Source organism: Psychrobacillus sp. 05T411 (assembly GCF_056396485.1).
Window position 1 is genome coordinate 57,672 of the sequence record NZ_JBFTLO010000003.1, and the last position, 230,686, is coordinate 288,357.

The 230,686-nt window shown below is 37.3% G+C and carries 236 protein-coding genes and 1 pseudogene (2 of these 237 only partly in view); 225 read left to right on the plus strand and 12 right to left on the minus strand.

Translation table 11 applies throughout. The annotated features are described in order from the left end of the window. From priA to AC1DFT_RS03050, 9 genes are all read left to right on the plus strand, one after another. A protein-coding gene (gene priA, locus AC1DFT_RS03010) for a primosomal protein N' (protein ID WP_477917478.1) crosses the window boundary here: on the plus strand, positions 1-763 show its 3' end. 1,649 nt of this gene lie to the left of the window's left edge; only the last 763 of its 2,412 coding nucleotides appear in the window; its start codon lies off the left edge, out of view; the stop codon is at positions 761-763. 200 nt (positions 764-963) lie between these two features. Beyond that, a complete protein-coding gene (gene def, locus AC1DFT_RS03015; RefSeq protein ID WP_477917480.1) occupies positions 964-1,452 on the plus strand; it encodes a peptide deformylase in 489 nt (162 codons plus the stop codon). Further along, on the plus strand, positions 1,449-2,390 hold the full coding sequence (gene fmt / locus AC1DFT_RS03020) for a methionyl-tRNA formyltransferase (protein WP_477917482.1): 942 nt from the start codon (positions 1,449-1,451) through the stop codon (positions 2,388-2,390). The genes def and fmt overlap by 4 nt, the downstream gene beginning before the upstream one ends. Then, complete coding sequence (gene rsmB, locus AC1DFT_RS03025; protein WP_477917484.1) at positions 2,387-3,736, plus strand: 16S rRNA (cytosine(967)-C(5))-methyltransferase RsmB; 1,350 nt, start codon at positions 2,387-2,389, stop codon at positions 3,734-3,736. Before fmt ends, rsmB begins: the two co-directional genes overlap by 4 nt. A 56-nt stretch (positions 3,737-3,792) precedes the next feature. Next, positions 3,793-4,530 carry a Stp1/IreP family PP2C-type Ser/Thr phosphatase gene (locus tag AC1DFT_RS03030; protein WP_477917486.1) on the plus strand — a complete coding sequence of 246 codons (738 nt, stop codon included), beginning with the start codon at positions 3,793-3,795 and terminating at the stop codon, positions 4,528-4,530. A 2-nt stretch (positions 4,531-4,532) separates the two neighbouring features. Next, complete coding sequence (pknB, locus tag AC1DFT_RS03035) at positions 4,533-6,527, plus strand: Stk1 family PASTA domain-containing Ser/Thr kinase (protein ID WP_477917488.1); 1,995 nt, start codon at positions 4,533-4,535, stop codon at positions 6,525-6,527. A 12-nt stretch (positions 6,528-6,539) separates the two neighbouring features. After that, positions 6,540-7,421 carry a ribosome small subunit-dependent GTPase A gene (rsgA, locus tag AC1DFT_RS03040; RefSeq protein WP_477917490.1) on the plus strand — a complete coding sequence of 294 codons (882 nt, stop codon included), beginning with the start codon at positions 6,540-6,542 and terminating at the stop codon, positions 7,419-7,421. A 2-nt stretch (positions 7,422-7,423) separates the two neighbouring features. Beyond that, the gene (rpe, locus tag AC1DFT_RS03045; RefSeq protein ID WP_477917492.1) at positions 7,424-8,092 is read left to right on the plus strand and encodes a ribulose-phosphate 3-epimerase; all 669 of its coding nucleotides are present in this window, start codon (positions 7,424-7,426) and stop codon (positions 8,090-8,092) included. Continuing rightward, complete coding sequence (locus AC1DFT_RS03050) at positions 8,089-8,745, plus strand: thiamine diphosphokinase (RefSeq protein WP_477917494.1); 657 nt, start codon at positions 8,089-8,091, stop codon at positions 8,743-8,745. Before rpe ends, AC1DFT_RS03050 begins: the two co-directional genes overlap by 4 nt. Positions 8,746-8,951: 206 nt before the next feature. On the opposite strand, the gene rpmB is transcribed toward AC1DFT_RS03050, so the two are convergent. Further along, positions 8,952-9,140: a 50S ribosomal protein L28 gene (rpmB, locus tag AC1DFT_RS03055; RefSeq protein WP_093263405.1), complete on the minus strand. Its 189-nt coding sequence runs from the start codon at positions 9,138-9,140 to the stop codon at positions 8,952-8,954. A gap of 458 nt (positions 9,141-9,598) precedes the next feature. Here rpmB and AC1DFT_RS03060 point away from each other — a divergent pair, with 458 nt between their 5' ends. From AC1DFT_RS03060 to AC1DFT_RS03775, 144 genes are all read left to right on the plus strand, one after another. Beyond that, positions 9,599-9,961 (plus strand): Asp23/Gls24 family envelope stress response protein, encoded by a 363-nt coding sequence (locus AC1DFT_RS03060; protein WP_477917496.1) that lies wholly within the window; start codon positions 9,599-9,601, stop codon positions 9,959-9,961. Between the two features lie 16 nt (positions 9,962-9,977). Continuing rightward, the gene (locus AC1DFT_RS03065) at positions 9,978-11,633 is read left to right on the plus strand and encodes a DAK2 domain-containing protein (RefSeq protein WP_477917498.1); all 1,656 of its coding nucleotides are present in this window, start codon (positions 9,978-9,980) and stop codon (positions 11,631-11,633) included. A 133-nt stretch (positions 11,634-11,766) separates the two neighbouring features. Next, positions 11,767-12,429: an L-serine ammonia-lyase, iron-sulfur-dependent subunit beta gene (sdaAB, locus tag AC1DFT_RS03070; RefSeq protein WP_477917499.1), complete on the plus strand. Its 663-nt coding sequence runs from the start codon at positions 11,767-11,769 to the stop codon at positions 12,427-12,429. Between the two features lie 12 nt (positions 12,430-12,441). Then, entirely contained in the window at positions 12,442-13,341 is a 900-nt protein-coding gene (gene sdaAA, locus AC1DFT_RS03075; protein ID WP_477917501.1) for an L-serine ammonia-lyase, iron-sulfur-dependent, subunit alpha, read from the plus strand. Beyond that, the gene (gene recG, locus AC1DFT_RS03080; protein ID WP_477917503.1) at positions 13,331-15,379 is read left to right on the plus strand and encodes an ATP-dependent DNA helicase RecG; all 2,049 of its coding nucleotides are present in this window, start codon (positions 13,331-13,333) and stop codon (positions 15,377-15,379) included. The genes sdaAA and recG overlap by 11 nt, the downstream gene beginning before the upstream one ends. Before the next feature lie 96 nt (positions 15,380-15,475). After that, positions 15,476-16,042, plus strand: coding sequence for a transcription factor FapR (gene fapR / locus AC1DFT_RS03085; protein WP_477917505.1), 567 nt, complete (start codon positions 15,476-15,478; stop codon positions 16,040-16,042). Between the two features lie 16 nt (positions 16,043-16,058). Further along, positions 16,059-17,054 carry a phosphate acyltransferase PlsX gene (gene plsX / locus AC1DFT_RS03090; RefSeq protein WP_477917506.1) on the plus strand — a complete coding sequence of 332 codons (996 nt, stop codon included), beginning with the start codon at positions 16,059-16,061 and terminating at the stop codon, positions 17,052-17,054. Continuing rightward, positions 17,047-17,997, plus strand: a complete 951-nt coding sequence (gene fabD, locus AC1DFT_RS03095) for an ACP S-malonyltransferase (RefSeq protein WP_477917508.1) — start codon at positions 17,047-17,049, stop codon at positions 17,995-17,997. The genes plsX and fabD overlap by 8 nt, the downstream gene beginning before the upstream one ends. Then, entirely contained in the window at positions 17,990-18,736 is a 747-nt protein-coding gene (gene fabG / locus AC1DFT_RS03100) for a 3-oxoacyl-[acyl-carrier-protein] reductase (RefSeq protein ID WP_477917510.1), read from the plus strand. The genes fabD and fabG overlap by 8 nt, the downstream gene beginning before the upstream one ends. Before the next feature lie 57 nt (positions 18,737-18,793). Beyond that, positions 18,794-19,030, plus strand: a complete 237-nt coding sequence (acpP, locus tag AC1DFT_RS03105; protein WP_142537734.1) for an acyl carrier protein — start codon at positions 18,794-18,796, stop codon at positions 19,028-19,030. A gap of 145 nt (positions 19,031-19,175) precedes the next feature. After that, positions 19,176-19,934 carry a ribonuclease III gene (rnc, locus tag AC1DFT_RS03110; protein WP_477917513.1) on the plus strand — a complete coding sequence of 253 codons (759 nt, stop codon included), beginning with the start codon at positions 19,176-19,178 and terminating at the stop codon, positions 19,932-19,934. 3 nt (positions 19,935-19,937) lie between these two features. Next, positions 19,938-23,492, plus strand: a complete 3,555-nt coding sequence (smc, locus tag AC1DFT_RS03115) for a chromosome segregation protein SMC (protein ID WP_477917514.1) — start codon at positions 19,938-19,940, stop codon at positions 23,490-23,492. Between the two features lie 14 nt (positions 23,493-23,506). After that, on the plus strand, positions 23,507-24,523 hold the full coding sequence (gene ftsY / locus AC1DFT_RS03120) for a signal recognition particle-docking protein FtsY (protein WP_477917516.1): 1,017 nt from the start codon (positions 23,507-23,509) through the stop codon (positions 24,521-24,523). 72 nt (positions 24,524-24,595) lie between these two features. Continuing rightward, a complete protein-coding gene (locus AC1DFT_RS03125; RefSeq protein WP_425467626.1) occupies positions 24,596-24,925 on the plus strand; it encodes a putative DNA-binding protein in 330 nt (109 codons plus the stop codon). Positions 24,926-24,938: 13 nt separating this feature from the next. Then, on the plus strand, positions 24,939-26,294 hold the full coding sequence (gene ffh / locus AC1DFT_RS03130) for a signal recognition particle protein (RefSeq protein ID WP_477917518.1): 1,356 nt from the start codon (positions 24,939-24,941) through the stop codon (positions 26,292-26,294). A gap of 103 nt (positions 26,295-26,397) precedes the next feature. Next, the gene (gene rpsP, locus AC1DFT_RS03135; RefSeq protein WP_093263327.1) at positions 26,398-26,670 is read left to right on the plus strand and encodes a 30S ribosomal protein S16; all 273 of its coding nucleotides are present in this window, start codon (positions 26,398-26,400) and stop codon (positions 26,668-26,670) included. Positions 26,671-26,684: 14 nt separating this feature from the next. Then, a complete protein-coding gene (locus AC1DFT_RS03140; protein ID WP_477917521.1) occupies positions 26,685-26,918 on the plus strand; it encodes a KH domain-containing protein in 234 nt (77 codons plus the stop codon). Positions 26,919-26,963: 45 nt separating this feature from the next. Then, entirely contained in the window at positions 26,964-27,479 is a 516-nt protein-coding gene (gene rimM / locus AC1DFT_RS03145) for a ribosome maturation factor RimM (protein WP_477917522.1), read from the plus strand. Next, positions 27,479-28,213, plus strand: a complete 735-nt coding sequence (gene trmD / locus AC1DFT_RS03150) for a tRNA (guanosine(37)-N1)-methyltransferase TrmD (protein ID WP_477917923.1) — start codon at positions 27,479-27,481, stop codon at positions 28,211-28,213. The genes rimM and trmD overlap by 1 nt, the downstream gene beginning before the upstream one ends. Positions 28,214-28,334: 121 nt before the next feature. Then, complete coding sequence (gene rplS, locus AC1DFT_RS03155; protein WP_402819007.1) at positions 28,335-28,679, plus strand: 50S ribosomal protein L19; 345 nt, start codon at positions 28,335-28,337, stop codon at positions 28,677-28,679. A 140-nt stretch (positions 28,680-28,819) separates the two neighbouring features. Continuing rightward, complete coding sequence (gene lepB / locus AC1DFT_RS03160) at positions 28,820-29,380, plus strand: signal peptidase I (protein ID WP_477917524.1); 561 nt, start codon at positions 28,820-28,822, stop codon at positions 29,378-29,380. Between the two features lie 17 nt (positions 29,381-29,397). After that, positions 29,398-30,249, plus strand: coding sequence for a ribosome biogenesis GTPase YlqF (ylqF, locus tag AC1DFT_RS03165; RefSeq protein ID WP_477917526.1), 852 nt, complete (start codon positions 29,398-29,400; stop codon positions 30,247-30,249). 957 nt (positions 30,250-31,206) lie between these two features. Continuing rightward, positions 31,207-31,974, plus strand: coding sequence for a ribonuclease HII (locus tag AC1DFT_RS03170; protein ID WP_477917527.1), 768 nt, complete (start codon positions 31,207-31,209; stop codon positions 31,972-31,974). Positions 31,975-31,983: 9 nt separating this feature from the next. After that, positions 31,984-33,834 carry a hypothetical protein gene (locus tag AC1DFT_RS03175; protein WP_477917529.1) on the plus strand — a complete coding sequence of 617 codons (1,851 nt, stop codon included), beginning with the start codon at positions 31,984-31,986 and terminating at the stop codon, positions 33,832-33,834. Beyond that, positions 33,831-34,124 (plus strand): EscU/YscU/HrcU family type III secretion system export apparatus switch protein, encoded by a 294-nt coding sequence (locus AC1DFT_RS03180; RefSeq protein WP_477917531.1) that lies wholly within the window; start codon positions 33,831-33,833, stop codon positions 34,122-34,124. The genes AC1DFT_RS03175 and AC1DFT_RS03180 overlap by 4 nt, the downstream gene beginning before the upstream one ends. A 132-nt stretch (positions 34,125-34,256) precedes the next feature. Further along, positions 34,257-35,417, plus strand: a complete 1,161-nt coding sequence (sucC, locus tag AC1DFT_RS03185; protein ID WP_477917533.1) for an ADP-forming succinate--CoA ligase subunit beta — start codon at positions 34,257-34,259, stop codon at positions 35,415-35,417. A gap of 19 nt (positions 35,418-35,436) precedes the next feature. Continuing rightward, positions 35,437-36,339 (plus strand): succinate--CoA ligase subunit alpha, encoded by a 903-nt coding sequence (gene sucD / locus AC1DFT_RS03190; RefSeq protein ID WP_477917535.1) that lies wholly within the window; start codon positions 35,437-35,439, stop codon positions 36,337-36,339. 58 nt (positions 36,340-36,397) lie between these two features. Next, complete coding sequence (gene dprA / locus AC1DFT_RS03195; protein WP_477917537.1) at positions 36,398-37,279, plus strand: DNA-processing protein DprA; 882 nt, start codon at positions 36,398-36,400, stop codon at positions 37,277-37,279. A gap of 122 nt (positions 37,280-37,401) precedes the next feature. Further along, positions 37,402-39,477: a type I DNA topoisomerase gene (gene topA / locus AC1DFT_RS03200; protein ID WP_477917538.1), complete on the plus strand. Its 2,076-nt coding sequence runs from the start codon at positions 37,402-37,404 to the stop codon at positions 39,475-39,477. Between the two features lie 18 nt (positions 39,478-39,495). Beyond that, positions 39,496-40,806, plus strand: a complete 1,311-nt coding sequence (gene trmFO, locus AC1DFT_RS03205; RefSeq protein ID WP_477917540.1) for an FADH(2)-oxidizing methylenetetrahydrofolate--tRNA-(uracil(54)-C(5))-methyltransferase TrmFO — start codon at positions 39,496-39,498, stop codon at positions 40,804-40,806. Positions 40,807-40,877: 71 nt separating this feature from the next. Next, complete coding sequence (gene xerC / locus AC1DFT_RS03210) at positions 40,878-41,771, plus strand: tyrosine recombinase XerC (protein ID WP_477917542.1); 894 nt, start codon at positions 40,878-40,880, stop codon at positions 41,769-41,771. Positions 41,772-41,819: 48 nt separating this feature from the next. Beyond that, the gene (gene hslV, locus AC1DFT_RS03215; RefSeq protein WP_477917544.1) at positions 41,820-42,368 is read left to right on the plus strand and encodes an ATP-dependent protease subunit HslV; all 549 of its coding nucleotides are present in this window, start codon (positions 41,820-41,822) and stop codon (positions 42,366-42,368) included. Beyond that, the gene (gene hslU / locus AC1DFT_RS03220) at positions 42,365-43,759 is read left to right on the plus strand and encodes an ATP-dependent protease ATPase subunit HslU (protein ID WP_477917546.1); all 1,395 of its coding nucleotides are present in this window, start codon (positions 42,365-42,367) and stop codon (positions 43,757-43,759) included. The genes hslV and hslU overlap by 4 nt, the downstream gene beginning before the upstream one ends. A gap of 86 nt (positions 43,760-43,845) precedes the next feature. Next, the gene (codY, locus tag AC1DFT_RS03225) at positions 43,846-44,625 is read left to right on the plus strand and encodes a GTP-sensing pleiotropic transcriptional regulator CodY (RefSeq protein ID WP_477917548.1); all 780 of its coding nucleotides are present in this window, start codon (positions 43,846-43,848) and stop codon (positions 44,623-44,625) included. A 1,233-nt stretch (positions 44,626-45,858) separates the two neighbouring features. Next, positions 45,859-46,254 (plus strand): flagellar basal body rod protein FlgB, encoded by a 396-nt coding sequence (flgB, locus tag AC1DFT_RS03230; RefSeq protein ID WP_477917549.1) that lies wholly within the window; start codon positions 45,859-45,861, stop codon positions 46,252-46,254. Next, positions 46,254-46,715, plus strand: a complete 462-nt coding sequence (gene flgC / locus AC1DFT_RS03235) for a flagellar basal body rod protein FlgC (RefSeq protein ID WP_477917551.1) — start codon at positions 46,254-46,256, stop codon at positions 46,713-46,715. Before flgB ends, flgC begins: the two co-directional genes overlap by 1 nt. A 23-nt stretch (positions 46,716-46,738) precedes the next feature. Then, positions 46,739-47,044, plus strand: a complete 306-nt coding sequence (fliE, locus tag AC1DFT_RS03240; protein WP_477917553.1) for a flagellar hook-basal body complex protein FliE — start codon at positions 46,739-46,741, stop codon at positions 47,042-47,044. 57 nt (positions 47,045-47,101) lie between these two features. Then, the gene (gene fliF, locus AC1DFT_RS03245; RefSeq protein ID WP_477917555.1) at positions 47,102-48,691 is read left to right on the plus strand and encodes a flagellar basal-body MS-ring/collar protein FliF; all 1,590 of its coding nucleotides are present in this window, start codon (positions 47,102-47,104) and stop codon (positions 48,689-48,691) included. 128 nt (positions 48,692-48,819) lie between these two features. Continuing rightward, the gene (gene fliG / locus AC1DFT_RS03250; RefSeq protein ID WP_477917557.1) at positions 48,820-49,833 is read left to right on the plus strand and encodes a flagellar motor switch protein FliG; all 1,014 of its coding nucleotides are present in this window, start codon (positions 48,820-48,822) and stop codon (positions 49,831-49,833) included. Continuing rightward, positions 49,817-50,596 (plus strand): flagellar assembly protein FliH, encoded by a 780-nt coding sequence (fliH, locus tag AC1DFT_RS03255; RefSeq protein ID WP_477917559.1) that lies wholly within the window; start codon positions 49,817-49,819, stop codon positions 50,594-50,596. Before fliG ends, fliH begins: the two co-directional genes overlap by 17 nt. 5 nt (positions 50,597-50,601) lie before the next feature. Beyond that, positions 50,602-51,924, plus strand: a complete 1,323-nt coding sequence (fliI, locus tag AC1DFT_RS03260) for a flagellar protein export ATPase FliI (protein WP_477917561.1) — start codon at positions 50,602-50,604, stop codon at positions 51,922-51,924. A gap of 1 nt (position 51,925) precedes the next feature. Next, complete coding sequence (gene fliJ / locus AC1DFT_RS03265; protein ID WP_477917563.1) at positions 51,926-52,375, plus strand: flagellar export protein FliJ; 450 nt, start codon at positions 51,926-51,928, stop codon at positions 52,373-52,375. Between the two features lie 8 nt (positions 52,376-52,383). Next, a complete protein-coding gene (locus AC1DFT_RS03270; protein WP_477917565.1) occupies positions 52,384-52,983 on the plus strand; it encodes a MotE family protein in 600 nt (199 codons plus the stop codon). A 33-nt stretch (positions 52,984-53,016) separates the two neighbouring features. After that, on the plus strand, positions 53,017-54,201 hold the full coding sequence (locus AC1DFT_RS03275) for a flagellar hook-length control protein FliK (protein WP_477917566.1): 1,185 nt from the start codon (positions 53,017-53,019) through the stop codon (positions 54,199-54,201). 3 nt (positions 54,202-54,204) lie between these two features. Continuing rightward, positions 54,205-54,846 carry a flagellar hook assembly protein FlgD gene (gene flgD / locus AC1DFT_RS03280; RefSeq protein WP_477917568.1) on the plus strand — a complete coding sequence of 214 codons (642 nt, stop codon included), beginning with the start codon at positions 54,205-54,207 and terminating at the stop codon, positions 54,844-54,846. Positions 54,847-54,863: 17 nt separating this feature from the next. After that, positions 54,864-55,244, plus strand: a complete 381-nt coding sequence (locus AC1DFT_RS03285; protein WP_477917570.1) for a TIGR02530 family flagellar biosynthesis protein — start codon at positions 54,864-54,866, stop codon at positions 55,242-55,244. A gap of 85 nt (positions 55,245-55,329) precedes the next feature. After that, positions 55,330-56,619, plus strand: coding sequence for a flagellar hook-basal body complex protein (locus AC1DFT_RS03290; RefSeq protein WP_477917572.1), 1,290 nt, complete (start codon positions 55,330-55,332; stop codon positions 56,617-56,619). Positions 56,620-56,683: 64 nt separating this feature from the next. Next, on the plus strand, positions 56,684-56,905 hold the full coding sequence (locus AC1DFT_RS03295; protein ID WP_477917574.1) for a flagellar FlbD family protein: 222 nt from the start codon (positions 56,684-56,686) through the stop codon (positions 56,903-56,905). Next, positions 56,895-57,329 carry a flagellar basal body-associated protein FliL gene (fliL, locus tag AC1DFT_RS03300; protein ID WP_477917575.1) on the plus strand — a complete coding sequence of 145 codons (435 nt, stop codon included), beginning with the start codon at positions 56,895-56,897 and terminating at the stop codon, positions 57,327-57,329. The genes AC1DFT_RS03295 and fliL overlap by 11 nt, the downstream gene beginning before the upstream one ends. Positions 57,330-57,357: 28 nt before the next feature. After that, on the plus strand, positions 57,358-58,356 hold the full coding sequence (gene fliM, locus AC1DFT_RS03305; protein ID WP_477917577.1) for a flagellar motor switch protein FliM: 999 nt from the start codon (positions 57,358-57,360) through the stop codon (positions 58,354-58,356). After that, positions 58,349-59,506 carry a flagellar motor switch phosphatase FliY gene (gene fliY, locus AC1DFT_RS03310; protein WP_477917925.1) on the plus strand — a complete coding sequence of 386 codons (1,158 nt, stop codon included), beginning with the start codon at positions 58,349-58,351 and terminating at the stop codon, positions 59,504-59,506. Before fliM ends, fliY begins: the two co-directional genes overlap by 8 nt. A gap of 20 nt (positions 59,507-59,526) precedes the next feature. Then, positions 59,527-59,889, plus strand: a complete 363-nt coding sequence (locus AC1DFT_RS03315; RefSeq protein ID WP_477917579.1) for a response regulator — start codon at positions 59,527-59,529, stop codon at positions 59,887-59,889. After that, a complete protein-coding gene (locus tag AC1DFT_RS03320) occupies positions 59,861-60,580 on the plus strand; it encodes a flagellar biosynthetic protein FliO (RefSeq protein ID WP_477917581.1) in 720 nt (239 codons plus the stop codon). The genes AC1DFT_RS03315 and AC1DFT_RS03320 overlap by 29 nt, the downstream gene beginning before the upstream one ends. Continuing rightward, on the plus strand, positions 60,573-61,238 hold the full coding sequence (fliP, locus tag AC1DFT_RS03325; protein ID WP_142608718.1) for a flagellar type III secretion system pore protein FliP: 666 nt from the start codon (positions 60,573-60,575) through the stop codon (positions 61,236-61,238). The genes AC1DFT_RS03320 and fliP overlap by 8 nt, the downstream gene beginning before the upstream one ends. Positions 61,239-61,250: 12 nt before the next feature. Continuing rightward, positions 61,251-61,520, plus strand: a complete 270-nt coding sequence (gene fliQ / locus AC1DFT_RS03330) for a flagellar biosynthesis protein FliQ (RefSeq protein WP_419961638.1) — start codon at positions 61,251-61,253, stop codon at positions 61,518-61,520. A 4-nt stretch (positions 61,521-61,524) separates the two neighbouring features. Continuing rightward, on the plus strand, positions 61,525-62,301 hold the full coding sequence (gene fliR, locus AC1DFT_RS03335; RefSeq protein ID WP_477917584.1) for a flagellar biosynthetic protein FliR: 777 nt from the start codon (positions 61,525-61,527) through the stop codon (positions 62,299-62,301). A 1-nt stretch (position 62,302) separates the two neighbouring features. After that, positions 62,303-63,388 (plus strand): flagellar biosynthesis protein FlhB, encoded by a 1,086-nt coding sequence (gene flhB, locus AC1DFT_RS03340; protein ID WP_477917586.1) that lies wholly within the window; start codon positions 62,303-62,305, stop codon positions 63,386-63,388. A 25-nt stretch (positions 63,389-63,413) separates the two neighbouring features. Next, entirely contained in the window at positions 63,414-65,447 is a 2,034-nt protein-coding gene (flhA, locus tag AC1DFT_RS03345) for a flagellar biosynthesis protein FlhA (protein ID WP_477917588.1), read from the plus strand. After that, on the plus strand, positions 65,444-66,559 hold the full coding sequence (flhF, locus tag AC1DFT_RS03350) for a flagellar biosynthesis protein FlhF (protein ID WP_477917590.1): 1,116 nt from the start codon (positions 65,444-65,446) through the stop codon (positions 66,557-66,559). Before flhA ends, flhF begins: the two co-directional genes overlap by 4 nt. After that, the gene (locus AC1DFT_RS03355; RefSeq protein ID WP_477917592.1) at positions 66,543-67,409 is read left to right on the plus strand and encodes a MinD/ParA family protein; all 867 of its coding nucleotides are present in this window, start codon (positions 66,543-66,545) and stop codon (positions 67,407-67,409) included. The genes flhF and AC1DFT_RS03355 overlap by 17 nt, the downstream gene beginning before the upstream one ends. Before the next feature lie 4 nt (positions 67,410-67,413). Next, positions 67,414-68,520, plus strand: a complete 1,107-nt coding sequence (locus tag AC1DFT_RS03360) for a protein-glutamate methylesterase/protein-glutamine glutaminase (RefSeq protein ID WP_477917594.1) — start codon at positions 67,414-67,416, stop codon at positions 68,518-68,520. 13 nt (positions 68,521-68,533) lie between these two features. Next, the gene (locus AC1DFT_RS03365; RefSeq protein ID WP_477917596.1) at positions 68,534-70,591 is read left to right on the plus strand and encodes a chemotaxis protein CheA; all 2,058 of its coding nucleotides are present in this window, start codon (positions 68,534-68,536) and stop codon (positions 70,589-70,591) included. Between the two features lie 37 nt (positions 70,592-70,628). Further along, the gene (locus tag AC1DFT_RS03370) at positions 70,629-71,084 is read left to right on the plus strand and encodes a chemotaxis protein CheW (protein ID WP_477917598.1); all 456 of its coding nucleotides are present in this window, start codon (positions 70,629-70,631) and stop codon (positions 71,082-71,084) included. 3 nt (positions 71,085-71,087) lie between these two features. Next, positions 71,088-71,717 (plus strand): chemotaxis protein CheC, encoded by a 630-nt coding sequence (locus AC1DFT_RS03375; RefSeq protein ID WP_477917600.1) that lies wholly within the window; start codon positions 71,088-71,090, stop codon positions 71,715-71,717. 1 nt (position 71,718) lies between these two features. Continuing rightward, positions 71,719-72,219, plus strand: coding sequence for a chemotaxis protein CheD (locus AC1DFT_RS03380; protein WP_477917602.1), 501 nt, complete (start codon positions 71,719-71,721; stop codon positions 72,217-72,219). Then, positions 72,216-72,512, plus strand: a complete 297-nt coding sequence (locus AC1DFT_RS03385) for a hypothetical protein (RefSeq protein WP_477917604.1) — start codon at positions 72,216-72,218, stop codon at positions 72,510-72,512. The genes AC1DFT_RS03380 and AC1DFT_RS03385 overlap by 4 nt, the downstream gene beginning before the upstream one ends. A 94-nt stretch (positions 72,513-72,606) precedes the next feature. Further along, positions 72,607-73,380 (plus strand): FliA/WhiG family RNA polymerase sigma factor, encoded by a 774-nt coding sequence (locus AC1DFT_RS03390; RefSeq protein ID WP_477917606.1) that lies wholly within the window; start codon positions 72,607-72,609, stop codon positions 73,378-73,380. A gap of 673 nt (positions 73,381-74,053) precedes the next feature. Beyond that, the gene (locus AC1DFT_RS03395; RefSeq protein WP_477917608.1) at positions 74,054-74,356 is read left to right on the plus strand and encodes an RNA polymerase subunit sigma; all 303 of its coding nucleotides are present in this window, start codon (positions 74,054-74,056) and stop codon (positions 74,354-74,356) included. A 9-nt stretch (positions 74,357-74,365) separates the two neighbouring features. Next, positions 74,366-74,857 carry a DUF6115 domain-containing protein gene (locus tag AC1DFT_RS03400; protein WP_477917610.1) on the plus strand — a complete coding sequence of 164 codons (492 nt, stop codon included), beginning with the start codon at positions 74,366-74,368 and terminating at the stop codon, positions 74,855-74,857. Positions 74,858-75,009: 152 nt separating this feature from the next. Beyond that, a complete protein-coding gene (gene rpsB / locus AC1DFT_RS03405) occupies positions 75,010-75,732 on the plus strand; it encodes a 30S ribosomal protein S2 (protein WP_093263113.1) in 723 nt (240 codons plus the stop codon). A gap of 90 nt (positions 75,733-75,822) precedes the next feature. Beyond that, positions 75,823-76,707, plus strand: a complete 885-nt coding sequence (gene tsf, locus AC1DFT_RS03410; RefSeq protein WP_477917612.1) for a translation elongation factor Ts — start codon at positions 75,823-75,825, stop codon at positions 76,705-76,707. A gap of 107 nt (positions 76,708-76,814) precedes the next feature. Next, entirely contained in the window at positions 76,815-77,540 is a 726-nt protein-coding gene (gene pyrH / locus AC1DFT_RS03415) for a UMP kinase (protein WP_402819149.1), read from the plus strand. Next, the gene (gene frr / locus AC1DFT_RS03420; RefSeq protein ID WP_477917615.1) at positions 77,540-78,097 is read left to right on the plus strand and encodes a ribosome recycling factor; all 558 of its coding nucleotides are present in this window, start codon (positions 77,540-77,542) and stop codon (positions 78,095-78,097) included. Before pyrH ends, frr begins: the two co-directional genes overlap by 1 nt. 143 nt (positions 78,098-78,240) lie before the next feature. Beyond that, complete coding sequence (locus AC1DFT_RS03425) at positions 78,241-79,035, plus strand: isoprenyl transferase (protein ID WP_477917617.1); 795 nt, start codon at positions 78,241-78,243, stop codon at positions 79,033-79,035. Next, complete coding sequence (locus AC1DFT_RS03430; RefSeq protein ID WP_477917619.1) at positions 79,032-79,823, plus strand: phosphatidate cytidylyltransferase; 792 nt, start codon at positions 79,032-79,034, stop codon at positions 79,821-79,823. Before AC1DFT_RS03425 ends, AC1DFT_RS03430 begins: the two co-directional genes overlap by 4 nt. Before the next feature lie 14 nt (positions 79,824-79,837). Beyond that, positions 79,838-80,986, plus strand: a complete 1,149-nt coding sequence (dxr, locus tag AC1DFT_RS03435) for a 1-deoxy-D-xylulose-5-phosphate reductoisomerase (protein ID WP_477917621.1) — start codon at positions 79,838-79,840, stop codon at positions 80,984-80,986. Between the two features lie 37 nt (positions 80,987-81,023). After that, entirely contained in the window at positions 81,024-82,283 is a 1,260-nt protein-coding gene (gene rseP / locus AC1DFT_RS03440; protein ID WP_477917623.1) for an RIP metalloprotease RseP, read from the plus strand. Between the two features lie 81 nt (positions 82,284-82,364). Continuing rightward, positions 82,365-86,678 (plus strand): PolC-type DNA polymerase III, encoded by a 4,314-nt coding sequence (locus AC1DFT_RS03445; protein WP_477917625.1) that lies wholly within the window; start codon positions 82,365-82,367, stop codon positions 86,676-86,678. Positions 86,679-86,812: 134 nt separating this feature from the next. Beyond that, a complete protein-coding gene (gene rimP / locus AC1DFT_RS03450; RefSeq protein ID WP_477917627.1) occupies positions 86,813-87,292 on the plus strand; it encodes a ribosome maturation factor RimP in 480 nt (159 codons plus the stop codon). 22 nt (positions 87,293-87,314) lie between these two features. Beyond that, on the plus strand, positions 87,315-88,445 hold the full coding sequence (nusA, locus tag AC1DFT_RS03455; protein ID WP_477917629.1) for a transcription termination factor NusA: 1,131 nt from the start codon (positions 87,315-87,317) through the stop codon (positions 88,443-88,445). Positions 88,446-88,470: 25 nt separating this feature from the next. Next, complete coding sequence (rnpM, locus tag AC1DFT_RS03460; RefSeq protein ID WP_093263079.1) at positions 88,471-88,749, plus strand: RNase P modulator RnpM; 279 nt, start codon at positions 88,471-88,473, stop codon at positions 88,747-88,749. Continuing rightward, entirely contained in the window at positions 88,746-89,066 is a 321-nt protein-coding gene (locus AC1DFT_RS03465; RefSeq protein ID WP_093263075.1) for a YlxQ family RNA-binding protein, read from the plus strand. Before rnpM ends, AC1DFT_RS03465 begins: the two co-directional genes overlap by 4 nt. 4 nt (positions 89,067-89,070) lie before the next feature. Next, entirely contained in the window at positions 89,071-91,401 is a 2,331-nt protein-coding gene (infB, locus tag AC1DFT_RS03470; RefSeq protein ID WP_477917631.1) for a translation initiation factor IF-2, read from the plus strand. Further along, positions 91,398-91,676, plus strand: a complete 279-nt coding sequence (locus AC1DFT_RS03475; RefSeq protein ID WP_477917633.1) for a DUF503 domain-containing protein — start codon at positions 91,398-91,400, stop codon at positions 91,674-91,676. The genes infB and AC1DFT_RS03475 overlap by 4 nt, the downstream gene beginning before the upstream one ends. Positions 91,677-91,698: 22 nt before the next feature. Further along, a complete protein-coding gene (rbfA, locus tag AC1DFT_RS03480; protein ID WP_477917635.1) occupies positions 91,699-92,043 on the plus strand; it encodes a 30S ribosome-binding factor RbfA in 345 nt (114 codons plus the stop codon). A gap of 75 nt (positions 92,044-92,118) precedes the next feature. Beyond that, a complete protein-coding gene (gene truB / locus AC1DFT_RS03485; protein ID WP_477917637.1) occupies positions 92,119-93,027 on the plus strand; it encodes a tRNA pseudouridine(55) synthase TruB in 909 nt (302 codons plus the stop codon). 14 nt (positions 93,028-93,041) lie between these two features. Next, a complete protein-coding gene (gene ribF, locus AC1DFT_RS03490) occupies positions 93,042-93,989 on the plus strand; it encodes a riboflavin biosynthesis protein RibF (protein ID WP_477917639.1) in 948 nt (315 codons plus the stop codon). Between the two features lie 133 nt (positions 93,990-94,122). Beyond that, positions 94,123-94,392 carry a 30S ribosomal protein S15 gene (gene rpsO, locus AC1DFT_RS03495; protein WP_093263058.1) on the plus strand — a complete coding sequence of 90 codons (270 nt, stop codon included), beginning with the start codon at positions 94,123-94,125 and terminating at the stop codon, positions 94,390-94,392. A 153-nt stretch (positions 94,393-94,545) separates the two neighbouring features. Then, entirely contained in the window at positions 94,546-96,666 is a 2,121-nt protein-coding gene (gene pnp / locus AC1DFT_RS03500) for a polyribonucleotide nucleotidyltransferase (protein ID WP_477917642.1), read from the plus strand. Positions 96,667-97,028: 362 nt separating this feature from the next. Beyond that, positions 97,029-98,261 (plus strand): M16 family metallopeptidase, encoded by a 1,233-nt coding sequence (locus tag AC1DFT_RS03505; RefSeq protein WP_477917644.1) that lies wholly within the window; start codon positions 97,029-97,031, stop codon positions 98,259-98,261. 941 nt (positions 98,262-99,202) lie between these two features. Next, positions 99,203-99,475: a YlmC/YmxH family sporulation protein gene (locus tag AC1DFT_RS03510; RefSeq protein WP_477917646.1), complete on the plus strand. Its 273-nt coding sequence runs from the start codon at positions 99,203-99,205 to the stop codon at positions 99,473-99,475. Continuing rightward, positions 99,472-100,290: an NAD(P)-dependent oxidoreductase gene (locus AC1DFT_RS03515; protein ID WP_477917648.1), complete on the plus strand. Its 819-nt coding sequence runs from the start codon at positions 99,472-99,474 to the stop codon at positions 100,288-100,290. The genes AC1DFT_RS03510 and AC1DFT_RS03515 overlap by 4 nt, the downstream gene beginning before the upstream one ends. After that, a complete protein-coding gene (locus tag AC1DFT_RS03520) occupies positions 100,274-100,861 on the plus strand; it encodes a dipicolinate synthase subunit B (protein WP_477917650.1) in 588 nt (195 codons plus the stop codon). Before AC1DFT_RS03515 ends, AC1DFT_RS03520 begins: the two co-directional genes overlap by 17 nt. Before the next feature lie 78 nt (positions 100,862-100,939). After that, the gene (locus AC1DFT_RS03525; protein ID WP_477917652.1) at positions 100,940-101,989 is read left to right on the plus strand and encodes an aspartate-semialdehyde dehydrogenase; all 1,050 of its coding nucleotides are present in this window, start codon (positions 100,940-100,942) and stop codon (positions 101,987-101,989) included. Positions 101,990-102,179: 190 nt separating this feature from the next. Further along, a complete protein-coding gene (gene dapA, locus AC1DFT_RS03530; RefSeq protein WP_477917654.1) occupies positions 102,180-103,061 on the plus strand; it encodes a 4-hydroxy-tetrahydrodipicolinate synthase in 882 nt (293 codons plus the stop codon). Positions 103,062-103,219: 158 nt separating this feature from the next. Beyond that, positions 103,220-104,887, plus strand: a complete 1,668-nt coding sequence (locus AC1DFT_RS03535) for a ribonuclease J (RefSeq protein WP_477917656.1) — start codon at positions 103,220-103,222, stop codon at positions 104,885-104,887. A 73-nt stretch (positions 104,888-104,960) separates the two neighbouring features. Beyond that, the gene (locus AC1DFT_RS03540; protein ID WP_477917658.1) at positions 104,961-107,255 is read left to right on the plus strand and encodes a DNA translocase FtsK; all 2,295 of its coding nucleotides are present in this window, start codon (positions 104,961-104,963) and stop codon (positions 107,253-107,255) included. A 155-nt stretch (positions 107,256-107,410) separates the two neighbouring features. Further along, positions 107,411-108,139 carry a GntR family transcriptional regulator gene (locus AC1DFT_RS03545; protein ID WP_477917660.1) on the plus strand — a complete coding sequence of 243 codons (729 nt, stop codon included), beginning with the start codon at positions 107,411-107,413 and terminating at the stop codon, positions 108,137-108,139. A gap of 46 nt (positions 108,140-108,185) precedes the next feature. Next, positions 108,186-109,277: a BMP family lipoprotein gene (locus AC1DFT_RS03550; protein WP_477917662.1), complete on the plus strand. Its 1,092-nt coding sequence runs from the start codon at positions 108,186-108,188 to the stop codon at positions 109,275-109,277. Positions 109,278-109,707: 430 nt separating this feature from the next. After that, positions 109,708-110,436, plus strand: a complete 729-nt coding sequence (locus tag AC1DFT_RS03555; RefSeq protein ID WP_477917664.1) for a GntR family transcriptional regulator — start codon at positions 109,708-109,710, stop codon at positions 110,434-110,436. Between the two features lie 47 nt (positions 110,437-110,483). Further along, complete coding sequence (locus AC1DFT_RS03560; RefSeq protein WP_477917666.1) at positions 110,484-111,563, plus strand: BMP family lipoprotein; 1,080 nt, start codon at positions 110,484-110,486, stop codon at positions 111,561-111,563. 132 nt (positions 111,564-111,695) lie between these two features. Further along, positions 111,696-113,246, plus strand: coding sequence for an ABC transporter ATP-binding protein (locus AC1DFT_RS03565; RefSeq protein ID WP_477917668.1), 1,551 nt, complete (start codon positions 111,696-111,698; stop codon positions 113,244-113,246). Next, positions 113,236-114,282 carry an ABC transporter permease gene (locus tag AC1DFT_RS03570; protein WP_477917670.1) on the plus strand — a complete coding sequence of 349 codons (1,047 nt, stop codon included), beginning with the start codon at positions 113,236-113,238 and terminating at the stop codon, positions 114,280-114,282. The genes AC1DFT_RS03565 and AC1DFT_RS03570 overlap by 11 nt, the downstream gene beginning before the upstream one ends. A 1-nt stretch (position 114,283) precedes the next feature. Next, positions 114,284-115,243 (plus strand): ABC transporter permease, encoded by a 960-nt coding sequence (locus AC1DFT_RS03575; RefSeq protein WP_477917672.1) that lies wholly within the window; start codon positions 114,284-114,286, stop codon positions 115,241-115,243. 730 nt (positions 115,244-115,973) lie between these two features. Then, positions 115,974-117,251 carry an EF-P 5-aminopentanol modification-associated protein YfmF gene (yfmF, locus tag AC1DFT_RS03580; RefSeq protein WP_477917674.1) on the plus strand — a complete coding sequence of 426 codons (1,278 nt, stop codon included), beginning with the start codon at positions 115,974-115,976 and terminating at the stop codon, positions 117,249-117,251. Then, complete coding sequence (yfmH, locus tag AC1DFT_RS03585) at positions 117,244-118,548, plus strand: EF-P 5-aminopentanol modification-associated protein YfmH (protein WP_477917676.1); 1,305 nt, start codon at positions 117,244-117,246, stop codon at positions 118,546-118,548. The genes yfmF and yfmH overlap by 8 nt, the downstream gene beginning before the upstream one ends. Continuing rightward, on the plus strand, positions 118,541-119,272 hold the full coding sequence (gene ymfI, locus AC1DFT_RS03590) for an elongation factor P 5-aminopentanone reductase (RefSeq protein ID WP_477917678.1): 732 nt from the start codon (positions 118,541-118,543) through the stop codon (positions 119,270-119,272). The genes yfmH and ymfI overlap by 8 nt, the downstream gene beginning before the upstream one ends. A gap of 126 nt (positions 119,273-119,398) precedes the next feature. Further along, entirely contained in the window at positions 119,399-120,205 is an 807-nt protein-coding gene (locus AC1DFT_RS03595) for a DUF3388 domain-containing protein (protein ID WP_477917680.1), read from the plus strand. A gap of 16 nt (positions 120,206-120,221) precedes the next feature. Beyond that, the gene (locus AC1DFT_RS03600; RefSeq protein ID WP_477917682.1) at positions 120,222-121,079 is read left to right on the plus strand and encodes a helix-turn-helix domain-containing protein; all 858 of its coding nucleotides are present in this window, start codon (positions 120,222-120,224) and stop codon (positions 121,077-121,079) included. Positions 121,080-121,129: 50 nt separating this feature from the next. After that, the gene (gene pgsA / locus AC1DFT_RS03605) at positions 121,130-121,708 is read left to right on the plus strand and encodes a CDP-diacylglycerol--glycerol-3-phosphate 3-phosphatidyltransferase (RefSeq protein ID WP_477917684.1); all 579 of its coding nucleotides are present in this window, start codon (positions 121,130-121,132) and stop codon (positions 121,706-121,708) included. 13 nt (positions 121,709-121,721) lie between these two features. Continuing rightward, entirely contained in the window at positions 121,722-122,969 is a 1,248-nt protein-coding gene (locus AC1DFT_RS03610; RefSeq protein WP_477917686.1) for a competence/damage-inducible protein A, read from the plus strand. A 183-nt stretch (positions 122,970-123,152) separates the two neighbouring features. Next, the gene (gene recA / locus AC1DFT_RS03615) at positions 123,153-124,220 is read left to right on the plus strand and encodes a recombinase RecA (protein WP_477917688.1); all 1,068 of its coding nucleotides are present in this window, start codon (positions 123,153-123,155) and stop codon (positions 124,218-124,220) included. 952 nt (positions 124,221-125,172) lie between these two features. Further along, entirely contained in the window at positions 125,173-126,735 is a 1,563-nt protein-coding gene (gene rny / locus AC1DFT_RS03620; RefSeq protein WP_477917690.1) for a ribonuclease Y, read from the plus strand. 52 nt (positions 126,736-126,787) lie between these two features. Continuing rightward, positions 126,788-127,585: a TIGR00282 family metallophosphoesterase gene (locus AC1DFT_RS03625; protein WP_477917692.1), complete on the plus strand. Its 798-nt coding sequence runs from the start codon at positions 126,788-126,790 to the stop codon at positions 127,583-127,585. A gap of 85 nt (positions 127,586-127,670) precedes the next feature. Next, positions 127,671-127,937 carry a stage V sporulation protein S gene (locus AC1DFT_RS03630; protein ID WP_142607777.1) on the plus strand — a complete coding sequence of 89 codons (267 nt, stop codon included), beginning with the start codon at positions 127,671-127,673 and terminating at the stop codon, positions 127,935-127,937. 184 nt (positions 127,938-128,121) lie between these two features. Continuing rightward, a complete protein-coding gene (locus tag AC1DFT_RS03635) occupies positions 128,122-129,864 on the plus strand; it encodes a 2-oxoacid:acceptor oxidoreductase subunit alpha (protein WP_477917695.1) in 1,743 nt (580 codons plus the stop codon). Further along, on the plus strand, positions 129,864-130,730 hold the full coding sequence (locus AC1DFT_RS03640; RefSeq protein ID WP_477917697.1) for a 2-oxoacid:ferredoxin oxidoreductase subunit beta: 867 nt from the start codon (positions 129,864-129,866) through the stop codon (positions 130,728-130,730). The genes AC1DFT_RS03635 and AC1DFT_RS03640 overlap by 1 nt, the downstream gene beginning before the upstream one ends. A 327-nt stretch (positions 130,731-131,057) precedes the next feature. After that, positions 131,058-132,605 (plus strand): tRNA (N6-isopentenyl adenosine(37)-C2)-methylthiotransferase MiaB, encoded by a 1,548-nt coding sequence (gene miaB, locus AC1DFT_RS03645; RefSeq protein ID WP_477917699.1) that lies wholly within the window; start codon positions 131,058-131,060, stop codon positions 132,603-132,605. Then, positions 132,605-133,039, plus strand: coding sequence for a YlbF/YmcA family competence regulator (locus AC1DFT_RS03650; protein WP_477917701.1), 435 nt, complete (start codon positions 132,605-132,607; stop codon positions 133,037-133,039). The genes miaB and AC1DFT_RS03650 overlap by 1 nt, the downstream gene beginning before the upstream one ends. A 153-nt stretch (positions 133,040-133,192) precedes the next feature. Beyond that, positions 133,193-134,176, plus strand: a complete 984-nt coding sequence (locus tag AC1DFT_RS03655) for a TAXI family TRAP transporter solute-binding subunit (RefSeq protein ID WP_477917703.1) — start codon at positions 133,193-133,195, stop codon at positions 134,174-134,176. Between the two features lie 63 nt (positions 134,177-134,239). After that, positions 134,240-134,770 (plus strand): DUF1850 domain-containing protein, encoded by a 531-nt coding sequence (locus tag AC1DFT_RS03660; RefSeq protein ID WP_477917705.1) that lies wholly within the window; start codon positions 134,240-134,242, stop codon positions 134,768-134,770. Next, positions 134,748-136,769: a TRAP transporter permease gene (locus tag AC1DFT_RS03665; protein ID WP_477917707.1), complete on the plus strand. Its 2,022-nt coding sequence runs from the start codon at positions 134,748-134,750 to the stop codon at positions 136,767-136,769. Before AC1DFT_RS03660 ends, AC1DFT_RS03665 begins: the two co-directional genes overlap by 23 nt. Positions 136,770-136,898: 129 nt before the next feature. Continuing rightward, positions 136,899-137,912, plus strand: coding sequence for a LytTR family transcriptional regulator DNA-binding domain-containing protein (locus AC1DFT_RS03670; protein ID WP_477917709.1), 1,014 nt, complete (start codon positions 136,899-136,901; stop codon positions 137,910-137,912). Between the two features lie 119 nt (positions 137,913-138,031). Further along, positions 138,032-138,880, plus strand: a complete 849-nt coding sequence (locus tag AC1DFT_RS03675; RefSeq protein ID WP_477917711.1) for an ABC transporter ATP-binding protein — start codon at positions 138,032-138,034, stop codon at positions 138,878-138,880. Further along, positions 138,877-139,584 carry an ABC transporter permease gene (locus AC1DFT_RS03680; RefSeq protein ID WP_477917713.1) on the plus strand — a complete coding sequence of 236 codons (708 nt, stop codon included), beginning with the start codon at positions 138,877-138,879 and terminating at the stop codon, positions 139,582-139,584. Before AC1DFT_RS03675 ends, AC1DFT_RS03680 begins: the two co-directional genes overlap by 4 nt. Positions 139,585-139,827: 243 nt before the next feature. Then, a complete protein-coding gene (locus AC1DFT_RS03685) occupies positions 139,828-140,880 on the plus strand; it encodes a site-2 protease family protein (RefSeq protein WP_477917715.1) in 1,053 nt (350 codons plus the stop codon). Positions 140,881-141,132: 252 nt separating this feature from the next. Further along, entirely contained in the window at positions 141,133-142,326 is a 1,194-nt protein-coding gene (locus AC1DFT_RS03690) for an MFS transporter (RefSeq protein ID WP_477917717.1), read from the plus strand. A gap of 430 nt (positions 142,327-142,756) precedes the next feature. Further along, positions 142,757-143,110 carry a YxeA family protein gene (locus AC1DFT_RS03695; protein WP_477917719.1) on the plus strand — a complete coding sequence of 118 codons (354 nt, stop codon included), beginning with the start codon at positions 142,757-142,759 and terminating at the stop codon, positions 143,108-143,110. A gap of 181 nt (positions 143,111-143,291) precedes the next feature. Next, positions 143,292-144,101, plus strand: a complete 810-nt coding sequence (locus tag AC1DFT_RS03700; protein WP_477917721.1) for an alpha/beta fold hydrolase — start codon at positions 143,292-143,294, stop codon at positions 144,099-144,101. Between the two features lie 56 nt (positions 144,102-144,157). Further along, entirely contained in the window at positions 144,158-144,658 is a 501-nt protein-coding gene (locus AC1DFT_RS03705; RefSeq protein ID WP_477917723.1) for a kinase, read from the plus strand. Positions 144,659-144,709: 51 nt separating this feature from the next. Further along, complete coding sequence (locus tag AC1DFT_RS03710) at positions 144,710-144,949, plus strand: hypothetical protein (protein ID WP_477917725.1); 240 nt, start codon at positions 144,710-144,712, stop codon at positions 144,947-144,949. Positions 144,950-145,053: 104 nt separating this feature from the next. Beyond that, positions 145,054-145,695: an HD domain-containing protein gene (locus AC1DFT_RS03715; protein WP_477917727.1), complete on the plus strand. Its 642-nt coding sequence runs from the start codon at positions 145,054-145,056 to the stop codon at positions 145,693-145,695. 54 nt (positions 145,696-145,749) lie between these two features. Continuing rightward, positions 145,750-146,406 (plus strand): HAD family hydrolase, encoded by a 657-nt coding sequence (locus tag AC1DFT_RS03720; RefSeq protein WP_477917927.1) that lies wholly within the window; start codon positions 145,750-145,752, stop codon positions 146,404-146,406. Between the two features lie 18 nt (positions 146,407-146,424). Continuing rightward, a complete protein-coding gene (locus tag AC1DFT_RS03725; RefSeq protein ID WP_477917729.1) occupies positions 146,425-146,928 on the plus strand; it encodes a ClbS/DfsB family four-helix bundle protein in 504 nt (167 codons plus the stop codon). A gap of 87 nt (positions 146,929-147,015) precedes the next feature. Next, positions 147,016-147,417, plus strand: coding sequence for a hypothetical protein (locus AC1DFT_RS03730; RefSeq protein ID WP_477917731.1), 402 nt, complete (start codon positions 147,016-147,018; stop codon positions 147,415-147,417). Positions 147,418-147,832: 415 nt separating this feature from the next. Beyond that, complete coding sequence (locus tag AC1DFT_RS03735; protein WP_477917733.1) at positions 147,833-148,450, plus strand: trimeric intracellular cation channel family protein; 618 nt, start codon at positions 147,833-147,835, stop codon at positions 148,448-148,450. Between the two features lie 388 nt (positions 148,451-148,838). After that, the gene (locus tag AC1DFT_RS03740; RefSeq protein WP_477917929.1) at positions 148,839-149,381 is read left to right on the plus strand and encodes a DUF1572 family protein; all 543 of its coding nucleotides are present in this window, start codon (positions 148,839-148,841) and stop codon (positions 149,379-149,381) included. A 239-nt stretch (positions 149,382-149,620) separates the two neighbouring features. After that, the gene (locus tag AC1DFT_RS03745; RefSeq protein ID WP_477917735.1) at positions 149,621-150,073 is read left to right on the plus strand and encodes a MarR family winged helix-turn-helix transcriptional regulator; all 453 of its coding nucleotides are present in this window, start codon (positions 149,621-149,623) and stop codon (positions 150,071-150,073) included. A gap of 25 nt (positions 150,074-150,098) precedes the next feature. Then, positions 150,099-150,617, plus strand: coding sequence for a spermidine/spermine N(1)-acetyltransferase (gene paiA, locus AC1DFT_RS03750; protein WP_477917737.1), 519 nt, complete (start codon positions 150,099-150,101; stop codon positions 150,615-150,617). A gap of 24 nt (positions 150,618-150,641) precedes the next feature. Further along, positions 150,642-151,565 (plus strand): LysR family transcriptional regulator, encoded by a 924-nt coding sequence (locus AC1DFT_RS03755; RefSeq protein WP_477917931.1) that lies wholly within the window; start codon positions 150,642-150,644, stop codon positions 151,563-151,565. A 114-nt stretch (positions 151,566-151,679) separates the two neighbouring features. After that, positions 151,680-152,318 (plus strand): HD domain-containing protein, encoded by a 639-nt coding sequence (locus tag AC1DFT_RS03760; RefSeq protein WP_477917739.1) that lies wholly within the window; start codon positions 151,680-151,682, stop codon positions 152,316-152,318. A 705-nt stretch (positions 152,319-153,023) separates the two neighbouring features. Further along, positions 153,024-153,698: a GNAT family N-acetyltransferase gene (locus AC1DFT_RS03765; protein ID WP_477917741.1), complete on the plus strand. Its 675-nt coding sequence runs from the start codon at positions 153,024-153,026 to the stop codon at positions 153,696-153,698. Positions 153,699-154,045: 347 nt separating this feature from the next. Continuing rightward, positions 154,046-155,029: an MBL fold metallo-hydrolase gene (locus AC1DFT_RS03770; protein WP_477917743.1), complete on the plus strand. Its 984-nt coding sequence runs from the start codon at positions 154,046-154,048 to the stop codon at positions 155,027-155,029. A 13-nt stretch (positions 155,030-155,042) separates the two neighbouring features. Next, positions 155,043-155,426, plus strand: coding sequence for a hotdog domain-containing protein (locus AC1DFT_RS03775; RefSeq protein ID WP_477917745.1), 384 nt, complete (start codon positions 155,043-155,045; stop codon positions 155,424-155,426). A gap of 94 nt (positions 155,427-155,520) precedes the next feature. Here the strand turns inward: AC1DFT_RS03775 and AC1DFT_RS03780 are convergent, their stop codons facing one another. Continuing rightward, a complete protein-coding gene (locus tag AC1DFT_RS03780; RefSeq protein WP_477917747.1) occupies positions 155,521-155,715 on the minus strand; it encodes a hypothetical protein in 195 nt (64 codons plus the stop codon). Between the two features lie 282 nt (positions 155,716-155,997). On the opposite strand from AC1DFT_RS03780, the gene AC1DFT_RS03785 reads away from it, so the two are divergent. The 5 genes from AC1DFT_RS03785 to AC1DFT_RS03805 all read left to right on the plus strand — a co-directional run bounded on the left by AC1DFT_RS03785 (position 155,998) and on the right by AC1DFT_RS03805 (position 158,792). Further along, positions 155,998-156,705, plus strand: a complete 708-nt coding sequence (locus AC1DFT_RS03785; RefSeq protein WP_477917749.1) for a DNA alkylation repair protein — start codon at positions 155,998-156,000, stop codon at positions 156,703-156,705. A gap of 54 nt (positions 156,706-156,759) precedes the next feature. Next, the gene (locus AC1DFT_RS03790) at positions 156,760-157,200 is read left to right on the plus strand and encodes a hypothetical protein (protein ID WP_477917751.1); all 441 of its coding nucleotides are present in this window, start codon (positions 156,760-156,762) and stop codon (positions 157,198-157,200) included. Between the two features lie 16 nt (positions 157,201-157,216). Beyond that, positions 157,217-157,681, plus strand: a complete 465-nt coding sequence (locus AC1DFT_RS03795) for a DinB family protein (RefSeq protein ID WP_477917753.1) — start codon at positions 157,217-157,219, stop codon at positions 157,679-157,681. Between the two features lie 271 nt (positions 157,682-157,952). Further along, positions 157,953-158,546 carry a YdeI/OmpD-associated family protein gene (locus AC1DFT_RS03800; RefSeq protein ID WP_477917755.1) on the plus strand — a complete coding sequence of 198 codons (594 nt, stop codon included), beginning with the start codon at positions 157,953-157,955 and terminating at the stop codon, positions 158,544-158,546. Positions 158,547-158,588: 42 nt separating this feature from the next. Continuing rightward, on the plus strand, positions 158,589-158,792 hold the full coding sequence (locus AC1DFT_RS03805) for a DUF4083 domain-containing protein (RefSeq protein WP_477917757.1): 204 nt from the start codon (positions 158,589-158,591) through the stop codon (positions 158,790-158,792). A gap of 61 nt (positions 158,793-158,853) precedes the next feature. On the opposite strand, the gene AC1DFT_RS03810 is transcribed toward AC1DFT_RS03805, so the two are convergent. Next, positions 158,854-159,087 (minus strand): hypothetical protein, encoded by a 234-nt coding sequence (locus AC1DFT_RS03810; RefSeq protein ID WP_477917759.1) that lies wholly within the window; start codon positions 159,085-159,087, stop codon positions 158,854-158,856. Positions 159,088-159,789: 702 nt separating this feature from the next. On the opposite strand from AC1DFT_RS03810, the gene AC1DFT_RS03815 reads away from it, so the two are divergent. From AC1DFT_RS03815 to AC1DFT_RS03875, 13 genes and pseudogenes are all read left to right on the plus strand, one after another. Further along, complete coding sequence (locus AC1DFT_RS03815; protein WP_477917761.1) at positions 159,790-160,371, plus strand: TetR/AcrR family transcriptional regulator; 582 nt, start codon at positions 159,790-159,792, stop codon at positions 160,369-160,371. Between the two features lie 85 nt (positions 160,372-160,456). Then, positions 160,457-161,305 carry an alpha/beta fold hydrolase gene (locus tag AC1DFT_RS03820; RefSeq protein ID WP_477917763.1) on the plus strand — a complete coding sequence of 283 codons (849 nt, stop codon included), beginning with the start codon at positions 160,457-160,459 and terminating at the stop codon, positions 161,303-161,305. A gap of 36 nt (positions 161,306-161,341) precedes the next feature. Continuing rightward, positions 161,342-162,412, plus strand: a complete 1,071-nt coding sequence (locus tag AC1DFT_RS03825) for an alkene reductase (RefSeq protein ID WP_477917765.1) — start codon at positions 161,342-161,344, stop codon at positions 162,410-162,412. A gap of 91 nt (positions 162,413-162,503) precedes the next feature. After that, positions 162,504-163,535: an NADP-dependent oxidoreductase gene (locus AC1DFT_RS03830; protein WP_477917767.1), complete on the plus strand. Its 1,032-nt coding sequence runs from the start codon at positions 162,504-162,506 to the stop codon at positions 163,533-163,535. Between the two features lie 216 nt (positions 163,536-163,751). After that, positions 163,752-164,726, plus strand: a complete 975-nt coding sequence (locus AC1DFT_RS03835) for a M23 family metallopeptidase (RefSeq protein WP_477917769.1) — start codon at positions 163,752-163,754, stop codon at positions 164,724-164,726. A 37-nt stretch (positions 164,727-164,763) separates the two neighbouring features. Further along, positions 164,764-165,333: a hypothetical protein gene (locus AC1DFT_RS03840; RefSeq protein WP_477917771.1), complete on the plus strand. Its 570-nt coding sequence runs from the start codon at positions 164,764-164,766 to the stop codon at positions 165,331-165,333. A gap of 85 nt (positions 165,334-165,418) precedes the next feature. Continuing rightward, a pseudogene (locus AC1DFT_RS03845) lies at positions 165,419-166,024 on the plus strand (histidine phosphatase family protein). A 28-nt stretch (positions 166,025-166,052) separates the two neighbouring features. Further along, positions 166,053-166,511, plus strand: a complete 459-nt coding sequence (locus AC1DFT_RS03850; protein WP_477917773.1) for an NUDIX domain-containing protein — start codon at positions 166,053-166,055, stop codon at positions 166,509-166,511. Between the two features lie 122 nt (positions 166,512-166,633). After that, positions 166,634-166,771: a YfhE family protein gene (locus tag AC1DFT_RS03855; protein WP_477917775.1), complete on the plus strand. Its 138-nt coding sequence runs from the start codon at positions 166,634-166,636 to the stop codon at positions 166,769-166,771. Positions 166,772-166,849: 78 nt separating this feature from the next. Continuing rightward, entirely contained in the window at positions 166,850-167,662 is an 813-nt protein-coding gene (locus AC1DFT_RS03860; protein ID WP_477917777.1) for an aminoglycoside adenylyltransferase domain-containing protein, read from the plus strand. Between the two features lie 29 nt (positions 167,663-167,691). Further along, the gene (locus tag AC1DFT_RS03865) at positions 167,692-168,411 is read left to right on the plus strand and encodes a nucleotidyltransferase domain-containing protein (RefSeq protein WP_477917779.1); all 720 of its coding nucleotides are present in this window, start codon (positions 167,692-167,694) and stop codon (positions 168,409-168,411) included. An 11-nt stretch (positions 168,412-168,422) separates the two neighbouring features. Then, positions 168,423-168,701: a hypothetical protein gene (locus AC1DFT_RS03870; protein WP_477917781.1), complete on the plus strand. Its 279-nt coding sequence runs from the start codon at positions 168,423-168,425 to the stop codon at positions 168,699-168,701. A gap of 110 nt (positions 168,702-168,811) precedes the next feature. Then, positions 168,812-169,867 (plus strand): nitric oxide synthase oxygenase, encoded by a 1,056-nt coding sequence (locus tag AC1DFT_RS03875; RefSeq protein ID WP_477917783.1) that lies wholly within the window; start codon positions 168,812-168,814, stop codon positions 169,865-169,867. Between the two features lie 42 nt (positions 169,868-169,909). Here AC1DFT_RS03875 and AC1DFT_RS03880 read toward each other — a convergent pair whose 3' ends face one another. Beyond that, positions 169,910-171,115 (minus strand): CynX/NimT family MFS transporter, encoded by a 1,206-nt coding sequence (locus AC1DFT_RS03880; RefSeq protein ID WP_477917785.1) that lies wholly within the window; start codon positions 171,113-171,115, stop codon positions 169,910-169,912. Between the two features lie 190 nt (positions 171,116-171,305). On the opposite strand from AC1DFT_RS03880, the gene AC1DFT_RS03885 reads away from it, so the two are divergent. From AC1DFT_RS03885 to AC1DFT_RS03895, 3 genes are read left to right on the plus strand one after another with little or no spacing between them, the layout of a single operon-like run. Next, complete coding sequence (locus tag AC1DFT_RS03885; protein ID WP_477917787.1) at positions 171,306-172,100, plus strand: ABC transporter ATP-binding protein; 795 nt, start codon at positions 171,306-171,308, stop codon at positions 172,098-172,100. After that, a complete protein-coding gene (locus AC1DFT_RS03890; RefSeq protein WP_477917789.1) occupies positions 172,093-173,733 on the plus strand; it encodes a hypothetical protein in 1,641 nt (546 codons plus the stop codon). Before AC1DFT_RS03885 ends, AC1DFT_RS03890 begins: the two co-directional genes overlap by 8 nt. Positions 173,734-173,762: 29 nt before the next feature. Beyond that, entirely contained in the window at positions 173,763-174,356 is a 594-nt protein-coding gene (locus tag AC1DFT_RS03895; protein ID WP_477917791.1) for a hypothetical protein, read from the plus strand. 46 nt (positions 174,357-174,402) lie between these two features. On the opposite strand, the gene AC1DFT_RS03900 is transcribed toward AC1DFT_RS03895, so the two are convergent. Further along, a complete protein-coding gene (locus AC1DFT_RS03900) occupies positions 174,403-175,101 on the minus strand; it encodes a glucosamine-6-phosphate deaminase (protein ID WP_477917793.1) in 699 nt (232 codons plus the stop codon). A gap of 138 nt (positions 175,102-175,239) precedes the next feature. Between AC1DFT_RS03900 and cotE the strand changes: the two genes are divergently transcribed. From cotE to AC1DFT_RS03965, 13 genes are all read left to right on the plus strand, one after another. Beyond that, on the plus strand, positions 175,240-175,782 hold the full coding sequence (cotE, locus tag AC1DFT_RS03905) for an outer spore coat protein CotE (RefSeq protein ID WP_477917795.1): 543 nt from the start codon (positions 175,240-175,242) through the stop codon (positions 175,780-175,782). A 340-nt stretch (positions 175,783-176,122) separates the two neighbouring features. Beyond that, positions 176,123-178,684 (plus strand): DNA mismatch repair protein MutS, encoded by a 2,562-nt coding sequence (gene mutS, locus AC1DFT_RS03910; RefSeq protein WP_477917797.1) that lies wholly within the window; start codon positions 176,123-176,125, stop codon positions 178,682-178,684. Between the two features lie 16 nt (positions 178,685-178,700). Next, complete coding sequence (mutL, locus tag AC1DFT_RS03915; protein ID WP_477917799.1) at positions 178,701-180,506, plus strand: DNA mismatch repair endonuclease MutL; 1,806 nt, start codon at positions 178,701-178,703, stop codon at positions 180,504-180,506. A 10-nt stretch (positions 180,507-180,516) separates the two neighbouring features. Then, positions 180,517-182,028 carry a glycerol kinase GlpK gene (glpK, locus tag AC1DFT_RS03920; protein ID WP_477917801.1) on the plus strand — a complete coding sequence of 504 codons (1,512 nt, stop codon included), beginning with the start codon at positions 180,517-180,519 and terminating at the stop codon, positions 182,026-182,028. Further along, on the plus strand, positions 182,029-183,681 hold the full coding sequence (locus tag AC1DFT_RS03925) for a glycerol-3-phosphate dehydrogenase/oxidase (protein WP_477917803.1): 1,653 nt from the start codon (positions 182,029-182,031) through the stop codon (positions 183,679-183,681). A 20-nt stretch (positions 183,682-183,701) separates the two neighbouring features. After that, complete coding sequence (locus tag AC1DFT_RS03930) at positions 183,702-184,598, plus strand: lysophospholipase (RefSeq protein WP_477917805.1); 897 nt, start codon at positions 183,702-183,704, stop codon at positions 184,596-184,598. Continuing rightward, complete coding sequence (gene miaA, locus AC1DFT_RS03935; RefSeq protein ID WP_477917807.1) at positions 184,591-185,508, plus strand: tRNA (adenosine(37)-N6)-dimethylallyltransferase MiaA; 918 nt, start codon at positions 184,591-184,593, stop codon at positions 185,506-185,508. The genes AC1DFT_RS03930 and miaA overlap by 8 nt, the downstream gene beginning before the upstream one ends. Positions 185,509-185,574: 66 nt before the next feature. Further along, positions 185,575-185,796, plus strand: coding sequence for an RNA chaperone Hfq (hfq, locus tag AC1DFT_RS03940; protein ID WP_477917809.1), 222 nt, complete (start codon positions 185,575-185,577; stop codon positions 185,794-185,796). Between the two features lie 75 nt (positions 185,797-185,871). Continuing rightward, positions 185,872-186,171 carry a rhodanese-like domain-containing protein gene (locus tag AC1DFT_RS03945; RefSeq protein ID WP_477917811.1) on the plus strand — a complete coding sequence of 100 codons (300 nt, stop codon included), beginning with the start codon at positions 185,872-185,874 and terminating at the stop codon, positions 186,169-186,171. A 206-nt stretch (positions 186,172-186,377) separates the two neighbouring features. After that, a complete protein-coding gene (locus tag AC1DFT_RS03950; RefSeq protein ID WP_477917813.1) occupies positions 186,378-187,625 on the plus strand; it encodes a methionine gamma-lyase family protein in 1,248 nt (415 codons plus the stop codon). A 381-nt stretch (positions 187,626-188,006) separates the two neighbouring features. Then, complete coding sequence (locus tag AC1DFT_RS03955) at positions 188,007-188,417, plus strand: MerR family transcriptional regulator (protein ID WP_477917815.1); 411 nt, start codon at positions 188,007-188,009, stop codon at positions 188,415-188,417. A gap of 12 nt (positions 188,418-188,429) precedes the next feature. Beyond that, positions 188,430-189,764 carry a type I glutamate--ammonia ligase gene (glnA, locus tag AC1DFT_RS03960; protein WP_477917817.1) on the plus strand — a complete coding sequence of 445 codons (1,335 nt, stop codon included), beginning with the start codon at positions 188,430-188,432 and terminating at the stop codon, positions 189,762-189,764. Positions 189,765-189,996: 232 nt separating this feature from the next. Continuing rightward, on the plus strand, positions 189,997-190,104 hold the full coding sequence (locus AC1DFT_RS03965; RefSeq protein ID WP_477917819.1) for a YjcZ family sporulation protein: 108 nt from the start codon (positions 189,997-189,999) through the stop codon (positions 190,102-190,104). A 325-nt stretch (positions 190,105-190,429) separates the two neighbouring features. Here AC1DFT_RS03965 and AC1DFT_RS03970 read toward each other — a convergent pair whose 3' ends face one another. Further along, complete coding sequence (locus tag AC1DFT_RS03970) at positions 190,430-190,774, minus strand: ATPase (RefSeq protein WP_477917821.1); 345 nt, start codon at positions 190,772-190,774, stop codon at positions 190,430-190,432. Positions 190,775-191,283: 509 nt separating this feature from the next. On the opposite strand from AC1DFT_RS03970, the gene AC1DFT_RS03975 reads away from it, so the two are divergent. Beyond that, positions 191,284-191,835 (plus strand): excalibur calcium-binding domain-containing protein, encoded by a 552-nt coding sequence (locus AC1DFT_RS03975; RefSeq protein WP_477917823.1) that lies wholly within the window; start codon positions 191,284-191,286, stop codon positions 191,833-191,835. A 188-nt stretch (positions 191,836-192,023) separates the two neighbouring features. Further along, on the plus strand, positions 192,024-192,542 hold the full coding sequence (locus AC1DFT_RS03980) for a cysteine hydrolase family protein (protein ID WP_477917825.1): 519 nt from the start codon (positions 192,024-192,026) through the stop codon (positions 192,540-192,542). A gap of 183 nt (positions 192,543-192,725) precedes the next feature. Here AC1DFT_RS03980 and AC1DFT_RS03985 read toward each other — a convergent pair whose 3' ends face one another. Then, on the minus strand, positions 192,726-193,430 hold the full coding sequence (locus AC1DFT_RS03985) for a FadR/GntR family transcriptional regulator (protein WP_477917827.1): 705 nt from the start codon (positions 193,428-193,430) through the stop codon (positions 192,726-192,728). A 189-nt stretch (positions 193,431-193,619) separates the two neighbouring features. Between AC1DFT_RS03985 and AC1DFT_RS03990 the strand changes: the two genes are divergently transcribed. The 9 genes from AC1DFT_RS03990 (at position 193,620) to AC1DFT_RS04030 (ending at position 201,997) form a co-directional block, all read left to right on the plus strand. Then, positions 193,620-194,693: a tartrate dehydrogenase gene (locus AC1DFT_RS03990; RefSeq protein WP_477917829.1), complete on the plus strand. Its 1,074-nt coding sequence runs from the start codon at positions 193,620-193,622 to the stop codon at positions 194,691-194,693. A 13-nt stretch (positions 194,694-194,706) separates the two neighbouring features. Then, positions 194,707-195,456 carry an SDR family NAD(P)-dependent oxidoreductase gene (locus AC1DFT_RS03995; protein WP_477917831.1) on the plus strand — a complete coding sequence of 250 codons (750 nt, stop codon included), beginning with the start codon at positions 194,707-194,709 and terminating at the stop codon, positions 195,454-195,456. 14 nt (positions 195,457-195,470) lie between these two features. Then, positions 195,471-196,913, plus strand: a complete 1,443-nt coding sequence (locus AC1DFT_RS04000) for an aldehyde dehydrogenase family protein (protein WP_477917833.1) — start codon at positions 195,471-195,473, stop codon at positions 196,911-196,913. A gap of 32 nt (positions 196,914-196,945) precedes the next feature. Next, positions 196,946-197,932: a bile acid:sodium symporter family protein gene (locus AC1DFT_RS04005; RefSeq protein ID WP_477917835.1), complete on the plus strand. Its 987-nt coding sequence runs from the start codon at positions 196,946-196,948 to the stop codon at positions 197,930-197,932. A gap of 336 nt (positions 197,933-198,268) precedes the next feature. Beyond that, on the plus strand, positions 198,269-199,051 hold the full coding sequence (locus tag AC1DFT_RS04010) for a peptidoglycan DD-metalloendopeptidase family protein (protein ID WP_477917837.1): 783 nt from the start codon (positions 198,269-198,271) through the stop codon (positions 199,049-199,051). Between the two features lie 262 nt (positions 199,052-199,313). Then, a complete protein-coding gene (locus AC1DFT_RS04015) occupies positions 199,314-200,126 on the plus strand; it encodes a substrate-binding periplasmic protein (RefSeq protein WP_477917839.1) in 813 nt (270 codons plus the stop codon). A gap of 18 nt (positions 200,127-200,144) precedes the next feature. Next, positions 200,145-200,786: an amino acid ABC transporter permease gene (locus AC1DFT_RS04020; RefSeq protein ID WP_477917841.1), complete on the plus strand. Its 642-nt coding sequence runs from the start codon at positions 200,145-200,147 to the stop codon at positions 200,784-200,786. Between the two features lie 12 nt (positions 200,787-200,798). Beyond that, entirely contained in the window at positions 200,799-201,545 is a 747-nt protein-coding gene (locus tag AC1DFT_RS04025) for an amino acid ABC transporter ATP-binding protein (protein ID WP_477917843.1), read from the plus strand. A gap of 20 nt (positions 201,546-201,565) precedes the next feature. Then, complete coding sequence (locus AC1DFT_RS04030; RefSeq protein WP_477917845.1) at positions 201,566-201,997, plus strand: OsmC family protein; 432 nt, start codon at positions 201,566-201,568, stop codon at positions 201,995-201,997. A 138-nt stretch (positions 201,998-202,135) separates the two neighbouring features. On the opposite strand, the gene lexA is transcribed toward AC1DFT_RS04030, so the two are convergent. Further along, entirely contained in the window at positions 202,136-202,747 is a 612-nt protein-coding gene (gene lexA, locus AC1DFT_RS04035) for a transcriptional repressor LexA (protein ID WP_477917847.1), read from the minus strand. Between the two features lie 176 nt (positions 202,748-202,923). On the opposite strand from lexA, the gene yneA reads away from it, so the two are divergent. From yneA to AC1DFT_RS04060, 5 genes are all read left to right on the plus strand, one after another. Continuing rightward, positions 202,924-203,241 (plus strand): cell division suppressor protein YneA, encoded by a 318-nt coding sequence (gene yneA, locus AC1DFT_RS04040; protein ID WP_477917849.1) that lies wholly within the window; start codon positions 202,924-202,926, stop codon positions 203,239-203,241. Then, complete coding sequence (locus AC1DFT_RS04045) at positions 203,238-203,885, plus strand: YneB family resolvase-like protein (protein WP_477917851.1); 648 nt, start codon at positions 203,238-203,240, stop codon at positions 203,883-203,885. Before yneA ends, AC1DFT_RS04045 begins: the two co-directional genes overlap by 4 nt. Before the next feature lie 65 nt (positions 203,886-203,950). Next, the gene (locus AC1DFT_RS04050; protein ID WP_477917853.1) at positions 203,951-204,184 is read left to right on the plus strand and encodes a DUF896 domain-containing protein; all 234 of its coding nucleotides are present in this window, start codon (positions 203,951-203,953) and stop codon (positions 204,182-204,184) included. 84 nt (positions 204,185-204,268) lie between these two features. Then, positions 204,269-206,269, plus strand: coding sequence for a transketolase (gene tkt, locus AC1DFT_RS04055; RefSeq protein ID WP_477917855.1), 2,001 nt, complete (start codon positions 204,269-204,271; stop codon positions 206,267-206,269). Positions 206,270-206,418: 149 nt separating this feature from the next. Further along, complete coding sequence (locus AC1DFT_RS04060) at positions 206,419-206,640, plus strand: YneF family protein (protein WP_477917857.1); 222 nt, start codon at positions 206,419-206,421, stop codon at positions 206,638-206,640. A 22-nt stretch (positions 206,641-206,662) separates the two neighbouring features. Here AC1DFT_RS04060 and AC1DFT_RS04065 read toward each other — a convergent pair whose 3' ends face one another. After that, positions 206,663-207,592, minus strand: coding sequence for an alpha/beta hydrolase (locus AC1DFT_RS04065; protein WP_477917858.1), 930 nt, complete (start codon positions 207,590-207,592; stop codon positions 206,663-206,665). 347 nt (positions 207,593-207,939) lie between these two features. On the opposite strand from AC1DFT_RS04065, the gene AC1DFT_RS04070 reads away from it, so the two are divergent. The 5 genes from AC1DFT_RS04070 to AC1DFT_RS04090 all read left to right on the plus strand — a co-directional run bounded on the left by AC1DFT_RS04070 (position 207,940) and on the right by AC1DFT_RS04090 (position 213,025). Beyond that, the gene (locus AC1DFT_RS04070) at positions 207,940-209,127 is read left to right on the plus strand and encodes an acetyl-CoA C-acetyltransferase (RefSeq protein WP_477917860.1); all 1,188 of its coding nucleotides are present in this window, start codon (positions 207,940-207,942) and stop codon (positions 209,125-209,127) included. An 18-nt stretch (positions 209,128-209,145) separates the two neighbouring features. Beyond that, a complete protein-coding gene (locus AC1DFT_RS04075) occupies positions 209,146-209,397 on the plus strand; it encodes a YqkE family protein (RefSeq protein WP_188713302.1) in 252 nt (83 codons plus the stop codon). A 245-nt stretch (positions 209,398-209,642) separates the two neighbouring features. Further along, complete coding sequence (locus AC1DFT_RS04080) at positions 209,643-211,766, plus strand: ATP-dependent Clp protease ATP-binding subunit (protein ID WP_477917863.1); 2,124 nt, start codon at positions 209,643-209,645, stop codon at positions 211,764-211,766. A 164-nt stretch (positions 211,767-211,930) separates the two neighbouring features. Then, positions 211,931-212,332 (plus strand): DUF4181 domain-containing protein, encoded by a 402-nt coding sequence (locus AC1DFT_RS04085; protein WP_477917865.1) that lies wholly within the window; start codon positions 211,931-211,933, stop codon positions 212,330-212,332. A gap of 24 nt (positions 212,333-212,356) precedes the next feature. Next, the gene (locus AC1DFT_RS04090; RefSeq protein ID WP_477917867.1) at positions 212,357-213,025 is read left to right on the plus strand and encodes an HAD family hydrolase; all 669 of its coding nucleotides are present in this window, start codon (positions 212,357-212,359) and stop codon (positions 213,023-213,025) included. Positions 213,026-213,206: 181 nt separating this feature from the next. On the opposite strand, the gene AC1DFT_RS04095 is transcribed toward AC1DFT_RS04090, so the two are convergent. Further along, positions 213,207-214,109 carry an aldo/keto reductase gene (locus AC1DFT_RS04095; protein WP_477917869.1) on the minus strand — a complete coding sequence of 301 codons (903 nt, stop codon included), beginning with the start codon at positions 214,107-214,109 and terminating at the stop codon, positions 213,207-213,209. A 69-nt stretch (positions 214,110-214,178) separates the two neighbouring features. Here AC1DFT_RS04095 and AC1DFT_RS04100 point away from each other — a divergent pair, with 69 nt between their 5' ends. The 4 genes from AC1DFT_RS04100 to xerD all read left to right on the plus strand — a co-directional run bounded on the left by AC1DFT_RS04100 (position 214,179) and on the right by xerD (position 216,729). After that, positions 214,179-214,721 carry an NUDIX hydrolase gene (locus AC1DFT_RS04100; RefSeq protein WP_477917871.1) on the plus strand — a complete coding sequence of 181 codons (543 nt, stop codon included), beginning with the start codon at positions 214,179-214,181 and terminating at the stop codon, positions 214,719-214,721. Between the two features lie 56 nt (positions 214,722-214,777). After that, positions 214,778-215,245 carry a hypothetical protein gene (locus AC1DFT_RS04105; protein ID WP_402828288.1) on the plus strand — a complete coding sequence of 156 codons (468 nt, stop codon included), beginning with the start codon at positions 214,778-214,780 and terminating at the stop codon, positions 215,243-215,245. Positions 215,246-215,331: 86 nt separating this feature from the next. After that, on the plus strand, positions 215,332-215,772 hold the full coding sequence (fur, locus tag AC1DFT_RS04110) for a ferric iron uptake transcriptional regulator (RefSeq protein ID WP_142537257.1): 441 nt from the start codon (positions 215,332-215,334) through the stop codon (positions 215,770-215,772). A 69-nt stretch (positions 215,773-215,841) separates the two neighbouring features. Beyond that, positions 215,842-216,729, plus strand: coding sequence for a site-specific tyrosine recombinase XerD (gene xerD / locus AC1DFT_RS04115; RefSeq protein ID WP_477917933.1), 888 nt, complete (start codon positions 215,842-215,844; stop codon positions 216,727-216,729). 55 nt (positions 216,730-216,784) lie between these two features. On the opposite strand, the gene AC1DFT_RS04120 is transcribed toward xerD, so the two are convergent. Then, entirely contained in the window at positions 216,785-217,396 is a 612-nt protein-coding gene (locus AC1DFT_RS04120; protein ID WP_477917874.1) for a transmembrane-type terpene cyclase, read from the minus strand. A 367-nt stretch (positions 217,397-217,763) separates the two neighbouring features. Here AC1DFT_RS04120 and AC1DFT_RS04125 point away from each other — a divergent pair, with 367 nt between their 5' ends. From AC1DFT_RS04125 to AC1DFT_RS04170, 10 genes are all read left to right on the plus strand, one after another. Continuing rightward, positions 217,764-218,993: a hypothetical protein gene (locus tag AC1DFT_RS04125; RefSeq protein WP_477917876.1), complete on the plus strand. Its 1,230-nt coding sequence runs from the start codon at positions 217,764-217,766 to the stop codon at positions 218,991-218,993. Between the two features lie 36 nt (positions 218,994-219,029). Beyond that, a complete protein-coding gene (locus AC1DFT_RS04130) occupies positions 219,030-219,761 on the plus strand; it encodes an ATP-binding protein (protein ID WP_477917878.1) in 732 nt (243 codons plus the stop codon). Between the two features lie 559 nt (positions 219,762-220,320). Further along, positions 220,321-221,499, plus strand: coding sequence for a phosphopentomutase (deoB, locus tag AC1DFT_RS04135; RefSeq protein ID WP_477917880.1), 1,179 nt, complete (start codon positions 220,321-220,323; stop codon positions 221,497-221,499). A 21-nt stretch (positions 221,500-221,520) separates the two neighbouring features. Beyond that, entirely contained in the window at positions 221,521-222,810 is a 1,290-nt protein-coding gene (locus AC1DFT_RS04140; protein ID WP_477917882.1) for a thymidine phosphorylase, read from the plus strand. 413 nt (positions 222,811-223,223) lie between these two features. Continuing rightward, positions 223,224-223,580, plus strand: coding sequence for an STAS domain-containing protein (locus AC1DFT_RS04145; RefSeq protein ID WP_142608650.1), 357 nt, complete (start codon positions 223,224-223,226; stop codon positions 223,578-223,580). Further along, a complete protein-coding gene (spoIIAB, locus tag AC1DFT_RS04150; protein WP_477917885.1) occupies positions 223,570-224,016 on the plus strand; it encodes an anti-sigma F factor in 447 nt (148 codons plus the stop codon). Before AC1DFT_RS04145 ends, spoIIAB begins: the two co-directional genes overlap by 11 nt. Then, positions 224,016-224,801, plus strand: coding sequence for a SigF/SigG family RNA polymerase sporulation sigma factor (locus AC1DFT_RS04155; RefSeq protein ID WP_477917887.1), 786 nt, complete (start codon positions 224,016-224,018; stop codon positions 224,799-224,801). Before spoIIAB ends, AC1DFT_RS04155 begins: the two co-directional genes overlap by 1 nt. A gap of 26 nt (positions 224,802-224,827) precedes the next feature. Beyond that, positions 224,828-226,246: a spore germination protein gene (locus AC1DFT_RS04160; RefSeq protein WP_477917935.1), complete on the plus strand. Its 1,419-nt coding sequence runs from the start codon at positions 224,828-224,830 to the stop codon at positions 226,244-226,246. Between the two features lie 69 nt (positions 226,247-226,315). Then, complete coding sequence (gene lysA, locus AC1DFT_RS04165; RefSeq protein ID WP_477917889.1) at positions 226,316-227,632, plus strand: diaminopimelate decarboxylase; 1,317 nt, start codon at positions 226,316-226,318, stop codon at positions 227,630-227,632. 212 nt (positions 227,633-227,844) lie between these two features. After that, a complete protein-coding gene (locus AC1DFT_RS04170) occupies positions 227,845-228,204 on the plus strand; it encodes a GNAT family N-acetyltransferase (protein WP_477917891.1) in 360 nt (119 codons plus the stop codon). Position 228,205: 1 nt separating this feature from the next. Here AC1DFT_RS04170 and AC1DFT_RS04175 read toward each other — a convergent pair whose 3' ends face one another. Beyond that, a complete protein-coding gene (locus AC1DFT_RS04175) occupies positions 228,206-228,712 on the minus strand; it encodes a DUF309 domain-containing protein (protein WP_477917893.1) in 507 nt (168 codons plus the stop codon). Positions 228,713-228,767: 55 nt separating this feature from the next. On the opposite strand from AC1DFT_RS04175, the gene AC1DFT_RS04180 reads away from it, so the two are divergent. The 3 genes in view from AC1DFT_RS04180 to AC1DFT_RS04190 are tightly spaced (at most 44 nt apart) and all read left to right on the plus strand, a layout consistent with a single transcriptional unit that may run on beyond the window. Then, positions 228,768-229,547, plus strand: a complete 780-nt coding sequence (locus tag AC1DFT_RS04180) for a segregation/condensation protein A (protein WP_477917895.1) — start codon at positions 228,768-228,770, stop codon at positions 229,545-229,547. After that, positions 229,540-230,106, plus strand: a complete 567-nt coding sequence (gene scpB / locus AC1DFT_RS04185; protein ID WP_477917897.1) for an SMC-Scp complex subunit ScpB — start codon at positions 229,540-229,542, stop codon at positions 230,104-230,106. Before AC1DFT_RS04180 ends, scpB begins: the two co-directional genes overlap by 8 nt. Positions 230,107-230,150: 44 nt before the next feature. Further along, positions 230,151-230,686 carry the 5' portion of a D-alanyl-D-alanine carboxypeptidase family protein gene (locus AC1DFT_RS04190; RefSeq protein WP_477917899.1) on the plus strand. 433 nt of this gene lie beyond the right edge of the window, so the window shows 536 of its 969 coding nt (coding positions 1-536); it begins with the start codon at positions 230,151-230,153; the stop codon falls past the right edge of the window.

Consider the following 230,686-nt stretch of genomic DNA (forward strand, 5'->3'; position numbering starts at 1 on the left):
ATGTAATAGTGAACATATTCGATTTTTTGGTACTGGTACACAAAAAGTCGAGGAAGAAATTGCAAAGTTATTTCCATATGCGAGAGTATTGCGAATGGATGTGGACACGACAAGAACTAAGGGAGCACATGAACGAATTTTAAAGCAGTTCGGAGATGGTGGGGCGGATATATTACTCGGTACGCAAATGATTGCGAAGGGGTTAGATTTTCCAAATATTACGCTAGTAGGCGTATTAAATGCGGATACAACACTCCATTTAGCAGATTTCCGAGCAGCAGAAAAAACCTTTCAATTGATGACCCAAGTGAGCGGAAGAGCTGGTAGACATGATAAAGAAGGACAAGTATATATTCAAACGTATACGCCGGAGCATTATGCAATTGAATTATCCAAATCTCAACTTTATGAACCTTTTTATCATACAGAAATGCTCACTCGAAAACAGTATGGATATCCACCTTTCTACTTTTTAACATTAGTGCAAGTAACACATGAAAATGTCATGCTCGCTTCTGAATATGCAAAGCTTGCGACAGATTGGTTAAGGGCGAATTTATCGTCCACAACAATGGTCGTTGGACCTACCGCAAGCGCTATTAGTAGAATACAAAATAGATATCGCTACCAATGTTTGATAAAATACAAAAAAGAACCATTATTAATCGAAAAACTACAGCAACTAATAAAAATATACCGTACGGAGTGGATAAAAAAAGGCGTTATTTTAACGATTGATTTAGATCCGTCTACAATTATATAACAATATTCAGCAAAAAAACGCTGAACGAAGGAACTCTGGCTAAGATCGCCGCGTCCTGCGGCAACGCCTGAGTGACCTACATCCTGTAGGCCTATAGCCTCCGGCGGATGTCACAGATTTTGAATCGATCAAGCTCGATTCAAAATCTGGACGCAATTACGCCAAGGCGAAATTGATTAAGTTTGAAATGAGGAATTGACATGGCAATTAGAACAATTATTACACATCCCAATGAAATTTTGACGACGAAATGTCGAGAAGTAGAAGTTTTTGATGAAAAATTAGCGACACTTCTAGATGATATGTACGACACTATGATTGCTTCTGATGGCATTGGAATCGCAGCACCGCAAGTTGGAGAAACGATTCAAGTGGCAATTGTTGATCTTGGGGAAGGACAAGAAGTGATTGAAATGGTCAACCCTGAAGTCGTAGAGATTGGTGGATCAGAAATAGAAGTAGAAGGTTGTTTAAGTTTTCCGGATATTTACGGGGAAGTGGAACGCCCATTTTATGTAAAAGTGGAAGCGCAAGACCGTGATGGTGCTTTATATGAACTAGAAGCTGAGGACTATGAAGCAAGAGCTATTTTACATGAAATTGATCACTTACATGGCGTTTTATTTACAACTAAAGTGATTCGATATGTAGATCTAGAGGAATTAGAAAATGAGGAGGAAGAAGCATGACAAATATCGTTTTCATGGGGACGCCTGCATTTTCAGCACCTATACTTCGAATGCTAGTAGAAGAAGGCTATAAGGTACTAGCAGTAGTGACACAGCCGGATCGCCCAGTAGGCAGAAAAAAAGTGTTAACTGCTCCTCCTGTCAAAGAAGAAGCAGTAAAACTGGGGTTACCAGTTATCCAACCGACAAAGCTAAAAGGATCACCAGAACTCGAAGAAATTATTGCGCTGGCTCCAGATTTAATCGTGACGGCTGCGTTTGGACAGCTTTTACCGAAAGAACTACTCGATACACCAGCACTTGGCTGTATTAATGTGCATGCATCACTATTACCAGCATACCGCGGAGGTGCACCGATTCATCAAGCAATTATGGATGGGCAAGACAAAACGGGCGTAACGATCATGTATATGGAAGAAAAACTAGATGCTGGAGATATTATTTCTCAAAGCGAAATCCCAATCGCTCATTCAGACGATACAGGACTACTTTTTGATAAGTTAAGCAAGGTCGGTTCTGATTTATTAAAAGAAACTTTACCATCGATCATTTCGAAAACAAATAATCGAGTAAAGCAAGATGAGTCACAAGTAACGTTTGCTCGAAATATTTCACGCGAGCAAGAACGAATCGATTGGAACAAATCGGCCTTAGATATACACAACCAAATTCGAGGCTTACATCCATGGCCAGTAGCGTATACAACGCTTGAAGAGCAAACCGTGAAAATATGGAAAGCAGAAACAATACAAGTAAAGTCAAAAGAACTACCAGGAACTGTTGTGAAAATTGAATCGGATTATTTTGTTGTTCAAACTGGTTTGGAAGAAGCAATTCGAATAAATGAATTACAGCCAGCTGGAAAAAAGAAAATGTCCGCAGAAGATTATTTGCGTGGCGTTGGTTCGAAATTGCGAATAGGGGATATATTTGAATGACAAAAATACAAGAAAAAATTTGGACAGGCAATGTTCGAGATGCAGCACTCAATATACTAATGGCCGTTGAAAAACAACAAGCCTATAGCAACTTATTATTACATCAAACGATTGAGAAATATAAAATCGATGATAAAGACCGAGCCTTATTAACCGAGCTAACCTATGGGACACTACAATATAAAATGACATTGGACTATTATTTGGAACCATTCATTAAAGGGAAATTAGATGATTGGGTCAAACAATTACTTCGTCTTTCTTTATATCAAATTCATTACTTATCTCGAATCCCAGATCATGCAGCGGTAAATGAAGCGGTAAATATTGCGAAAAGAAGAGGCCATAAAGGAATTTCTGGAGCAGTAAATGGTATTCTTCGTTCTATTTTAAGAGAAGGTGTCCGTTCAACAGAAGAGATAAAAGATGAATTGGAGCGTCTTTCGATTGAAACCAGTCATCCACTTTGGATGGTGAAACGATTCGTTTCGGAGTACGGTTTTGAAACAACAGCGAAAATGCTCAAGGAAAATAATGAGCAACCTGTGACGACGCTTCGTGTGAATTTATTTAAACGAACGGTGGATCAAGTGTTGCATTTATTGACCCAAGAAGGATATGTCGTAGCTCAAAGTGAAGTTATACCGGAATGTATATATTTGTTCAACGGTCAGGCAGCGAAAACAACTGCTTTCCAAAATGGTTTCGTCACGATTCAAGATGAAAGCTCGATGATTCCAGCTTATGCACTTCAAGCAGAACCTGGTATGACCGTACTAGATATGTGTTCAGCCCCAGGCGGAAAAACGACGCATATTGCAGAAAAAATGCGTAATACTGGAAAACTAATAGCAATGGATATTCATGAACATAAGCTAAAACTAGTAAAAGAAAATGCAGCTAGACTCGGTTTTGATTTTATCGAAACGGTGCAAATGGATGGTCGTAAATCTTCGGAAGCGTACGAAGCTCAAATCTTTGATCGTATATTGGTAGATGCACCATGTAGTGGTTTAGGGGTAATGAAGCGTAAGCCGGATATTAAATATACGAAAAACGAAAAGGATTTCGCAACACTTAAGCCAATCCAATTAAAATTATTGGATGAGGCATACAAGCTATTAAAACAAGATGGACTTTTAGTATATAGTACTTGTACGGTTGACCGGGAAGAGAATGAGGGAACAGCTAAATTATTTTTAGAAGCGCATCCTGATATGGAACTTCAGCCTTTCCCAAGCGTTATTACGAATATAAAAGATCAAGAACAAGAAGGAATGCTCCAACTTTTCCCACAAGATTTAAGAAGTGATGGATTCTTTGTTGCAATTTTCAAGAAGAGCTAAGCTTCTAAAAAGAAAAATTGACTTTTCTTTTCATTTTAAAAGAGGTGATGGAAGAAATGAAGTTCGTTGTTAAAACTGATGTGGGTTTGAAAAGGACTGTAAATGAGGACCGGGTAGATGTATTCGTCCGCGACGATGATCGTATACTTGCGGTTGTTGCAGATGGTATGGGTGGTCACAATGCTGGAGATGTGGCAAGTGAATTAGCTATTACTGAGTTCAAAAAGTATTTTACAACGTATAATCCCGCTGTTATTAAAGCAAAAGATTGGCTTACTTATACATTCCAATCGATTAACCAATCCATTGCTAGACATTCGTCCGTCACTGCCGGGTGTGAAGGGATGGGGACGACTTTAATCGCTGGCCTATTTGACAAGCATAAAGGAATTATCGCACATGTCGGGGATAGTCGTGTTTATCAAATTACGAAAGAAAAAGTGCATCAAATAACACGGGATCATTCTTATGTAAATGTATTAATCGATTCAGGTGAAATTAGTGAAGAACAGGCGAAAACGCATCCAAAGAAAAATGTATTGATGAAAGCAATTGGTACTGAACAAACGATTCAACCTGATTTTTTCGATGTAGAATTTATTCCGAACTCTTACTTTCTCTTTTGTACGGATGGATTAAGCAATAAATTAAGCGAAACTTTTATACAATCCCTCCTATATTCAGATAAAACGCTCGAAGAAAAAGCGAGTCAATTAGTAGAGGAAGCAAATCAATCTGGTGGGGAAGATAATATTACATTAGTCTTACTATCAAACCATGATAAGGAGGTGTAAGGATGTTAATAGGTAAACGAATTAGCGGCAGATACAAGTTGCTTGAAATGATTGGTGGAGGCGGCATGTCCAATGTGTATTTGGCACATGATATGATTTTAGACCGTGATGTGGCGATCAAAATTTTGCGCTATGATTTTTCAAATGAAGAAGAATTACACCGAAGATTTCAACGAGAAGCATTATCTGCAACCAGCCTTACACACCCAAATATAGTGAATATATACGATGTTGGGGAAGATGGGGATATTCACTATATTGTTATGGAGTATGTGAAAGGGGAAACATTAAAACAATACATACAACGGAATGCTCCCGTTTCACCTAAAAAATCAGTAACGATTATGAAACAGCTTACTTCCGCTATTGCAAATGCACATAATAATCATATTATTCATCGGGATGTTAAACCTCAAAATATTTTGTTAGATGAAGAAGAAAATATTAAAATTACAGACTTTGGAATAGCGATGGCACTTAGTGCTACTTCTTTTACACAAACGAATTCCGTATTAGGGACGGTCCATTATTTGTCCCCAGAACAAGCACGCGGAGGAACAGCTACCAACCAATCCGACATTTATGCTTTAGGGATTGTGCTGTTTGAGCTACTCACTGGGCAACTTCCGTTTTCTGGAGAATCTGCTGTATCGATTGCATTAAAGCATTTGCAATCGGAAACACCTTCTATTCGTGCGATTAATCCAGCTATCCCGCAAAGCTTAGAAAATGTTGTTTTAAAAGCAACTGCAAAAGATCAAAAAAATCGATATCATAATGCAGAAGAAATGGAAGCAGATTTAGCAACGGCTTTATCACCAGAAAGAGCGGAAGAGGCGAAGTTTGTTGTTGCGGTAGATGATGATGCAACAAAAGTTCTACCCGTTATTAAAGAACCAGTATCTTTTGAGGAAGTTTCCGATACAAAAAAAATGGCAGTTCCAACCACGGAAGTAGTAGAAGAGGTAAAGCCGAAAAGTAAAAAGAAAAAAAGAAAGATTATTGGTGCAATCATAGCAAGTATCGTAGTGCTTGCATTGCTAGTTATTATTGTATTTCCAGGAATGTTTAGACCGAAAAAAATTGAAGTGCCAGACGTATCCAATTTAGAAGTTGAGTTAGCTATCGAACAACTAGAAGCGGAAGGATTCACAATTGGTGAACAAACATTAGAGTTTAACGAAGAAGTGGAAGCAGACCATGTTATTCGCACAACACCTGAAGCTGGAAAAATGAGAGATAAAGAAACAGAAATCGATCTAATTGTCTCTTCTGGTAAAGAAACATCCGCGATTGTAGACTATGTGGGACAAGATATCGACCAAGTGAGAACACTACTTCAAAATCAAAACTTGCTGGATATTGATGATGAGGAAGTAAGATTCGATTCAAAACCTGCTGGAACGATTTTAGAACAATCACCAGTCGGTGGTACAGAAATTATTCCAGATGAAACGGTATTAAAATTTGTCGTAAGTAAAGGTCCTGACTTAAGAACGGTAAATGATTTAACGAATTACAACGAAAAAGCATTAAATGATACAGAAAAATCTTCTGGATTTAAGATAAGAATAGCTGGAAAAGAAAACCACGATACTATTCAAAAAGGGAACGTTATTAGGCAAGACCCAAAACCGAATGCTAGAGTAGCACCAGGTAGTACGATAGAAGTCATCATTTCAGACGGGCCTAAAGAAAAGCCAACTAAATTCTTTACCAAGACGATTACGATTCCATATGAACAACCGAATTTAAATGAAGAAGAGTCCGAGGACGAACAGCAAGACGACGAAATAGTAGTGCAACCACAAGTTGTGCGTATTTATATTCAAGATAAAACAAGATCACTTGAAGAACCGGTAGAAGAGTTTGTTTTAACAGAAACGACGCAAAGACAACTTAAATTAGAAATAAGTGAAGGGCAAAAAGCAGTCTATCGTATTTATGTGAATTCAGAGGAAATTGTGAATCAAACGATTGCTTATGACGATATTTAAAGGAGGTTTCGGATGCCACAAGGTCAGATAAGAAAAGCATTAAGTGGATTTTATTATGTATATGATGATGGTCAAGTGATTCAATGTCGAGCTAGAGGAGTTTTCAGAAACAGAGGAGAATCTCCTTTAGTAGGTGACTTTGTAGATTATACAGTGGATGGAGAGAATGACGGGACGATTATGGTCATTCACGAGCGCAAAAATAACTTAGTTCGCCCTCCAATAGCAAACATTGACCAAGCAATATTAGTATTTTCGATAAAAGAACCAGATTTCAATACGATTTTATTAGATCGCTTTTTAGTAGTGCTGGAATCATTTTATATTGAACCAATCATTTGTTTAACGAAAAGTGATTTAATGGACGAACAAATGGAAAAAACGATGGAAAAGTATATAAAAGACTATGAACTAATCGGTTATCAAGTGTTGATGACATTCAAAGATGATCCGTCGTTTGATGAGAAAATAGCACCAATACTAAAAGATAAAATGACCGTACTTGCGGGGCAATCTGGTGTTGGGAAATCTACATTATTAAATACTATTTTACCATCTCTAGATTTAAAAACAGGTGTAATTTCCAACGCACTAGGCCGAGGAAAACATACTACTAGGCATGTAGAGCTTATCCAAGTTTGCGGAGGATTACTTGCAGACACACCAGGTTTTAGCTCGTTTGAGTTCGATTTGATGGAAAAGGAAGAACTGTCCAAGTGTTTCCCGGAGTTTGTTGAAAAACAAGATGCATGCAAGTTTAGAGAATGTATGCATGTGAAGGAACCAAAATGTGCTGTAAAAGATGCAGTAGAGACTGGGGAAATCAAGGAATATCGATACAAGCATTACTTACAGTTTTTAGATGAAATATTAGAAAGAAAGCCGAGGTACTAATTATGGTGAAAATAGCTCCCTCCATTTTAGCAGCAGATTTTGCGAAACTTGGAGAAGAAGTATTAGAAGTTGAAAAAGCGGGTGCCGATCTTATTCATATCGATGTGATGGATGGCCATTTTGTTCCGAATATTACAATGGGGCCAATCGTTGTAGAAGCACTACGTCCACTTACAACTTTGCCTCTAGATGTGCATTTAATGATTGAAAATGCAGACCAATATATCGAAGCATTTGCAAAAGCAGGAGCGGACTATATTACGGTGCATGTGGAAGCTTGTCCACATCTACATCGAACAATCCAATTGATCCGTTCTTTTGGTGTGAAGCCGGGTGTGGTGCTAAATCCGCATACACCTGTTGAGTCTATTCAGCATGTGCTTGAAGATATTGATATGGTGCTCTTTATGACCGTAAATCCAGGATTTGGCGGGCAAAAGTTTATTCATTCGGTCGTCCCAAAAGTGAAACAACTAGCGGAAATTATTCAAGAAAGAAATCTTTCTATTGAGATTGAAATCGATGGCGGTATTAATGAAGAAACGATTAAACCTTGTGTCGAAGCTGGAGCTACCGTTTTAGTAGCGGGATCTGCTATTTATAATGCTCCAGATAAAGGAAAAGCTTTGCAAGCGATTAAAGAAGCAGGTTTAAGTGTATTAGCGAAATGAAACGAGTAATTGTTTGTTCTGGGGGTCCAGTTGAGGAAGTTGTTGATTTTGAACAGCTTCCTCTTTTGGAAGAAGAGACTGTTTTTCTAGGTGCTGATCGAGGTGCTCTGCATTTATTAGCAAAAGGAATCAGCCCAACTGAAATTATCGGTGATTTCGACTCGCTGACAAAGGAAGAATTTCAGTTAGTAAAACAACAAGTAAGCAAAGTGACAGTGCTGCAAGTAGAAAAAGATGAGACGGATACCCATCTAGCAATTCAAAAAGCACTTACATACGAACCGGACGAAATAATATTGACTGGAGTTACAGGGGGACGATTAGACCATTACGAAGCGAGTTTACATGATATATGCCGTTTTCAAATGGAACATCCGGATATTCTTTTCTCCATTCAAAATAATCAAAACATCATCCAATTTTTATTTCCTGGAACTTATGAAATCGAGCAAGACGACCATTATAAATATATTTCTTTTTTTTCTTTCGGTGAAAAAGTGGGGAAAATTTCTTTAAAAGGGTTTTTATATAATGTTACAGAAGAAAATATTTCGGTGGGCAATGCAAAATTCACAAGTAATGAAGTAAAAGGACGAACAAGTACTATCTCTTTTATCACTGGCATATGTTTAATGATAAGAAGCAGTGACTAAAAGGGAGGAATTGTGTGAAGGTCTACACATTTAGATTGCCTAAATCCGTTAGTAGTTTGATGAAAGTTTGCATTCGTCTGTTTAAAAGAGAAGAAGTGAAGAAATGAATGGCCTTGATGACTCCATATGTATTGGGGTCATTTTTTTGTAAAAAATAAAAAATACCAAACCGACAATTGTCAGCTTGGCATTATTTACGAGAGCGATTAAACGCGCTCAATTTTTCCTGATTTTAAAGCTCTAGCAGAAACCCATACACGTTTAGGTTTACCGTCTACAAGAATACGGACCTTTTGAAGGTTTGCTCCCCACGTACGTTTGTTAGCGTTCATAGCGTGAGAACGAGCATTACCAGAACGAGCTTTACGCCCAGTGATTGCACATACTTTTGGCATTATATTTCCTCCTCTTAAAAGAAGCTGAAAGATTTTTCAGTTCGATATTTCACATACTTTAATAATTTACCACAGACTTTTAGTATGCGCAAGCCTTATCAAGAAAAAAACCTTTACAGACAAAAAGTGTACACTAATAGAAATTGTGCGTCACAGTCATTAGCATCTCACTCCAAGTAAAGAGTTATTTTATGAATAGGTTGCTTTCACCGGTAATTTGGTTGCTCTCATTACTGATTTGATTGCTTTCGTAATAGAATTAGTTGCTTTCAATGACAGATTAGTTGCCCTTATCCATTTACTGGATTCAAATATTCGAAAAACCTGTATAAGACTTTGTTTTTAGCGACGCATCACTCCTAAACAGGGAATCTCTAGACGAAAAGAAAGGTTTCTTTTATAATTTCTAAGGGTGTAGTACAATAAAGGGTAGTCAAAAAGACTTGGGAGGTTTCAACATGTCAATTGAATTGAAAAACGAATTCGGACAAATTGATATATCACAAGATGCTGTTGCTCAAATTGCTGGTGGTGCCGCGATTGAGTGCTATGGAATTGTTGGTATGGCATCAAAGCACCAGATCAGAGACGGACTAACAGATATATTAGGAAAAGAAAACTTCACAAAAGGTGTAGTAGTCAGACAAGAGAAAGAGCATTTACATATTGATATGTATATAATTGTAAGTTACGGAACGAAAATTTCAGAAATAGCTTATCAAATACAATCGAAAGTGAAATACACACTGAACAAATCTCTTGGAATGTCCGTGGAATCCGTAAATGTTTATGTACAAGGAGTTCGCGTGGCAAACGTGTGAATAAGGAGAGAACATAATGAAATTAATCAATGGTATTCAATTTGCAGATATGGTCAAGATGGGAGCGCATCATCTTTTTCAAAATGCAGATTATGTAGATGCACTAAACGTATTTCCAGTTCCGGACGGTGACACTGGAACAAATATGAATCTTTCCATGACTTCTGGTGCTAAAGAAACTGCCGCACATGCAGGAGAACATATTGGGAAAACGGCACAAGCTCTATCTAAAGGATTGCTTATGGGTGCACGTGGGAACTCAGGCGTTATTTTATCCCAATTGTTTAGAGGTTTTGGGAAATCAGTAGAAAATCATGAAACGTTAACTGCCGGTCAATTTGCACAAGCGTTGAACTATGGGGTGGAAACAGCTTATAAAGCGGTAATGAAACCTGTCGAAGGTACTATTCTAACAGTAGCGAAAGACGCGGCGAAAAAAGCGGTTGAAGTGAGCGAAACTGAAGATGATATTCGATCACTAATGGCAGCAATTGTAGAAGAAGCCAAACAATCGTTAAACAGAACACCAGATTTATTGCCAGTGTTAAAAGAAGTAGGGGTAGTAGATAGTGGTGGCCAAGGGCTTGTTTTCGTCTATGAAGGCTTTTTAGCTAGCTTGAGAGGGGAAGCGCTTCCTGAAAAAACAGTAGCTTCGTCAATGGATGATTTAGTAAGTGCAGAACATCATAAAAGTGTACAAGGGTTTATGGATACAGCAGACATTGAATTTGGCTTTTGTACGGAGTTCATGGTTCGGTTAGAAGAAGGTAAAAAAGCGTTTGATGAAACACAATTCCGCAATGATTTAAGTGCTTTCGGAGATTCATTATTAGTTATTTCGGATGAGGAAGTAGCGAAAATCCATATTCACTCGGAAACACCAGGTGACGTATTAACATACGGTCAACAATATGGTGATTTAATCAAAATTAAAATCGAAAATATGCGTGAGCAGCATTCGGAAATCGTCGGTGAAGGACATATAAATGAAGCACCTGTCAAAAAAGCGGAAGTTCATCCATATGCAGTAGTAACAGTCGCAATGGGGAGTGGCGTATCAGAGCTACTTAAAAGTTTAGGTGCATCTGCTGTCATCGAAGGTGGGCAAACGATGAACCCCTCTACAGAAGATATCGTGAAAGCCATTGAAGCTGTTGGAGCTGAACGCGTGCTAATACTACCGAATAACAAAAATATTATTATGGCTGCTGAGCAAGCTGCAGAAGTGCTAGGGATAGAAGCGGCGGTTGTTTCGACCAAAACAATCCCACAAGGAATGGCAGCAATCTTAGCATTTAATCCGCAAGCAACTGTGGAAGAAAATCAAAAAAATATGACGAACGCGTTTGCGCATGTTAAAACGGGTCAAGTTACATTTGCGGTTCGTGACACATCCATTGACGGTGTGGAAATTAAAAAAGATGACTTCATGGCACTTGCAGAAGGTAAAATTATTTTATCGAATCCTTCAAGAGTAGAATCTGCGACGAGCCTGGCAAAAGCATTGATAGATGAAGAATCAGAAATTGTTACCGTTATTTATGGGGACGATGTTTCAGAAGAAGAAGCAAATGAGTTTGCTGCGTTCATTGAAGAGCAATTTGAAGATGTTGAAGTGGAAGTTTATAACGGTAAACAACCTCTTTATCCATATATTCTATCTGTCGAATAATACAAGGCCACGGGAAAAAACAGCTCCCGTGGTTTTTTAGTCTTGTAATACTTTCCATGATTATATTTTTGTTTAATCTAGCTATTAGGTGTAAAATAGAAAGTAAATATATAGTTTACTGGAGGTCTATGCTTTGAAATTCAAATCCGTTTTTGACATAATTGGACCCGTTATGATTGGACCGTCCTCTTCCCATACGGCAGGAGCAGCACGAATTGGTCGAGTAGCAAGAGATTTATTTGGAAAACAACCTACATGGGCAAAAATACATTTATATGGATCTTTTGCAGAAACCTATAAAGGACATGGTACAGATGTTGCAATAATTGGTGGATTGCTCGATTATGATACATTTGATGAGCGCATTAAAACGGCTTTTGAAGATGCGAAAAGAGCAGGACTTACCTTTGAATTTATACCGGAAACGGCCAATACAGAGCATCCAAATACCGCACGTATCGTCATTGGAGATGGCAAGCAGGAAATGTCCATGGTTGGTATTTCTATTGGTGGTGGGAAAACGGAAATTACGGAGTTAAACGGTTTTCCACTGCGACTGTCAGGTAATTTAGCTGCCATTTTAGTCGTGCACGAAGACAGATCGGGATGTATTGCAAATGTGGCTAATTGCTTAGCCAAGTACGATATTAATATTGGTCATATGGAAGTTTCACGAAAAGAAAAAGGAAATATGGCCTTAATGGTAATAGAAGTGGATCAAACAGTAGAAGAGTATATACTTGAGGAAATTGGAAAACTACCGAATATTACGCAAGTAACGAGAATAGCAGATTAAGGGGGATTTCATATGGAAGTGTTATTTCATAATGTTCGCGAGTTAGTAGATAGAGCAAATAAAGAGCAAAAACTAATATCAGAAATCATGATTGAACAAGAAATATTAATCACAGGTCGTTCAAGAGATGAAATTATGGCGCAAATGGACCGTAATTTAACCGTTATGGAAGAAGCGGTTGAAAAAGGTCTAAATGGGGTACGCTCCTCTTCTGGGTTAACTGGAGGAGATGCAGTGCTGCTGCAAGCTTATATGAAAAAAGGAAACACATTATCTGGTGAGTTAATGCTAGATGCTGTCAGTAAAGCAGTAGCTACAAATGAAGTAAATGCAGCAATGGGGACGATTTGTGCAACTCCCACTGCAGGTTCTGCGGGGGTTGTACCAGGTACCTTGTTTGCGGTGAAAAACAAATTAAATCCGACGAGAGAACAAATGATTCGTTATTTGTTTAATGCGGGGGCATTTGGATTTGTAGTTGCAAATAATGCTTCGATTTCTGGTGCTGCTGGTGGCTGTCAAGCAGAAGTTGGCTCAGCGGCGGGAATGGCTGCGGCGGCAATCGTAGAAATGGCTGGCGGTACTCCGGAACAAAGCTCTACTGCATTTGCGATTACATTAAAAAATATGCTTGGTTTAGTTTGTGATCCGGTAGCGGGATTAGTTGAAGTTCCATGTGTGAAGCGAAATGCTATGGGTGCTTCGAATTCATTGGTAGCAGCTGATATGGCGCTTGCTGGTGTAACTAGCCGCATTCCTTGTGATGAAGTTATCGATGCGATGTATAAAATTGGTCAAACAATGCCGACAGCTTTAAAAGAAACAGCTCAAGGCGGGCTTGCTGCAACTCCTACTGGAAAATGGTTAGAAGCTAAAATATTCGGCGGAGCAGTTGTAAGTAGTGGAAACTAAAAAAGATGAGTTAGTAACTTCCTTAAAAGGAGTGGGAAGTGGAACTGCTAACGCATTGCAAGAACTCGGAATCGTCACATTAGAAGATTTAGTCATGACATTCCCTTACCGGCACGAGGATTTTCGGTTAAAAAATATTGCAGAAACGCCACATAATGAGCGAGTCACAGTAGAAGGAAGGGTCGAAAGTGAGCCCTCCCTCCTTTTTTTAGGAGCTAAAAAATCACGAATGCAAGTCCGATTACTAGCAGGGCAGCATCTGATAAAGGCTGTATTTTTCAATCAAGCATATTTAAAAAATAAAATAATTCCTGGATCAATCGTGACAGTAACTGGAAAATGGGATAGGGGTAGACAAGTTATTAATGTGTCTACTTTTTCAGCAGGTCCAAAAACGGATCAGCAAGACTTTGAACCGGTTTATTCGCTAAAAGGTTCTATTAGCCAAAAGGTTTTTCGTAAATTTATGCGTCAAGCCTTAGATGAAGTGAATGGATACTTAATAGATCCCTTGCCGGAATCAATAAGAGTGTCTTATCGTTTACCGAATATAGCAGAAGCATTGGAAGGTATTCATTTCCCACAAGATGTAGACCATTCCAAAAATGCTCGCAGGCGTTTTGTGTACGAAGAATTGCTTATATTTCAGTTGAAAATGCAAGCGATTAAAAAAGTTCGTAAAGAACAAAATGTTGGAAATAGTATCTCATTCGATAATGATAAACTGAAAAAATTAATCGAAACATTGCCATACGAACTAACGAACGCCCAAAAAAGAGTCGTCAATGAGATTTGCCGAGATTTGAAAGAACCACATCGGATGAACCGTTTACTACAAGGAGATGTTGGTTCTGGTAAGACGATCGTAGCGGCGATTTGCTTATATGCGACAATAACAGCGGGGTATCAAGGTGCACTTATGGCGCCTACGGAGATTTTAGCTGAACAACATGCCAGCTCTTTAGACGAATGGTTAGCGCCTATCGGTATAAAAATTGCACTCCTTACAGGGTCGACAAAAGTGAAAGCACGTCGAACAATACTAGAAAACCTAGAAGTTGGGAATATCGATTTATTAATCGGCACGCATGCATTAATACAGCCAGATGTGTCATTTAAACAGCTTGGTTTAGTGATTACAGATGAACAGCATCGATTTGGTGTCGAACAGCGAAGAGTGTTGAAAGAAAAAGGCGAAAATCCAGATGTTTTGTTTATGACGGCAACACCGATACCAAGAACTTTAGCGATTACTGCTTTTGGAGAGATGGACGTCTCGATTATTGACGAAATGCCTGCTGGGAGAAAGAAAATTGATACATATTGGATGAAGCAGGAGCAGCTTCATAAATTGGTTGTTCGCTTAAAAGCAGAGTTGGCAAAAGGAAGACAAGCCTATATTATATGTCCGCTAATCGAAGAGTCCGAAAAACTAGATGTTCAAAATGCAGTCGATGTGTACAATATGATGTCTGCTGAACTCGGTAATGATTATTCTGTCGGCTTGATGCATGGTCGCCTGCACCCAGATGAGAAAGAAGAAGTGATGCGAAAATTTTCGGCCGGCGAAGTGAAAGTGCTTGTTTCTACGACTGTTGTGGAAGTTGGGGTGAATGTGCCAAATGCGACATTTATGATTATTTTTGATGCGGAGCGTTTTGGTCTTGCGCAACTTCATCAGTTAAGGGGACGCGTAGGACGTGGGGAGCATCAGTCCTACTGCATTTTACTTGCCGATCCGAAATCGGAAGAAGGTAAAGAGCGTATGACGTCGATGACCGAGACCAATGATGGGTTCGTGCTTGCAGAAAAAGATTTAGAACTAAGAGGTCCTGGTGACTTTTTCGGTCGTAAACAAAGTGGCTTGCCAGAATTTAAAATGGCGGATCTTGTACATGATTATCGAGCACTTAATACAGCTAAGGTAGATGCGGAAAAGCTTTTAAACTCGGATGATTTTTGGAAGTCTGAAGAAATGGAAGGTCTAAGAACGATTCTCACCCATTCAAAAGCACTAGACGGAGAACGTATCGATTAAGAAGAATGCAAGAATGATTTTGAATCTATTCTTGCATTCTTTTTTTAATATTTATATACTGATATTAGTACCAAGTGCTAAAATGGTGGTGATTGGATGAAATACACAAAAAAAGACAGACAACAACTACTTCTAGAGACATTAGAGAAAAATCCATTTATCACGGATGAAAAACTAGCTTCGACATTCAACGTAAGCGTTCAAACGATTCGTCTGGATCGAATGGAGTTATCTATACCAGAATTACGTGAACGTATAAAATCAGTAGCGGCACATAATTTTGGGGAAGAAGTAAAGTCACTTCCGCTAAATGAGGTAATTGGTGAAATCATAGATATTGATTTGGACAAACAAGCTATTTCTATATTGGATATTACACAAGACCATGTATTTGCAAGAAATGGCATTGCAAGAGGACATCATTTGTTTGCGCAAGCAAATTCTTTAGCGGTAGCAGTGATAAACGATGAATTAGCACTTACTCGAAAATCTACCATTACGTTTGTGAAACCTGTCAAAGCGGGAGATAGAGTAATTGCAAAAGCAGTCGTTTTATCTAGGGATACAGAAAAAAATAGTACGTTAATAGAAGTGACTAGCAAAGTAGAAAATGATACTGTTTTTATCGGGCAATTTAGTATGTACCGTGTGACAAAGTCTTAAATAAAGGTGATGAAAAATGAAAATTTCCATTGATGCAATGGGTGGAGATAATGCCCCGCATGAAATCGTAAAAGGTGTATATGAAGCACTTCAAGCTTTTGATGATATTGAAATCCAGTTGTATGGGGATGAACAAAAGCTAACTTCTCTCATTACGGCACATGAACGATTACAAGTGATACATACAGATGAGGTAATCGAAGGGACGGATGAACCAGTCCGTGCTATTCGCAGAAAGAAAAACTCTTCCTTAGTAAAAATGGCTGAATCAGTGAAAAACGGTGAATCAGATGCATGTGTTTCCGCTGGGAATACAGGGGCTTTAATGGCTGCAGGTTTGTTTGTTGTTGGACGTATTAACCAAGTAGATCGTCCGGCGCTAGCACCGACTTTGCCAACTCTTGATGGTAAAGGATTTGTGATGCTCGATTTAGGAGCTAATTCGGATGCAAAGCCAGAGCATCTAGAGCAGTTCGCAGTTATGGGAAGTGTATATGCCGAAAAAGTACGTGACATAAAAAACCCTCGTGTTGGGCTTTTAAATATCGGAACAGAAGATATTAAGGGAAATGAACTAACAAAAGCGGCATTCGAATTATTGAAAAATGCACCGATTAACTTTATTGGAAATGTGGAGTCTAGAGATTTACTGAACGGTGTGGCAGATGTTGTCGTAACAGATGGTTTTACCGGTAATATGGTGTTGAAAACTATTGAAGGTACAGCATCAAGTATTTTTACATTGCTTAAAGAAGCGTTCAATACTTCTACCAAAACAAAAATTTCGGCGTTATTAGTAAAAGACCAGCTTCGTGGATTGAAAAACAAGTTAGACTACACAGAGTATGGTGGTGCAGGATTATTTGGGTTAAAAGCACCTGTTATTAAAGCGCATGGTTCTTCCAATGCCAACGCCATTTTCCACGCCATCCGCCAAGCAAGAACGATGGTGCAGTATGATGTGTGTGGAATTATTCAAAGTACCTTAAGAAAGGAATTATCCAATGACTAAAATTGCATTTATTTTTCCAGGACAAGGTTCCCAAACAGTTGGGATGGGTCAGCAACTGATTGAAAGCAAAGAGGAAAGTAAAAAGTATTACGATCAAGCAGATGAAGTATTAGGATTTTCTTTATCGAACATTATGCTAGAAGGTCCTGCCGAAGAGCTTACAAAAACATACAATGCACAACCTGCCTTACTAACAACGAGTACGATGGTTGCAAAGCAGCTAGTGGAAGCTGGCATTTCACCTGATTATACGGCTGGTCATAGTTTAGGCGAATACTCCGCACTTGTTGCATCAGGTGTACTAAGCTTTGAAGATGCTGTTTTATTAGTGCATAAAAGAGGTCTTTTTATGAATGAAGCAGTACCTGCTGGCGAAGGGGCAATGGCTGCTATTTTAGGGTTAGATAAAGATTCGTTAAACGAAGTAACAAAGGAAGTATCTGCAACTGGCGATACTGTTCAAGTAGCGAATTTGAATTGCCCAGGTCAAATTGTTATTTCTGGAACTGCTGCTGGAGTAGAAAAGGCTTCGGTAAAAGCAAAAGAAGCGGGTGCGAAAAGAGCAATTCCGCTAGTAGTTAGTGGACCATTCCATTCCGAATTAATGCGCCCAGCAGCTCAAAAATTAGATGCTGCCATTTCTTCTATTGACTTAAAAGAAGCGGCTACACCAGTTATTTCGAATGTGACTGCTCAAGCTGTAACTGAAAGTGCGACGATTAAAAACTTATTAGTGGAGCAGCTTTATTCGCCTGTTCGATGGGAAGAGTCTATTGGAAAAATGATTGAACTAGGCGTCACTACATTTATCGAATGTGGACCAGGTAAAGTGTTAAGCGGATTAGTGAAAAAAATCGATCGTTCTGTTACAACTTATTGCGTATATGATGAGGAATCATTGCAACAAGTAATGGACTCGTTAGGAGAGAAGAAAAATGGGTAAATTAGACGGAAAATCAGCAATCGTAACAGGTGCATCTCGCGGGATTGGAAAAGATATAGCATTATTTCTTGCAAAAGAAGGTGCAAAAGTTGCGGTAAACTATAGCGGAAGTAAAGAAAAAGCAGAAGCAGTAGTAGAAGAAATTAAAGCAATTGGTGGCGAAGCATTTGCGATTCGAGCAAACGTCGATCAATCAGAAGATGTGAAAGAATTGGTGAGTGCTACACTAGAACAATTCGGTTCCATTGATATTTTAGTAAATAATGCAGGTATTACACGTGATAATTTACTTATGCGTATGAAAGAGCAAGAATGGGATGATGTACTTAACACGAATTTAAAAGGCGTGTTCCTATGTACAAAAGCTGTCACAAGACAAATGATGAAACAACGTGCTGGTCGTATTATTAATATTACATCCATCGTTGGTGTATCTGGAAATCCGGGACAAGCAAATTATGTAGCGGCAAAAGCGGGTGTTATCGGTTTAACAAAAACGTCGGCATTAGAACTAGCAAGCCGAAATATTACAGTGAACTCGGTTGCACCGGGGTTTATCACTACGGATATGACGGATGCGCTTCCAGAAGAAGTGAAAACACAAATGCTGAGCCAAATCCCGCTAGCTAAGTTTGGTAACACCGAAGATATTGCCAAAGCAGTTGCGTTTTTAGCTTCGGATGATGCAAACTATATTACTGGACAAACATTACATGTAAACGGTGGAATGTTCATGTAATCTCCTCTTTCAAAAGGCGTGAGAATTTTGTATAATCATTGAGGGGAGGTGACTAATGTGTCAACAGTATTAGAACGCGTAACAAAAGTAATCGTAGATCGTCTAGGTGTAGACGAGAGCGAAGTTAAACTAGAAGCATCTTTCCGTGATGATCTAGGTGCTGACTCCCTAGATGTAGTTGAATTAGTAATGGAACTGGAAGATGAGTTCGATATGGAAATTTCAGATGAAGACGCTGAAAACATTTCAACTGTAGGTAGTGCAGTTAGCTATATTGAAAGTAAACAAAGCTAATGACAAATAGCGAAAAGAGACGTCCTACTTATTCAGGGTGAATAAGGGCAGGGCGTCTCTATTTCTTTTTGCACAATGCTTTATAAACAGGTAAACTTAAGAGCATACATGACAAAGCGAAAAAAGTGAGGAAGGCAGATTATTCATGAAAGTAAATCGTAAAAATAATCATACAAGAAAAACAGTATTCTCTGAAAATGTGAGAGAAAAGTTTGAGCAATTTCAGCAACATTTTCAAATTCATTTTAATAATCCAGCACTATTGTATCAAGCCTTTACCCATTCATCCTATGTGAATGAGCATCGACGGAAATTTTTTGCCGATAATGAACGCTTAGAATTTCTTGGTGACGCTGTATTAGAATTATCCGTTTCCCAATATTTGTTTCAGCAATATACAATGATGAGCGAAGGAGAGTTAACAAAGCTCCGTGCAGCAATCGTTTGTGAGCCTTCGCTTGTATTATTTGCCAATGAGTTAGATTTTGGTCAATATGTATTGCTTGGAAAAGGAGAAGAACTAACAGGCGGACGAGAAAGACCAGCATTACTTGCAGACGTTTTTGAGGCGTTTGTAGGGGCATTGTATTTGGATCAAGGGTTAGACGAAGTCGTCTCCTTTTTAGAGAAAATTGTTTTTCCGAAAATAGAGCTCGGTGCTTTTTCGCATGTGATGGATTATAAAAGTCAGCTACAAGAAGTTATTCAACAACATAATAATGGGACACTTAGCTATGAAATTGTAGAAGAAACAGGACCTGCACATAATCGCACCTTTGTTTCACGTGTCTTACTGAACGCAAAAGAATTAGGAATTGGAAAAGGTCGTTCCAAAAAAGAAGCAGAACAACAAGCGGCAAGACTCGCGATACTTGCAATAAGGGATCAAGAACAGGGGGAATAATCATTGTTCCTTAAAAGATTGGAAATTATTGGTTTTAAATCATTTGCAGACCGGATTGGAATAGATTTTGTACCCGGTGTCACGGCGGTTGTAGGTCCAAATGGTAGTGGAAAAAGTAATGTAACCGATGCGATACGATGGGTATTAGGAGAACAATCCGCTAAATCATTACGTGGAGCAAAAATGGAAGATGTTATTTTTGCGGGAAGTGATTCCAGAAAAGCGTTAAACTTTGCAGAAGTTACATTAATACTAGATAACACAGATAATTTGGTACCGCTTGATTTTGTAGAAATTAGCGTAACTAGAAGAGTTTTTAGATCCGGCGATAGCGAATATTTATTGAACAAACAGGCATGTAGATTAAAAGATATTACCGATTTGTTTATGGATTCTGGTCTTGGAAAAGAAGCCTTTTCAATTATTTCACAAGGTAGGGTCGATGAAATTTTAAATAGTCGTCCGGAAGACAGAAGAACTATTTTTGAAGAAACTGCTGGAGTACTAAAATACAAGCAGCGAAAAAAGAAAGCAGAATTTAAACTAATCGAAACAGACGATAATTTGAATCGTGTATTAGATATATTACATGAATTAGACGGTCGTATGGAGCCATTACAAATTCAGTCTTCCCTTGCGTCCGACTATTTAAGAATGTCCGAAGAACTAAAAGGTATTGAGATTGCTGTAATTGCGCATGATTTACGATCGTATGTTCAAGAAAACGCTACATTACATAGTAAATTACAAGCAATGGAAGAAACAAAAAAAGCACTTTTAGAGCAAATTAATACGATGGAAACTTCTATCCAAAAAGATCGAAAAACAATGTCTCAAATAGACGATAAGTTGGATTCAGAGCAAAGTGCATTAGTTGAGACGAGTTCTGAATTAGAACGGCTAGAAGGCCGAAAGCTTTTACTTGCAGAAAAGCAACATAATGCAAGCCAGCAAATTTCACAACTTAGAAATACACTACAAGAAGAACAAGAAAAACTTGTTTCATTTGAGCGACAATTAAAAGAAAATAATGTTTCCAAATCAGAAAAACAACTGCTGTTAAAAGAGCTTCGTGCTAAAAAGCATCAAATCGATCTTGTATTAAGTAAGTCTGCTTCAGAAGTAGAAGACGAAATAGAAGAGTTAAAAAGTACTTATATCGATTTATTAAACGAAGAAGCAACGATGAAAAATGAAATGAAGCATATGGAGCAACAATTGCATTTTGAACATGTTTCATCGGAAAAAATGACTGAAGACTATCGGGATATAAAAGAAGAATTAGAAAAACTTACTTCCCGTAAACAGGAGTTAGACAAATTATTAGCAACTTGTCAAAAAGATTTAGAACAAAAACTAGGCGACTTCGGACAGAAACGAGAAGCATCGGTACAACTAGAAACAACATTTGAAGACCAGCAAACCATGCTCCAAAAAGCGTATCAAATGAAGCATCAAATGCAAGCAAGAAAAGATTCGCTAGAAGAGTTGGAATCCGAGTTTTCAGGATTTTTCCAAGGAGTTAAAGAAGTATTAAAAGCAAGGGATAAAAAAGAATTACAAGGTATTCATGGGGCAGTAGCAGAGCTAATTCAAATACCACATGCATATATGAATGCAATTGATACAGCTATTGGTCAACAATCTCAGCATATAATTACAGATACGAGCCAAGATGCGAGAATGGCGATTGAATGGTTGAAAAAGAAAAGAGTCGGTAGAGCAACATTTTTACCACTCCAAGTGATGAAGTCCCGTAAATTAAACGAGCATACATTAGCTTCAATTAGCGGGCATCCATCATTTGTCAATACAGCGGATAAGCTTGTTAATTATAGTGATGGCTATCAAATTATTGTGGAGAACTTACTTGGGAATATTATTATTGCAAAAGATTTAAAAGGTGCAAATGAAATGGCGTCTCGTTTGCAATATAAATTTCGTTTTGTCACGTTAGATGGAGACGTTGTGAACGCAGGTGGTTCCCTAACAGGTGGTTCCGTTAAACAGCAATCTTCGCTATTTACTCGGAAAGCAGAGTTGGATCAATTAAATGACAAGCTAATTGAGCTAGAAAAATCTGTTTACCAAGCTGAAAAAGCTGTTTCTTCGAGAAAACAAGAAGTTCAGCAGTTAAAAATTGAACTAGAGGAAACTCGACTTATGGGCGAAACATTACGAGGAGAAGAGCTTAGACTACTTTCTGAAACAAGAGAATGTACCGCAATTATTTCCCGACTAACCCATCAATTACTAGAATACGATGAGGAAAAAACGGAAAAAAATCATTTACAAGAGAATCTAGTTCGTAAAAAAGAACAAACTGCGATTAGAAATGCGGAGATTAAGGAATCATTAGCCACAATTCAGCAAACAATTGATCAACTACAACTGCTGAAACAACAATCCATTGAGGAAAAAGACAAGTTTCAAAATGAGCTTGGCGAGCTGCTATCTCAAATTGCTGTCGTAAACGAACAGGTTTCCCAGCAGGAAAAAGAAAAAGCTCAGCTAGAGAGCTCTATTTTAACGAGCACTCAAAAAATAGCGACATTACAAAAAGAAATTGCCTGGTATGAAAGTGATGAACAAAGCGGTACTTCTGCTGAGGAACTTGTAATACGGATCAATCAACTAAAAGTCAAAAAAGATCATTTAGTTGAACAAATTCAAGTAGGTAAAACAAATAGGTTGGACCTTGTTCACCAAATAAGTAAGCTGGAACACGCGTTAAAAGAAGTACAAAATGAAGCAAATCTTCATACAAATGTAGAGCGAGATTTGGAAATCAAGTTAAGTAAGTTAGAAGTAGAAATGAATACTTTACAAAATCATTTAGAAGAAACATATGAAATGACTTTAGAAGAAGCGGAGCGAGATTTTCCATTTACGCTAGAAGAGGATTTGGCTCGTAAAAAAGTGAAGCTACTGAAACTTTCCATTGAGGAGCTTGGACCGATTAATTTAGGGTCAATTCAGGAATTCGAGCAAGTAAATGAGCGCCATACGTTTTTGACCGAACAAAGAGAAGATTTACTATCTGCCCAGGAAACATTGCATGAAGTGATCAAAGAGATGGACGAAGAGATGACCATTCGTTTTGAAACGACTTTCCGAGACATACAGAAGCATTTTAAAGTAGTGTTMCGAGAATTATTCGGCGGTGGTCAGGCAGATCTTATACTTACGGATCCAGCTTCTTTATTGGATACAGGTATTGATATAATCGCACAACCCCCAGGAAAGAAATTGCAAAATCTTTCCCTATTATCGGGCGGGGAGCGTGCACTTACAGCCATCGCATTATTGTTTGCTATTCTTCATACAAGACCAGTTCCATTTTGTATTTTGGATGAAGTAGAGGCGGCACTAGACGAAGCCAATGTCACGCGCTATAGTGATTATTTGAAAAAGTTTAGTCACGATACGCAGTTTATCGTCATCACGCATAGAAAAGGTACAATGGAAGGTGCGGATGTTTTGTATGGTATTACGATGCAAGAGTCCGGAATTTCTAAATTAGTTTCTGTTAAACTAGAAGAACAATTAGTGACGTAAAGGAGTTCATTCAAATGAGTTTTTTTAAAAAGATAAAAGATAAAATGCTTGGCACAACGGAAGAAGTCCAAGAGACGGTTACAATTACCAATAAGTTTAAAGAAGGATTGGCTAAAACGAGAAACCAGTTTACTTCCAAAGTAAATGATTTAGTTGCCAAGTATCGTAAAGTAGATGAAGATTTTTTTGAGGAATTGGAAGAAATTTTACTGCAAGCGGATGTTGGTTTTGAAACGGTAGACGAGCTAATGGAGGCATTGCGCTTTGAAGTACAGCGTAAAAATATAAAGGATACTGCTGGAATCCAATCGGTCATTTCAGAAAAATTAGTGGAAATTTATGAAGCTGGCGATGAAAATGTAACAGATCTACAGTTGGAAGACGAAGGATTATCTGTTATTTTATTTGTTGGAGTTAATGGTGTCGGAAAAACAACTACAATCGGAAAACTTGCCCATCGTCTAAAAGGTGAAGGTAAAAAAGTAATGCTTGCTGCAGGAGATACATTCCGTGCAGGCGCTATTGACCAGCTGCAAGTTTGGGGCGACCGTGTAGGTGTGGAAGTGATTAAACAAGCGGAAGGTTCAGATCCTGCTGCTGTAATGTATGATGCGATAAGAGCGGCAAAAACGAGAAATGCAGATGTATTAATATGTGATACTGCGGGACGACTTCAAAACAAAGTAAACTTAATGAATGAATTAGAAAAAATTCATCGCGTTATTTCTCGGGAAATACCAAACGCTCCACATGAAGTATTACTTGCATTAGACGCTACGACAGGTCAAAATGCACTAGTGCAAGCGCAAACGTTCAAAGAAGCAACAAATGTTACGGGTATTGTATTAACAAAACTAGACGGTACTGCAAAAGGTGGAATTGTGTTAGCGATTCGCACGAAATTGCATATACCAGTAAAATTCGTTGGTCTTGGAGAACAAATGGATGACTTGCAACCATTTGATGCAGAAAAATATGTATATGGACTTTTCGCAGAAGGTCTCGAGCATGAAAATGAAGAAGACAAGTAAAAATACTTGACAGTTGTATTTTCTATTACTACACTAGATAGTGACCATTTAAAATGGTGAGGAGAGATAAGAATGATTGAAAAAACAACTCGCATGAATTTTCTCTTCGATTTTTACCAGGCTTTATTAACCGATAAACAAAGAAGCTATATGCAGCTTTATTATTTAGATGATTTATCACTTGGAGAAATAGCAGAAGAATATGATATTTCGAGACAAGCAGTTTATGATAATATTCGGCGAACAGAGGCAATGCTAGAAGAATATGAAGAAAAGCTAAATCTGTTTACGAAATTTGAAAAACGGCAAGAAACGATTGACCAGCTACTGCTAGTAGTAAAGGATCAATCATCTGAACAAACACTGATTCAACTCATTAATCAATTAAAAGAATGGGATTAGGAGGCGAACGAGCATGGCATTTGAAGGATTAGCTGAGCGACTCCAAGGAACGCTTCAGAAAATCAAAGGCAAAGGAAAAGTTTCTGAAGCTGACGTCAAAGATATGATGAAAGACGTAAGACGTGCCTTAATCGAAGCGGACGTTAACTTAAAAGTTGTAAAAGAATTTGTCAAAAATGTCTCTGAACGAGCTGTTGGTCAAGAAGTGATGAAAAGTTTAACTCCTGGCCAACATGTCATTAAAATCGTTAAAGATGAACTAACGGAGTTAATGGGTGGGGAGCAAAGTCAAATTTCTTTTGCAACGAGACCGCCGACTGTCATTATGATGGTTGGACTTCAAGGTGCAGGGAAAACAACGACTTCTGGGAAACTAGCGAATGTACTGCGTAAAAAGTACAATAAGAAGCCTTTACTCGTTGCTGCCGATATATATCGTCCAGCAGCTGTAAAACAGCTAGAAACGCTCGGTAAACAGTTATCTTTACCAGTTTTTGCATTAGGGACAGATATTTCCCCTGTTGAAATTGTCAAACAGGCGCTGGAGCATGCAAAAGAAGAGCATCATGATGTCGTAATTGTCGATACAGCAGGTCGTCTTCATATTGATGAAACGCTTATGCAAGAGTTAAAAGATATTCGTGCGATTAAAGAACCAGATGAAATCTTCTTAGTTGTCGATTCGATGACAGGGCAAGATGCAGTCAATGTCGCGAATAATTTTAATGAAACAATCGGCATAACGGGTGTTGTTTTAACGAAACTGGACGGCGATACTCGTGGTGGAGCAGCTTTATCTATTCGTTCGGTCACACAAAAACCGATTAAATTTGTCGGGATGGGTGAAAAAATGGATGCTTTAGAAGCTTTCCATCCAGAGCGCATGGCTTCCCGTATTTTAGGTATGGGAGATATGATGTCTCTTATCGAAAAAGCCCAAGCAAATGTAGATGAAGAAAAAGCGAAGGAACTAGAAGAAAAATTCCGTACGCAATCTTTTACATTTGATGATTTTTTAGAACAAATTAGTCAAATGAAACAAATGGGACCATTAGATGAAATTTTAAAAATGCTTCCAGGGGCAGGTAAGATTAAAGGGTTAGAAAATGCGAAAATCGATGAAAAGCAAATGGATCGTATAGAAGCGATCATTTATTCGATGAATAAGCAAGAAAAAACGACGCCTGATATTATTAATGGTCCAAGAAAAAAACGAATTGCAAAAGGATCTGGAACGTCCATTCAAGACGTGAACAGATTATTGAAACAATTTGATGACATGAAAAAAATGATGAAACAAATGACAAACATGCAACAAAAAGGGAAGAAAAAGATGAAAATGCCTGGTTTAGACTCGCTTTTCAAATAAATTTCCCTAAAAAATATAGGGTGTTAAGAAAAAACACTTTACAAACAAATAAAAGCTTGATAATATACTATCTTGTGTGAAACTATTCGGAGGTGCAATAAAAATGGCAGTTAAAATTCGTTTAAAACGTATGGGAGCAAAAAAATCTCCTTTCTATCGTATTGTAGTAGCAGACTCTCGCGCTCCACGTGATGGTCGTCAAATTGAAACAGTAGGTACTTACAACCCACTTACAAAACCAGCTGAAGTTAAAATTAACGAAGAATTAGCGTTAAAATGGCTTCAAGACGGTGCAAAACCATCTGATACAGTACGTAACTTGTTCTCAGAACAAGGAATCATGGAAAAATTCCATAACGCAAAACTCGGCAAATAATCGGAGGGGACAATGTGAAGCAGCTGATCCAAGCAATCGTTAAACCATTAGTTGATTATCCTGATAAAATTCAAGTTGAAGAAGAGGAGCATGTAAACCGTATAGTTTATAAACTTTCTGTTCATCCTGAAGATATGGGAAAAGTAATTGGCAAACAAGGGCGAGTAGCGAAAGCCATTCGTACTATTGTTTACTCAGCAGCAGGCAGTCACCAAAAGAAAAAAACATATGTCGATATTCAAGATTAAGGGAGAACACTTTGTTCTTCCTTTTTTGATAGGAGGTTATTACAGATGGAATGGTTTAATGTTGGTAAAATTGTAAATACGCATGGTATTTGGGGAGAAGTTCGCGTTATTTCTACAACTGACTTTGCGGACGAACGATATGAGGTAGGTAGCGAACTAGGACTTTTTAAAGCGGATGGTTCTAAACCGATTATCGTCAAAGTGGCAAGTCATCGTAAACATAAAAACTTTGATTTATTAACATTCGAAGGATATACATTGTTAAAAGATGTAGAAGTTTTCCGGGATGCGGTATTAAAAGTATCGGAAAAGTATCTTTCTGATTTACAAGATAATGAATTTTATTTCCATGAGATCATCGGTTGTTCAGTTGAGTCTTTAGAAGGCGAAGTAATTGGAACTATTACCGAAATCATTCAAACAGGCGCTAATGACGTTTGGGCCGTTCAGCCGGTAAAAGGGAAAACACATTATATTCCCTATATCGAAGACGTTGTGAAAACGGTTGATATTGCAAATAAAAAAATCACGATTGAAGTGTTGGATGGTTTGTTATCATGATGAATATTCATATTCTTTCGCTTTTTCCAGAAATGTTTACAGGGGTTTTTAATTCCTCTATTTTGAAAAAAGCGCAGGAAAAAGAAGAAGTCGCGATTAATGTAGTCAACTTCCGAGAATTTTCCGGCAACAAACATCATCAAGTAGATGATTATCCATATGGCGGCGGAGCTGGTATGGTGTTGAAGCCAGAACCCATTTTTAATGCGGTAGAATCGCTTATTACCGATTCGGAACATAAACGTCGCATTATTCTTCTTTGCCCGCAAGGAGAGCGATTTACGCAACAAAAAGCTGAAGAACTTGCGACGGAAGAAGAACTGATTTTCATTTGTGGCCATTATGAAGGGTATGACGAACGCATTCGCGAACATTTGGTGACGGATGAAATTTCTATCGGAGATTTTGTACTGACAGGTGGAGAACTAGCTGCCATGACGGTTGTGGATAGTGTTGTAAGACTTTTACCGAATGTACTTGGGAAAGCGGAATCACATGAACAGGATTCATTTTCGACTGGACTGTTAGAGCATCCGCATTATACTCGCCCAGTAGAATACCGCGGCTATAAAGTGCCGGATGTTTTATTGTCAGGGAATCATGCGGCCATTGCTAAATGGAGAAAAGAGCAGTCGCTGAAACGAACGGTTGAAAGAAGACCTGATTTGTTGGAGCAGGTTGAACTAAGTGAGACAGAAAAACAATTAATTAATGAATTAAAAAGCAAATTATAATTGCAAGTAACAAATAGTTATGATATATTCTATTATGTGCTTTTATGTAAAGTACGGATTTTGGATGTTCCGCTGCAACAGCTAATGTGTGTAAGAGCATTCTAGAGAAGGAGAGAAAATGATGCAAAACATTATTTCAGAAATCACTAAAGAACAATTACGTACAGATCTTCCTACTTTCCGTCCTGGTGACACTGTTCGTGTACACGTTAAGGTAGTAGAGGGAACTCGTGAACGTATCCAAATGTACGAAGGTGTTGTAATTAAACGTCGTGGTGGCGGAATTAGCGAAACTTTCACAGTTCGTAAAATTTCTTCAGGCGTTGGTGTTGAACGTACATTCCCTGTACACACACCAAAAATTGCAAACTTAGAAGTTGTCCGTCGTGGTAAAGTTCGTCGTGCTAAATTGTACTACTTACGTGAACTACGTGGTAAAGCAGCTCGTATTAAAGAACGTCGCTAATAGTAAAAGTAAATGTTGTAGTGAAAGTGATGCCACTTTTGCTACAACATTTTTTCTTTTCAAAAGAAATATTGTCATTCCTTTTGCTTGAAACTAATTTTCCTTGTACAATATAAAGAGTGAATAAAGGAGGCAAATTGATGGAACAAGTTAAAAAAGAAAAGAATGAATTATGGGAGTGGTCCAAAGCTCTTTTAATCGCTTTTGGACTAGCAGCAATAATTCGTTTCTTTTTATTTACACCAATCGTTGTAGATGGAGAATCCATGATGCCTACTTTAAAAAATGGGGATCGTATGGTTGTTAACAAAATTGGTTATATGGTTGGCGAACCAGATCGTTACGATATAGTAGTATTTCATGCGCCAGAACAAAAAAATTATATTAAACGAGTGATTGGTTTACCTGGCGATCATGTAGAGTTTAAAAATGATCAGTTATTGATTAACGGAAAAGAACTACCAGAACCATATTTGGAACAGTATAAAAGTGAAATTAGCGAAGGAACTCTTACAGGTGATTTCACTTTAGAAGATATTACTCAAGAGAATAAAATCCCTGAAGGATATATATTCGTAATGGGAGATAATCGTCTATACAGTAAAGATAGCCGTCACATTGGTCTTGTTGCGATCGACGAGGTAATTGGAAGTACAAACTTCGTGTTCTGGCCGATGGATGATATAGGTTTTGTGAAGTAAAGAAGGTGGTACCAAAAATGACGATTCAATGGTTTCCTGGTCATATGGCCAAAGCAAGAAGAGAAGTAACGGAAAACTTAAAGCTTGTAGATATTATTTTTGAATTAATAGATGCACGTTTGCCGCTATCTTCAAGAAATCCGATGATTGATGAAGTTGTTCATCAAAAAACAAGATTACTTATCTTAAACAAAATGGATATGGCAGATGAAGCACAAACGAAAAAATGGATAGCTTATTTTGAGTCAAAAGGGCATCCTGCTGTTGCGATAAACTCTTTAGAAGGAAAAGGGTTACAAACTGTTTTCAAAGCCGCTAAAGAGCTTTTAAAGCCGAAATGGGATCGAATGAAAGAACGGGGCATTAAACCTCGTGCAATTCGTGCAATGATTGTTGGAATACCGAACGTAGGTAAGTCTACACTCATTAACCGATTTGCAAAGAAAAACATTGCAAGAACAGGTAACACACCAGGCGTGACCAAAAGACAACAGTGGATCAAAGTGGAAAAGGAAATAGAATTACTCGATACACCGGGTATTCTTTGGCCGAAGTTTGAAGATCAACAAGTTGGCTATAAGTTGGCGCTCACAGGTGCGATTAAAGATGCAGTGATCAATATGGAAGACTTGGCTGTTTATGGTCTTCGTTTTCTACAAGAACATTATCCAAAGCGTATGGAAGAACGTTATCAGCTAACAGAGGTTAGTGAAGACTTAGTAGAAACGTTTGACCATATTGGAAAGCTTCGGAGATGTTTTGCGGGCGGCGGCGAAATTGATTACGATCAAGTCGCTGAGCTAATCGTTCGAGACGTTCGTAATTTGCATCTTGGTAAATTAACTTTTGACTTTGTAGAAGAATATTAATGTGAAAATATACCCTTTTTGCCATATGGTAAAGAGGGTTTTCTCGTGGTTTTGGACATCATAAAATTTATGGATGGAGATGGTTTAGGGATACTGCGTCGTAGATATTCAATAAAGTTGCCACTAGGATTTCCGCTTCAGGTCGGACGCTTTCCACGGGTTGAGCGATGAGCCTTCACCGCCGCTACGCGTACGTTGTGAAGTCTCATCATGCTCACTTAATCCCGTTGGAGTCGCCGCCCTGCAGCGAAAATCCACAAGATTTGCTAGCAGATTAGTGTATTGCTTTAAAAATGGATAATAGAAATGCAGTGAAAATATTTTTTTAGTAAATACACAATCAAGTAATATCATCCAGTAAATGGCTAAGGACAATCAATTGATGATGGAAGGCAACCAGTACTAAGTGGAGAGCAATCAATGCTAATCGGAAAGCAACCAAATCAGCACGAGAGCAACTAAATGGCGGATGAAGGCAACCAATTCTTAATATAGCAAGTATACTCGGAGTGAAACGACGATGAATATACGGCGAAATTCCAATAAATGATGCAATAAGGCGAACTATTTCCTAGCAATCCTTCCCTTGTCATGAGACAGCATTTTCTATTTCGATTTAAACAATATTGCCTAATGGATATGATCAATTGAAACTTCTAATATCTGCATATACCAAATTAGTAAGTAATTCCCATTTATTTCCGCTGCGGGCGGCGACTCCTGCCGGATGAGTGGGCTAATGAGCCATTCCAACATACGCGCAAGCGGCGGGAATGGCTCATCGCTCACCCGGAGGAAAGCGTCCGACTGCAGCGAAAATCACAGCGGACACTTCATTCCACTCTTTACGACGCATTATCCCTACAATCTGAAATATAGATTCAACTAATAAGAAATTTTAATTAAACGATAAAATGACCGATACATAATAATAAGCAAGAGAAAGTAGATGGGAATATGTTAAGTTTGAAAGAAATAAAAGAGAGATTAGACCATGCAACTGGTGCAGAAACCTGGTTTAAAGAGCTAGAAAATGATACTCGAGTAGGTGCTCAAAAACTCCTAAATAGCTGGAATAGAAAGCAACAAAAATTAACACTAGAAAAACAAGCGCATGAAGAAAAGATATTATTTGATCGTAGCTTTTGTACAAACGAACATGATCTAGTAGCTGGTGTTGATGAAGCAGGGCGCGGACCATTAGCGGGACCAGTAGTGACGGCAGCTGTCATATTAAATACAGCTGCAGCAGAACTAATTGGTCTAAACGATTCCAAGCAACTTTCCAAAGCGAAACGAAAAGAACTAGCGTTGAAAATAAAAAACAATGCAATCAGCTATTTTATTCATTTCCAATCAGTTGAAAAAATTGACGAGCTAAATATTTACGAAGCAACAAAGCAATCTATGACAGAATCTGTCGTCAATTTACATAAACAACCTTCTGTAGTGCTAGTAGATGCGATGAAGCTACCGATTAATATAAAAACGCACTCCATCATCAAAGGCGATGCCCAAAGTTTGGCGATTGCTGCGGCATCTATACTTGCTAAAACAGCTCGAGATGAGTATATGGATCAATTACATGAAGCATTTCCGGTTTATTTATTCCATAAACATGCAGGATATGGAACGAAAGAACATGTAGAAATGATCAAAAAATATGGGCCAACTGAACATCATCGAAAAACATTTGAACCGATTAAATCTATTTTAAAAGAATGAGGTGAGCATATGACTTCTACATCTTTTTCATCTATTGGGGCACAGTCATCCCAGACGATAACAACAAGTAAACAAATGCCGATGAAAGAGGGACAAGTTGTCCACGGTACAATCAAAAAACTATATCCCAATCAAACGGCGGAAGTGCAAATTGGCAATCAAAAAATCATTGCAAAATTGGAAACACCTTTAAAAGCAGGTGACGCCCATTTTTTTCAAGTGTCAAAAGCATCTCCTGAAGTGCAACTAAAAGTAGTAACTGGGCCATTAACTGGAGGCAATACGATTGCACAACAAGCAACCCAATTATTACAAGCAATGAATTTAACGAAATCGAGTGAAATGCTTGCAGTAACCCAGTTTTTATTAAAAGAACAAATGCCCATTTCGAAAGATTTATTAATGCAAGCTGAGCAATTACTAAAACAACTACCACCCGGAGTCTCGATGAAAGCAGCACTGGAAGCTATACAAAAAATGACAGACTTAAAGTTACCGCTTAAACCGAGTCTTTTTGAAACAGTACTAAGCGGAAAATCTACGGTTGGCATGCAGTCGTCCCTCGAAAGCTTCAAGTCGGCTTTACAACAAGATTCGACTATTTCACAAGCTTTAAAAAATGATGTACTGCAAAGCCTACAAAAAATTGCAGAGCCTTTTCGTTTACCGGTAGCAGGTGCGATTGTTGGAAAGCAAATAGAGATGCTTCAAAACCAACAAGCAAGTATTTCGACGAGATTACCTATTTTACAAGCGTTAAAGGAAACGGGAATTTTACCGCTAGCTGCTTCTTTATCGAACCCGACACCTCTGTCTAGTCAACCTACTTTACCAAGTTCAGCGGGCGGGTGGATGGCACAATTAGTAGAAGCCGCTCCGACTGAAAAAGGAGCAATTATAGAACAACTACGTAACTGGGTAAATACGCAGCCTTTATTAACTACTGGGCAAAAAGAGCAGGTGCTATCTGTGATGAAAGAAAATAGCCAAGCTCAACCAATCCAAAACGCGCTTGTTAAAGTATTTGCGGAACAAAGCGGGCAGGCTATTTTCCGAGAAGATACAAATGGTTTAACTGCTAAAGAGCATTTAGTCACGCTACTTGGAAAAGGGCAGACGGTGGAAACCATTAACCAAACGTTACAACATGTAAATACGATGATTAAAAATAGTCCCAATAGTCTTTTTAACTCTCAGTTTATCACGGAGTCGGAGCAGGCTGCATTAAACCAATTGGATGGAAAAGCTTTTGAACATGCGATGAAAGAAGTATTGAAATCACTTGGGTTTAATTATGAAGCAAAACTTGGGAGCGATAGTCGGGATTTAAGGCAAGTAGCCTTACAGTTAAAACCACAGTTAGTAGAATTATTACAAAACCAAACAATATCCACATCCGTTAGAGAGGGAGCAGAAACGTTACTAAATCGAATGAATGGCTTGCAAATTTTGTCGGGAGAAAATGGCCCGCAACATCAATTGCTTATGCAAGTACCGTTAGAATTTCTTGGGAAGAAAATGGATGCAACACTAGAGTGGAATGGTCGGATGAAAGAAGACGGTAAAATAGATTCTGATTTTGCGAGAATTATGTTCTATTTAAAATTAGAAACACTAGATGAAACAGTTGTGGATATGCAAGTGCAAAATAGAATCGTAACGATTACCGTATATAATAATGCTCCGCATTTGCAACAGCTTGCCGATACATTTAAAAACGCTTTAAAAGATGGATTATTATCAGTTGGCTATACTTTATCGGGTGTATTTATGAAAACTTTTGAAGAACAACAACTTGCCTCGAAAATACAACTAAGAGCAACTTCGAAGGAAACGCAAGGAGTAGATATACGCATATGACAGAAGAGAAACAAGTCCGAAAAGAAGCGATTGCTTTAACCTATAAACCTGGCCTTGTAGATGCGCCGACATTAGTAGCGAAAGGAAAAGGAAAAATCGCTGAAAATATATTAGCGAAAGCAAAAGAACATGATGTACCAATCCAACAAGATGCAAGTTTAGTAGGACTTTTAGGTCAGCTTGATATTAACCAATCCATCCCGGAAGAGCTGTATCAAGCGGTGGCAGAAGTGTTTGCATTTATTTATAAAGTGGATCAGGAAAAAAGTAAAACCAATCTACCATTCTAATTCTTCTATCTCGAAATCCGAATATTCGCTAAATTATTTAAATGCTAGACTTTTGTGGACAAGTTGTGACAGTTTTAATACAATGAATAAGGTAGTATATTACTTGACACAAGTTTGATTGGAGGATGCAAGATGAATATCCATGAATATCAAGGGAAACAACTCCTCAGACAATATGGCGTAGCAGTTTCAAACGGAATTGTTGCTTTTTCACCTGAAGAGGCTGTAAAAGCTGCAAAAGAGTTAGGCTCAAGCGTTATTGTTGTGAAAGCTCAAATCCACGCAGGTGGTCGTGGTAAAGCTGGTGKGGTAAAAATCGCAAAAAATTTAGATGAGGTACGTGAATACGCGAAGGAACTTTTAGGAAAAGTGTTAGTAACACACCAAACAGGTCCTGAAGGTAAAGAAATTAAGCGTTTACTAATCGAAGAAGGTAGCGATATTAAGAAGGAGTATTATGTAGGTTTAGTACTAGACCGTGCAACTTCTCGTGTAACATTAATGGGCTCTGAAGAGGGCGGTATGGATATCGAGGAAGTAGCTGCAAATACACCAGAAAAGCTTTTCTATGAAGAGATTGATCCTGTTGTAGGCTTAACGGGCTTCCAAGCTCGCCGCATGGCTTTTAATATGAATATTCCAGCAAAACTTGTTAATAAAGCAGCTAAGTTTATGCTTGGCTTATACCAAGTATATAAAGAAAAAGATGCTTCTATCGTTGAGATCAACCCGTTAGTAGTAACTGCGGATGACAACGTTTTAGCACTTGATGCAAAATTTAACTTCGACGCAAACGCTTTATATCGCCATAGCGATATTTTAGAAATGCGTGATTTTGATGAAGAAGATGCAAAAGAAATCGAAGCTTCTAAATATGACTTAAGCTATATTTCATTAGATGGAAATATTGGTTGTATGGTTAACGGAGCAGGACTTGCAATGGCTACAATGGATACGATTAGCTATTACGGCGGTTCACCCGCAAACTTCCTGGACGTTGGGGGCGGTGCTACAGCTGAAAAAGTTACAGAAGCTTTCAAAATCATCCTTTCTGATGCAAACGTAAAAGGTATTTTCGTTAATATCTTCGGTGGTATTATGAAATGTGACGTAATCGCAGAAGGTGTTATTATCGCTGCGAAAGAAGTAGGACTTTCTGTACCATTAGTAGTTCGTTTAGAAGGAACAAATGTCGATTTAGGTAAAAAATTATTAAATGAATCCGGCTTAAATATTATCGCTGCTGACTCAATGGCAGACGGTGCTCAAAAAATCGTTAATCTTGTAGGATAAGAAAGGCAGGGACATAAAAGTGGGCGTATATATTAATAAAGATACGAAAGTTATCGTTCAAGGAATTACGGGCTCAACTGCTCTTTTCCATACAAAACAAATGATTGAATACGGTACGAAAATCGTTGCTGGGGTAACACCTGGTAAAGGTGGTACAGAAGTAGAAGGCGTTCCAGTTTTCAATACAGTAGAAGACGCTGTAAAAGCGACTGGTGCGAACGTTTCCGTAATCTATGTACCAGCTCCATTTGCTGCTGATGCGATTATGGAAGCAGTAGATGCTGAGTTAGATATGACAATCTGTATTACAGAACATATTCCAGTACTGGACATGGTAAACGTTAAACGTTACATGGAAGGAAAGAAAACTCGTTTAGTAGGACCAAACTGCCCAGGTGTTATTACAGCAGATGAATGTAAGATTGGTATTATGCCAGGATATATTCATACAAAAGGTCATGTAGGCGTAGTATCACGTTCTGGTACTTTAACGTATGAAGCAGTTCATCAGTTAACACAAGCTGGTATCGGTCAAACGACAGCTGTAGGTATTGGTGGAGACCCTGTAAACGGTACTAACTTTATCGATGCTTTAACGGCATTCAATGAAGATGAAGAAACGTATGCAGTTGTGATGATCGGTGAAATCGGTGGTACTGCAGAAGAAGAAGCAGCAGCATGGATTAAAGCGAACATGAAAAAACCAGTAGTAGGATTTATTGGTGGTCAAACTGCTCCTGAAGGTAAACGTATGGGACATGCTGGAGCAATCATTTCTGGCGGTCAAGGTACAGCTGAAGGGAAAATCCAAGCGATGAAAGACGCAGGAATGAAAGTTGCTGCAACTCCATCTGTTATTGGTGAAACTTTAATCGAAGCTATTAAAGAAGCAGGTCTTTACGACGCTTGTAAAACACATTAATATTAGTAGTGCGGTGCATCAAACGATGTTGCCGTACTATTTTTATAGGAGGGAAGAAATGACAGATGAATACTTTATCCAACGATTTTTAGCTTTACATTATGTTTTCCCGGTACCATTAAACAAACTCAAACCTCTACTTGAGTATGATCCCCAATTAGCTCAAATAGACAAGATGCAACCCCGAAAGCTCGCTAATTTATGTAAAATTTCGCAGGAAAGAGCGATCAATTTACAGCAAATGTACCGTGAATATGTAGAAATCCCACTTCTACAAATGTATGAAAAACATACTATATCCCCTATCCTTTACACTAATCCCTATTACCCATCAAAACTATTAAACTTGTATGATCCACCAGCAGTATTATATGCAAAAGGTGATGTAAATTTACTGCAAAACGATAAAAAGATTGCTATAATTGGCTCCAGAGAAGCATCGAAATACTCGAAAAGTAGTATTGAACAAATTTTGCCTCCATTAATACAAGAAAACTTTGTCATCGTGAGCGGGCTAGCAAAAGGTGCAGATACATTAGCACATGAAATAACGATGAAATATGGAGGAAAAACAATCGCTGTATTAGGCACAGGTTTTTTTCATATGTATCCAAAACAAAATGTAGATTTAGCATATAAAATGGCGAAAACACAGTTGTTAGTTACGGAATATCCCCCGTATATAACACCAAAAAAGTGGAATTTTCCTATGCGTAACCGAATCATTAGTGGATTATCACAAGGTGTCGTTATTACAGAAGCTAAAGCAAAAAGTGGTACAGTTTCAACAATGGAACATGCGCTTGAAAACGGAAAAGAAATATTTGCGATTCCCGGATCTATCTTTTCTCCTCTTTCCGCAGGTCCACATCTCCTTATACTAGAAGGCGCCAAGCCTGTTTGGGATGGTCATCAAATACTGGAAGAATTACTAAAATAATAAAGGAATAAAATAATTTAAAAATGAAAAGTCTTGCTTTTCTTAAGAAACTGTTATACATTTTGCAACAGGTATTTGTTTTGTAGATTAAAGCGAGTTACCTTCTATAAGGAGGCACATTTATGTCGGATTATTTAGTTATAGTGGAATCGCCAGCAAAAGCAAAAACGATTGAGCGATACCTTGGAAAAAAATATAAAGTAAAAGCATCGGTCGGCCATGTTCGCGATTTACCTAGAAGTCAAATGGGTGTCGATGTGGAACATAACTATGAGCCAAAATATATTACGATACGAGGAAAAGGTCCCGTATTGCAAGACTTAAAAAAAGCAGCAAAAAAAGCGAAAAAAGTTTATCTCGCAGCTGACCCCGACAGAGAAGGGGAGGCTATTGCATGGCATTTAGCTAACTCATTAAATGTTGATATAGAATCTGATTGTCGCGTTGTATTTAACGAAATTACAAAAGACGCTATTTTAGAATCTTTTAAGCATCCTAGACCGATTAATATGGATTTAGTAGATGCGCAACAAGCAAGAAGAATTTTGGATCGTCTTGTCGGTTACAATATTAGTCCTATACTATGGAAGAAAGTGAAAAAAGGTCTTTCGGCAGGCCGTGTTCAATCTGTTGCACTTCGTCTGATCATTGACCGTGAAAACGAAATTAATAACTTTATCCCAGAAGAGTACTGGACAATCGAAGGGCAATTCGAAAAAGATAAAAAAGCATTTGATGCACTCTATTTTGGAAATGAAAAAGAAAAAGTAAAATTATCAAGTGAAAATGATGTTAAAGCAGTATTAAACGTGATGAAAGGCGAAAACTTTGAAGTAACTAACGTAGTGAAAAAAGAAAGAAGAAGAAATCCAGCACCGTCTTTTACTACTTCATCTCTTCAACAAGAAGCAGCACGTAAGCTCAATTTCAGAGCTAGAAAAACGATGATGCTTGCGCAACAGTTATACGAAGGTATTGACCTTGGTAAAAAAGAGGGTACTGTTGGTCTAATCACATATATGCGAACAGACTCTACTCGTATTTCGGACACTGCAAAAGCAGACGCACTAGAATTCATTACACAGGAATATGGTTCAGAATTCATTGCAACGAAAAAAGTAGAAAAACAATCGAAAAAAACACAAGATGCGCATGAAGCTGTTCGTCCTACAAGTGTTTTGAGAACGCCAAATGAGTTAAAGGCAATTTTGTCCCGTGATTTATTTAGATTGTATAAATTAATATGGGAACGATTTGTAGCTAGTCAAATGGCACCCGCGATTTTAGATACAGTCGCAGTAGACTTGAAAAATGGGGAAGCTATATTTCGTGCAAATGGGTCTCAAATTAAATTCCCTGGTTTTATGAAAGTGTATGTAGAAGGTTCGGATGATCAAACAGATGATAAAGACAAACTTTTACCTGTTTTAGCAGTGGGGGATAAAGTGAGTGCACTTTCCATCGAACCGAAGCAACATTTTACACAACCGCCTCCAAGATACTCGGAAGCTAGACTCGTAAAAACATTAGAAGAATTAGGTATAGGTAGACCATCGACTTACGCACCGACGCTCGATACAATTCAAAAAAGAGGGTACGTTGCATTAGAAACAAAACGTTTCGTGCCTACCGAACTTGGAACGATTGTCCATCAACTCGTATTGGAATTTTTCCCTAACGTTTTGGATATAGAATTCACGGTTCAAATGGAACAAGATTTAGATAGTATAGAAGAAGGGCAAGTGAAATGGGTAGAAGTAATCGACGGTTTCTACCAAGACTTTGCCAAACACGTAGAGCATGCAGATGCTGAAATGGAAAAAATCGTCATAAAAGATGAACCTACTGGAGAAGACTGCGAAAATTGTGGTTCTCCAATGGTATATAAATTAGGACGCTACGGTAAATTTATGGCTTGTAGTAATTTCCCGGATTGTAGAAATACAAAGGCAATTATTAAAGAAATTGGCGTGCCATGTCCATCCTGTGAAAAAGGTCAAATCGTTGAACGAAAAAGTAAAACGAAACGATTGTTTTACGGCTGCGACCAATATCCAACATGTGAATTTGTTTCATGGGACAAGCCAATCAATCGACCATGTCCTAAATGTAATGCTATGCTAGTAGAGAAGAAATTGAAAAAAGGTATACAAATACAATGTGTTTCTTGCGACTACAAAGAAGATCCACAGAGTTAAGAGAAAGAAGGATACGACATGACTGAAATTGTAAACGTTATTGGTGGAGGACTTGCTGGAAGTGAGGCAGCTTGGCAAATTGCAAAAAGAGGCGTGAAAGTACGTCTTTATGAAATGCGCCCAGTCAAGCAAACACCGGCCCATCATACGGATAAATTTGCTGAGTTAGTATGCTCTAATTCCCTTAGAGCGAATAATTTAACTAATGCTGTAGGCGTTATTAAAGAAGAAATGCGTATGTTAGATTCGCTTATTATTGATTCAGCTGATAATAGCAGCGTACCAGCTGGTGGTGCACTTGCAGTAGATCGACATGATTTTGCCGGTAGAGTAACAGAGGCAATTCGAAATCATCCACTGATCGAAGTGGTAAATGAGGAAGTAACAGAAATCCCTGAAGGCATTACAGTGATTGCAACAGGGCCTTTAACTTCTCCAGCACTTGCTGAAAAAGTAAAAGAAGTGACCGGTCAAGAATACTTATACTTCTATGATGCCGCAGCTCCAATCGTGGAAAAAGACAGTATTGATATGGACAAAGTATATTTGAAATCACGTTATGATAAAGGGGAAGCAGCTTATTTAAACTGTCCAATGACAGAGGAAGAGTTCAATCGCTTTTATGATGCATTAGTGGCAGCAGAAGTCGTGCCTTTAAAAGAATTTGAAAAAGAGATTTATTTTGAAGGCTGTATGCCAGTAGAAGTAATGGCAGAGCGTGGTCGCAAAACATTGTTATTCGGACCGATGAAGCCAGTAGGTTTGGAAGATCCGAAAACAGGTAAACGTCCATATGCGGTTGTCCAACTTAGACAAGATGATGCGGCTGGAACACTTTATAATATCGTTGGATTCCAAACACATCTAAAATGGGGACCACAAAAAGAAGTGCTCAAGTTAATCCCAGGTCTTGAAAATGTGGAAATCGTACGATATGGTGTGATGCATCGTAATACGTTCATCAATTCGCCATATGTATTACAACCGACATATCAATTAAAAGCAAATCAAAATATATTCTTTGCCGGTCAAATGACAGGTGTGGAAGGATATGTTGAGTCAGCTGGTAGTGGGTTACTCGCAGGTATTAATGCGGCGAAACTCGCAAAAGGGGAAGAGTTAGTCGTATTCCCAAGTGAAACAGCGCTTGGAAGTATGGCGAGATATATTACGGAAGCAGACCCGAAAAACTTCCAACCTATGAATATAAACTTTGGTTTATTTCCAGAATTACAACCAAAAGTAAGAGACAAAAAAGCAAGAACGGAACAATTAGCGAATAGAGCGCTTACAACAATTCAAAATTTTATGAAAAGTACAGCAATATAATTGCTTTCAGCCTCTTAAAAGTTGTATACTTTTAGAGGCTTTTACTATGGAAATGTAACGGAGTTGTTTGGATGATTGAATCTGATAAATTACATGCTTTTATAGAATATATTCAATTAGAAAAAAATTACTCAAATTTAACTATTCGTGAATACGAAAAAGATATAATCCAATTTATCCGATTTCTAGAGATAGAAGGAGTAAGTAAACTTAATGATGTAGAGTATGTGCATGCAAGATTGTATGTGACAAATTTGTATGATGAACAACATGCAAGAACGTCTATTTCTCGAAAAATATCATCAATAAGGTCTTTCTATAAATTTTTGCATAGAGAATACAATATTCGAGATGATGCATTCCAATCGCTATACCACCCGAAGAAAGAAACTAAATTGCCACATTTCTTTTATGAGGAGGAGATGGAGAAATTATTCGAAGCGAATAAGGGAACCGATCCGTTATCCATCCGTAATATGGCGATCCTTGAGTTGTTATACGCAACCGGAATACGAGTAAGTGAACTTATATCGATCGAATTACGTCATATAGATAGTAGCTACGGGGTCGTCCGTGTAATGGGAAAAGGTAGAAAAGAGCGATATGTGCCGGTAGGTGATTTTGCGCTTTCTGCAGTAGAAGACTATGTGTTAAATAGTAGACCGAAACTGATGAAGCATACTTCCCATCCTTTTTTATTCGTGAATAATAGGGGAGGGCATTTAACGACATGGGGAGTACGATATATTTTAAATGGAATGATGGAGAAAGCTTCTATGCATACAACCATTTATCCTCATATGCTGCGCCATACATTTGCTACACATTTGTTAAACAATGGAGCAGATTTGAGAAGTGTTCAAGAGTTATTAGGTCACGAACATCTATCCTCAACGCAAGTGTACACCCATGTAACGAAAGAGCATTTACGAAAGACGTATATGAATGCTCACCCACGTGCATAATGTTCAACAATGAAAAGGTGAATTTGATCTATTGGAGGTAATGGCATAATGTCAAGTATTCATGCAACAACGATTTTTGCGGTTAGTCATAACGGAACTCATGCAATGGCAGGGGACGGGCAAGTAACATTGGGCAATCAAGTCGTGATGAAACATACAGCAAAAAAAGTAAGAAGATTATTTAACGGTAAAGTCGTAGCAGGATTTGCCGGTTCCGTAGCAGATGCATTTACCCTATTTGAAATGTTCGAAGGAAAGTTACTGGAGTTTAACGGAAATTTGCAACGTGCAGCAGTTGAGCTTGCCAAACAATGGCGAGGGGACAAAATGTTACGACAGCTAGAAGCAATGCTGTTAGTAATGGATGATAAAAATCTATTACTGGTTTCTGGTACTGGGGAAGTAATTGAACCAGACGACGGAATTTTAGCGATTGGATCTGGTGGGAATTATGCACTTGCTGCTGGAAGAGCATTAAAACAGTACGCTGGAGAAAATATGACTGCAAAAGAAATAGCGGTCGCTTCTTTAACGACTGCAGCGGATATTTGCGTATTTACAAATCATCAAATTATTGTGGAGGTAATAGGTGAATGAAAGAAACAAACTTAACCCCAAAACAAATTACCGAGCATTTAAATAAATATATCGTTGGTCAAGAAACTGCAAAAAAAGCGGTAGCTGTAGCACTTCGAAATCGTTATCGAAGACAATTGCTCGATGAAGAGATGAAAAATGAAGTCATCCCGAAAAATATATTGATGATTGGACCTACTGGTGTAGGGAAAACAGAAATTGCTAGAAGAATCGCGAAACTGACAAAAGCTCCTTTCGTAAAAGTAGAAGCAACTAAATTTACAGAAGTAGGATATGTCGGTAGAGATGTGGAATCGATGGTAAGAGATTTAGTAGAAGCTGCGATTCGAATTGTAAAAGAAGAAAAAATGGAAGAAGTAAAAGATCAAGCTATTCGTTTGGCAAATGATGCGATAGTTAAGCTCTTAGTTCCTTCATTAAAGAAAAAGAATGCCAATCAAAATCCGTTTGAAGCTCTTTTTGGTGGTAAGGGCGACGATGAAAATTCTGATATAGAAGATACAGATATACGTTTAAAACGCTCTCAAATTGCCGAAGATTTAAGAGACGGGAAACTCGAAGAAGAAATTGTAACGGTGGAAGTAACGGAATCGGCACCTTCTATTTTTGACGCGTTGCAAGGCGGCGGAATGGAAAGTATGGGTATGAACATGCAAGACGCGTTTTCTAGTTTAATGCCAAAGAAAAAGAAAAAAAGAAAAATGAAAGTAAAAGATGCACGGAAAGTTTTAGTTCATGAAGAAGCGGGTAAGTTAATGGATAATGATGAAATTTCCCAAATTGCAATTGAAAAAACGGAACAATCTGGCATAATTTTTATCGATGAGATGGATAAGATTGCGAGCAAAAGTGGAAGTCATTCTTCTGCAGATGTTTCAAGAGAGGGTGTTCAACGAGATATTTTACCGATTGTTGAAGGTTCTACTGTAACGACTAAATACGGTGCTGTTAAGACAGATTATATTTTGTTCATCGCTGCCGGAGCGTTTCATATGTCGAAGCCGTCGGATCTCATTCCGGAATTGCAAGGGCGATTCCCGATTCGTGTAGAATTGGAAAAGCTAACGAAAGATGACTTTATTAGAATATTAAAAGAGCCACAACATTCTTTAGTGAAGCAATACGAGGCATTACTTCAAACAGAAGGAGTAACGATTACATTTTCGGATGAATCAATCGAGCGTATTGGGGAAATCGCTTATGAAGTAAACCAAGAGACCGATAATATAGGTGCAAGAAGACTTCATACGATTTTGGAAAAGATTTTAGAGGAGCTTTCTTATGAAGCTTCTGACATTTCACCAGCCCATATTCAAATTACTCCGGCATATATCGATCAAAAACTTGACAATATTGTGAAAAATAAAGATTTATCGCAGTTTATACTGTAGAATGTAATACTGGGTGTTTTCAACAGAACAATTGAAAAGCTTTAGAATATTAAAAAAATTAAAGAACTATAATGGAGGATACAACAATGAACTTATTAGACAAAACAAGAACGATTAACTCGATGCTACAAGCATCTGCTGGTAAACCAGTAAACTTTAAAGAAATGGCAGCAACATTAAGTGAAGTAATCGAATGTAACGCATTCATCGTAAGTAGAAAAGGGAAATTACTTGGATTTGAAGTACATCAACAAATTGAAAATGAGCGTATGATTAAAATGATGGAAGAACGTCAATTCCCGGAAGATTATACAAAGAATTTATTTAATGTAAATGAAACTTCATCCAATTTAGATGTATTCAGTCAACATTCTGTATTCCCAGAAGAAAACCGCGAACTATTTAAAGATGGTTTGACTACAATTGTCCCAATTATTGGTGGCGGTGAGCGTTTAGGAACATTAATCCTAGGTCGTTTAAAACAAGAATTCCATGATGATGATTTAATCCTTGGTGAATATGGTGCAACAGTAGTTGGTATGGAAATCCTACGTGAAAAATCGGAAGAAATCGAAGAGGAAGCACGTAGTAAAGCAGTCGTTCAAATGGCCATTAATTCATTATCATATAGTGAATTAGAAGCAATTGAGCATATTTTCGAAGAACTAGATGGTAACGAAGGTTTACTTGTTGCATCTAAAATTGCAGACCGTGTAGGTATTACTCGTTCTGTAATCGTTAACGCACTACGTAAATTAGAAAGTGCTGGCGTAATCGAATCAAGATCATTAGGAATGAAAGGAACTTATATTAAAGTTCTTAACGATAAATTCCTAGCTGAATTAGCTCAGTTAAAAATGAAATAATAAGCAATAAGACTAACCTCTTCTACTTAATTGTGGTGGAGGTTTTTTTTGTAGGCAAATGAGTAGTAAAGCATGCAATTAAATTATCTACTGTTGCTAAAGTCTCGTAGTTTCGACAAGTAGCCTTTTGTTAGTTGGGCTTAGGCCATTAGTCGCTCGCTTTTTAGAGAAACTGCGACGTAAAAGGCCTATTGGGTGACCGCTAGGATTTTCGCTGCAGTCGTACGCTTTCCACCGGGTAAGCGATGAGCCTTCACCGCCGCTTAGGCGGACGTTGTGAAGTCTCATTTTGCTCACTTATCCGGTAGGAGTCGACGCCTGTAGCGAAAATCAAAAGAAATTGCCCAATTATCCATACCATCCCGTTAAAAAACAAAATTTCAACCAGTTTTTTCATTGGATTCATCCAATAAATGGCTTAGGGCAACCAACCGATCACTGGGAGCAACCAGTTCTACTACGAAAGCAACTAAATCAGCATGAGAGCAACCAAATTACTCGTGAAAGCAACCAATTCTCAAAATGGCTCTTTACTTGATGTGAGACAACTATAATTCCGACCTATTATAGGAATTATATGTCTTAAAACCCGTCGAACACGCCTGGCCGGCATCTACTCGACTACGTGTTCAGCTATCTTATTGTTAATATGGGATTTCAATAATTTAGCAATTTCCATTGATTTTCGCTGCAGGGCGGCGATTCCAGTGGAGGCCAACACGATGTTGGTCACGAAGGCGTTGCCACACGATGTAGCGTTCTTAGCCTTTGTTCCTCTCTGAGCATAATGAGACTTCACAACGTACGCGCAAGCGGCGGTGAAGGCTCATCGTTCACCCCGTGGAAAGCGTCCGCCCTGAAGCGGAAATCACGGTGGTCACCTTACCACGCAGTTTTTCTATAAAGTAAATTACCGACTAACTAATTAGCGAAAAAGTAGCAAATAGACAATGTGGTACACGAATTATATTATTTTGATATTTCTAACATTAAGATTATGTGAAATTTGATGGTTTATGATTGATTTCTATTGGGTATGTATGTAAAAATTAACAATTGAGTAGAAAAGACAATAAAAAGTCGAAAGTTGGCGAAAAAAAGGAAAAAGGACCTATTAAATTAAAGAAAATTGAATAGACACATTGTAACGTTTTCATTACAATTAGATTATTATGATTTTCATAGATTATTACTATATATAAAAGTCGAAAAAAGTAAAATGAGGTGAAATGGTTGGGTATATTTGGTGGTACAATTTCAAATTTGGAAAGAGGATTAGATTTCTCTGCTGCGAAACAAAAAACTATTGCGCAAAATATAGCGAATGTTGACACACCGAATTACAAAGCGAGAAGTGTTAGTTTTAACGAATTTTTGTCAGATGCAAAAACAACTACTATAGCTGCACAACGTACAGAACAGAAACATTTGAATTTTAGCGGGAAAACTAGTGCTTCTGGAGTATTTGACTATCAAAATTTCCGATACAGCAATAATGGAAACGGAGTCGACATGGATAAGGAACAAGCGAATCTTGCGACTAATCAACTTTATTATAATGCACTTGTAGATCGTGTAAGTGGGAAGTTAAATACACTACAAACCGTTATTAAAGGAGGAAGCAGATAATGTCGATTTTTCATGGGATGAACACAACAGCTTCCGCTTTAACAGCTCAACGGCTTCGGATGGATGTCATTTCTTCTAATATGGCGAATGTAGATACTACTCGTGGAAAATTTGTCGATGGTGAGTGGCAGCCTTATAGAAAAAAAACAGTTACATTACAACCATTGGAAGGAAAATTTTCAAATTTCTTAAACGTAGCAATGGGAACTGCCAATAAAGATAGTTTAGGACATGGTGTGAAAGTGTCGAAAATAAACGAAGATACAGAAACGCCATTCAAATTAGTGTATGACCCAACGCATATAGATGCCAATGAGGAAGGGTATGTAGAAATGCCTAATGTTGACCCCTTAAAAGAAATGGTTGACTTAATATCAGCCACACGCTCATATGAAGCGAATGTCACAGTTTTTAATGCAAACAAAGCGATGTTATCAAAAGCATTAGAAATTGGAAAATAAGAAGAAAGAAGGTCTGAACTAATATGGCAATAGAATCTGTTTCATTGTTTAATCCTTCCCAAATAAATCCTGTCTCTACAACTTCCCAAGTGAGTTCCGCAGAAGCACAAGAAAAATTTGGTGATTTTTTGAAAGGCGCGATTGAATCTGTAAATGCAAATCAAAAAGCTTCTGATGTTGCAACAGATAAATTACTTCGTGGGGAAAATATAGAATTGCACGATGTGATGATTGCTTCCCAAAAAGCAAGTATTACATTGAATGCGACTTTAGAAATTCGAAACAAAGTAATTGAAGCGTATCAAGAAATCATGCGAATGCCAGTCTAAACTCTCGGTTATCGCTAAATATCGAGCAAAAATATTCACCATAACCGGAGGATACAAATGAATGAGCGTATAAAAAAAATAACTAATGACATAACTTTGTTTTGGAAAAGCAGAACAAAGACGCAAAAAGGAACAATGATAGGCAGCGTACTAGCGGTTATATTACTAGCTGCTATACTTACCTATTTCTTAACAAAAACAGAATTTGTTCCTCTTTACTCGGATGTTTCTCCTTCTGAAATAGGGCGTATAAAAGAAACTTTAGATGCACAAGGAGTACCAAATGAAATTGCCGCTGGTGGAACATCGATTTCTGTTCCAGCAGAGCAAGTCGATTCATTATTAGTACAATTAGCAGCTGAAGGATTTCCACAGTCTGGAATGATTGACTATAGCTTCTTTTCTCAGAATGCTGGTTTTGGTATGACAGACAACGAATTTAACGTATTAAAATTAGCTTCGATGCAAACGGAACTAGCTAATTTGATTAAAGGTGTAAAAGGGATAAAAGATGCGCAGGTCATGATTACATTACCTGAAGAAAGCGTCTTTCTATCACAAAGCAACGACGCAGCGAGTGCCGCTATTATTTTAAATACAGAACCAGGATATCAGTTTACGGAATCTCAAATCACGTCTTTATACAACTTAGTTTCTAGATCCATTCCGAACTTATCGACAGAAGATATTACGATTCGAAATCAGTATTTAGAGTATTTTGATATGGCACAGGCGACTAACGGTGCAGGGGGTACAAGTGTAACCGATCAAATGACGATTAAAAAGACCATTGAACGGGACCTACAAAGACAAGTACAAACGATGTTAGGTACTTTAATGGGGCAAGACAAAGTAGTTGTTTCGGTTACAACAGATATTGATTTCCAAAAAGAAAATAGGGAAGAAAATTTGGTGCTTCCTGTAGATGAAGAAAACATGGCTGGAATCGAGATTAGTGCGCAACGTATTTCCGAAACATTCACTGGAAATAATCCGGTTGCAGGGGGAACACCGCAAGCAGAAGATGCGACGGATAACTTCACAAATTATGTGGAAGGCTCTACTGCCAACGGTGATTATGAAAGAACCGAAGATATGATCAATAGCGAAGTTAATCGAATTCGAAAAGAAATTGTCGAAAGCCCTTATAAAATTAGAGACATCGGTATCCAAGTAATGGTCGAACCACCAAATCCGGAAGATATTGCTTCTATGCCAACTGGTGTGCAAGGAGACATTGAACAAATTCTTGCAACGATTATTCGAACTTCTATTGATAAAGACGAAGTAACAGAACTAACGGAAGCACAACTTCAAGAAAAAATTGTCGTGTCCGTTCAACCATTTAACGGTAAATCGGTAGCGACTGCAGAAACTACTGCGACTATTCCTTGGTGGGTGTACGTAGTTGGAGGTATTTTACTTGTAGCGATTATTCTCCTCGTCATCTTTATCATTCGATCTAGAAGAAATGAAGAGGAAGAAGAAATTATTCTGGAAGAACAGCGAGAAGAATTGAAAATCGATGATATTAATGATGAAAAAGAAACGGAAGCTACCTTAAGACGAAAACAACTAGAAAAAATGGCAAAAGACAAACCAGAAGATTTCGCGAAATTGTTACGTACTTGGATAGCAGAGGATTAACCTTATTCTGAAGAATAAAGTTAAAGCATCTGGCGGATGTCACAGATTTTGAAAGGAGTTAATTGCGCTAACGCAATTCAAAATCTGGACGCAATTACGCTGTGGGGTAATTGATTAGGAGGACGGCTATGAATAAAAAAGAAAAAGAACTTAGTGGCAAACAAAAAGCCGCGCTCTTGTTAATCTCGCTAGGACCTGAAGTGTCTGCTTCCATTTATAAACATTTAAATGAAGAAGAAATCGAGCGCTTAACTTTAGAAATTTCTGGTGTAAAAAAAGTGGAACCAGAAATTAAAGAAGACATTATTGAAGAATTTCATAATATTGCACTTGCGCAAGATTATATTTCGCAAGGCGGTATCGGATATGCAAAAACAGTACTTGAAAAAGCACTTGGCTCGGAGCATGCACAAGCGATTATTAATCGTTTAACATCATCCTTGCAAGTGCGACCTTTTKACTTTGCAAGAAGAGCAGAGCCGACGCAATTATTTAATTTCATCCAAAATGAGCATCCACAAACAATTGCGCTAATCTTATCTTATTTAGAAGCACAGCAAGCGGGAATTATTCTTTCTTCCTTGCCACAAGAAATGCAGGCGGATATTGCAAAACGGATTGCGACGATGGATTCTACTTCACCTGAAGTTATAAGTGAAATCGAATCGGTGTTAGAACGGAAGCTTTCTTCTACGGTTACCCAAGATTATACGGAAACTGGTGGAGTCGATGCGGTAGTGGAAGTGTTGAACGGAGTCGACCGTACAACCGAAAAAACGATTTTGGACGCATTAGAAATTCAAGATCCAGAACTTGCAGAAGAAATCAAAAAACGCATGTTTGTATTCGAAGATATTGTTACATTGGACAATCGTTCCATTCAACGTGTTATTCGTGATTGTGAAAACGAGGATTTACTTCTATCCATGAAAGTTTCAAGCGAAGAAGTAAAAGATGTTATTTTCCGGAATATGTCTACTCGTATGGCTGAAACGTTTAAAGAGGAAATGGAATTTATGGGGCCGGTTCGATTACGTGACGTGGAAGAAGCGCAGTCTCGAATTGTCACAGTAATTCGTAGATTAGAAGATGCGGGCGAAATTATAATTGCACGTGGTGGAGGAGATGACATTATTGTCTAGGATTTTCCGAAGCGTACAAGTAAGTGAAAACAATGAGAAATTAAAACCGATTGAAATAAGAAATCTATATGTACAAGAAGAAATCGACACAGAGCAACCTCTTTCTTTGGATATCCTCTTAAAAGAACGAGAGAAAATGATGCAGGAAGTAGAGCAAGAAATTACGCAAAAGAAAGCTGCATTAGCTCAAGAAATAGAAGAGGCGAATCAGTCGATTGAAAATGAACGAAATGCATGGGCTGAGCAAAAGTTAGCATTTCAACAACAAGCATACGACGAAGGCTTTACGCAAGGAATGGAGGAAGGGCGTCAAAAAGCCCTCTCCGATATGCAACATTCGATACAAACAGCGAATGAAACGATGCAGATTGCCCATGAAAACGCAGCAAAATATTTACAACAGCAAGAACAAGTAATATTGGAACTTGGACTTCGAGCAGCAGAGCGAATTATAAATACTAAACTAGAAGAAGATGCGCAAAATTATTTGTCCGTCGTGAAGAGAGGACTAAAAGAAGCGAGAGAGATGAAAGAAATTAAGCTATATGTTTCACCAACTTATTTTTCTTTAGTTTCAAGTAATCGTGAAGAACTTGCCTCTTTGTTTCCAGTAGATGTACCTTTTATGATTTTTGTAGATGAGGATTTGGAAGCTAGGGATTGTTTTATCGAAACAAACCATGGAAGAATTGTTGTCAGTATCGATGAGCAACTACAGGAGTTAAGACAAAAACTAGTAGACATGCTAGATAGCTTGGAGTGAATGTGATGAAAGCGGTCGATTTAATTCAACAGATTTCGAATGTACCTACATTTAAAAAATATGGTCGTGTGAGTCGTGTTGTTGGATTAATGATTGAGTCACAAGGTCCTGAAAGTTCTATTGGGGATGTTTGTAAGATTCATATTAACTCTTCTAAAAACGGTCCTTCTGTAATCTTTGCGGAAGTAGTTGGATTCAAAGAAGAAATCGTCATTTTAATGCCTTATACAAATATTCGAGAAATATCAACAGGTTGTTTAGTAGAAGGGACAAAAAGTCCTTTAGAGATAAAAGTAGGACCGGATTTAGTAGGAAAAGTGCTCGATTCTATGGGGAACCCAATTGATGGAACTATACTACCAAAAGGCTTGATGACTGTCGGTACAGAACAAGATCCGCCAAATCCACTTACTCGCCCACCGATTGATGAACGTATCGAAGTAGGAGTAAAAGCAATCGATGGCATGCTAACAATCGGAAAAGGACAAAGGGTTGGTATTTTTGCCGGTTCTGGTGTTGGTAAAAGTACTTTGCTTGGAATGATTGCAAGAAATAYGAACGCGGACTTAAATGTTATTGCACTTATCGGGGAACGTGGAAGAGAAGTGCGTGAATTTATCGAGCGAGATCTAGGGAAAGAAGGATTAGCAAAATCAATTGTTGTGGCTGCCACATCAGATCAACCTGCTTTAATGCGTATAAAAGGAGCCTTTACTGCTACCGCAATTGCTGAGTATTTCCGTGATAAAGGTTTAAATGTCATGCTGATGATGGACTCCGTTACGCGTGTTGCGATGGCGCAGCGAGAAATTGGGCTTGCAGTTGGGGAGCCTCCTGCAACAAGAGGATATACGCCTTCTGTATTTTCGATATTACCGAAACTATTGGAGCGGACTGGTACCAATGAAAATGGCACAATCACCGCATTTTATACTGTATTAGTAGATGGAGACGATATGAACGAACCGATTGCAGATACTGTTCGAGGTATTTTGGACGGACATATCGTGTTAGATCGTTCGCTTGCCAACAAAGGACAGTATCCCGCGATTAATGTATTGAAAAGCATCAGTAGGCTGATGAATCATATTTCAGATGAAGAGCATAAAAAAGCTGCTGAACGATTGCGAGATTTATATTTCACCTATAACAAATCAGAGGATTTGATCAATATCGGTGCATATAAACGAGGTACTTCCAGAGAAATTGATGAAGCTATACAATATGAGCCTTTAATAACATCATTCTTAAAACAAGGCTATTTAGACAAAGTATCGCTTAAGACGACTGTGGATGAAATAGTGAAATTAGCGGGGGCTGGTTCGTAAAATGGTTACCTATCAATATAAATTTGCAAAAGTATTAAACGTCCGAGAGCAGGAAAAGTCAGAAACAGAACTAGCGTTTAAAGAATCGGTGAACATGTTTGAAAAAGTTGCGACTGAATTATATGAACTATTAAAAAAACAAGAAGATACAATAGATGCGCAAAATAATCGCTTAACATCAGGATTGTCGATCGACCAAGTGCATCATTATTCGAATTTTATCGAAGGATTACAAAAAAGAATTGATGTTGTGCAAAAAGAAGTCATCCAAGCGCGTTCCAAAATGAATTGGTTTGAACAAAAACTAGTGGAAAAATCACTGGAAGTACGAAAGTTCGAAAAGATGAAGGAAAAGGACTTCGAACAATTCAAGGAAGAACAAAATCGACTAGAAGCGATACAGTTAGATGAAATATCTTCTTTAAAGTTTCAAAACAAAGAGATTAGGTGAGTAAAAGCATGGCTAAGCCGAACAAATCGAATAAAAGCATTCCACAAGAGAAAAATAGTGCAAAAGGTATAAGCAAAATGAAAATGTTTTTGTATTGGTTTATCATTCCTTTGTTATTTGCTTTAGCTCTCCTACTAATTATTGCTCAAATATTGAATGTGAATGTTTTTGAAAAAGCAAAAGATTTAACGGGTGTCGGACAATCAGAAGTAGTAACAGATGACATAGAAACAGACCGTCTAGAAGAACGGGTTGTTTCACTTCAAGCAGAAATTCAACAAAAAGAAGCAGAAATTGGTCAATTACAAGTAGAAATTGAAAACTCTGCGAAATCAAATGAAGCACTTTTAGTGGAACAAGAGCGTCTACTCGATGAAATAGAAACACTGCAAAGAGAACAAGCAAGCTCAAAACTAGCATATAGCGAAATTGTTTCAACGTTCGAGAAAATGTCTGCTAAAGCGGCAGCACCTGTCATTACGAAAATGAGTGACGCAGAAGCTTTGCGTATATTAACTAGTTTAAAACCAGATACAGTGGCGAAAATCTATGAGAAAATGACGCCGGAAGATGCAGCAAAATATACAGAGCTTATGACAGAGCAATAATATTTTTTTAAGTGAAAGGAGGTGACAAAGTCCTTGAATCTCGCAGCAATCGTAAATATGGGAAATAATCTAGCTGTTCCAACGAAAGGGCAGCAATTATCTCCTCAAGGCAATCAAATTTTCGGCAATACTTTTGGTCAAATATTATCTAACCAACAAATACAACCAACAGTTGATGCTATCCCAAATATGCCTGAACAGGATGTAATCCAAGATTTACTATCCATTCTTAACGCAACATCACTAGAAGAATTAGAATCACTCATCGGTTCGGAAGGGTTAGAAGTTAACCCCAAACAATTAAAAGAATTATTAAATAAACTGCTGGAAGAAGATACAGGCAAAACAATGGACATAGAAGAATCGAATGTGTGGGACATGCTAGCGGGTATCCAACAGCAAGCAAATAAGCTAACAGATGCGATAACACTTGCGCTTAATAGCCAAGGAACTGCTTCACCAGTTGAAGCAAAGCAAGCAGTGCAATTACTAAAAATAGCACAACTAATTGGCGATAAATCGGATCTAACGTTAAAACAAGAATCAACCCATTTTGATTTGAAACAGCTACTCGAAAATGTCAAAGAAAATACAACGAATCTTGTCCTTAAAGAAACACAAAAACCGGACATAATGCAAGGATTAAAGCCAGTTATTCAGCAAGTGATTGTTCGACAAGTTCCAACTGAAACAATTGTGGAAACGAAAGAAGTAACGACAAATATCCAATCGTCCACTTCTCCTATTGTTCAAACAAAAGTAGAAACAGTATCGATGACATTGCCGTCAGAAAAACCGGCGCAATCAGAAGAATTTATGAAAGAACTACAAAAAGTGATGAATCGTGTACAGTTCGGCCAAACAAATGGAGCGAACAGATTAGTTATTAAATTGTATCCGGAGCAACTAGGAACAATTCGTATCGAATTAGTCCAAAAAGACGGGATCTTAACTGCGAAAATGTTAGCATCCACTGCACTTGGAAAAGAAATGTTAGATTCAAATTCAAACCATTTAAGACAAAGCTTAGTTAACCAAAATATTCAATTAGATAAGCTTGAAATAACGCAAGCTCTGCAAGATGCAAATAGACAAGAAAGAAACCAGTCTTTCCAAGAGTCATTTAAACAACAGCAACAAGAGCAAAAAGAACAACCGAATGAAACATCGGAAGAACAATCTTCATTCGAAGAATTTTTAAAGGAAATGGAGGTTTAAAAAATGGCAGACATGAATCCAATTACAAGTAATATGTATTTGGCTAATCAAAAAAAAGTAGAAAAGCAAACTGGAAATAGTACACTTGGAAAAGATGCGTTTCTAAAAATATTAATGGCGCAACTACAAAACCAAGATCCAACCAAACCAATGGATGATTCACAATTTATAGCACAAATGGCACAGTTCTCTTCTTTAGAACAAATGACCAATTTAACAAAAGCATTTGAGGATTTTGCCCAAGTTCAAGAACAATCGCAAATGATTGAATACAGTAACTTTGTGGGTAAAGAAGTGAAATGGCATGAGTTAACGGAAAAATTAGATGAAGCTGGCAAACCTATTACAAATGAAGGTACTGGTCAAATTAGTGCCATTAAATTCGTAAATGGCAGTGTAGAATTTACACTTGCGGATGGAAAAGTCATTTCACCAGGCAATATTTCAGAAGTATTAACTAGTGGGACAAACGCAAATAGTTTAGTAGAAGCAAGTATGATGATTGGTAAAACAGTAAGTTACATGAACGGTGAAACTGAAGGAACGGGACAAGTTATGTCTGTAACGAAAAAAGATGGCTCAATTGTTTATAACTTAAGTGATAATACAACAATTACAGCTAATCAGATAAACTCGATTAGTTAATAGAACGGGGATACGCAATGGATAAGATTAAGATTAATCGTGTTCCAATGCAACCAGTAATCCGTCCATCCTATACGACAAAACAAGTCACCACACCAAAACAATCCTTTTTGCAGCATTTACATGATGCAACCGTAAAAACAGAGTTAAAAGTTAGTAAACATGCTAATCAACGGTTAATCGATAGAAATATCGTCATTACAGAAGCGGAGTGGCAACTGATTAATGATAAAGTAGCAGAAGCTCGTTCAAAAGGTGTAAAAGACTCTTTAGTATTGATGGATCAAGCAGCATTAATCGTCAGCGCAAAAAATGCGACAGTGATTACTGCAATGGACCGCACGGAAGCAAACAATCAATTATTTACTAATATCGATGGCACGATTGTGCTGAACTAAAAATTTATAGCAGGACCTTGTAAAGGATGCTATGTGCAGCGGACTGAATGAAGCTAGCACGCAAATAGAAGGGAGAAAAATTTAAATGATTCGCTCAATGTACTCAGGAATTTCAGGCTTAAAAAACTTTCAAACAAAATTAGACGTGATTGGGAATAACATCTCCAATGTAAATACTTACGGCTTTAAAAAAGGACGTACGATATTTAAGGATCTAATATCACAAACAACAGCAGGAGCTTCAGCTGCGACAGGAACACGTGGGGGAGTTAATGCTAAACAAGTAGGTTTAGGTTCACAATTAGCTTCAATAGATACAATTCATGCAGGTGGGGCATTACAATCAACTGGTAATACATTAGATCTTGCAATTTCAGGGGACGGATTTTTTCAAGTAGCTGATTCTACCAATGCTAATCGTGAGGGGTTTGTTAATCCGTTGTATACACGCGCTGGGAACTTTTATATGGACAATGAAGGGTATTTAGTGAATGGTGATGGTAAATTTTTAGTTGGTGGAGTTACTAAAGTAGATCCTACAGCCCTTACAGACGCACTAGCTTCAGCGGTAACAGCGGCAGAAACCGCTAATGATAGAGCAGATGAAGCTAAGATTGCAGCAGATGCTTTAACTGCAACACTTGATCCTCTAAAAGCCGAGGTAAAAACTGCAAATGATGAATTAGCGGCTGCTAAAGCTCTTAGTCCTGCTGACCCAGCAGCAGTAACACAAGCAGAAGCGGGTTTAAAACTAGCAGAAGATAACTTAAAGAATGCCATGGATCCTAAGCATGCTGACGGTGCAGATGCTAAAGCTGCTCTTGATGCAGATACTGCAGCAGCAACGGCGGCAGAAGAATTGGCAAAGGCTAATGCGACAGTAACCAACTTATCTTATCCGGATGCTTCTACCGTAGAGAGAAATTGGGAAGCTACTGGTAATCTTAATACAGGGGGAAGCTATTTGCCTGATATGGCTATTACTGTTGGTGGTGAATATAGACCAATTAAAATACCAACAGATGCCCAAAGTATGAACATTGGCCAAGATGGTACTGTAACATTTGTTGACAAAGAAGGAACATTGCGTTGGGCAGGTCAACTTGTTCTTGCTAAATTTCCAAATCCAGGTGGCATGGAAAAGGTTGGTTCAAACTATTTTAAAGATACATCAAACTCTGGTACACCAATTCTTCAAACTGCAACTGAATCCGGTATGGGCTCCATCAACTCAGGCTTCCTAGAAATGTCTAACGTTGACCTTTCTGAAGAATTCACAGATATGATCGTTGCGCAACGTGGGTTCCAAGCGAACACTCGTATTATTACAACTTCTGACTCCATTTTAGAAGAGCTTATCAACTTAAAACGTTAATCTATTAAACTACTAAATTTGTAAGGGAGGGGTGGGCCGCTCCTTTGTGGCCCGGCCCTTTTATATGATTAAATTAACACGATTAAACGGCAAAGAGTTTTCGTTGAATGCTCTGTACATAGAGACGGTGGAATCTTTTCCGGATACAACGATCACACTTACAAACGGTCATAAATATGTAGCGTTGGAATCCAGGGAAGAAGTACACGCTCAAATTTCTCGATTTTATCAAGAGATACATATATTAGCGAACCCCCATATTAGAGGTGAAGAACATGAAGAGTAAAAATAATAAACTACTAACCATCATGCTAATAATTTTAGTTTCCATCACTTTAGTAGGTGTTATCGCTTTACTTATTATTTTCCAATTAAACAAAGGTGATGAAGAAACTGGTCCGAACATTGACGAAATCGTTGAGTCTTCGGTGGATATACCAGAAATTACAACTAATCTTGCTGCAAACAAATTCATTCGCATCTCGTTAAAAGTGCAAATGGACAAACCGGAAGCTGCTGAGGAACTAACAAAACGAGATTTCCAAGTAAATAACATTGTCATTACAGAGCTTTCTGAAATGACCCCAGAAGATTTAGAAGGTAAGCAAGGAAAAGCAAATTTTCAATCATCCCTAAAAACGAAAATTAATGAGTTAATGGATGCAGGAGAAGTGCAGCAAGTTTATATTACTTCTTATATAATCCAGTAAAGATATACTTTGAATGGAGGTGGGCAGATTGGCAGGAGATATATTATCTCAATCGGAAATAGATGCGTTGTTAAGTGCGCTTTCCACAGGCGAAATGACAGCAGACGAGATGAAAAGTGAGCAAGAAGCTAGAAAAGTTAGAGTGTATGACTTTAAGCGTGCACTTCGATTCTCCAAAGACCAAATTCGTAGTTTAACACGAATTCATGAAAATTTTGCTCGCTTATTAACAACCTTTTTTTCTGCCCAATTAAGATCGTACGTGCAAATTTCAGTCGTATCCGTGGATCAAATTCCCTTTGAAGAGTTTATTCGATCGGTACCACATATGACGCTGATTAATGTGTTTGAAGTTCCTCCTTTAGAAGGAAATATTCTCATGGAGATTAATCCGAATATCGCCTACACGATGTTAGATTTACTAATGGGTGGACGAGGAGAAACACATACAAAAACAGATAATCTTACCGAGATTGAAACAAAAATTATGACCAACTTATTTGAACGTTCTTTTGATAATTTGAGAGAAGCTTGGGCTAATATTGCAGATATCGATCCGATACTTACGGAGCTTGAAGTGAATCCGCAATTCTTACAAATGATTTCTCCTAACGAAACAGTAGTTGTTATATCTTTTAACACAATTATTGGGGAAACAAGCGGGATGATAAATATTTGTATCCCACATGTCGTTTTAGAACCAATTGTGCCAAACTTATCGGTCCGATATTGGATGCAAACAAATAAAAAAGAAGTTTCACCTGAGCAGTTAAAAGTACTGGAAAAACGAGTAAAATCAGCTGAAATACCAATAGTAGCGGAAATAGGCTCCACGGATATTTCCATCGAAGACTTGTTGTTTTTACAATTAGGTGATGTAATCCAGCTGAATACGAAAATAGACGATCCGTTAACGGTTAAAGTTGGGAATATTCCTAAATTTAAAGCGCAACCCGGAAAACTAAAAAAACGAATGGCTGTACAAGTCATAGAAACTTTGAAAGGAGGAGAGGATGATGATGAGTGATGATATGCTCTCCCAAGAAGAAATTGAGGCCCTCCTAAGAGGAACGACATTAGAAGAGGAAAAAAGTGATCAAGACAATGAAGTGATTAATGTAGAAGATTATTTGGATGACTTTGCACAAGATACACTAGGGGAGATAGGAAATATTTCCTTCGGTAGTTCAGCGACGGCATTGTCTGCTCTATTAGGTCAGAAAGTAGAAATAACGACTCCCAATATAAGCATGATTAATCGTTCGAAACTTAAAGAGGAATTTCCACAACCATATGTAGCGGTCCAAGTGCATTACACTGCGGGACTCACTGGCATGAATCTTTTGGTCATTAAACAATCAGATGCAGCTATAATTGCTGATCTAATGCTTGGTGGAGATGGAATTGATCCAAAGCCAGAACTTAGTGAGATTCAACTGAGTGCCGTGCAAGAAGCGATGAACCAAATGATGGGTTCTGCGGCGACTTCCATGTCCACTGTATTTAATAAAAAAGTAGATATTTCACCACCTTCTATTGATTTGATGGATTTATTAGCAGATGAAGGTACGGATGCCATTCCAAGTGATGAAATGTTAATAAAAGTTTCATTCCGTTTAAAGATTGGGGAACTAATCGATTCGAATATTATGCAATTACTGCCGCTACAATTCGGCTTAAATTTAGTGAAATCGCTGATGGGAGAAGACGAGCAAGAAGCGGCTGCAACGGTTATGGAAGAACGAGTGGACACTACTCCGACACAAACACAAGTAGCGCAAGCGCCGCAAGTGCAAGAACCAATTCAACAACAAGCACCAATGCAATTTAGTCAACCACGGCAAGTACAGCCACAAGTAGAAGTGCAACAAGCACAATTTGCTAGTTTTGAAGCGCCTAGTCTATCACAAAATGAATCTAGAAATTTAAATTTACTACTTGATATACCACTACAAGTAACAGTAGAATTAGGACGTACTAAACGAACGGTGAAAGATATATTAGAACTGACAAGTGGTTCTATTATTGAACTGGATAAATTAGCTGGGGAACCAGTTGATATTTTAGTAAATAATAGACATATTGCTAAAGGGGAAGTCGTAGTAATTGATGAAAACTTCGGTGTTCGAATTACCGATATTCTAAGCCAAGCAGATCGTATTAACAATTTAAAATAAGTACTGGGGGAGACATAAAGATGTCAAAAAGAATTTTAATAGTGGACGATGCAGCATTCATGCGCATGATGATTAAAGATATTTTATCTAAAAACGGGTTTGAAGTAGTAGGAGAAGCTGCGGACGGAGTACAGGCTATTGAGAAATATGCTGAACTGAAACCAGATTTAGTAACAATGGATATTACAATGCCTGAGATGGATGGAATTGCTGCATTAAAAGAAATTAAAACAAAAGATCCAAACGCGGTTATTATAATGTGTTCAGCTATGGGGCAACAAGCAATGGTTATTGACGCTATTCAAGCTGGAGCAAAAGATTTTATCGTGAAACCATTCCAAGCGGACAGAGTAATTGAAGCAATTTCCAAAGCAATCGGGTAATACAATGATGAGGAAGTTCACCCTCGTCTTTTGTATCATCACTACATTATTTTTACTATTCGATCAAAAGGTATATGCGGCTATAGATTCGAATGAAAGTATAGAAGAATTTTATAACAAATCAAAGACGGATAGTTCAGAAGAAGAGCCTGCTCCTACTGCGGAAGAAGAACAAAAGGAAGATATTGTTAAGGATCCAGTATCTGTAACTGGTTGGGATTATGTCAAAATGATTTTTGCTTTACTATTCGTAGTGTTATTACTTTATGGTCTTTTACGATTTGTTAATAGTAGAAATAAAACGTTCCAACAAAACAGCCTCATCCAAAACTTAGGTGGAGTTGGCGTTAGTCAAGGTAAATCCGTTCAGTTATTACAAGTTGGCAATTCTCTCTTTTTAGTAGGTATTGGGGAAGATATTACGCTATTAAAAGAAATAGAGGATCCAGATGAAAAAGAGAAACTTACGAAAATATATGAAGAAAAACAAGATATCGTCGGAAAAACAGTTCCATACATAACAGAACTAGTCCAGCGTTTAAAAGAAAGTACTTCTTCTCGACCGAAAAATAATGAAAAAAAAGATCCTTCATTTAACGAAACGTTCCAAAAAAAGTTACGAGAAGTTAAAAAAGACCGTAGTGATGTATTAGAGGATTGGAAGACAAAGGAGCGCGAAAAAAATGAATGATTTTGTCCAGTTCTTTTCGGACAGTGATCCATCTAATGTCTCTACTTCGATCAAGTTAATGCTATTGCTTACGGTCTTATCTTTGGCACCAAGCATTTTAATCTTAATGACAAGTTTTGCTCGAATCGTTATTATTCTTTCCTTTGTAAGGACGGCACTTGCAACACAGCAAATGCCTCCCAACCAGGTCATTGTTGGATTGGCCTTATTTTTGACTTTCTTCATCATGGCGCCTACCTTTCAGCAAGTGAATGAAGATGCCTTAACGCCACTGTTCAATGAAGAGATAACATTAGAACAAGCGTATGAAAATGCGAGTGGTCCCTTTAAAGAGTTTATGAGCAAACATACGAGGCAAAAAGATTTAGAGTTATTTTTACGTTATACAGAAGCAGAACGACCAGAAACGATTGAAGATATTCCTTTAACGGTGATGGTTCCTGCATTTGCCTTAAGTGAAATTAAAACGGCTTTTCAAATAGGGTTTATGATTTTTATCCCTTTTTTAGTAATTGATATGATCGTTGCCAGTGTATTAATGTCAATGGGTATGATGATGTTACCACCTGTTATGATTTCATTGCCATTTAAAATATTATTGTTTGTATTAGTGGATGGATGGTATTTAGTCATGAAATCCATTTTACAAAGTTTTTAGGAGCTGATTGTCATGAATAATGAAATGGTAATTTCGATTGCGGAAAGAGCAATTTGGGTCATTCTTCTTGCATCAGGTCCTCTTCTTTTGGTCGCATTAATCACTGGTCTTGCGGTCAGTATTTTTCAGGCAACGACACAAATTCAAGAACAAACGCTTGCATTTGTTCCGAAAATTATTGCTGTTTTAGTTGCCATTGTTTTCTTCGGACCTTGGATGTTATCGCAAGTGACATCCTATGCTGCGGATATATTTGAAAATTTAATAAGATACATTGGTTGAGCATATGGAAGAGATCATCCCGAGCTTAACTGTATTCTTATTAATCGTGGCAAGAGTTTCCGCTTTCTTCGTCATTTTGCCTCTTTTTTCGCATCGTACGGTACCAGCATCGCATCGAATTGCTTTTGCGGTCATTCTTTCATGGATGATGTATTATACGATGGATGTGGAACCATTTGAAGTGAATGGGGATTATTTATTATTAATAATAAAAGAAGTAATGGTTGGATTGTTTATTGGATTACTTGCGTATATCATTATGTCCGCCGTGCAAATTGCTGGTGGGTTTATCGATTTTCAGATGGGCTTTGCTATTGCAAACGTTATAGATCCGCAAACTGGCGCACAAAGTCCTTTAATTGGTCAATTTTTAAATACGTTAGCACTTCTTTTGCTGCTTGCTTTAAATGGTCATCATTTACTGTTAGATGGTGTTTTTTATAGCTATCAATTTATCCCGATGGAGCTCGCATGGCCTGCATTTGGTCAAGAAAATTTTGTGGAGTTTATCATGAAAACCTTTGCGGGGATATTTGCGGTAGCCTTTCAAATGTCTATCCCAATCGTGGCGACACTTTTTTTAGTAGATATTGCACTAGGTATTACGGCAAGAACCGTTCCCCAGTTGAATATATTCGTAGTCGGGTTTCCGATTAAAATAGGAGTTAGTTTTATAGTACTCCTTGTGATGATAGGTGTTTTAATGGCCGTTGTTAAGGAAATGTTTGAAATGATGGTTGTCAGCATGCGTGACTTAATGATTATTTTAGGAGGTGGCTAATATGTTCGAACTCCGATTAGACTTACAGTTTTTTGCTGGAGAAAAAACAGAAAAAGCAACCCCTAAAAAGAGGCAAGATTCGCGTAAAAAAGGACAAGTATTAAAAAGCCAAGATGTAACGAGTGCCATTGTGTTACTTTCTGTGTTTTTATTTTTATTTTTCTTTGCCAGTTTTTTGCGAACAGAAATCTTTTCTTTTTTTGAAGTGACATTTACCAAATATATGTTAATGGAAACGTTGACGATTGATACGTCGATCGAAATATATAAAGATTTATTAATGGAAATGGCTGTTATATTACTACCGATTATGGCTGTAGCTGTTGTAGCGTCGATTGCTGCAAACTTTTTTCAGTTTGGTTTGCTTTTTACAACGGAGCCACTTAAGTTTGACCTAAAAAAGATAGACCCGATTAAAGGATTGAAACGTATTTTTTCGCTTAAAGCTATTATAGAGTTATTGAAATCGATATTGAAAATCTCTTTTATCGGATCTGTCACTACCCTTATTTTATGGATGAATCTAGAACAAGTATTATCCTTGTCCTTTAAAACAGCTTGGGATACATTATCGACTGTTGGATGGCTAACGGGGATGATGGGGATAGCGGCATCTTTTGTGTTGTTATTTATATCGATATTAGATTTCTTTTATCAGCGATTTGACTATGAAAAAAACTTAAAAATGTCGAAGCAGGACATTAAAGATGAACATAAAAATTCAGATGGAGATCCTATTATAAAATCACGTATTAGACAAAGGCAAAGGGAAATGGCTATGCGTCGCATGATGCAAGAAGTTCCAACAGCAGACGTAGTTATCACAAACCCTACTCATTTTGCCATTGCCTTAAAGTATGATGATGAATCGATGGATGCACCAGTAGTTGTGGCTAAAGGCGCCGATTTTGTTGCCCAAAAGATTAAGTTAATTGCCAAAGAAAATGATGTGGTAATGGTTGAAAACAGGCCGCTAGCACGAGCGATGTTCGACCAAGTGGAAATCGGACAACGTATTCCGGATGAATTTTTTAAAGCAGTAGCGGAAGTGCTAGCCTATGTATATCGAATTAAACAAAAAATTTAAAGACAAAGATTGAGGTGGAAGTATTATGCAAATCCGCGATATATCCGTTTTAGCAGCTGTCATTTCGATTGTGGCGATGCTAGTAATACCTCTTCCTCATTGGTTAATAAGTTTTCTGATAATAATTAATATTACGATCGCTTTATTAATATTAATGACTGCTATGAATATGCAAGAGGCTTTACAGTTTTCTGTTTTCCCTACTATAGTTTTACTAATAACTTTATTTAGGCTTGCCTTGAATGTCTCGACTACAAGAGCAATTTTAGCGGAAGGTGACGCTGGTAAAGTAGTTGAAACTTTCGGTACGTTCGTAACAGGTGGGAATATGATAGTTGGTCTAGTTGTATTTGCTATTTTAGTAGTTATCAACTTTATCGTCATAACGAAAGGGGCAGAACGTGTGGCAGAAGTTGCCGCTCGTTTTACCTTGGACGCTATGCCTGGTAAACAAATGAGTATTGATGCAGATTTAAATGCGGGGATGATTTCTGAAAAAGAGGCAAGAGAAAGACGAGAAAAAGTTAGTGGAGAAGCGGACTTTTACGGGGCAATGGATGGTGCTACCAAATTCGTAAAAGGGGATGCTATAGCAGGTATTATTATTGTTATTATTAACCTGGTGTTTGGGATTATTATTGGAGTTGTTCAGCTAGGTCTTCCTTTCAATGAAGCGGCAGTTCTGTTTTCTACTTTAACTGTTGGGGATGGTCTTGTTTCTCAAATTCCGGCCTTATTAATTTCTACCGCAACCGGTATCGTTGTTACAAGAGCAGCATCTAAAGGAAATCTTGGTGGAGACATTACGGGTCAGTTACTTAATCAGCCAAAACTTTTATATGTTGCAGCGGCTACTATCGCGCTTCTTGGTATTATTACGCCTATTGGAATCATACTCACATTCCCCATTTCGATTGCACTTGCAATTGGGGCTTATATGATAAGTAAATCTAGTAAAGAAGATCCGGATGAATTAGAAGAATATGAAGAGGAAGTTGCAACGGATACGATGAAAAGTCCTGAAAATGTCATTAATCTATTAAATGTGGATCCGATTGAATTTGAATTCGGTTATGGACTGATCCCGTTAGTAGATACTGCACAGGGCGGCGATTTACTCGACCGAGTAGTGATGATTCGTAGACAATTGGCACTGGAACTTGGGGTTGTCATCCCAGTTGTTCGTATTCGAGATAATATTCAACTTCAACCGAATGAATATCGCATTAAAATTAAAGGAAGCGAAATGGCTAGGGGAGAACTATTACTAGACCACTATTTAGCCATGAGCCCTGGAGACGATGATTCGATTGAAGGAATAGATACAATCGAACCTTCCTTTGGATTACCTGCAAAATGGATTACGGAATCTGTAAAAGAAGAAGCCGAAATACTTGGTTATACGGTTGTCGATCCGCCGAGTGTTGTATCTACCCATATGACGGAAATTATTCGAAATAATGCGCATGAATTACTAGGACGTCAAGAAACGAAACAGTTAATCGACCATATTCGTGAAACATATCCGATTCTTGTGGATGAGCTAACACCTACACCTTTAACGGTAGGGGAAATTCAAAAAGTATTAGTAAACTTACTGAGAGAGCATGTGTCCATTCGTAATTTGCCAATAATTTTTGAGACACTTGCTGATTATTCCAAAATGACGTCGGACGTCGATGTACTAACCGAGTATGCCAGACAATCATTAGCAAAACAAATAACAACGCAATATGCAGGAAATAGTCATGTGTTAAAAGTGTTAACTGTTTCTGGTAGAGTTGAAAAAATGATAGCAGATAGTATTCAACAAACAGAACACGGCAATTACTTATCAATAGATCCAAACGACTCCCAAGCCATTTTAGAATCGATGGCAAAGGAAATCGAAAGAGCATCGTTAATGGAGCAATCGCCAATTATTTTATGTTCTCCTGCAGTACGCATGTATTTACGTCAAATGACAGAACGGTATTTCCCTCAAATTCCGATTCTTTCTTACAATGAACTAGAATCATCTATTGAAGTACAAAGTGTTGGGGTGGTGAATATAGAATGAAAATGAAAAAATATACGGCTAATACTATGCCTGAAGCAATGAAACTAATTCGTAAAGAATTAGGAGAAGAAGCAGTCATTTTAAATTCTAAAGTAGTTTATTCGAAAGGCTTTTTAGGGTTGTTTAAAAAGAAATCGATTGAAGTATTAGCAGGAATGGATTCGATCGAAAGTCCAGCACCTGTGGTAGAAAAAACAAATCATCAACAAGTACAAGAAGATTCTAGTTCAGCTGAGATAAAAAAAGAATTAGAAGACTTAAAACAAATGGTTAAGTTGATTGGACGTCCACAAACAAATAGGAGTTATCCGGCTGAAATGGAAGCTCTAATTCACCATTTGAAGGAGCAAGAACTAGCAGAAGAGCTTATCACATCGATCAGTGATGAGCTTTTCGTGCATATGAAAAAAAACGAAGACGATACAGCTATCGAAGTGCAGAAAAAAATAGCAAGTGATTACTTAATGTCCGAGCTAGATGCATACCCATTTGGCGGTATTTCGTATACGAAGAAATATATTAACGTACTAGGGCCAACTGGAGTAGGAAAAACAACGACCATTGCGAAAATGGCTGCACGAGCCGTATTAGAAAAAAAGAAAAAAGTTGGATTTATAACGACGGATACATACCGAATTGCAGCGATAGAGCAACTAAAAACGTATGCAGGATTATTACAAGCGCCAATTGAAATTGTTTATAACGAACAAGATTTACAACAAGCAATGCATAAGTTTGAAGCATTAGATGTAGTATTTATCGATACTGCGGGACGAAATTACAAAGAAGTGAAATTTGTCGAAGACTTGCAAAAACTAATCGACTTAAAAGAAAATACAGAAACATTTCTTGTATTATCATCTACATCAAAACAGCGAGATATGGAAGTAATTATAGAACAATTCAAGGACTTTCCGATTGAAAAATTTATCTTTACAAAAGTAGATGAAACAAATTCTATTGGCTCTATTGTTAATTTAATGGTTAAATATAAAAAGGGACTTGCTTACTATACAGATGGTCAAGAAGTCCCGGAGGATATTGTGGAAGCTAGTCTGGATGGATTACTCAATTTGTTTTTAAAGGGGATTCGTTATGAGAGATCAAGCTGAACAGTTACGAATGCAAATGTTGCGAAGTAGGCAAAAGCTAGGTCGATCGATAGCCGTTGTTAGTGGAAAAGGTGGCGTAGGGAAAAGTAATTTTTCGATGAATTTTACGACCACTTTAAGTGCATTAGGGAAAAAAGTAGTACTAATCGACATGGACATCGGTATGGGGAATATTCATATATTGCTTGGAAAAGCAGTTCCGACTAATTTGAGAGATTATTTGGTAGGGGAAAAAACAATCGAAGAGGTCATGTTCGAAGGACCAAATAATTTACAATATATTTCGGGAGGTTCTGGACTTTCGGGTGTAATGGAATGGAACGACAAAATGTTCGACCGTCTTATCGAAGCATTTGAATATTTACAAAGAAACTATGATTATATTGTTTTTGATATGGGTGCCGGTGCAACAACCCAGACTTTGGACTTACTAGTTTCTGTGGACGATATTATTGTTATTACAACTGCAGAGCCTACTTCTATAACAGATGCCTATTCGATGATGAAATTCATTTATTTTAAAGATCCAGAAAAGAACTTTTTTGTCCTTTGCAATCGAGCGTTTTCGGAAGAAGAAGGGGTGGACACGACGTCTAGATTAAAACTGGCCATGTCTAAATTTTTATCCAAAGAAATTGTTGTACTTGGTTCCTTGCCTGAAGATCCAGTCGTACGTGCGTCAGTGAAAGCACAAGTTCCTTTCTCTATTTTACATCCCAATGCTGCAATTACAAAAAAACTGAAACTAATTGTGCATAACTTTGCTAATTTTGAAGTAGAAGAAACTAATGTTCCAAACCAAAGTACATTTATAACTCGATTGAAAAATCTATTTTCTAGGAGGTCATAAGCTAATGGATCTTTTGCCAAAAAAGAAATTATTAATCGTTGATGACTCTGCGTTTATGCGTAAGCTTATAGGTGACTTTTTCAAAGACAGTAATGTCATAGAAGTGGTTGGAATCGCACGCAACGGAAATGATGCCATTCGTAAAATAAAAGCATTAAAGCCGGATGTTGTGACCTTAGATGTGGAAATGCCTGAGATGAACGGATTGGATGCATTGAAACAAATAATGGCAGAAATGCCTGTTGCGGTAGTAATGTTGTCTAGTACGACGCAAAAAGGTACCGAAATCACGCTTCAAGCAATGGGATATGGTGCAGTAGACTTTGTCGCTAAGCCAAGTGGGACAATTTCCTTAGATTTACATAAGATTAAAGACGAACTGGTAGCAAAAGTGGAAAATGCAGCGAATATTTCTATTAGTAAATTAAATAAAGCACCGCAGAAAGTTGCTGCAACAACGTCTATTTTGCCTGAAAGAAAAACAGATATAAACAAAACGATTAGTCCAAAAAAAGTGACCAATTGGAGTAAAACAACTAAAAAAATGGTGTTGATTGGTACATCTACGGGTGGCCCTCGGGCTTTGCAAGAAGTGATTACAAAGCTGCCAAAAGATATGCAAGCCCCAGTACTTATTGTTCAACATATGCCGGCAGGGTTCACCAAATCTTTAGCTGAAAGACTCAATCAATTAGCTGAAATAGAAGTGAAGGAAGCGGAAAATGGCGATATTATTCGTAACGGTCATGCATATATAGCTCCTGGTGGATACCATATGAAAATCCAAAAAATTGGGAGTACATATAGCATTTTATTAGATAATGAAGAGGCCCCAAGAGCAGGACATAGACCCGCTGTAGATGTGCTATTTGAAAATAATAGCCTCTATAATGATTTCGATAAAATTGCCGTCATTATGACTGGCATGGGATCGGATGGTTCTAAAGGACTTGTGCAACTGAAGTCGAATGGAAATGTGGTAGGCATTGCGGAATCAGCAGAATCATGCATTGTATACGGCATGCCAAAAGCAGCAGTGGAAACGAAGTTAGTAAACGAAGTAGTAGATTTAGAAAATATCGCAAAAGCAATCACACATTATTTATCTTAAGGAGTGTTAATGAATGGATACAAGTCAATATTTAGAAATGTTTATCGAAGAGAGTAAAGAACATTTACAAGCTTGTAATGAACACTTATTAGAATTGGAGAAAAATCCAGAAGATATTGCCATCGTCAATGAAGTCTTTCGTTCGGCACATACCTTAAAAGGGATGTCCGCTACGATGGGATACGAAGATATTGCGAATTTAACGCATAAAATGGAAAACGTATTAGACGAAATAAGAAATAATCGTTTGCATGTAACAGCTGATTTACTAGATGTTGTATTTACAGCAGTTGATCAGTTAGAAGAAATGGTACTTGATATTGCAGCAGGTGGAAACGGGAAATTAGATGTAGCAGATACGGTTCAAAAATTGCATACAATTGAAACAGGTGGGGAAATACCTATTGCGGCAACTACAGTAGAAGAATCCGTTTCTGTTGTTACAACAACAGGGGAGAATTGGTTGACCTATGATGATTATGAATTAACGGTCATCCAACAATCATTAGAGCAAGATTATCAAACGTATGAAATTTCCGTAAAGTTACGGGAAGATTGTTTGCTAAAAGCGGCACGTGTTTATATGGTTTTTGAACTGTTAGAAAAAATGGGAGATGTTATTAAATCTTCGCCGTCTGTTGAAAAACTGGAAGCGGAAGATTTTGATGAAGTTTTCTATATCGCTCTTGTCACTACTGAGCCAAAAGACGATGTACAAAAGAAACTGATGAAAGTTTCAGAGGTTACAGAAGTAGTTGTTCAACCTGTTACACTCGAGCAACTAAAAACTCGTCAACAAGATGGAATAGGGGTAGTAGAAAAAGCCGAGCAAGTAGTTGTACAAACGGACGAGGTAGCTGTACAGCAGGTAGAATCAACACCTGAGAAGAAGGAAAAATCCGCTTCTTCAAAAGGGGCTTCCAATAGTAAAACAATCCGTGTAAATATTGAACGATTAGATGTACTGATGAATCTATTTGAAGAGTTAGTCATTGATCGTGGCCGATTACAGTCCATTTCTGAAGATTTAAGAAACACAGAATTAGACGAGACGGTGGAACGTATGTCTCGAATTACAGGAGATCTTCAAAATATCATTTTGAATATGCGAATGGTACCTGTCGAAACTGTATTTAACCGATTCCCACGCATGGTAAGACAACTAGCAAGAGATCTAAATAAGAAAATTAACTTAGAAGTGATTGGTGCAGAAACGGAACTAGATCGTACCGTTATCGATGAAATTGGAGATCCACTTGTTCACCTTATTCGTAATTCACTGGATCATGGAATAGAGAGTCCAGAAGTAAGAAAAGCAAAAGGGAAACCAGAGGAAGGTACGGTTGTACTTCGTGCCTATCATAGTGGTAACCATGTCTTTATCGAGATTGAAGATGATGGGGCAGGGATTAATCGTGAAAAAGTACTGAAGAAAGCAATTTCTAAAGGGATTGTCAGTGAAGAACTGGCTGCTACTTTAACAGATAAACAAGTGGCAGAACTGATTTTATCTTCCGGTTTTTCTACAGCGGATGTCATTTCCGATGTATCTGGGCGAGGGGTTGGGTTAGATGTTGTGAAAACAACGATCGAATCACTTGGCGGAACGATGGATATCTCTTCAACAGAAGGAAAGGGATCTTTATTTTCTATCCAATTACCATTAACCTTGTCTATTATTTCCGTTATGTTAGTAGAACTAGGAGAAGAAATTTATGCGATTCCTCTTTCTTCGATTATTGAAACAGCTATTATTCGTTCATCGGATATTTTAAATGCGCATAATCAAAAAGTAATTGATTTCCGAGGGAAAGTCGTGCCGTTAGTATTTTTAGAAGATGTGTTTGAACTACCTAGAGAAAGCACAGCAGAAGAATTCCATTCAGTTGTCCTTGTTCGAAAAGGGGATAAATTAGCCGGACTTGTAGTAGATTCGTTTATCGGACAGCAAGAAGTGGTACTGAAATCACTAGGAACATATTTAACAAGTGTGTTTGCTATTTCAGGGGCAACTATTTTAGGAAATGGGAAAGTAGCATTAATCGTAGATTGTAATGCATTGATAATATAAGCGTTTATCTTTTATTTTGGGAAGGATGCGAAGCGATATGACTGAAACAGTAGATGTTCAAAATATAAAAGTAGTTGTTTTTCAATTAGCAAATAAAGAATATGTTATTCCCGTCTCACATGTACAAGGAATTGAAAAATTTACGCATATTACGAGAGTACCAAAAACCCCTCCTTACGTAAAAGGTGTGATCAATTTAAGAGGGGTAGTTACCCCAATTATTGATCTAAAAAATAGGCTAGGACTGGGCGAAAGTGAGTTAAATGAATCCTCTCGAATTATCATTATTACATTAGAAGATATGGATGTAGGCGTCATTGTCGATTCTGCAAATGATGTATTAGACATTCCAACGGATTCGATTGAACCACAACCCGAGGTAGTTGGCGGTATGGAAGAAGATTATATAGCCGGTGTTGCCAAACTAGGCAGTCGCTTATTAATATTGCTACATATGAATCTCGTCTTAAACCCAATAAAGTCAGGTGTTTAATACATGTATGAAAAAAAGATTACGTCCATGCATTTAGATGTTTTAAAAGAAATAGGAAATATTGGTGCTGCGCATGCAGCTACCGCACTTTCGACATTATTAAATAAAAAAATCGATATGAAAGTGCCGAAAGTAGAAATGGTTTCTTTCGATGACATGATGGATTTAGCAGGAGGTCCGGAAAATGTCGTTGCTGGTATTTTCCTACGTATTGAAGGAGATGTGACAGGCAGTATGTTTTTTATACTGCCTGTTGAGCAAGCTAATCGATTTATAAAGGGGTTAGTGCAAGATAATAGTCTGGATTTCCAAACTGGCGAAGTTTCCGAACTTGGAGTATCTGCTATGCAAGAGTTAGGAAATATTCTTTCTGGGTCTTATTTATCTGCACTATCTGATTTTACGGGTCTTAAAATTTATCCTACAGTACCAGCATTAAGTGTAGATATGGTTGGAGCTATTGTTAGTTTTGGTCTAGTAGAAGTTTCTCATGTTAGTGATTATGTAATCGTTATTGATACTGCGATTACGGAGGAAAGTACCCCGGACGTGGAAAGTGTGAAAGGACATTTCTTCTTGCTACCTGATCCGGAATCATTTGATGCTATTTTTACTGCTTTAGGAGTGCTTTAGTATGCTAGGACTAGGTCAACAAGTAGTAAAGGTTGGAATAGCAGATATGAATACAGTGAAAGCTCCTGATACGATCCGTACATCAGGGCTCGGGTCATGCGTTGGCGTTGTATTATATGATGAACGATCTCAAATTGCGGGATTAGTCCATGTGATGCTACCAGATTCTAGTTTAGGAAGAACAGAAACGATTAATATCGCGAAATTCGCTGATACTGGTATACCTGCTATGATTGAACAGCTTAAATTAGAAGGAGTACAGCCTTTTAGATTACGTGCAAAAATTGCGGGGGGTGCGCAAATGTTCCAGTTTACCTCAGGCAAAGATACGATGCGAATTGGACCTAGAAACGTGGAAGCGGTGAAAGAATATTTAAAAAAATATTCGATCCCCATTGTTTCTGAAGACACAGGCGGAAGTAGCGGGAGAACAATTGAATTTAATCCATCTACAAATCTATTAAATATTCGAACGGTAAACCAAGGAGTGAAAGATATTTGATGGTCGGCACAATTCTTTCTAATTTTTGGGTAGCCCTTATTGCATTTAGTGCTTATTTTTTCTCCTCATATCCTTTTTTAAATGGAAAAAGTATATTGTGGAATGCAAGTATGCTAGCTTTGTTATTTTTTTTATTAACGTTTGTAGCTAGGGTAATTATCGCATTTGTCATGGAAAATCCGGTGAGTCAAGAAGAAGAATCCCCTTTTATTACACAGAAGGAAGTGGAAAAAGAGGAGCCTTCTTCGGATGAACTTGCGAAAATTGTCAAATCTATGTTAAATGAGTCGTAAAAGTAGGGGATGCCGATGTTTTCGGCTCCCCTTTTTGTGTAGAAATTTGATATAATATACATAATCATTAGATATATTGGAAAGGAGGGTAATAGTGGCAAAAGATAATTCGACAGAGGAACAACTCCTTTGGAAGAAATGGATAGAATGTAAAGATTCAGAGGCCGGAGATTTACTCATACGAAAGTATACGCCCCTAGTTACCTATCATGTTCAGCGTATTGGCGCAAGCATCCCTAAAAATATATCAAGAGACGAACTAAAAAGCCTAGGTATGATGGGCCTATTCGATGCGCTTAATAAATTTGATTATTCGAGAGAGTTAAAGTTTGATACGTATGCTTCTTTCCGGGTTCGCGGTGCCATTATAGACGGTTTACGAAAAGAAGATTGGCTCCCAAGATCCTCTCGTGAGAAGGCGAAAAGATTAGAGGCGAAAATTGAAGAACTTGAACAACGATTATTAAGGCATGCAACTGCAGACGAGATAGCGGATTATGTCGAAATGCCTGTAGACGATGTATATCAAACGGTTCAAGAACATTTTTTCTCAAACGTATTGTCTATTGATGAACAATTACAAGATAATGAAGAAGTAGATGCCAAGTCATTTGTCATAAGAGACGACTCCGGGAAAACACCAGAGCAGCAAATGGTAAAAGAAGAGTTACTTCGTGATCTAGCGGGACAAATTCAACAATTAAACGAAAATGAACAGTTAGTTTTAAGTTTGTTTTATACAGAGGAGCTAACATTAACTGTAATAGGCGAAATGCTTGGACTATCAACCTCTAGAATTTCACAAATCCACTCAAAAGCTTTGTTCAAACTAAGAAAGCTACTAGCTAGCGAAATGATGAATGTTTAGGAAAATGGTTCTTTGTATTATTCATTGAGTGAAAAAGATGAATGCTTACAGTTTAGGGATACTTCGACGTAAGGTATCCGCTGCGAACGCGACAATCTTGCCTTTGAACACGACAAACTAGTCGAGTAGATCCCGGCCGGGCGTGTTCGACGGGCTTTAAGGCATATAATTTCTATAATATGTCGGAATTATAGTTGTCTCACATCAAGTAAAGAGCCATTTTGAGAATTGGGTGCTTTCACGAGTAATTTGGTTGCTCTCGTGCTGATTTAGTTGCTCTCGTAGTAGAACTGGTTGCTCCCAGTGATCGGTTGGTTGCTCTAAGCCATTTATTGGATGAATCCAATGGAAAAACTGGTTGAAATTTTGTTTTTTAATGGGATGGTATTGATAATTGGGTAATTTCTTTTGATTTTCGCTACAGACGTCGACTCCTGCCGGATGAATGGGCTAATGAGCCATCGCAGGCGTACGCCTAAGAGCGGCGGGGATGGCTCATCGCTCACCCGGCGGAAAGCGTACGACTGTAGCGAAAATCACAGCGGATACTTTATCCAACGCACTACGTAGCAGTATCTCCATACGGCGCAGTATTTTGATATGTAAGTATCCAGTAAATAGCTATGAGTAAGCAACCAATTGTGATCTTACTTTGTGGAAGGGGCAAGTCGCGATGAGTTTAAAAGGTGTAGAGCTCCAAATTGCTATTCCCAAAACATTTGATGCAGGAAAAGTCGCAGAGCAATTGCAGCAACAAAGCTCGGTAAACCAAGCAAATGCACAAGCAGCATCCGAGAAACAACTAGAAAAAAATAGAGAAACAGTTTTAGAATCCAGCAAGACAACTGAAGCAGATTTAGAGAACAAAGAAAGAGAGCAAGCAGAACAAGAACAAAAAAAACGAGAAAAAAAAGAACAAGAAATGAACAAGGCCAAACATCCTTTTAAAGGGAATTTTGTGGATTTTAGTGGATAGGAGCAGGCTATGACGTCTATTATTCTAGTCATACTATTTTTACTTCAAATAATCAGTTTTTACTTGATTGCTTTACTACATGCAAAACTCGCTAAATTTAACAATATGGAAAATAAACAAGCGCAAATTTTAGCTGAAATTGAAGATTCCTTCAGTGCATATATAGCAGAAATCAAAGATGAAAATAATCGACTTTTGCAAGAGTTAAATAACACCAATCGTATGGTAGTGGCAACAACGGAGTTTGTAGAAGAAAAGAAAGAGGATAGAGAAAAAGAATTAGCACCAGTCCCTTTCGAACTTCCCAAAACATTTGTATCCAAACAACGTGTAGCCAATAGTTATAGTAAAACAGCATCGATAACAGAAAAAAAAGAACCTGTTACTATAAAGGAAAAAGTTTTTTACTATGATAACGAAGGAAAAAGTATCGAGGAAATTGCGAAAATGCTACAAATAGGTAAAACAGAAGTGGAGCTTTTTTTAAAGTTTAAACATTAAAATAGTTGAAAGTATGAAATATGTATGGTATATTACAATACGGTATGAATACACACGCAGTTCGGATGGATTTAGCAGGTGCTCTTTTTTAAAGAGTAGCTAAAGAAAAATGATGACTGCGGAAGACTAAACCAAACCAGGAGGAAATAATAATGTCAGTTATCTCAATGAAACAATTACTTGAAGCTGGTGTACATTTCGGACACCAAACTCGCCGTTGGAACCCAAAAATGAAAAAATACATTTTTGTTGAACGTAACGGTATCTACATCATCGATCTTCAAAAAACGGTGAAAAAATTAGAAGAAGCTTATGATTTCATGCGTCAAGTTGGTCAAGACGGTGGGAAAGTTCTATTCGTTGGAACGAAAAAACAAGCGCAAGAAGCTATTAAAGAAGAAGCTGAACGTTCAGGTAACTACTATATCAACCAACGTTGGTTAGGTGGTACTTTAACAAACTTCGGTACTATTCAAAAACGTGTAGCTCGTCTAAAAGCGATTGAAAAAATGGAAGAGGACGGTACATTTGATGTACTACCTAAAAAAGAAGTAGTTCAACTTAAAAAAGAACACGAACGTCTTGTGAAATTCTTAGGCGGTATCCGTGATATGAAAGCTATTCCAGATGTAATGTTCGTTGTTGACCCACGTAAAGAGCGTATCGCTGTTGCGGAAGCACGCAAATTGAACATTCCATTAGTAGGAATCGTTGATACAAACTGTGATCCAGATGAAATCGACTATGTAATTCCTGCAAATGACGACGCAATTCGTGCAGTTAAATTATTAACAGCTAAAATGGCGGATGCATTGCTTGAAGCAAGACAAGGTGAAGACGAAGAAGTAACTCCAGCTGAAGTTGCTGCTGAGTAAGACACATGTAATGAACAGGTGATAAGCGGCCAAACCACTTATCACCTTTTTTTGAGAAGATGAAATTATTCGCACTAGGAGGAATTTAAAATGGCAGTTACAGCACAAATGGTAAAAGAATTGCGTGAAAAAACTGGCGCAGGTATGATGGATTGTAAGAAAGCTTTAGTACAAACGGACGGTAATTTAGAGGCAGCAATCGACTTTTTACGTGAAAAAGGTCTTTCTTCTGCAGCTAAAAAAGCAGATCGTATCGCTGCTGAAGGTACTACTTTCATCCAAATTGAAGGAAACAAAGCTGTACTTTTAGAAATGAATGCAGAAACAGATTTCGTTGYAAAAAACGAAGCTTTCCAACAATTAGTACAACAAGTTGCTACACATTTATTAGCAACTGAACCAGCTTCAGTAGAAGAAGCTTTGGCTTCTACTTTAGAAGATGGCGTAACAGTAGAAAACGCTATTTCTAACGCAGTTGCAAAAATCGGAGAAAAAATTACACTTCGCCGTTTTGTAATAGAAACTAAAACAGATGCAGATGCATTCGGTCCTTACCTACATATGGGTGGACGCATTGGTGTTCTAACTGTTCTTGAAGGTTCAACTAACGAGCAAGCAGCTAAAGACGTTGCAATGCACGTTGCAGCACTTAACCCTGCACACATCTCTCGTGACGCAGTATCTGCTGAAGAAGTAGAGCGTGAGCGTAAAGTATTAACAGAACAAGCATTAAACGAAGGTAAACCTGAAAATATCGTTGCGAAAATGGTAGAAGGTCGCCTTGGCAAATATTTCGAAGAAGTTTGTTTATTAGACCAATCTTTCGTTAAGAACCCAGACCAAAAAGTAGGCGTATTCGTTGAGTCAACTGGTGGTAAACTAGTTTCATTCACACGCTATGCTGTTGGTGAAGGTATCGAAAAACGTGAAGATAACTTCGCAGAAGAAGTAATGAGCCAAGTAAAAGGTAACTAATTTGTAATGCGGAAAATACGACAAGTATTTTCACTAAATAGACAAAAACTCTGGGGAACACGCAATTAGTGTTCCCTATTTTTCAAGAAAAGAGATGGAGGATACCTATGAGCACACCACAATACAAAAGAATCGTTTTAAAATTAAGTGGCGAAGCATTAGCTGGAGAGCAAGGTTTCGGACTATCACCTGCTATTATCAAGTCTGTAGCGGAGCAAGTGAAAGAAGTAGTGGAGCTAGGCGTCGAAGTTGCTGTTGTAGTTGGTGGAGGCAATATTTGGCGAGGAAAAGTAGGAAGCGAAATGGGTATGGATCGTGCTACTGCAGATTATATGGGGATGCTTGCTACCGTTATGAATTCACTTGCACTACAAGATTCACTTGAAAAATGCGGGATTGAGACACGTGTTCAAACTTCCATCGAAATGCGTCAAGTAGCAGAGCCATACATACGTAGACGAGCAATTCGTCATTTAGAAAAAAAACGAGTAGTTATTTTTGCAGCGGGAACAGGGAATCCTTACTTCTCGACAGATACAACTGCCGCTTTACGTGCAGCAGAAATAGAAGCAGACGTAATATTAATGGCTAAAAATAATGTTGACGGTGTATATTCTGCAGATCCTAAGACAGATACTACAGCTATTAAATACGACGAGCTATCATTTATTGAAGTAATCCAACAAGGCTTACAAGTGATGGATTCTACGGCATCGACTTTATGTATGGACAATGATATTGCACTTATTGTATTCTCAGTTATGGAAAGTGGAAATATTAAAAAGGCTGTACTTGGGGAAACGATTGGTACAGTCGTTAGGAGGAATTCATAATGCCGAAACAAGTAATTGAGCAAACGAAAGATAAAATGGCAAAAACGATTCAAGTGTACACAAGAGAACTTGCATCGATCCGAGCTGGTCGTGCAAATGCATCTTTGCTTGACAAAATTTCGATTGATTATTATGGTGCTCCAACACCAATCAATCAAATGGCAGGTATTTCGACTCCAGAGGCCCGATTAATCACGATTCAACCTTATGACAAATCTGTCCTTGGCGAGATTGAAAAGGCAATTTTGAAATCGGATATTGGTATTACACCTACTAATGACGGATCATTAATTCGTCTAGCAGTTCCTGCACTTACAGAAGAACGTCGTAAAGAACTAGTGAAACAAGTGAAAAAAGAAGCAGAAGAAGCAAAAGTTAATATTCGTAATGTTCGCCGTGATGGAAATGATGATCTTAAAAAGCTTGAAAAAGCTGGAGATATTACAGAAGATGATTTAAGAAACTATACAGAAGAAATTCAAAAATTAACTGATGCAAATATCGAAAAGATTGAAGCTGTTACGAAAGATAAAGAAAAAGAAATTCTAGAAGTATAACCTCATTCAGTAGTGCATCCAAATTATTGTTTGAACTTTTTGTTTGCAAAAGGCGTCCTTTTAGTGGGACGCCTTTTTATATTGCGATATATTTGATATGATAGGTCATATATGTTCCTAGTTAGTAAGGTGGGGGTTTTTGTATGTTAAATAAACTTATCCGTAAAAATGAAAAATCGATAAGTATTCCTTTAGAGAAACGAAAAGAAAATGCCCAACAAGAACAATTGCCAAGCCATATAGCGATTATCATGGACGGCAACGGCAGATGGGCAAATAAGCGAGCGCTACCCCGCATAGCTGGTCATCACGAAGGCATGAAGACTGTAAAGAAAATAACTAGGTTTGCGAATGAAGTAGGGATAAAAGTGTTAACTTTATACGCATTTTCTACAGAAAATTGGAAAAGACCTAAAATGGAAGTAGAATTTTTAATGCGTTTGCCAGAGGAATTTTTAGGCACGTATTTACCTGAACTAATTGAACAAAATGTTCAAGTACAAATGATGGGAAATATTGAATTGTTGCCAGAGCATACAAAAAGGGCTGTAAAAAAAGCAATGGATCAAACTGCGATGAATGATGGGCTAATTTTAAACTTTGCCTTGAATTATGGGAGTAGAGATGAAATTGTTCAGGCAGTCAGTCAAATTGCTCGTGATGTACAAGCAGGGCATGTGGCGTTAGAAGAAATCTCAGAAGAATTATTAAGCAATCACTTAATGACAAAACATTTAAGTGACCCAGATTTACTTATTCGTACGAGCGGAGAAGTACGTTTAAGTAATTTTATGCTTTGGCAGCTTGCTTATACGGAATTCTGGTTTACAGACACTTTATGGCCTGATTTTGATGAAGCGTGTTTATTGGATGCGATTGAAAATTATCAAAAAAGAAACAGGAGATATGGTGGATTGAAGGAGGGAGAAGGGAATTGAAGGTACGTATCATTACGGCTGTTATTGCGGCAGCATTCTTTCTTCCTATTGTTTTGCTAGGTGGACCAATTTTTACTGCACTTATATATATTATGGCTGCAATTGGCGTGTATGAGTTATTCCGAATGAAAGACTTACCGATATTTTCGTTTGCAGGGGCTATATCTTTGTTCTTGTTATTTGTGCTTTTATTGCCATCATCAATTGCGGATACAGTGTTTGCTGCAACGGGGCATTCAAAAATCGAATGGGTATTTGTCGTTGTTTTTCTGCTCTTAATATATACAGTGCTCGTGAAAAATCGATTTACATTTGACGATGCAGCATTTATGTTGTTAGGCACTTTATACGTAGGAATTGGATTTCATTATTTTATCGAAACAAGAGATGCAGGGTTAACCTATTTAATCTTTGCACTTATAGTTGTTTGGGCAACAGATTCTGGTGCTTATTTTACAGGTAGAAAAATTGGAAAACGTAAATTATGGCCAGAAATTTCGCCAAATAAAACGGTAGAAGGGTTTATCGGCGGCATAATTTGGGCATTAATAGCAGCGTTTATCATACATTTTATAAGCCCGCTTACGAATTCTTACCTCATTTTAATCGGAATTACGATTGCTGCCTCCATTTTTGGACAGCTGGGTGATTTGGTAGAGTCTGCGATTAAAAGGCATTATAATGTAAAAGATTCTGGTAAAATTTTACCTGGTCATGGTGGAATATTAGATCGCTTTGACAGCCTTCTATTCGTCTTACCATTACTTCACTTTTTACATTTCATCTAAGGAGACATAATTTTATGCAGAAAAGAATAAGTTTATTAGGGGCTACTGGTTCTATCGGAATTCAAACGTTAGATATTATGAGAGAGCATCCCGAGCATTTTCAATTGGTTGCTTTTTCAGTCGGCAAAAACATAGAAGAAACAAGAAAAATATTGCAAGAATTTCCGGTTCCATTAGTTTCTGTATTATATGAAGAAGATGCGCGTCAACTACAAAACGAATTTCCGCATGTAGAATTCGTTTATGGAGACGCGGGATTAGTACAAGTTGCTGCTCATACAAATGCGGATGTTTTAGTAAATGCTGTACTTGGAAGTGTTGGCTTAAACCCGACGCTCGAGGCGATCAAAAAAGGAATTACAATCGCTATTGCCAACAAAGAAACACTTGTGACAGCGGGGCATCTTGTCATGCAAGCTGCAAAAGAATACAATGTACCGATTTTACCTGTAGATAGTGAACATTCCGCTCTTTTTCAAGCGATGAATGGGGAAAAAAGATCAGAGATTGCCAAGTTAATCATTACGGCATCTGGTGGAAGTTTCCGAGATCGTACGAGAGAAGAACTGAAAAATGTAACGGTAAAAGACGCTTTAAATCATCCGAACTGGTCTATGGGCTCTAAAATTACGATAGACTCTGCAACGATGATGAATAAAGGGCTAGAAGTAATTGAAGCACGTGTCCTATTTGATATATCATACGATGATATTGAAGTGCTGTTACATAGAGAAAGTATTATTCATTCCATGGTAGAGTTTGAAGATACGAGTGTTATTGCTCAACTAGGAACTCCAGATATGAGAGTTCCGATTCAGTATGCCTTATCTTATCCGAATAGACTTCCGCGTCCTCAAGCGAAGCGATTAAGTTTAGCGGAAATAGGAAAGTTGCATTTTGAAGAGATGGATTATAAGCGTTATTATGCGTTGAAGCTTGCCATTGATGCAGGACGAGCAGGCGGTACGATGACGACTGTATTAAATGCAGCAAATGAAGCAGCGGTGGCCCTATTTTTACAAGAGAAAATCGGCTTTTTAACAATCGATGAATTAATTGAGCGAGCGATGGATGCACATGTGAACATTTCAAGTCCAGATTTAGAAACTATCTTACATGTAGACGCCCAAACGAGAAAAAACGTACAAAACATGATAAAATAATGCAAGACAAGCTGGAACACGATAAGGGTGGGATATAATGGAGACAGCCATTGCGTTTATAATAATTTTTGGAAGTATTGTATTTTTCCATGAGCTAGGACATTTTATTTTTGCGAAAAAAGCTGGCATTATGGTCCGCGAGTTTGCGATTGGGATGGGTCCGAAAATTTTTGCGATGACAAAAGGCGAAACGCTTTATACACTTAGACTATTACCGATAGGTGGGTATGTACGAATGGCAGGGGAAGATTTGGACTCTGTCGAACTACAACCCGGGTTTAGATTAGGGATTCGAGTAAACGATGCCAATGAAATCGAACAAATCGTTCTCAATCAAAATAAACAATTTCCGGATATGCTTTTTTTAGAAGTAGAGAAATCGGATTTGATGAGGGAAATGTTCATCGAAGGCTATAACGAAGAGGATCAGTTAGTTAGATATAAAGTAGCTAGAAATGCTACGATCAACGAGAATGGCAATGTGACATTCATCGCACCATATGATCGTCAATTTGGATCCAAAACAGTTGGACAAAGATCAATGGCCATTTTTGCAGGTCCACTTTTTAACTTCATATTAGCATTTTTCATCTTTTTATTGCTAGGTTTACTGCAAGGTGTTCCAACATATGAACCTGTTATTACAACGGTAGTTGGAGATAGCCCGGCAGCACAAGGTGGGATGAAAGATGGAGATTTAGTAACGGCAATAAATGGTACTCCCATCTCCACTTGGGATGAATTTTCGGAAGAAGTAAAAGTAAGTCCAAACGAAAAAATGGAATTCACGATTGATCGAAATGGAGAAACAATGGATTTAGCCATAACGCCGAATGAGGTTGAGGTGGGTGAAGAAAAAGTAGGACAAATTGGTGTTCAATACAGTAGCCCTTTTGAAAAAAATCCATTGAAAGCTATACCATATGGTGCAGAGCAAACGTATGAAACAACGAAACGAATCTTTATTTTATTGGGCACTTTAATTTCAGGAAACTTCTCTATTGATGATTTATCGGGTCCGGTTGGAATTTATAAAGCGACAGAAGAAGTTGCGCAATACGGAGTGTTTAATTTAATGTATTGGGCAGCATTATTAAGTATAAACTTAGGAATTATGAACTTGTTGCCACTTCCTGCATTAGATGGAGGGCGATTATTATTTTTCTTATTCGAAGCAATTCGAGGAAAACCAGTAGATAAACAAAAAGAAGGAATGGTCCACTTTGTTGGAATTATGCTTCTAATGGTATTAATGGTCGTCGTCACTTGGAATGATATACAACGGTTTTTCTTCTAAGGAAAACTAGATGAAGGGAAAGTTCGCACCAATGAACTTTCCTTTCTTTTTGCAGTAAAAGGTTAAGGAGGAATCGCTATTATGCAAGATGGTAAAATGAGAATGCACTTACTGTTGCAACAACTCGAGTTAACAGAGGATTCTTTCGTCAAGTATTTTGAGCATGCATCTATTACACGATTTACCGTTCACAAAAAAATAAGACAGTGGCAATTCCAAATTCAGTTACAGGCCATTTTGCCGATAGATGTATACACTATTTTACATACCCGCTTACAAGAAAAATTCGCGGGCATCGCAAGCGTTTCATTAACGATTAAAAGTGAAGATGCGAGTGTAACCGATGAGTTAATCAAACAATATTGGACAACTGTACTAAATGAAATAAGCGATATGTCTCCACCGTTAAAAGATTGTTTGCAAAAGCAACAACCTGAGTGGAACGGACAAAAGATTCAACTTACATGTAGCAATGAGTTAGAGCTTCTCACATTTAAAAAGAAATATATCGAATTATTATCGATCGTATTTGAAAGTTTTGGTTTTCCAAAAGTAGCGATTGATTTTCGATTAGTGGAAAATACAGAAGCGATGGCAGAAGCGCAAATAGCCTTTTTAGAACAGCGAAGATTAGAAGAAGAAGCACTTGGACAAAAGGCTTTATTGGACCTACAAAACAGAGAACAAAACCGAAAAGAAACTGGGGACGATGTGGCGGATGGTCCTTTCCAACTAGGTGTACCACTGAAAAAAGAAGAACCGATTTTAGAAATTCGAACGATTCAAGACGAGGAAAGAAGAGTTACAATCGAAGGATTTGTATTTGATGTGGAAGTAAAAGAACTGCGAAGTGGACGCTCTCTCTTAACAGCAAAAGTAACCGATTATACAGATTCAATTCTTGTCAAAATGTTCTCTCGTGATAAAGAAGATGCACAAATGATGGCTCGTCTCCAAAAAGGCATGTGGATAAAAGTAAGAGGCTCCGTGCAAAACGATACATTCGTTCGAGACCTCATCATTATGGCGCAAGATATGTCCGAGATAAACCCTGTCATTCGTCTCGATACTGCGAAAGAAAAGCGAGTAGAATTACATATGCACTCGCCAATGAGCCAAATGGATGCCGTATCTTCCGTTTCTTCTATTGTATCTCAAGCTGCAAAGTGGGGACATAAAGCAATCGCAATTACCGATCATGCAAACGTACAATCGTTTCCAGAAGCATATGCAGCTGGTAAAAAGAATGGTATTAAAATTTTATATGGACTAGAAGCAAACTTAGTGCATGACGGAGTTCCGATTGCTTATGACGAACAGCATACACTACTTGAAGATGCTACCTATATTGTTTTTGACGTTGAGACGACTGGTTTATCTGCGACATACGATAAAATAATCGAACTCGCTGCAGTCAAAATGAAAAATGGAAATATTATCGATAAGTTTGAACGCTTTTCAAATCCGCATCATCCTTTATCAGCAACTACAATTGAGTTAACCGGCATTACGGATGAAATGGTTCAAAATGCACCAGAAATTGAAGATGTTATTAAAGACTTTTATGAATTCATCGGCGATGGAATCATTGTTGCCCATAATGCATCATTTGATATGGGCTTTTTATATGAAGGGTATCGTAGATGTGGCATTGACCACTTCACGCATCCTGTTATTGATACATTGGAGCTTGCTAGATTTTTACATCCGGAGCTTAAAACGCATCGACTTGGATCTTTAACAAAGAAATTTAATATTGAACTGACACAAGCTCACCGGGCAATATTTGACTGTGAAGCAACGGGTTATTTACTTCTTCATCTATTGAAAGAAGCAGAAGAAAAAAATATTGCCTACCATGATGATTTCAATAAACATATCGGCCAAGGGGATTCTTATAAACGAGCAAGACCGTCCCATTGTACGATTTTAGCGGTGAATGACGAAGGACTTAAAAACTTATTTAAATTAGTGTCTCTTTCGCATACGACGACGTTTTATCGTGTACCCCGGATTAAGCGCTCCGTATTACAAAAACATCGAGCAGGCTTAATCATTGGTTCAGCTTGTGATAAAGGGGAAGTTTTTGAAGGGCTTATGCAAAAACCACTCGAACAAGTGGAAGAAATTGCGAAGTTCTATGACTATTTAGAAATTCATCCAAAAGAAGTATATAGTCATTTACTTGAGCTTGAATTAGTGCGAGACGAATGGAATTTAGAGGATATAATCCGCAAAATGATCAAACTAGGGAAAAAGCTAAATCTCCMAGTAGTAGCAACAGGCAATGTACATTACTTGCATGAAAATGATGCGATTTTCAGAAAGATATTAGTGAATTCTCAAGGTGGGGCAAATCCGCTAAACCGTCATCAGCTACCTAAAGTGCATTTCCGTACGACAAACGAGATGCTCGATGCATTTTCATTCCTTGGAGAAGAATTGGCCAAAGAAATCGTTGTCACGAACCCGAACAAAATTGCGGATTCCATTGAAGATATCAAACCGATTAAAGACGATTTATATACACCGAAAATTGAAGGAGCAGATGAAGAAGTTAGGTCGCTTACGTATTCGAAAGCAAAAGAAATATACGGAGAAGAATTGCCTGAAATAGTAGAGGCTCGTATAGAAAAAGAGTTAACTTCGATTATCGGACATGGATTTGCAGTAATTTATTTAATTTCACATAAATTAGTGAAAAAATCGCTTGATGATGGTTATTTAGTTGGTTCTCGTGGATCGGTTGGATCTTCATTAGTTGCAACACTGACTGAAATTACGGAAGTAAATCCATTACCGCCGCACTATGTTTGTCCGAACTGTCAGCATGCGGAGTTTTTCCAAGATGGTTCTGTCGGCTCTGGGTTTGACTTGCCGAATAAGTCTTGCGTAAAATGTGACACACCTTACGTAAAAGACGGACAAGATATCCCGTTCGAAACATTCCTAGGATTTAAAGGAGATAAAGTCCCGGATATCGATTTAAACTTCAGTGGGGAGTATCAACCTGTAGCGCATAACTATACGAAAGAGCTTTTTGGAGAGGATTATGTGTTCCGGGCAGGTACGATTGGAACAGTTGCTGAAAAAACAGCTTATGGATATGTCCGTGGGTATATGAATGATAATAATTTAACGATGCGAGGCGCAGAAATTGACCGGCTAGTGCAAGGGTGTACAGGAGTTAAACGGACGACTGGTCAGCATCCTGGGGGAATAATTGTAGTTCCCGATTATATGGATATTTTTGATTTCTCGCCAATTCAATTCCCTGCAGATGCGCAAGATTCAGAATGGAAAACGACACACTTTGACTTCCATTCCATCCACGATAATCTCTTGAAACTCGATATTCTCGGACACGATGATCCAACGGTTATTCGGATGCTCCAAGATTTATCAGGAATTGATCCAAAAACAATACCGACGGATGACCCTGAGGTGATGAAAATATTTAGTGGCACCGAATCATTGGGTGTGACAGAAGAACAAATAGATTGTAAAACAGGTACACTTGGTATTCCCGAATTCGGAACTCGCTTTGTCCGTCAAATGTTAGAAGAAACGAAACCGTCGACATTTTCGGAGCTTGTGCAAATATCGGGTCTTTCCCATGGAACCGACGTATGGCTAGGCAATGCACAAGAGCTTATCCAAGATGGGACTTGTCAATTATCAGATGTAATTGGTTGTCGAGATGACATTATGGTTTATTTAATCTATCAAGGGTTAGATCCTTCCTTAGCATTTAAAATAATGGAATCAGTTCGAAAAGGGAAAGGGTTAACACCAGAGTTTGAATCGGAAATGAAAGCAAAAGGTGTAGCGAATTGGTATATTGAATCTTGTAAAAAAATCAAGTATATGTTCCCGAAAGCCCATGCCGCCGCTTACGTGTTAATGGCCGTTCGTATTGCATATTTCAAAGTGCATTTTCCAATCCTATATTATGCAGCATATTTCACGGTCCGAGCATCTGACTTTGATCTTATTTCGATGGTGAATGGATCGCAAACAATGCGGGCAAAATTAGATGAAATCAACGCAAAAGGATTAGACGCTGCTCCTAAAGAAAAAAGTTTACAAACAGTACTGGAAATAGCGCTTGAAATGTCCGAGCGCGGGATTAAAATGCAAAAAGTAGATTTGTACAAATCTAAAGCAACAGAGTTTACTATCGAAGGAAACACACTTATTCCACCTTTTAATGCGATTCCTGGTCTTGGAACAAACGTTGCCATCCAAATTACTAAAGCAAGACTAGATGGTGAGTTTTTATCGAAAGAGGATTTGCAGCAAAGAGGTCGTGTTTCGAAAACGATTATTGAATATATGGATGCAATGGGTTGTTTAGAAGGCCTACCAGAAGCCAACCAATTATCGCTGTTCTAACATGCAATTTGCATGAAGAACATAAGTATGCTAATATAAAACTACCAATGTTTCATAGTTCTGTGACGAAAGAGTGGGATTTCCCGCTCTTTTCTGTTGTTATATAGAAAATCATTGTTGTGTAGGAGGCTTTTATGAGTAATATTACAAGCGAAATTGAAAACCTTGTAACGCCTATTTTACAAGAGTTGAACTTAGAGCTTATTGACATTGAATATTTAAAAGAAGGGCGCGATTGGTTTTTACGTATCTATATAGATACACCGACTGGTGGTATAGATATTGAACAATGTGCTCAAGTTAGTGAAAAACTAAGTGAAAAGTTAGACGTTACGGACCCGATTAAAGAAAACTATTTTTTAGAAGTTTCTTCACCAGGAGCAGAGCGACCGCTTAAAAAAGATGCGGATTTCATTGCGGCTATTGGAAAATATGTTTTCATTAAAACGTATGAACCGATTAATGGCGCTAAAGAATTTGAAGGGACATTACTTTCCTTTTCAGTTGAAGAAGGCGCTTTAATAGAAGTTCGTGTGAAAACAAGAAGAGTTAAAATTCAAATTGATAAAGAGAAAATTGCGCTTGCTCGTTTAGCAATTGATTTCTCTGCATAATGTATATTGAGGAGTGATGGCTATGAGTAGTGATTTATTAGATGCGCTAACTGCGCTCGAAAAACAAAAAGGAATTTCAAGAGATATATTAATCGAAGCAATTGAAGCAGCATTAGTAACTGCTTATAAACGAAATTTTAACCAAGCGCAAAATGTGCGAGTGGATATTAATCTGGCAGTTGGAACTATGCTTGTTTATTCTCGAAAAGATGTAGTGGAAGAAGTAACAGATGACCGTTTACAAATTTCGTTAGAAGATGCACAAGCGATCAATCCACATTATGTGGTAGGGGATATCGTGGAGGAAGAAGTAACACCACGTAATTTCGGTCGTATTGCCGCTCAAACTGCCAAACAAGTTGTAACACAACGCGTACGTGAAGCAGAGCGTGGGCTTATATACGAAGAGTACGTAGATCGTGAAGACGATATTGTCAATGGAATCGTCGAGCGTTTGGATGCACGTAATATTTACGTAGGCTTAGGGAAGGTAGAAGCTGTACTTCCTGCAAATGAACAAATCCAAACAGAAACATATCGTCCACATGACCGTATTAAAGTGTATATTACGAAAGTGGAACGCACATCTAGAGGACCACAAGTATTCGTTTCAAGAACACATCCAGGCTTTCTTCGCCGATTATTTGAAATGGAAGTTCCAGAAATTTTTGAAGGAATCGTCGAGATTAAATCGATTGCTCGTGAAGCAGGAGACCGCTCGAAAATATCCGTTTTTGCGCATAACGAAGAAATCGATCCAGTCGGTTCTTGTGTTGGAGCAAAAGGAGCTCGCGTACAAACAATTGTAAACGAGTTAAGCGGAGAGAAAATCGATATTGTTGAATGGTCTGAAGATCCTGTTGTTTTCGTTGCAAATGCACTTAGTCCTTCCAAAGTATTGGATGTACAAGTAAATGAAGAAGAGAAATCTACTACCGTAGTAGTTCCAGATTACCAACTTTCACTTGCTATTGGTAAAAGAGGCCAAAATGCTAGACTTGCGGCTAAATTAACTGGCTGGAAAATTGATATTAAAAGCGAAACAGATGCAAGAGAATTAGGGATTTATCCGAATGAAAACTCTCCTAAAGTCATTTTAGAAAGCCTTGATGATGAGATGAATGATTTCGATTTTTATAAAGACGAAGAGTAAGAATAAGCAAGGATGGTGAGCTTGTATGGCAATTCAAAAGAAAATTCCATTACGTAAATGTGTTGCTACCGGTGAAATGTTCCCGAAAAAGGAAATGATTCGCATCGTTCGTTCAAAAGAAGGCGAAGTTACGGTCGATTTGACTGGAAAAAAATCAGGTCGTGGCGCATACGTATCTAAGACGATCGAAGCGGTAAACCAAGCGAAAAAGAAAAATTCGCTAGCCAATCATTTAGAAGCTTCAATTCCAAATGAAATATATGATGAATTGATCGTTATCATCGAAAGAGAAAAACTAAAATGACGATTGAACAGCAAATTACCCAACTACTTGGACTGGCAACGCGTGCAAGAAAAACGATTTCTGGCGAAGAGTTAGTCGTGAAAGAAATAAGAAGCAAAAAAGCAAAACTTGTTATTTTAGCATCAGATGCTTCTGACAATACTGCAAAAAAACTGAATGATAAATGTGCATCTTTTAACGTTGAGCTGCATGTCTTTGGAGACCGGCACGATCTCGGACATGCGACGGGAAAAGAGGCCAGGGTGGCAATAGCCATTATGGATGACGGTTTCGCTAAAAAACTGTCCGGCCTTCTCAACGAATATAACCGGGGGTGAGCTAATGACTAAAATCAGAGTTCATGAATACGCGAAACAAATAGATAAATCGAGTAAAGAAGTTATTGAGCAACTAGGAAAGCTTAATATTCAAGTGACGAATCATATGGCGATGCTTGAAGGAGATGCAGTCCAAAAACTAGATAGTGTTTATAAAAAATCTTCTGCTAAACCAGCTCAAAATCAATCACAATCAAAACCAGCAAGCCAAAACCAATCAAAACCRGCAAGCCAAAACCAATCAAGACCGGCAAGCCAAAACCAATCAAGACCGGCAAGCCAAAACCAATCAAGACCAACAAGCCAAAACCAATCAAGACCAGCAAACCAAAACCAATCAAGACCGACAAACCAAGGAGCAGCAAAACCGGCTCAAGGTAATGTCAGTCAAGGTTCAAACAATCAATCAAAAGATAAAAAGCCTTTTACTAACAATAATCGCCCAGGCGGAAATAACCGACCAGGCGGCCAAAATAGACCGGGTGGACAAAACAGACCAGGACAAAAATTCCAAAAAAGAAGAAAAGGTCCTACAACTCCTGTTCAACCGCCAGTACCGAGAAAAGAAAGAGAACTTCCTGAAAAAATTACATTTACTGAGTCATTAACAGTAATGGAGTTAGGGAAAAAACTAGGTCGTGAACCAGCAGAAATTATTAAAAAATTGTTTTTACTTGGTGTAATGGCAACGATTAACCAAGAACTGGATAAGGATGCAATTGAGTTAATTTGTGCAGACTACGGAGTAGAAGTAGAAGAAGAAATTAAAATCGATATTACCGATTTAGAAGTACATTTCGAATCTTCTGAGGAAGACACAGCTAATTTAACAGAACGTCCACCAGTTGTTACCATTATGGGACATGTTGACCACGGGAAAACAACGTTACTAGACTCGATTCGTAATACAAAAGTTACGGCTGGAGAAGCTGGTGGTATTACACAACATATTGGTGCTTACCAAGTAGTGGATAACGGTAAAAAGATTACATTCCTAGATACACCTGGACATGCTGCCTTTACAACAATGCGTGCACGTGGAGCGAAAATAACGGATATTACTATTCTTGTGGTTGCTGCCGATGACGGTGTTATGCCACAAACAGTTGAAGCAATTAACCACGCGAAAGCTGCGGAAGTACCAATCATTGTTGCAGTCAACAAAATGGATAAACCAGCAGCAAACCCAGACCGTGTAATGCAAGAACTAACAGAACATGGTTTAGTTCCGGAAGCATGGGGCGGAGAAACAATTTTCGTGCCAATTTCAGCGCTAAAAGGTGAAGGAATCGATAGTCTTTTGGAAATGGTATTGTTAGTATCAGAAGTTGGAGAACTAACTGCTAATCCAAAACGTCTTGCAAGAGGTTCTGTTATTGAGGCTCAACTGGATAAAGGTAGAGGGTCAGTTGCAACTCTATTAGTACAAGATGGAACACTTAAAGTTGGAGATCCAATCGTAGTAGGTCACGCATTCGGGCGTGTTCGTGCAATGGTGAATGATCTTGGTCGTCGAGTAAAAGAAGCAGGCCCATCTACACCAGTAGAAATTACTGGATTAAATGAAGTACCACAAGCAGGGGATCGCTTCGTTGTATTTGAAGATGAAAAAACAGCTCGTCAAGTTGGGGAAACTCGTGCTTCTCATGCACAAGTAAACCAACGATCTGAAAAAACTCGTGTGACTTTAGACAATTTATTTGATCAAATGTCACAAGGGGAAATGAAAGAGCTAAACTTAATCGTTAAAGCAGACGTTCAGGGTACTGTAGAGGCAATGGCGGCTTCATTGATGAAAATTGAAGTAGAAGGTGTAAATGTACGAATCATTCACACTGGTGCTGGTGCAATTACAGAGTCGGATATTAGCTTAGCAGCAGCTTCTAACGCTATTGTAATCGGATTTAATGTTCGTCCAGATACGAATGCTAAACGTGCAGCGGACGAAGAAGGCGTAGATATCCGCTTACACCGAGTAATTTATAAAGTAATCGAAGAGATTGAATTCGCGATGAAAGGATTGCTAGATCCTGAATTCCAAGAGAAGATTATTGGGCAAGCAGAAGTTCGTGAAACATTTAAAGTATCTAAAGTTGGAACAATTGCTGGTTCATACGTAACGGAAGGTAAAATTACAAGAGACAGTGGTGTTCGTATTATCCGTGATTCCATCGTTATTTTCGAAGGCGAATTAGATACATTAAAACGTTTCAAAGATGATGCAAAAGAAGTAGCAAAAGGATATGAATGTGGTGTTACGATTAAAAACTTCAATGATATTAAAGAAGGCGACATTATCGAAGCATTCATCATGGAAGAGATTAAACGAAAATGATCGTATATGCAGAGTGTGATTTCCTCATTCCTACTGCACATTCACTTAAAGAAAAACGAGCAGTGCTTCAACGAATGCTCACTCGCACGAAACAAAAATTCAATGTTTCTATTTCGGAACTAGCTCACCAAGATGTGTGGCAGCGGACAACGATCGGAATCGTTTCCGTTGCTTCTGGGAAGGATGCAGCAGAACGTGAGCTTACGCATGCTATTCGTTATTTAGAATCGTATCCGGAATGGGAATGTATCGAAATTAGAAAAGAACATTTATGATAGAAAATGAGGTGTAGCCATCATGTCGATGCGCGCTAACCGAGTTGCAGAACAAATGAAAAAAGAGCTAGGCGAAATTATTGGCCGAAAGTTAAAAGATCCTCGTATCGGGTTTGTTACGGTAACGGATGTTGCGGTAACTGGCGATTTACAACAAGCGACAATTTATATAACTGTCCTTGATGGAAAAAAAGAAGATACGTTAAAAGCTTTAGAAAAAGCAAAAGGATTTATCCGTTCGGAAATCGGACAACGTATTAGATTACGCATTACGCCTGAACTGTTATTTCAATTTGATGAATCTGCAGCTTACGGAAATCGAATAGATGATTTACTAAGACAGATTAACAAATCATCTGAAGAGTAAAAACAAACAAAGAAGTCTGCTGAACGATACAAGCAGACTTCTTTGTTGTATCTTATGAAATTAGAGGTGAACTACATGTACGAAGGTATACTTCCACTATGGAAAGAAAAAGGAATGACTTCCCACGACTGCGTATTTAAACTACGCAAAATATTAAAAATGAAACGAATCGGCCATACAGGCACATTAGATCCAAGTGTTGAAGGTGTTCTGCCTATTTGTTTAGGGCAGGCAACAAAAGTATCCGAATATATTATGAACGAAGGCAAGACATATATTGCAACTGTATCGATAGGTTCATCTACTACAACCGAAGATGCGGACGGCGAAGTGATCAAACAAGACATCACTGCAAAAAACTTTTCACGGGCCCAAATTTTAGAAGTACTGAAACAATTAACTGGTGAAATAACGCAAACTCCACCTATGTTTTCTGCTGTAAAAGTAAATGGGAAAAAACTATATGAATACGCTAGAGAAGGAAAAGAAGTAGAACGTCCAAGCCGTCAAGTAAAGATTTATAAACTGAGCCTACTTGATGAACTGGGAGATTTTTCTGGTGAAAATGTACAATTTACGATTGAAATAGGTTGTAGTAAAGGGACATATATTCGAACACTTGCTGTCCAAATCGGAGAATTACTTGGATACCCTGCCCATATGTCTTCATTAGTACGAACAACTTCAGGAAACTTTACAAAAGCACAATGTTTAACCCTTCATGAAGTACAAGAAGCGGTTGAAAATATGCAGTTAAATAACGCCATTTTACCATTAAAAGAGGCGCTCGGGCATTGGCCGTCCATCGAGATAACAGAAGAAACTAAAAAGAGTATTACAAACGGTCAAGTAGTAGAATCCCATCCATTATTAGAAATGAATGATAAAATTATATACACATTAGATTCTAATCCGATTGCTATTTATATTAAACATCCAACAAAAGATGGTATGATGAAACCAGAGAAAATGTTTTCAGCTTAAAAAAGGAGATTAATATGGAAGTATATCACGTATCTTACCCCAACCACTTATATACAAACGAAACTAGTGAATCCTATGCTTTAGCTATTGGCTTCTTTGATGGAGTACATGCTGGTCATCAAGCGGTTATCCAAGAAGCTTTAAATAAAGGAAAAGAGCTAAATATTAAAACGGCTGTCATGACCTTCGATCCTCATCCATCATTGGTGCTTGGTGGCAGGAAAGAACAAATTTTTTATATAACACCTCTTGAACAAAAAATAGAAATATTGAAAGAACTGCAAGTAGATGCTGTTTTTGTTGTGCGGTTTACATCTGACTTTGCTAAATTGACTCCTGTCGAGTTTATCGAATCGTTTATCAAACAAGCAAATGTGAAGCATGTTACTGCAGGTTTTGATTTTACATTTGGAGCATTTGGGAAAGGAACGATGGAAGACATGGAACAGCTTTCAGAAGGCAAATATACCGTTTCTGTAGTCGGGAAGCAAGAACTATCCGGAGAGAAAATTAGCTCTACTAGAATAAGAGAAGAGCTAAAATCTGGGAATATGGAAAAAGTAAAAGAATTATTAGGAAGACCATTCATGTTGTCGGGAGTCGTTGTTCATGGAGATAAACGAGGAAGAACAATTGACTTCCCAACTGCCAATATTCAACCTACTGAAGGTCAATTCACTCCTGCAACCGGAGTGTATGCGGTGAAAATTCGCGTGCAAGAGAAGTGGTATGATGGAGTTTGTAATGTAGGTTTTAAGCCGACTTTTAATAATCCGGATGAAAAAAAACTATCGATTGAAGTACATATTATTGATTTTGATCAATCTATTTACGGTGAAGAAGTGATTGTACATTGGTATATGCGAATCAGGTCCGAGCAAAAATTTAATGGAATAGATGCATTAAAAGCACAAATAACAAAAGATAAATTAGTAGCAATCGATTATTTCAAGCAGGCATAATTGGTTGCTTCGTATAAAGTAATATGTTATTCTGTAAAAGTACAAAATTGTACTTAACCTTTCCTTGGCTTTTTCGATTCTCCAACGATTGCTCAGGAACAGGGGATACTATGAATTTTAGGAGGAAACAAACATGGCAATTACAAAAGAACGTAAAAATGAATTAATCGCTGAGTTCAGAACTCACGAAAGCGATACTGGATCTGCAGATATTCAAATCGCAGTTCTTACAGAAGAAATTAATTCTTTAAACGAACATTTACGTACACACAAGAAAGATCATCACTCACGTCGTGGTCTATTCAAAATGGTTGGACGTCGCCGTAACTTGTTAAAATACTTACGTGAAAACGAAGTACAACGTTACCGTGAGCTAATCGCTAAACTTGGTTTACGTCGATAAGATACCATCTAAGAAAGCGGGATTTATCCCGCTTTTTCTTTTGCGTAAAATACTTCGCATAGTTTTGGTTTTTTTGATACACTACTTATGATACATATAACTTTTATATACATTTATTATGAAGTTTTTGAAGTCGAGAGGAGTTTTGATTAAATGAGTGAAAAGAAAGTATTTACGTACGAATGGGCAGGTCGCCCCTTACAAGTAGAAATTGGACAACTAGCAAAGCAAGCAAATGGAGCAGTATTAGTTAGATACGGTGATACAAGCGTACTGTCTGTTGCAACTGCTTCTAAACAACCGAAAAACTTAGATTTCTTCCCACTGACAGTGAACTATGAAGAAAAGCTATATGCGGTTGGTAAAATTCCTGGTGGATTTATTAAAAGAGAAGGACGCCCTTCTGAAAGAGCGATTTTAACAAGTCGTTTAATCGACCGTCCGATTCGTCCATTATTTCCAGACGGATTTCGTAATGAAGTGCAAGTAATCTCTATCGTTATGTCTGTTGATCAAAATTGTTCATCAGAGATGGCAGCGATGCTAGGTTCTTCTTTAGCGCTTAGCGTGTCAGACATTCCGTTTGACGGGCCGATTGCAGGAGTGCAAGTTGGTTTAATAGGAGACGAATTCATTATTAACCCGACTGTAGAACAAATGGAAAAGAGTACACTTGATTTAACAGTTGCTGGAACAAAAGATGCGATTAATATGGTAGAAGCTGGAGCGAAAGAAGTTTCAGAAGAAATCGTATTAGAAGCAATAATGTTCGGTCATAACGAAATCATTAAACTAATCGAATTCCAAGAACAAGTCGTAGCTGAAATTGGAAAAGAGAAAAAAGAAATCCCTTTATTCGAATTAGACAAAGAACTTTTTGAAGAAGTAAAAGGCATTTGCGAAACAAAACTTGTACAAGCTATTCAAGTACAAGAAAAACATGCACGCGAAGATGCAATTACAGAAGTCAAAAACGAAGTATTAGAACAATTTACAGAAAAAGAAGCGGACGATGTAACATTAAAACAAGTTCGTGAAATTTTAGATGCAATGGTGAAAGAAGAAGTCCGCCGTTTAATCACGGAAGAGAAAGTACGTCCAGATGGTCGTGGTGTAGCAGAGATTCGCCCACTTTCTTCAGAAGTTGGCATTTTACCAAGAACACATGGTTCTGGATTATTCACGCGTGGACAAACACAAGCATTAAGTATTTGTACTTTAGGGCCACTTGGCGATGTGCAAATTATTGATGGTCTAGGATTAGAAGAAACAAAACGTTTCATGCATCATTATAATTTCCCACAATTTAGTGTTGGGGAAACAGGTCCAATCCGAGCTCCAGGTCGTCGTGAAATTGGACATGGTGCCTTAGGTGAGCGTGCATTGGAAGCAGTTATTCCAGATGAAACTGATTTTCCATACACACTTCGCCTAGTAGCTGAAGTTTTAGAGTCGAATGGTTCTACTTCTCAAGCAAGTATTTGTGCGTCTACACTTGCGATGATGGATGCTGGTGTTCCACTAAAAGCTCCAGTAGCAGGTATTGCGATGGGATTAGTTAAAAAAGGCGAACATTACACGATCTTAACGGACATTCAAGGGATGGAAGATCATCTTGGAGATATGGACTTTAAAGTGGCTGGTACTTCTAAAGGGATTACAGCACTACAAATGGACATTAAAATCGATGGCCTATCTAAAACAATTTTAGAAGAAGCATTAGAACAAGCGAAAATTGGTCGTATGCAAATTTTAGAAAGTATGCTTGCAACGATTAACCAACCACGTGAAAAATTATCTCAATACGCACCGAAGATTACAATGATTAAAATTAATCCAGACAAAATCCGCGATGTAATTGGACCAGGTGGTAAACAGATCAATAAAATTATTGATGAAACTGGTGTAAAAATTGATACAGAGCAAGATGGCACAATTTATATTGCATCACCAGATGAAGAAATGATTGCACGTGCGAAACAAATTATTGAAGACATCGTTCGAGTAGCTCAAGTCGGCGAATATTATTTAGGAAAAGTAAAACGAATTGAAAAATTCGGTGCTTTCGTCGAAATATTCAACGGTAAAGATGGTCTCCTACACATTTCAGAAATTCAAGAAGAACGTACGAAAAATGTAGAAGATGTACTTAAACTTGGAGATGAACTTCTAGTAAAAGTAATCGAAATCGACAATCAAGGTCGCGTAAACTTATCTCGCAAAGTTGTATTAAAAGAGGAAAAAGAACGCGAAGAGCAAAAAGAACAACAATAAAAAATAGTTCATTGTTGCAAATTAGGTTGACCGTAGGCATATAATAACTACGGCAACTTTTTTTAATACCCATTAATATCTTACATAAAGTGAAACTTCAATCAGTGGGAGTTTCTTCATCCCCACTGATTGTTAGTTGAGACCCACACGATGTGGGTTACGCAGACGTTGCAAACGCTCTTTTATTTTGCGACGAGCTTTGCGCAGGAGCAACACGATGTTGCGTACTTAGTCTGCGATCATTCAATGGCTTTTACGGGCAGTTGATCTCCCACTTATCTTTTTCGCTTTTCTTAAATCTTGGAGTGGAAATCTTGACTTGCCGTTAATGCGGGATAAATAACTTAGACAGAGGTGCAATATTGATAAAGACAATTACTTGTAATAACGGGCTTCGAATCGTTTCAGAACATATTCCACACGTACGTTCCGTAGCGGTTGGAATTTGGGTGCAGGCTGGTTCAAGATACGAACTTCCAGAAGAGAATGGATTGACCCATTTTATCGAGCATATGTTGTTTAAAGGAACGACAAAAAGAACGGCTAAACAAATAGCGGAGGAATTCGACCGCATTGGCGGTAATATTAATGCATTTACTTCGAAAGAAAATACTTGTTATTATGCAAAAGTATTGGATCATCATGCAACCCACGCCGTAGAAATACTCGCAGACATGTTCTTCCATTCCGTATTTGATCCAATCGAAATTGAAAAAGAACGCCAAGTCGTGTTAGAAGAAATAAATATGGTAGAAGACACGCCGGATGATATAGTTCATGAATATTTATGGAAAGAAATGTACGGAGATCATCCACTAGGAGCACCGATTTTAGGAACAGAGGAAACGCTAAATACCTTTACAAAAGAAATGATTTTATCGTATATGGAAAAGCATTACACTCCAGAAAACATCGTTATTTCCGTAGCAGGTAATATTCCAGAAGGTCTTACCGATTATATTGAATCGTTATTTGGACAGTTGGCTAATAAGAATCCACAGGAGATCCCTACATTTGCGACACCAGTAATTAGTCCGATTTACACGCAAAATAGCAGAGAAACAGAACAAGCGCATATTTGTTTAGCCTATCCGGGATTAGCAGTAAAAGCGGATAATATTTATAGCTTAGTCATTTTAAATAATATTTTAGGTGGAAGTATGTCATCCAGATTATTCCAAGAAATTCGAGAAGATAAAGGGTTAGCCTACTCCATTTATTCTTATCATTCTTCTTATGAAGATAGTGGGATACTTGCAATTTATGGTGGTACATCTAGTAAACAATTGAACGAATTAAAGTCTTCTATTTCGGATACAATTCAAACAGTTGTCCAAAACGGATTTACAGAAACCGAAGTTGCCAGTGCAAAAGAGCAGCTAAAAGGGAATTTGTTACTTGGCTTGGAAAGTACCAATGCGCGGATGAGCCGCAATGGTAAAAATGAATTATTATATGGAAAACATCGTTCACTTGATGAAGTGAGTGAAACAATAGATGAAGTAACGCTAGCTTCTGTAATGGATTTAGCAAAAGAAATTTTTTCGCACAAGCCTGCCATATCGATTATTATGCCAAAAAACGCCGATCAATGATGATTGGCGTTTTTTTATTAGAGAATAGACAATGGTTTGTATTTATAAGTTACAGGTCACATTGTAGGGATACTGCGACGTAGTGAGTTGAATGAGGTATCCGCTGTGATTTTCGCTGCAGGGCGTACGCTTTCCGTGGGGTGAGTGATGAGCCTTCACCGCCGCTTGCGCGTACGTTGTGAAGACTCATCTGCCCACAGAGGAACAAAGGCTAAGTACGCCACATCGTGTGGCAACGCCTTCGTGACCAACATCGTGTTGGCCTCCACTGGAGTCGACGCCTGCAGCGAAAATCAATGGAAATTGCTAAATTATTGAGATCCCATATTAACAATAAATGGTTGAACGAGACAATAACCTAGCTGAATACGACAAACTAGTCGAGTAGATGCCAGCTAGGCGTGTTTGACGGGCTTTAAGACATATAATTCCTATAATAGGTCGGAATTATTGTTGTCTCACATCAAGTAAAGAGCCATTTTGAGAATTGGTTGCTTTCACGAGTAATTTGGTTGCTCTCGTGTTGATTTAGTTGCTTTCGTAGTAGAACTGGTTGCTCCCAGTGATCGGTTGGTTGCCCTTAACCATTTATTGGATGAATGCAATGGAAAAACTGGTTGAAATTTTGTTTTTTAACGGGATGGTATGGATAAATGGGCAATTTCTTTTGATTTTCGCTACAGACGTCGACTCCTGCCGGATGGCTCATCGCTCACCCGGCGGAAAGCGTACGGCTGTAGCGAAAATCACATCGGACACTTTATCCAACTCACTACGTCGCAGTTTCCCTATTTAGCGCATTATCCAATAAGCAGCCGAATCTTCACAGGCTGTGTGTCATTCATGAAGTTGCACTTAAAGCGTGATTGCTTTATTTTTTAATTCACTTTGCTTCATAAAATGGCATATACATAAATAGAAAGAAATAAGGAGGGAAATGATTGTTACTTTCGGAACTGGCAGAAAAAGAATTAATACAAGTGAAAGACGGTGCAAGATACGGTAAGCTAGCGGACACAGAACTATTTTTCAATCCAAAAACAGGTAAAATAGAAGGATTTGAAGTGTTTCAAAAGGCAGCATCTTTTTTCCAAGCAAACAAAGCAAATAAGAAAAAAGAATTTATCGCATGGGAAGAAATCATCCTTATTGGAAAAGATCGTATTTTGTTCAATGAAACTGATTCTACCGGCGATGCAAGTGAATACTCATGAAGAAGAAATGTGTCATTATCGGCACGGACCTACGTTTATCGTATTTTCACACAGCTATTAGTAGTGATCTAGAAACGAAATTAATTGCGACAATGACGTGGGATGACGAATTAAAAGAAGCAATCAATCAATTTGAACCACAGGTCATCTTTTTGCCAATTCAACCGCTTCAAATGGAATGTCCATTTATTCTACCGGAATCATGTAAAGTCCTTTTTGTTGGTAAACAAAACGAAGAGATCAAGCAAGAAATAGAACGTAGAAACATGCACGTTTTTGCCTATTTGGAAGATGAGCAATACATTTGGGATAATGCCAATCTGACAGCAGAAGGTTTTATTAATTACTTTTATACAGAAGAAAAACAAGCGATCTATAATAAACAATTTATCATTACAGGTTATGGGAGAGTAGGGAAGCGACTTGCACATGCTTTGCATCATTTAGGTGCTAAAGTAGTCATTTCTGTAAGATCGGAACATCAATTATTTGAAGCAAAAAGCTATGGCTATGACATAGAAACATTAGAAAATATATTGGATAAACAAAAAGAAAAGGCAGCCTATTTGATCAACACCATACCATCTAAATGGTTAGAAAATTCGCAGGTGGCATTGTTTAAACAAGTTTTCGACCTTGCTTCCAATCCAGGATGTTTACTGGATACGAAGGAGAATATTCCGTCCAATTATGCGCTTGCGACTAGTTTACCTGGTATGTATTTTCCGCAAGATGCTGGTTTGCTTATCGCCCAAGCGGTTCAAAAATATTTGTCTTTTTTAGAGGAGGAAAAAAACAGTGTTGAAAGATCTTAGAATAGGTCTTGGCATTACGGCATCTCATTGTACGTATGAGGAAGTAATTCCGATGATAAAACAATTTACAGATTTAGGCGCGGTCGTAGTGCCTATTATTACGTATTCCGTGTTAACGGCAGCTACCCGTTTTGGAACGGGAGAAGAATGGATTGAAAAAATTGAAGGGGCAAGTGGTAGCAAAGTCATTTCTAAAATTGTAGAGGCAGAGCCTTTTGGACCGACAAATCCACTTGACTGTATGGTCATTGCGCCGATGACTGGAAATTCGATTAGTAAGCTTGCGAATGCGCAAACAGATTCTCCTGTTTTAATGGCGGCAAAAGCGACATTACGAAATGGTAAACCAGTAGTCCTAGGAATATCGACAAACGATGCATTAGGATTGAATGGGATGAATATCATGAAACTTTTATCGACAAAAAATATTTATTTTATTCCTTTTGGTCAAGACAGTCCTCACTCCAAACCAAACTCGCTAATCGCTGATTTCACAAGGATTGTACCTACTGTGGAGCACGCTATTTTGAAAAAGCAATTACAACCTCTACTCATTACACATTCATCATAAATATAAATGGTGATGTATTTTCATGTATAATATGATACAATATCGCCAATATGTTTTGATTTTAGGAGGAGAGCTTTTATGTCACAGGGTTATACAATAGCAGTAGTAGGAGCGACAGGTGCTGTCGGTCAAAAAATTATCGAAAAGTTAGTAGAAAGAAGCTTTCCATATACTAAGTTAAAGCTTTTAGCTTCCAAACGATCTGCAGGTAAAGAAGTGGAAGTTAATGGCTTAACATATACGCTAGAGGAAGCAACACCAGAATCATTCGAAGGAGTAGATGTTGCATTTTTCTCCGCAGGTGGCTCTATCTCAAAATTACTGGCAAAAGAGGCAGTAAGTCGCGGTGCCATCGTCGTTGACAATACAAGTGCTTTTAGAATGGATAAAGACACACCACTTGTTGTGCCTGAAGTAAATAAACAAGCCTTACATGCGCATCAAGGGATTATTGCTAATCCGAATTGTTCCACTATTCAGATGGTTTGTGCACTTGAGCCAATTCGTAATGCTTATGGTTTAAAGAAAGTCATTGTTTCCACTTACCAAGCGGTTTCAGGTGCTGGAGCAGCGGCAATCGATGAGTTAACAACACAAAGTGAAAAGATTAATGAAAAAAATCCGAATCCAACCATTTTACCGGTTAAAAGTGCTGAAAAGCATTATCCAATCGCTGGTAATGTAATTCCACAAATTGATGTGTTTGAAGAAGATGGATTTACATTTGAAGAGCATAAAATGATGAATGAAACGAAAAAAATTATGACACTACCGCAGCTATCAATCGCAGCCACTTGTGTCCGTGTACCAGTTGTAACAGGTCACTCAGAATCTGTTTATGTCGAAGTAGATAAAGAGAATGTAACGGTAGAAGAGTTGAGACAACTACTTTTGAATACAAAAGGGATCACTTTACAAGATGCACCGGAGCAACAACTTTATCCAATGCCTTATTATGCAACAGATCAAGATGATGTTTTCGTTGGTCGTATTAGAAAGGACCCATCCAATAATTACGGCTTCCATATGTGGATTGTATCTGATAATCTATTAAAAGGTGCAGCACTTAACTCCATTCAAATAGCGGAAGCATTAATAGAGGAACGCATTTTAACTTCATTCAGCTGACCTTTTTAATTTTATAAGTAGTAAGATGAATGCAAAGTAAGTAGACAATTTAGTGAAGGTTCTAACCAAGCTGAATAAAGTTAAAGCCTCCGGCGGATGTCACAGATTTTTTAGAGGAATTTATCGAGCAGGCTCGATAAAAATCTGGACACAAATACGCCAGGGCGAATTTGATAAGAGGTGTAATCAAATGAATATCGGACATATTTCAACAGCGATGGTTACTCCGTTTTCAGAAGACGGTTCCATTGATTTTATTGCAACAGAAAAGTTAATCGAACATTTACTAGCTAATGGAACGGAATCACTTGTAGTTTGCGGCACAACCGGTGAATCCCCAACATTATCAACGGACGAGAAGTTGGAACTGCTGCGTTTTGCAGTAGAAAAGGTGAACAAGAGAGTTCCGGTCATAGCAGGTACGGGAAGTAATAATACAGCGGCATCAATCGATTTATCACAAAAAGCAGAAGCGCTCGGCGTAGATGCACTGATGCTTGTTGTACCTTATTACAATAAACCAAATCAGCGTGGAATGATTGCGCATTTTGAAGCAATTGCAAATGCGACAACATTACCGATTGTCGTCTATAATATTCCAGGACGTTCAGTCGTCAATTTAGAAGCAGAGACGATGATCGCTTTAAGTAAAATTCCATCCGTTCAAATCGCAAAAGAAGCGAGTGGGAATTTGGATCAAATGACGAAAATTTTAGCTGGTACAGATGACGATTTCCGAGTATATAGTGGAGATGATGCATTAACTTTACCGCTACTTGCACTTGGGGGTTCTGGGGTTATTTCTGTTGCTTCGCATGTTATCGGGAGCGATATGCAAGAAATGATACAAGCATTTCATGCAGGAGACCACCAAACGTGCGCTAAAATCCATCAAACGATTTTACCGGTTATACATGGTTTGTTCGCACATCCTAATCCAGTAGTCGTGAAATATGCACTTTCTAAAGTCGGAGTAGAAGTAGGCTCGCTCCGCTTACCACTAGTCGAAATGACAGGCGATGAGAAAAAAGCATTCGACAACATCTGGGAAGCATACTTGAAAAATAAATAAATTTTACCAAAAAGACTGAGGAAAGTTAAAGTGTACCTTATGTTCGGGGCATTTTATTTTTCTTTTAAGTCTTTTTTTTATTTGTGTGAATCGTTGCCGTCCGATATAATAAAATCTAGCGGATATTATTGGTCGGGTTAATAATAGGAGGAAAAGATTTGGTAAAAGTAAAAAATGAACTTATTCGTATTATCCCACTCGGTGGAGTAGGGGAAGTCGGAAAAGCAATGTATGTAGTAGAAATAGATGAAGAAATATTTGTTGTAGACAGTGGACTTATGTTCCCTGAAAATGAAATGCTTGGAATTGATATCGTCATTCCGGATATTACTTATTTAGAAGAAAACAAGGACCGAGTAAAAGGGATCTTTTTAACGCACGGACATGAAGATGCAATTGGTTCTATTTCGTATTTATTGCAAAAAGTACAAGCACCAGTCTATGGTTCTAAATTGACAATTGCTTTAGCGAAAACGCATATAAAAGCATTGCCTACGAAACAAGCGGTCAAATATTTTGAAGTAACAAATAAAAGTCGGATGAATTTCCAAAGTACGCATGTAACATTCTTCCACACAACACATAGTATTCCAGATTCACTTGGAATTGTTTTTCATACGTCGGAAGGTGCCATTGTACACACTGGTGAATTTAAATTTGATCAATCAGCAAAAGGAAAGTATCGTCCAGATATCGCTAAAATCGCTGGTCTAGGAGAAGAAGGAGTATTCATTCTTTTATCCGACTCAACAGAAGCAGAAAGACCGGGCTATACAACTTCGGAAGCTGTCATTGAAAATCAATTATCCGAAACATTCCATGCTGCACGTGGTCGTATTTTAGTAGCTTTATATGCATCTAATTTCATCCGTATTCAGCAAGTGCTGGATAAAGCGGCGGAAACAGGCAAAAAAGTAGCAATCGCTGGTAAAACATTAGAAAACACCTTCCAAATCGGATTGGATCTTGGCTATTTCACCGTCCAAGAAGACACGCTTATTCCGATAAAAGAAATTGCTAAACACGAAGATGAAAATGTTGTTGTCATTGTTTCGGGTAATCAAGGAGAACCGTTAGAAGCACTGGAAAAAATGATTCGCAAACATCACAAAGATATTAAAATTAAAGATACAGACACTGTGCTCATCACGTTCACTCCTTCACCAGGGATGGAAGTTGGTATGTACCAAACGATGAACCAAATCGCAAAAGTTGGTGCCAAAGTGTTGACAGCTAGCAAAAATGTCCATGTATCTGGACATGGTAGCCAAGAAGATCTAAAAATGATGCTCAACTTAACAAAACCAAAATATTTTATCCCGATTCAAGGGGAGTATCGTATGTTAATGGCTCACTCGAAAGTAGCACAAGATGTCGGTATGACAAAATCAGAAATATTTATCGCGGATAAAGGCGATATTGTCGAATACAAAAATGGTAAAATGCGCATGAGCGGCAGAGTACAAGCTGGTAACGTTCTGATCGATGGAATTGGTGTAGGAGATGTCGGGAATATCGTTCTTCGAGATCGTAAACTTCTTTCCCAAGATGGTATTTTTATCGTTGTAGTTACATTGAACCGCGCGCAAAAGAAAATAGCGTCTGGCCCAGAAATTCTTTCGAGAGGTTTCGTCTATGTTCGAGAATCAGAGGAACTAATGGAGGAGTCAGCACAACTAGTTCGAACAATTGTGGAGAAATATGTGAATAAAGAAACGTTTGAATGGACAAACATAAAACAAGAAATCCGTGATACGCTAAATTCATATTTATTCCAACAAACTAAACGCCGTCCAATGATCATCCCGATTATTATGGAATATTAATATGAATAATAAAGGGATTTCCTTTCCGAACACGGAGGGAAATCCCTTTTTATAACGAAAGCAGGTGATATTGTTGGCACAAACTAAAAGAAAACCAGTTAAAAAAGCAGCACCGAAAAAAAAGACCATGCATCCACTAATGTTTGAAATCATTGGACTACTCATAATAGGTCTGGCAATCATTTCCTTTTTTGAATACGGCTTAGTCGGTCGGGGACTCGCTTATCTCGGTTATTTCCTATTTGGGAACTGGCATATCGCCATCCCATTTATGTTTATCGTCTATGCACTTATTATTATGATGAAGCAAACTTTTCCGGCATGGAATCACCGACTCTTATTAGGATGTGGCTTTGTTTTAAGTAGTTTATTGCTTTTTAGTCATTTAGCTCTTTTTCAGCAGTTATTTGAAGGAAAAGGATTAATGACCAATTCAGTATTAAGGGAAAGTTATCGAGTATTAGTAGAAAGTGGAGGTATTACCAACCAAACGAGTTCGCTCGGTGGAGGTATTCTAGGCGCTATTTTATTTGCTTCGTTTCACGTTTTGTTTGATTCTGCTGGAGCGAAGATTGCGGGATGGCTTTTATTATTAATCGGAATTGTTTTATTGACTGGGAAAGCACTAGTACCGCTAATGGTTGAAGTAGCACCAAAATTACGAGATAAAATAGTTAAGATCAAGAAAAAGAAAAAACCAGCACCAACTAAAAAGACAACAAGACGATCGAAGAAAGAAACGCTGCAAGAAGAAGCAGTGACTGTCCACGATGAAGTATTAACGATAAAAGAGCAAGAGGTGGAGCAAGTTTCGGCACCAATTATTTCTGCCTTTACGGAAAGAATCGTGAGAAAAGAAGAGAAGGTACAAGCAGAACCGGAAGAATTAGCCGAACCAATCGAACTCCATATGGAAGCAGAAGAAGTAGAAAATGAAGATTATCAACTTCCTCCGATCACATTATTAGATGCACCAGAACATAGTGATCAAAGTGGAGAGTTAAATGCGCTCCAAGCAAATGCACAAAAATTAGAGAAAACGTTTTTAAGTTTTGGTGTGAAAGCAAAAGTAACGCAAGTACATTTAGGCCCAGCAGTGACAAAATACGAAGTACTTCCAGACGTTGGAGTGAAAGTAAGCCGTATTGTCAGTTTGCATGATGATTTGGCGCTGGCACTTGCAGCAAGAGATATTCGTATCGAAGCACCGATTCCAGGTAAATCTGCAATTGGGATAGAAGTTCCCAACACCGAAGTGGCCATCGTTAGCTTACGAGAAGTATTAGAGTCGGAAGAAAATAATAAGCCTAATTTGAAACTACTCATAGGATTTGGACGAGATGTAACCGGACAAGCTGTGCTCGCGCAATTAAACAAAATGCCGCATTTACTAGTAGCAGGTTCTACTGGTAGTGGGAAGAGTGTTTGTATAAACGGAATTATAACGAGTATTATGATGCGAGCAAAACCGCATGAAGTAAAAATGATGATGATTGACCCAAAAATGGTGGAGCTAAATGTATATAATGGCATCCCGCATTTACTCGCTCCGGTTGTAACTGATCCAAGAAAAGCATCCCAAGCATTGAAAAAAATTGTCTCGGAAATGGAACGACGATATGATTTGTTCTCCCATACAGGTACACGAAATATGGAAGGGTACAATGAGTATATCGACAAATGGAACGAGGAAAATGATGAAAAACATCCCAAGCTTCCATATATAGTCGTTATTGTGGACGAGTTAGCAGATTTAATGATGGTTGCATCCAGTGATGTAGAAGATTCCATCACTCGTTTAGCCCAAATGGCACGTGCTGCTGGAATTCATTTAATTATTGCGACGCAAAGACCGAGTGTGGACGTTATTACCGGAATTATAAAAGCAAACATTCCTTCTCGAATTGCATTTGCTGTATCTTCTGCAATTGATTCACGTACCATACTCGATATGGGGGGAGCAGAAAAACTGTTAGGTCGAGGAGACATGTTATTCTTACCAGCAGGAAGCTCAAAACCGGTTCGTGTGCAAGGTGCCTTTTTGTCAGACGCAGAAGTAGAGCGTATGGTAGACTTTGTCATCGAACAGCAAAAAGCAAATTATCAGGAAGAAATGATTCCAGATGAAGTGGAAGAAACGCAAGAACAGGTTGATCGGGATGAGCTTTATGAGGAGGCTGCACAATTAGTCACAGATATGCAAACTGCATCGGTTTCACTTATCCAAAGACGGTTTAGAGTAGGTTATTCTCGAGCGGCAAGAATCATCGATCAACTTGAATTGGGTGGCATAGTAGGGCCTTATGAAGGAAGTAAACCACGTCAAGTACTAGTTTCAAAAAATGCGTCAGACTCTGATTCTTTATGACAAAATGATTACAAGTTGATGAAGTTTGTGTAAAGTCAATAGTTAATAAAAAAATAAAAGTATTTATTTCGAACATTTAAAGTGTTATAGTATGACTGATTAGTAGGAATGTTTTACATTGGAGGTCTGATCTCTAAAAAGGGTGGTGTTTTTATATGACAATAAAAGTAGATCATCGTCCTTTATATCTTCAAGTGATTGATCGTATCAAAGAGGATATTGAAACTGGTATATTCAAAGAAAAGGAAAAACTACCTTCTGAATTTGAATTAGCAAAATCACTCGGTGTCAGTCGTGCAACTTTAAGAGAAGCATTACGTCTTTTGGAAGAAGAAAATGTGATTGTCAGACGTCATGGAGTCGGGACTTTTGTTAATTCAAAACCCGTCTTCACGTCGGGCATTGAACAGCTTACAAGTGTGTCTTCCATGATTAGAAGCGTGGGTATGGAACCAGGTACTATTTATTTGAGTTCTATGCAATCGCTTTCAACTGAAGAAGATATTAAGCGCTTCCAATGTAAAGAAGAGCAATCGATTATTTCAATGGAACGAGTCCGCACTGCAAATGGAGAACCAGTTGTGTATTGTGTCGATAGAGTTCCAAAGAATTACTTGCCTAATGATTTTCTCATTAGAGAAGAAGGCTCTATCTTTACAGCATTGGAGGAATCTGGGGAAATTCGTGTTTCCCATGCGGTTGCATACATCGATCCTGTTGGATACCATGAAGTTGCTTCTCCTACATTGAATTGTGCGCCGGAGACGTCTTTGCTTGTGTTAAAACAACTGCATTATGACGAAAACGATCGTGTGGTTTTGTATTCGAAAAATTATTTTCGAGCCGATAAATTTAGCTTTCATGTTGTTCGGAAAAGGGTGTAAAATGTTTCAATTCCTGCTAATAAGAAAATTAACGGAGGTTTTCATTTTGACAAAACGTAAATTTGGTTTAGGTCTATCACTTGTATTAGTTGCCGGTACTATCCTTGGGGCTTGTGGTACACAAGAAGAAGGAACAAAAACTTCAACAGGTTCAGAAGGCACAGATACTGGAACTACTGAAACAACAGAAACAAAAGATTTCTCTATCGCTATGGTAACGGACGTCGGTGGAGTAGATGATAAATCTTTCAACCAATTAGCATGGGAAGGAATGGAAGATTGGGGTAAAGAAAATGGCCTTGAAAAAGGTGACGGTGGCTATGATTACCTTCAATCAAAAGGCGATGCTGATTATATGACAAACTTAAACAGCTTAGTACGTCGTAATTTCGATGTAGTTTATGGAATCGGTTTCTTAATGGAAGAACCAATTGGTACTATTGCAGACCAACAACCAGAAGCACAACTAGCTATCATCGACGGTATTGTTGATAAACCAAATGTTGCTTCTGTCATGTTTAAAGAGCAAGAAGGTTCTTTCTTAGCGGGTGTTGCAGCTGCATTAATGTCTGAATCAAAACAAATTGGTTTCGTTGGTGGAATGGAAATTCCAGTTATCGAACGTTTCCATGCAGGTTTCGTTGAAGGTGTAAAAGCTGTCGATCCTAGCATCAAGGTAGATGTTCAATATACAGGTAAATTTGATGATGCAGCCCTTGGTAAAACAACTGCTAACCGTATGTATTCTTCAGGCATTGATGTTATTTTCCACGCAGCTGGTGGTACTGGTAACGGTGTATTCGCGGAAGCTAAAGAACGTAAAACAAAAGATCCTAATGCAAAGGTATGGGTAATCGGAGTTGACTCTGACCAATACGAAGAAGGTGCTGTTGGTGATACTAACATTACACTTACTTCCATGCAAAAACGTGTAGACGTTGCAGTACAAACAATTGCAGAAGAAGCAATGGCTGGAAACTTCCCTGGTGGGAAAACAGTAACTTATGGTTTAGCAGAAAAAGGGGTACAGCTTGCTGACTCTCGCGGAGCTATCCCACAAGATATTCTAGATCAAATCGAAGAATACTCTAAAAAAATCATTGATGGCGAAATCACTGTACCTGAAACAGTCGAATAATTGGTTTTTCTTACATCATAAAGGCCGATGCTTATCGGTCTTTATGATATTTTAATTAATAGAAGAAAGATTTTAAAAGTTCAACCTTAACTTACAAGATTTAAGGTCTTTCCTGTATTAATTTTGTACTAGTAAAAGACAACAAAAGGATCCAAGTGGGTTGCTGGAATTATTGATCAACTTTGAATTGGGTGAAATAGTAGGACCTAATGAAGGAAATAAGCCACGTCAAGTACTCGTTTCAAAAAATGCTGTAGATACTGATTCTATATGACGAAACGATTACAATTAGATTAAGTTACTGTAAAGTAAATAGTTAAAAAATTTATAAAAGTATTTATTTCACGAATTAAAAGTGGTATAGTATGACTGATTAGTAGGAAGGTTTTACATCAGAGGTCTGATCTCTAAAAAATGGTGGTGTTTTTATATGACAATAAAAGTTGATCATCGTCATTTATATCTTCAAGTGATTGATCGTATAAAAGAAGACATAGAAAATGGTATATTCAAGGAAAAGGAAAAGCTTCCTTCCGAATTTGAATTAGCAAAATCACTCGGTATCAGTCGTGCAACCTTAAGAGAAGCTTTACGTCTTTTGGAAGAAGAAAATGTAATTGTCAGACGACATGGAGTAGGGACCTTTGTTAATTCAAAGCCCGTCTTCACCTCAGGTATTGAACAACTTTCGAGTGTTTCGTCTATGATTCGAAGTGCGGGTATGGAACCAGGGACGATTTATTTAAGTTCGATGCAATCGCTTCCAACCGAAGAAGACATGAATCGCTTTCAATGTAAGGACGAGCAATCGATTATTTCGATGGAGCGCGTCCGCACTGCAAATGGTGAGCCGGTCGTATATTGTGTGGATAAAGTTCCAAAGAATTACTTGCCGGGGGACTTTCTCATTAGAGAAGAAGGTTCTATCTTTACAGCATTGGAGGAATCTGGGGAAATTCGTGTTTCCCATGCGGTTGCATACATCGATCCTGTTGGATACCATGAAGTTGCTTCACCTACATTGAATTGTGCGCCGGAGACGTCTTTGCTTGTTTTAAAACAACTGCATTATGACGAAAATGATCGTGTGGTATTGTATTCGAAAAATTATTTTCGAGCGGATAAATTTAGCTTTCATGTTGTTCGGAAAAGGGTGTAAAATGTTTTAAATTCCTGCTAATAAGAAAATAAATGGAGGTTTTCATTTTGACAAAACGTAAATTTGGTTTAGGTCTTTCACTTGTACTAGCTGCTGGTACTATTCTTGGCGCTTGTGGTACAAAAGACGATGAAAAAGCATCAACTGGTTCAGAAAATACAGACAAAGGTACTACAGAATCAACAGATTTCTCTATTGCAATGATCACTGACGTTGGTGGAGTAGACGACAAATCTTTCAACCAATCAGCTTGGGAAGGTTTTAAAGCTTGGGGCGCGGAACAAGGTCTTGAAAAAGGCGATGGTGGATATGATTATCTTCAATCTGCGGGAGACGCTGATTATGTAACAAACTTAAATAACTTAGTACGTCGTGATTTCGACATCGTTTATGGAATTGGTTTCTTATTAGAAGAGCCGATTGGAACAATTGCGGACCAAAAACCGGATAATAAATTTGTTATTCTTGATGGAGTTGCAGAAAAACCAAATGTAGTTTCTGTATTATTTAAAGAACAAGAGGTAGCATACCTTGCTGGTGTTGCAGCTGCACTTATGTCAGAAACTAAACAAGTTGGTTTCGTTGGAGGAATGGAAATTCCAGTTATCGAACGTTTCGAAGCGGGATTCGTTGAAGGTGTTAAAGCAGTAGATCCAAGTATTAAAGTAGATGTACAATACACTGGTAAATTTGATGATGCTGCACTTGGTAAAACAACTGCTAACCGTATGTATTCTTCAGGTGTAGATATTATTGCACACGCTGCTGGTGGTACTGGTAATGGTGTATTTGCAGAAGCAAAAGAACGTAAAACAAAAGATCCGAATGCAAATGTATGGGTAATCGGAGTTGACTCTGACCAATACGAAGAAGGTGCTGTTGGCGATACGAACGTAACACTTACTTCTATGTTGAAAAAAGTAGGAGTTGCAGTACAAGACGTTGCTAATGATGCAATGGCTGGAAACTTCCCGGGTGGTACTACATTAACTTATGGTTTAGCTGAAGAAGGCGTTGAACTTGCTGATTCTCGCGGAGCAATTCCACAAGATGTTTTAGACCAAATCCAAGAGTATGCAGATAAAGTTGCTGCTGGTGAAATTACTGTTCCTGAAACATTGGAATAATTGGTTAAACTAAAATCATAAAGACCGATCTATTTCGGTCTTTATGATATTTTAATTAATAGAAGAAAGATTTTAAAAATTTAAAGTCTTTCCTGTATTAATTTTGTACTAGTATAGTAGGGAGTGAATTCATTGGATTATGTAATAGAGATGCTAGGCATTCGAAAAGAGTTTGGATCATTTGTTGCGAATGATAATATTACTCTCCAATTAAAAAAGGGAGAGATTCATGCTCTTTTAGGAGAAAATGGAGCTGGAAAGTCCACTCTCATGAATGTTCTATTTGGCCTATATCAACCGGAAGCCGGAGAGATAAAAGTAAATGGGAAGACTGTAAAGATAACAGATCCGAACGTGGCAAATGACCTTGGTATTGGGATGGTTCATCAGCATTTTATGCTTGTGGAAAATTTCACAGTAACAGAAAACATTATTTTAGGGAATGAATTAACAAAGGGCGGCGTTATTGACATTAAAGATGCTGCAAAAAAAATCCATTCTTTATCAGAAATGTACGGTTTGGCAGTAGATCCATACGCTAAAATTGAAGATATATCTGTTGGTATGCAACAACGTGTAGAAATTTTAAAGACTTTATACCGAGGAGCAGAAATATTAATATTCGACGAACCGACCGCATCTCTTACTCCTCAAGAAATAGTGGAGCTCATTCAAATTATGAAGCGGCTCATTCAAGAAGGAAAGTCTATCATTTTAATCACACATAAATTAAAAGAAATTATGGACGTTTCAGACAGAGTGACCGTTATCCGAAAAGGAGAAGGAATTGGTACAGTTATCACTTCTGAAACAAATCCCAATGAACTTGCTTCTTTAATGGTTGGTAGACAAGTTGATTTTACAACGGTGAAAGACGAAGCAAATCCTACTGATGATGCTTTAGTTGTTAAAAATCTAGTTGTTACAGATTATCGTGGCGTTGAAAAAGTAAAAAATTTGAATTTAACAGTACGTAAAGGTGAGATCTTAGGAATTGCAGGAATTGATGGAAATGGTCAATCGGAGTTAATCGAAGCTATTACTGGACTCAGAAAAACAAAAAGTGGTTCTATTTCGATCAATGGACAAGATATTACGAACAAAAAGCCTCGTAAAGTTACAGAAACAGGAGTTGGACATATTCCACAAGACCGTCATAAGCACGGCTTAGTACTGGATTTCCCAATCGGGCATAACATTGCATTACAAACCTACTATGTAGACCCGATCTCCAAAAATGGTATTATGAACTATGGAAAAGTGTCGGACCTAGCTCAGAAAATAATTCGAGAATATGATGTTCGAACACAAGGAGAACATACTCCAGCACGTGCTTTATCTGGTGGTAACCAGCAAAAAGCGATTATCGGGCGAGAAATCGAACGTAATCCAGAATTATTAATCGCTGCACTTCCAACTAGGGGATTAGATGTAGGTGCAATTGAATTTATTCACCAACGTTTAATCGAACAACGCGATAAAGGAAAAGCAGTGCTTTTACTATCCTTTGAACTAGATGAAGTAATGAATGTTTCGGACCGTATCGCGGTTATTTATGATGGACAAATCGTGGACACATTATTGCCAAAAGAAACAACCGAGCAAGAACTTGGATTGTTAATGGCAGGTCAAAGTACAAAAGAAAATGTTGTAAAACAGGGGGATAAAGAGCATGCCGAATAGAGTAGTTAATATACTTGTCCCTGTTATTTCTGTTATTTTAGGTCTACTTGTAGGAGCAGTCGTAATGCTAGCAAGTGGATACGATCCAGTAGCAGGTTATACCGCATTATGGAACGGTATTTTTGGAGATTCCTATACAATAGGAGAAACCATCCGTACGATAACCCCGTACTTGTTATCCGGTTTAGCAGTAGCGTTCGCTTTCCGTACAGGGTTATTTAATATCGGTGTAGAAGGACAATTACTAGTCGGTTGGTTCGCAGCTGCGTATGTCGGAATTGCGTTCGATCTACCAATGTACATCCATTTACCACTTGCCATTATCGCAGCTGCTGTAGCTGGAGGTTTGTGGGCATTTATACCTGGTCTGTTGAAAGCCAAATTACAAGTACATGAAGTTATTGTAACGATAATGATGAACTATATTGCGCTTCATACGACCAATGTACTTATACGAATGGTTGCAAATGGGAAAGAAACAACGGAACCTATTAAAGAAACGGCTTCATTAAAGTCTGCTTTTTTTGAAAGTATGACAGACTTTTCTAGATTACATTACGGTATTTTTATAGCGCTAGCTATGGTGTTGGTAATGTGGTTTATTCTAGAAAAAACGACGACTGGTTTTGAGTTAAAGGCAGTTGGGTTTAATAAGCATGCATCAGCGTATGCTGGTATGAATGTAAACAAAAATATTATTCTTTCTATGGTTATTTCGGGAGCATTTGCCGGTCTTGCAGGTGCGATGGAAGCGCTTGGTACATTCCAATATGCAAGTGTAAAAGGTGGTTTTACAGGAATCGGATTTGACGGGATAGCAGTAGCGCTTTTAGGAGCGAATACTCCGTTAGGGGTTGTTTTCGGTGCGACATTATTCGGTGCCTTGAAATTTGGTTCATTAAATATGCCAAATGCGGCCGGTATACCGGTTGAAATCGTTTCGATTGTCATAGCACTTATTATTTTCTTTGTAGCATGTGGTTACATTATTCGCTATTTCCTTGTAAAGATGAACAAGAAAAAGGAGGCGAAATAAGATGAGCTTTTTAGAGGTTCTATATTTCATTATTCCGTCGGCCATATTTTATGCCGCTCCGTTAGTCTTTACTGCAATCGGTGGGGTTTTCTCTGAACGTTCTGGTGTTGTTAATATTGGACTAGAAGGTTTAATGGTAATGGGAGCATTTATCGGAATTATTTTCAACTTGACCTTTGTCGGTACTTTTGGTGCCATGACTCCTTGGGTTTCCATAATTGCGGCAATGATCGTCTCTGGTATTTTTGCGATTATGCATGCTGTAGCAACGATTTCATTCCGTGCGGATCAAACGATTTCTGGGGTAGCAATTAATATGCTAGGTGTCGCGATTGCATTGTTCTCCGTTAAATTGATTTATGGAAAAGGACAAACAGATTATATTCAAGAACGATTTATCCGTTTTGATATTCCATTTTTAAGTGATATTCCGGTTCTAGGACCTATGTTTTTTAAAGATGTTTATTCGACATCGATTTTAGCTTTTATCGTAGCAATCGGTGCGTGGTTTGTTATTTATAAAACACCATTCGGCTTACGTCTTCGTGCAGTAGGGGAACACCCGATGGCAGCAGATACGATGGGTGTTAATGTAACGAAAATGCGTTATATTGCCGTTATTTTATCTGGAATGTTGGCTGGTGTTGGTGGAGCAGTTTATGCACAATCTATTTCAGCAGAATTTAGCCATTCGACGATTAATGGACAAGGGTTTATGGCGCTTGCTGCGATGATTTTCGGTAAATGGCATCCTCTCGGAGCGCTTGGTGCTGCCTTATTCTTTGGTTTTGCACAGGCACTAAGTATTGTCGGCGGGCAAATTCCGATTATCAATCAAGTACCAAGTTATTACTTGCATATTTTACCGTATGTATTGACGATTTTAGCGGTAGCTGGATTTATCGGAAAAGCTCATGCACCAAAAGCTAGTGGTATACCATATATAAAAGGAAAACGATAAAACGGAAGGGACCAATTAAATTTGGTCCCTTTTTGTTGCGTGGGAACTATGAAACATTAGACATGTGTTTAACCTTTCTTTTGTAACAGAAAGTGTGGCATTTTTTATATTGTAGATGTTATAGAGATAGCTCGTTGTAGAGAGTGGAATGAAGTGTCCGCTGTGATTTTCGCTGCAGTCGGACGCTTTCCGCCGCCTGTAGCGAAAATCAACAGGAATTACTTGCTGATTTGGTGTCTGCAGTTATCAGAAATTTCAATTGATCATGTTCACTTGGCAATTGTTGGCCTTATTCCATCATTTATTAGAATTTCGCCGTATATTCATCGTCATCTCACTATGAGTATACTTGCTATATTGAGAATTGGTTGCCTTCATCCGCCATTTAGTTGCTCTCGTGCTGATTTGGTTGCTTTCCTAATAGAATTGATTGCTCCCCACTTAGTACTGGTTGCCTTCCATCATCAATTGATTGTCCTTAGCCATTTACTGGATGATATTACTTGATCGTGTATTTACTAAAAAATTATTTTCCACTACATTTCTGCTAGCCATTTTAAAGAAATCCTAGCGGTAACTTTATTGAATGTCTACAACGCATTATCCCTAATATGTACTTCATTCCATTCTTAGATCTCATTTGATATAGTTGGTTGAATATATACAATGAATACATGTATAGTAAAATGGTATAAGAGATACACTAGAAAGAAAAAAGGGGGATTACAACATGTTTCAACAATTCGAACTTGCACGTGGCGTAAAGCTTTATGTAAGACCGACAGAACAATTTAAAACGATTAATATATCGTTTAAATGGAAACAACAGTTAACGGAGGAGCAAGCAGCAATTCGTGCTGTTTTAGCAAATGTATTGCAATATAGTAATGCAGAATATCCATCGAACGCGGAATTCCGAAAGCGTTTAGATGAATTATATGGTGCTGTTTTATATTTTGATACGGGGAAAAAAGGGAATCATCATATCTTTTCGTTAAATGCGGAAACTGTCAACGATGCTTATTTATCCAATGAAAAAGTAGTGGATGAAGTATTCAACTTATTACATACCGTTCTTTTTAAACCAAACTTGGTAGATGGAAAATTTGTAGATTCAATTGTAAATAGAGAAAAAGAACAAGTCATTGAGCGTATACAATCGATGTACGACGATAAAACAAGATATGCCCAACAACGTTTACTTGAGAATATTCGCCCTAATCATGCCGCATCTATTTCCGCAAACGGAACAGTTGCAGCTGTAAAAGCGGTAACAAATGAACAACTAGTAGCCATGCACCAAACAATCCTCGCAGAAGACAATTTGTCTATTTATATTGTCGGGGATATCAATGCACAAGAAATAAAAGAAAAAATTGCTAGCCATTTTCCATTTGCAAATAGAACTTCTGAACTAGTGCACGACGTGGAGGATGCAAAAGCCCCTACAGAAAATGGATTTTTACATGAAATACAAGACATGAAACAAGGGAAGTTGCATATCGCTTACCGGACACCTGTCACTTTCTTCTCCGAGGAATTCCCGATAATGCAGATAACAAATGGTATATTAGGCGGCTTTTCACATTCCAAAATATTTATGAATGTGCGTGAAAAAGAAAGTATGGCTTACTATGCATCGAGTAGTTATGCATCTTTATATGGGTTAATATTCGTCTTAGCAGGAATTGATGCTAATTTGCAGGAAAAAGCTGTGAAGTTAATTGATGAACAGTTAAAAGCGATGCAACAAGGAGATATAACTGATTTAGAAATCAATCAAACAAAATCGATGCTAACGAATCAATTAAAAGAAGCATTGGATTCTGCTCGCGCACAAATTGAAATTTATGATCAATATAAAGAAATAAACGAATCATTTACAGTGGAAAACTGGGTTGCTAAATGGTCCAATGTAACCAAGGATCAAATTCAAGAAATGGCTCAGAAAATAGAGAAGGAATTCGTCTATTTCCTATCTGGTAAGGAAGGTGCAGGCAATGAATGAAACATATTTTAAACAATTAGAAGAAACGTTATACCATGAGCAATTGCCCAATGGTTTAGATGTGTATATTTTACCGAAAAAGGGATTTTCCAAAACATTTGTCACCTTTTCTACGAAGTACGGATCGATTGACCGAGAATTTATTCCACTTGGGAAAAAGGATCCTGTAATCGTTCCAGACGGGATTGCTCATTTTTTAGAGCATAAAATGTTCGAGAAAGAACAAGGAGATGTTTTTCAACAGTTTAGCGAAAAAGGTGCCTCTGCCAATGCGTTCACCTCGTTTACGAAAACGACCTACTTATTTTCGTCTACTAATCATGTATTAGAAAATACGAAGACATTACTTGATTTTGTACAAGAGCCTTATTTTACTGAGGAAACTGTGGAAAAAGAAAAGGGTATCATTGCCCAGGAAATAACAATGTATGACGATCAACCCGATTGGCGTTTATACTTTGGTGCAATCGAAAATATGTATAAAGAACATCCGGTGAAAATTGATATTGCGGGAACCGTAGAATCCATTGATAAAATTACGGCAGATCATTTATATGAGTGTTACCACACATTTTATCATCCATCCAACATGACTGTATTTGTGGTTGGTGCAGTGAATCCACAGGAAATGATGGACTTTATCAAACAAGATCAAGCGGCGAAAACTTTCGAAGCTCCACAAGAAATAAAGCGATTTTTCCCGACTGAACAACCAAATGTTGCTTTTCAAAAGCGTAGTCTACAAATGGATGTTCAAAAACCAAAAATTATTTATGGTATTAAGTCAACGAATACCGATATTTCAGGGAAAGAAATGCTCAATTATGAGCTATCAATGCAAGTAGCAATCGAACTATTATTTGGAAGAACATCTGCATTTTATCAAGACGTTTATGAAAAAGGATTAATCGATGAATCGTATTCAGCAGACTTTTCAATGGAAAAAGGGTATGGGTTCACGATGATTGGTTCCGATACGTTAAATGCGGAAGAACTTTCGGAGAAGATTAAACAATCAATCCAACAGCATGCAAAACAGGGGCAGTTTACGGAAGAGGATTTAAAGCGAGTGACACGTAAAAAAATCGGATTTTTCTTACGTGCTTTGAATTCAATCGAATATATTGCCAACCAATTTACAAGATACTCATTTAATGACATGAATTTATTTGATGTTGTCCCCGCACTTGAAAATTTAACGCTGGAACAAGTAGTAGAAGCTCTGGAATCTTTAAAGGATGAACAGACGCATACTGTATTTAAGGTCGTTCCATTCGATAAAAAAAGCAATGAGTAAAAAGTTTGCATTAGTGTTAGGGGCTTCCGGAGAAATAGGTAATACCATTTGTCGAAATTTAGCGGAAGCTGGTTGGTCTCTATACCTACACTATTCAAGTAATAAAGCACGTGTAAGCGAGTTGATGGATGAATTGGAACAATTATACCCTACCCAAGAATTTATGCTTATACAGGCTGATATGCGAGAAATAGGCTCCATCGAAAAATTAGTGAATTCAATTTTTTCCCTTCATGCAATCATTTTTGCTCACGGGCATAGCTTGTATAAAGGGTTAGAAGATACAACAGCGGAAGAAATACGCCACTTATTTCAAGTGCATGTGGAACATCCGATGTTCCTTTTAAGTAAAGTGACTTCAAAGCTTCGAAAGCATTTGCATAGTTCCATTATTTTCGTCGGTTCTATATGGGGGGAAACGGGGGCTTCTTATGAAGCTGCCTACTCTGCAGCTAAAGGAGCACAGCATGCATTTGTGAAAGCTTATGCAAAAGAAGTTGCGCACTCGAAGATTACGGTAAATGCAGTAGCTCCAGGATTTATCGATACGAAAATGAATATCCATGTGGAAAACGAAGCACGCTCGCTTATTTTAGAAGAAATACCAGCTGGTGTTTTCGGTACGACACAAGACGTTGCGGACGCGGTCGTCTTTTTGGCCAGTGAAAAAGCACATTATATAACGGGTCAAATTATTCGCGTAAATGGTGGATGGTATATTTAAGAAGGAATAAGAGAAAAGAGAGAGATCGTGCTCTTTTCTTTTTTTCTTTTATTCAACTAAGAATTCATATATGATAGAACTTATAATGGGTAAATAACGTCATCTAACGAGAGAGGACAGATACGTATGACAAGTGAGTGGTTTTTTGAATACGAAATTCAAATAAATCGTCCCGGACTTTTAGGAGATATTTCTTCTTTACTTGGTATGCTTCGTGTAAATATTGTTACGATTAATGGCGTAGATGAAGGTCGTCGTGGTATGCTTATAAAAGCAGAAAAAAAGGAAAATATCGAACGCTTTGAACATATCGCTTCGACAATGGAAACGATTCAACTTACGAAATTTAGAGAACCGAAGCTGAGGGATCGTTTAGCAGTGCGCCATGGTCGTTATATTCAGCGAGATGCTGATGACAAAAAGACATTCCGATTTGTACGCGGAGATCTAGGTATTCTCGTCGATTTTATGGCAGAAATCTTTAAACAGGAAGGTCATAAGCTTATTGGCATAAGAGGAATGCCCCGAGTCGGTAAAACAGAATCGGTCGTTGCAGCAAGTGTTTGTGCGAATAAAAAATGGATTTTCCTTTCTTCCACAATGATCAAGCAAACTATTCGAAGCCAACTGATTGGAGACGAGTTTAGCGATCGCAATATTTTCATCTTGGATGGGATTGTGACAAGAAATTCAAATGATGAAAAACATCAAATGTTGGTAAGAGAAATGATGCGTTTACCTACGATTAAAGTAGTAGAGCATCCGGATATGTTCATTCAACACACCGAGTATTCCATTGATGATTTTGATTATATTATTGAGCTTCGTCATAATCCAGATGAGGAAATTTCGTATGAAATGATGGAGAAAAACCACACCATGTCGGATAAAGGAATGAGTGGTTTCGGTGGATTTGGTGGATTTAATTTTTAACGGGCAGGTGTTTTAGTTGACTGAACTTGGCGCTCGCTTAAAAGAAGCGAGATTAGCAAAAGGCTATAGTATTGATGATTTACAAGAAATAACGAAGATTCAAAAAAGGTATTTGGCAAGTATTGAAGAAGGAAATTATGCCACCATGCCAGGCGCATTTTATGTGCGTGCATTTATTAAGCAATATGCAGAGGCTGTCGATTTAAATGCAGACGAACTGTTGGAGACATATAAAACGGATATCCCTTCACCATCCAATGATGAAGTGTCTAAAAGTATTCCGACGACGCCTTCAAGACGGACTTTAGGGGGACGCCCTTCCAACAAGCTTATGGAAGTTTTCCCGATGATCGTCGTTGCGCTATTTATCATCGCAATTATTGTCATTGTGTGGACTTTATATCAACAAAGACTGGGAGATCCCTCAGATTTAGAGGAACCAAAAGAAGAAGTGGTTATTGAACAACAGCCGCAATCAGAGCAAAACACAACAGATCCGGTTGAGGAAGAACAAGAAGAGCCAGAAGAACCTGTTGAAGAAGAAGTAGAAGAGCCGGTGTCTACGCAACAACTAACGTTTGTGGAAACACAAGGGGAAACGTCTACCTATGATTTAACCGGTGCCCAGAACTATGTAGTGAAATTGGTTACAACAAATAGAACATGGTTGAACATTAGAGACCAAGATAACAAAATTTTGGTTGACCAAGAAATAGCAGCTGGTCAGACTTTTGAATTAGATGTAGCAAGTTCATCTAAAGTGCGAGTACGTATTGGTTCGACTCCTGGTAATACAGTTTATATGAATGACCAAGTAGTTGAATTCCCAACCGATAGAGCTACGCAAAACTTAGTTATACAGTTTCAAAAATAGTCATCTTTTAGATGGCTATTTTGTTTGAAAATGAAAGGAGTTACATATAAATGAATATACCGAATCAAATTTCGATGTTCCGTATTTTTTTAATACCAATATTTATGTTTTTTATGCTCGTTCCGTTTAACTGGGGAGATGTCAGTTTTCTTGGTGCAACGATTCCAGTGGGGCATTTGATTGGAGCGATTATTTTTATTATCGCATCGATAACAGACTTTATTGATGGTTACTATGCGAGAAAATATAATTTAGTGACGAATATGGGTAAATTTCTGGACCCACTGGCAGATAAATTACTAGTGTCTGCTGCACTTATCATTTTAGTGCAATTGGGGACCGCTCCAGCATGGGTAGTTATTTTAATTATTAGCCGTGAGTTTGCGGTAACTGGATTACGTTTGATCCTTGCAAACGAAGGAGAAGTGGTAGCTGCCAACCAACTTGGTAAGATTAAAATGTGGACGCAAATTATCGCGGTTTCGTCTTTATTATTAGGAAATGTTTTTTTTGAAATGTTCCACATTCCCTTTGATATGATTATGCTATATGTTTGTTTATTCTTTACTTTATGGTCCGGATTTGATTATTTTTATTTAAATCGTAAAGTGTTACTTGACTCTAAGTAGGAAGGAAGTTTTTATGAAAGCTGAAATTATTGCAGTTGGTTCTGAATTATTATTAGGTCAAATTTCCAATACAAATGCAAGGTTCATCTCTTCACAACTTGCGGAGTTAGGTATAGATGTCTATTATCATACAGTGGTTGGGGATAATCCTAATCGTTTGGTAGACTCTATTAAAATTGCCGAAAATCGAGCAGACTTAATCATTTTCACAGGCGGATTGGGGCCAACGAAAGATGATTTAACGAAAGAGACAATCTCCAGACATTTAAACAAAAAACTAGTAATGGATGATCATGCATTAGTGTATATCGAAGATTTTTTTAAGCGAATGAATCGCAAAATGACAGAAAACAATAAAAAACAAGCACTTGTTTTAGAAGGCTGCACTGTTTTAGAAAACAAACATGGGATGGCACCAGGGATGTTTTTATCGACTAAAACGCATTCGTATATTTTGCTACCAGGACCACCAAAAGAAATGGAGCCAATGTTCCAATTCGAAGCGAAATCAATTCTTACTAAGTTACTACATAATGAATCTATCATTAAGTCCCATGTCATCCGATTTTACGGGATTGGAGAAGCCGAACTAGAAACGGAAGTACAAGATTTATTGTACAATCAAACCAATCCGACCCTTGCTCCACTTGCGTCTGACGGCGAAGTCACTTTACGATTAACGGCTAAAAGTGAGACAGAAGAAGAAGCTTGGAAACTAATCGATGCCCTGCAAACAGAAATTTTCAACCGAGTTGGAAAGTTTGTGTATGGCTATAACAATGATTCCCTTGCGTCAAAACTTCGAGATATACTAGTTGAAAATAATTTAACGATTGCTGCTGCTGAAAGTATGACGGCCGGTCTTTTTCAATCAGAACTGGCCGCGGTTTCCGGTATGGGGCAGGCATTAGTTGGTGGAATGATTACGTACACCGAAGATATAAAAATAAAGCATCTAGGCGTCAGTGAAAAGACCATTAAAGAATGTAGTGTAGTTTCTAGCCAATGTGCAGAAGAAATGGCTATGCGAGTACGAGAGAAATTTGAGACGACTATTGGAGTCGGTATTACAGGTGCAGCTGGTCCTGATGGACACGGAGGACAACCGGCGGGAACCGTTTGGATCGGGATTGCATTCAACGATTCCGCACCTATTTCATACAAGTTAAACCTATCAGGTATGCGAAATACAAACAGACTAAGAGCTGTGAAGTTTACAATCCATTATTTAATACGCTTACTGCATGACCGCGGATTGTAAAAATTAAATTTTGAACATAAAAAACGGCCTAAAATTCCATTTTGGGCCGTTTTTAGCGACCAAAATGAAATAGTCGCAAAAATGAACGAATAAACGTTCGCTTTTTTCTTGTGTATTTCTCAAAAACCTAGTATAGTAAACATAGAAATAAAAAACAGAGGATCTTCTAAGGAGGAAATACAATTGGCTAATGATCGTAAAGCGGCGCTCGAGATGGCGCTAAAACAAATAGAGAAGCAATTCGGTAAAGGTTCAGTTATGAAACTAGGAGAAAAATCAGGTCTTGAAATTTCTACTTCTTCTAGTGGTTCTTTAGCACTTGATGCAGCACTAGGAATAGGTGGATATCCAAGAGGACGTATTATTGAAATATATGGTCCAGAGAGTTCGGGTAAAACAACTGTTGCTCTACATGCCATTGCGGAAATACAAAAAACTGGTGGTCAAGCAGCATTTATCGATGCAGAGCATGCATTAGATCCAGTTTATGCACAAAAACTCGGTGTTAATATTGACGAATTACTTTTATCTCAACCAGATACTGGGGAGCAAGCGCTTGAAATAGCGGAAGCACTTGTACGTAGTGGTGCGATTGAGATTTTAGTAATTGACTCGGTTGCAGCTTTAGTACCTAAAGCTGAAATTGAAGGAGAAATGGGAGATTCACATATGGGTCTTCAAGCTCGACTAATGTCTCAAGCATTACGTAAACTTTCAGGTGTTATTAATAAATCGAACACAATTGCCATTTTCATCAACCAAGTTCGTGAAAAAATTGGAGTAATGTTCGGAAATCCGGAAACTACACCAGGTGGTCGCGCACTTAAATTCTATAGCTCAGTTCGTTTAGAAGTAAGACGTGCAGAAGCGATTAAACAAGGCACAGACATTATGGGGAACAAAACGAAAATAAAAGTAGTTAAAAACAAAGTAGCACCACCATTTAGAACTGCTGAAGTAGATATTATGTACGGTGAAGGAATTTCCCAAGAAGGAGAAATTGTCGACATTGGTTCAGAGTTTGATATTATTCAAAAAAGTGGTTCTTGGTATGCTTACAATGAAGAACGAATTGGCCAAGGTAGAGAAAATGTAAAACAATTCTTAAAAGAAAATCCAACTATTAAAAATGAGATTTCTTTAAAGATTCGTGAGTCTCTTGGAATGGCCGCAAGTGCTTTAACGATTGGTGGCCATGAAGTAGGGGAAGAAGAAGACGCAGAATTTGAATTAATGTTAGATGAAGAATAAAATAATCAAAGTCTCTCAACTTGAGGGGCTTTTTTTATTTTATGCATATGCGCAGAATAGGGAAACTGCGACGTAGAGTATCCGCTATGATTTTCGTTACAGGATGGACGCTTTCCGCCGGGTGAGCGATGAGCCTTCACCGACGCTAGCGCGTGCGATGTGAAGTCTCATCTGCTTACTTATTCCGTGTCGACTAGCTAAAAATAGGTTATTATCCAGTTTATCCAATTCAAGCATCCAGAAAATGGCTAAGGGCAACAGATCGGTCCCTAAAAGCAATCAATTCTATTCCGAAAGCAATCAAACCAGCACGAGAGCAACCAAATTGCCGATGAAAGCAACCATTTCTTAAAATAGCTCTTTACTTGGATTGAGATAACTCGGGATAAAAGGTATTATTCTGATATGTGGTTGATAGATAAGAATTTTATCCTAAAAGATGTGCTCTTTATTAGGAGGCCGCATTTTCTAATTAGATTTAATAAACATTACGTAGTAGATTGGGTTATTTTAATCTCTGATATGTGTCGACACTAAATTAGATAGTAATTCCCATGGATTGGAGCGCAAGGCGGCGACTCCTGTGGGATTAGCGAGACAGGTGAGACCCCGCACGTAGCGTAAGCGGAGGAGGAGGCTCACCGCTCGCCCCACGGAAAGCGTCCGCCTGGAGCGGAAATCATGGCGGACGCCTTGGTATCTTTATGACGCAGTATCCCTATAATACAAAGTAAAGTTTCAGTAAGCTCCTTAAGAACACGCGCTCTTTTTTTATAAAAAAACCTTGTAAAATCAATAATATTCCTATCGTTTCCTTGACAGAGTATTTTTACATCTATACAATTAAAATTGTATAATTTCTTTATAAAATGATGAAAAGGCAATACATATATGCAATTAGTATATATGAGCCGACTGAAACTTAAAAAGAATAGCAATAGGGGGTGTTCGAATGCCATATTTGGAAATTATCATCTCCGCTTTGCTTGGTCTGATCGTCGGTGCTCTTGTTGGTTATAAATATCTGAAAACAGTGAACGATTCAAAAGTGACTGGTGCAAAACAAACTTCTGCACTCATCTTAGATGAAGCAAAGCGAGAAGCGGAAGCATTGAAGAAAGAAGCACTATTAGAAGCCAAAGATGAAACTCACCAATTACGAAATGAAGCAGAATCTGACATCCGTGAACGCCGTATGGAACTGCAAAAACAGGAAAATCGGTTATTACAAAGAGAAGAGAACCTTGATCGTAAGGATGATGCTCTAAACAAGAGAGAAGTAGGTCTTGAGCGTAAAGAAGATGCTCTAACCGAAAGACAACAGCATATCGAACGGAAAGAAAGTAAAGTGGACGAGCTAGTGGATAAACAACAAAGTGAACTTGAACGAATTTCTACCTTAACACGTGAAGAAGCAAGAACGGTTATTCTTCAAGAAGTAGAAAATGAACTAGCTACGGATATCGCTGTCATGACAAAAGAATCGGAAACAAGAGCAAAAGAAGAGGCGGATAAAAAGTCTCGCGAAATTCTTTCCCTTGCCTTACAACGATTTGCGGCCGATCATGTAGCAGAAACAACTGTTTCCGTTGTTAATCTACCGAATGACGAAATGAAAGGTCGCATCATTGGTCGTGAAGGTCGTAACATTCGTACACTCGAAACTTTAACTGGAATCGATTTAATCATTGATGATACACCAGAAGCTGTTATACTATCAGGTTTTGATCCGATACGAAGAGAAACTGCTCGTCTAGCACTAGAAAAATTAGTACAAGACGGACGAATTCATCCAGCTCGTATTGAAGAAATGGTAGAAAAATCGAGAAGAGAAGTAGATGAGCAGATTCGAGAAATCGGAGAACAAACTACATTTGATGTAGGCGTTCATAATTTACATCCTGATTTGATTAAGATACTTGGACGTTTGCGTTATCGTACAAGCTATGGTCAAAACGTATTGAAGCATTCAACAGAAGTTGCGGTTTTAGCAGGTCTACTTGCTGCTGAACTAGGAGAAGACGTAACACTGGCAAGACGCGCAGGATTACTTCACGATATTGGGAAAGCGATTGACCATGAAGTAGAAGGAAGCCATGTGGAAATAGGTGTTGAGCTTGCGACGAAATACAAAGAGCATCCAGTCGTTATTAATAGTATTGCTTCTCACCACGGTGACACAGAAGCCACTTCTGTAATTGCTGTATTGGTTGCTGCTGCAGATGCTTTATCCGCGGCAAGACCTGGTGCAAGAAGTGAAACATTAGAAAACTACATTCGTCGATTAGAAAAACTGGAAGAAATTTCGGAATCCTATGATGGCGTGGAAAAATCTTTTGCGATTCAAGCAGGAAGAGAGATTCGTATTATGGTACGTCCAGATCAAATTGATGATATTACTGCTCATCGTTTGGCAAGAGATATTCGTAAGCGAATCGAAGAAGAACTCGATTATCCTGGTCATATTAAAGTAACGGTTATTAGAGAAACAAGAGCTGTAGAATACGCAAAATAGAAGGAAGGCTTCTAATAAGAAGCCTTTTTTTCGTTAAGGAAGTGGATGAATAATGAAGATTTTATTTATAGGCGATATCGTTGGTTCGATTGGTAGGGATACATTAGAAAGTTATTTACCAAGATTAAAAAGAAAATATAGCCCGGATGTCGTTATTGCAAACGGTGAAAATGCTGCGGCTGGACGCGGAATTACGAAGAAAATTTTTCAAGACCTGCTATATATGGGTGTAGACGTTGTGACGATGGGTAACCACACTTGGGATCAAAAAGAAATTATGGATTTTATTGATGATACGGATTATTTGATTCGTCCTGCTAATTTTTCAGAGGAAGCACCTGGTAAAGGAATGACGTCGGTTACGAAAAATGGACATACGATTTCGGTTATTAATATGCATGGTAGAACCTTTTTACCGCCTCATGATGATCCTTTTAAAAAAGCGACGGAGCTAGTAGAACAAGCCAAGAAATTATCGCCTATTGTTTTCGTTGATTTTCATGCGGAAGCAACAAGTGAAAAAATTGCTTTTGGATGGCATCTGGATGGTAAAGCATCCGTTGTCGTTGGAACGCATACACATGTACAAACAGCAGATTCTCGCATATTACCAGGCGGAACAGCCTATATTACAGACGTTGGCATGACGGGTCCTTATGATGAAGTTTTAGGGATGAAAAAAGAAGACGTCTTATACCGTTTTCAAACCAATATGCCAACTCGTTTTGAAGTACCGAAAAGTGGTCGTTCCGTATTAAGTGGATTCATTGTAGAAGTGGATAACGCAACAGGGAAAGCAATTTCTCAGGAACGTGTTTATATTAATGAAGACTACCCATTTCAAGGCTAAAAGAGTCTAAATAATTCTTGCGTAGCATAAGGTAGGTTATGGACGAAAGCAAGTTCATAATCTAGCTATAAAAGGAGAAATGATAGTGGATTCTTTAAAAGTATCTTCACGTTCTAACCCCAATTCAGTTGCTGGAGCACTTGTTGCAGTAATTAGAGAACAAGGGTATGCAGAGATGCAAGCAGTAGGAGCAGGTGCACTAAATCAGGCGATTAAAGCTATTGCCATTGCAAGAGGATTTGTTGCACCTAGTGGTACAGACTTAACTTGTTCACCTGCTTTCACAGATATCGTTATTTCAGGTGAAGATCGAACTGCTTTGAAACTGTTAGTAGAGAAAAGGGTAAAATAACCGTGAAGTCGCTACTGATCGTTGTAGCGACTTCATTTTGTATTTCGAATATATTGTGACGAATTCAGTTCCGTCAAAGGTCTGATTTTATGAAAAACATAGAGAATACATAGTGATTAATAGTACTTCGTGATAAACTAATGAAAGTAAAATGCATTCAACGAGATAGTAAGGAGATGTTTATATGTTGCAACAGCTTTCTTGGAAAGTAGGAGGGCAGCAAGGAGAGGGTATTGAAAGTACCGGGGAAATTTTCTCAATGGCGATGAACCGCCTTGGATATTACTTATATGGATACCGCCATTTCTCTTCTCGAATTAAAGGTGGCCACACAAACAATAAAATCTGTGTACGTCCCACACAAGTACGTACAATTCCAGACAATTTAGATATTTTAGTAGCTTTTGATCAAGAAACAATAGATGTAAACTACAAAGAACTAACAGAAAAAAGCGTTATTTTAGCAGACGCAAAATTTTCACCGGTAGCACCAGAAGATTGCGTTGCTCCTATGTATATCGTGCCATTTACAGAAGTCGCTGCAGAGCTAGGCACATCACTAATGAAAAACATGGTCGCAATTGGGGCTACATCTGCCCTATTAAACTTAGATAAAGCAGTTTTCCAAGAAGTTGTAGATGAAATTTTCGGTAAAAAAGGACAAGAAGTTGTTGAAAAAAATATGCAAGCCATTCAACAAGGTTTTGATACGATGGCTGAACAATTAGGTGACCGTTTAGGTGAATGGGAACTTGTTCCAGCAGATGGGCAACACCGAATGTTCATGATCGGTAATGACGCAATCGCGCTTGGGGCTTTAGCGGCCGGCGTTAGATTTATGGCAGCATATCCGATTACGCCAGCTTCTGAGATTATGGAGTACATGATTAAAAAGCTGCCCCTATTTGGTGGAGCAGTTATTCAAACAGAAGACGAAATTGCTGCTGCTACAATGGCAATTGGATCTAATTATGGTGGAGTTCGTGCATTTACCGCTTCAGCGGGTCCAGGTCTTTCATTAATGATGGAAGCAATTGGTCTTTCAGGGATGACAGAACAACCGCTTGTTATTGTCGATACACAGCGTGGTGGTCCTTCGACTGGACTTCCAACAAAACAAGAGCAATCCGATCTTATGCAAATGATTTATGGTACACATGGTGAAATTCCGAAAGTCGTTATTGCACCAAGTACTGGGGAAGAAGCATTTTTTGATACGATTCAAGCATTCAATATTGCAGAAGAATTGCAACTTCCTGTAATTATTTTATCCGATTTACAGCTATCACTTGGTAAACAAACAGTGGAACCATTTGATTATTCGAAAATCGAAATTCGTCGTGGTAATTTAGTAAACAATGAAGAAATTCCGGAAGCGGAAGATAAATCGTATTTCAAACGTTATGAAGTAACAGAAGACGGTGTTTCCCCACGTGTATTACCTGGTACGAAACATGCCATCCATCACGTAACTGGTGTAGAACATGATGAAACAGGAAAGCCATCAGAAGCAGCATCTAACCGTAAAGCACAAATGGACAAGCGTATGAAAAAGTTGCAACATGTAAACTTTAACGAGCCAGTTTTTGTAAATGCACCTTATGAAGAAGCTGACATTTTATTCGTAGGTTTCAATTCTACTAGAGGTGTTTTAGAAGAGTTACAACAAACACTGATTGCACAAGGGATGAAAGTAAATCATGCACATATCCGCTTGATTCATCCATTCCCATCAAAAGAAGTACAACCACTAGTAGCAAATGCAAAAAAAGTAGTCGTAGTGGAGAACAATGCAACAGGACAATTGGCGAACATTTTAAAAATGAATGTTGGCGGTCATGATAAAGTGATTAATGTATTGAAATATGATGGAACACCATTCTTACCATTACAGCTTGAAAAACAAGTAAAGGAGTTGCTTAACTGATGGTAACATTTAAAGATTTTCGTAATAATGTCAAACCAAACTGGTGCCCAGGATGTGGCGACTTTTCTGTTCAAGCAGCTATTCAGCGTGCGGCAGCCAATGTTGGCATACAACCGCATGATTTAGCAGTAATTTCTGGTATCGGTTGTTCGGGACGTATTTCTGGGTATATTCATTCATACGGATTCCACGGAATTCACGGTCGTGCTTTACCAATAGCACAAGGATTAAAGATGGCAAACAAAGATCTACACGTCATCGCTTCTGGTGGAGACGGAGATGGATTTGCAATCGGTATCGGCCATACCATTCATTCGATCCGTCGTAATATCGATATGACATATGTCGTAATGGACAACCAAATTTACGGTTTAACAAAAGGACAAACTTCTCCACGTTCAGCAGAAGGATTTAAAACCAAATCAACTCCAGGTGGAGCAATCGAGCCTTCTCTTAAACCACTGGAACTAGCACTTACTTCTGGAGCAACTTTTGTCGCACAAGGATTCTCGTCTGATATTAAAGAGTTAACAGCAATCATTGAAGCGGGTATTAACCATAAAGGTTTTGCGTTCATCAATGTATTTAGTCCTTGTGTAACGTACAACAAAGTAAATACGTATGACTGGTTCAAAGAAAACTTAACGAAGCTTTCCGATGTGGAAGGCTATGACCATACAAACCGTGAAGAAGCAATGCGAGTTGTCATGGAAAATGAAGGATTAGTGACTGGAATCATTTATCAAAATGAACATGCACCTTCTTACCAAGAACAAGTCCCTGGCTACGCACCAACACCACTCGTAGACCAAAACTTGAAGATGAGTGAAAAAGAATTTAATACTTTATTACAAGATTTTATGTAATGACAAAAAAGCTACCTTCATGGGTAGCTTTTTTGGTGCTTTGAAAATAAAAGAAGGCACTTCGATTCGCAAGATAGAATGTTCAAATCGCAAGATCCAAGCCTCGAATCGCAAGCTACCTATCTCTAATAGCAAGTTCCACACTCAGAATCGCAAAATCTTTACTTAGAATGTACAATCTCCAATATTTCCTCCCCAAATCCATTTTCTTATGTCCAATTCAGTACTTTTAAGCTTTATACCTTGTGACGAGTGCGTATTATTCAGTATAATAGGTTGATGGATATTCGTGTAAAGTCTACGAATGAAAGAAAGGAGCGTCTTCTTATGAACGAAGAATCGCGTTTACAAAGTGCACAAATAAAGGAACCTAATTCTCCGGACAAAAAATCCGAGAAGGATTATAGCCAATATTTTCAAGCGGTATATACCCCACCATCCTTAAAAGAGGCAAAAAAACGAGGAAAAGAAGAAGTTGCTTACCATAATGATTTTGCCATACCTGAGCAATTTAAAGGAATGGGGCAAAACCGTAAATTTTATATTCGTACATACGGCTGCCAAATGAATGAGCATGACACAGAAGTAATGGCAGGTATTTTCATGCAGCTTGGATATGAACCTACGGACACGGTAGAAGATGCAAATGTTGTTCTTCTCAACACATGTGCCATTCGTGAAAATGCGGAAAACAAAGTATTCGGTGAGCTAGGTCACTTAAAACATTTAAAACAAAATAATCCAGATGTATTGATTGGTGTTTGTGGATGTATGTCCCAAGAAGAATCCGTCGTCAATAAAATATTAAAAACATATAACCAAGTAGATATGATTTTCGGAACACATAATATTCACCGCCTACCTAATATTCTAAATGAAGCGTATCTTTCGAAAGAAATGGTCGTAGAAGTTTGGTCTAAAGAAGGCGATGTTATTGAAAACTTGCCAAGAGTGAGAAAAGGTTCGATCAAAGCATGGGTAAATATTATGTACGGTTGCGATAAATTCTGTACATATTGTATCGTTCCTTACACGCGAGGCAAAGAACGTAGCCGTCGTCCGGAAGATATTATTCAAGAAATTAGACATTTAGCTGCACAAGGCTATAAAGAAGTGACATTACTTGGACAAAACGTAAATGCTTACGGAAAAGACTTTGAAGATCTAGACTATCGCTTTGGTGATTTAATGGATGATCTGCGCAAAATCGACGTAGCTCGTATTCGTTTCATGACAAGTCACCCTAGAGACTTTGATGATCATTTAATCGAAGTACTTGCAAAAGGCGGAAATTTAGTTGATCACATTCATTTACCAGTGCAATCTGGGTCTTCCGATATTTTAAAAATAATGGCTCGTAAATATTCACGAGAGCATTATTTAGAATTAGTTCGTAAGATTAAAGCGGCCATTCCTAATGTTTCTTTAACAACGGATATTATTGTTGGATTCCCCAACGAAACGGATGAGCAATTCGAAGAAACGATGTCTTTATATAAAGAAGTAGGATTTGAAATTGCCTATACCTATATTTATTCGCCACGTGAAGGTACTCCAGCTGCCAAAATGGTCGATAATGTACCGATGGAAGTGAAAAAAGAACGTCTACAACGATTGAATAAATTAGTAAATGATATGTCTGCAGAAGCGATGAAAAAATACGAAGGTCAAGTGGTGGAAGTGCTAGTAGAAGGGGAAAGTAAAAATAACCCGGATGTACTGGCAGGATATACACCAAAAAGCAAGCTAGTAAACTTCGTTGGACCAAAAGATATTATTGGTAAGCTTGTACAAGTGAAAATTACAGATGCCAAAACATGGTCACTTACTGGAGAAATAGTAGAAGTACCAAATGAGCAAAAGGTGGGAATATAATGACTACTAAATATACAAGAGACGATATTATTGAAAAAGCAAAAGAAATTGCAACAATGATTGCTAATACGGAAGAAGTAGATTTCTTTAAACGTGCAGAAGCACAAATTAATGAAAATCAAAAAGTACGTGAAAAAATTGCTAGTCTAAAAAGCTTGCAAAAACAAGCGGTTAACTTTCAACATTTAGGAAAAGAAAAAGCACTAAAAATGATTGAAGGAAAAATTGAAGCAATTGAAGCAGAAATTGATGGTCTTCCAATTGTCCAAGAGTTCAAACAATCACAAGGCGATGTAAATAGTCTACTACAATTAGTGGCAAACTCAATTTCCAATAATGTAACAAACCAAATAATTGAAGCAACAGAAGGCGATCTATTAAGAGGCGAAACTGGCTCGAAAGTAAAAAATACGACCTATGATAGTTGTTCATAAATAAAGGAAGAAAAACATACATTAATCTAAAAGATTAATGTATGTTTTTTTGTTGAAAATAGAGAAAAGGCGAAATAGGTTGACAACTGGAAGCGTTTTTATGTTAATATTATTATGAACATGGGGAATATATATAAAAAGGGAGGAAATGGAATGAAAAAGAGACAATTTAAATGGCTTTCAATTATAAGTATCGTTGCTTTGTTCATATTATCAGCATGTGGTTCGGGTGATAATAGTACTAGTGGGGATTCTGGTAAAAAGAAGGAAGATTACGATTTTTTAAGTATTTTAACTGGTGGAGTACAAGGAACTTATTATCCGCTTGGTGGTACATTTGCAGATTTAATTAGTAAAGAAACTGGTATTAAAACAACAGCAGAAGTTTCGCAAGCATCTGCAGCTAATATGACAGCTTTACAAGAAGGTACACAAGAAATAGCATTCGTACAAACGGATATTGCCTACTATGCTACAGAAGGCAAGTTCATGTTTGAAGATAACAAAATCGATACAATTTCTGCACTTGGATCACTATACCCGGAAACTGTGCAGTTAGTAACAACAGATAAAACAGGTATTAAATCATTTGCAGATTTAAAAGGAAAGAAAATATCTGTAGGTGCTCCAGGTTCAGGAACTTATGCCAATGCAGAACAATTACTTGAAATCCATGGAATTACTATGGATGATATTGAACCTCAAAATTTAGATTTTGGTGAATCTCAAGATAGTTTACAAGCTGGACAAATTGATGCGGCATTTATTACAGCTGGTACACCAACTGGAGCTGTTGAGGCATTAAATGCTGTTGCAAACGTTGTAATTATCCCAGTGGAAGACGCTAAAGCAGATGAATTGATCGAAAAATATCCATATTACGCAAAAGATGTTGTTCCTTCAGGTACTTATGGATTAACAGCAGATGTGCCAACTGTTTCAGTAGGTGCAATGCTTGCAGTTAGCAATGAACTTCCTGAAGACTTAGTTTATGAAATGACAAAAGCGATTTATGATAATGCATCAAGTATTACTCATCCTAAGGGACAATTTATTAAAGCAGAAACAGGTCTTGATGGTATTGGTATACCAGTACATCCTGGTGCTCAAAAATACTTTGACGAAGTAAACAAATAATAGTAAATATTTGGGGGCCATGTTGCGCATGCTTCATGCCCCTTTTTAAATGGAGGCAAGAGAATGCGATTTTTCAAAGTATTTGCGATTCTCTTTGTTACATGCAGTATTGCACTTCTTATTTTTTATCCGTACAAACAAGCTTTTGTATTCACGGAAACAAGAACCGAGCATGCATCTGTTCATTACGTTCCCACTAGAACTGATCAATTATTTCAAATCCGCTATACACATTCTATCCATAAAACAGATGTAGTGGAAACATACAAAATCGTCAACAAGTCAAAAATTCAATTATTAAAAATGGTTTATACTGATTTAGCAATTGGGTTGCCTGGATATGCAGAAGAAGGTCAAACATTCGAACAAAAAGATGGTAAATATATTCTTACATATAAAAACGAAGTAATTGACTCATTTACGATATTAATAGGAGATATTGATTTGGATTTAGTATTGCAATATGAAAACAATGAAATAGACTTAAAGAAATCATTGGAGCGAGGTAAATCATATTTAGTGGAAGTTAAAAAAATATCCATTTATMAACAAATGAAAGGAGAACAAATGAATGTCGGAAAAAAAGTTAGTTAATAACAATGAAGAAGAATTTAAGCAATTATCGGAAGCGGAACAACAAGAAATATTAAAAAAATATGACCCAGAGTCGAATACAAGATCCGTTGAAGGAATTATGAAGACAGTCATATTTGTAGGACTTCTTGCATTTTCACTTTTTCAATTATATACAGCGATTTGGGGTCAATATACAGCTTACTTACAGCGCTCCATCCATTTAGGATTTGCATTATCCCTTATTTTTTTATTGTTTCCTGCCCGTAGAAAATTACTTAAAAAGAAAACGATATCGTTTTATGATTATATCTTATCGCTTCTAGCGATTGGGGTTGGATTGTATTGGCCTATACAATACCAAGAATTAGTTTTTAGAGTAGGAAAGTTAACGCAATTAGATTTTATCGTGGGGTTATTAGCTGTCCTTTTGACGCTAGAAGCTGCTCGTCGGGCTGTAGGAATGCCTATTACAATCATAGCAAGTGCTTTTTTAGTTTATGGACTTCTTGGTCCTTATTTTCCTGGTTTTCTTGCTCATAGAGGACAGGATTTAGGTAGCCTAATCCATTTAATGTTCTTTACGACTGACGGAATACTGGGAACACCAATTAGTGTTTCTGCAACATTCATTTTTGTATTTTTACTATTTGGAGCCTTCCTTGTTAAAACAGGAGTAGGGCAATATTTCAATGATTTAGCTGTAACGCTGGCTGGACGCTTAGTAGGTGGACCGGCAAAAGTTGCGATTTTCTCCAGTGCATTGCAAGGGACGATTTCGGGAAGTTCGGTTGCAAACGTAGTTACTTCAGGTTCATATACGATACCAATGATGAAGAAACTTGGGTATCGGAAAGAATTTGCTGGTGGTGTAGAAGCAGCTGCATCTACAGGAGGGCAGTTGATGCCTCCAATTATGGGAGCGGCAGCATTCTTAATGGTCGAATTTATAGGTGGTATTACATATTGGGAGATTGCCAAAGCGGCAGCCATTCCTGCGATTTTGTACTTTACCGGCATTTGGATTATGACGCATTTTGAAGCAAAACGTGTAGGTTTAAAAGGCATGTCCAAAGAGGAGATGCCAGACCGTAAAGAGGTACTGAAAAAACTTTATCTTCTTATTCCGATTATAGCTATCATTGTGTTGATGTTTATCGGAGTTCCGACGATGCAAGCTGCTCTTTGGGGAATAGTGACAGCTGTTGTATTTAGTGCTTTTGATAAACAAACAAGAATGAGCTTCAAGGATATAATTGAGGCATTAGTTGATGGTGCAAGGACAGCTCTAGCAGTTGCAGCGGCTACTGCAGCTGCCGGTATTATCGTAGGGGTAGTAGTAAAAACAGGTTTAGGCTTAAGTTTAGCAAATGGTCTAATTTCAGCTTCAGGTGGAAATATTTTCTTGACGCTTATTTTTACAATGCTAGCCTCCATTGTACTAGGAATGGGATCACCAACTACGGCAAACTATGTTATTACTAGTACAATTGCTGCTCCAGCGATTATTACATTACTGATGATTGATATGCCAGCAGGTTCAACCATTCCTCTAGTAGTTGCGTTATCAGCACATTTATTTGTATTCTATTTTGGGATTATTGCTGATATCACACCACCAGTAGCACTTGCTGCATTTGCTGCGTCAGGGGTATCCGGTGGGGATCCGATTAAAACAGGCGTAGTAGCGGCAAAATTAGCGATTGCTGCGTTTATCATTCCATATATGATTATTTTCTCGCCTGCTCTATTAATGATGGACACAACTTTCCTAGAAATTGTCTGGGTAGTCTTTACTGCCATCACGGGCATGGTAGCTATTGGTGCGGGTATGATTGGATACTGGTATCGCAAAGTTACATGGATTGAAAGAATTTTCGCGATTGGGGCTGGATTACTACTAATCTATCCTGAAAGCTTTTCCGATATCACAGGATTAATCATTTTCGCCATACTTTTAGCTATCCAACTATTCACACGTGAAAAAGGGGATACTACAAAAAAAGCAGCGGTAGCTTAATGTAAATGAGAAATAGTAATCTAATTAGAGACACGATTCGCATGAGAATCGTGTCTCTTTTATAATGTTCATTTATTCATTAATTGGTATAATAAAGAAAGTTAAGAATAATAGAAATGAGGATTTTTGATGCCACTGAAATTTATACAAGTGGAAAAACATATACATGATACAATCGTTTTTCCAGCTTTTGATTTAATGATAGATACTGGGGAAGTTGCTGCAATTTGCTCGAATGTAAACATCCGGGAGCAGCTGATTGATATTTTATTAGGAAAAAAATTATTATCCAATGGAGAAATACAATATACTGATCCCCAAAAAATAGCGTTCTTTTTCCTGAATGAAGGCTTACACGAGCGACTTAGGGTGCAAGAGTTCCTTAAATTTTACCACCAATTGTATCAATCAACTCAATCCATAGAAGCTATTACTCGTTTAGTGCAACTAGACGCAAAGAAAAACAAAAAAATAAAAGATCTTACATACTCAGAAAAGAAACGTACCCAGCTTGCATACATACTTATTCAAAACGCGCAAATCTACATAATGGAAGAACCAGACCAAAACTTGGATACAGAATCAAAACGAATATTGATCACCGTGCTAAACGAACTTCGGAAATTGCAAAAAACAGTACTCGTATTAACAAGTCACTTAGAAACGGCAGTAACTGTTGCAGATAAGATCGTTCGCTTGGACGACAAAGGACTGCATGAAGTGCAAACAGAAGAAAATCAGGAAGAAGTACAAAACGAAACGACCAGCGAAAATGAAACCGAAGAAAAAATCGTTCAACCTATTCGATTTGAAAAAATACCAACAAAAGTAAATGAAAAAATCGTGCTATTTGATCCACCAGAAATTGACTATATTGAAAGTACGGAAGGGCAAACTTTTTTACATATTAAAGGAGAAAATTTTCCCTGTACTTTTACGTTGAATGAATTAGAAGAAAGATTATTGCCATTCGGATTTTTCCGTTGTCATCGTTCCTACATTGTTAATTTACAAAAAGTACGCGAAGTGATTACATGGACAAGAAATAGTTACAGCCTAGTACTCGATGATGCTTTAAAATCATCTGTCCCTTTATCTAAAACAAAAATGGCGGATTTAAAGGAAATGTTGGGCCTAAAATAAGCTCCATTCACCCCCAAAATGACTCCTTTCACCGTAAATATGATGTTTCCCATAGGATAAACGCTTAATGTTAGAGCTGTGGAAACGAAACAGGCAACTAACCATTTAGGAGGATGAATATGGAAAACGCGATTGAAGTAAAAGGTTTAGCAAAATATTTTGCTAATTTTAAAGCGATTGAAGGGGTCGATTTTCAAGTTAAAAAAGGAGAAATTTTTGGATTTCTTGGTCCAAGTGGATCGGGAAAAACGACGACGATCAAAATACTAACTGGTCAACTTGATCCAACAGAAGGTGAAGCATTAGTCTTTGGTGAAAATGTTTCCCATTTAAATAATCCAAAAGCACGTAAACGTTTTGGTGTACTAACAGACAATAGTGGACTTTATGGAAGACTAACCATTTATGAGAATTTAAAATTGTATTGCGAGCTATATAACCTCCCACTCTCTAAAATTGATGAGGCACTTGGATTTGTTAATTTAAAAGAAGAAAGCAAGAAAAAAGTGGCTACATTATCAAAAGGGATGACGCAGCGTGTCGTTTTGGCAAGAGCAATTTTGCATGAACCAGAGCTATTATTTTTAGATGAGCCAACATCTGCACTGGATCCCGTGAATACACTTCATATATATGAAGGACTACGTGCGCTCAATAAAAAAGGAACGACCATTTTTTTAACGACACATGATATGCAAGAAGCTGATACATTATGTAATCGCGTTGCCTTTTTAAATAAAGGGAAAATCCGCTTACTCGATCAACCAAGCAAGTTAAAGAAGCAATATGCGGATGCTTCCATTACTGTAGAACTAACGAATGAAGAAAAAATACAACTCCGTAAAGATGCAGCAGGAGCAGAAGAAATGTACCAATTAATGAAAGAAAATCGGGTAGTAACGGTACATTCTAATGAACCAACATTAGGAGATATTTTTGTGAAAGTGACGGGAGGGGAATTAGTATGACATTTTCATGGAAGCGTGTGAACGCAATACTTCAAAAAGATTTTAAAGACTTTTCAAGAAATTCGGCCGTATCCATCATCATTTTTTTGCCGATTATTTTGGCAGCAATATATGGCCGTATGGGAATCGATACGTTTCAAGCCCATTTTATGCTTATTAATATGACGTTTGCAATGGTTGGGACATATGTGCAATGTTGTTTAATCGCAGAAGAAAAAGAGAAGAACACTTTACGAGGGCTCATGTTGTCCCCAGCTAGTACACTCGAGATTCTTGGCGGTAAAAGTTTGCTATCATTCGTATTAACGATCGTTATTGTATATTTTAGTGCATTTTTATCTGAATATAGACCTGCAAATATGGCGATTGTAACATTGGCTATTGTATTATCGACATTATTTTATATTGGAATGGGTACATTGTTAGGGCTTGTTGCAAAGTCTGTAATGGAGTCGTCTGTTATTGTGCTTCCTGTTATTGGAGTTTTTTCGTTAGGTTCATTTGTGACGATGTGGACGGAAAAATACCCGATTTTAAAAGTAGCGGAATTTTTACCGAACATACAACTAATTGAGCTGGCAGAAGAAGTAGAACAAGGGGCAAGTTTTGTTCAAGCGCTGCCGAACCTAGGTATCATCGGTATTTGGGTTGTTGCTGTCTTTGCGTTGACTGTCGTTGTGTATCGTAAACGTATGGTGGATTGATTTATTGATAAATATGCAATACGGCCAATCTCGAAACTTGTGCATTTGCGAGATTGGTTTGTCCTGCTCACAACTTGTTATGTCTCATTAGACCATTTACTGTATTTAACTCAGAAGGTTAGTCGAACTAGAATTAGTAGGTATTAGCCAAATCCCACACGGATTTCTATTGTTTTTCTATGTGGTAGGGATTCCATTATTTTAATAACTGGTAGATAATGACCTTTCAGAAAGGAAGACGATATGAATTTTATTACAAAACCTTTAGGTGTAACAGTTATTACAGCGATACTTATTTGTTTATTAAACTTTACGAATTACGCTCAATTAGGGAACTTTATTGGTTTAAATTTAGTGCTCTTATTCCTCACATTGTTTATCCATGAGTTAGGTCATGCATTGCTTGGAAAATGGTCTGGTTACAGATTCAATTATTTAACGGTTGGTCCATTAACAATAGAAAATACAGAACGTTTACATATTAAATCGAATGATAGTTGGTTTACATTTGGAGGCGTAGCGAGTTGTTCCCCATTGTCTAGTGATCTTACTACTATTGCTAAGCAGCATAGATGGTTCGTTGCTGGGGGACCACTATTTTCAATTGTTGCTGCCATTATGAGTTTAATTTTAGGTTTATCAATGGATATAAAATTTATTACATACTTCGGTCTATTTAATTTCCTCATTTTTTTGGTAACGATTTTACCATACGGAGGTCCAGTAAAATCAGATGGACGTGTATTACTTGAGTTATCCAAAAAAGATAAGCAGACAGAAGAATTTTTAATTTCTCTATTATTGATAAAAGAACTGAGTTCACCAATCCACCCAACAAACTGGTCCGAAGATTTTATAGATCAAGCGAAAGGGTTACAGCCAACTGTCGATAATGTATTGGTTGCTTATATTCTTTTTTATTACACACTAATAAAAGAAGATTACCAAAGTGCTTCTGAATTAATCGAGCCGTTTAAGCAATTACCTATAACAAAGCAAAATAAATATACATTGCAATTTATTACGCATATTCAGCAGATAGATATGATTGTAAGAGGAAATTATGATGAGGTGAGTATAAACAGACTACACCAACTTATGCATCCAATAGAACCTATTAGTTATAAAAGAAGTGAAGCTATAGTCGCCAAATTAAAGGGAAATGAACAACAAGCAATACTAAAATTAACAGAAGTCATGAAAGAAATAGAAAAAGGTAAAAAACTGTTTGGATTTTTTTACGCAGAAGAACTATTAACAAACTTTTTAATAAAAGAAATTAAAATAGAAGTTTAAATAGCTATAAGTTTCTTATTGAATGTGAATCTGTTCACAAAAATGGGATTGGATCATTAGAATCAAGTGAAATTTAAACAGAATCATTCCTTTAATAAAGTATAAAATATGTTGCAAGCTGATGAAGAAATTTTAATCCCCCAAATATTCTTCCGCTTGCCAAATGGTAAAGGAGTTATGCAAATGAATCGTCCAATCTGACCCCAGTAAATCACACGCAAAAAAATGTGATTTAATAAATGGGGGATAAACATGAAAGTTAATAAAAACTTTCTTTTTTTACTAGTTGGCCAGTCTATAGCAAATCTTGGTGATGTATTTTATATAGTAAGTACGATCAGTATTTTGTATCAGTTAACTGGTTCGGCAACTGCGTCGGCATTTGTGCCTTTTTCGATTACTTCTGCAATGTTCATTTCTAGCATTTTAACGCCTTTAGCAATCGGGAAATGGCGGTTAAAAACGCTATTGTTAAGCTCACAAATCGGCAAAACAATATTGCTCGCTGGATTAGGTGTATTTGTTTTACTGTTTTTAAATGATACGAACTACTACTACATCTTTTTTATTATTGTTTGTATAGCTTTTTTTGATGGTTGTGCAAATCCCATAATGAGTACTTTTCTTCCTCATTATGTGGAAGATGGTGAGCTTGTAAGAGCAAATAGTATTGTAGAGTCCATTACGCAAATGATTCAAATAGGGGCGTGGCTATTTGGGGGACTATTGCTACTAGTTTTAAGTCCTCTGCAATTAATATGGCTCGTTATTTTATTATTTGTATTGTCTTGTGTATTTTTGATTTTTATTGAACATGTAAAGTATGTGGAAGAAAAAGAGAAGAAATTTTGGGATCAGCTTACGATAGGTTGGAAAAGTATTGGAACAAGTCCAATACTGAGAAAACTTGTACAAATGGACATTTTGGAAACGATTGCTGGGACCGTATGGATTGCCGCCATTTTATATGTATTCGTGGAGCAGGCACTACATGTTGGCGAACAATGGTGGGGTCTTATAAATGGTGTGTTTTTTATCGGATTACTACTAGCTAGTCTTTATTGTGTAAAATTTTCATATATTGTAAATCAGTATAAATTCCATTTCATGTTCTTCGGTGCGTTGCTTTCCGGTTTACTGACGATGGTTTTTGGTATGACTAGCCAGCCCGTAATAGCATTGGTGCTGTCGGCAATTATTGGTCTATGTTCGCAACTAAAAAATATACCGCAGCAAACGATTGTGCAACGAAGTGTTTCAACTGACAAGCTAGTAACTGTCTATACATCGATGGGTACAGTAGCAACAGGTGTATTTGGGATTTCCTCTTTACTTATGGGAGTTTTGGTGGATTTACTTGGCGTACGAATAGTATTTGTTTTTTCGGGTGTGCTATTATTAGTCGTCAGTATAATGGTAATAAAAAATAGAAAATTATTTGTGTAAACTAGGGATAGGATGTCTATTTAAATAACGTATATCGTTGTCTATCTCACCATATTAATATAAAAAATATTATGACTACTAAATTGCCTGAAAATTTAGTAGTCCTTTTTTGTTGGGACTGATGTGGCTTTTGGGGGATCCTGTAGCAAATTATCCTAATCTTATTCAAGTGATTCAACTTTTAACTATACATGAGGCACATCATATTGGAATTAATCAAAACTATATTGAATCCATAATTGAAAAACGGACACTGAATTCCATCTTCCTTTTCCTATTTTGTACGATAAGCAGGATATGTTAATTCGTAGTTATGTAGAAAGTGACAATATCGTCACTTCCCAGTTTAATTTGTAACCATAATCGAAGGCTAGTATTTTCTATTTCTTGTAAAATGTACGAAAAGAGCAAATGAAGGAGGAATTCTAGAATGAAAGCATTAAAAATAGCAATTGGAACTCTGATTGTTGCAGTTATACTAATATTGTCTATGTCCCTTTTAGTTAAGAACGAGCTTGTAGACATGTTAAACCCTTTTATCCCTCAAAAGGATGTTTACGTAAAGATTGCTMAAATGGGAGAAAAGATTGATCCAAAAACATACGAATATGTATTAGAAGGAATTAATGAAGATGGCAAGAAGGTACAGATTGTTTTCACTGCCAGTAAACAATTACGTGAGGGGGCATACTTAAAAGTAGATACCAAAAGAACTTATGTGAAATCTTGGGAAGAAGTGCAGCAAAATGAGATCCCTTCCGTTGTTCGAGATAAGCTTCAATAAAAATGATAATATCAATCATAATGGCATTAAAAAAAGCTCAGTGCAAAAATCAACTGAGCTTTTTCTCTAATTCATTATGAATCTATAAATTATCGGTTAAAAAAATTGTATTTGAGAATTTGGAATACTACAATAAATAGTAGAAACAATATTTTTCCAACAAGCAAAGGGAGGGATGGAAATGGCATTTTTTGAAACAAGTGACGGAGTAAAATTGTTTTATAAGCATAAAGGGGAAGGTAATCCAATCGTATTAATCCATGGTTGGTCATCGGATCACACGGCTTTCAATCAATCGTTCGATGATTTGAGTAAAAACTATCAAGTAATCTCTTTTGATTTAAGAGGACATGGTAGTTCCGACCGTCCGGAAAAAGGATTAACACTCAAACGCCTTGCGACAGATTTGGAGGAATTGATGGAACACCTCCATCTTGAAGATGTCACATTAGTTGGACATTCGATGGGAGGGTCCACTACATTCGAATATGTCAGAAACTTTGGCGTACATAGATTGAAATCTGTTTCCATTTTCGATATGACTCCAAAACTGGTAAATGAAGAAGATTGGAATCTAGGTCTTTATCATGGAAAATATACAAGAGAAGATTCGCTAAACGATCTAACAGTCATTAATGGGGATTTTAAGGAATTTGCGAAGCCATTTTTCAAAATCGCTGTACCATATTTAACAGATGACCTTTTGAATGAGCAACTCAGGTTGGTAATCAATAACAATACTCCACATGTTCTATCTGCGATGTGGCATGCGATGGCGGTTTCCGATTTCCGAGATGTGCTACCAAATATTACAGTTCCTACGCAAATTGTTTACGGAGAGAAGAGCACGCTATATTCAAAAGAAACTGCTGCATATTTAGCGTCGCAAATTCCTCATGCCAAAGTAGTACCTTTTGAAAACTGTACGCATCTTTTAGTTGTAGAAAACCCTGTAAAAACAACAGAGGTAATTGAAGAAATCGCCAAGTAAATATGCTCCCTGTGATAGAAGCAAGGTCGCAATAATTAGGATGCGTGGAGGAAAATATGGAATCTAAGCTAATTATCATAAGAGGAAACTCTGGGAGTGGAAAAACAACCACTGCAGAAAGTCTTCAAAATCATTTGGGGAGAGGAACTCTTTTGGTTTCTCAGGATGTCGTTCGACGTGAAATGTTGAAGGTTCACGATAGAGAAGGGAACCTTTCCATTGATTTGATTCGCCAAATTGCAGAATATGGTAAAGATAAATGTGAGTTTGTTATTGTAGAAGGAATCTTGGATAAAAGCCGTTATGGTGAAATGTTGAATAACTTGATTCAGTTTTATAACCAAAAAACATTAACTTTCTATTTTGATTTATCCTTTGAGGAAACACTCATACGCCACAACTCTAGGTCGAAAAAGTTGGATTTCGGGGAAGATTCTTTACGTGCATGGTGGAATCCAAGTGATTACCTTGGGGTGGGCGGAGAAAAAATATTGACTGATGATATGTCACGGAATGATGTATTGAATCTGATTATAAGTCAATTGAGAAAGAAATAAGTTTTACGATTCGCCTAAAAGATAATACAAAAAGATAATGGAGGCGGAAAAATGATTTTAGTATTGCAACTTTCATTATTTTTATCACTTGCGACCTTTTGCATAGGTGTTTTTAGAATGTCTTGGATATTTTTACTAGTTAGTGCGGTTACATCTATACCAATAGCCTTTTATCTTTCAGGAGCAAATAATGCTTGGAAATATGCTAGTTTGTCTCCACTCATGCTACTTTTTCTAACGATATTCATGTGGTTTATAAGTAAGAAAATAAAGAGATCGCATAAAGGATAAATCGGAACCGGTTTTTTACTAGCACAGGAAAGTGAAAGAAGGAAATTTATATCCCAGTATAGAAGGTGATAGTTTGCGAAGTAATTAGAAAGGGGTAACTTTCCTTGGAATATATATTGGATAGAGATTATGCAAAAGGGCTTATAGAGTGGGCATATGCGCAAAATCCAGGACCCTGGTTTAAACATTCGATTAATGTTGCAAAAGCAACTGAATACATCTTGATGGAATTAAATAAAAATGGAAATGAACTGGATGTTGATTTAGGTTATAATGCTGCACTCTTACATGATATAGGTAGGTATAAAGGTTTTACTAAATCTGTTATTCATTCTTATGATGGCTACATTTACTTGAAAGAATTGGGATTTCCAGGTAACGCAACTGTTTGTGTTACACATTCATTTCCAAACAACGATAAACATATAGAACTAGCAGCCGACTGGAGCCTTGTCCCCGAACATATGAAAGTAAAATTGGTTGAAATCCTAGATACCAATAGTACATACGATATATACAATAAAATAATCACCCTATGTGATGCACTTGCTGACTCCAATGGTTTTACTACTCTTGAAAATAGATTTGTATCAGTCGGTTTACGTCATGGTACAAATGCACACTCATCCTTACACTGGAAAGGCTTTTATGCCATAAAAAATGAGATAGAGGAACTCCTTCATATGAGTATATACAAATTACTCCCGGGTGTAGAAATTTCCATATACAACAAGATAGCTCATTAAATATTTTAGGGGTTTAGTTCATTCTTGAAATATAATTCTGATAAAGGACGTGAAATGATGAAAGCGATTATTTTTGATTTTGACGGAACGCTTGCTGATACGTTGCCGGTTTGTTTCTATGCGTTTCAAGCTGTATTTAAGAAATTTGACAACAAAGAGGTTACTGCAGATGAGATTAAAGCTATGTTCGGTCCATCTGAGACTGGAATTATTAAAGGAAATCTTATAGATTCAAATTACGATAAAGCAATTGAGTTATATTATGAAAAGTATAAAGAAAAGCACGGTGAACTTGTTATAGATAATGAGGAAATTAATAATTTACTTCATTTATTAAAAAAAGAAGGATACAAATTAGGGATTGTAACAGGAAAAGCAAGCAGAAGTCTGCTTATTTCTTTAGAATGCCTTCATATGAATGACATATTTGATGTGATTATAACTGGTGATGATGTAAATATACCAAAACCTCATCCAGAGGGAGTTAATAAGGCATTAAAACAGCTTAATGTAAAAAACACAAAAGCCGTTTTCCTAGGGGATAGCGACGCTGACATTCTAGCTGGTAAACAAGCAAATGTACATACAATCGGAGTGCAGTGGTTGCCAAATTATCAAACGCTTGAATTTAGTGTTCAACCAGATCAAATGTTTAGTAGGGTAGATGAATTCATACAATCACTTACCAAAATAACGAATGGACAACTGTAAAAAGAGGATGAACTTATTATGATAGGTAAAAGTGAAAAAGAAATTTTATTACTGAATAGCGACAAAAATTTAAAATCACTACTTGAAATAATGGAGTCTGTACCTAGCAGAAAAAGGAGTATTTCTATTGAAACGGAGGAAAGAGATAAGAATTTTCGTGATGTACTAATGCATCTATATGAATGGCATGCACTGCTTGAGAGATGGTATAGAGAAGGCATGGATGGAGACATTCCTTTTATGCCAGCACGTGGGTTTAAATGGAATACTATCGAGCTACTTAATATGCAAATTTGGGAAAACTATCAAGACGTAACATTAAATCAAGCGATAAAGAAATTGAAGTTAAGCCATGAAAGAGTAATGGATTTAATTAAATCCCATACCAATGAAGAAATCATCACTAAAAAATACTATAAGTGGACTAAAACAAGTAACTTATACAGTTATTTTGCAGCGAACACTTCCAATCATTATATTTGGGCTATTAAAAAATGTGAAGTTATAGCAAAGTCTATTTAAAAGAAAGGGAAAAGAGCCAATTTGTGAAAAAAGGTATTATCTTGTACTTTAAAGATATTAATTAAGTGGAAAGACAGTGGTGTGAGTATGGTTAGTCGAAAATTATTTGCAGTATTTTTAACTACAGTAATTGGATATGTTATAGTGCCATTATTTTTCCATGATGCTACTGATTCTTATTTTAAAATAGGTTTGGCAGTAAGTATTGTGACAGTTCCTATACTTTTCGTAGTGGGTGTGCTTTCTTCGTTAGCGATTGAATCATCTCGCTTAAGTAAAAACATTGGTTTGTCCTATTTAACACATTTAGGCTGTGCCATACTTTGTGCTTTGATCTTCTCTTTAACAACTTCGGGTGTTTTAGTTGCAGCATTACTTATTTCATTTGTTTATACAACAATTTTCTTCATTATAGATAATCTAAGTAAGTATTTTGAAGAGAGAAATCAACGCCCTTCAAAAGAAAGGAACAATTCTATTTCACCGTAATTTTTATGTTTTAACGTTAGCTGTAATATTGTTAGGAGTGCATCCATTTCTTGCTGTTCTTTTTTAGTTTCAGTCATATTCTCAGCCAATGTCAATTAATTGTTCTGAGTATGAACATATAAAAAAGAAAGTATAATAATCCAAGCCAGTACAACTCCTAATAATGTAAGGGATTTCTTCTTCATTATCTTCCACCTCCAGTTAATGGGACCTTAATTTATTACTATACTTAGAAAAATGAAAAGAACAAAATGCTTCTTAAAGCCCATTATACATTGGAATTAGTTTAACAGAAATATTTTTGGGTATTATAAATATATTATGCCAGAATAAAACAGTAGAGTCGTTCAAAGTTTTCTTTTTGAACGACTCTTTTGTGATTAAATCAGGAAGATGAAGAAAGGAGGAATCAGCTGTGACATGGGATATTCTTAACATCATAGGTACGATTGCTTTTGCGATTAGTGGTGTATTGATCGCTATAGAAGAGGATTATGATCTATTCGGTATGTACGTATTAGGGTTTACGACAGCATTTGGAGGGGGTCTAATTCGTAATCTACTAATGGGAATAACAATTGAAAACTTTTGGTTACAAGATCATCTATTCGAAATAGCATTTTTAGCTATTACAATCTTTTATCTATTGCCCAAGAAATGGATTAGTAAATGGAAAAATCGTGTGGTATTTTTTGATGCTATCGGTTTAGCAGCATTCGCCATTCAAGGTGCCAATTATGCTGTATCTATAGATGCTCCATTAATTGTAGTAATCATCGCAGCTTGTATGACAGGAACAGGTGGTGGAATGCTCAGAGATTTGTTGGCAGGGCGAAAACCAATGATTTTTAGTTCAGGCATTTATGCCTTTTGGGCAGTGATGGCGGGTCTTGTCATTGGTTTAGATTGGATCGGTAGTCCCTTTGCTACATTTTCCCTCTTAATCATAATCGTTATATTAAGGATACTATCCCTTTATTTTAATTGGAATCTCCCCCATAAGTATCATAATAAAAGAAGTAGGAACCACTAACATGAGTTAGTGTTAGTTATTTTGAAATATTCGCAACTTTATTTGTGCCTATTCGTACAAATGGTAAGGGAGTTGGTTTGCTTGGTAATCATCGCAGATATTTTACAAGCTATTTCTATAGCTGTACTAGTTATTACTTCTGCATTTTATTTACGATATTTGACAAAAACCAAAAAAAAAGAAAACTATCAAATTTTGAGTTTAACATGTACATCGTCATTCAGATTGCGTATGTGTTATTTGCAATCAGTTTTTTAATTTCTATATTTGTAGATTAATTGTTGGCGGTATTCAACTAAAGAGGAGTTGCCGTTACGGTAACTATTATCCTTTATCAAGTTGAAGATACAGTAAAGTTATTCATACTAATCATTGGAGGTAGAAAATGATGACTGTGGCGAATGAATATTTAAAAGTAGTCAAGGAAAGGTTTAGAAGTGTAAAAGAGCTAGGAGATATGACAATACAACAATTGTCAGAAGATGATATCCATTGGAGTTTAAACAACTCTTCTAATAGTATTGCGATAATAGTGAAACATTTAAGTGGCAATATGATTTCAAGATGGACTGATTTTTTAACAACAGATGGTGAAAAAACCACTAGGAAGAGAGACCAAGAATTTGAAAAAAATATTTCATCAAAGTTGGAAATGGTTTCTATTTGGGAAAGTGGTTGGAATACTCTTTTTAAAACAATCGATCATTTAGTGGAAGAGGACTTATTAAAAAATGTTTCTATTCGTGGCGAAAGACATACAATAATTGATGCGATTGAAAGGCAGATGGCTCATTATACGTATCATATTGGACAAATTGTTTATGTCGGTAAGCAAATAAAAGATAAGGAATGGGAGAGCCTTAGTATACCTAGAGGAAAATCAGAAGAATATTTACAGCAAATGCTCCAAAATCATCGCAGGTTAAAGTGAATTATCTGTTTAAAATCTTATAAAAATAATAAAGAGCAAGAATTTTTCTGTCTGTTTGTATGGTMAAAATGAGTATGATTTAGGTTTGCTACTCCGTTTTTAGATATATATGAAAAATATTTCATTTTAAAAGACCTCTTTATTATGATTTTTATTGCATTTGCAACAAAAATAAATTAAATTTAATAAATGCTATTTTTTATTGCAAATGCAACAAAAGTATAAATAAGGAGTTAATTATGAAGGAAATTCTTCGTGAAATTGGCATGATTGCCAGGGCATTAGATTCCATAAGTAATATTGAGTTTAAGGAATATGACCTGACAAAAGGGCAATATTTGTACATTGTCCGAATATGTGAAAACCCAGGAATCATTCAAGAGAAGTTAGCTGAGTTGATAAAAGTGGATCGAACAACAGCAGCTCGTGCTATAAAACAGCTGGAAATGAAAGGCTTTATTGATAAGAAAGACGATCAATACAACAAAAAAATAAAGAAGCTCTTTCCAACAGAGAAAGGGAAAAATGTTTATCCTTATATAAAAAGAGAAAATGATTATTCTAATACCGTTGCATTAGAAGGATTTTCTGAAAGAGAAGCAGAAACCATTTTCAATCTACTTGAAAGAGTAAGAAAAAATGTAGAAAAAGACTGGGAATTTGTAAAAAAGGGAAACAAACGAAATTATTAATTATGCAAAGGAGAGATCTTTAAAAATGACTGTACATGTAAAAAAGTGTACCCTCGGAGATTTACACAAACTTCAAGAAATTAGTTATGAAACTTTTAATGAGACATTTAAACATCAGAATTCACTTGAAAATATGCATGCCTACTTGGAAAAGGCGTTTAACTTAAAACAACTAGAAAAAGAATTATCCAATATTTCTTCGCAATTCTTTTTTGTTTATTGTAATAAGGAAGTCGCTGGATATGTAAAAGTCAATACCGATGATGCTCAGTCTGAAGAGATGGGGGATGACTCCCTAGAAATCGAGAGGATTTATATAAAGAACGATTTTCAAAAACATGGGCTTGGTAAATATCTGCTAAATAAAGCGATAGAAATTGCAAGGGAACGAAATAAAAAGAAAATCTGGCTAGGTGTATGGGAAAAAAATGAAAATGCAATTGCTTTTTATAAGAAATTGGAGTTTATTCAAACTGGAGCGCACTCTTTTTATATGGGAGATGATGAACAAATAGACTTTATCATGACTAAAATGATTGTATAACTTATCAGAAAGGATTGAACTAGTATCGAATTACGACATTTAGAATATTTTTTAATGCTTAGTAAAGAACTGCATTTTACAAAAGCAGCTGAAAAGTTAGGAATCTCTCAACCCACTTTAAGCCATCAAATTAAGATGCTCGAACGAGAAGTAGGGTATCCACTTTTTAACCGTGTTGGCAAGAAAATCAACCTTACTGAGGTAGGTGAAATTGTACAACATGAAGCATTGAATATTCAAGGATCCATACAAAGTATCTCCTCTCAAATTGCAGCATTTACAAAAGTAGAAATCGGGGAATTGAAAATTGCCGTGTTACCAGGAGAAATAACTGATTTGGTATCTACCTTGTGTATTCAATTTAACCATTTATATCCGAATATTAAAGTGACCATTCATACTACGGATCAGGTGGAAAAGGCCGTTTTAGAAAATCGAGCTGATTTTGGTATTGGTTTTCAGCTTAATGAATATCATATGTTGCAAGTGATGAAGTTGTATGATGAAGAATTTTACCTGATTAGTAATCAGAGCAATGAAGAGCAGACGGTTTCATTTTCCTCTGTTTTAGATGGTCCTCTTATTTTATTTCCAAGTATGCATCAATGTAGAAAAATACTTGATAAAACAAGCTATGATCTTGACAAGCAATTAAAGACAATTGTAGAGACTTCTAGTATTAAATCTATCTTAGATCTAGTTCGAAGTGGTGTTGGTCGTAGTGTTGTTTCGCGTACATTATATGAATTTTATGATACGGAGGATTTATATTTTCAACATATTGAAAATCCAACTTTGACAAGAGCAGTTTATCTCATGGTGAAAAAGAATTGTTTTATTAATTATGCAACACGTAAATATATTAAGTTATTAGTACGTGAAATTGAAAAGCTTCATTTTCACACAGAACAAGATTCCATTACTGCTTTAAGAAGGTCTATATTATAGTTTTTATCTATCGTTATCATAGAAATAATCGTATAGGACTATGATGGATTTCTCTGTACAATGAAGATAAGTTCATGAAAATGAGAACTATAAATTGTAAGGGGATGTTCCATTATGTTTCAGGAAATAGCGGGTATTAAAATTCCGGATTCTCGATTGGCGAAAGATGCAGTTGATATTTTACGTGAGCATGGTAACGACTTATTATGGAATCATTCAAACCGAGTGTTTTTATTTGGTGCAGTCAACGGAAAAAAAGCGGAGCAAAACTATGATTTAGAATTACTATATGTCAGTGCTTTATTCCATGATTTAGGCTTAACAAAAAAGTTCAGCAGCCCAGATTTACGATTTGAAGTAGACGGTGCAAATGCGGCAAGAAGTTTTTTGCAGCAGTATCAAATTCCAGATGAGTCGATTCGTCTTGTGTGGGATGCTATTGCATTACATACAACACCCGGTGTTGCAGAACATAAAGAGTCTGAAGTAGCATTACTCTTCTCAGGTGTTGGTTTAGATGTGATGGGAGATGGCTTTGAACAATTCCCCGACGACTTGCGTGAAGAAATTATTAAAGCTTTTCCTCGTAACAATTTTAAAAAGGAAATTATTCCAGCATTTTATGAGGGGTTTAAGCATAAGCCGGAAACTACTTTTGGCAATATGAAAGAAGATATTGTTAACCATTTTAGACCAGAATATAAAAATAAGAATTTCTGTCATTGCATTTTACATTCACCATGGTCAGAATAAGGCGAGATTATTGAAGAAAATTAATATTTTTTAATGACTGTATTTCTAATATCTCCTTATTAAAAAATTTAACTACTTTCTTTTACCCCTATCCTAAACAGGACTGGGGTATTCGCGTTGGAAGTATTAAACTTAAACAAATTATTGTAAGCCTGACATTCCCTGATAGCCGTCGGTGCCAGCTCATCTGGTACTATCCTTAATGCTTATAAGCAGAAGGTTAATAATTAATGTATTTAAAATAATCAAAAATAATGTATAATTGATATTGAGTGAACGCTCAGTCATACTTGATTATTGCGGATGAATTGAGCCACTTGTGCGGAGTTTTGAGCCAGTGATTGCGGGAGATAGAGCCACCTTTTGCTGACGGGAGAGCCAGCAATATAAATAAGAACAACCACTTGTATAATAAAAGTTGCATGCAATCAAGCAGGACACTATTGTGGTTTTAAAATAAAGTCACGACGTTTATAAAAAAGTTGCGAAACTTTACCCCTTTGGATTTTTTATCTAAAGGGGTATTTCCTTGTAAAAGACTTACTTAATTAAGTAGTTCAGTGTAAACTGAATTTATAGAAATAATTGAAATGATATATGTAATTTGTGAATGAATTCACTTAAACTAACGTCGCAGTTTAGTTCAAAAAGCAGGGAAATGTCAATGGCATATAGCATTGATAAAGTTAATTACGGGGGAATGTTATGTTATCTGATTTAGAATTGATGGAATATCATGTGAATGTATTATTTAGACACGATACTGAAAATAAAGTGACGGTCGTGAATGAACCACCATACGATGTTGCACCACGAATTTTCATTGGTGCGACTAGAGTAGGTAGTGTTGTAAGGTATTCAAATTTGCTGGAAACGGGCATTGTAGAGAAGTTAGAACAAGTAATAAGGACAAATCTTACTGACCTAGGAGAAGTAATAAAGGTTTTAAGCATAGATTGTGAATTAAATAATTTATCGTTTGGACCAGCGTATGTGTTTCCTGATGTCAGGGAAAGGTCTTGTACAAAAGCGATAAAAGTAACTTATGAAAACAAAGAACTTTTAAAACTTCATTTCCCATATACATTTGAGGATTTTGAGTATAAGCAGCCTTGTTTTATAATAGTTGAAAATAACATAGTTGTTTCAATTTGTTGTAGTGCAAGGCAGACCTCAAAAGCAGATGAAGCAAGTGTATTTACAAATGAAGATTACCGTGGAAGAGCATACGGTGTCGATGTTACAAATGCCTGGGCTGCAGAGGTACAAAAACAAGGGCGAATTGCTCTATATAGTACTTCGTGGGACAATTTCGCATCCCAATCTATGGCAAAGAAACTTCAATTGGTACAGTATGGAACAGATATTCTTATGAGTTAAAGAAACTTTAAAACGGCTAACCTTATATTACGAACGGGTGCTTTAGTTGAATATTCGCTTTCCGAAATAATTAATCTTTTTTAAAAAAAACCAAACTTAAATCTGCTGGATAAGAACCCATTTTGATCAATCTTTTGTTAAAATGGATTCTTATTACTTAGTGTAAAATGTGGGTTTGGGAGGTGCTTATGATCAAACCTCTTTTTAAAGCTACACAAGTGGCTCCCTCATCCGCATTCACTGGCTCTATTGTCCGCAAACGGTGGCTCAAAACTCCGCACAGCTGGCTCAATCTGTCCGCAATACTCAATACTCGTTTAATTATGGAATTGAAGGGGGAATAGCTTTTGAAAAAGTCCGATGTTATTTTCTTTGAACGAAAATTTCCAAGTGCAAATATGGTCCTTATTAAAGATGAACTCCCAATTCTGATTGATACTGGTTTTGGAAGTGATGTGGAAGATACAGTCCATTTAATAAACGAAGCTGGCGTCTCACCGGAACAATTACATCTTATCGTGAACACGCATTATCATAGTGATCATGTAGGAGGCAATTTTCATTTTCAAGAAAATTATGAAATTCCGATTGCTGCCCATAAATGGGAGGCTGAATTAATCAATGCTCGTGATCCGGAAGCTTGTAGTGCAGAGTGGCTAGATCAACCTATAGAACCTTATCGAATCGATCGAAAACTATCACATAATGAGGAGATTCATACAGGAAATAGCACGTTACAAGTTTTGCACACACCTGGCCATACCTTAGGACATATTTCTTTATATGAACCGGAAAAGGAGCTATTAATTTGTGGGGATCTCTTTCACAATAACGATATCGGGTGGTTAAATATTTTCCGTGAAGGTGTTTCATCTATCCAAAGATCCTTAGAAAGTTTGGATCGTTTGTCTATGCTGAGAATCGGAAGGGCTTATTCAGGGCATGGGCCTCAAATAGAAAATCCTCAAGCGTCCATTGATACAGCAAGGAAACGGTTTGAAAAGTGGATCAAGCAACCAGAGAAAATTTCATGGCATGCCTGCAAGCGAATTTTATCATACACATTAATCATGAAAAACGGATTGGCTAAAGAAGAAATCGATCACTATCTGTTGCAGTGTGGCTGGTTTAAGGATTTTGCACGCTATTCCTTTCAGGTTCAGCCGGAGGAATTTATTCCAATCTTACTTGATGAAATGGTTCGTTCCGGAGCAGCTAGTTGGCAAGATAATCATTTAATCGCTACCGCTCCGTACAAAGCACCAGCAAAGGAATGGATGGAAAAGAATATGAAACCGAGAGAATGGGAAATTCAGCTAAAGTCATTTTAAAGGGGAGAGTTTTATGTCATTAAAGGTGGGAGATATCATTACGTTTGAACGGGCTTTTACAATGAGGGATGTGGAATTATTTACAGAAATTTCGGGTGATGAAGGGATTCATCATCTAACCCCAGATGAACAAGGAAGACTTGTAGTTCAAGGATTACTAACAGCAACCCTTCCGACAAAAGTGGGGGGAGATAATAATGTTCTAGCTCGTGCTATGAACTTTGAGTTTTTAAGACCTGTGTTTACGGGAGATACCATTATTTGTGAAGTGAAAATTGAAAAATTCGAAAGGCAAGAAAACAAAAATAATAGAACAGCTATTACTGCATCTTTTATAAGTACCAATCAACATGAAAAAGAAGTATTAAAAGGTGAATTTGCAGGTGTAATACTGTAAATTCCAATACGATAAGGAGGCTTGCCCTAAATAATGTAAAACTTCCTTATTTTACTGCGCTTCCCTTTTGAATCGTTGCGACTAAATCTTTCTTCTAACCATCCCAACTAATGGTAACTGGGAATACAGTAGATTTAAAGGCAGGGGCAGTATCTCCATGGTGAATTATATACATTCTGTCTCGATTATTTAATTCCCTTCTCCCGAAAGGCCCCCCACATGGGTCTATTTCATAATAAAATGAATCTGATTTACTTTCCATACCGGTATAAGTAATTGTATCGCTCATATTAGTTCCTTCCGTTTCTACTATTTCAACTTCTTGATCTACCCTCCAATTGTCACTTTCTCCTACAAAAAGAACGTCCTTTTCCTTATCTGAATTTGAATACGCTAACAATAGTAAGATTAGAAAAAATTAAATAAAGAATACCTTTTTATTTCGGTATTGATAATATGAACTTATAGAGTAGTTTTACTGACAAATGGTCGTTTATTATAGGATAATGGTATTGTATTTAATAGACGAGATTAAAGAGATAAAATCCCAAAATGAAAGAAGTGTTAAACGATGAATTTTGAAATAGTTATGCAGGAGCTCGAGGCCCTTGGTAAAGAACGAATGAAAAAAATGTACATATCTAATGGCGCACATGAGCCCGTATTTGGTGTGGCGACAGGTGCTATGAAGCCAATCGCAAAGAAAATAAAAATAAACCAGCCTTTAGCTGAAGAACTTTATGCTACAGGGAATTACGATGCTATGTATTTTGCGGGCATTATTGCAGATCCAAAAGGGATGACCGAATCGGACTATGATCGTTGGATGGATGCGGCATATTTTTATATGCTATCCGATTATGTGGTGGCTGTCACGTTATCAGAGTCCAATATTGCACAAGAAGTTGCGGATAAATGGATCGCAAGTGGTGAAGAGCTAAGAATGTCAGCGGGCTGGAGCTGCTACTGTTGGCTTTTAGGAAACCGGAAAGATATTGAATTTTCAGAGAGCAAAATTTCTAATATGCTTGATATGGTGAAAAGTACGATTCATGATTCGCCAGAACGAACGAAATCAGCGATGAATAATTTTGTATACACGGTAGGGATTTCCTATGTACCGCTCCATGAAAAAGCAGTCGAGACGGCTAAAGAAATAGGTATTGTGGAAGTGAAACGGGAGAAGAAAAAAAGTAGTTACCTAAATGCGAACGAAAGTATTCAAAAAGAAGTAGATAGAGGAAAGCTTGGTTTTAAACGCAAGTATGTAAGATGTTGATTGTATAAGATGTAATGTTCTCCCATGCTATTCTACTTTTGTAAAAACAAGGGGATGGCTGTAGTAAAAAAAGGATTGTTTTTAATACTAATTATTTTTGTTCTCGGTGCTTGCAGTCAACCACAAAGTATAAAAGGTAATTCAACTATTGATCAAATTACTATAGAACAAATTGAAACTACTCTAAAGGAACAAGGGTTAAAATTAGAAGGATCAAGTTTGCCAAGTAATAATGTTTTTATCCAACCATTAAATAATATTATTCCAATCGCCTATTTTGTAGGTGGTAAGACACTTTCCATTTATGTATTTCCAAACGAACAGGAACGAGAAATAGGAATGGTTGAATTTGAAGAAAAAACAGCGGCAGCAGAATTAGTGATTCATCAAACATATGCTACTAAGAACATATTGATTTATTATGTAGATGGAAATGAAGATACGGCTAATAAAATAAATATCGCAATAAATCAATTAAACGAACAGGAAAAGTAGTAAGTCAGGGGGACTTATGCATAGTGAAACTGTGTTACATCAAATAGAAGTAGCTGTCAAAACAATAATTGAAATAATAGATAAATTAGAAGAGGCAGATTTACAAAAAAGACCTACATCTAATAAACAGTCAATCGGGGAATTATTAGAACATATTGCAGTGATTTGCGAAGCAGATTGGCGTATTTCAATTGGAGCAACAAAAGAAGAAATGGAAAGCTATTATTCGGATATATCTTTTAAAACATTAGGTGCTCTAAAAATGGCTTTATTTACAAATTTTAAAGCATTAGAAAATAATGTGGGACAATTATCGGAGGAAGAATTTAAAAGGGAAACTACCTCCTATTGGGGTGTGACTTATACAAAATTTGAGTGGCTGCTAGAAATATTAGCACATATGTATCATCATAGAGGGCAATTACATGCTATGCTCGTTCATTGCTATAATAAAGATCCAAAAATATTAATGTTTGAGTAGCCAATGAAAAATGAGGGATAGGTGATCAGATGGAATTTTTTTATTTTTTAGCAGCACCTTTGTTTTCGGTACTTTGGTTTCTGAATTTAGTCCAACTTTTAGAAAAACTAAAATTAGGAAAAGATATACATAATCAAAAAGTTTTGGGTTGCGTTTGGAGCGTTGGATTAACTTTTTCGTTGATTTGTTCCATGGCAATCTTTATGTAAGTACTCGACTTATTTTATTGTTAAAATGCAGCAGTATGAAAATTGAAGAGAGGTGTTCCTGAATGCCTAATAGTAAATTGAATCCAAAGGTGGATGAATTTTTAGGTAAAGCTACAAAGTGGAAGGAAGAATATGAACAGTTGAGAGATATCGTCCTTGACTGTGGGCTGACCGAAGACTTTAAGTGGATGCATCCTTGTTACACATTAGACAATAAAAATATATTGCTAATCCATGGATTTAAAGAATATTGTGCAATTCTGTTTCACAAAGGTGCGTTGTTAAATGATGCCAAGGGGATTCTAATACAACAAACAGAGAATGTCCAAGCGGCGCGTCAAATACGAGTTACGAATGTCCAAGAAATAGTTGAAATGGAAACTATCTTAAAAGATTATATTTATGAAGCGATCGAAGTTGAAAAAGCTGGTTTGGAAGTGAATTTAAAGGAGCATTCAGAATACAAAATTCCTGAAGAACTTCAACATAAATTCAATGAAATGCCTGCCTTGAAAACTGCTTTTGAAGATTTGACTCCGGGAAGACAAAGACAATATATTTTTTATTTTTCAGAAGCAAAACAGTCTAAAACTCGCGTATCTAGAGTTGAAAAATATATACCAAAGATTCTCGAAGGTCAGGGATTAAAGGATTAATCAGGTACTTCATATGGATTAATTTAAAAAGGGGATGTTTCAATGTTCAGTTTAGCTGATGCGTTATTTCAAGTTATAGTATTAGGACTAATCGTTTTATTTGTAGTTTCTTTTACATTATTCATCAGGAGATTACTTGTGAATCAACAGGCGAAAAAAACGCAACTGAATGAATTGGAAAAGAAATTGGATAAAATAATAGGCTTAATAGAAAAAGATAAAAGTGATTCTTTATTTAGAAAATAATTGTTGTGAGCTGGTTTATTTAAAATTTCACCTCAAAATTATTTGATAAAAGGGGAGGGGATTATTTAATTTCCCTTAACCCTTTTCTTTCCATTATATCTGTAATACCTTCTTCACAAACTCCATATGAACGCCACGAACAAGTTTTACACACGATTTGAATGTCCGAGGGGACGATGTAATTTCGAACGTGTGATTCCACGTCACGGGTCATATTTTCCGCGTATTCTTGGGAATAGCCCATTCCACGATAGCCGAGCAGGCAAAAAAGGTGATGACCTCGTAGCATATACATATTTTTCTCCCCCAATAATTAAGATAGAATCGACAAAAAAGTGTTAACTACTTTTAATAATTCAGTTGACTAATGTTCATTATCATACCATATAACCTCTAATCAGTGGGACCATTATTATTCTGTAACCGACGAGTTTAAGTTACAGTCAGGAGCAGAAAGCTTACCGGACATATGTTATATAGCCAAGCTATTATTATATGGGGGGACACAAGCATCTCGGAAATTTTATCCGCTGAGCAAGATTCGACGCAAAAAAAGCCAAAAACCTGTAAATTAAGGGTCTTATCATATTAGCTGACATCCAATTTGATTCAAACTTATATTCCACAAGAAGATTAATATGTTCCACCTAGCCTAAAGGCGAAAGGTGTGGGAATAATTCTTCTTTTAGGGCATTATATTACTTAAATTCCTTTGTCGCCGTTACGTAGAACTTTAAAAAACACTTCAAGTTGAGGTCTATTTTTTCTACTCCATATTGTGTAAATGCATAAATTTGCATGTTTAAGTTTTGTTCTTCCGTATTTACACGGGGAAGAGATTGTGATGAAACTTACTTAAGCTAAGCGACAAGTGATCGATAGCCAGAAGATCATATCCGAAACTTAATACTTTACTAATCGTTCTATATAGTGTATTCTACTTTTTAGAATGATCGTTCTAAAAAGAATTTTTAGGCTTTAGGGAGAAGGAATTAAGATGGCTAGAAATAAAGAATTTGATGAAAAGGTAGTTCTAAAAAAAGCAATGGAGCTTTTTTGGAAGCAAGGATATGAAAAAACATCGATGCAAGATTTGGTTACCCACATGGGGATCCATCGGAGAAGWATCTATGATACATTTGGTGACAAGCACTCGTTATTCTTAGCTTCTTTAAAATATTATGAAGTGTTTGTTACAAAAGAATGGACTACAATTATAAGCAATTCTTCAACCGTGAAGAAAGCTATTAGAAAAATTTTGGAGCATGTAGTCAATGTAGCTGAATTAGAAATCTATCCAGCAGGTTGTTTATCAGTTAACACGGCTGTAGAGTTGTCTTTGTTAGATAAAGATATACAACATCTAACTACTAAAATGTTTAACGATACAGAAGAGTTATTCAATAAGCTTTTAAAAGAGGGGCAAGATAAAGGCGAATTTAAAAATGATTTAAATACTCAGATTACTGCTCAATTTCTACATAATAACCTTATTGGTATGAGAGTATTAGTTAAAACCAATTATACAAAAAAGGAATTAGAAAGCATTATCGATTTAATGATGAAAGTGTTAGAATAGCTTTCTTTTTTCTTCCCCATTCTAGAACGACCATTCTAAATGGTATTTTTTTATAAAAGCTAATAAATAATGAAGGAGAATTTAAATGACAACATTTACAATACCGACAGAATCAACATTTATAGAGGCAAATGGAACACGTTTTGCTTACAGGAAATTTGGGGCTGAAACAGGTACACCTGTTGTTTTCTTAGTGCATTTTAGAGGGACAATGGAAAATTGGGACCCGAATATGGTTGCTCCAATCGCAAAAGAACGACCGGTCATTCTTTTTGATAATAAAGGTGTTGGGGAAACAAACGGGCAAACACCAGAAACTATTAGTGAAATGGCTCAGGATGCTGCAACATTCATTAAAGCACTGGGCTTAAATAAAGTTGATATTTTAGGATTTTCAATTGGTGGAATGGTTGCACAAGAATTAGTCTTACAAGAAGGAGACCTTATTCGTCGAATTGTAATTGCTGGTTCTTCTCCAGAAGCAGGGGTCAGACCAGAATCAGTGATTTTTGAAAGAATGACACGACATGGAGGAAATGTAGATACTGCTATAGACGATTTCATGTTCTTCTTCTACAAATCAACTGAAACAAGTAAATCTGCTGGGATGGCTTCTCTGCAACGAATTATGAGTCAGAAACAATTTGAAAGTTCAGATCAAGTTCAAGCTGCTCAACTAAACGCTGTTGCAAAATGGGCACAACCAAAGACTGACCATAATTACGATTGGTTGCAAAACATTCATCATCCTGTGCTTGTGACCAATGGTATTGAAGATGTAATGGTACCAACAAAAAATAGTTATATTCTTGCTGAGCATATACCAAATGCACAGTTGATTATTTATCCTGATTCTGGTCATGGACACTTATTTCAGTTCCCAGAATTATTTGCTGAAAATGTTAATTCATTTTTAGATGCCGTATCACTATAAGATTTAAAATAAGTAAACAAAAAAAGGAGCTTGTTAATGAGTAAATTATTTGATGAAGTACGTATTGGGAATTTCAACTTAAAGAATAGAATAGGTATGGCAGCTATGACCAGAAGTCGTGCCTTAGAAGACGGGACACCGAGTGACTTAGCTGTTGAATATTACGGTCAAAGAGCATCAGTTGGTTTAATTATCAGTGAAGGTACTCAACCTTCTGACGACGGTCAAGGCTATACAAACACACCGGGTATATATACTAAAGCTCACATTGATGGTTGGAAGAAAATCACTTCAAAAGTTCATAGTGAAGACGGTAAACTGTTTATTCAACTGATGCACGTCGGACGAGTCTCTCATCCTGACAACACACCACATCACCGTCAAGCTGTTGCACCATCAGCTATTGCACCGAATATGGAAATCTTCACGGCAAAAGGAATGAAGGAAATTCCTACACCGAGAGAGTTAACAGAAGGAGAAATTAAAGAAGTCATTAATGAATTTCGTTTAGCAGCACGCTCAGCCATTGAAGCTGGAGCAGATGGTGTTGAAATTCATGGTGCTAACGGTTACCTTATTCAACAGTTCTTAAGCGAAAATGCAAATCACCGTCAAGATGCATATGGTGGTTCTATTGAAAACCGTTCGAGATTTGCGATTGAAGTAGCTAAAGCAGTTGTTGAAGAAATTGGTGCCGAACGTACAGGTATTCGTTTTTCACCCCAAGGAACATTGAACGGGATAGAAGAAGGGGAAACAAATATTGATATGTATCGTTATTTAATTGCGGAGTTAGATAAGCTTAATCTTGCCTATCTTCATGTCATGCACTTTGGAAATGAACCATTAGTACAGGAAATTCGCGAATTATGGTCGCAAGCTCTTCTTATTAACCGACCAGGACGACCTTTAGAGCATTTAGGAGTAGACGTAGATAGTGAAGTGGCTGATGTTGTTACCGTAGGAACTTGGTTAATCTCAAATCCTGATTTGGTGGAACGTTTAAAAGTTGGCGCACCATTGAACGAACCTGACCGAAATACAATGTATGCTGGCGGTGCGGAAGGATATACAGATTATCCGTTCTTGTATGAAGAACATGATTAAAGAGCAGCAGTAACAATAAATTAAACTTCCCCTAAACATTTGTTGGTTTAGGGGAAGTTATTATTCCTTATCGGATAAAAGGAGTTTTGTGATGAGAGCGTTAGTAATAGAAGCATACAAGAAAGAGCCTACTTTTATTGATCTACCATTACCCAAAGTAGGCAATAATGAGCTATTAGTTAAAATACATGCAGCCAGTATAAACCCACTTGATTCAAAAATACGCAAGGGCGAATTGAAGCTACTGCTGCATTACGATATGCCATTGACATTAGGAAACGATTTTGCGGGAACGATTGTTGAAGTGGGAAAAGATGTAACAAAATTTAATGTAGGTGATGAAGTTTATGGTCGTCCGCGCTCTAACAAAATTGGCACATTTGCAGAGTACCTAGCAGTTCACGAAGAAGATATTGCCATAAAACCTAAAAATCTTAGCTTTGAAGAAGCTGCATCTATCCCTTTGGTTGGTTTAACTTCTTATCAGGCTCTTTACGACATCTTGAAGATTAAAAATGATCAAAAAATCTTAATTCATGCTGGCTCTGGAGGTGTAGGAACTTTCTCTATACAACTTGCAAAAGAAATGGGAGCCTATGTTGCAACTACAGCTAGTGAGGGAAGCAATCTAGTAAAATCACTTGGTGCAGATGAAGTCATTAATTATAAAAAAGAAAACTTTGAAGACATTATAAAGAATTATGATGCAGTGATTGATAGTATTGGGGGAGCAACATTAGAAAAGTCATTTCTGACAGTAAAAAAAGGTGGGAAGATTGTTTCTATCTCGGGTACTCCAAATAGTCGTTTTGCAAAGGAAATGGGTCTGGGACCGTTTAAAAAAATGTTACTCTCATTAGCAAGCGCTAAGTTAACTAGTTTAGAAAAAAAGCACGATGTGGAATACACATTTCTTTTCATGAAGCATAGCAGACGACAGTTACAAGTTTTAACAGAACTTTTGGAATCAGGGAAGATTAAACCAACGATTGATAAGATATTTCCGTTTGGAGAAGCATTAAAAGCAATAAATTATGTGGAAACTGGAAAATCTAAAGGGAAAGTTATTTTAACTATCGTAGATCAGCAGAGTAATAGTAAGGAAGAGATTACTCTGCATTAAAGAAAGGCAATCTAAATTAACCATAGCCAAACCCAAAAAGTCGGTTCCTTAGCGTTACAGGAATTCGGCTTTTTAGATTGAAATTCGCTTAGCTTATAAAATTGTCGAAATGTTGGCTGGACCCCTTTATGAGATACTCTTCGATGAAACTTTCCAACTTAAATATCGTATTAGAACTTAAAGAAGCTTTTATGGAGAGATTTGGAGGTTTTACAATTGTATGTTAGTTTAAGCAATCTTGAGGATTTTGGAACAATGTTTCTGAATGAAGGGTATGAAAAAATCTATTTTTGCACTTCTATAGACTTTCAACAAATAATTTCTTTAGAACAATTCATAGAATTAGCATCTACTTTTAACAATGGGGTTCACGATTATCAAATTGAATTTAAAACAGCTTTTCAAAACATGACACATTATATTTGGTTAGATGATCAAAAAGAAAAGGCTATATCGGTATTTTTTGATGAACAAAAAATTATTCACCGTTTGTATTTAAAGCCATTTACAACGTATGCAGACAGTGATAATCGTTATACAGTCAATTTGTACAAAATGCCGATCAAAGGTGAATGGTTCGTGTTTTGGGGCGGAGCAAATGAATTCATCAATTACCATTATCTCTATGAGGGTCAACGTTACGCTTATGACTTAGTGAAAATACAGGATGGTTTGTCTTACAGAAATACACGAATTCAAAATGAGAACTTCTATGCTTTTGATGAAGATGTAATAGCCCCAGGAGATGGGAAAATTATAAAAGTAGTGGATGGACTAAAAGATAATGTACCCGGTGAAATGGACACGAACAATCAAGCAGGTAACTATGTAGTGATTGAACATGCAAATAATGAATTTAGTATGATAGCACATTTTAAAAAGAACTCAATTTTAGTCAAACCTGGAGAGGTCGTAACAGAAGGACAACTTATTGGAAAATGCGGTAACTCAGGTAATTCATCCGAACCTCATATTCATTTTCAAGTAATGGATTCTCCCGATTTTGAAAATGGTAAGTCAATTCGTATCCAATTTCACGATGGCAATGAGCCAATCCAAGGGAATACAATAGTAAATCCACAGGAGTATAAAGATTCTTTTGACGAGAAGTTAGATAAAATCGGTAATGCAATGACAATTATGGATTTCGTTCTTTTGATTCCAAGAGCAATCGCGCAGCTTTTTAAATAATTGGTATTATCTTTAATAGTAAGATGGAGGTGAAAAATTGATTAAGAAAAATTTAGCATTAGGTATATTAACTACCAGTAGTTTTTTGTATATACTACTTTTTTTCGGTCTTACTATATTCATCATTTTATTTTATTCCACCTATAGCTTATTAAGCCTTTCTGCAGTTCTTTTACCACCGATTTTCCTTTTGCTATTATTATTCATTCTTTGGAAATATAGCTATTTGAAGAATGAGAGAAAAAGCAAAAGCTTATTACTAGTTATTGCAATTCTTTGTATTATTCCGCCTCTTTTTTTAGTAGGTTTATTAGGAAAAAATGAAGAAAAGTTAAATTTTACGATAGAAAAGTGGATGAATGAACCGGATGATCGAGTATATATTGTCTATGACTTTTTGGATGAAAATGAAATCGTAGGTAAGTCAAAAGAAGACATTCAAAAACTGTTAGGGACGCCAGATGAAAATCAGCTTTACACTAATGAAAATGTAGTCTCTTATCTACTTGGACTTGAGGCAGGGTGGATAAAGATGGATAGCTCGTACTTAATCATTTGGTTTAATGACGAAAACAAAGTGATAGATTATGAGGTAGTAACAGGTTGATGCTTACTCTTGTCATATAGTACTACACACGTGCAACTTAATGAATTTCTTGGATTTGTTGTGTCAAAGAGAGGAAAATTAATTTATGCTAACTTTTTATATAACAAGGCATGGTGAAACGGAATGGAATACACAAAAGAGAATGCAAGGTTGGAGTGATTCGGAATTAACTGCGAATGGAATTTCAAATGCAGTTTCTTTAGGGAATAGGATGAAAGCGATAGAATTGGATGCAATTTATGCAAGTCCGAGTAAAAGAACCTTTTCAACTGCTAATTTAATTAAAGGATCAAGAGAAATTCCAATTATTCTCGATGAAAATTTAAGGGAAATAAATATGGGAGTATGGGAAGGACAAACTTTTTCGGACATAGAGCAAAAATATCCAATCGAATATGACGCCTTTTGGAATACTCCACATTTATATAAATCATTAAATGGCGAAAGTTTTGCAATGCTTCATAAAAGAGTTCTGAATGCCATTCATTCCATATAAGACAAACATAGTTCTGGAAATATTCTAATTGTGACTCATTCTGTTGTTATTAAAACATTATTAGCTTTCTTCAAAAACTATCCATTAGAAAAACTATGGGAGCCACCATTTATATATGATACAAGTTTAACAATCATCCAGTTAAATGGTAATAAAAGCAATATTGTCTTAGAAGGTGATTTGGCACATCGATAAATGGACAAACAGAAAGAGTGGAGCATCAATGATTAGAAAAGCGGTCGGTGCAATAGTTTATCAAGAAGACAAATTTTTAGTTGTACATAAAACGAACATAAATACGATAGAAGGTAAACAGAACATTCAAGGGGAATGGGACTTTGTTAAAGGGAAGGTAGAAAAAAGCGATAAGAATTACGAGGACGCACTATTGCGTGAGCTGCAAGAAGAAACTGGCTCGATGGAATACAAAATTATAATGGTATTTGACCAAAAAATTCACTTTGATTTTCCGGTTAAGATTAAAGGGAAAATAGGATACGACAAACAGGTGACAACGATGTTTCTTGTAGAATTTAAGGGAGAGTTCAACTCACTTATCCCACTAGATAATGAAATAAATAATTTCGCATTTCTTGATCCAAACGAAGTCGTAAAAATACTCACTCACCAAGAAACAAAAGATTTCTTTATACAATATGCAAAAGGTAAATTTCTGTTGTAAAATTTCATTTTGGAAAAATAGACTTAAGCCGAGTAATATGCTTAACCTATATTTTAATTATTAGAATATCAATCGCTACTATGGAAAAACTAAAAAAGAATAAACCGAAAGGAGTGTCCGAAATGAAGGAAAACAAAACACCTGTTGAGCAACTAACGATGAAGGATAATGGATTGTCCTCGGCGCAAGAAGTTTTATATCAAAAAGAATTCAAGCGAGCTAGCAAAGAAACATCTAAGAAAAAGCACGATAAGAGGTAAAAGTAATGATGAACCCCGAATTCGGAATTTACTCGGGGTTTATTCTTGAATCTAATCAAAAGCTAGTGGAGGTAATAAATGAATAATGTCCCCGCAAAAACACAGCTGGTTTTAGATGAGTATTTTCAGCTGCTTGAACAGAAATTCCCTAATTTTATTGAATCCTTTTGCCTTTATGGCTCCATCTCATTAGGAGCATTTGAGGATGGACTTAGTGATATTGATTTTATTTCAATTATTAAAGGGAAATTAGCAGAATCAGAACTAAAAGTGCTGAAAGAAATTCATAAAAATATTCAAAGAAAATTTCCTGAAACAATTCTAGACGGGTTTTATATATTGAAAGAGGATATGCAATCTTTAAACAAAGGAAAAGTTTCCAGTATTCGCTTTAATGATGGAAAGTTTCATGGGTTTACGGACTTTGATAAAAACTCCATAGATGCTTTTCAATTACAAAAGTATGGAATCACTATAAGAGGAGAAAAACCAGAAAATAATAGTTATATGGTAGATTGGAATATTTTAATGGATAATATGCGACAGAATCTTAACACATATTGGCTCGGTTGGCTGAATGATTGCAAGCGATTTCCTTCAATTAAATACATAGGTTTATATTTTAGTATAAACATGATAGAGTGGGGAGTCTTGGGAGTTTCTCGTCTTTATTATTCATTTATCGAAAAGGATATTATTTCTAAAGCTGGCGCAGGGGAATATGCGTTACGAAAAGTTCCCGAAAAATACCATAAGATCATTAAGGAATCCTTGAGATATCGACAAGGTAATAAAAAGTCCTATTACCGTTCCATTGTGCTAAGACAAAAAGATACATTGGATTATATGGCGTTTATGATTAAAGAGTGTAATAATCTTTTTATCGATTAAATGATGGCGTTTTATGTAGGAGGATGTCTATGCAAAAGTATAACAAGCTAGAACCAGTAGTAGCAGCACAAAAATTTATAAATAAATACTTTCCAAATTCTGACGGGGCTTTGTTAGCGGGGAGTGTTGTTCGAGGGGAAGCGACGGAAACATCAGACTTGGACATTGTTGTTTTTGATCAAACAATTAGCAATTCTTACAGGGAGTCGCTAATTGATTTTGACTGGCGCATAGAAGTGTTCGTACATAATTTGAATTCCTATCAAGCATTTTTCGAAAGTGATAGAAAACGAGCTCGCCCCTCATTACCACAAATGGTATCAGAAGGCATTGTATTGAAAGACACAGGTATCATTGACTCTATCAAGATGGAAGCTAAAAAGTTATTATCGGACGGTCCCCAAGAATGGTCAGTTGAAACGATACAAACAAAACGATATTTTATTACCGATGCACTGGATGATTTTATCGGTTGTAACGATCGTGCAGAAGAACTATTTATTGCCAATGCACTTGCCGAACTTTCTAGTGAATTTGTCTTAAGAACAAATAACAGGTGGATCGGTGCTTCTAAATGGATCATACGTTCATTAAGAAATTACGACACTCAATTTGCAGGACAATTTGTTCAGGCTTTTGATGTTTTTTATCAACATGGTTCCAAGGCAGAAATTATTAAGTTAATAGATGAGATATTACTTCCTTATGGGGGACCTTTATTTGACGGATTTTCATTGGGGAAAAAGTGAGTGGATGTTAAATGGAAACAATAGTAAGTTTAATAGGTGATCTAGCGACGATTATTCTCTGTTTATTTAAGGACATTACGGAAGAAAAAATTGATAAGAACATAAAGTATTTGAGGCAAGAAAAGTGGTTTCAAGCGTATTTACTTAATGAAAAACATACTGAGTTGATCAGTCATAACACCAAAGTCCGAAATGTAATTGGGAGTATGAATATCGAAAAGTCGTCCAAACCAAGCTATAATAGAAGCCAGCAAAACAGGATAAAACGTGTAATTAATAAGCAATTTTAACTTGTCTATTTTTCCGCCATAAATCCCTCACAACTTTATAAAGCTTGGGACTTGTCTATGCCATCTTATTTCTTCTATGATGGTAGGAGACAGCAGGAGGGATTTAGGTCATGTTCAGTGAAGCAAAGAATTTTATCCAAGTGTATTATGAAGAAACGGGTCAATCGGAGCAGGAACTGGCGACTCGTTTAATAGAAGTAGAGCAACAAATTTTGAAGCAAGGTACATACGAACAAAGGTTAGATGAGCTCGCATACGGAGCTAAAATGGCTTGGCGTAATAGTAATAAATGCATTGGCCGACTTTTTTGGCAAAGTTTGAACGTTTTAGATAAAAGAGATTTACATACAGAGGAGTCCATATTCGAGGCGCTTCTCGAGCATATTGAATTCGCAACGAATAAGGGAAGAATTCGCCCGACAATTACAGTGTTTTCTTCTCAAGATGTTCGTATTTGGAATCACCAATTGATCCGTTATGCAGGATACGAAACGGATAATGGAATTGTTGGGGATCCGGATTCGATAGACTTTACAAAAGTATGCCAGAGTCTTGGATGGAAAGGAAACGATGGTTTGTTTGACGTGTTGCCACTCGTTATTCAAATAAAAGACAATCCGCCTAAATTATTTGATATACCACAAGCCTCTATTTTAGAAGTACCTATCCGACACCCAGAATTCGATTGGTTTTCGGATTTAGGGTTAAAATGGTATGCCGTTCCGATGATTTCAAGCATGAAATTAGAAGTTGGTGGTATTTCTTATGTAGCCGCTCCTTTTAACGGATGGTATATGGGAACAGAAATCGGTGCACGTAATCTAGCAGACGATAATCGTTATAATATGCTTCCAGTGATCGCTGAACAGATGGGGCTAAACACGAAATCGAACGCATCATTATGGAAAGACCGTGCATTAGTAGAATTGAATGTAGCCGTTTTGTATTCGTATAAAGAAGATGGGGTAAGCATTGTAGACCACCATACAGCAGCCCAACAATTCAAACGTTTCGAAACCAATGAAATCGAAGCAGGACGAGACGTGACCGGTAACTGGAGTTGGCTAATCCCTCCCTTATCTCCTGCAGCGACTCACATCTTTCATAAACCTTATACAAATGAAAAGAAAACCCCTAATTACTTTTACCAAAAAGCACCCTATTAAAAAAAGAGGAATCAGCTTACACATTTGCTGATTCCTCTTTTCTTATTCCTCTGAAGTAGAAACAAATCGATCTCTTCCAGCGTGCATACCTGAAGCGAATAATAATATGGCCATTACGATAAATAAAAGAATAGGCGTCGTCCAACTAGCGGTCACATCGTGCAAGAAGCCAAAAAATACGGGACCGATTGCGGCAAATAAGTAACCTATCGATTGAGCAGTACCTGATAATTCGGCCGCTTCCATTGGAGTTCGTGTACGTAAAGAAAAGAACATCATGACTAAACCAAAAGAAGCCCCTCCTGCTAAACCAATTAAGATCATCCATATGAACGTGAAAGAAGTATCTCCGTATAAGAGCCCCAAAAAACCAAGGATATAGAAAATCGTAAAAACACCGACAAGTATACGTTGATCTTTCATACGACCTGCAATAATCGGCGTTAAGAATGTTATTGGCAGCTGAGCAAACTGTAGTAAGGATAACATCCATCCGGACTTGTCAGCACTTACTCCTTGGGAATGCACTATTTCTGGGATCCAAGCAGCTGTCGTGTAAAAAATAAGTGATTGAAGTCCCATACATAAGGTAATCGTCCAAGTGAGTGGACTAGATAACAGAGACTTAGATTTATTAGAAGGTGAAGCCTCTACTTGCACACTCATTCGTTTTTGTTTATTTATTTGTGGTAACCAAATGAGTGCGGCGATGATGGTTAATATGGTCCAACATCCAAGTGCACCTTGCCATCCAAATGACGTCTTATCGGCAATAGGATAACTGATGCCTGCACCGATACTTGCAGATAAGTTCATAGAAACGGTATAAGTAGCGGTCAATAAGCCGATTCGTAATGGGAATTTTAGTTTGATCAAACCCGGTAACAATACATTTCCGAAAGAGATGGCAGTCCCTATTAAGGCCGTTCCAATAAATAGCAACGGTGCAGTGCCTAATGAGCGAATAATAATTCCTGCAGCCAATAAAATAATAGAGAAAAATAATGTCAATTCAATTCCAAAACGTCTTGCAATCTTTGGTACAACAGGAGAAACGATTGCAAATGCAAGAAGTGGAATAGTGGTAATAAATCCTGCTAAAATATTGGAAATAGCTAGTCCATCTCGAATATGTGAAATAATAGGTCCTACTGATGTAAGTGGAGACCTAAGTGTAGTAGCGATAAAAATAATACCAATTACAAGTAATAGTGCAGTTTTTTTGTTTTTTTCTTCCTTAGTTTGCAAATGTATTAACTCCTTCTTTCATACTTCTATGCAAGCCTAACATTTTATGATGGATATATTCAATAGTTGTAGGAATAGAATCGTAGTAGTTTGAATATTCTTTTCCTTTCACATACATTTTAGTTGTATAATTAACAGTATATAGGAAATATGGAAAGCATATGACGAGTAAATGGATGGGAGTATTTATATGAACAAAGAGAAGGTTTTATCATTACAAGATGTAAAGATGCGTTTTGGTCCTAAACAAGTACTAAACGGTGTAAATTTGGAAGTATTTCAAGGGCAAATTATCGGCTATATTGGTCCAAATGGAGCTGGAAAAAGCACAACAGTTAAAATCATGCTCGGATTAATCGAAGGCTATGAAGGAAAAATTGAAATTTTTGGTGAAGAGATTGGTAATGGCGATGTTTCGTATAAACGAAAAATTGGCTATGTGCCTGAAACGGCGGAACTTTATGATAATCTTACAGCTTGTGAATATTTAACGTTCACAGGGGAGTTATATGGACTTCATCACAAAAAGGCAGAAAGTAAAGCATTCCAGTTGATGAAGGAGTTTGGTTTAGAGTCTGTATTCTACCAGCGATTATCCTCTTTTTCAAAAGGGATGAGACAAAAAGTACTCATTATTTCTAGCTTATTGCATGACCCCGAATTATTATTTTTGGATGAACCTTTAAGTGGCTTAGATGCAAATAGTGTCATGGTTATTAAAGAAATCCTAGATCAGCTAGCAGCACGTGGCAAAACTATTTTCTATTCCTCTCATATTATGGACGTTGTAGAGAAAATAAGTAACCGGATTATTTTACTTGTGGATGGCCGAGTCGTTGCTGATGGAACGTTTACGGAATTACAGGAACAAAGTAAAGAAGGAACTTTGGAAGAAATCTTCAATCAAATCACAGGATTTTCGGAGCATAAAGAAATTGCAGGAAAGTTTGTGGAAATAGTAAGTGAGGCAAATGTCCATGCATGATTTTACTTCGCTTCGAGTTTTAGATCGTTTTAAATGGATATTTCAAGCATTACAGATAGATTATGAAATGATGCGTAAAATTTTGCAATTGAAGTTAACGATGGATGGTAGAAGGATGCCAACTGTTTTCAATGGATCGAAAGTGAAAAAAGAAGGAAATCAGTTTCTTAAATCTTTATGGATGTATGGTTTATACGGACTTCTATTGCTGACACCGTTTTTATTTTTGGGGAATCAATTTATTTTTTTCATTAGTATTATGTTTAGCGTTCTCATGTTTATCGTGATGACATCTATGGTGTCTGATTTTTCGGCTGTCCTGCTCGATATTCGTGATAAAAATATTCTTCATTCCAAACCAATCAGCACCCGAACATTGAATGCTGCAAAAGTAGTTCATATACTCATTTATATGTTTTTGTTGACGGGTTCCTTTATACTTGTCCCGCTCATCGTGAGTATCTTTAGACATGGAATTGGTTTTGCAGTCATTTTTTTGGTGGATGTTGTACTGATTAGTTGTTTAGTAGTCGTGTTTACTGCATTTGTCTACTTATTTATCTTACGTTTTTTTAGTGGGGAAAAGCTAAAGGATATGATTAATTATGTTCAAATTATATTGACTTTAGCAATTATGATCAGTTATCAGCTTGTAGTTCGAGTATTTGAATTTGTCGATTTTGATATTAACTATTCTTTTGCGTGGTGGCATTTGTTACTTCCACCCTTATGGTTTAGCGCGCCTTTTGAGTTGATATTAAACAAAGATTTTTCAGTACCTATAATTGTATTTACTGTATTGGCCATATTAGGACCAATCCTATCCATCTTGCTATATATTCGACTAATGCCAGCTTTTGAACGAAATCTAGCCAAATTATTAAGTGATTCGAAAAGAAATAGAAAAAAAGCTCGTCATCTAGACCAATTTTGGTCAACTGTATTATGTAGGACAAAAGAGGAACAAACATTTTACTTGTTTTCATCTCTAATGATGAAGCAAGAACGCGAGCTTAAGTTGAAAATCTATCCTCAAATAGGTTTTGCAGTCATTTTTCCATTCGTCTTTCTTTTTAATGACCTTCGCATGAGTTCAATGGAAGAAATGAGTAAAGGAAATATGTTTTTAGTAATTTACTTTAGTTTAGCGATGATTCCAACTGTTGTGCATATGCTAAAGTTTTCGGGGACCTACAAAGCCCAGTGGATTTATAGGGTTGCTCCCATTCAAAATACGTCAGCGATTTATAGTGGGACGTTAAAAGCATGTTTGATGAATTATTTTATTCCGATCTATTTAGTGTTAAGTATATTTTTTGTGTGGATTTTTTCGTTTCGAATTGTAGCAGATTTGATCGTTGTATTACTTGCGGCAATCGCAATGACACTTCTTTCGTATCGACTTTTTACGGAAGAAGATTATCCGTTTTCCAATTCGCATGAGCATATGCAGGATATGAGCACATTAAAAGTTTTTGGCGGGATGCTCGTCGTCGGACTTTTTGTGCTTGTTCATTTTATCTTTACTAAAATTCCTTTTGGGCTATTTGTTTATATGGCCTTGTTAGTGATTGGTATTTTTATAGGATGGAAGAAAATATTTCCCAAGAAGAAAGTAGTCGTTGCCAAGTGAACAAAACCAAGTATACGAGGAGGGAAAGCATGAAGCGAGTCGTATTCGTCATTTCACTCGTTTTACTAATATTGTTAATGGCTGCTTGTAGTAATGAAACAAAATTAGAGAATGTATTATCGGAAGTCGACTTAACAGACCGAGAAAAATTTCTTATGTCATCCACAAGTGATTATTCATTTGTTTTCGATTTTCACGTAGATAAAAAATACAAACAAATATCTGTATGGGTGGATCAATATGAATTTGGGGAACTAGTTGGACAAAAGCTAAATCAATTAACAACCGAAATCGAAGAAAATGGGACGATTCTTTTTGCCGCTTCCACTCGGATGGGAGAACAAGAAAGTATAACATTTAATCTAAGTGTTGAATCGAATAATGCAAGTAGTAGGAGTACTACTAATTCGGCTGTTGTAGTGACCAACCAAAGTACTTGGGGAAACAGCCCGCTCGAGCGCATTCCAATTACCGACGATATCGTTTTAGCAACTATTAGTAATTCAAATGGTAATGGTATGAGTTCGCTTTCAACTGAATTCTATAGGGATTTGGAGAGTCGTTTAAGTGAGATAGTGGACTATGACGTTGTGTATGTATTAAGAAGTGAGTTTCATGAATAGTAAACAGAAAAAGGACTTCCTGCGAAATAGGAAGTCCTTTTTACATTTACTTAATATCCGTTATAACCGTCACATGCGGATGGTTTTTCAACACCGTAATTGGCCACTTCTCTGAAATGGTATCCCCAAATAAAGCCTTAATTGCAGGACGTTTCTTTTCTCCAAAAGCTAATAAAATGATTTTTTTCGCCTTCATAATAGAAGCAATCCCCATCGTAAAAGCAGTATGTGGAATTTCCTCTTCATCATCAAAATATTGACTGTTTACACCAAGTGTTGAATCTGTCAATTTTGCAACATGCGTTACCGAATCAAAAGAAGTGCCTGGCTCATTAAATGCAATATGTCCATTTTCTCCGACACCTAAAAATTGAATATCTAATGGATGCTCGTTTAATTGATTTTCATAACGTACACATTCTGCATCTAGATCCTGTGCTTTACCATTTGGAATATTCGTTTCTTTAAATTGTTTGCGAGAAAATAAATGCTCTTGCATAAAATAAGCATAGCTATTCACATTAGTCGGTGCTAGCCCTATATATTCATCTAAATTAAAGGCAGTAACTTCGGAAAAATCCAAAGATGATTCGATTAAATTTTTGTAAATAGGAATCATCGTACTTCCAGTTGCTAAGCCTAATACGTTTAACGAGTTCGCTGTTAAATCTTGTTCTAACTTTTCTTGCACGATAGTAGCCGCCTCTTGTTGATTGGCAACATGAATTACTTCAAAAAACGCCATTTCATAACCTCACTCTTCTATCATTATCCTTTAATTGTATGCTGATTCTTGCGAAAGGTCAACGAATTATCTAAGCAGATGAACCGATTGGGCATAATGCGCATATGATGTTATGACTTGAATACAAGGAGGAAAAACATGAAACACATGCGACAAATTGTGACGAAAGCGGTAGTAGCTAAAGGGAAAAAGAGAACGGAATCTTGTGAAGTTCTTAGTCCGCCGAATACTCCATCTAGCATACTAGGATGCTGGGTTATCAATCATTCTTGCCAATCGAAAAAACAAGGTAGATATGTAGAAGTTACAGGGAAATTTGACATAAACGTTTGGTATGCACATCATGATCATTCCAAAACTTCTGTTTTTACAGAAACGATCCACTATACTGATCGTATAAAATTACATTATCGTGACAAAGATTCTACTGGGGATGAAGTGCATGTACGTGTCCTTCAACAACCAAATTGTACCGAAGCTATTATTATAGAAAAAGGGACTAAATTCCAAGTAACGGTAGAGCGAGAGTTGCTAGCAGAAGTAGTAGGGGAAACGACAATTTTAATCGAAGTGCAAGCAGATGATTTTGAAGAAGAATGGGCATACGAAGATGAAAGTTCTTCAAGCTCATCTGGGCATTCTAGTTCGTCTAGTGATTCTGATCATTCCTCATCACTTTAACAAGCCGGTCATTATTTCCGGCTTTTTTTTGTTCTAGTAAATTATTAAATAGGGAAAATGCGTTATATTCATTGGTGTCTCACTCCAAGTGTACTTGTTATTTTAAGAGTTGATTGCTTTCATTAGTAATTTGGGTGCTCTGGTGCAGATTTGATTGCTTTCGGAGTAGAATTAGTTGCTCTTCATGACGAGTTGGTTGCTCTAATCCATTTATTGGATTAAAAGAGCATACCTAGCGCAATTTTTCCCATATTACGTGAACTATCCATTAACATAAGCACTCTTTCCTTCGATTTGTTATAATAAAATAGAAAGTTTTTAGAAGAGAGAAGGGCAACACATGACAACACAAACTCCTATGATGCAACAATATATAAAAATAAAAGAAGCATATTTAGATGCCTTTTTATTTTTCCGATTAGGCGACTTTTACGAACTATTTAATGACGACGCGGTTAAAGCAGCGGCTATTTTAGAAATTACGCTAACTAGTCGAAAAGATGGCGTTCCAATGTGTGGAGTGCCACATCATTCTGCACAAGGCTATATTGAAACGCTTATTTCTAAAGGGCATAAAGTAGCGATTTGCGAGCAAGTCGAAGATCCTAAGCAAGCAAAAGGCGTTGTAAAAAGAGAAGTTGTACGATTAATCACGCCTGGGACGATTATTGAAGGAAAAGGCATGCAACATAAAACGAATTATTTTATTGCATCAGCGGATGTAGTTTCTCCAAACGAAGTTGCTTTTTCTTATTTAGACGTTTCAACAGGGGACGGCTTTACAACGATTCTTAATGGGGATGAAAAAGAAGTCGTACAGGAATTACTAGCCATACAAGCAAAAGAATTAATCGTGAGTGAACAAATGTACGTATTGGTTAATGATTTATCAGCGATTCATGACTTTACTTTATCTATTGAACAAGAGGAAGCAAATGATCAACCAATCGAAAAATACGTATCGAATCACCCACTAGAAACACATCGAACAGTGAAACGCTTGTTACAGTACATTCAAAAAACACAAATGCGCTCACTATTACATATTCAACCTTTCACATTTCAACGTAGAGATTCTTTTTTAGCAATCGATTACCATTCCAAACGCAATTTAGAGCTTATTTCTTCTATTCGAAATGCAGATCAAAAGGGAACTTTATTATGGTTATTGGACGAGACAATTACTGCAATGGGCGGAAGAAAGTTAAAACAATGGATTCATCAGCCACTTGCGGATAAATTTGCAATTGAAAATCGATTAGCTGTAGTTACAAGCTTTTTAGAAGATTTTATGTTAAGAGAAGAAATAAAAGAAGCATTTAAAGAAGTATATGATTTGGAACGACTAGTAGGAAGAATAGGGTTCGGAAGTGCAGGGGGAAGAGATCTTGCGCAATTAAGACAATCTTTATCTAAAATTCCTTCTATTAAAGAGCAGTTAGTGCATGCAAATGACCAGGCATTAAATGACCTTGGGCAGGCAATAGAGGATTGCCAAGATATTTGGAGAAAGTTAAAAGATGCGCTCCATGAAAATCCACCGATTTCTGTGAAAGATGGTGGCGTCCTAAAAGATGGCTATAACGAGCGATTAGATCAGCTAAGGGATGCATCTGTGAATGGTAAAAGGTGGATTGCGGAATTAGAACAAAAAGAGCGAGAACGAACAGGTGCTAAAAACTTAAAAATAGGTTATAATCGAATATTTGGCTATTATATCGAGTTAACGAAATCGACGATCCATCTTGCAGATGAGGCAAGATATGTGCGGAAACAAACACTTGCCAATGCGGAACGCTATATTACCGATGAGTTGAAGGAAAAGGAAACGCTCATTCTTTCAGCGGAAGAGGAAAGTTTAGTACTAGAATATGATTTATTTACCCAATTAAGAGAGGAAATTAAAGCATATATTCCTCAAGTACAAAAGCTTGCCAAACAAATTAGTGAGCTAGATGTCTATATTTCTTTTGCGCAAGTAGCAGAAAAGTACCGTCTAACAAAGCCAGCATTTCACGATTCGAATGCGATGATTGTAAAAGAAGGAAGACATCCGGTCGTAGAAAAAATGATGAACAATCAATTATACGTGCCCAATGATTGTACGTTAACAGAAGAGGAAAATATGCTGCTGATCACGGGACCGAATATGTCCGGTAAAAGTACCTTTATGCGACAAATTGCCATTACTGTGATTATGGCTCAAATCGGCTGCTACGTACCGGCGGAATCGGCAGAATTGCCAATCGTTGATAAAATATTTACGCGAATTGGAGCTGCAGATGATTTAGCTGGTGGACAAAGCACATTTATGATTGAAATGATGGAATCCCAGCACGCTATTATGAATGCTACAAGTAAAAGTTTACTTCTTTTTGATGAAATTGGACGTGGAACTTCGACGTATGACGGAATGAGTTTAGCACAAGCAATGATGGAATATATTCACGATCATATTGGGGCGAATACGCTATTTTCAACCCACTATCATGAACTAACCGATTTAGAAAAAACTTTGGCAAAACTCCGTAATGTGCATGTTGCTGCAACAGAAAAAGATGGAAAAGTCGTCTTTCTACACAAATTAAAAAATGGTCCGGCTGACAAAAGCTATGGAATCCATGTGGCAGAACTAGCGCAATTACCAGAAGAAATTATTGAACGCGCTCGAGAAATACTAGATACTTTCGAACAACAAGAAAAGAAAGAACTTCCGGAAACTTCCGTGCAGGAACAACAATTATCTTTCTTTGATGAACAACTGCCAAAACAACCCAAGCAAATAGCAGAGCATCCAGGGGCAGACAAAGTAATGAAGAAATTGAAAAAAATTAATATTTCCGGAACAACGCCACTAGCTGCATTACAAATACTATATGAACTGCAAAGTGAATTAGACTAAAAAGTAGGTGAAGAAAATGGGACAAATCATCGTCATGGAAGAGCTACTTTCCAATAAAATTGCAGCAGGGGAAGTAGTAGAACGTCCCGCTTCTGTTGTTAAAGAATTAGTCGAAAATGCAATTGATGCGGAAAGTACATCAATTGAAATACTATTAGAAGAAGCAGGGTTAGCAAAAATACAAGTAACCGATAATGGAAAAGGAATGGACGAAGCAGATGCCGTTCAATCCTTTTCCAGACATGCAACGTCTAAAATTACGACGGAGCATGATTTGTTTCGAATCCGGTCGCTCGGTTTCCGAGGAGAAGCACTTGCCAGTATTGCATCCGTTTCTAAAATTAGTTTATGGACCTCTGATGGTGACAATGTTGGGACGAAAGTGGAACTTGAAGGTGGGCGAATCATTTCCTGTACACCAGCACCTATTCGAAGAGGAACGGATATCGCTGTTAAGCAATTATTTTTTAATACACCTGCTCGGTTAAAATATTTGAAAACAATCCAAACAGAACTTGGTCATTCGATCGACTTGATCAACAGATTAGCACTAAGTTATCCCAACATAGCATTTAAGCTTGTCCATAATGGGCAGACGATTATTCAAACAAGTGGAAGAGGAGATTTACGACAAGTGCTCGCTTCCATTTACGGCGTGACGAATGTGAAGAAAATGGTTCCATTCGAAAAGGAATCACCCGACTTTCAAATTTCCGGTTTTGCGACGATGCCAGAAATTACGCGTGCATCTAAAAACTATATAACGATATTAGTGAACGGGCGCTGGGTCAAACATTATGGGCTAAATAATGCGATTGTAGATGCCTATCACACGCTACTTCCAATCGGGAGATACCCGATTGTTGTATTAAATATTGAAACAGACCCAATGCTTACGGATGTGAACGTTCATCCAGCCAAACATCAAATAAGACTTAGTAAAGAAAAAGAACTAATGGAGCTTGTACGACAAACAATTCGTTCGGTTATTCACCGAGTACAGCAGCCGCCTAAAATTACAGAAAAACAAGAAGTGAAAAAGCAACCGAGTGTGCAATTTGATTTCTTCAAACCATACTCGCCTCCTGAGCAACCTGTTGCACCATTAACAAAAGAACCAACAGAGCAACCAACAATCATTCATGAAGCGCAAGTACAGCTAACAGAGGAACCGGCACCAGTAGTTGAACCGTATGTGGAAGAAGCATATGTAGAAGAAGTGGTGGGAGCAAAACAGCCTTTCCCAGATTTACATGTCGTAGGACAAATTCATGGAACATATATTGTTGCGCAAAGCGATGATGGTTTTTATTTGATCGATCAACATGCAGCACAGGAACGGATTAAATATGAATTTTACAAAGAAAAAGTGGGAGAAGTAAACGCAAGCGAACGGCAAGCATTATTACTGCCCCTTACTTTTCACTATTCTTTAGATGAAGCATACCGCATTAAAGAATCACTGCGAGAGCTTCAAGATGTGGGCATATTTTTAGAGGAGTTCGGTACTTCTAGTTTTGTCGTCAGGGAATATCCAACATGGTTTCCAAAAGGGCATGAAACGAAAATTATTGAAAACTTAATCGAACAAGTGTTAAGGAATCGAAAAGCAGATATTAAAAAATTACGAGAAGAAGCGGCCATTATGATGAGTTGCAAATTATCGATTAAAGCGAATCATTATTTAACGATGCATGATATGGAGCAGTTATTAGAAAGCTTGAAAAATGCAAAACATCCACTTACTTGTCCGCATGGGCGACCAGTTATTGTTCATTTTTCAACCTATGAAGTAGAAAAGATGTTTAAACGAGTCATGTAGGAGGGGCCAAATGGGGAAATTTATTTTATCAATTGATCAAGGTACTACGAGCTCACGCGCAATATTGTTCGATAAACAAGGCAATATTGTTCATACAGCCCAAAAGGAATTTACACAATATTTTCCAAAGCCGGGATGGGTGGAACATGATGCACAAGAAATTTGGGGTTCTGTGTTGTCTGTTATTGCAGGGGTTTTGACAGAAAGTGGGCACCAACCAGAAGATGTGCATGCAATTGGTATTACGAATCAGCGTGAAACAACGGTCGTTTGGAATAAGAAAACAGGAAAGCCGATCTATCATGCAATCGTTTGGCAATCAAGACAAACGCAAAACATTATTGATGAGTTGAAAAAAGAAAAGCTCGATGCCTTCTTCAAGGATAAAACAGGACTCATGCTTGACCCTTATTTTTCTGCTACGAAGGTAAAATGGATGTTAGATAATGTTGACGGAGCGAAGGAGCAGGCTGAAGCAGGTGATCTCCTCTTTGGAACAATCGATACTTGGTTAATTTGGAAATTATCAAATGGCAGTACGCATGTGACAGATTACTCCAATGCTTCTAGAACGATGCTGTATAACATTTACGAACAAAAGTGGGACAAAGAAATTTGCGAGAAGCTTCAGATCCCGTTAAATATGCTTCCGAAAGTAGTATCTTCGTCTGAAGTTTATGCGCAAACGGATCCTTCCGTATTTTTTGGAAAAGCAATTGATATTGCGGGGGCAGCAGGGGATCAGCAAGCTGCATTATTTGGTCAATGTTGTTTTGAAAAAGGAATGGCCAAAAACACCTATGGCACCGGTTGTTTCATGCTGCTCAATACAGGAGAAGAAGCAGTTCAATCCCCATCTGGGCTACTAACAACGATTGCCTGGGGGCTAAATGGGAAAGTGACCTATGCATTAGAAGGTAGTGTGTTTGTTGCTGGTTCTGCCATTCAATGGCTGAGAGACGGGCTTCGAATGGTGAAAAAGGCAGCGGACTCAGAAGACTATGCGAAAAGAGTGGAGTCGACAGAAGGGGTATATATTGTTCCAGCTTTTGTTGGTCTTGGTACTCCCTACTGGGATTCAGATGCAAGAGGTGCAATTTTCGGTCTGTCTCGCGGAACGACAAAAGAGCATTTTATTCGTGCGACACTTGAGTCTTTAGCATATCAAACGAAAGATGTACTACTCACAATGGAACAGGATTCTGGTGTGGACGTGGAAGTACTCCGTGTAGACGGGGGAGCTGTAGGCAACGAATTTCTCATGCAATTTCAAAGTGACTTACTAGATTTACCTGTTGAACTTGCTAAGTTAAATGAAACAACGGCTCTCGGTGCCGCATTTTTAGCAGGACTTGCTACCGGGTTTTGGAAAGATGAGCAAGAACTTTCCAATATGCGTGAAAGTCAAAAACTGTACGAACCGAAAATGGATGAATCTATACGAAAGCAGCTATACAATGGATGGAAAAAAGCAGTGGAAGCAACACGGGTATTCAAACTTTCAGATGAAGAGGTGGAGTAAGTGAAATCTTCTGTGGAACGTGAACAAATTTTGCACACATTAAACTTTTATGAGTTCGATGTATTAGTCATTGGTGGGGGTATTACAGGAGCAGGTATTGCATTAGATGCAGTGACACGCGGAATGTCCGTTGCCTTAGTCGAAATGCAAGATTTTGCGGCAGGGACTTCCAGTAGATCGACGAAACTTGTACATGGAGGTCTTCGCTATTTAAAACAACTGGATGTAAAAGTAGTAGCGGAAGTCGGCAAAGAACGGGAAATTGTGTATGAAAACGCCGTACATGTGACCGAACCGGAATGGATGCTACTGCCTTTTCATAAAAAAGGAACATTTGGACCATTCAGTACTTCTGCAGGATTGAAAGTATATGATTTTCTTGCGGGTGTAAAAAAAGAAGAGCGACGTCATATGTTAACTCCTGAACAAACGTTAGAAAAAGAACCACTGCTTAAAAGCAAGGATTTACTAGGTGCCGGTTATTACGTGGAATATCGAACAGATGATGCAAGACTAACGATTGAAGTACTGAAAAAAGCAATGGAAAAAGGTGCTGTTTGTATCAACTATGCAAAAGCAAAATCATTTTTATATAACGAACAAAACAACATCATCGGTGCAGAAGTTGTGGATGTCGTCAAAAATAAACGTATTCATATCCATGCAAAAAAAGTCGTCAATGCAACTGGACCTTGGGTAGACGCAGTTCGAGCACTGGACGCCATTGATAATAAGAAGAAATTAAAATTAACAAAAGGTGTCCATATTGTAATAGATCAATCTATTTTTCCGCTAAGGCAGGCTATTTACTTTGATGCTTCGGATAAACGTATGATCTTTGCCATCCCGCGTGATGGAAAAACCTATGTTGGCACAACGGACACTTTTTTCGAAGGCAATATCGAACATCCTACCGCAACAGAAGAAGATGTAGATTATTTAGTAAATGCCATTCATCATATGTTTCCGCTTGTGAATGTTTCGAAAAAACAAGTAGAATCCTCTTGGGCTGGTGTCCGTCCGCTTATTTATGAAGATGGGAAGAATCCTTCTGAAATTTCTCGTAAAGATGAAATTTGGCGCTCAGAGGCTGGTTTATTTACAATAGCTGGTGGGAAATTAACGGGTTATCGTAAAATGGCGGAAACGATTGTCAACGCAATCTCGAGAGAGCTAGGGGACGAACTATATGGTCCTTGTGTCACAAAGCATATAGCCTTATCCGGAGGTGATATTGGAGGGGCAGACCAATTCGAAGCTTTTATTGCGACCAAGGCACAGGTAGCTCCCTCTTACGGCTTGACCGTTGCAGAAGGAAAAAACTTAGCGAAATTTTATGGGACAAATGTGGACCGGGTGTTTCATTATGCTCATATTTTATCGACCATGCCATCTTCTCTACCATTGAGTCTTCTTGCGCAAGTCTATTATGCTGTGCATGAAGAAATGGCTTATTCACCTGCTGACTTTTTAGTTAGAAGAACAGGCATGCTCTATTTTCAAATAGCGCAATATAAAACGTATAAAGAGGATATATTGAACGTAATGAGCCAATTATTGCATTATACCGAGCAAGAAAAGGCTTCTTTCACCAAGCAATTAGAGGTACTACTAATGGAAGCTACAATATATGAAAGCGGGGCTGCACTCTGAAAACGATACTAGAAGGTCAAATGTCTGATTATCACTTCATTCATATTGTCAAATATCTGCCCGAACAAACTCCTATTGGACATGTGCATTTATTGCACGGGATGGCAGAGCATATTGAGCGCTATGAAGAATTTGCGAAAGTTTTGGTGGAAAATGGCTTTATCGTAAGTGGTCATGATCATCGAGGTCACGGCAAAACGGCAGAAAAAAATGGACAACTAGGTTTTTTTGCCGAACAAGATGGTTTTGAACGAGTGGTAGAAGATGTCCGGGAAGTATTAGTGCAAGTGCGAGAAGATATTGGAGACGTGCCACTTATTTTATTTGGACATAGTATGGGTTCATTTATTGCAAGAAGATATATGCAAAAATACAGCGAATCCCTTGCTAAAGTGGTGTTGAGTGGCACAACATTTAGCCCTGGGGTAATGGGGGATATTGGAACGCTCATTGGGAAATTTGCAGCTAAACAGAAAACACCGCAAACAGAAAGTCCTTTACTGAACAAATTGTCTTTCGGTGGTTTTAATAATCAATTTAAAGATGCACAAACAGATTTTGATTGGTTAAGTTCCGATCCAAATGAAGTGAAAAAGTATATAGATGATCCGTTTTGCGGTTTTATCCCTTCCAATCAGTTTTATATTGATCTATTTGCTGGGTTAAAAATCATCCATCAAGAAAATGAAATAAAGAAAATTAGAAAAGATTTGCCGGTATTATTGATCAGCGGTTTACAAGACCCAGTTGGTAAATCTGGTAAAGATATTTTCAAAGTAGCGAAAGGTTTGACGAATGTAGGAATGGAAAATGTAACCGTACAATTAGTAGAAAATGCACGACATGAAATTTTAAACGAAGTGAATAAAAACGAAACGACTCAATTTATCGTAAACTGGATGTTAAAAAATGACTGAGAAGCCGGTGGTACTTGCAATTGTAGGTCCAACAGCAGTAGGGAAAACTGCTTTAAGTATTGAACTTGCAAAAAGATTTAACGGGGAAATTATTAATGGAGACTCGATGCAAATTTATCGAGAGCTTTCGATTGGAACTGCTAAAATCACCAAAAAGGAGATGGAAGGAGTTCCCCATCATTTATTGGATATAAAGGATGCAACCGATAGTTTTTCGGTTGCAGAATATCAAAAAATTGTAAGAGAAAAAATAGAAGAAATTGCATCGAGAGGTAAACTTCCAATAATTGTTGGAGGTACGGGATTGTATATCCAATCTGTTTTATATGATTTTCGTTTTACCGAGCAGCCTAAAATAGATGTGGAGTTACAGAGGCAATTAGAGAAGCTATCACCGGAAGTATTATTTAATCGATTACAAATGGTAKATCCAGAAGCAGCGGCAGAAATTCATCCAAATAATATCCAGCGTTTAATGCGAGCAATCGAACGGGTAGAGTTTAGTGGAAAACAAAAAAAGGAAATCGAACAAGATCAAGGGCAAGAAAAAGTATACCCGCATTATATTATCGGGCTCACTACTGATCGCGAAATTTTGTACGAGCGGATCAATAAACGGGTAGATTTAATGGTAGAAAAAGGGTTGTTGGATGAAGTGAAGCTGCTCCATGAAAAAGGGATTCGAGGAGTTCAATCAATACAAGCGATCGGTTATAAGGAAATCTATGCCTTTTTGGATGGCCTTCTCACACTAGATGAGGCGCTGGATAATTTAAAACAAAACTCTAGAAGATATGCAAAGCGCCAGTTGACATACTTCCGGAACAAAATGGACATCCATTGGTACGACCCTTTTGTAGATAGCAAAAAGATTATAAAAGAAATTACTGATTTCTTGCAGGAGAATTAATAATTTAGGCGAATAGTAGATGGTGGAGAGTACTTTTTATGTAAAATGCATAATGGGGGAATTGGAATGAAACCAATGAATATTCAAGACAATTATTTGAATCAATTAAGAAAAAACAATATTTTTGTTACAGTATTTTTATTAAATGGCTTTCAACTAAAAGGGTTAGTGAAGTCCTATGATAATTTTACCGTTCTTTTTGAGTCAGATGGAAAGCAACAGTTAATATATAAACACGCTATTTCAACATTTACTCCTTCTAAACCAGTCAATATTAACGAAGAATAAGGCGGGTAAATTGACAGACAAGCATGTTCCTATTATGATTTTAAAGGAATATATAGGAGAAGGGCAGAGTAAAAAATGAATGTAATTACAACAGAAGAACTTTTACAAAAAATAGATGCTGGAGAAACAGTTAGCGTCATTGATGTACGAGAAAGTGAAGAAGTGGCAACTGGTATTATTCCAGGTGCAAAACATGTCGCATTAGGTCAAGTGGAAACAAGCATCGATCAAATCGACAAGTCGATTCCTCATTATATCGTTTGTAAAGCAGGAGCGCGTAGTGCAATGGCTTGCGAAATTTTAGAGGAAAACGGTTTTAATGTAACGAACGTAGCAGGCGGCATGTTAGCTTGGGAAGGCGAAGTCCAATTTTAACTTTATTCAGCAGAAGTTTTGAAACTTCTGCTGTATAAAGTTAAAGCTTCCGGCGGATGTCACAGATTTTGATAGGAGTTAACCTGGCAAGCCGGGTTCAAAATCTGGACGCAATTACGCCAAGGCGTAATTGATAAAATAAGGCTAATTTCACCCGTTGAGATTAGTCTTTTCTATTTGTCATTGAAAAGCAAGGAGCGAAACAATTGAAATTTACTACAACATTATCAGAAGAAGTATTAGGCTTAGCAAATAGTGCGGAAGCGAAAATAGCTAGTTATCATCAAGCGGTAGAAAAAATAGCTTTCTTCAATCAACAAAAAGTAATTCATGCATTTAAAACACATCATGTAAGCGACCATCATTTTAACCCATCTACTGGTTATGGCTATGATGATGAGGGACGTGAAACGTTAGAAAAAGTATATGCGACTACATTTGGAGCGGAAGCGGCACTCGTTCGTCCACAAATTATTTCTGGTACGCATGCCATTTCGATTAGTTTATTTGGCGTACTTCGACCGAATGATGAGCTGTTGTACATAACTGGAAAGCCATACGATACACTTCAATCGATTGTTAGTGGTGGGCAAGAAGATACGGGTTCACTTGCTGATTTTGGTATTTCTTATCAGCATGTTGACTTATTAGAGTCCGGTGCAATCGATTGGGAAACGGTAGAAAAGACGGTGAAAGAAAATACGAAAGTAATTGCGATTCAGCGTTCAAAAGGGTATGCGGTGCGACCTTCTTTTACAGTGGGACAAATAAAAGATATGGTCGAAAAGATTAGAGCAATCAAAGAAGATGCCATTATTTTTGTGGACAATTGCTACGGAGAGTTTGTGGAAGAGTTGGAACCAACTAATGTTGGGGTAGATTTAATGGCGGGCTCTTTGATTAAAAATCCTGGCGGCGGACTTGCGAAAACGGGCGGTTATATCGCTGGGAGAAGTGAGTTTGTCACAAAGTGTGCATACCGAATGACTTCCCCAGGAATTGGAGCAGAAGCAGGTGCATCTCTAAACACCTTAATGGATATGTACCAAGGATTTTTCTTAGCGCCGCATATTGTCTCGCAAGCGGTAAAAGGAGCAATTTTTACATCCGCTGTTTTAGAAGAGGTGGGCATGACGACGGAACCTCATTATTCGCAAAAAAGAACTGATCTTATTCAATCGGTATCGTTCCAAACAGCGGAACGAATGATTCAGTTTTGTAAAGCGATTCAAATGCATTCGCCGGTCAATGCCCAATATGCTCCCGAACCTGCCTACATGCCAGGTTACGAAGATGATGTCATTATGGCGGCAGGTACATTTATCCAAGGTTCAAGTATGGAGTTAACGGCAGACGGTCCGATCCGACCGCCTTATACTGCTTTTATCCAAGGTGGTTTAACATATGAACATGTGAAATATGCTATTTTGGGTGCAGTACAGTCTTTAAGGTAAATGTAGAAATAAAAGAAGTGTGGGAAGTGACTCGGTCATTTTCTGCGCTTTTTTCTTTCCAAAAAATAGCTAAGAGCAACAATCTAATTGTTGAAAGCAACTAAAACAGTACTGGGAGCAATCAAATTGGGTCTAAGAGTAACCAATTGAATATCGAAAGCAACCAGTTCTCACAGAAAGAGTCTGCAAGATTGGTGGAGATGAGGAATAGAAGGGTAGCGCGACCTTTGTGTTAGAGCCGAGGCTAACGGTATTGGCGATTCACTAAGAAAAGTGGATTTTTATGTTAAATAAAATCTCATGTCACTTTTTCTTACATTGATTTGACATGTTAGCTTACATATCATATACTACTTGTATATCCAACTAGGAGGTGCAGCGATGGAAAAGGAATGGAGACGTTCCATGCCACTGCTATCTATGAATATCGTCATGCAGTTAACTGGCTTAACGGCAAGACAAATTCGATATTATGAAGAGCATGAACTTGTTCAGCCTGCACGGACAGAAGGAAAACAACGCATGTTCTCACTGGATGATATCGATATTTTATTAGAAATTAAAGATATGCTTTCAACGGGCGTGAACATTGCAGGGATTAAACAAATTTTCGAAATGAAAAACAATCCAACAATGCAAAAAGAAGTACAACAAGCAATAACGGATGCGGAATTACGTGCGATTTTCAGGGAAGAAATGCAAATTGCCCATAGACAGCAACGTACATCCTTACGACAAGGGAATTCTCTCGCTTCGAATGCTAGAGCGAGGCTAATATATAAAAATCAATAGGAGAGTGAAATAATGAGCAAGTATACAAAAGAAGACATAAAAAAATTCGTACAAGAAAATGAGGTGAATTTTATTCGTCTTCAGTTTACTGACATTCTTGGTACGATTAAAAACGTTGAAATTCCTGTAAGTCAGCTCGATAAAGCTCTCGATAATAAAATGATGTTTGATGGATCTTCCATTGAAGGGTTCGTTCGCATTGAAGAATCAGATATGTATTTAGTGCCTGATTTAAATTCATGGGTAGTGTTTCCGTGGATCACTGGTAAAGGTAAAGTAGCTAGATTAATCTGTGACGTGAATAAAGCAGATGGAACACCTTTTGCAGGGGATCCACGTAGTAATTTAAAACGAGTTTTAAAAGAGATGGAAGAACTAGGATTTACAAGTTTTAACTTAGGACCTGAACCTGAATTTTTCTTATTTAAACTAGATGCACAAGGTGAACCGACACTTGAACTAAATGACCATGGTGGTTATTTTGACTTGGCACCAGTAGATTTAGGCGAAAACTGTCGTCGTGATATCGTACTGGAACTAGAGGAAATGGGTTTTGAAGTAGAAGCATCTCACCATGAAGAGGCTCCTGGACAACACGAGATCGACTTTAAATATGCGGATGCATTAACTGCTTGCGATAACATCCAAACATTCAAATTAGTAGTGAAAACAATTGCTCGTAAACATGGTTTACATGCAACATTTATGCCAAAACCACTTTTTGGGGTAGCTGGATCTGGAATGCACTTTAATGTTTCTTTATTTAACGGGGAGGAAAATGCATTTTTTGACGAATCTGCTGAAAACCAAATGAGTGAAACGTCTATGCAGTTTATGGCTGGAGTGATAAAGCATGTTCAAAGTTTCACAGCAATTACTAATCCTACAGTAAACTCATATAAACGATTAGTGCCTGGTTATGAAGCCCCTTGTTACGTTGCTTGGTCTGGTCAAAACAGAAGTCCGTTAATTCGAATTCCTTCTTCAAGAGGATTAAGTACGCGAATCGAAGTTCGTTCTGTAGACCCAACAGCCAACCCATATCTTGCAATGGCTGTTATTCTTCAAGCGGGACTCGATGGCATTAAAAACAAACTGACTCCTCCACCAGCAGTGGATCGAAATATCTATGTAATGACAGAAGAAGAAAGAAATGAAAATGGTATTTACAACTTGCCATCTTCCCTTCATTCAGCATTAACGGAGCTTGGAAAGAGCGAAGTAATTCGCGGGGCACTTGGCGAACATATTTATGCAAACTTTGTCGAAGCCAAAGAGATTGAATGGGATATGTTCCGTACCACAGTTCATCCGTGGGAGAGAGAACAATATTTGAAGATGTATTAATAGTATAATAGCAATGTTTATAGCCTTTTACGGAGGGGCAAGATTTTATTTTGATTGTAGGAAATCATATACGTCCCCTTAAAAAACAGGAAAATTATTTGAAAACATCGATCAGTCGCTTGTAGACTTGATCGGTGTTTTTATATTTTTATTCGCTATGAGATAAATTACCTTATCCATATTTTAATCTTGTCATAATCTATAAATAGTATCAGGAAAGGGGGGGTATAAGATGTCTGGATATGAAGGTGAATATGGTGGAAGACGCAATTCGAATTTTGCGTTGATCGTCGTTTTATTTATCCTACTTATTATTGTAGGAGCGTCATTCCTGTATTAATACAGGAATGATATTCTACGAGCTTAACTATTAAGTAGTAGGATATAAGGTAAGTTTAATACAATTAAGATAACATCCGCCTGTTTTTAACTTCTCTAAAAAGTGACTTTCTCTTAATTGAGTTGGTCGCTTTTTTATTTGTCAGAAAATCGCCATTAAATAATAGTTGTTAAATCAAAACAACAGTCCGATTTCTTTCATGTGCCCATTAAACTTATCGATTAATCGAGTCGTCTTCTAAAAAAGGCCGTCCCAAAAGTCAATAATTAAATTGACTAGAGGACAGCCTTTAAAACCGGTTTTAACTTTTAAGATCTTTTTAAAACTAAAGAATCTGTACTAATTCTGAGTGTAAAACTCGTTGAGCAGTAATGATTACATTTGAAGCTGTTCTTCCGTATACAGTATATATTCCACCGTTTTGATTAGGTACAATTTCAACTTCATATTGAAACGCCCCTCCAATTAAATTAAGAGTTACAAAAGTAGAGGCATTAGCACCTGCGTTAAAGTTAGCCGATGAAAGTTGTTGTCTTGTTCCATTTAGTCTAAAGACTCTAACTACTCCGGTAAGCGGACCTCCAGTACGATTGAGGATTTTGACTCGAACGTTAGTTGCGTTTGCAGGTTGATTTCCGAAGTTTTCAATTGCTCCAGTAGTGAATGGCATAGAATACACCTCCTTACATTGAGAGAATTATAATCTGCAGATTATATAAACATAGTATTCAGTAAAACTATTAATGTGCTATACATATGAATCAAATTGTAATAAATATTAAGATTGTATAAGAAATGAACCAACATTTTTTGAAGTGAACTAGCAAAGAATAAGATAATATAAAATTCGTTATTCGCCAAAATAATACTTTCTAGTATAAATTAAAATTTATAAGGTAACTTTATTATTGTGAGATCCCTTCGCAGAATCTCATGAAATTACGGCCCTCCTGTTGAAGCAGTGGGGCTTTTTTATATCCCCAAAAGTTAATCGTTGAAAAACAAAAAATTCTATCAGAAAATTATTTAATTTCTTTCATACACCCCCCAATTAATATTTAAAAGAGGTATTTATAGTTTTATGTCTAACTAGTGTAGTGTAAGAAAAAAGAGAAGGAGTTATTGATATCAATTTGTTTGAGTTCCAAGTTCTACCATATAGGTAAGGGGGAGAAGTATTTGTTTTCGAAGTTTATTAAAGTAATATTATTAGCAGTATTGGTATTAAGTATTAGTCCATACAAACTAGATACCGCGAGCGCCGCTTCCGTCATGTGGGGGAAGACCGAATTAAAGTTGGGACAAATCGGTAAAGTAACGATTTTAGCTGATACAGTATTAACGAAATTAGAAAGTGATGGCTCTCTTTCAACTGTTCGAGCAATGAAAAAAGGGGAAGAGTATCGAGTTTATAGCTTTAAGTCTAATCACGGTGGTCTATATGGCGTAGGTAGTGGTAGTTTCGTTCAAAAAAGTGAAAAAGTGAATTATGAAACGCCATCCAAATCAAAACTTGCTCTTTTGAAAGAAATTAGTGAAAATCCAAAAAAAGTACAACAGCCAACGCAACAATTCACAGGAGATGGATTAGAAGTAATACCAGGTGCACCAACAAGTTTTGGCAATTGTAAAGAGATGAATGAATACTATCCAAACGGTGTTAAAAAGGGACATCCTGCTTATAAATCCAAACATGACCGTGATAAAGATGATTGGTCTTGTGAGCGATAAGTAACTTTTGGTAAACATATGAAAACAACCAATATAACAAATGTAATAGAGTTCCAATCAGAAAAGATTGTGAACTCTATTTTTTATTCTTTGATATAGGAGTGAGTTGTTTTACAAATAAGTTTACAACAATTAGGTATAGTTTATAATAAAATTAGAACGAATGTTTCTTTTTAGGGAGGGAAATAATGAGGAAAGCACTATTAATTATAGACGTTCAAAACGGCATGTTTCAAAAAGACAATATTGTACATAACGGTGATAAATTACTCCGAAATTTGAAAGGTTTAATAACGCAAGCGCGTTCTACCGAAACACCAATTATATATGTGCAACATAATGGACCAGTTGGTAAACCTTTGGAAAAAGGTACAAAAGGTTGGGAGATTCATCCGGATATAACTCCTAAAACTGAGGATATAATCATTCAAAAAACCACTCCGGATTCTTTTTTTAGAACTACGTTAGATGATGAACTTAAAAAACAAGGAATTGAGCATCTGGTTATTGCTGGAATTCAGTCGGAAGTGTGTGTTGATACAACGTGCAGAGTAGCTTTCAGTATGGAGTATAAAGTCACTTTAGCTTCAGATGCACACAGTACATGGGATTCGAAAATAATTTCTGCTCAACAAATTATTAACCATCACAATGATGTAATGCGTTGGTTTGCTGATGTGTATTCAAGTAAAGATATTAAATTTTGATCATTAAGGAAAGCTGCTAAGGTTAACGGTTTATTAAAATAGCAATTAGTCCTACTCACATATTACGAGTAGGACTTTTTTTATTTAACTTACCGTCTTTTTCTTCAAAAAATGTTTTTAAACACAGTGTTTATTTTTATGATATTTGATAAATCTTCACGAACCCAAAAGAAGAGAATCAATCTAAATTTTCTCTTCTTCCAGCCATTCCTGATTATATAAAATCATTTCATTGATCTGTTTCTCACTGACAGTTACGTCTTTCTGGAAAAGCAAATCTAAAAATGCTTTATGTGAATGTAGTGTTTGCTCAATGTTGCTAGACTGTTTGGAGGTAACCATTTTAGGCTTATACAATTCATAGATGGTTTTTCCAATTTCGATAACAAAGGCATTTTCAGTAGCTTCAAGCACTGCATAATGGAATTCCAAGTCGATGTCGGCCAGTTCCTCGGGGCTTAGCTCGGGCTTTAGTCGCTGGGCTTGGCTATGGTAAACTTCTTCGATTTTTTTAATCTTTTCTTCAGACCATTTGGCACGAATGAGATTGATCATCAGAATCTCGAAATGTTGACGGAATTCTATTAGCATCTCTGTATTATTGCTGTGCAAAATCAAGCTAAAGATCAAGGGATTTAAAGAAAAGTGTGAAGGGTTGTTGGTGATGAACATCCCTTCACCGCGCTTAATTTGTATGACTCCAATCGATTCCAGTACTTTTACTGCTTCCCGGAGAGGGGTCCTGCTAACGCCGAGCTGTTCGACCATTTCCGCTTCTGTAGGTAATTTATCGCCATTTTTTAGCGTCCCGTCTAATAGCTTGTTTTTTATGGTGGCGACAATTTCATTTGAGATTTTGTCGGAAGTTGTTAGTTTTTCGAAGTGCATTAGGTAGATCCCCCAGTCATGTTTACATTCTTCTCTATAGATTATATCGGATAAATTCAATTTTGAATGAAATATATTAATTTTACAATGATTTTGAATATTTCATTTACAAATGATAATGAAGCTGATAACATATAAAATTAAGTACATCATATGTAGTATGTAGTAAATAGAAAGGAAGTGTCATGTTTGGTAAAGCACACAATTGCAAGCATTCCAGGTGATGGGATTGGCCCAGAAGTTATAGAGGAAGCTATTAAAGTATTAAGAGCAGTGGAAGAAATACACGGTAATTTGCAATTTGAAATCGATTCTTATGATTGGAATTGTAAACGTTATTTGGAAACCGGACGAATGATGCCTGAAGATGGTATAAAAATATTGGCTCCGTATGACGCCATTTTATTCGGTGCAGTGGGATCGCCGGAAGTCCCAGATCATATTTCCGTTTGGGAGTTAATCCTACCAATCAGAAGAGAGTTTCAACAATACATAAATTTAAGGCCTATCAAATTGTTAAAGGGAATTGAAAGTCCTTTAGCAAATAAAGGTATAGAAGATATTGATTTTGTTGTAGTACGTGAAAATACAGAAGGGGAGTACTCCAATAGTGGAGGTCGTTTGCATGTTGGTACTCCATATGAAGTAGTCGTTCAAAATAGTGTTTTTACAAAAATGGGTAGTGAACGGGTAATAAAATATGCTTATGAACTAGCACGAAAAAGAGGTTCAAAGCAATTATCCGTTGCAACTAAATCTAATGCTATTAATTTTTCTATGCCATTTTGGGATGAAGTGACGAAAGAAGTTGGCTTAGACTTTAAAGAAATAGAACCAAAGTTTTACCATATCGATGCATTAGTTGCCTTTTTTGTATCAAAACCAGAAATCTTTGATGTAGTCGTTGGAAGCAACTTATTTGGTGATATATTAACAGATTTAGGTGCAGCGATTTCAGGAGGGCTTGGAACTGCGCCTTCCGGAAATATCAATCCTGAAAAGAAATACCCATCGATGTTTGAAGCAATTCATGGCTCTGCCCCAGATATCGCGGGTAAAGGCATTGCAAATCCAATTGCACAAATTTGGAGCACCTCCTTAATGTTAGAACATCTAGGATATCCGGAAATGGCCAAAATAATAGTCGATGGAATAGAAGATACATTAGTAGAAGGTAAAGTGAGAACACCGGATTTAGGTGGAACTGCTTCTACAACAGAATTTGCAGATGAAATTATTGAAAATATTAAAAAGTATGCATAAGGGGGATTTATAATTGGGTCAATTAGAAGCTAAAGTTATTGCAGTCACAGGAGCGGGCGGCGGAATGGGGAAAACAGTAGTAGAAAATCTTTTGGCAGAAGGTGCAACAGTAGTTGCTTTGGATATTAATACAGAATCTTTAACTTCTATCGAAAATGAAAATATACGTGTCAAAGCTATTAATCTGTTAGATGAAGACAGTATTCAACAAACTTTCAAAGAAATATTCGATGAGTTTAATAAATTGGATGGGCTTGTCAATATAGCTGGAATAGCACAAGCTGCCAAACCAATCACGGAAGTAGAACTTTCAGAGTGGCATAAAATAATGGATATCAATGCTACTGCCATATTTTTAACGAGCCGTGAAGCAGTGAGATATATGAAGGAAACAAAAAATGGATCCATTATTAATATAGGTTCCGTATCTGTTACTAGACCTCGTCCGGGTTTGCAAAGCTATGTTGCATCAAAAGGTGCGGTTGAAGCATTCTCTAAAGCTTTAGCACTTGAAACAGCTCCATTTAATATTCGTGTAAATGTACTACATCCTGGTCCAGCCGATACTCAAATGTTAGGACAGTTCTCTTCGCAACAAGCTGGCGAAGTAGAGTTAAATAAAGATATTTTTGCAGAGAGCGTTCCATTAGGTAGATTGATTAATCCAACTGATATTTCGGCAACGGTTACACATTTATTAACAGATGGTGCTCAAATCATTACTGGTGCAGTAATCCATGTAGATGGCGGAAGAAGCATCTAGAAAGGAAGTATGAAATGGAAAACATTCAAATGTTAATTGATGGGGAATGGATTGGAAGCGAGAATGAACAATGGATAGACGTCATTAATCCAGCTTCTGGAGAGTTAATTACACAAATCGTTCGTGGAAATGAAAACCATGCTGATCGAGCAGTCCAAGCTGCGAGAAAAGCATTAAAAAGTAAAGAGTGGAAATCTGTTAAACCATTTGAAAGAGGGCAATTTCTACAAGAAACGGCAAGATACATTAGAGCCAATGCGGAAGAATTGGCGGAACTTGAATCTTTAGATATTGGTAAGCCAATTGCACAAGCAAAAGCGGATATTGAAGCTGCAGCTCGCTATTTTGAATTTTATGGTGGCTTAGCTGACAAAGTGTTCGGGGACACTATTCCAATTGAAGAAGATTTATTAAATGTAACGGTCATAGAGCCGATTGGGGTTACGCTTCATATTGTACCTTGGAATTATCCTATTCAAATTACGGCGCGCAGCGTAGCGGCTGCAATCGCTACAGGAAATGTAGTTATTGTGAAAAGTTCTGAAGATACTCCGCTTACTACGAACTTTTTAGCGAAATGGTTCGATGAAAAACTTCCAAAAGGGGTATTTCAACATCTTACAGGTTATGGAGCGGAAATTGGCTCCGCACTGACTGTGCACCCAGGTATCAATCAAATTACTTTTACTGGTTCAGTTCCAACAGGAATCGCGGTAATGAAGTCGGCCGCAAACAACGTTGTGCCTGTTACACTTGAGTTAGGTGGTAAATCACCAAATGTTGTTTTTAAAGATGCAGATTTAGATAGAGCAGTTCCTGCAATTATTAATTCAATTGTGCAAAATGCAGGCCAAACCTGTTCTGCAGGATCTCGTCTTTTAGTAGATGAAACGATTGCAGACGAATTACTAGAAAAATTAGTAGAAAAGTTTCAACATTTAAAAGTTGGACCACCAGCTAACGATGCAGAAGTGGGCCCAATTATAAATGAAAAACAATACAACCGAATTCTAAAAATTTTAAGTTCTATTGATAAGCAAGGGAAAATTTTAGTAGGTGGAGAAGCTGTTCGAGTGGAAGAATATGAAGAAGGCTTTTATATAAGCCCTGCAATAATCGAAGCTTCCAATCATAATAACTCTTTTGTACAGGAAGAAATTTTTGGACCTGTGCTTAGTGTTGTACGTTTTAGTGATGTGGAAGAAGCAATTGAATTAGCGAATGCTACTGAATATGGACTAGTTGCTGGCGTTTGGACAAAAGATATTGATGTAGCACATTATGTTGCTTCGCGTATTGAAAGTGGCCAAGTTTTTATCAATAGCTACGGGGCAGCAGGTGGTGTTCAAATGCCATTTGGTGGATATAAAAAAAGTGGCATTGGACGAGAAAAAAGTCATTTAGCCGTGCAAAACTATATTCAAATAAAAAATGTTGCTATTCAAGTGCAACTGTAAAGTATTTAAATAAGCTGTATAGGAGGCTTAAGATGAAAGCTTTAAGCACAATTAGTAGTTTTGCTGGTAAATACTTTGCTTTTATAGTAATCGTGTTTTCCATCTTAGCTTTTATGGTTCCAAGTTTGTTTTCGTCATTTGGTGCGTATATAACAATCCTACTTGGAGTCGTAATGTTCGGTATGGGTCTTACACTAAAAGCATCTGACTTTAAATTAGTTTTTACCAATCCAATCCCTGTTCTAATAGGAATAGTTGCACAATTTTCGATTATGCCAACGATCGCTTTTATCATTGCTTACTTATTAAAATTGCCTGCAGAACTTGCGGCAGGTTTAGTTCTATTAGGTAGTGTTCCTGGAGGGACTTCTTCCAATGTAATGGTATATTTGGCAAAAGGAAACGTTCCTCTTTCGATTACCATGACGAGTGTTTCTACATTACTAGCGCCCATCATGACGCCACTTCTATTATTAGTATTCGCGGGCCAATGGTTGCCGGTTGATCCAATGTCTATGTTCATGTCCATTATCAAAGTAATTATTATTCCGATTATCTTAGGATTATTAGTTAATAAATTCTTACCTACTGTTACGGAGAAAAGCGAATCTATTTTGCCTCTAATCTCTATCGTTGCGATTACCATTATTGTTTCTGCAATCGTTGCAAACAATAAAGAAAATATTGCAACTGCAGGAGTACTAGTATTCGTAGCAGTATTACTGCATAATGGATTTGGCCTATTAATAGGATACTACGCGGCGAAAGCTTTAAAACTATCTCGTCAAGACCAACGTACTATATCGATTGAAGTAGGAATGCAAAACTCCGGGCTTGGTGTAGCATTGGCTGCCTCTTATTTCACGCCACTAGCTGCATTACCAAGCGCATTTGCATCTGCTTGGCAAGTAATCACTGGTACCTTTCTCGCTACATACTGGGCAAAGCATGAAGTTCCAAATGATACTAATTCTAAATCTAAAGTAAAATCACAACAGGAGCCTTTAGCTAAAGCATAAGAAATTTAATGAATTAAAAAAGACCGCTTAATGATTTTTTATTAAGCGGTCTTAAACTATTGGTTATAGAAAAGCGTTAAGGCTTTAATTTCGCCTTAACGCTTTTTATTTTTATCTATTTTTAGTGTATACGATTGTACAGAACCATTCTATTTACTAAATGAAAGGAGAACTTAGCGATGAGTCAATTAACGAATGATGCTAAATATAGTTGAAATGGAGGTTTTGAAATAAATTATGTAAACGCATGATAATAAACTATGAAATTATATTCTTTCAGCATTTATTAATAAAGAGACTAAAAACACTACGAATAGTAGAGAAAGGAGAAAGAGCATGTTTATTAGACCATGTGAAGGAAGAATTACTTCAAGGTTTAGCCCTCTCCGAAAAAATCCAATAACAGGTGAATGGAAAGCACATAAAGGAGTAGATTTTGGAAGTGATGGAAATCCAATTATAATAGCTTCCGAAAAAGGTACAGTGAATCGAGCGGAAGTAATTGGTGGCTATGGAAATACGGTCATATTAACACATATAGTAAACGGGAAAAAATACGAAACATTGTATGCACATTTGAAATCCATCTCAGTGAAAGCGGGACAAACAGTTAAACAAGGGCAACAAATTGGAATAAAAGGGGCCACTGGCAATAGTACGGGCGTACATTTACATTTTGAAATGCATATTCCAGCATATGCTCCAGGACAACCAAACGCAGTAAATCCACTATATTATATAGTAGATCCGGCAGTGGAAGAAGTACAGAAAATGTTAGTTCTAATCGGCTACCAGCTTAATGTGGACGGAATTGAAGGACCAATTACTGAAGAGGCAATTAAAAGCTTCCAGCAGTCTAAGGATTTAGCAGTGGATGGAATAGTAGGAGACGATACATTAGCTGCACTGAAAAAGGAGGAATTAAGTATGGCAGAACCAAAACTAACAGTTGGACAGGAAGCGATTCGTCAAGAAGCAATTAGATTGAAAATTACAGATGGCAATGATCCACTTAAAAGCGTAAATCAATTTTATGCTTGGGCAGTTGCAATACCGATTGCACAGAAAGTCGAGCAACTAGAAAAACGTATTTTAGAATTAGAAAAAAAAATAGCCTAATAAGAGATTGTTGAAAAAGTCTAAGTAGTGACTTATTCAACAATCTTTTTTATTTTGGAAAGCAGAATAATTTCCGTCATATTACATCTATATTTGGGGAATCATAAGAAGAAGTTTGGTTTTGTTCACTTAGTGGTATTAGTGATGAAAATACTGAAAAGCCGAAAAAGTCTGTGTAGTACAGAGTAGTTGACTAATGGCTAGTAATCTAATAGGATTTTATTGGCAAGAGAATGGCACTGACACAAAGGAGGAAACAAGGATGAAAAAAGGTAACTTACTATTAATTATAGTAGCTGCAACTGTTTTGCTATTAGTAGCATGTGGGAATGGTACAAGTAAAGAAAATGATAAAAACACATTAACTGCTATAAAAGATAATGGCGAAATGACTGTTGGGATCATGGGTACATATGCACCTTATAATTTTATGAACAAAGACCATGAATATGATGGATTTGACGTTGATATTGCTAAAGAATTAGCAAAGCGTTTAGGTGTAGAAGCTAACTTTGTCGCACAAGAATTTTCAGGTTTAATCCCTGGCTTGCAAAAAGGCAAATTTGATATATTAGTGAGTCAAGTGACGATTACAGAAGATCGACAAAAACAATTAGATTTCACGGAACCTTATATAACAAATGATGTAAAAGTAATAGTCAAAGAAGATAATACAACCGTTCAATCCGTAGAAGATTTCAAAGGGAAAAAAATCGCGGTAGGTTTAGGGACGAACGATGAAGCATTTTTACGTAATGATTTAATGCCACAAGTTGGTGATTTCCAAATCAACACGTACGATGATGTTATCACAACGCTTAAAGATCTAGATGCAGGACGTGTAGATGCTACGATTAATAATGCTTACGCTTTAAAACCAATCGTTGAAGAAAATGGATTTAAAGTAAAAGCAGTCGGAGCGCCGATTAAATCAGATCAAGCAGCAGTGGCTGTTAAAAAAGGAAACACTGAATTAGTTGATGCGCTTAACAAAGCATTAGATGAAATGAAAGCAGACGGCACCTATAAAGAAATTTTCGTCAAATGGTTTGATGAAGAACCTAAAGCCGAGTAAAGAAAGAGGTAGTGTTACATGGATATAATAATAGATAATATCCCTTTTTTATTAAAAGGAGCTTATTATACATTATTAATAACGGTGGTATCTATGTTTTTCGGCTTAATCATCGGTTTAATAACAGCGATTGCACGCTTAAAGGGCAATCGCTTCTTTCGTAATGTAGCGAGAGTGTATGTATCGATTATTCGGGGAACACCACCATTAGTTCAAATTTTTATCGTGTATTTTGGACTAGTTGATTTTGGGATAGAGTTAGGTTCGTTGACAGCCGCTTATATTGCCTTAAGTATTAATATCGGTGCCTATGTATCGGAGGCATTTCGTGGGGCAATCCAAGCAGTTCCAGCTGGTCAAACAGAAGCCGCGCTTGCCACTGGGATGACAGAGGCACAGGCTATTCGCCGCATTGTAATCCCACAAGCGATACGCATCGCAATTCCCCCTTTAGGGAATACTTTTGTTGGGATGTTAAAAGAGACTTCCTTAGTTTCCGCAATTGCAGTGACGGAGCTTATGCGCTCAGCCCAATTATTAATCGCACAGTACTATGTGAATATGCCGTTTTATTTAACGATTGCATTAATGTACTGGATCATGAGTACCGTATTTACATTTATATTGAACAAATTAGAAAAAAGATTATCTGTATACTAAGGGGGAAGAGTCTTGATACAAGTAAATGATTTATCGAAAAGCTTTGATCAAAATGAAGTACTAAAAAATATTTCATTGACCATTCCCGCCCATCAAGTAGTCGCTGTGATTGGACCAAGTGGTTCCGGAAAAAGTACATTTTTACGTTGTTTAAATGGATTAGAGATGATTACTAGTGGGGCAATTTCTGTTAATAATCATCAAATAAATGCAACAGATTCGAAAAAATTGCAACAAAAAACGATTCACTCAATCCGTCAAGATACCGGCATGGTTTTCCAACAATTTAACTTATATCCCCATAAAACGGTGATTGAAAATGTAATGGAAGCCATTATCGTCGTGAAGAAACAATCAAAAGAACAAGCGAAAAAAATCGCTTCCCAATTGTTGAAAAGGGTCGGCTTGCAAGAAAAGGAAAATGTCTATCCTTCGAAACTATCAGGAGGACAACAGCAACGTGTAGCGATTGCACGTGCACTTGCAATGGAACCGAAAATTATGTTATTTGACGAACCAACGTCTGCACTCGATCCAGAACTAGTTGGAGAAGTATTAAAAGTGATGAAAGAATTGGCGGACGAAGGGATGACAATGGTCATCGTTACGCATGAGATGAAGTTTGCCCAAGATGCGGCGAATCGTATTTTATTTATGGCGGACGGTCAAATTGTGGAGGATGCAGAACCGAAAACGTTTTTTGCACATCCATCCACTGATCGTGCCCAAAAGTTTTTAGCGAAAGTAAATGAATTTTAACTAAAGGAGTATGATTGATAATGGAAGTAAAAGCAATATGGCAAGGTGGAAGAGCGTTTGAAGCAAAAGGACCTTCTGGTTATCCGATGGTAATGGATGCAACAGCAAACTATGGAGGACTAGGACAAGCACCAACACCAACCGAAATGTTACTTAGTTCGTTAGCGGGATGTATCGGTATTGACGTTACAATGATATTAAAACCGCATTTAGAAAAAATTGAATCCATCGAAATTACAGTAGACGGGGCTCGTCGGGAAGAATTACCAACTGCATTTACTGCAGCTGATTTATTATTCGATGTAAAAGGGGATATCGATGCAAAAAAAGTAATTCGTGCCATAAAACTTGGAGAAGAAAAATATTGTGCCGTATCTGCTTCGTTGAAAGCAGATATCTCCTATCGCTTAGTTCTAAACGGAGAAGAAGTAGAAATACAGGAAGAATCATAAAACAAAACCCTCTCACCATTTAAAGGTGAGAGGGTTTTTCGATGATTTAAACGAAAATGTCCACTTTTCGTTTAAATATGATATCGGCTCTTTGTCATCATACGGACATTCGTATCATTTGTCAAGTTTTCAAGAATTCTATTGGATATTGCGGTATACACCAACTACTTTACCAAGAATCGATACTTGGTTAACGATAATCGGATCCATCGAAGAATTCTCAGGTTGCAATCGGAAGAAAGTTTTTTCTTTGAAAAAACGTTTAACCGTAGCTTCATCTTCTTCTGTCATCGCGACAACGATATCTCCATTATTTGCAGATTGCTGTTGTTTTACAACAACATAATCTCCATTTAAAATTCCCGCCTCGATCATACTATCTCCCATAATCTCTAACATAAATAAATGATCATCAGCTGTACCGAACGTTTCAGGCAGTGGGAAAAATTCCTCAATATTTTCAATTGCAGTAATCGGAAGACCAGCGGTTACTTTCCCTACTAGTGGTACATGCACGACTCCTTGTTTTTCCGCAATCCCGTCCAGTATTTCTATTGCGCGCGGTTTCGTTGGGTCTCTTCTAATAAGTCCTTTACTCTCTAAGCGAGCAAGATGCCCGTGCACCGTAGAACTCGATGCTAGTCCAACTGCTTCGCCAATTTCCCGTACAGATGGTGGATACCCTTTTGTACGAACTTCTTCCTTAATAAAAGCTAAAATATCTTCTTGTCTTTTCGACGCTTTTTTCATTGAGTTCACCTCTTTTTTTTGGTCATTTTTCTACTAATTTCTTTCTTACTAATAGTATAACAGTCTCTCAAACTTTATGCAAACATAGGTTCTAATAAGTGTTGACAAAAACAAATGTTCGTTTTATTATTAGAACATACATTCCGAACAAGCATTCTAATTAGGGGGATTTATAGATGAACTGGATGAAAGAAAACTATTTTATTACATTATTTTTAGGATTAAGTTTCGCTTTTTTGATGACAATAATAATTTCCAATACAATGTCGACAGAACAACAGCATCAAATTAAAATAGAACAAGGTGATTCTTTATGGGAACTTGCAGATAAGTTTGCAACGAATGAACCAAAAGAAGTTTGGATAAAAAACGTGATGGTCATAAATAATCTACAAACCTCCCATATTAAAGCAGGGGATATGCTTTTCATTCCAGAGGTAAAAGATAATTTTCATTTTGATCATGGTACAGAGATAGCGAGTGATAGCAATTGAAAGCAGTCATATATTGTCGTGTGAGCACAGCAAAAGAGACACAAGAATCCTCTTTGACTAGACAACAAGAAGAGTTGATGGAATTTGCACAAGCACAAGGTTATGAAGTAAGTGAAGTGTTTTCCGACCAACATAGCGGATATGATATGGAGCGTGATGGGCTACTTGATCTACTCACATACATTAAAGAATTCGATATTAAAGCGGTTTTTGTCCAAGATGAAACCAGAATCGGTCGCGGAAATGGTCGAATGGCAGTGCTCCATTTACTGCAAAAAACTAACACTTCCGTCTTTACTTTACAAGATAAAGGAATATTAAATTTAAACGAGATGGATTCCATGCTGTTAGAAATTTTAGCGCTTGTAGAGGAGTACCAACGAAAGCTTCATAATGCCAAGATTAAACGGGGGATGAAGCGTGCTGTCTCGAAAGGATTTCGACCAGAGAAAAACTTAAAATCGAAAGGGAATCCGGAAGGAAGGGAACGTATTGATACACCTGTTGAGGAAATTGTAAGACTTAGAAATGCAGGCTTAACTTACGACGAAATAACCTCCACATTAAAAGGATTAGGCTTTGAAATTAGTAAAGCAACTGTTCATCGTAGATATATTGAATTTGTGGAGTCTCAGGAAGTGTAAAGACTTGCACTCTGACGGTTTTTTCCTTACCTTTATAAGAGGTACAAAAGGAAAGGATGATATATATGTTAAGTAAAGAAAAACTAGCGCGAATTAGCGAGCTCTCTAAAAAATCTAAAACAACAGGTCTATCTATAGAAGAAGCAAAAGAACAAAGCGCTCTAAGAAAAGAATACTTAGAAACGTTTCGCTCTACGATGAGAGATACGATTGAGAGTGTAAAAATTATTGATCCGGCAGGAAATGATGTTACTCCAGCGAAAGTACAACAAGCGAAAAAAGGTAAGTTTCTGAATTAATCATTTCAGAAACCATTGATAATAGGTGCATTGTTGTCTAAACTAGTACTATAGTTAAAAATTTTGTTCGAGAGGATGTCATTTATGTCATTACAGTCAGATTTACTTGCAATTAATACAATTCGTACCTTATCTATTGATGCAATTGATAAGGCAAATTCAGGCCATCCAGGTCTTCCTATGGGAGCAGCACCAATGGCTTATACCTTATGGACAAAACATTTACGTCACAACCCTAATAATCCTAACTGGTTTAATCGTGACCGTTTTGTATTATCAGCAGGTCATGGTTCCATGCTTCTTTATAGTCTTCTTCACCTTGGTGGATATAACCTACCAATGGAAGAGATTAAAAACTTTAGACAGTGGGGCTCTAAAACTCCAGGACATCCAGAGTTTGGTCATACTGCGGGTGTAGAAGCAACAACAGGGCCACTTGGACAAGGTATTGGAATGGCGGTAGGTATGGCAATGGCAGAAGCTCATTTAGCTGCTACGTACAATAAAGCTGACCATGCTATTGTAGATCATTACACATATGCTCTATGCGGAGATGGTGATTTAATGGAAGGTGTTGCAGCAGAGGCAATTTCTCTTGCGGGACATTTACAATTAGATAAATTAATCGTCTTATATGATAGTAATGACATCTCTCTAGATGGAGATTTACATAAATCTTTCTCTGAGAAAATTGAAAAACGCTTTGAATCTTATGGTTGGAATTATATTTTAGTAACTGATGGTAATGATATCGCTGAAATTTCTGCTGCGATTGATAAAGCAAAAGGTCAAAATGATAAACCGACAATCATAGAAGTAAAAACCGTTATCGGATTTGGTTCTCCAAATAGAGCCGGTAAATCGGATGCGCATGGTATGCCACTTGGAAAAGATGAAACAGCTTTAGCTAAAGCTGCATACGAATGGGCTTTCGAAGGTGACTTCCATGTGCCAGAAGAAGTGTATGAAACTTTTAAAGAAGCTTCAGAGCGCCAAGGAGTAAGTGAAGAGACTGCTTGGAATGAAACGTTTAATGCATATGAAGCTGCATATCCAGAACTTGCTACTACATTTAAACAAGCGATCAGTGGAGAAATGCCAGCGAATTTTGCGGATGCATTGAAGACATATGAAGAAGGTACTTCTCATGCGACTCGTTCTGCTTCAGGTGATGCGATTAATGCAATCGCACAAAATCTACCTTCATTCTTTGGAGGCAGCGCAGATTTAGCTGGTTCAAATAAAACGACGATGAAAAATGCAGGAGATTTTGCTGCAGAGAATTATGCAGGAAAAAATATTTGGTTCGGTGTGCGTGAATTCGCGATGGGTGCTGCATTAAACGGTATGGCGCTTCACGGTGGCTTAAACGTGTTCGGTGGTACATTCTTCGTATTTAGTGATTATGTGCGACCAGCCATTCGTTTATCTGCTTTAATGGGCTTACCTGTAACTTATGTATTTACACATGATAGTATTGCTGTTGGAGAAGACGGTCCTACACATGAACCAGTTGAGCATTTAGCTTCTTTACGTGCTATGCCAGGACTTTCAGTCGTTCGTCCTGCAGATGCAAACGAAACGGCAGAGGCATGGAAACTTGCTGTTTCTGCGAAAGATCATCCGACAGTGCTTGTCTTATCTCGTCAGAACTTACCAACATTAAAAGGTTCTGTAGAACAAGCGAGTAGCGGTGTAGCAAAAGGTGCATATGTGGTTTCACCGAATGAAAACGCGGAAGCAATTTTACTTGCGACAGGTTCTGAAGTAAGTCTTGCTGTAGAAGCACAGGCAGCGCTTGCTGATGAAGGCATTCAAGTTTCTGTTGTTTCGATGCCGTCATGGGATTTATTTGAGAAACAAGATGCAGCCTATAAACAATCTGTCTTACCAGCTCATTTAACAAAACGATTAGCGATTGAAATGGGAGCATCTCTTGGATGGCATCGTTATGTTGGGTTTGAAGGAGACGTTATTGCAATCGATCAGTTCGGTGCAAGTGCTCCGGGTGAAATAGTGATGAAAGAGTATGGTTTCTCTGTAGAAAACGTTATTTCGAAGATGAAAAACCTACTTCAAAAGTAAGAAATGTATAAAAGCAGTTCGAATACTTGTCGTTAATAGTATTCGAATTGCTTTTTTCTTTTTATTTATATAGAATGCATAGGGAATATATAGTATAATTTTCTGTGGTGTCTTGTACAAGTAGACAAGAACGTAAAGGAGGAGAAAATATGCAAACTTGGATTTGGATTGTTATTGTAATCGTTGCGTTAATCGCTGGTGCGGCAATCGGTTTCTTTGCAGCACGTCAATATATGATGAAATATTTAAAAGAAAACCCACCTATTAATGAACAAATGCTTCGTATGATGATGGCACAAATGGGACGTAAGCCTTCGGAAAAACAAGTAAAACAAATGATGAATCAAATGAATAAAATGCAAAACAAATAAAAGCACTCTACMAAGAGTGCTTTTATTTATTGAGTAACTTATTTTCTTGTAAAAAGTCTGCAACTACTTGCTCATACATTTCACTATTTTCATTAAACGATTTTGCGTGCAAACCAATATCAAATAATTTTAATGTTTTGGGTCCTTGTTTCTGTTCGAATAATTCTTCGGTCATTTTGGGAAGTATAAAATCATCTTGCATGCTGTGAATAAATAGCACTGGTTTTTCAATCTTATCTACTACATCAATCGGTGATACTAAGTCTAGTGTATAGCCGTCCCGCATTTTTAAAAATAAATTAGCAAATCGAATGGCAAGTCCTGTACGAAGCGGAGTCGTKTGTTTGATGATATGTGTCACTTGTTCTTCAAAATTGGAAAAAGCACAATCAGAAATATAGAAATCTGCGTCATCTTTTATGGAACCTGCATACAGCAGCATTGTTGCTGCACCCATTGATTCACCATGGATGCCAATAACCGCTGTTTCTCCTGCCCGCTCACGTACTACTTCTACAATAGATTGTAAATCGATCTTTTCATAAAAACCAAAACTAGTTGTTTTTCCACCAGAATCCCCATGTCTTCGATGATCGTAGACAACACTGTTGAATCCTAGTCTTTCAAACATACGAACAAATCGAAGTGAATTAATTTTATTTTCGGTCACACCATGACAAATAATCACATAATTTTTTGTTTCTAATGGTTCCACAAAGATTGCTTTTAGGGAATATCCATTTTTTGACTCGATCCACTGTTCTGTTTTGTTCACTGCACGAAACCAAGCCTCGTCTAGACGTTTTGACGTAATTTCGCGATTTAATATGAAATCATTCTCTTTTTTCTTCATATACATTAACTTATTCGTAACGATAAATCCAAAAACAGTGGCGATCGCCGTGACGGCACTTGTAAAAATACTCGTCCAAACGATTACTCTTTTCTTCATAGCCTCCACTCCTATTTTTTGGGAATCTTATACATATCCGATTCAATACTCATTTGTTTTAGCATATTCACAACATTTCCAGTTGCTCCTCGTTCTCATAATTTTTCCACAGTTTGCATGAGTTCATGCATGATATTTCACAGTTGTTTTATTTATATTTTTTCATTTTGCGGACCGTAAAGTGGTTCAACCTCGATAATTGGCGCCAATTTTGGTAAGCTTAAGTAGAATAACTCTCCAATTCTATTGTAAGAATCATTGTTTAAACAAGCAACTTCTAATTATATTTAGTAGAATAAAGAGGGTAGTCGATATGGGGAAGAAATACAGGGGAAAATGAGGAGGAAATGAAATTGACAAATGAAGTAGTTATCGTAAGTGCAGTAAGAACAGCAATCGGATCATTTCAAGGAGCATTAAAAGATGTGCCAGCAACAAAGTTAGGTGCCATTGTAATTGAAAAAGCGTTAGAAAAAGCAGGAGTATCAAAAGAGGCTGTAGATGAAGTGATTATGGGGAATGTGTTACAAGCAGGTTTAGGACAAAACCCAGCGAGACAAGCTTCTATCCAAGCAGGCTTACCTGTTGCTGTATCAGCACTTACTATTAACAAAGTATGTGGATCTGGTCTTAAAGCAATCCATCTTGCGACACAGGCAATCATTGCTGGGGATGCGGATGTTATCGTTGCCGGTGGTATGGAAAATATGAGCCAAGCTCCTTATTTATTGAAAAATGCAAGAGATGGCTTCCGCATGGGCGATCAAAAAGTAGTAGATAGCATGATTTCCGATGGTTTATGGTGTGCATTTAATGACTATCATATGGGAATTACAGCAGAAAATCTATGTGATCAATATAACATCTCAAGAGAAGAGCAAGATGCTTTTTCAGCGAGATCACAAGCACGCGCAGTAAACGCGATTGAAGAAGGAAAATTTGTAGATGAAATCGTGCCAGTGGAAATTCCACAGCGAAAAGGAGATCCAATCATTTTCGATACGGATGAATATCCGAAAAAAGGATCTACACAAGAAAAATTAAGTACGCTTCGCCCAGCATTTAAAAAGGACGGATCTGTAACTGCGGGGAACGCTTCTGGTATTAATGACGGGGCAGCTGCAGTTGTCGTAATGTCTAAAGCAAAAGCAGAAGAATTAGGATTAAAACCAATAGCTACGATCGTAGCAAATGCATCTGCAGGTGTGGATCCAAGTATAATGGGTATTGGACCAGTCGAAGCAGTGAAAAAAGTGTTAAATAAATCGCAAATCGCGCTTTCCGATATCGATTTAATCGAAGCAAATGAAGCATTTGCTGCCCAATCGATTGCAGTAGATAGAGAATTATCGTTTGATCATGATAAACTAAACGTAAATGGTGGAGCTATCGCACTTGGCCACCCAATCKGTGCAAGTGGTGCACGTATTTTTGTATCATTACTTCATGAAATGGAGAAACAAGATGCAAAAACAGGTCTTGCAACACTTTGTATCGGCGGCGGACAAGGAGTAGCGACAATCGTTAAACGTTAACATAAGAAGGTGAACCATTTGGCAAAGAAAAAACAAAAGCAACAAGTAAAGCCAGCAGCAAAAAAAGAAGAAGGCAATGGTCTTTTCGATCAGCTCTCTTCCGATGTATTGGATAAATTAAAAGAAACAAAGAAACAATTAGTAGCAGAAGAGCAAGCAAAAGAAGAAGAAAGACAAGCGCAACTAGCTTTTGAAAAAAAGCAAAAAGAAAAAAATAAAACGTTTGAAGAACTGCTAGATGAGTATGGATATGGTGGTTCGAAGTTTTAGGTGAATTTCAAACAGTTTAGGAATCCGTTTATTGGATTCCTAAACTGTTTTTTTGTGTATCCCTGTGACAGGGAGAATTCAGAACTGTATACGAATTGTTTGTGTCACAAGGACATTTTCAATTTCACTTCTGATGAATCAAAAGCCCAAGCAAATCATTTGAAAGTCAAAAAAGGTCAGTGTATAATAAAATCAAAGGTTAAAGATAGTCAAAGTCAAATGGTTATTTGAAGGAGGAAACAAGTATGAAATGTCAACATTGTAATAAAAACGATGCAACGATGAGTTTGAGAGTGCAAGTGAATCATCAAGGAATGCAAATGCACTTATGTCAATCTTGTTTTCAAGATATTCAATCGCAATTGACTGCAGGAAAAATGCCTTCATTTAATAATGATGCACAGTATTTTTCTCAAGCAAATGGCGGTCAACAAGCGCGAACACAAACAAAACAAACCGATGAACATAATGGTAATGGCTTATTAGACAAAATTGGTAAAAATCTATCAAATGATGCCAAAGAGGGTCGTATTGATCCAGTCATCGGACGTGATCAAGAAGTAAAACGAGTCATCGAAACATTAAATCGAAGAAATAAAAATAATCCAGTATTAATAGGAGAACCGGGTGTTGGTAAAACAGCCATTGCCGAGGGGCTTGCAGTGAAAATCCACGAAGGTGATGTACCAGTGAAATTGATGAATAAACAAGTGTACTTGTTAGATGTCGCATCACTCGTAACGAACACAGGCATTCGAGGACAGTTCGAAGAGCGTATGAAACAATTGATCGAAGAACTTGAGACTCGTAAAGATGTGATATTATTCGTCGATGAAATTCACTTACTCGTTGGGGCAGGAACAGCAGAAGGTTCACAAATGGATGCTGGGAACATTTTAAAACCTGCTTTAGCACGTGGTGGACTACAACTTATCGGTGCTACTACGCTAAAAGAATATCGTCAAATCGAAAAAGACGCTGCTCTTGAACGCCGGTTCCAACCGATTATCGTGAAAGAACCTTCTGCAGAAGATACGATTCTCATTCTAAACGGCATTAAAGATCGTTATGAAAACTTCCATGAAGTGCGCTATCCGGCTGAAGCGATTCAAGCTTTTGTTACGTTATCGCAGCGTTATATTCAAGATCGATTTTTACCCGACAAAGCAATCGACTTGATGGATGAAGTAGGGGCACGTTTAAATCTGACACATGCGTCAGCTGATTCGGAGTCAATCGGAACACGTCTTAACGAAGTTATTCAATTAAAAGAACAAGCGGCAGAAAAAGAAGACTACGAGAAAGCTGCAAATTTACGCTTTGAGGAAATCGGGTTGCGTAAACAATTGGAGCAAGCCAAACAAAATGGGGACACTCCGCAAGTAGAAGTGACAGTTGCAGATATCGAGTTGATCGTTGAAGAAAAAACTGGAATTCCTGTGACAAAGCTACAGGCTGCAGAACAAGCCAAAATGAAAGGAATCGCAGAAAATCTCGGTAAGAAAGTGATTGGCCAAGAAAATGCGGTCGCTAAAATTGCCAAAGCCATCCGTCGCAGTCGTGCAGGGCTTAAATCTAAAAATCGCCCTATTGGATCCTTCTTATTTGTTGGTCCAACAGGGGTCGGTAAAACGGAGATCACAAAAGTGTTAGCAGAGGAACTTTTTGGTTCACGTGATGCATTGATTCGTCTCGACATGAGCGAATATATGGAGAAACATTCGGTGTCTAAAATTATTGGTTCCCCTCCAGGCTATGTAGGGCATGAAGAAGCGGGGCAATTGACAGAACGTGTTCGCCGTAATCCATATTCCATTTTATTACTAGATGAAATTGAAAAGGCTCATCCAGATGTGCAAAATATGTTCCTGCAAATAATGGAAGATGGTCGTTTGACAGATTCGCATGGCCGAACAGTGAGCTTCAAAGATACGGTCATCATTATGACAAGTAACGCGGGGACAGGTGACAAAAAAGTAAGTGTAGGATTCAATCAAACCGTACATGAATCCGTCAATATGCTTGAAACGTTAGGTGCTTATTTCAAACCAGAATTTCTTAACCGTTTCGATGCCATTGTCTCATTTAATGAATTAACGGAAGAAAATTTACTACAAATCGTGGACTTGATGCTAGAAGATTTACAAGGTACGATTGCAGAAAATGATATGGACATCACAATTTCGTCAGAAGCAAAGCAAGCATTGGTTAAACTAGGTTACGACAAACGGTTCGGTGCTCGACCACTTCGCAGAGTGATTCAAGACAAGATTGAGGATCCTTTAACAGATCTTATTTTGGAAGAAGAACATATTGAAAAGGTTCATGTAGATGTTGTGGATGAAGAAATTGTGGTTCGTAAAATGTAATATAATGTCTAACGCCCCCTGAAAATTATTCAGGGGGTTTTTAGGTTTCGTCTCCATACAAGTGCAAAAGTTAATTGTTTGAATTATTCGAGAAAACCATAAAGTATTATGATAAACTAAATAAAAAGTTAGAAATAACTACCACTATTGGAAGGAGATTTTAAATGGTGTGGGGAAAGGCTATTCTATTTGTTGTTTCTGTATTTATGTTAATGTTTATTTTTAATAAAATTATGACAAAAGTACTGAAATTAGAGAAAAAGAATATATTTTCGAATAGATATGTGAATAATCTACACAAAAAAATTGGGGGGATACTATCTATAACGTTTCTTGTTATCACTATTGTTTTCAATATGTGGCAAATTGAACATCCCGAATTAGTAAATATTTCTTGGTATTTTTTAGGAGCTTTAATGATTTATTTTATTTTGGATGAATTAGTACGTTCTTTCATGGAGTGGAAATATGCAACTAATCGCAAGGATTATGTTTATACATTAAGTGAGATGTTATTTATGATCATTGTTATTTTTGCATTTGCGCAGACTTACTTTTTGGATTGATGAATTAGGATAGGGGATAGAGCAATGATTCAAGCAGTGTTATTTGATTTGGATGGGACTTTACTCGACCGGGATGCGTCTGTAAAGAAATTCATTGATAATCAATACGAACGATTAAGTGACAATTTAGGACATATACCTAAAGAGAAATATATGACTAGATTCATTGAGTTGGATTGCCATGGATATGTGTGGAAAGATAAGGTATATCAACAATTAGTAGAGGAATTCGGTATCATGGGTATAGATCGGGAGAATTTATTGGAAGATTATATAAGCGAATTTAAGAATCATTGTGTTCCTTTTCCAGATCTCCATAGTATGTTGGAGGAACTGAAAACGGATGGTCTTGTTTTAGGTATGATTACTAATGGATTCGGGCAATTTCAGATGGATAATATAAAGGCTTTAGGCATTGAAAGGTATTTTGATGCAATTTTAGTTTCTGAAACAGAAGGGATGAAAAAACCAAATCCTGCAATATTTGAAACGGCATTAAAGAGGTTGAATGTAACTGCTAGCGAAAGTGTCTTCGTTGGGGATCATCCGGAAAATGATGTGATAGCATCCCGACAAGTTGGCATGAATGGGATTTGGAAAAAAGATATTGAATGGGATGGATTTGAGACTGATTTCGTCTTGGAGGATTTAGGGGAGCTTCCGAAGCTTATCAAACGACTAAATATAATGTAGTTTTCTTCGAATCGCAAGCTCCAACGGTCAAATCGCAAGATCTAGTCCTAGAATCGCAAGATACGATGCCCAAATCGCAAGATAGGCTCTTCGAATCACAAGATACCATCTCCAAATCGCAAGATTCAACCTATAATCACAAAAAAACCGCTGAACTTCCACGTTCAGCGGTTTCGTCTAGTTAAGCCTGATGATCTGCATACACATCTTGCTTTGTAATCTCTCGTGCATTTAACAGAACATCCTCAGAAACCTCCGTATTGTAAGCGTCCACTGTTTCTAGGAGCTGTTCCGTGCTACTTGCCCCAATAATCATAGACCCCGTTGCATTTTGCTCTAATACATGATGCAGCGCGACCGCGGTAATCGGCGTATCCAGTGCTTGCAGTTGCTCAATTGTTGCCAACAGCTCTTTCTTCGCATAGCCCAAATACTCACCCGTTTTATTTGCCCGATTTAGCCCTTCAGCAGTTAATAACCCTTTTGCAAGCGTCCCTCGACTCAGTAAAGAAACATGATGTTCCTCTAATAGTCGCAACCATTCTTCTGGTCTTCGATCGAGTAAACTATATTGCATCATGACCGAAACCGCATTACTCTTCGTTAAAAAGCGATTGATTACATTCGGGCGAATAGAAGAGATGCCGTATTCCCGAATAAGCCCTTCTTTTTTCAGCGATTCAATCGTATCGATCACTTCATCGGCATCATCTTCCATTGTGCCACCGTGCAATTGGTACACATCGATATAATCTGTTTGAAGTCGCTTTAATGATTCGCGCACAGCTGTTGTGATCCATTTTTTTGAAGGATCCCAGACCCATCCATCTCCAGATTCATTCATACGATTGCCGACTTTGGTTGCTAAAATAATAGACTGGCGATTATTTTTCAACGCATTTCCTACGATTTTTTCATTTTCCCCGTTATTGTATAAATCCGCGGTATCGAAATAATTGATTCCATGATCGAGTGCAACTTCTATAATTTTCTCTGCATCTTGTTGACTCGTTGGGAGCGACATACAACCAAAACCAATTTCCGAAACGAATAAATCACTTTTCCCTAATTGTCTTTTCTTCAACTTGTCTCACGTCCTTTCCTCCATGGTACAATGAGGGTAAGACAGTTTCAAATGAAAGGAAATGAAAAAATGAAAAAATTCGAAGAAAAAACGATTCAAACAGAACAAAAATTCAAAGGTAGAATCATCACTTTACAAGTAGATGACGTAGAATTACCGAATGGAAAGACTGGGAAAAGAGAGATTGTGAAGCATCCCGGAGCAGTCGCTGTTATTGCAATCACAGAAGATAAAAAGATTATTTTAGTCGAACAATATCGAAAAGCTTTAGAACTTTCGATTATTGAAATACCAGCTGGAAAAATAGAACCGAACGAAGCACCAGAACTAACTGCTTTGAGGGAACTAGAGGAAGAAACAGGGTATACGACAAATAAGCTTCAATATATTCAATCGTTTGCCACATCTCCAGGATTCGCAGATGAAATTATCCATCTTTACCTAGCAGAAAATATCGTGAAAGTAGAAGAAAAAGCAGATTTGGATGAGGATGAATTTGTCGAATTGATGCATGTTTCGTTAGAGGAAATGGAATCGATGATTACTAAAAAACAAATATATGATGCCAAAACTGCATTTGCATATCTTTGGTTAAAAAACTATTTAAAATAGACATGTTAAAACCTAGTACAAGCATATGATGAGAATAGATAGGGAGGTGTTCCAACATGAACCAGTCTTATACTATTCTTATTTCACTATGCGTACTTGTTTTTAGCTTTATCGGTGGTTTATATCTCTTTGAAAAAAGTACACCAGAACAGCAGCAATGGATTATTAATCTCCTGGACGCACGTGTTCTATTACTAGAGCAGCCTACTTTTCTGGAAACTATTTTCCCGCATATTATGATTGCTGTTGTATTCTTTTTGTTTTATCAGCATCGTTATTTGCGCAAACTCATTTTGATCATTTGTGCTTTTCGTATTACGTTTTATGGGTTTGGCTCTAGTTATTTGCTTCAAACACAAGAATCCACATTTCCTTATGTCTTTTGGTGGTTTCCTTTTCAACTAATCTATTGTTTACTTCTTCTGGCACTTGCGAACCGGGTCAATTTGTTCTCGCTTTCCCTCTATGGAATTGTTATTATTATAGAGTTCTTCTTTATACCATTTGTATTATATAATAATTAATTCTTTTTAATAATTATTATTAATTGAATGTCTTGTAATGAGAATTCATTTCTTGGTATAATGAAAGAAGTTTAGGGGGGCGTCATATGGAAAGCCGTATTGATCGAATTAAAAAACAATTATCTGGTGCGGGCTATAAACTGACGCCGCAACGAGAATCGACTGTTCGTGTTTTGCTTGAAAACGAAGAAGACCATTTAAGTGCGGAAGATGTATTTTTATTAGTAAGAGAGAAATCACCAGATATTGGGCTTGCAACTGTTTATCGAACACTCGAATTATTAAACGAATTGAATGTCGTGGACAAGATTCAATTTGGAGATGGTGTATCCCGCTACGATTTAAGACAAGAAGGGGCGGCACATTTCCACCATCATCTAGTTTGTATTGAATGTGGTGCAGTAGATGAAATTCAAGAAGATTTACTAGAAGACGTGGAAGCTATCGTTGAAAATAAATGGAACTTTAAAATAAAAGACCATCGTTTAACATTTCACGGAGTATGTCATCGCTGCCAAGATAAATAACCAAAAAAAGGATAGCATATTGCTATCCTTTTTTTACATAGGAGGTCTTTTTTTTTGAAAAACGGATTAATGCATTTAGAAGATTATTTACATTTTTTACGAATTGAACGTCAGTTAGCAGCTAATACCTTAACATCTTATCAAAAAGATTTAGTCGATTACATAAAATCAGTATTAGAAAAACAGCAACTACATACGCTAGATGATGTCGAACGCCAACATATTCTTGTCCATCTTCGGAAATTAAAAGAAGAAGGTAAGTCTGCCCGAACAGTTGCAAGGCATATTTCATCGATCCGCTCCTTTCACCAGTTTTTACTACGTGAAAAAGTGACTAGTTCAGACCCGACAATCCATCTGGAGCTACCACAAATCGATCAAAAGTTACCCAATTTTTTATCGGTAGAGGAGCTAACGCATTTATTAAATAGTATTGATTTAGCAAAACCTCAAGGTGTCCGTGATCTAGCAATGTTTGAGATTATGTATGCAAGTGGTATGCGTATAAGTGAATGCTTGAATTTAGATTTAGAAGATTTACATTTAACGATGGGATTTGTCCGTGTGTTTGGTAAAGGCGGTAAAGAACGAATAATTCCACTTGGAGGTGCGGCCATCCGCGCTTGTAAGACATATTTAGAGGAAGCAAGACCGAAACTATTGAAACAAGCGGAACGAACAGATGCTATTTTTATCAGTCAGCGTGGTAAACGTTTAACAAGGCAAGGTATATGGAAGCTATTAAATAAGCATGTAGCGAATGCAGGTATTCAAAAAGACATTACACCGCATGTACTCAGACATTCGTTTGCAACCCATTTAATCGAAAATGGAGCGGATTTACGAGCAGTGCAAGAAATGCTGGGACATGCGGATATTTCTACTACCCAAATTTATACGCATGTAAGTAAAAAACGTTTGAAAGAGGTTTATAAAGAGTTTCATCCGAGGGCCTAAGAAACATTCCCTGTGTAAGAAACGATTCTGAAATATTTCTAACACAGGGAACAACCTAACGTAACTTACGTAAAAGAACAATATAAATCCAATCATAAATTAAAATAGCTACGGAAAGTATAGTAATCAAGGATGTTCTAAAATATAGAAAGAATGCAATAGCAGCTAATAAGCTCCCGAGCATTTTAAAAACTGCTATATATATGGATTGACCGCCCGAGTTACCTCTACTTAATAATAACGAGATAAACAGTCCAGACATCATTAAATTTTGTGAAAAAGCGGCATATTTCCCTTCAATATCATTAAATTCAAGTGTCATTGCGATAATAATTAGAAAGCTTACTCCTAATGTTATGAAAAAAAACGGGTAGAAGAGCTTTACTGAAATATATTTTTTGAATTCCTTTCTGCCAAAGAGTAGATATTGAATCAAAATAATAATGTCCAGTACGAACCAAGTACTTGTGATTATTTTTTGCCGATCATCAGTTGGATAAATAAATAAGAAAATGAATTCCCATGATATATTTGCACAAATTGCTACCATAGGCATTCCATGTTTCTTGTCTTGAAATCCACGTTTTATAATGAGTATATATGTAATTATCCAAAACAGACCGGTACCTAGTTGTAAAAGTAATAGTAAATCCTCTTGATTAGTCATTTACAACCTCCATTATCCACATTCCTGCCAATAAAAAAATTCTCTCCCCTTACACTATATGAGTAGAAAATCATTGTTTATGTCAATAGTAGTTTTTTTAAAGAGGGGCTAATCTTGTGTACAAGGTTCCCCTTCATTTATAAGGACCATGGATTCGATTCTGGTTATTTTTACGATGAGACGGTGCAGAAATATGAACGAAAAAAGTTTAGCTAAGATGCAAACAACAATCCCTCGGTAGGTAATCTGATCGAGATACTAATGTTTCAATTGTGTAGGTACCTAGACATGCTATAGAATTCCTAGCACCCAAAACGCAAGAATGTTATGATATTTCTAACAATTATTGTGAGAGGAGGTGAATCAATTGAAGAGGATAATGCTTCTATGTATAACATGCTTTAATTTACTTTTCGTTTTACCTATTGTGGTACATGGTGAAAATATAGATGCTTCTACTAATTCTTCTAAAAGCAAGGAAGATTGGAAGTCACGTAGCTTTTTGTTTAGTAATTTGAAGAAGGTCGACAATATGTTGAAAGATTCCACGAAGTCTACTGATGTAGATGTACAAGAAACAGTGGATTTAACAAAGCAAACTGTAATAGATTTGACCAAACCATTAGAAAGTAAACCTATCACTTCTAGTTTTGAGCCTACTGGGAATTTGTTGAATGATACTGTTGAAAATAGTGTACCAGCTATAGAAAAAACGATGGGAATAGTTACTGATACTGTGACTAAAACAACATCTGAAGTAACTGATGAGGTCAATCAAATAGTAAATTCGGTTGTTTACCAATTGCCAACCGTTCCAATCGTCACTCCTGTCTTAACCGAAGTGAGTAAAACAGTAAAGATTACAACGTCTTCAGTAGACGCCGTCATTGAAAAAACAGGGGAATTTATTAAGGAAAACGGGCAATCTACGATTGACAGTTCAAAAGATGTAGTTGTTGAAAATAGTGACCCTGATGATTCAGAGGATAAAATAATGAAACCTTCGCGTGAAATCATTCAGAAGGATGAAAAGGCCATGACGCAAGAAGGCAATTCCAATCCGAGTACAACCAAACATAGTAATGATATCGGTTTTGTAGAAAAACGGGAACTTGTTATTCCTTCACTACCTGCAATAGGAACAACTGAATTGGAAGAACATGATGATATTGGTATTGTTATGAATGACGAAGATAACATTGTATTAAATTCTTTTACAGAAGAAACTGCTTTAGATCAACATACGGTTGTTCAAGAGTTTTCACTAATTGAAAGAGAAAATGGAGCGATGGAGCAAGTTCAAAACTCTAATCCTGACACGATAAAAAAGAAAACGGCATACAACTCTAGTCATCCATTGGAAACTAGCTGGAAGTGGGGTAGTCTTCCGTCGACTTTCATCACGGTAGCTTCTCCATCTACGGCATCATCTGCTTTATCAATGGGAGGACAAAGTGATTTGTTTTCCGGAGCACTAGTTGATGTATTCACATTAATATCTTCAAGTACTAGGCAATGGATACATACTGATGAGAATGCGATGGTTCAATGGACGCATGCTCCACCGGGGAAGCCGCCAAAACAATCTCCATTTTAAAATGTGAAATGAACATTCTAAAATGGAGGAATAAACATGAAAAACAAAGTGGAAATTAAGAAACTAACGGTGCAGAAAAAAGCTGAATATAGTATGCAAAATCAGGAGCAATTTGATATTGTTGGTCAACTTGCGGCTGGCATTGCTCATGAAATAAGGAATCCACTAACAGTCATAAAAGGTTTTACACAGTTAGGCATATACGAGAAACAAACTAATCATTTAGATGTCGTTATGCAAGCAATTGATAGAGTAGAAGAAATTGTAAGTGATTTATTACTTTCGGCCAAATCGCCAATATGCAGCTTTGAAGAAGTAGATATGCGAACGATTCTAAAGGATTCAATCATGCAATTTTCTTCAGAATCTTTGCTTGGTAATATTGAATTCATCCAAGACATCCAATTATCTAATCCTATTATCATTGGCGATTCCAATAAATTGAATCGAGTTTATATGAATATATTTAAAAATGCAATCGAAGCGATGCAAAATGGTGGTAAAATCTTAATCGAAGCGCATCAGCTGAATGAAAATCAAATGACGATTCTAATAATTGATGAAGGAAATGGAATCCCAGCAAATCAACTTCATAATTTAGACGAACCTTTTTATAGCACCATGGATAATGGGGTGGAATTGGGAATAATGATTTGTCATCAAATTATTAATAATCACGGAGGAACTTTTAGTGTTCAAAGTGTAGAAAATAAAGGAACAGCGATTTCTATCCAATTACCAACTACATCTAAATGTTTGTCTAGGTAACTGGCAAGTTAGATTATACTCATTGGATTTTCTAGGGATTGATTAATAATGGACATCTATTAAACTAGTTATTTTTGTTGAGAACCACCCTTATACGTCAATTTGGGTGGTTTTTTTTATCTTCTAATTTGCTGCTTATTAAATTAATTGAAAAATGATAGTCCATTGCAAGGGATGTTTCTAACAGCTTTATAAACAGGTTACAAAGTGTAATGGTAAAAAATTGAAGGATGGGTTTTTCGGTGCCTTTCGGGTACGCTACAGAAAAAAAGAAAGTTAGTCTGTGAAGGAAGAATTTATAAATGAGGAGGAACTGGAAAAGCAAGTGGAGAACAAATGGAAAATACAAAAGTTTAGAGTTAATTTTTACTTATAGAAACGACTTTATTTTTACAGCCAGTCACCGGTGTTTTTTTCCCTGATTGGTTGTTTATTTCGTTTCAGATACAAAAATTGTTATAATAAAAACAAATTGATTCTATTGAATAAGTCAGAGGTCTGACCTGTACATTTTGAATATTTTTGGTAAACTAGAAGTAAACACGAGGAGGTAAATAAGATGAACAAATTTAAGCGCATACATGTAATTGTTATGGACTCAGTTGGAATTGGGGAAGCGCCTGACGCAGCTGCTTTTGGTGATGTCGGATCTCACACACTTGGACATATTGCAGAAAAAATGGGTGGCCTCCATATGCCTGAAATGCAAAAACTTGGTCTAGGTAATATCGATAAGATTCAAGGGATTGAACGAGTAGAAAATCCAACTGCCTATTTTGGGAAAATGCAAGAAGCCTCTGTTGGGAAAGACACGATGACAGGACATTGGGAAATCATGGGACTGAATATCGATAAGCCTTTTAAAGTGTATCCAAATGGATTCCCGGAAGAACTAATTACTGCTTTAGAAGAAAAAATCGGACGTAAAGTAATTGGCAATAAACCAGCAAGTGGTACGGCCATTTTAGATGAACTTGGCGAAGAACATATGAAAACAGGCGCAATTATTGTATATACATCTGCAGATCCTGTCTTACAAATAGCTGCGCACGAAGAAATTATTCCACTTGAAGAACTGTACCATATTTGTGAAGTGGCAAGAGAACTAACACTTTCTGAAGAATTTTTAGTTGGTCGCGTAATTGCACGTCCATTTATCGGGCAGCCAGGCAACTTTGCTCGTACGTCCAATCGTCATGATTATGCATTAAAACCATTTGGTCGTACTGCGATGAATGAATTACAAGATGCTGGGCTAGATGTTTTAGCAATCGGCAAAATTTATGACATTTTTAATGGAGAAGGAATTACCGCTACTGAACGTACGACGGACAATATGGACGGCATGGATAAATTTATCGCTACATTAGATAAAGACTTTACTGGTATTAGTTTTCTAAATTTAGTTGACTTTGATGCTTCATTTGGTCATCGCCGAGATCCAATCGGATACGGAAAAGCATTAGAAGAATTCGACGCTCGTTTAAAAGAGGTTTTACCAAAGTTAACAGAAGAAGATTTACTGATTATTACTGCGGACCATGGTAATGACCCGACAATGCCAGGAACGGACCATACGCGTGAGTTTGTGCCGTTAACGGTGTACTCGCCAATATTGAAAGAAATCAAAGAATTACCACTACGCACAACTTTTGCGGATATCGGTGCAACGATTACAGAAAACTTTGGGGTTGCTAAAACTGCATTCGGGGAAAGCTTCTTATCTTCATTAAAATAATTGTTAAGGGCGGGAAAAGACATGAACATGCTTGAATTGATTGACAAGAAAAAACGAAACCATTCACTTACAGAAGAAGAAATAAATTACATGATCGCGAAATATACAAAAGATGAAGTACCAGATTACCAAATGAGTTCCATGCTTATGGCAATTCTTATTAATGGGATGGATGAAAAGGAAACAGCTTGGTTAACAAAAGCGATGGTAGAATCCGGTGACGTTATTGACCTTTCTAGTATTGAAGGATTTAAAGTAGATAAGCATAGTACTGGCGGAATCGGCGACAAAGTTAGTTTACTCGTTGCTCCCATTTTAGCATCATTAGATATTCCGATTGCCAAAATGAGTGGAAGAGGGCTTGGAATTACTGGAGGTACAGTAGATAAACTAGAATCTATTGATGGGTTTCATGTGGAATTGGAAGCGGATGCATTTATTAAACAAGTGAACGAACATAAAATTGCCATTGTCGGTCAATCGGGTAACTTAACACCAGCCGATAAAAAACTGTACGCTTTACGAGATGTGACGGGAACAGTCGATAGTATTCCACTAATCGCTTCTTCCATTATGAGTAAGAAAATAGCCAGTGGTGCGGATGGTATCGTTTTAGACGTGAAATGTGGTAAAGGTGCATTTATGAAAGATTTAGACCATGCATCGGAGTTAGCGGAAACGATGATTCAAATCGGTGAAAGCTTAGGTAGAAAAGTTGCGGTTGTTATTACGGATATGAACCAACCATTAGGTCATAATATCGGGAATAAATTAGAAGTTGCAGAAGCCTATGATTTCCTGGATAACTATAAAGAGAGTGAACAAGGCTTGTTAGACGTAACGATTGCAATTTCGTCCAAAATGTATCAACTTGCAACGGATGTAAGTGATGAAGTTGCCAAGCAAAAGGTGTTGGAAACACTTTCCAATGGCGCGGCACTTGCGAAATTGAAAGAATTTATCACTGCTCAAGGTGGAGATGCTTCGGACGTTCATGCGAAATCGACTAAGCATGAAATTGAGGTTAAAGCTGCACAAGATGGTTATATTAGCCTGATTGACGCAGAATTGATCGGAAAGGCTTCTCTTTTAGTAGGGGCAGGTCGTTTGACAAAAGCGGATATGTTAGATTTTGACGCTGGAGTTAAATTGGTAGCACTTAATGGAGACTCGGTTAAAAAAGGGGATACGCTAGCAATTCTGTATTCCAATAAAGACGCGGTCGACGAGTCTGTTCAATTGATTGAAAAAGCTTATTCGATTTCGGATGCACAACCAGTGAAGAATAAGTCGATTTTGAAAATAATGTAATATTTATGGGGAGAGCAGCCAAACTTACAAATTTGGCTGATTTTTTGTGTGTAAAGGGTCATTATACTTGAATGGCGTAGTTTAATGCTCGAATGTGGTTGAATTGCTCGTCTGGGGTGGTTAAATGCTCGAATGTAGTTAAATTGCTCGTCTGACGTAGTTAATTGCTCACATTAACCAACCCTATGTCCCCTCCATATTTACGTAATCATATAGGCATCTTGAAAAGGTTTATAAAAACTTTTACGAGATGCCTATTTTTTGATTAAAAAATAGGAAATCATCCCATACTTAAAAACGAGCAGCCCTTTGTCGAAAATCGGCTAATAAGCTATCATTTCTTCTACTTTTGTCAAGCGCAAGGAATAACATCTGTTCATGTAGAATTGCGCTATTACGAGGAGGCGAATTGTATGATGCATGAAGTAGAAAGAGTTGGAGACGAAATTATTATTATTCGATTAAAAGGTGAGTTGGACCATCATAGTACAACTGATATCCGAAATGAAATAGTGCCACTGATTAAGAATGGGTCTATTAAAGTATTAGTTTGGAATTTAAAAGATTTGAATTTTATGGATAGTTCCGGCATAGGGCTTATTCTTGGAAGAATGCGTGAACTTGCGCCAATCGAAGGACAAACGATTATCGTAAATCCTTCACCGACGATGAAGAAAATTTTTCAGTTTGCAGGATTAAGTCCCTATATTTATAACGAATCAGAAATTGAAATTATGTCAAAGTTAGGGGGAATTGTTTATGGACAATGAGATCACACTATCTTTTATAGCAAAAAGTGAGAATGAAGCATTAGCGAGAATGGTAATGTCCAGTTTTATCGCGGCAATTGATCCGACAATCGAGGAATTATCCGAGTTTAAAACCGTGATATCCGAGGCGGTGACGAATGCTATTGTACATGGATATGAAGAAGACGGAGTAGGGAAAATAGAAATACATGCACAACGTATAGATAGAGAAATTGTCGTATCTATTGTGGACTACGGACATGGTATTCGAGATGTGAGTCAGGCGAGAGAGCCACTCTTTACGACGAAGCCAGAGCAAGAGCGGTCTGGGATGGGATTCACCATTATGGAAAGCTTTAGTGATGATGTGGAGATATACTCAATTCCTGATAGGGGGACAACTGTAACTATTACGAAGCGATTTGTACCAATTCAAGAATCTAGCAGGATCGTCTAATGATGAATAATAAGACGTCGGCTTTATTAACCCAGGAAAAAATGAGGGAACTCATTGCATTATCACAAGCTGGAGATAAACAGGCAAGACAGCAAATGATTGAAGGAAATACTCGGTTAGTTTGGTCGATTGTGCAGCGTTTTGCTTCACGAGGAGCGGATTTAGAGGATTTGTTTCAAATTGGCTGTATTGGCCTAATGAAATCAGTAGATAAATTTGATTTGTCGTATGAAGTAAAGTTTTCTACGTATGCAGTTCCGATGATAATCGGAGAAATTCAGCGGTTTTTAAGAGACGATGGAATGGTGAAGATTAGTCGCTCCATCCGGGAGTTAAATTTTAAAATTCGTCATGCGACGGATGATTTTMTGAAAAAACATGAACGTCAACCAACGATTCTTGAACTAGCTAGTATTTTAGAAGTGTCGAGAGAAGAAATTGTCATGGCGGCGGATGCATTAAGAGATCCAGCATCGTTACAAGAGCAATTGTACGAAAATGAAGGTGGTGATGCACTTACATTAATGGATCAGATGAAAGACGAACGTTCGGAGAAGTCATTTGACCATATTCCACTAAGAGAGCTGCTCGAAAAACTAGAAAAACGTGAACAAATGATTATTTATTTGAGATATTACCTAGACTGTACACAAAGCGATATTGCCGAGCGACTCGGTATTTCGCAAGTACAAGTGTCCAGACTCGAGAAAAAAATATTAAGCCAGCTTAAATTATGGCTAGTCCCAGCTGGTTTTGAAGAGCAATCAAAAGCTAAAGATAGGTGATTGAAACGAAACCTTTATTTTCAAGTATGTCCGAAGCAGAAGCGTATTTAAAAGAAAAATTCGGCGTGAATGAATCGTACGATTTTGGAACATTGCATACGCATTTATACGAATTTCCAGTGTTGCTTGTGTATATTAATGGATTAGTTGATGGTTTGGTCCTGACAGAGTTACTGACGAATGCGCAAGCAGAAATACAAGAAGAAATAATCGATGAAAATGATATTATGGAACATTATTTTCCATATTATTCGATTACACAGTATGATTCCAAAGAGAAATGGCTCGTCGCACTACTCAGTGGACAAGTAACATTTATCTTAAATAATGGTTCTGTTTATACAATCGATGTCCGGTCCTATCCAGGAAGAAGTCCAGAAGAACCGGACAATGAAAAAGTTGTCAGGGGTTCAAGAGATGGATTTACGGAAAATATCGTGCAAAATACCGCGCTTATTAGAAGAAGGATCCGCGACCCAGATTTAAAATTTGAACTTCACCAAGTATCGACTTTAGGTCAAACGGACATTGCTATTTCGTATATAAAAGGCATTGCAAGTGAAGATAACTTGAAGCAAATTCGAGATCGACTTAGCCAGATCAAGCATGATGGTTTCACGATGACGGATAAAGCATTAGAAGAGTGGTTGTTTAAACAAGGATTCCATCCACTTCCTTTTGTGCGTTTTACCGAAAGACCAGATATCGCAGCTGCTCATTTGCTCGAAGGACATATTGTAATTGTTGTCGATACGTCCCCATCTGCTATTATTGTCCCAACTACGATTTTTCACCATTTACAACATGCGGAGGAATATAGGCAGGCTCCTTTAATCGGAACATTTGTACGATGGATTCGTTTGGCAGGCGTGGTGTTAAGTTTATTTTTACTTCCTTTTTGGTATTTACTTTCAAAGCATCCGGAGTTTTTACCGAAATCACTAGATTTTTTTGGGCCGAAAGAAACGGGTGAAATTCCACTGTTTTTGCAAATAATTTTTGCGGATGTCGGTATTGAATTTTTGCGGCTTGCCGCCATTCATACTCCCACGCCTTTGTCGACAGCGATGGGGATTATTGCGGCATTAGTAATCGGTCAAATGGCTGTTGATGTCGGATTGTTTGTACCGGAGGTTATACTGTATACGGCGATAACGGCTATATTTACATTTGCTATACCGTCTTACGAACTAAGTATTTCGACGAAAATTTTTCGAACGTTTATCTTACTTTGTACAGCCCTTTTAGGAGCAAATGGTTTTTTTATCGCACTTGTCGTTTTGCTTTTTTACGTTGGGTCGCTAAGGCCTTTGAATGTACCGTATTTATGGCCTGTCCTTCCTTTTTTTCCAAAAGCATTAATGCGAATACTTATACGTTTTCCTATGCCGGTTGATGCAAAACGTCCGTTCATTACTAGATCATACGATCGCAAACGATCTTGAATCCCATTGCAATCACCTCTTTTTATGTGGTAAAGTGCTTATAGCAAAAGATGAAAAGAGGCGATTTATTTGGTGATGGTATCAACAGACACGGTAAATGAAAAAGGACATTTAGTATTAGGTGGAATTGATAGTTTAGAATTAGCCAAAACATACGGAACACCATTATTCGTATATGATTTGTCATTAATTAGAGAACGTGCACGTGCATTTATCCAAACGTTTAAAGAACAAAATGTGCCTGCGCAAGTTGCTTATGCGAGTAAAGCTTTTTCAAGTGTGGCAATGTATCAAGTGATGAAACAGGAAAATTTGTCGCTCGATGTCGTTTCTAGCGGAGAGTTATATACAGCGATTAAAGCTGGATTCCCAGTAGAACGAATACATTTTCACGGCAACAATAAATCTAAAGAAGAATTACTACTAGCAATCGAGCACAATATCGGCTGTATCGTTGTAGATAACTTCTATGAAATCGAACTTTTAAAAGAACTTACTGCTGCCAATAACCAAAAAGTAAATATACTTTTACGCGTTACACCAGGAGTAGAAGCACATACACATGACTATATTACAACTGGTCAACAAGATTCGAAATTTGGATTTGACCTGATGAATGGACAAACAGATCTTGCTTTTAAAGAAGTATTTGAAGATGATTACATTCAATTACTTGGTCTTCATTGTCATATTGGTTCTCAAATTTTTGAAACAATTGGATTTAAAGTGGCGGCAGAAAAATTAATAAAAAAAATGATTGAATGGCATCGTGATTACGACTTCGAGTGTACCGTATTAAATTTAGGTGGCGGCTTTGGTATTAAATATACGAAAGAAGATACGCCGCTGGAACCTTCTGTTTATGTCAAAGAAATGATCATGGTCGTAAAAAGTTTAATCGCTGAAACAACTTTTGCGATGCCTGAAATTTGGATTGAACCAGGTCGTTCACTTGTTGGAGATGCAGGAACTTCTTTATATACAATCGGATCTGAAAAAGAAGTGCCGGACGTTCGTAATTATTTGGCTGTAGACGGCGGAATGTCGGATAATATTCGTCCAGCATTATATGGTGCCTTGTATGATGCAGTCATTGCGAATAAAGTAGACGAAAAAGCGGATGTAACATATACGATTGCTGGAAAATGTTGTGAGTCTGGCGATAAATTGATTGAACATATTGAATTACCAAAAGCACAACCAGGAGATATTTTAGCCATGTTCTGTACTGGTGCTTATGGATACGCTATGGCAAGCAATTACAATCGTTTAGCAAGACCTGCTGTCGTATTTGTGGAAAATGGAAAACATCAATTAGCTGTTAGAAGAGAAACTTTAGAAGATATTGTTCATTTGGACCTTCCTCTAACGATGGAAAAGGAGTGAAGGTAAGTTGAAAAAAACAAATCGGCTATTATTTCTTATGCTATTAATAGTAGGGCTTATATGGGGAGCAATTTATTGGATCTTCATAGCGCCAAATGCTAATTTGTAATTTGAACAAATGTCGTGTACGATAATAAAGATCGTATTGAACTTATTTTTCGAGAGTCATCCTATTTGCGTAAAAGTGATGAAACTAAAAGAGGGTTTTAACTATGTTGCTACGGTATAAAAAAGCATTCGAAAAAATTTCTATGGGTCTTCTATCATTTATGCCTCATGAAAAAGATGTAAAAAAGTTATTAGAAACAATACAAGAGTATGAAACAAACCCAGATTGGCACTTGTTTTTGTGGAAAAAAGATGAAGATTTAGTAGGATTAGTTGGCGTTCGCATGAATAATACGGATGGAATTATTCAGCATCTTTCCGTCAATCCTTCCCACCGCGGAGAAGGTATAGGAAAAGAAATGCTTCAAAGCTTATCATCTATTTTACATACATCGTCTATCCAACCAGCCGAAGAGATTAAGTCTTTCTTCGAAAAATGCCAATTAGAAAAAGAAGAGGATTGACTTATTTCAAGTCAGCTCTTCTTTTTTTCTGTGTTTCTCTTTCCTTTAGTATTTCCGAGCGGTCTCTAAGCATATGCTTATGAGTAAGAAAGTGTAAATCGGTGCTTGAATCGCATTTTACAGCGCCTACTAGCAGTTGTAACTGTTCATTTATTAACTCAATCGTAAATTGCTGAAATGTATTTTTTTCTTTCATTAAGTTAATAGAACGGGTAGCATCTTGCATAAGTTTATCGTAGTTGATCGTTTCGTAATAGGAAGATGGCAAAGTGTCTTTTAAGCGTTGTATACTTCCATTCATTGTTTTAATCGCCCCTGTCATATTGCCCCGACGCCAATGATACATAGCTGTAGATAATAGGATGAGCGCTGTTAATGGGTGATTTTTACTCGATGGTGAAACTTCTTTCCAGTAGTCTTCTAGTAGTTCATGGCACTCGAAATAATCATGCGTATCATTGAATTCTTTTAGAAATTGGACAAAATTAGGATGGAATGTAGGATGCAATGCAATCACCTTTCCTCTATAATGATGTTAAAAACCGATAATTAGGTGGAGTATTATGTCTTATGAAGTAAAAACAGAAGCATTTGAAGGACCCCTTGATTTATTATTACATTTAATAAATCGTTTGGAAATAGATATATATGATATTAAAATGGCCGAAATCACCGCGCAATACATGGAGCATGTGCATGCCATGAGTGTTTTGGAGCTAAATGAAGCAAGCGAATATTTAGTAATGGCAGCAACACTACTATCGATCAAAAGTAAAATGCTGCTTCCAATCCATCAAGATGACGACATGGAAGACGATTTTGATCTTAATATAAATGACCCAAGGGACGAGTTAGTACTTAAGTTAATAGAATATAAAAAATACAAAGAAGCTGCCGGTAGTTTACAAGAAATGGAGGAATCTCGTAATCTATTTTATACAAGACCGCCAACGGATTTAAGCGAATTGCAAAATAACAAACAGCTTGCCTTATTTGACTTAGACGTGAATGTGTACGATATGCTTGGAGCATTTCAAAAAATGCTTCGTAGGAAACAGCTAAACGCACCACTGCACACGCGTATAAGTAAACAAGAAATATCGATAAAAGACCAAATGAAAAGTGTCATTACAACATTAAAACAAAACAAAGGCAGATTATCATTTTATGAGCTCTTTCCAACAAGAGATAAAACAACGATTGTCACTACATTTCTCTCTATACTAGAGCTCATGAAGCGCCAAATTGTGCAAGTAGAGCAAAACAACAATTTTGATGATTTATTTGTTCTTTTGCGAAAGGAAGATTTAGAACGTGAATTCGAAGATGAAATTGATGAGTAATATAGAAAGTCTATTGTTCGTTAGTGGGGAAGATGGCTTAACGAAAAAACAATTAGCTTTTCTAACAAATGAAACAGAAGAACATATTGCTGAAACACTCGAAACAATGATGGCAACCTATCAAAAGAGTGAAGATAGAGGAATCGAGATCAAGCAATTAGCTGGTACATTTCAATTAGTGACCAAGCAAATGAATGCTACGAGTATTCAAAAGTTAGTAGAAAATCCTACTTCACAATCTTTGTCGCAAGCGTCACTAGAAGTATTAGCGATCATTGCCTATAAACAACCTATTACGAGAGTAGAAATTGAAGAGATTCGTGGGGTGAAATCAGAACGCCCCATACATACATTGTCTCTTAAAGGATTGGTAAAAGAAGTGGGACGTGCGGATGGAACAGGAAGAGCAATATTGTATGGAACGACAACGGAGTTTCTTCAATACTTTGGATTACAAGATATTAGTGCTTTGCCTCCACTTCCAGAAGATGTTTCAGTGGACGAAATGGAAGACTCGGACTTGTTCCTAACAAAGTTTCAAGAAACATTTGAAGGATAGAAATAATTTAAAGAGGAGTATTTTCTATTTATAAAAAAATAACGATGTTCTTTCTACTTTTTCTATTTTGGCAAGCCAGTGATGTGGAAGCTTCCTCCTCCTATGCAGTAATTGACGTACAAACGGGGAGATTGTTAGAAGGCAGTAATGAGTACGAGGAATTACCAATAGCAAGTTTAACGAAAGTTTGGACTGCATTAACGGTTTTAGATAATGCTTCACTTGAAGATGAAATCACCATTTCTCAGGTGGCTGCCACGCAGGAAGGATCCTCTTTATATTTGAAGCCTGGAGAAGTATGGACCGTCAACTCTTTATTGCACGGGCTTATGTTACAATCTGGAAATGACGCCGCTTACGCTCTAGCAGAACATGTAGGGGGCTCTATAGATGGATTTACGCATTTGATGAATGAAAAATTTCGAGTTGCTGGATTAAATAATGCGCATTTTACAAATCCTTCCGGGCTTCATCATGATGACCATTTTGCCTCTGCATATGACATGGCAAATATGTTCCGTCTAGCGCTTCAAAACGAACAATTTAAAGAAATTGCCTCTGCAAAAAGCTATCAACCAAA

Excerpts from the sequence above, each read along its gene's own strand:
- def (WP_477917480.1), top strand. The coding sequence starts at position 964 with ATGGCAATTAGAACAATTATTACACATCCCAATGAAATTTTGACGACG.
- fmt (WP_477917482.1), top strand. The coding sequence starts at position 1,449 with ATGACAAATATCGTTTTCATGGGGACGCCTGCATTTTCAGCACCTATA.
- rsmB (WP_477917484.1), top strand. The coding sequence starts at position 2,387 with ATGACAAAAATACAAGAAAAAATTTGGACAGGCAATGTTCGAGATGCA.
- AC1DFT_RS03030 (WP_477917486.1), top strand. The coding sequence starts at position 3,793 with ATGAAGTTCGTTGTTAAAACTGATGTGGGTTTGAAAAGGACTGTAAAT.
- pknB (WP_477917488.1), top strand. The coding sequence starts at position 4,533 with ATGTTAATAGGTAAACGAATTAGCGGCAGATACAAGTTGCTTGAAATG.
- rsgA (WP_477917490.1), top strand. The coding sequence starts at position 6,540 with ATGCCACAAGGTCAGATAAGAAAAGCATTAAGTGGATTTTATTATGTA.
- rpe (WP_477917492.1), top strand. The coding sequence starts at position 7,424 with ATGGTGAAAATAGCTCCCTCCATTTTAGCAGCAGATTTTGCGAAACTT.
- AC1DFT_RS03050 (WP_477917494.1), top strand. The coding sequence starts at position 8,089 with ATGAAACGAGTAATTGTTTGTTCTGGGGGTCCAGTTGAGGAAGTTGTT.
- rpmB (WP_093263405.1), bottom strand. The coding sequence starts at position 9,140 with ATGCCAAAAGTATGTGCAATCACTGGGCGTAAAGCTCGTTCTGGTAAT.
- AC1DFT_RS03060 (WP_477917496.1), top strand. The coding sequence starts at position 9,599 with ATGTCAATTGAATTGAAAAACGAATTCGGACAAATTGATATATCACAA.
- AC1DFT_RS03065 (WP_477917498.1), top strand. The coding sequence starts at position 9,978 with ATGAAATTAATCAATGGTATTCAATTTGCAGATATGGTCAAGATGGGA.
- sdaAA (WP_477917501.1), top strand. The coding sequence starts at position 12,442 with ATGGAAGTGTTATTTCATAATGTTCGCGAGTTAGTAGATAGAGCAAAT.
- fapR (WP_477917505.1), top strand. The coding sequence starts at position 15,476 with ATGAAATACACAAAAAAAGACAGACAACAACTACTTCTAGAGACATTA.
- plsX (WP_477917506.1), top strand. The coding sequence starts at position 16,059 with ATGAAAATTTCCATTGATGCAATGGGTGGAGATAATGCCCCGCATGAA.
- fabD (WP_477917508.1), top strand. The coding sequence starts at position 17,047 with ATGACTAAAATTGCATTTATTTTTCCAGGACAAGGTTCCCAAACAGTT.
- fabG (WP_477917510.1), top strand. The coding sequence starts at position 17,990 with ATGGGTAAATTAGACGGAAAATCAGCAATCGTAACAGGTGCATCTCGC.
- rnc (WP_477917513.1), top strand. The coding sequence starts at position 19,176 with ATGAAAGTAAATCGTAAAAATAATCATACAAGAAAAACAGTATTCTCT.
- ftsY (WP_477917516.1), top strand. The coding sequence starts at position 23,507 with ATGAGTTTTTTTAAAAAGATAAAAGATAAAATGCTTGGCACAACGGAA.
- AC1DFT_RS03125 (WP_425467626.1), top strand. The coding sequence starts at position 24,596 with ATGATTGAAAAAACAACTCGCATGAATTTTCTCTTCGATTTTTACCAG.
- ffh (WP_477917518.1), top strand. The coding sequence starts at position 24,939 with ATGGCATTTGAAGGATTAGCTGAGCGACTCCAAGGAACGCTTCAGAAA.
- rpsP (WP_093263327.1), top strand. The coding sequence starts at position 26,398 with ATGGCAGTTAAAATTCGTTTAAAACGTATGGGAGCAAAAAAATCTCCT.
- rimM (WP_477917522.1), top strand. The coding sequence starts at position 26,964 with ATGGAATGGTTTAATGTTGGTAAAATTGTAAATACGCATGGTATTTGG.
- trmD (WP_477917923.1), top strand. The coding sequence starts at position 27,479 with ATGAATATTCATATTCTTTCGCTTTTTCCAGAAATGTTTACAGGGGTT.
- rplS (WP_402819007.1), top strand. The coding sequence starts at position 28,335 with ATGCAAAACATTATTTCAGAAATCACTAAAGAACAATTACGTACAGAT.
- lepB (WP_477917524.1), top strand. The coding sequence starts at position 28,820 with ATGGAACAAGTTAAAAAAGAAAAGAATGAATTATGGGAGTGGTCCAAA.
- ylqF (WP_477917526.1), top strand. The coding sequence starts at position 29,398 with ATGACGATTCAATGGTTTCCTGGTCATATGGCCAAAGCAAGAAGAGAA.
- AC1DFT_RS03170 (WP_477917527.1), top strand. The coding sequence starts at position 31,207 with ATGTTAAGTTTGAAAGAAATAAAAGAGAGATTAGACCATGCAACTGGT.
- AC1DFT_RS03175 (WP_477917529.1), top strand. The coding sequence starts at position 31,984 with ATGACTTCTACATCTTTTTCATCTATTGGGGCACAGTCATCCCAGACG.
- AC1DFT_RS03180 (WP_477917531.1), top strand. The coding sequence starts at position 33,831 with ATGACAGAAGAGAAACAAGTCCGAAAAGAAGCGATTGCTTTAACCTAT.
- dprA (WP_477917537.1), top strand. The coding sequence starts at position 36,398 with ATGACAGATGAATACTTTATCCAACGATTTTTAGCTTTACATTATGTT.
- topA (WP_477917538.1), top strand. The coding sequence starts at position 37,402 with ATGTCGGATTATTTAGTTATAGTGGAATCGCCAGCAAAAGCAAAAACG.
- trmFO (WP_477917540.1), top strand. The coding sequence starts at position 39,496 with ATGACTGAAATTGTAAACGTTATTGGTGGAGGACTTGCTGGAAGTGAG.
- xerC (WP_477917542.1), top strand. The coding sequence starts at position 40,878 with ATGATTGAATCTGATAAATTACATGCTTTTATAGAATATATTCAATTA.
- hslV (WP_477917544.1), top strand. The coding sequence starts at position 41,820 with ATGTCAAGTATTCATGCAACAACGATTTTTGCGGTTAGTCATAACGGA.
- hslU (WP_477917546.1), top strand. The coding sequence starts at position 42,365 with ATGAAAGAAACAAACTTAACCCCAAAACAAATTACCGAGCATTTAAAT.
- codY (WP_477917548.1), top strand. The coding sequence starts at position 43,846 with ATGAACTTATTAGACAAAACAAGAACGATTAACTCGATGCTACAAGCA.
- flgC (WP_477917551.1), top strand. The coding sequence starts at position 46,254 with ATGTCGATTTTTCATGGGATGAACACAACAGCTTCCGCTTTAACAGCT.
- fliE (WP_477917553.1), top strand. The coding sequence starts at position 46,739 with ATGGCAATAGAATCTGTTTCATTGTTTAATCCTTCCCAAATAAATCCT.
- fliF (WP_477917555.1), top strand. The coding sequence starts at position 47,102 with ATGAATGAGCGTATAAAAAAAATAACTAATGACATAACTTTGTTTTGG.
- fliH (WP_477917559.1), top strand. The coding sequence starts at position 49,817 with ATGACATTATTGTCTAGGATTTTCCGAAGCGTACAAGTAAGTGAAAAC.
- fliJ (WP_477917563.1), top strand. The coding sequence starts at position 51,926 with ATGGTTACCTATCAATATAAATTTGCAAAAGTATTAAACGTCCGAGAG.
- AC1DFT_RS03270 (WP_477917565.1), top strand. The coding sequence starts at position 52,384 with ATGGCTAAGCCGAACAAATCGAATAAAAGCATTCCACAAGAGAAAAAT.
- flgD (WP_477917568.1), top strand. The coding sequence starts at position 54,205 with ATGGCAGACATGAATCCAATTACAAGTAATATGTATTTGGCTAATCAA.
- AC1DFT_RS03285 (WP_477917570.1), top strand. The coding sequence starts at position 54,864 with ATGGATAAGATTAAGATTAATCGTGTTCCAATGCAACCAGTAATCCGT.
- AC1DFT_RS03290 (WP_477917572.1), top strand. The coding sequence starts at position 55,330 with ATGATTCGCTCAATGTACTCAGGAATTTCAGGCTTAAAAAACTTTCAA.
- AC1DFT_RS03295 (WP_477917574.1), top strand. The coding sequence starts at position 56,684 with ATGATTAAATTAACACGATTAAACGGCAAAGAGTTTTCGTTGAATGCT.
- fliL (WP_477917575.1), top strand. The coding sequence starts at position 56,895 with ATGAAGAGTAAAAATAATAAACTACTAACCATCATGCTAATAATTTTA.
- fliY (WP_477917925.1), top strand. The coding sequence starts at position 58,349 with ATGAGTGATGATATGCTCTCCCAAGAAGAAATTGAGGCCCTCCTAAGA.
- AC1DFT_RS03315 (WP_477917579.1), top strand. The coding sequence starts at position 59,527 with ATGTCAAAAAGAATTTTAATAGTGGACGATGCAGCATTCATGCGCATG.
- fliP (WP_142608718.1), top strand. The coding sequence starts at position 60,573 with ATGAATGATTTTGTCCAGTTCTTTTCGGACAGTGATCCATCTAATGTC.
- fliQ (WP_419961638.1), top strand. The coding sequence starts at position 61,251 with ATGAATAATGAAATGGTAATTTCGATTGCGGAAAGAGCAATTTGGGTC.
- fliR (WP_477917584.1), top strand. The coding sequence starts at position 61,525 with ATGGAAGAGATCATCCCGAGCTTAACTGTATTCTTATTAATCGTGGCA.
- flhB (WP_477917586.1), top strand. The coding sequence starts at position 62,303 with ATGTTCGAACTCCGATTAGACTTACAGTTTTTTGCTGGAGAAAAAACA.
- flhA (WP_477917588.1), top strand. The coding sequence starts at position 63,414 with ATGCAAATCCGCGATATATCCGTTTTAGCAGCTGTCATTTCGATTGTG.
- flhF (WP_477917590.1), top strand. The coding sequence starts at position 65,444 with ATGAAAATGAAAAAATATACGGCTAATACTATGCCTGAAGCAATGAAA.
- AC1DFT_RS03355 (WP_477917592.1), top strand. The coding sequence starts at position 66,543 with ATGAGAGATCAAGCTGAACAGTTACGAATGCAAATGTTGCGAAGTAGG.
- AC1DFT_RS03360 (WP_477917594.1), top strand. The coding sequence starts at position 67,414 with ATGGATCTTTTGCCAAAAAAGAAATTATTAATCGTTGATGACTCTGCG.
- AC1DFT_RS03365 (WP_477917596.1), top strand. The coding sequence starts at position 68,534 with ATGGATACAAGTCAATATTTAGAAATGTTTATCGAAGAGAGTAAAGAA.
- AC1DFT_RS03370 (WP_477917598.1), top strand. The coding sequence starts at position 70,629 with ATGACTGAAACAGTAGATGTTCAAAATATAAAAGTAGTTGTTTTTCAA.
- AC1DFT_RS03375 (WP_477917600.1), top strand. The coding sequence starts at position 71,088 with ATGTATGAAAAAAAGATTACGTCCATGCATTTAGATGTTTTAAAAGAA.
- AC1DFT_RS03380 (WP_477917602.1), top strand. The coding sequence starts at position 71,719 with ATGCTAGGACTAGGTCAACAAGTAGTAAAGGTTGGAATAGCAGATATG.
- AC1DFT_RS03395 (WP_477917608.1), top strand. The coding sequence starts at position 74,054 with ATGAGTTTAAAAGGTGTAGAGCTCCAAATTGCTATTCCCAAAACATTT.
- AC1DFT_RS03400 (WP_477917610.1), top strand. The coding sequence starts at position 74,366 with ATGACGTCTATTATTCTAGTCATACTATTTTTACTTCAAATAATCAGT.
- rpsB (WP_093263113.1), top strand. The coding sequence starts at position 75,010 with ATGTCAGTTATCTCAATGAAACAATTACTTGAAGCTGGTGTACATTTC.
- pyrH (WP_402819149.1), top strand. The coding sequence starts at position 76,815 with ATGAGCACACCACAATACAAAAGAATCGTTTTAAAATTAAGTGGCGAA.
- frr (WP_477917615.1), top strand. The coding sequence starts at position 77,540 with ATGCCGAAACAAGTAATTGAGCAAACGAAAGATAAAATGGCAAAAACG.
- AC1DFT_RS03425 (WP_477917617.1), top strand. The coding sequence starts at position 78,241 with ATGTTAAATAAACTTATCCGTAAAAATGAAAAATCGATAAGTATTCCT.
- dxr (WP_477917621.1), top strand. The coding sequence starts at position 79,838 with ATGCAGAAAAGAATAAGTTTATTAGGGGCTACTGGTTCTATCGGAATT.
- rseP (WP_477917623.1), top strand. The coding sequence starts at position 81,024 with ATGGAGACAGCCATTGCGTTTATAATAATTTTTGGAAGTATTGTATTT.
- rimP (WP_477917627.1), top strand. The coding sequence starts at position 86,813 with ATGAGTAATATTACAAGCGAAATTGAAAACCTTGTAACGCCTATTTTA.
- nusA (WP_477917629.1), top strand. The coding sequence starts at position 87,315 with ATGAGTAGTGATTTATTAGATGCGCTAACTGCGCTCGAAAAACAAAAA.
- rnpM (WP_093263079.1), top strand. The coding sequence starts at position 88,471 with ATGGCAATTCAAAAGAAAATTCCATTACGTAAATGTGTTGCTACCGGT.
- AC1DFT_RS03465 (WP_093263075.1), top strand. The coding sequence starts at position 88,746 with ATGACGATTGAACAGCAAATTACCCAACTACTTGGACTGGCAACGCGT.
- AC1DFT_RS03475 (WP_477917633.1), top strand. The coding sequence starts at position 91,398 with ATGATCGTATATGCAGAGTGTGATTTCCTCATTCCTACTGCACATTCA.
- rbfA (WP_477917635.1), top strand. The coding sequence starts at position 91,699 with ATGTCGATGCGCGCTAACCGAGTTGCAGAACAAATGAAAAAAGAGCTA.
- truB (WP_477917637.1), top strand. The coding sequence starts at position 92,119 with ATGTACGAAGGTATACTTCCACTATGGAAAGAAAAAGGAATGACTTCC.
- ribF (WP_477917639.1), top strand. The coding sequence starts at position 93,042 with ATGGAAGTATATCACGTATCTTACCCCAACCACTTATATACAAACGAA.
- rpsO (WP_093263058.1), top strand. The coding sequence starts at position 94,123 with ATGGCAATTACAAAAGAACGTAAAAATGAATTAATCGCTGAGTTCAGA.
- pnp (WP_477917642.1), top strand. The coding sequence starts at position 94,546 with ATGAGTGAAAAGAAAGTATTTACGTACGAATGGGCAGGTCGCCCCTTA.
- AC1DFT_RS03515 (WP_477917648.1), top strand. The coding sequence starts at position 99,472 with ATGAAGAAGAAATGTGTCATTATCGGCACGGACCTACGTTTATCGTAT.
- AC1DFT_RS03525 (WP_477917652.1), top strand. The coding sequence starts at position 100,940 with ATGTCACAGGGTTATACAATAGCAGTAGTAGGAGCGACAGGTGCTGTC.
- dapA (WP_477917654.1), top strand. The coding sequence starts at position 102,180 with ATGAATATCGGACATATTTCAACAGCGATGGTTACTCCGTTTTCAGAA.
- AC1DFT_RS03545 (WP_477917660.1), top strand. The coding sequence starts at position 107,411 with ATGACAATAAAAGTAGATCATCGTCCTTTATATCTTCAAGTGATTGAT.
- AC1DFT_RS03555 (WP_477917664.1), top strand. The coding sequence starts at position 109,708 with ATGACAATAAAAGTTGATCATCGTCATTTATATCTTCAAGTGATTGAT.
- AC1DFT_RS03570 (WP_477917670.1), top strand. The coding sequence starts at position 113,236 with ATGCCGAATAGAGTAGTTAATATACTTGTCCCTGTTATTTCTGTTATT.
- AC1DFT_RS03575 (WP_477917672.1), top strand. The coding sequence starts at position 114,284 with ATGAGCTTTTTAGAGGTTCTATATTTCATTATTCCGTCGGCCATATTT.
- yfmF (WP_477917674.1), top strand. The coding sequence starts at position 115,974 with ATGTTTCAACAATTCGAACTTGCACGTGGCGTAAAGCTTTATGTAAGA.
- yfmH (WP_477917676.1), top strand. The coding sequence starts at position 117,244 with ATGAATGAAACATATTTTAAACAATTAGAAGAAACGTTATACCATGAG.
- ymfI (WP_477917678.1), top strand. The coding sequence starts at position 118,541 with ATGAGTAAAAAGTTTGCATTAGTGTTAGGGGCTTCCGGAGAAATAGGT.
- AC1DFT_RS03595 (WP_477917680.1), top strand. The coding sequence starts at position 119,399 with ATGACAAGTGAGTGGTTTTTTGAATACGAAATTCAAATAAATCGTCCC.
- pgsA (WP_477917684.1), top strand. The coding sequence starts at position 121,130 with ATGAATATACCGAATCAAATTTCGATGTTCCGTATTTTTTTAATACCA.
- AC1DFT_RS03610 (WP_477917686.1), top strand. The coding sequence starts at position 121,722 with ATGAAAGCTGAAATTATTGCAGTTGGTTCTGAATTATTATTAGGTCAA.
- rny (WP_477917690.1), top strand. The coding sequence starts at position 125,173 with ATGCCATATTTGGAAATTATCATCTCCGCTTTGCTTGGTCTGATCGTC.
- AC1DFT_RS03625 (WP_477917692.1), top strand. The coding sequence starts at position 126,788 with ATGAAGATTTTATTTATAGGCGATATCGTTGGTTCGATTGGTAGGGAT.
- AC1DFT_RS03635 (WP_477917695.1), top strand. The coding sequence starts at position 128,122 with ATGTTGCAACAGCTTTCTTGGAAAGTAGGAGGGCAGCAAGGAGAGGGT.
- AC1DFT_RS03640 (WP_477917697.1), top strand. The coding sequence starts at position 129,864 with ATGGTAACATTTAAAGATTTTCGTAATAATGTCAAACCAAACTGGTGC.
- miaB (WP_477917699.1), top strand. The coding sequence starts at position 131,058 with ATGAACGAAGAATCGCGTTTACAAAGTGCACAAATAAAGGAACCTAAT.
- AC1DFT_RS03650 (WP_477917701.1), top strand. The coding sequence starts at position 132,605 with ATGACTACTAAATATACAAGAGACGATATTATTGAAAAAGCAAAAGAA.
- AC1DFT_RS03655 (WP_477917703.1), top strand. The coding sequence starts at position 133,193 with ATGAAAAAGAGACAATTTAAATGGCTTTCAATTATAAGTATCGTTGCT.
- AC1DFT_RS03665 (WP_477917707.1), top strand. The coding sequence starts at position 134,748 with ATGTCGGAAAAAAAGTTAGTTAATAACAATGAAGAAGAATTTAAGCAA.
- AC1DFT_RS03670 (WP_477917709.1), top strand. The coding sequence starts at position 136,899 with ATGCCACTGAAATTTATACAAGTGGAAAAACATATACATGATACAATC.
- AC1DFT_RS03675 (WP_477917711.1), top strand. The coding sequence starts at position 138,032 with ATGGAAAACGCGATTGAAGTAAAAGGTTTAGCAAAATATTTTGCTAAT.
- AC1DFT_RS03680 (WP_477917713.1), top strand. The coding sequence starts at position 138,877 with ATGACATTTTCATGGAAGCGTGTGAACGCAATACTTCAAAAAGATTTT.
- AC1DFT_RS03685 (WP_477917715.1), top strand. The coding sequence starts at position 139,828 with ATGAATTTTATTACAAAACCTTTAGGTGTAACAGTTATTACAGCGATA.
- AC1DFT_RS03690 (WP_477917717.1), top strand. The coding sequence starts at position 141,133 with ATGAAAGTTAATAAAAACTTTCTTTTTTTACTAGTTGGCCAGTCTATA.
- AC1DFT_RS03700 (WP_477917721.1), top strand. The coding sequence starts at position 143,292 with ATGGCATTTTTTGAAACAAGTGACGGAGTAAAATTGTTTTATAAGCAT.
- AC1DFT_RS03705 (WP_477917723.1), top strand. The coding sequence starts at position 144,158 with ATGGAATCTAAGCTAATTATCATAAGAGGAAACTCTGGGAGTGGAAAA.
- AC1DFT_RS03710 (WP_477917725.1), top strand. The coding sequence starts at position 144,710 with ATGATTTTAGTATTGCAACTTTCATTATTTTTATCACTTGCGACCTTT.
- AC1DFT_RS03720 (WP_477917927.1), top strand. The coding sequence starts at position 145,750 with ATGATGAAAGCGATTATTTTTGATTTTGACGGAACGCTTGCTGATACG.
- AC1DFT_RS03725 (WP_477917729.1), top strand. The coding sequence starts at position 146,425 with ATGATAGGTAAAAGTGAAAAAGAAATTTTATTACTGAATAGCGACAAA.
- AC1DFT_RS03730 (WP_477917731.1), top strand. The coding sequence starts at position 147,016 with ATGGTTAGTCGAAAATTATTTGCAGTATTTTTAACTACAGTAATTGGA.
- AC1DFT_RS03740 (WP_477917929.1), top strand. The coding sequence starts at position 148,839 with ATGACTGTGGCGAATGAATATTTAAAAGTAGTCAAGGAAAGGTTTAGA.
- AC1DFT_RS03745 (WP_477917735.1), top strand. The coding sequence starts at position 149,621 with ATGAAGGAAATTCTTCGTGAAATTGGCATGATTGCCAGGGCATTAGAT.
- paiA (WP_477917737.1), top strand. The coding sequence starts at position 150,099 with ATGACTGTACATGTAAAAAAGTGTACCCTCGGAGATTTACACAAACTT.
- AC1DFT_RS03760 (WP_477917739.1), top strand. The coding sequence starts at position 151,680 with ATGTTTCAGGAAATAGCGGGTATTAAAATTCCGGATTCTCGATTGGCG.
- AC1DFT_RS03765 (WP_477917741.1), top strand. The coding sequence starts at position 153,024 with ATGTTATCTGATTTAGAATTGATGGAATATCATGTGAATGTATTATTT.
- AC1DFT_RS03775 (WP_477917745.1), top strand. The coding sequence starts at position 155,043 with ATGTCATTAAAGGTGGGAGATATCATTACGTTTGAACGGGCTTTTACA.
- AC1DFT_RS03780 (WP_477917747.1), bottom strand. The coding sequence starts at position 155,715 with ATGAGCGATACAATTACTTATACCGGTATGGAAAGTAAATCAGATTCA.
- AC1DFT_RS03785 (WP_477917749.1), top strand. The coding sequence starts at position 155,998 with ATGAATTTTGAAATAGTTATGCAGGAGCTCGAGGCCCTTGGTAAAGAA.
- AC1DFT_RS03790 (WP_477917751.1), top strand. The coding sequence starts at position 156,760 with ATGGCTGTAGTAAAAAAAGGATTGTTTTTAATACTAATTATTTTTGTT.
- AC1DFT_RS03795 (WP_477917753.1), top strand. The coding sequence starts at position 157,217 with ATGCATAGTGAAACTGTGTTACATCAAATAGAAGTAGCTGTCAAAACA.
- AC1DFT_RS03800 (WP_477917755.1), top strand. The coding sequence starts at position 157,953 with ATGCCTAATAGTAAATTGAATCCAAAGGTGGATGAATTTTTAGGTAAA.
- AC1DFT_RS03805 (WP_477917757.1), top strand. The coding sequence starts at position 158,589 with ATGTTCAGTTTAGCTGATGCGTTATTTCAAGTTATAGTATTAGGACTA.
- AC1DFT_RS03810 (WP_477917759.1), bottom strand. The coding sequence starts at position 159,087 with ATGTATATGCTACGAGGTCATCACCTTTTTTGCCTGCTCGGCTATCGT.
- AC1DFT_RS03820 (WP_477917763.1), top strand. The coding sequence starts at position 160,457 with ATGACAACATTTACAATACCGACAGAATCAACATTTATAGAGGCAAAT.
- AC1DFT_RS03825 (WP_477917765.1), top strand. The coding sequence starts at position 161,342 with ATGAGTAAATTATTTGATGAAGTACGTATTGGGAATTTCAACTTAAAG.
- AC1DFT_RS03830 (WP_477917767.1), top strand. The coding sequence starts at position 162,504 with ATGAGAGCGTTAGTAATAGAAGCATACAAGAAAGAGCCTACTTTTATT.
- AC1DFT_RS03850 (WP_477917773.1), top strand. The coding sequence starts at position 166,053 with ATGATTAGAAAAGCGGTCGGTGCAATAGTTTATCAAGAAGACAAATTT.
- AC1DFT_RS03855 (WP_477917775.1), top strand. The coding sequence starts at position 166,634 with ATGAAGGAAAACAAAACACCTGTTGAGCAACTAACGATGAAGGATAAT.
- AC1DFT_RS03860 (WP_477917777.1), top strand. The coding sequence starts at position 166,850 with ATGAATAATGTCCCCGCAAAAACACAGCTGGTTTTAGATGAGTATTTT.
- AC1DFT_RS03865 (WP_477917779.1), top strand. The coding sequence starts at position 167,692 with ATGCAAAAGTATAACAAGCTAGAACCAGTAGTAGCAGCACAAAAATTT.
- AC1DFT_RS03870 (WP_477917781.1), top strand. The coding sequence starts at position 168,423 with ATGGAAACAATAGTAAGTTTAATAGGTGATCTAGCGACGATTATTCTC.
- AC1DFT_RS03875 (WP_477917783.1), top strand. The coding sequence starts at position 168,812 with ATGTTCAGTGAAGCAAAGAATTTTATCCAAGTGTATTATGAAGAAACG.
- AC1DFT_RS03885 (WP_477917787.1), top strand. The coding sequence starts at position 171,306 with ATGAACAAAGAGAAGGTTTTATCATTACAAGATGTAAAGATGCGTTTT.
- AC1DFT_RS03890 (WP_477917789.1), top strand. The coding sequence starts at position 172,093 with ATGCATGATTTTACTTCGCTTCGAGTTTTAGATCGTTTTAAATGGATA.
- AC1DFT_RS03895 (WP_477917791.1), top strand. The coding sequence starts at position 173,763 with ATGAAGCGAGTCGTATTCGTCATTTCACTCGTTTTACTAATATTGTTA.
- AC1DFT_RS03900 (WP_477917793.1), bottom strand. The coding sequence starts at position 175,101 with ATGGCGTTTTTTGAAGTAATTCATGTTGCCAATCAACAAGAGGCGGCT.
- cotE (WP_477917795.1), top strand. The coding sequence starts at position 175,240 with ATGAAACACATGCGACAAATTGTGACGAAAGCGGTAGTAGCTAAAGGG.
- mutS (WP_477917797.1), top strand. The coding sequence starts at position 176,123 with ATGACAACACAAACTCCTATGATGCAACAATATATAAAAATAAAAGAA.
- mutL (WP_477917799.1), top strand. The coding sequence starts at position 178,701 with ATGGGACAAATCATCGTCATGGAAGAGCTACTTTCCAATAAAATTGCA.
- glpK (WP_477917801.1), top strand. The coding sequence starts at position 180,517 with ATGGGGAAATTTATTTTATCAATTGATCAAGGTACTACGAGCTCACGC.
- AC1DFT_RS03930 (WP_477917805.1), top strand. The coding sequence starts at position 183,702 with ATGTCTGATTATCACTTCATTCATATTGTCAAATATCTGCCCGAACAA.
- hfq (WP_477917809.1), top strand. The coding sequence starts at position 185,575 with ATGAAACCAATGAATATTCAAGACAATTATTTGAATCAATTAAGAAAA.
- AC1DFT_RS03945 (WP_477917811.1), top strand. The coding sequence starts at position 185,872 with ATGAATGTAATTACAACAGAAGAACTTTTACAAAAAATAGATGCTGGA.
- AC1DFT_RS03955 (WP_477917815.1), top strand. The coding sequence starts at position 188,007 with ATGGAAAAGGAATGGAGACGTTCCATGCCACTGCTATCTATGAATATC.
- glnA (WP_477917817.1), top strand. The coding sequence starts at position 188,430 with ATGAGCAAGTATACAAAAGAAGACATAAAAAAATTCGTACAAGAAAAT.
- AC1DFT_RS03965 (WP_477917819.1), top strand. The coding sequence starts at position 189,997 with ATGTCTGGATATGAAGGTGAATATGGTGGAAGACGCAATTCGAATTTT.
- AC1DFT_RS03970 (WP_477917821.1), bottom strand. The coding sequence starts at position 190,774 with ATGCCATTCACTACTGGAGCAATTGAAAACTTCGGAAATCAACCTGCA.
- AC1DFT_RS03980 (WP_477917825.1), top strand. The coding sequence starts at position 192,024 with ATGAGGAAAGCACTATTAATTATAGACGTTCAAAACGGCATGTTTCAA.
- AC1DFT_RS03985 (WP_477917827.1), bottom strand. The coding sequence starts at position 193,430 with ATGCACTTCGAAAAACTAACAACTTCCGACAAAATCTCAAATGAAATT.
- AC1DFT_RS04000 (WP_477917833.1), top strand. The coding sequence starts at position 195,471 with ATGGAAAACATTCAAATGTTAATTGATGGGGAATGGATTGGAAGCGAG.
- AC1DFT_RS04005 (WP_477917835.1), top strand. The coding sequence starts at position 196,946 with ATGAAAGCTTTAAGCACAATTAGTAGTTTTGCTGGTAAATACTTTGCT.
- AC1DFT_RS04010 (WP_477917837.1), top strand. The coding sequence starts at position 198,269 with ATGTTTATTAGACCATGTGAAGGAAGAATTACTTCAAGGTTTAGCCCT.
- AC1DFT_RS04015 (WP_477917839.1), top strand. The coding sequence starts at position 199,314 with ATGAAAAAAGGTAACTTACTATTAATTATAGTAGCTGCAACTGTTTTG.
- AC1DFT_RS04020 (WP_477917841.1), top strand. The coding sequence starts at position 200,145 with ATGGATATAATAATAGATAATATCCCTTTTTTATTAAAAGGAGCTTAT.
- AC1DFT_RS04030 (WP_477917845.1), top strand. The coding sequence starts at position 201,566 with ATGGAAGTAAAAGCAATATGGCAAGGTGGAAGAGCGTTTGAAGCAAAA.
- lexA (WP_477917847.1), bottom strand. The coding sequence starts at position 202,747 with ATGAAAAAAGCGTCGAAAAGACAAGAAGATATTTTAGCTTTTATTAAG.
- yneA (WP_477917849.1), top strand. The coding sequence starts at position 202,924 with ATGAACTGGATGAAAGAAAACTATTTTATTACATTATTTTTAGGATTA.
- AC1DFT_RS04050 (WP_477917853.1), top strand. The coding sequence starts at position 203,951 with ATGTTAAGTAAAGAAAAACTAGCGCGAATTAGCGAGCTCTCTAAAAAA.
- tkt (WP_477917855.1), top strand. The coding sequence starts at position 204,269 with ATGTCATTACAGTCAGATTTACTTGCAATTAATACAATTCGTACCTTA.
- AC1DFT_RS04060 (WP_477917857.1), top strand. The coding sequence starts at position 206,419 with ATGCAAACTTGGATTTGGATTGTTATTGTAATCGTTGCGTTAATCGCT.
- AC1DFT_RS04080 (WP_477917863.1), top strand. The coding sequence starts at position 209,643 with ATGAAATGTCAACATTGTAATAAAAACGATGCAACGATGAGTTTGAGA.
- AC1DFT_RS04085 (WP_477917865.1), top strand. The coding sequence starts at position 211,931 with ATGGTGTGGGGAAAGGCTATTCTATTTGTTGTTTCTGTATTTATGTTA.
- AC1DFT_RS04090 (WP_477917867.1), top strand. The coding sequence starts at position 212,357 with ATGATTCAAGCAGTGTTATTTGATTTGGATGGGACTTTACTCGACCGG.
- AC1DFT_RS04100 (WP_477917871.1), top strand. The coding sequence starts at position 214,179 with ATGAAAAAATTCGAAGAAAAAACGATTCAAACAGAACAAAAATTCAAA.
- AC1DFT_RS04105 (WP_402828288.1), top strand. The coding sequence starts at position 214,778 with ATGAACCAGTCTTATACTATTCTTATTTCACTATGCGTACTTGTTTTT.
- fur (WP_142537257.1), top strand. The coding sequence starts at position 215,332 with ATGGAAAGCCGTATTGATCGAATTAAAAAACAATTATCTGGTGCGGGC.
- xerD (WP_477917933.1), top strand. The coding sequence starts at position 215,842 with ATGCATTTAGAAGATTATTTACATTTTTTACGAATTGAACGTCAGTTA.
- AC1DFT_RS04120 (WP_477917874.1), bottom strand. The coding sequence starts at position 217,396 with ATGACTAATCAAGAGGATTTACTATTACTTTTACAACTAGGTACCGGT.
- AC1DFT_RS04130 (WP_477917878.1), top strand. The coding sequence starts at position 219,030 with ATGAAAAACAAAGTGGAAATTAAGAAACTAACGGTGCAGAAAAAAGCT.
- deoB (WP_477917880.1), top strand. The coding sequence starts at position 220,321 with ATGAACAAATTTAAGCGCATACATGTAATTGTTATGGACTCAGTTGGA.
- AC1DFT_RS04140 (WP_477917882.1), top strand. The coding sequence starts at position 221,521 with ATGAACATGCTTGAATTGATTGACAAGAAAAAACGAAACCATTCACTT.
- AC1DFT_RS04145 (WP_142608650.1), top strand. The coding sequence starts at position 223,224 with ATGATGCATGAAGTAGAAAGAGTTGGAGACGAAATTATTATTATTCGA.
- spoIIAB (WP_477917885.1), top strand. The coding sequence starts at position 223,570 with ATGGACAATGAGATCACACTATCTTTTATAGCAAAAAGTGAGAATGAA.
- AC1DFT_RS04160 (WP_477917935.1), top strand. The coding sequence starts at position 224,828 with ATGTCCGAAGCAGAAGCGTATTTAAAAGAAAAATTCGGCGTGAATGAA.
- AC1DFT_RS04170 (WP_477917891.1), top strand. The coding sequence starts at position 227,845 with ATGTTGCTACGGTATAAAAAAGCATTCGAAAAAATTTCTATGGGTCTT.
- AC1DFT_RS04180 (WP_477917895.1), top strand. The coding sequence starts at position 228,768 with ATGTCTTATGAAGTAAAAACAGAAGCATTTGAAGGACCCCTTGATTTA.
- scpB (WP_477917897.1), top strand. The coding sequence starts at position 229,540 with ATGAGTAATATAGAAAGTCTATTGTTCGTTAGTGGGGAAGATGGCTTA.